Origin of the sequence: Kribbella monticola (assembly GCF_003261635.1) — a bacterium.
GTDB classification, from domain to species: domain Bacteria; phylum Actinomycetota; class Actinomycetes; order Propionibacteriales; family Kribbellaceae; genus Kribbella; species Kribbella monticola.
Window position 1 is genome coordinate 1 of the sequence record NZ_QFXK01000026.1, and the last position, 163,496, is coordinate 163,496.

Sequence of the window (163,496 nt, forward strand, 5' to 3'; positions counted from 1 at the left end):
TCGACTTCTACAACAATCAACGCCGACACACCGCACTCGGCGGCCGACCACCCATCAGCCGACTGTCACCAACCTACTGACCGAGTACATCTAGAGCGGCTCGCCGGCCGGTGAGAGCGGGAAGACGATGAAGTCGTCGCGGACGATCCGTCGCGGGGTGTCACCGGCTTCTTCGAGCGCCTCGGCGAGTTCGGTCAATGCCTGCGGCGCCAACTGCAGTTGGTGCTCACCGGGGTGGCGATCCGCTCCGAAGTCGAAGTCGACGCCCGGCTCCTGGGTCATCTCGATGTGCGTGCCAAGAACGAGGCGGACCGGTTTGCCACCGGCAACGAACGCGGCCAGTCGGGCGATGCTCGCCCGGTACGCCGGCCAGTCGAACACGTAGAGCCGACCCGGATAAAGCGAGTCCCCGGTCAGCAGCAACTGCGTCGAACGGTCGTAGAACGCCAGGTGCGAAGGGTGATGCCCAGGAATCGGTACGACGTCCAGCACGCGACCGCCGAGATCGAACTCCACCACCTCCTCGGGCCAGGCCGAGATCCCGAAGTACTCCGCAACCTCCTCCGCGGACTTCCCCACCACGTGAATGCGCCGCCCTTCTCCGCCCCCTGTCCCCCGCTTTCCTTCCTTCCCTTGGTTTTCCTCTGATGTGAACTGGTCGTCGCCGCCGACGTGATCGCCGTGGCCGTGCGTGTGCGCGACCACCAACTCCAGGTCGCGGCCGTCGAGCAACTCGTCGACCACCTTGCGCAGGTCGGCGTCGCCGGTGCCGGTGTCGAGCAGCAGAGCCCGCTCGGAGCCGAGCAGGAGATAGATGAAAGGACCTTCGAAGGTCGTCCTCAGCGCCTGCCGGATGATCACCGTCTGTTCGTCGTACCAGTGCACCTGGTGCTCGGCGCTGTCGGCTGTCGTGCCGTCGTCCCACTGCGGCGGAAAGTTCGTCATGCCGGGATGCTGCCACGCGGAACCGGTCACTCGCTGCGGGAATTGTCGGTGGCTGCGGGGAGACTTGTCCGGTGCGTACCGATCCGTCCATCCTTCACGTCGACCTTGACGCCTTCTTCGCGGCGGTCGAGCAGCGGGACAAACCCTCGCTGCGCGGCAAACCGGTCGTGGTCGGCGGCATCGGCGTGCGCGGAGTCGTGTCGACGGCGTCGTACGAGGCGCGTAAGTACGGCGTACGGTCGGCGATGTCGACCGCCGAGGCGCGGTCGCGGTGCCCGCATGCGGCGTATCTGGGCCCGCGCTTCGAGGTGTATCGGGAGGTCAGTCAGGCGGTGATGGCGCAGATGCGGGCGCTGTCCCCGCTGGTCGAGCCGCTGTCGCTGGACGAAGCGTTCGTTGATCTGACCGCTTCAGGGCTGAGCGGCCTGACGGTCGAGGATGTGACGGCGATCGCCAATGATCTGAAGGCGGCGATCAAGGAGGCGAGCGGCGGCCTGACCGCATCCGTCGGTGCGGGCACGTCGAAGCTGATCGCGAAGATCGCCAGCGACCTGGACAAGCCGGACGGTGTCGTCGTCGTCCCACCGGGCACCGAGGCGGACTTCCTCGCGCCGATGCAGGTGACCGTGATCCCAGGAGTCGGCCCGGCGACCGCACAGCGGCTCAGCATGGCCGGTGTGCGGACCGTGGCCGATCTGCAGCAACTGGGTGAGGACGAGCTGATCCGGCAGGTCGGTTCGGCGCACGGTAGCAGCCTGCATCGGCTGGCGGTCGCGGCGGACGATCGGGCGGTGGTGAGCGACCGGGAGACCAAGTCGGTCAGCGTCGAGGACACCTTCGAGACCGACATCCTGGACAGATCGTTGCTCACGGCAATCGGTGACCGGATGGCACACCGGGTCTCCGAGCGGCTGCAGAAGGCGCAACTGTCGGGGCGCACGGTCACGGTCAAGACGCGGATGCACGACTTCACCACACACACGCGGTCGTCGACGCTGGCCGGGCCGACCGACGACCCGCGAGTGATCGCCCGGGTCGCGCGACGATTGCTGGAGGAGAGCGACGTCTCGGGTGGCATCCGGCTGCTCGGTGTCGGGGTGTCGTCGCTGGCCGACTGGATCCAGGACGACCTCTTCACCGAGAGCGAGAACGAGGAGGTTCCGCTCGAGTTCGTCGAACTGCCAGAACGACCTCGCGAAAGGCTCTCGGGGTACTACCCCGGCCAGGACGTCGTGCACACGTCGTACGGCGAAGGCTGGGTCTGGGGGTCGGGGCGCGGGGTGGTGACGGTTCGCTTCGAGACCGCAGCGACGCCGGCCGGGCCGGTGCGCAGTTTCGCGATCGAGGATCCGGAGCTCCGCAGACTCCAGCGGAGGCCGCCGGACGATGCAGCCGCGGAGGATTCAGCTCCGGATCCGCCGGTGCCGCAGATCTCGGTGCCGGAGATCCCGGTGGCGCAGATCTCGGTGCCGCAGATCTCGGTGCCGGAGATCCCGGGGCGGGAGATTTCAGGGCCGGGAACCTCAGCCGCGCAGGCGGACTGATAGGCAGGTCACGCAGCCTTCGAGTTTCTCGAACTCGCTGATGTCGACGACGTGGACCTGATAGCCCAGCTCGGTGAAGAGGTCGGCGGACTTCGGCGCCGAGGCTGCCATCAGCAGCCGGTTCTCCCCCAGTAGTACGACATGCGAACCGGCTTCTTCGGGCACGGCCAGGTACTTGGGGAACGCGGCCGGGTCGTCGACCAGCGGTTCGTACCCGATGACCGTGCCGTCCGGAAGCGCCGTCACCGCCGACTTGAGATGCAGCACCTTGCTGACCGGTACGGCGACGACCTGCGCGCCAAGCGGTTCCAGGAACGTGCGGAGCTGATCGATCCCCGCCTGGTTCGTCCGGCCGCCCAGTCCGGCGTACACGGTCGAGCCGATCTTGAGCACGTCACCGCCGTCGAGTGTGCCGGGCTCGGTGATGCGCTCGATCCGGTAGCCCTGAGCGGCAACGGCGCGCTCGGCGTCCGCCGCTTCCGGACGTCGTTCGTCCGCGCCGGCTCTGGCGATCACCGCGAGGTCGCCGAGGACGACCATCGTGTCCTCGACGAACACGCCGTCCGGGCAGTCGTCGATCGGCGGTACCTCGACACAGTCCCACCCCGCGGCGGTGAGCGCGTCGACGTACTCCTGCCATTGCGTTGCCGCCAGGCCGACGTCCACCGGGACTCGCTCGATGTGGGTGATCAGGCCCTCGGCGAGGCGCGGGCTGGGACGGCGTACGAGCGCACGAATGGTTGCCATGGGCGCACAGTAGTCGCCGCGGTCAGGGGAAGTCCGCGCGCATGTGCGAGCGGATCGCGGGTACCTGGGTCGAACAGGCCCGACAGCGGAGGACGTGGAAATGCCGAAGATCCTGCAGCAGACCGGTGGTGACGTGGTCGAGGTCATCCTCGCCGATCACCGCTGGTTCGAGGAAGCGTTGCGTGAGCTTCGCGATGTCGAGAGCGACCGCGACGCGGTGCTCGCCGATCTCGCGACCGTGCTGATCGCGCACGCGGAGGCTGAGGAGTCTACGGTGTATCCGGCGCTGCGGAAGAAGCAGGCGATCGATTCCGGCGAGGTCGAGCACTCCGAGCACGAACACGATGAGGGCAACGAAGCCCTGCTCGCGTTGATGGAGGTCGCGGACAGCAGTTCGGAGGAGTTCAGCGAGAAGACGCACGAACTCTCCGAAGCGCTGACGCACCACATCGACGAGGAGGAACGCGACATCCTCAACCCGGCCAGGACCGAGGTGGACCAGGAGGTCCGGCTTCGTCTCGGCACCGAGTTCGCGGCCGAACGCAGCCGGCAGATCGACGCCGGCTGCGGCGCGATCGAGAACGTCCGCAAGCTGGTCGAGACCGCCCAGAAGAAAACTGCAGACAAGAACTGAGCTGTACCGCGTACGTCCGGTCGCGATTGCTCCTGCGACTCTGAGCGCGGGTCAGTCGCCGGAATCGGCGTGAGTGCGGCTGACCCGCGCCCAGAGTCGCAGGAACGCGCATCCCCAGCGGCGCCGTCAGCTCGGTGTCAGAGCGGGATGACCTCAAACGTCAGAGCAGGACCTCAGACGTCAGAGCGGGATGACGAGGCCTTCCTCCGCGGCGATCACTTCGCCGGGGAAGATTCGCTGCGCCTCGGCAACGGAGAGAGCGCGATCTGAGCCGGGCCAGAAGTGGGTCAGCAGAAGGCGTTTCGCAGAGGTCGCACCGATGGCGGCTTCGGTTGCCGTCATCACGTAGCGCGGTGTTGTCGTCGGCGAATCCCCTTGCAGGGTTGCGTCCGAGATGTGCAAATCAGCGCCCGCGGACAACTGCCCCAGCTCGGGAGCCGGACCGCTGTCACCGGTGTAGGCAACGGTGAGTCCCGGCGCGCTGAGCCGTACGCCGAGGTTGGTCACGTAGTGCGGCAAGAGAACGCTCTCCAACCGGAACGGCCCGATCTTCTCGGTCGGGCCGAGATCGTGCACGTCGAACACGCTCGCCGGATCAGGGCGCGGCTCGAGCGCCCGTAGTACGTCGACGACGCCGGGCGGACAGTACAGCGGGATCGCGGGCGCGTCGGGAGCCAGGTAGTAGCGGACGCGGGCGAGAGCGCTCACGTCGACGCAGTGATCCGGGTGCTGATGAGTGACCACGACCGCGTCGACCTCGCCGTCCGGGCAGTACTTCAGCAACTGCGGGAGTGCCGCGTAACCGAGATCGAGGACGACCTTGAACCCGTCGTACTCGAGCAGGAGACCGGCACAAGCGCGCCCCGGCTCCGGCCACGCACCACACGAGCCGAGGACGGTGAGCGATCTCATCGAGCGCCGAACGCCTCGTCGGTGGAGACGATGTCCTTGCCCAGTGGCAGCAGCGAGATCGGGATCAGCTTGAAGTTCGCCAGGCCGAGCGGGATACCGATGACCGTGACACACAAGGCGATACCGCTGATCAGGTGGCCGAGCGCGAGCCACCAGCCCGCGACGATCACCCAGATCACGTTGCCCAGCACGGAACCGGCGCCGGCGCTGCGTTTGTCGACCACGGTCCGGCCGAACGGCCAGAGCGCGAACCCGGCGATCCGGAACGACGCGATGCCGAACGGAATGGTGACGATCAGGACGCAGCAGATCAGCCCGGCGGCAACATAGCCGAGCGCCAGCCAGAAGCCGGCGAGCACCAGCCAGATCAGGTTCAGAATCGTTCTCATACCTGCCAGCCTGCCACCCGCCGGGTGTGTTCCAGCGTCAGCCGGGCGACGAGTCCGGGATCGTTCCGAGGCAACCAGTGGCCACCCCTGACCACCTGCGTGCTCAGGTTCGGGGCCCAGCGGGACACATCGGTCTGCAGTGGTGTCGTCACGAACGCATCTCCGTCAGGAGAAACAGCCAGCACCGGTACGTCGGTTCGCCGTTCCTCGGGTCGAAGCAGCCGCGGGAGGACGTTCGCGCGGTACAGGTTCAGGCCGTTCACGAAGTCCGCCAGGGAGCGCTCTCCGGGTTTCGGGCGCGTTCCGCCGGCGGCGGTTTCGAGGCGGCTGAAGAGCCGATGCGCCCAGCCCTTGCGCCAGCCGCGTTCGGGCAGCCAGGGCAGCTGGAAGTAGAAGATGTACCAGGAATGCAGGAGCTGCCCGATCCGCTCGCGGGCAGGCCGGTGGCTGCGCAGGAAGAAGCCGGCGTGATCCAGCGACGGCCCCGAGATCGAGACGTACGACGTGATCCGCCCGCGCAGCCGTTCGCTCGTCACGAAATGCCACGCCTGGATCGAGCCCCAATCGTGCGCGAGCACCTGCACGGGCCGGTCCGGTGACACCGCGGCCAGCACGGCCGCGAAATCCTCCTCGAGCCGATCGAGCTTGTACGCCGCCCGGTCGCGCGGGTGATCCGACTCCCCCGCGCCGCGGACGTCGTACGTGACCACGTGGAAGTGCTCGGCGAGCTGCCGAGCAACTGGTGCCCACAGGGAGGCGTTGTCCGGATAGCCGTGGACGCAGATCAGGACCGGCGCGGTCGGATCGCCGTACTCGTAGACCGCGATCCGGGTGCCGTCGGCCGAGGTGACCCGCACGAACTCAGTACTCCTCGGTGGAGACGACCCGGAAGGTGATCCCCGCACGGACCAGCCGATCGCGCAGAGCAGGGCCCATCGCGGCCGCGGTCGTGGTCTGGCCGGACGTCGCCGGGAGATCGTCCAGCGCCAGCGAGAGAGCGCATTCTGCGAGCATCTTGGCGGTCTCGTCGTACCCGGGATCGCCACCTGCCACCTCGGTGATCACCCGCTTGCCGCCGCCGGAACCGACGAAGCGTGCCTTGAACCAGGACTTCGCGCGTCGCTCGGGGCTCGGCCCGTCGCCCGCCTTGAACCTTGCCAGCAGGGCGTTCCGGGCCGGCGGGATCTGCGCGGCGGCCACCAGCAGCCCGAGCCCGGCGATGCCGCCGGCAACAACCGGTAGGCGCCTGACCGCGGCGTAGTGCGAGTAGCGGAAATCAGGTCCGTAGCTGTCGAGCAGGCTCGCCGAGTACGCAACGATCTGCGGGTCGACGGTCGGCAGCGGAACGGCCCAGAAACCCTGTGCCCGGTGGATCGTGCCGGTCGTCAGCTTGACCGAACGCCCTGCGGGGCGAGGCTGGGCCTTGCGCCGGGCACGGTGGGCATCGAGGTTCTGCTTGCCTCGCGAGAACGCGGTGATCGCGGTGTGGAACGTTCCGCTCGACGGCTTGCCACCGGCGCGGAGCAGACCGTCGACCTGGATCGGCACCCGGGCCGGCAACTGCTCGACGGTGAACTGGACGCCCAGGTCGTACGGGATGGAGTCGAAGCCGCAGCAATGGATGAGTCGCGCACCCGTTTCGACGGCCTTCGCGTGATAGGCGACGTACATCTTGTCGACGAACTCGGACTCACCAGTCAGGTCCAGGTAGTCGGTACCGGCTTCGGCGCAGGCGGCGACCAGCGGTTCGCCGTACCGGACGTAGGGACCGACGGTTGTCACGACGATCCGGGTGGACTCAGCGAGCGCTCTCAGCGTTTCCGGCTCGCTCACGTCGGCGAGGACGAGATCGACGTCGATGCCGAGCTTCTCGCGGACAGCTTCGAGCTTCGCCTTGTTCCGGCCGGCCAGCGCCCACTTCAGCTCAGCGGGCGCGTTCTTCGCCAGATAGGCGGCGGTGAGTTCGCCGGTGAAGCCGGTCGCGCCGAGCAGCACGACGTCGTACTGGCGGTCGTCGGTCATCGGCGCGTTGCCTTCTCCGAGTCGGCGCGGCCGCCGGCACCCGAGGCGCGGGAGGATTCGGCGGCGCCGCGCGCCTCGATGTCGGCCAGGGCGGCGCGATCGGCCTTCGGCACGTTGAAGCGCGCGCCGAGCTCGACCAGGTGCGGGATCAGCGACCGGAAGATCTTCATCGGACCGATCCAGCCGGGGACGTGGACGACGCGAGAGCGCTTCTTGATGCCCTGGACGAACTTGTCGACGGCGAAGTCCAGCGGGTAGACGCGGCTGGCCAGCGGGATACCGGTCCGGACCCGCCCGAAGACCGGATGCTCGTCGACGCCACGCACCATGTCGGTGTCGACGAAGGTCATGTGCGCGACACCGACATCGACGCCGAGATGCTTGAGCTCGGCCCGCAGGGTGTTACCCATCGCTTCTACGCCGGCCTTGGCGACGTTGTACGACGCGAGGCCGGGAATGTGCACGACCGCGGCCAGCGACGAGACCAGCAACAGGTAGCCCTTGCTCTCGAGCAGGTGCGGAAGAGTCAGGTGGACGGTCCGCCAGACGCCGTACAGGTCGACGTCGAGAACGCGCTCCCAGACGGCCGGGTCCATGCTCCGGCTGAAGCCAGGCGCGGCGATCCCGGCGTTCGCCACCACCACGTCGATCCGGCCGTAGCGCTCGGCGATCGCCTCGACGGCGGTGCGGAGAGATTCGAGGTCGGTGACGTCGGCCTCCCACCAACCGGCGTCGGGGCCGCAGTCCTCGGCGACCTTCTTCAGCTCGTCCGGTTCGAGACCTACCAAGGCCGGCGTCGCGCCCTCGCTCGCCAGTTTCCGGGCCACGGCGGCACCGATCCCCCGCGACGCGCCTGTGATGAGTACGACCTTGCCCGCCATCGCCGACCTCCAACTGTTGAGTGGATACTCAACAGTAAGTGCTTATTGAGCTACAACTCAATAGACTGCCCCCATGACCCACGCCACCCCGCACCCGAGCACCACCGGCGAACCGACAGGCGGAGCCGGCGGTTTGGCGGTTGGCGGGAAGGGTCGGGAGCGGTCTGCGCGATTGCGGCCGGAGGAGCGGCGAAGTCAGATCTTGGATGCGGCGCGGCGGGTTCTGGAAGCGGATCCGCACCGGGAACTCACGGTCGAGTTGGTCGCTGCGGAGGCGAAGGTGTCCCCCGCGCTGCTGTTCCACTACTTCGGCTCGAAGAAGAAATTCCAGTACGCCGTGATCGAGGAAGCCGCCGCGGAAGTGATGCTCCGTACTGCGCCGGACCTGTCGCTGCCGCCCGAGGAGCAACTGCGCAGCGGAATCCGCGCCTTCGTCCGAGCAGTCCTCGAGGCACCCCAGCTCTATAGGGCAACCCTGCTGATGTCGGCCGCCGGCGATCCCGCAGTACGGGCTCTGCACACCGAACTCCGACAAGTGTTCAGCCGCTGGGTCATCGACGCCGTCGCCGCCTCCGGAACCGAGGTGACCCCCGCAGTCGAACTCCTCTGCCACGGCTGGCAGGGCTACGTCGAACAGACCCTTCTCACCTGGATCGAAAACCCCACGGTCTCCCCCGAAACCCTCGAACACCTCTGCGAAGGCTCACTCACAGCCCTGCTGACCACCATCTGATCTACCGGGCGTTGGTGACTGCCTCGCGTTGAGGACGGTCACCGAACGCTAGGGTTCTCGCGTGCTGAAGGTTGCGACGGTGAACGTGAACGGGATTCGGGCCGCGTATCGGCGCGGGATGGCGGTCTGGCTCGAGCAGACCGATCCCGAGATCCTGTTGATGCAGGAGGTCCGGGCGACGGACGAGGTACTGCGGGATCACCTCGGCGGCGACTGGCACATCGCACACGCTGAGCCGGTGATCGAGGGCAGCAAGGGCCGCGCCGGTGTCGCGATCGCGAGTCGCCGGCCGATCAAACTGGAGACCGTCGAGCTCGGACCCGAGCGGTTCGCGGGGTGTGGCCGATGGGTCGAGGCCGAGATCGTCCTGGACGACGGGAACACGCTCTCTGCGATCAGTACGTACGTCTTCACCGGCGAGTTCGAGACTCCGCCGCGGCAGGCCGAGAAGTACGCGTTTCTGGACGCGATCACGAACCGGCTCACCGCGCTGCGCGCTGACGGACGGCACGTGTTGATGTGCGGCGACCTGAACATCGCCCACCGCGAGGTCGATCTGAAGGCCTGGAAGGCGAACCGGAAGAAGAGCGGATTCCTGCCCGAGGAACGCGCCTGGCTCGACTCGCTCTTCGAGTCCGGCTGGGTCGACCTGGGCCGACGCTTCGGTGGCGACGGCCCGGGCCCGTATTCCTGGTGGTCCTGGCGCGGCAAGGCCTTCGACAACGACGCCGGCTGGCGCATCGACTACCAGATCGGCTCACCGGAGCTCGCCGCGAGCGCGACCGGCTGCGTGGTCCACCGCGCCCCGACGTACGCCGAACGCTGGAGCGACCACGCGCCCGTCGTCGCGACGTACGAGATCTGACAAGCTCAGCGCTGGGCCGAGCCGGTTCGCCAGATCATCCGGCTGCGCATCATCCGCGGGGTGTCCCGTGCGTTCGGTGCGATCGAGTGGAGCACCCACGGATGGGTCAGGTAGACGTCGCCGGCCTGTCCGACGAGCTCGACCACTCGGACCGGAATCCCGTCCAGGTCCGTCTCGCTCATCAAGTCGGCAGTCCTGTCCTTGCGAGTCAACTGGCGCAACCACGGGTGAGATGCCAGAACCTGATCGCGGACAGTCTTGAAGTCCCGTTCGTCGGTCGTGGTCAGGTAGCGGGCGATCACCCGGTGCGAGCCGGCGACCTGCGGCGTACCGCCACCACCCGGTTCGAGGTCGCCCAGGAGCGCCCAGACCTTGATGCCGATCAGTTCGTCCGGCGGACTCTCGAAGCCGACATCCGTGTGCCACTGCCGATGCGGTAGCGCCCAGGGCTCGTCCGTCGGCAGCGTCACCAGGACCTGCCCCTGATGAGGAGGCTCGGACCAGCCGCCCGGACCCAGTAGTTGGTCGAGCGCAGACCGGAGCGGCAGCCCAAGGATCGCGTTCGCCGCGGAATCCTTTTTGCTGGCCACGAGGTTCGTCGGCCGTACCGGCGTCCAGGTACGGCGATCGCCGGGCTGCATCCCGTACAGCTCGCCGAGTTCGCGCCACAGCACCTCCCGCATCCGGGCGGCATCCTCCGCAGAGAAGGCACCGGGGATCCGGACGATCCCGTCGCGGGTGAATTCCTCCAGCTGAATGTCGCCAAGCATCTCCCCATGCTGGACCGCGCAGCGTGAACCCACCACTGATATTCGGCGGCCGGCAGGAGTCGCGCGAGCGCCCGCGGTGACGCTGTAATGTCGCTCGCATGTCCGAGTTGAAACCGCCGGTCGCGGCGAAGAAGCCTGTTGAACGCACCCACCACGGCGACACGTTCGTCGACGACTACGAGTGGCTGCGGGACAAGACCGACGACGAGGTCCTGGACTATCTGCGCGCCGAGAACGCCTACACGGAGGCCCGTACCGCGCATCTCGAATCGTTGCGCGAGGCAATCTTCACCGAGATCTCCGATCGCACCCTGCAGACCGACCTGAGCGTGCCGGCCCGCCGGGGCGGGTACTGGTACTACACCCGCACGGTCGAGGGGAAGCAGTACGCGATCAGCTGCCGGGTGAAGGTGGACGGCGACGAGCCGCCGGCGACCGAGGGCGAGATCCCCGGCGAAGAGGTGCTGCTCGACGGGAACGAGGTCGCGGGCGACTCGGAGTTCTTCTCGCTCGGCACGGTCGACGTCTCCCCCGACGGCCGGCTGCTCGCCTACTCGACCGATCTGACCGGCGACGAGCGGTTCACCTTGCGGATCAAGGATCTGAGCACCGGCGAACTGCTGCCGGACGAGCTGCCCGAGGTGCACTACGGCTCGGCCTGGTCCGCCGACGGCTCGACGATCTTCTACACGAAGGTCGACGACGCGTGGCGGCCGCACCAGATCTGGCGGCACACGCTCGGCGAGTCCGACGACGTGCTCGTGCTGGAGGAGCCGGACGAGCGCTTCTGGGTCGGCGTCGACCTGACCCGCAACGAGCAGGCGATCATGATCAGCCTCGGCAGCAAGCTGACCAGCGAGGTCTGGCTGCTCGACGCCAACGACCCGACCGGCGAACTGGTCGTGGTCGCGCCCCGCCGGGAGGGCGTCGAATACGACGTCGAGCACGCGGGCGACCAGTTGCTCATCACGCACAACGCCGACGCGGCGAACTTCTCCCTGGCGACCGCCTCGCTGGACGCGCCCGGTGACTGGACCACCCTCATCGAGGGCGATGAGTCGAGCCGGCTGCTCGGCGTCGACGCGTTCGCCGACCACGTGATCCTGTACCGCCGGCGCAACGCACTCACCGAGCTCGCGATCATGCGCCGCGACGGATCGGTCTTCGGTGCTCCTGAGGCACTCACGTTCGACGAGCCGATCTACACGGTCTCCCCCGGCCGCAACGACGAGTGGCACGACACCCGCTACCGGTTCGGCTACACGTCACTGGTGACACCTTCCACGACGTACGACGTGGACGTGGTGACCGGGGAACGCCGGTTGCTCAAGCAGCAGCCTGTCCTCGGCGGGGTCGACCTGAGCGACTACACGCAGTACAGGGAATGGGCGACGGCACCCGACGGGACGCAGGTGCCGATCTCGATCGTGGCGCGCAAGGACGTCGCGAAGGACGGGAACGCACCGGTCGAGCTGTACGGCTACGGCTCGTACGAGTCGTCGATCGACCCGTGGTTCTCGATCGCGCGACTGTCGCTGCTCGATCGCGGCGTGGTGTTTGCGATCGCCCACATCCGTGGCGGCGGGGAGATGGGCCGGCACTGGTACGACAACGGGAAGACACTGACCAAGCGCAACACCTTCACCGACTTCATCGCGTGTGCCGAGCACCTGGTCAAGGACGGCTGGACCCGGCCCGAGCGACTGGTCGCCCATGGTGGCAGCGCCGGTGGCCTGCTGATGGGTGCGGTGGCGAACCTGGCACCGCACGCGTTCGGCGGCGTGATCGCCCAGGTGCCGTTCGTGGACGCGCTGACGACGATCCTGGACCCGTCGCTGCCGTTGACGGTGATCGAGTGGGAGGAGTGGGGCAACCCGCTCGAGGATCGCGAGGTCTACGAGTACATGAAGTCCTACTCGCCGTACGAGAACGTGACGGCCCAGCAGTACCCGCGGATCCTCGCGATCACCAGCCTCAACGACACCCGGGTCTTCTTCGTCGAACCGGCCAAGTGGGTGGCCAAGCTGCGAGCGACGGCTAGCGGCGACGTCGACGTACTACTGAAGACCGAGATGGAAGCCGGCCACGGCGGGCGCAGCGGCCGGTACGACGCCTGGCGCGAGCTGGCATTCCAGTACGCCTGGGAACTGGACGTCCTCGGGCTGGCCTGACCACCGAGCGAAAGAGCCCCGAAAGGTCGCCTTTCGGGGCTTTTCGCTGCCTTGCACAAGTTCCGGTTTTCCCGGGAAGGTCCCGGGTACCGGATGCGTTGTCCATGGCGGGACGTCTTGCTGGTGTGTGCTGCAACACATTTCGGCAGCCGAATCGCTGACAGAACAATGGTCGCCCGGAGTCAACCAATCACGTGGCTTCGGCGTCCTGGGGGCGGAAACCCAGCAGATGAAGCCGAATTTGCGCAGCAGTCGTCGACAACGCGCAAACCCGGTCCGCTCGTGGGTTCCACGCTGAGTTGCCACTGAAGAACGGTGCCGGGAAATCTCAGGGAACGTTCAGGCTGTTTACACACTCATCGTGGAATCTTGAACCTCACTCGAGCGTTGCTCTCCATGTAACGACGAAGGGAGTTTCGGTGGCTCGCATGGCTCGTGTCCGGTCAACGGACGACGGTATCGACGGCAAGGACAGCGTCGGTCTCTACCTGGAAGAGATCGCTCGCACCCCTTTGCTGACCGCTGAAGAAGAAGTCGAGCTCGCTGAGACGGTCGAGGCAGGTCTCCTCGCGGAGCAACTGCTGGCCGAGGGGCGGGTTGGACGCAAGAAGGGCGGAGCGCCCAAATATGCGACGGAGGAAGAGCTGGAGTGGCTGGCCGAAGAGGGCCAGCGCGCGCAGCAACGGTTCGTGACCGCGAACCTGCGGCTGGTGGTCTCGATCGCCCGCCGCTACGGACGGTCCCAGATGCCGCTCCTGGACCTGGTCCAGGAAGGCAACACGGGCCTGATCCGCGCGGTGGAGAAGTTCGACTACCGCAAGGGATTCAAGTTCTCGACGTACGCGACCTGGTGGGTGCGGCAGGCCATCACCCGCGGTATCGCGCAGCAGGCCCGAGTGGTCCGGCTGCCGGTGCACGTGGTGGAGCAGCTGAACCAGATCGGGTCGGCCCGGCGCACGCTGGAGCGCAAGCTCGGGCGCGAGCCGGAGCTCGACGAGATCGCGGCGGAGCTGGACCTGGACGTGGAGCGGGTCACCGACCTGATCCGGATCGGCCGGGACCACATCAGCCTGGACAACCCGATCGACGACGAGGGTGAGACCTCGCTGGGTGACCTGATCGCGGCCGAGACCGCGCCCGGGCCCGACCAGCTGGTGGCCGACGCCTCCGACCGGTCCGGACTGTTCAGCCTGGTCGACCAGCTCGACCCGAGGTCGGCGGACGTCATCCGGCGCCGCTACGGGCTGCACGACGGCCGGCAGGCGAAGCTCGCCGACATCGGTGCGGTGCACGGCATCTCGGCCGAGCGGGTCCGGCAGATCGAGCGAGAGGCCCTCGGCCGCTTGCGCCGCCTCGCCGACCCGACCCTGGCCGCCTGACCCCGAGCCCAGCGCCAGCCACTGAACCCCCACAGGACCCCCGAGCCGCCCACGGCCCGGGGGTCCTCTCGTACCAGGCGATCAGGCCCGACCGCCCGTACGCCGCACGCCGCTCCTGCGACCCACGAGCCTCGCCTCCGCCGCCCCTGCGACCCACGAGCCTCGCCTCCGCCTCCCCGCCCGATGGACCAGCGAGCCTCCGCTCGATCGACCAGCGGACGCTCGCCGTCCCTCCCGCCACTCCGGCTTCTGCCCCGACCGACAGCACCACCGCTCGTCATCTCCTCGTCCGGCTGGCTCCTCCGGCGGCCAGCTTCTCGCCGTCCCTCCCCGCCGCTCCGGCTTCTGCCCGGCGGCGGCTCCGCCGCTCCCCTCGCCGCCCACTGGCTCATCCGGCGGTCAGCTTCTCGCCGTCCCTCCCCGCCGCTCCGGCTTCTGCCCGGCGGCTCCGCCGCTCCTCTCGCCGCCCGCTGGCTCATCCGGCGGTCAGCTTCTCGCCTTCCCTCATCTCTCAGCCACTGGCCGGCGTCAGGCGGTTGGCTTGTTCCAGGTGTCGATCAGTGGGGGGAGTTCGGAGAGGCGGTGGACGGTGGCGTCGGGGACGCCTTCGGTGTGGCCGATCTGCTCGGTGGGGATGGCGCTGTGCGGGATGTGGGCTGCTCGCATACCGACGTTCTGTGCACCCCACACGTCGTCGAACAGCCTGTCGCCGACGAACAGACACCGGGCCGGCTCGCTCATCCCGACCGCCTGCATCGCCGCCAGGAACGCCTCCGGGTGCGGCTTCGTCCACGGCACCTCGCTGGTGTAGACCGCGCCGTCGATCAAGTCGAGAACGCCGTCGCGCGCGAAGATCTCCTCGTGTCGCTGCCGGGACCAGATCGTGTTCGACAGCACCCCGACCTTCAGCCCGCGCGTCCGCAACTCCTGCAGCGTCTCGATCGCGTCGGGCTCCAACTCGGTGTGCGGCTGCCACTGACGCTCGTACTCTTCGAGCGCGGCCGGCGTCATCGCCACCTCGGCCAGCAGACAGACCTCTTCCAGCGTGCTGCTCAGGTGCTCGTCGCGGGACCGGCGCCAGATCGATCCCTCGGCCTCGACAAGCCGCTTGGCCAGCTCCTCGGCCCGCGCCTCGTCGATCAGGCTCGCCACGTTCCGCCATACCGCGTGCAGGTCGATGTCGTGCCAGGTCGCCAGCGTCCCGCCCCAGTCGAACAGCACGGCCTCAATCGGTTCATTGATCACGTTCGTCACGGCGCACAGATTGCCAGATCGCACCGACAATCTCCTCCGGTTATCCGCTCACCGTGGCGATCTTGCGCCGTTTGGCCAGCCACAGCACGGCGTACGCGTAGAACACCAGCGATGGGATGTCGCTGACCAGCAACGTCCACGGGGCGCCGCCCTGGTTCGACCAGCCGTCGAGCTGACCCATTGCCGCAGGCAACAAAAACGCGAACAGGTTGTTCATCGTGTGCAACGCGATCCCCGCCTCCAGCCCACCGGTCCGGATCGCCAGCCAGCCCGCCGTCATCGCGAACAGGAAGATGTCGGCCATCGCCCATCCGGTGTACCCGTGCGCGGAGACGAACGCCGCACTGCTGATCACCAGCGCCGGCCAGGGTGACCGCAGAATCCGCTTCACCGCGCTGTCGCCGGCAGGCCCATAGGACCCCACCGCCTGTACCAGCCAGCCGCGGAACAGGAACTCCTCAGCCGCGGACTGGAACGGCACCAGCAGCAGGATCAACACAGCCGACACGAGGAACGCGCTCAACCCGACCCAGGAACCGGAGTCCGAGGTGTCGGTATCGGCGCTCGGGAAGATCGCGTCGGTTACCAGGCTGAGCACGTACGACAGGGCGAGGTAGCCGAGCGCAGGAAGGCAGCAGAGCGCGAGCCAGCGCAACCTCAGCCTGTTCTGCACAGAGGCGACGCTCCAGGCAGGGCGGCGCTGGACCACCCACACGACCAGCAGGACAGCGGGCGTGAGGATGCCGAGCATCACCAACTGGGCGGCGAGATCCTCGGTCGTGTTCGGGAACAGCGTGTTGCCTTCGGGCACAGTGAAGTCGCCCGCCACGACGCGGTGCACGACCTCCCAGGCGATGAGCACGGCGACGGTGAGGAACAACGCGATGACAACCAGCAGCGCAGTACCAGCCACCGGCCGCCACCACCTGAACTTCGCATTCCGCGCCAACCGATGAAACGGCTCCCCCGCCGGGGCGGCCACAATCCGAGGCTCCGCAGGCACCCGCAGCCCAAACCCCACCTGCCCGTACTGCGGTGGCCCGTACTGCGGTGGCCCGTACCCCGGTTGCCCAGGCGCAGGGCCGTACTGCGGTTGCACGGGGTATTGGTCGTACTGCGATGGGTTCTGTTGTGGCCAAGGTGGTGCGGCCGGGTGCTGGTAGGGGCTGGGCTGCTGCGGATTCGTCGGATACCCGGCCGGAGGCTGCTGCGGTGGGCTACCCCACGGCGCTGGTTGCTCAGGCGACCAGAACCCCGGCGCTCGCTCCCCCGGCGCATCTGGCGGATCGGGTGGGGAGCCAGCGGCGGGCTGGTCGGGCGGGGGTGGCGGGCCTTGGTGGGCGTCCATGGCGTGACTCTATGAGATCGGCCCAAGCACCTGTGGACAACGTTCTGCGCGAGGTGGCCTTCTGCTGGCATGCTTCCGCCATGTCCGATCAGCCGCTGCCGCGTTCCGTCCGGATCGGCTATGCCCTGGGCTCCGTCGCGACCGGCTCGTTCGCCACGGTGCCGGGCCTGCTGCTGCTCCCCTATCTCACCGACACCCTCGGCATCGCGGCCGCGGTGGCCGGCGCGATCGTGTTGTTGCCCAAGGCCCTTGATGTGGTGCTCAATCCGGTCGCAGGCAGGATCAGCGACCGGCATCACTCCCCTCTCGGCCCTCGTCGACCCTTCCTGCTCCGCGGAGGTCTGTCCCTCGCGGTGTGCTTCGCGCTGCTCTTCGCAGTACCGGATCTCGATTCGCAACTGTTCGACGCGGCTTGGGTGCTGCTGGCGTTCCTCGGCTGCGCGACGGCGTACGCGTTCTTCCAGGTTCCGTACATCGCGATGCCCGCCGAGATCACCGACGACTATCGCGAGCGCACCAGCCTGATGTCGTGGCGGGTCGCCGTGCTGACCATCGCGATCCTGATCAGCGGCGGCAGTTCGCCCGCGATCCGCGATGCGGTCGGCGGCCGCGACGGGTACCGGGTGATGGGTCTGGTCGTCGCGCTGTTGCTCACGATCGGCACAGTCGGCGCGTACTACGGAACGCGGCGCGCGCCCGTCGGTCGGCCGGGCGAGGCCACCGGGACGCTGCGCGAGCAGCTCCGGGTCGTAGCGCAGGCCGCCAACTTCAGGTGGTTGCTGCTCACCTTGATGCTGCAGGCGCTGGCCATCGGCTCGATGCTCGCGGGCATCGACTACCTCGCGCGCTACGTCCTGCGAGATCCCGGCGCCGCATCGATCGCCTTCGCCTGTGTGGTCGGTCCCGCGCTGGTGGTCAGCCCGGCTTGGCTTGCCGTGGGCAACAAGTTCGGCAAGAAGGCCGGTTTCCAAGCGGCTTCGGCCGTGCTCGCCCTTGGCGCGCTGGCGTTGCTACCGGCCGAGCACGTGCCCACCTGGTGCGTCTACCTCGCGACCGCTGTGGTCGGGATCGGGTTCACGGGCGTACAGGTCTTCCCGCTGGCGATGCTGCCGGATGTGGCGGCGGTCGACGCAGCACGCAGCGGCGTACGCCGAGCCGGCGTGTTCACCGGAATCTGGACGGCCGGCGAAACTCTCGGACTCGCGTTGGGGCCAGGGCTGTATGCGTTGGTGCTGGCCGCGGGCGGCTACGTGTCCTCGACCGGGCGGGATGCCGTTCAGCCCGAGTCGGCCATCACCGCGATTGTTGCCGGGATGTCCGTGGTCCCGGTGGCGTTGACGGTGGTCAGCTTCTTCACCTTGCAGCGGTACAGGTTGACGGCGGACGAAGTACTGGAGGCTCGATGAGTGACGTCCTGGCGCGGTTGAGGGCTTTGCAGGAAGGCGATCTGCCGACGCACGGCGGCAGCACGCTCGCCTATGTCTACGACTCGGGCCTCGCCGAAGCGGACGAGATCGGGCGACAGGCGCTCGCCTTGTACGGCGCGACGAACGGCCTGGATCCCACAGTGTTCCCGAGTTTGCGCACCCTGGAGAATGACCTCGTCGGCTGGGCGGCTCGCCTGCTCCAAGGTGGACCGGATGCAGTCGGCACGGTGACCTCAGGCGGCACCGAGTCGATCCTCCTCGCCGTCCAAACAGCCCGAGACGCAGCCCGAAACGGCCGATGTACCCCGTCATCCGACACCGGGTCGCCCAGCATGGTGTTGCCGGCTACGGCTCATGCGGCGTTCTTCAAGGCGGCGCACTACTTCGGGGTGCGGCCGGTGGTTGTCGAGGTGGATCCAGTGACGTTCAAGGCGCGTCCCGAGGCGATCGCGGCGGCCTGCGACGACAGCACCGTGCTCGTCGTGACCAGCGCTCCGTCGTACGCGCACGGCGTGGTCGATCCGGTGCCCGAGATCGCAGCGCTGGCGGCGGAGCGGGGAATCCGTTGCCATGTGGACGCGTGCATCGGCGGCTGGGTGCTCCCGTATCTGCGGGCCGACGGAATCCAGGTGCCCGAGTTCGACTTCGCAGTACCGGGGGTGACGAGTATTTCGGTGGACCTGCACAAGTACGCGTACACACCGAAGGGCGCGTCGATCCTGCTGCATCGATCGGCTGAGTTGCGGCGGGCGCAGTTCTTCGCTCACGCCGACTGGCCTGGGTACACGATGCTCAACTCGACCACGCAGTCCACGAAGTCCGGTGCTCCGCTGGCAGCGGCATGGGCTGTCGTGCAGCACATCGGCGACGCCGGGTATCAACGACTCGCGCGGACGGCGTACGACGGCGCGGTGCGGCTCGCCGAGCTGGCCGGCGAGGTGGACGGGGTGACCGTGCTGGCGCGGCCGGCCACCACGTTGGTGGCTTTGCGCAGCGACGAGCGGGCCGACGTGTTCACGATTGCCGACGAGATGGCGGCGCTGGGGTGGTTCGTGCAGCCGCAACTGAGCTTCCGCGATCAACCGCCGTCCCTGCACCTGAGCGTGAGCGCGGCGACCGCCGATCGGGTGGACGAGCTGGTCGCGGCGCTGCACACCGCAGTACAGAAGGCGCAGGAGGCCGGGCCGGTGCAGGTTGCTCCGGAGTTGGCCGCTGCGGCGGGTGGACTCGATCCGGCGACGTTGGACGATGCCGCGTTCGACGGATTGCTGGCGCTGGCCGGACTCGGGGACACCGGCGCGCTCCCGGATCGGATGGCCCCGGTAAACGCCCTGCTCAACGTCGCCCCACCCCGACTAAGAGAGGCCCTGCTGATCGCCTTCCTCGACCGCCTGATGCGCCCCACCTGAACCGCTCCCCACCCAACAACCGCGAACCGACCCGACCCGACCCACCTCAACCGCCCCCACCCGACTGACGCGAATCCGCCCGATCCGACCCAGCTGAGCTATCCGGTGACGGCTGTTGCATGCTGGCGCGAGTGCGTTGGGCGGCGAAGTGCCCGTTTGTGAATGAGTGCGAAGGAGAATGCCGAATGGTGACCGATCCGACCGCAGGTCCGGCCGCGTCGACGCGCGCGTTGCCACAGTCCGTGCTGATGCCGCTGACCGGGGCCGCGATCTTCCTCGTGGTCCGGATCGAGCCCGGCGGCGAGGAGACCACCCGGGCACTGCTCGAGCGGATCACCGGGCTGACCCGCGGCATCGGTTTCCGCGTGCCGGACGGCGGGCTGTCCTGCGTGACGAGTATCGGCTCGGACGCGTGGGACCGGCTGTTCGACGCTCCGCGCCCGGCCAAGCTGCACCCGTTCGTGGAGCTGAACGGCGGTAAGCACCGGGCGGTCTCGACGCCGGGCGATCTGCTGTTCCACATCCGGGCCGGCCAGCTCGACCTGTGCTTCGAGCTCGCCCGCCAGGTGATGAAGGAACTCGACGGCGCCGCGACGGTGATCGACGAGGTGCACGGCTTCAAGTACTTCGAGATGCGCGATCTGCTCGGCTTCGTCGACGGCACCGAGAACCCGGCCGGCCCCGAGGCGGAGGACGCCGTGCTCATCGGGTCCGAGGATCCGCAGTACGCCGGCGGCAGCTACGTGATCGTGCAGAAGTACCTGCACGACATGAAGGCCTGGGACGCGTTGACGGTCGAGCAGCAGGAGCACGTCATCGGCCGCACCAAGCTGGAGGACATCGAGCTGACCGACGACGTCAAGCCGTCGAACGCACACATCGCGCTGAACGTGATCGAGGACGAGGACGGCAACGAACTGCAGATCCTGCGCGACAACATGCCGTTCGGCTCGATCGGTTCCGAGGAGTTCGGCACGTACTTCATCGGCTACGCGAAGGACCCCGGCGTCACCGAACTGATGCTGCGGCGGATGTTCCTGGGCGAGCCGGAGGGCAACTACGACCGCATCCTCGACTTCTCCACCGCGACCACCGGCACGCTGTTCTTCACCCCGACCGCCGACTTCCTGGACGACCTCCCACCGGCGCCCTGACCGCGGTACGCCGATCGCGAATGACCGGAAATTGTCGGTGCCGTGAGTGAGACTGGGACCATGTTGTTAGCCGATGTGGTCGCCACCTCCACCGCCTTGACCAAGACCCGGTCCCGCCGGGCCAAGGCGGATCTGATCGCGACCCTGCTGGTCAGCGCCACCGACCCGGAGGAGACGGCGATTGTCGTCACGTACCTGTCCGGCGAGCTGCGCCAACGGCGTACGGGCGTCGGCTGGCGGACACTGATGGACGCGCCGGCGCCTGCGGAGACGCCCACGCTCACGGTCGAGGAGGTTGACCAGGCGTTCGCCGAGCTGGCCGAGATCGCCGGGGCGGGGTCACAGGCGAAGCGGCGGGCCGCGGTTGACGCATTGTTCGAGCGGGCGACGGCCGACGAGCAGAATTTCCTCCGGCTGCTGGTCGGTGGGGAGCTGCGCCAAGGCGCGCTCGACGGCGTGATGGCCGATGCGGTCGGCAAGGCGACCGGAGTTCCACTGGCGAAGATCCGGGCGGCGACCATGTTGCGTGGTTCCGCCGCGCCGGTTGCGGTCGCGGTGCTGACCGAGGGTGAAGCCGGGCTCGACCAGTTCAAGCTGGAGGTCGGGCGCGGGGTGCAGCCGATGCTCGCCCAGTCCGCCACCAGCATCGCCGAGGCGATGGACAAGACCGGCAGCCCGGCGGCGATCGAGTGGAAGCTCGACGGCATCCGCATCCAGGTGCACCGTAACGGCGACGAGGTCATCGTCTACACGCGCACGCTCGACGACATCACCGGCCGCGTGCCGGAGGTCGTCACGGCCGTCCTCGAGTTGAAGGTCGACAAGATCGTTCTCGACGGCGAACTGATCGCGCTCCGCGCCGACGGCCGCCCGGAAGCCTTCCAGGTCACCGGTTCCCGTACTGCGACACGCGCCGCGACCGGGCCGGAGACGGTTCCCTTGACGCCGTACTTCTTCGACATCCTGCATTTGGACGGCAACGATCTGCTCGGCCTCGACAGCACCGAGCGGCATGAGTGGCTGACCAAAGTGATTCCCGAGGAGCGGCGGATCCCGCGGCTCGTCACCGACAACGCGGACGCCGGCGAGGCGTTCTTCACCGATGCGGTGAAGCGCGGGCACGAGGGCGTGATGGTCAAGTCGCTGTCGGTGCCGTACGAAGCGGGCCGGCGTGGGTCGGGATGGGTCAAGGTCAAACAGACGCACACGCTCGACCTCGTCGTGCTCGCCGCAGAGTGGGGACACGGGCGTCGTACAGGCTGGCTGTCCAATCTCCACCTCGGTGCGCGGGACGAGGTGACCGGCGAGTTCGTGATGCTCGGCAAGACGTTCAAGGGGCTGACCGACGAGCTGCTGCGCTGGCAGACGGAGAAGTTCCAGCAACTCGAGGTACGCCGGGACGATTACACGGTCTATCTACGCCCCGAGGTGGTCGCCGAGATCGCATTCGACGGAGTACAAACGTCGACGCGTTATCCGGGCGGAATGGCACTCCGATTCGCCCGAGTGGTCCGCTACCGCGAAGACAAGACCCCCGACCAGGCGGACACAGTCCAGGCTGTCCGTGCCATTCACCAGCCCGCTGACAGCCAACAGCCCGAAGACGTCGATTCACCGCCTGCCGTCGCCGCTCCTCGACCGCATGCTGGCCTGCCAGACGAGACCCAGCGACCGGCCGGCGAGGACGGTCGTCCGGCGGGCGAGGACGGTCGTTCGGCGCAAGGAACCGGCGACGGCTCGGCCGAGGGCGGACGTTCCGCACAAGGAACCGGCGACGGCTCGACGGGCGAGGGTGGTCGCTCGGCGCAAGGAACCGGCGACGGCTCGACGGGCGAGGGTGGTCGTTCGGCGCGAGGAACCGGCGAGGGGAAGAATCGCGGGCATGACTGACGAGCAGATTCCGGACCCTGATCTTGCTTCGCGGCGGCTGGCGGCGGAATCGCTGGCTGCGAACGATCCGACCGGGTGGTTCGAGAAGTTGTACGCCGCGGCCGGCGAGGGTCGGGCGGTCGTGCCGTGGGATCGCGGTGGTGCGCACGCGATGCTCACCGAGTGGGTCGAGACGGCGGATCCGCAGGGGGAAGGCAGACGAGCGCTCGTCGTCGGCGCGGGGACTGGCTGGGATGCTGAGCTCGTGGCCGACCTTGGCTACGACACGATCGCGTTCGACATCTCACCGTCTGCGGTCGAAGCCGCGCGAGAGGCACACCCGGCGACGAAGGTCGATTACATGGTCGCCGATCTGCTCCATCCACCGGCTGAATGGCAAGGGGCTTTTGACCTCGTCGTCGAGATTTACACCGTGCAAGCGCTACCGATCGAGCTGCAGGCGGACGCCATCAAGCAGGTCACCGCTCAGGTCCGCGTCGGCGGCACGCTCGTCGTGATCGCTGCCGCCCGCGACGAGGTCGACGGCGAAGAGATCCCGGACGACAAGGTCGAGGGCCCACCCTGGCCTCTCACCCGAGCCGCCATCGACGCCTTCGCCACCGGCGACGTCCGCCTCATCGACCTCGACAAACAACCCAGCCCCACCGCCCCCACCAACCTCCGCTGGCGAGCCGAATACCTTCGCGACTAACCCACCGACGCGACTCCCCACGCGACGTCTAGAAATACCCGCCAACCCACCTCACCCCCACGCGAGGCACACGAGGCGCGCGCGACCTCCTCCCCTCACCCGCGAGCCCCCGCCCTTCACCAAACGCCCGGCCCCGCGACCCCGCCGAACACCTCCAGCCCACGACCCGCCGCCCATCACCAAACCCCCGAGCCCGCGACCCCGCCGAACACCTCCAGCCCACGACCCGCCGCCCATCACCAAACCCCCGAGCCCGCGACCCCGCCGAACACCTCCAGCCCACGACCCGCCGCCCATCACCAAACCCCCGCGGCCGCCACCCCGCCGAACACCTCCAGCCCACGACCCGCCGCCCATCACCAAACCCCCGCGGCCGCCACCCCGCCAATCACCTCGAGCCCGCGAGCCGCCGGCCTTCAGCTCATGCCCGGGGCCGACGACCTCGCCCATTTGCTCGAGCGTGCAGCAGGACGGTCGGTGAAGGCGCCAAGCGGAGGCGCACCTGCTCGGGTGCCAAGCCGCCGAGCACGTCGTCGTCGGTCGGGGCAGGCTTGTCAGTCACGCGCGAGGTGCACGGTCTCGCCTCATGCTGTGGGCGCGTGGGGCGAACTGCCCGGCTTAGGTTCGGGGCCTCGAGTGCTCGGCATCGGGGCGACGCCACCCGGGGCGTCTGAGGCAGCTTCGGGGCCGTTCGTGGTGCGAGCGGGGTTAGGCGGGTTGCCAGAGTTCTATGCGGTTGCCTTCGGGGTCGGTGACCCAGGCGAAGCGGCCGACGCCTTCGAGGTCTTGGGGGTCGCCGGCGATGTCGGCTCCGTTGGCGCGGAGTTGGGCGAGCATCGCGTCGAGGTCACGGACGCGGAAGTTGAGCATGGTCCGCTGGGTGCGTGATCCGAAGTACTCGGTGTCGGATTCGAAGGTCGCGAAGACCGTCGGGCCGGATGCTTGCTCCCACAGGCCGTTCTCGTCGGTGTCGAGGCCGAGGCAGTCGCGGTACCAAGCGGTGAGGGCGGCCGGGTCGGCGGATCGTAGGAAGTAGCCGCCGATACCTTGCACACGTTCCATGCCGACATCCTGCCAGTACGGCGACGGACCGCGCTCGGCGTGGAGAGAATCGGATCAACCCCACGGCTAGGTCGGGGTGGCGGAGCTGCACACGCGGCGGTAGATGAGCGCGTTGCTGGGCGGAGCACACGGGGTGGTGGATGGGGCGGTGCTAGGTGGGCGCAAGGACTGCAGGCTGGTGGGTGGGCGTGGTGCTGGGGCTCCTATGCGCTGGGTGTTGGTGGGAGGGTGAGTTCCGCTAGCAGGCCGTAGTGGTCGCTGATGATGTTGTGGGGGTGGTCGAAGATGCGGTGGCAGGCCGTGACTGCGAGGGTTGGGCCGCCGTGGAGGGCGCAGCGGATCAGGATGTAGTCGATGCGGCGGTAGGGCCAGTCCCAGTCGTTGCTGTGGGGGTTGTCGGGGACGAAGGTGTGGCCCCGTTCGGTGGGGTTGGCGCTGGCCCATGCGTCGCGGTAGCAGACGCTCAAGTCGTTGACGACGTGTTTGCCGGTCCAGAACCGCATGCTGTCCGCGTCCGCTTCCGCATCGAAATCGCCCGCAACCAGGATGTGTCCCGGCTCGTGCGTCGCCAGATCCTCGAGCATCTGCGCGGTGGCGGCCGCTTGGAGGCGTCGTTCTTGTTCGTGGTCGAGCTGCCAGTCGGGGAAGTGGTTCGCCAGCCAGATCCGGCCGATCGGTTCCGGCGCGAGGATCTCGGTGATCAGGGCGGTGCAGGCGAAGTCCGTCGTACGGGTGGTCAGGTGGAGGTCGATCTCCTCGATCCGGCCGATCGGCCAGCGGCTCGCTGTGGTGATCCCCTGGCCGTCCGGTTCGCGTGCGGCTTGATGGACCACGTAGTACGCCGGATCGAGGAACTCCTGCGTCTGGTCGTAGTCGGCGGTGACGATGGTCTCCTGCAAGGTGATCAGGTCGGGGGCCAGCTCGGCGAACTCGCGAGCCAGGACGTCACGCCGAGTTGGCCAGTCGCCGCGGACGCCCCAGACGTTGAGCGTGGCAAGGGTCAGAGTGCTCATGGGACTGGCCTCCCGCTGGGTGTCACTGCCGCTAATTCGGCTCCGACACCGAAGTGGTCGCTCGGCCACGTCCCGCCTCGTGACTGGTCGAACAGTCGTCGGCAACGCTCGACCTGGAGCGTGGGGCCGTGGTCCGAGCAGCGTACGAAGATGTAGTCGATGCGCCGACCGAGTTCGAGCTCCCAGTCCCCCACTTCGGCGGTCGTGGTGAGCGTGTTCTCCGGGGTGAAGGTGTGGCCGGGTTCGTGCGCGTTGGTCGCCGCCCACGCATCTCGGTAGCAGACGCTGAACCCGTCCAGAGACTGCTTTCCGGTCCAGAATCGGATGCTGGCGGCATCCGGTGTGGCGTCGAGGTCACCGGCGACGATCACATGCAGGCGACCAGCGCCTACCAGGTCTTCGATCACGCGGGCCACTGTGACGGTCTGCCGTTCTCTCTCGGCCTCGTGGGTGAGTTGCCAGTCGGGCAGGTGGTTGACGAACAGCATCCGACCGACCGGGTCAGGCGCCTCGATCTCGGTCAGGAGTGCTGAGCACGCGAAGGCGGCGGGTCGAGGGCCCAAGTGGAGATCGACTTCGTGGACGGCCGTGACGGGCCAGCGGGATGCGATGGAGATGCCCTGTCCGTCGGCCTCGCGTTCGGTGTGATGTACGAACTGATAGCCGTCGCCGAGTACGTCGTGCGCCTGGTCCACCGAGTCGTTGGTCACGACCTCCTGCAAAGCCACGAGGTCCGGGCTGAAATCGGCGAAGCCCTCGGCGATCAGGTCGCGCCGGGCAGGCCAGTTCTCCCGGAGGCCGAACATGTTGAGCGTGGCGATCCGCACGGTGTGGTTGGTGCCCATGCCAACCGATACCCACTCTTCCGGGAATGCCACGGTCGGACCGTCCAGCGAGCGCACGCAATGTGATCTCCATGGGAACAGGTGTTCGAAAATGATGTAGCATTGGAGAATGGCGGGGCGTAGTGAGGCGGGGCCGACGGCGTTGCGGATCATGTTGGGTGCGCAGCTCAGGCGGTTACGTGAGCAGGCCGGGGTGACGCGATCCGATGCCGGGTGGGCGATCCGGGCGTCGGAGTCGAAGATCAGCCGGATGGAACTCGGCCGCGTCGGATTCAAGGAGCGCGACGTCGCCGATCTGCTCGAGCTCTACCAGGTTGCCGACCCGTCGGAGCGCGAGAAGCTGCTGCAGTTGGCCCGCGACGCGAACAACCGCGGCTGGTGGCATCGCTACGGCGACGTCACGCCGGACTGGTTCGATGCGTACCTCGGACTCGAAGCGGCGGCCGAGTTGATCAGGACGTACGAGATCCAGTTCGTCCCCGGGTTGCTGCAGACACCGGCGTACACCAGGGCTGTTGCCAGGCTGACGCCCGCGGGTGAGCGCTCCGAGGAAGAGGTCGACCGGATCGTCGCATTACGGCGGTCGCGGCAGGCGGTGCTCGACCGGGATCCCCCGCTGCGGCTTTGGGCGGTGATCGAGGAGTCCGTGCTGTGGCGGCCGATCGGCGGTGTCGAAGTACTACGGGAGCAGTTGATCTCCTTGCTCGAGGCGATCCGCCGGCCGAATGTCACCTTGCAGATCATCCCGACCGCCACCAGCGGACACTCGGCCACCGGTGGTGCGTTCAGCGTGCTGCGATTCCCGCAGGCCGATCTGCCCGACATCGTCTATCTCGAACACGTCACCAGCGCCCTGTACCTCGACAAGCGCGACGACGTCGAGACGTACACCCACATCCTCGACACCCTCGCCGTAGCCGGCCCGCGGCCTCAAGAAGCCGAGCGCCAACTGAGGGCAATCCTCGAGCAACTCCAGTAGCTGGTTCTCGACACCTCCACCAAGTGCGGGGGGCAGACAACCACCAAAAGCCGGAGATCGTCGGGACGACCATGAGTCGCCCCGCCGCAGTAGGTGCGGCGGGGTCGGCTCTGATGGTGTGGTCAGGCGGTGGCTAGGGCTTTCAGGAGGTGGGGGGTGAACGTGGTGGGGTTGTCGGCGAAGGCGGTGTGGCCGCCGGGGAAGAGCGTGGGCTCGATGTTCAGGGCGGTCGCGAGGGCTCGGGTGGTGCGGTCGCAGAGTTGATTGGTGGAGGCTTCGCCGATGGCGGCGATGATGCGGGGGTGACCGGCACGTAGTACGGGCAGGTCGGGCTGCCAGGTGGTGGTCCAGCGGAGTTCGTGCTCGAACCAGCGGCGCTCGTCAGCCAACTGCTTTGCGGGCCGGTCGGGACCGAACATCATCTCCAGCACGCCGGGCGGGAGGTCGATGTTCGCCTGCGCCATGAACTGGCTCCAGGCGCCGAGGATGTCGCCGTCGAGATAGGTCGCGATCAGTTTCTCGGTCCCGGCGCGCAGTTCGTCGCGGTCCTCGAGCAGCTCACACAACGGCGGTTCGTGCGCGATGACGGCGCGCACCTGGTCCGGATACGCCTGCGCGAACGCGAGTGCTGTGATGGCGCCACCGCTGGATCCGAAGACGATCGCCGGGCCGGCGTCGACCTCTGTCAACAGAGCGGACAGATCCTCGGCGCGAAGTTCCGGCGTCGAGTCCTGGTCCGGGTCACTCAGGGAACTGCGGTCGATCCCGCGCGGGTCCGTGGTCAGCACGGTGTAGTCGGACGCGATCAGGTCCGCCAACGGTTCGAAGGACCTGGCGCCCATCGGGGATCCGATCAGGGCGACCAGCGGCCCGCTGCCGCGCAGTTCGTAGTACAGGTCGGCGCCGGGGACGGTCAGGGTGTGGTTCATCGAGGTTCTCCTCAGCAGTTCGGACTGATGTCGGGAGTAGGACTCCCACCGCAGCCGAAACTCATCGCTCGAGTCAGAACAAACCAACCCAAAGTCGAAGTGGTGCGATAGTCGGCGACATGTCCGCCAATCCAGCGCCACGCCGCTTCCTGCGCAGTGATCCGTCCAGGCGCCGGAAAGTGCCCATCGAGACGGTGCAGCGCTGGGTATTCGCGGTGATCCTGATCCATATCGGCGGTTCTCCGGCGCTGGCGCTCGCGGCGTACAGCCCGCACATGGAGCAGGTGAAGCATTCCACTGGTGTCGGCCTCTGGATCATGTCCGGCGTGGTCGGCCTGGCCACGACAGCCGGCGTACTGCTGATCCACCAACGCTCGCTGCTCTCCCCCTGGCTCGTCATCGGAGTGCTGCCGATGACGGTCGCCGCCTTCTATGTCTTCTGACAAGAAGCGACTGCCGCCCTGACTGGCTGTCAGGGCGGCAGTCGCTGGGATCAGTTGAGGCCGTTCGCCCACAGCTGGTCGACGCGGGAGGCCTCGGTGCGGTTGGGGTACGGGTTGGTGCAGGACGTGCCGGGGCCACCGCCGGACATCAGTTCGCTGCAAGGGCCCGAGTAGTGGTCCGGGAGGCCGAGAACGTGGCCGGTCTCGTGCGCGGTTACGCGGGTGGAGTTGTACTGCTGGTTCTGCTGGTAGTCCAGGAAGATGTAGCCGCTGCCGTGGCCATCGGTGCTGGCGAAGGAGCCGCGCGAGTCGTTTCCTTCCCGGTAGTAGAAGTCGTAGTTGCTGCCTTCGGCCAGGGTCACGTTGTTGGTGGCGTTGTTCCAGATCTGCGCAGACCGGGCGATCTGGGTACGGAAGCTGGGTGCGCGGCTGGTGCTGTAGACGACCGTCACCGCAGCGGTCTTGTTGCCGAGTTTGGCCCGCTTGGCCTCGGCCGATTTCATCACCGCGTTGTAGAAGGCCTTGTTGTTCGCCACTTCCTGCGGGCTGCCGACGTACCCGGAGACGGACGGCGTGGGAGCCGGTGCGGCGGTGCTCGGCGCGGCGGCGGCGACCGGTACGGCCACGGCGACCGCCGCGAACACGGCGATGGACAGCATTCTGCGTGAAGACATACGGAACCTCACTACTCACTCTGGGCGGAGAGCGATCAGTCGGTCACTGTTCGCTACCGGGATGCTGGCAGCGGGCCCGATATTCCGCACCACTTCGGCGAAAACCTGCGGGCAATCCTTCAGCGCCGCCCCTTCTCGCACAGGCGCCGCAGCGGATCCCCTTCGCGATCCCAGCCACGCACGAAAGTCACGCTTCGGGTGGTTTCGACTGGACGGGTGCCTTGTTCAGCGGGTATAGCGGAAGAAGGTGGCTCCCGTGCAGGGGGACGACCGGGTGCTTAAGGAGTAGATGATGGCGATCACCACCCGCCCGCGTACTGCGGATGAGGTCCCGCAAGCACTCCTGCCGAGGCGACAGCGCCGCCGCAAGGGCGAGATCGTGGCCAAGTGGCTGACCACCACCGACCACAAGCTGATCGGCCACCTCTACCTGGCCACCTCGTTCGCTTTCTTCCTGATCGGTGGCGTGATGGCGCTGCTGATCCGCGCCGAGCTGGCCAAGCCGGGTCTGCAGATCGTGAACGAAGAGGTCTACAACCAGCTCTTCACCATGCACGGCACGATCATGCTGCTGCTGTTCGCGACGCCGCTGTTCGTCGGCTTCGCGAACGTGATCATGCCGGTCCAGATCGGCGCCCCCGACGTCGCGTTCCCGCGACTCAACATGTTCAGCTATTGGCTGTTCCTGTTCGGCGGACTCATCACGCTTTCGGGGTTCTTCACCCCGGGCGGCGCGGCCGACTTCGGCTGGACGGCGTACGCGCCGTTGTCGAGTGGCCAGCGGTCGCCGGGTATCGGCGGCGACCTGTGGACGATGGGGCTGTGGATGGCCGGTCTGGGCACGATCCTGGGTGGCGTCAACTTCGTCACCACAATCATCACGATGCGGGCACCCGGGATGACGATGTTCCGGCTGCCCATCTTCTGCTGGAACATCCTCGTGACATCGATCCTCGTGCTGATCGCGTTCCCGATCCTCGCCGGCGCGCTACTGATGCTCGAAGCCGATCGCCGGCTCGGCGCTCACGTCTTCGATGCGGCCAATGGCGGAGCCCTGCTCTGGCAACACTTGTTCTGGTTCTTCGGGCATCCCGAGGTCTACATCATCGCGCTGCCGTTCTTCGGCATCATCACCGAGATCCTGCCGGTGTTCAGCCGCAAGCCGATCTTCGGGTACGTCGGCCTGATCGCCGCCACACTCGGCATCGGCGCGTTGTCCATCGCGGTCTGGGCGCACCACATGTTCGTCACCGGCGCGGTGAACCTTCCGTTCTTCTCGTTCATGACATTCCTCATCGCGGTCCCGACGGGAGTGAAGTTCTTCAACTGGATCGGCACGATGTGGGGCGGCCGGGTCTCTTTCGACACGCCGATGCTGTGGGCCGTCGGCTTCCTCGTCACCTTCCTGTTCGGCGGTCTGACCGGCGTCATCCTCGCGTCCCCCGCGCTCGACTATCAGGTCTCTGATTCGTACTTCGTGGTCGCGCACTTCCACTACGTCGTGTTCGGCACGGTGGTGTTCGCGATGTTCGCGGGCTTCTACTTCTGGTGGCCGAAGATGACCGGCCGGATGCTGGACGAGAAGCTCGGCAAGCTGCACTTCTGGCTGCTGTTCATCGGCTTCCACACCACGTTCCTGGTGCAGCACTGGCTCGGCGTCGAGGGGATGCCGCGGCGCATTGCGACGTACGGCGCGGACGACGGCTTCACCACCTTGAACGACGTGTCCAGCGTCGGCGCCTTCATTCTCGGCCTTTCCACGTTGCCGTTCCTCTACAACGTCTACAAGTCGCGGAAGGCGCCGCTGGTCGGCGTCGACGACCCGTGGGGCTGGGGTCGCTCGCTCGAGTGGGCGACGTCTTCTCCGCCGCCGCGGCACAACTTCCTGCAGTTGCCGCGGATCCGGTCCGAGAGCCCGGCTTTCGACCTGCACCACCCCGACGTCGCGAAGATGGAGTACGGCGACTCCGGCGCGCCCCGCGACAACCTGCTCGACGCCGGCGAGGACCAGGGCCGCGCAGACCTGCTCGAAGAAAACGACCAGAACTCCTGACCCACCGGCCGAGACCGGCTGAGAGGTCAGGGCCGGATGTTCTCCAGGTCATCCAGGAGGCTCGGGTGGACCGGCTTCCAGCCGAGTGCTTCCTGGGTGTGGCTGCTCGACGAGGGCTGGTCGGCCGCGAAGATCACCCCGAGCGGTCCATAGGTCTCCTGCCCCACTGCCTGGACCGGAAGCCCCAGCCGCCGACCGATCACCGAGGCGATGTCACGCACGGCATCACCCTCGTCGGCAACGGCATGCCAGGCGGTCCCGGCCGGGGCCGACTCCAGCGCCAGCCGGAAGAGCACAGCCGCATCGAGGGCATGCACGGCCGGCCAGCGCTGGCTTCCGTCACCCGGATAGCCCGACACACCGGTCCGTCGGGCGATATCCGTCAGCAAGCCGGCGAATCCGCCCTTACCTTCGTTGTGCACTGTCCGCGGCAGACGCACCGCAGTACTCCGGACACCGCGCGCGGCCAACTCCAGGACGCCGGTGACCGCGCGGCCACGTCCGCCGACCGGTCCGTCGGTCGGCACTGGGTCCGCCTCGGTGGAGGCGCGGCCCGGCACCCACGGCGTACCGGAAACAGTGACGAACGGCCGGTTCGTGCCGACGAGTTCGTCCCCCAAGGCGGCGAGGGCGGCACTCTCTTCGGCGACGGACCGGGCGACCGACTCGGCGCTGCTGAAGTCGTGCCCGAAGGCCAGGTGGATCACCCCGTCCGCCTGGGCCGCGCCGGCGCGGAGGGTGTCGAGGTCGCCGAGACTCCCCCGCAGTACCTCGGCGCCGGCCTTCTCGGCAGCGACGGTGGATGCCTCGGAGCGAGCGAGCGCCAGCACGGTGTGGCCGTTGGCGAGGAGTTCGGGAACGACTGCGGAGCCGATCAGTCCGGTGCCGCCGGTGACGAAGACGCGCATGAAACTCTCCTGACAGTGATGGGACTAGTGTCCTATCACCGTAGCAGAGTGATGGGACACTAGTCCCATCACGTAGGATCAGGCCATGGCACGCTGGGAACCAGGAGCGCGTGAGCGGCTCGTCGTCGCCGCGGTCGATCTCTTCACCGAGCAGGGGTACGACGCCACGACGGTCGCGCAGATCGCCGAGCGGGCCGGAGTCACCAGGAGCACCTTCTTCCGGTACTTCCCCGACAAGCGCGAGCTCCTGGTCGCCGGGCAGGACACCCTGAGCCGGCTGCTGGCCGAGGGCATCGCCGAGGCACCCGCCGGCGCCAGCCCGCTCGAGGCGGTCGCCGCCGGACTCGTCCGCGCATCGAGCGCCATGGGCGCGATGAACCGCGACCTCGGGCCACGCCTCAAGGCGGCAGTCGCAGCCAGCGCCGAACTCCAGGAACGCGACGCCCTGAAGAGCGTCAGTCTGGCGGCCGCCATGACCACGGCACTCGTCGCCCGCGGCGTGCCCGATCCGACCGCCCACTTGGCGGGCGAACTGGGTGTCCTCGCCTTCAAGCGAGGCCATGCCCAGTGGTCCGAGTCCGACGCTGACGAAGACCTCGCCTCGTACGCCGTGGCCGCCCTCAACGAACTCCGCGAAGCAACCGCGGCCTTGGGCTGACGGCCCAGTCAGCAGACTACTCACAGACTGTAATCGGCCGGTCGCTGTCAAGACGCGCAGGCGGCCTGGCTAGACTCGGCGCGCTCGCGCTCGGGCGGGCGCGTTGGGCTTGCGTGGCAGACTTCCCGGTGTTGTCGCCGCGCTCCAATATCAGGGGAGATTTGCAGTGAGCAAGCGTGTCGAACAGAAGGCCCTGACACGGGAACGGGTCGCGGCGGAGCTGGCTGCCCAGCAGCGGAGCGAACGCCGTCGGCGACTGCTGCTGGCCGTCGGAGCCGTCGTGGTGGTTGTGGTCATCATCGGCGGACTGGTCGCCATTCGGTTGGTTGGCGGCGAGAAGAAGACCGCGACCAAACCTTCCGGCGCGGCCGACAGTCAACTCGTCACCGCGCTCAGCTCCATCCCCGCCGACACGTTCAACGCGGTCGGCACCGGCTCGTCGCAGGGCGGCCCGTCGGAGATCACCGCGCCCGCATTGACCGCCGGCGGCAAGCCGAAGGTGCTCTACATCGGCGCCGAGTTCTGCCCGTACTGCGCGGCAGAGCGCTGGCCGGTGACGGTCGCGCTGTCCCGCTTCGGGACCTTCAGCAATCTCGGCACGACGCACTCCGCCGCCGACGACGTGAGCCCGAACACGCCGACGCTCTCCTTCCACGGCGCGACCTACACCAGCCAGTACCTGGCCTTCACCGGCGTCGAGACGACCACGAACGAGAAGGTGAACGGCCAGTACGCCCCGCTGGACACACCGACTGCGGACGACCAGAAGACGTTCGACACCTACAACAAGCCGCCGTACGTGCAGAGCGCCGGCTCGATCCCGTTCGTCGACCTCGGCGGGAAGTTCGTCTCGGCCGGCGCGACGTACAGCCCCGACCTGCTGGCCGGTAAGACGCAGACCGAGATCGCGAACGCCTTGAAGGACTCGTCGAGCCCGATCGCCAAAGCCATCGACGGCTCCGCCAACTTCTACACAGCCGCGCTGTGCAAGCTGACCAACAACCAGCCCAGCGCGGTCTGCACGAGCGAGGCCGTCACTGCGGCGGCCGGCAAGCTCGGGAAGAGCTGAGCATGACCGGGGCCGCACCCTCCCAGCAGCGCTCCCAGAAGGCAGCCGCACTGGGCTGGCTTCCGTGGGCCACGCTGGTGGTGTCGATCGCAGGCCTGGCCGTAGCGGCGTACCTGACGTACGAGCACTTCACCGCCGGTACGACGCTCGCCTGCCCGAACACCGGTGTCGTCAACTGCGCCAAGGTCACGAGCAGCCAGTACTCGAAGCTGGCCGGTATACCGGTCGCGCTGCTGGGCCTCGGTTTCTTCGCGGCAATGACCGTGCTGTCGCTGCCACCGTTCTGGCGGACGGCGTCGCCGTGGCCCAGTCGCGCACGGCTGGTCGCAGTCGTCGTCGGAGTGGTCTTCGTCTGCTACCTGATCTGGGCCGAGCTCTTCCAGATCAACGCCATCTGCCTGTGGTGCACCGTGGTCCACGCGCTGACCATCATCCTGTTCGGCCTAGTCGTCATCCGCCTCGCCCTCCCGCCCCTCGACTGAGGGCCGATCAGGAACGCTGACGGACGAGGCGCAACGCAGTACGGCGTACGTCGGGCGCGAGGTCGTCGCCCGAGTCGAGCAGCCTTCGCGCGTGCTCCGGATTCCGCCGTCCCACCCAGTTCGCGACGGTGACCCCGTGGATGGGGCGGTGTTCGATGGTCACGGGATCTCCGGCAGCCACGGCTCCGGTGACCAGGACAGCGAGATAGGCGCCGACCCGCCGGCTCCGGGAGAACTCCTTGTGGAACGCGGGCACTCCCATCCGGAGCGACAGGTTGTCGCACGGCGAACGCGGCATCCGTACCTCCACCACGACGTCCGCACCGAGCCGCCATCGCTCCCCCAGGAACGCATGCGTGCAGTCGATGCCCTCGGTAGTCAGGTTCTCACCGAACAAACCAGGGCTGATATCCCTGTCCAGCCTCTTCGCCCACCAGGCAGCGTCTTCCGTCGCGTAGGCATAGAGGGCCTTGTCGGGTCCGGCGTGGTATCGACGGTCGCATTGGGTGTCGCCGGAGAGCCCGAGTGTCCCCACCTCGATTCGTCCGGCCGCCGGCCGTTTGTCGATAGCGGTGTGCCGGCCGGCGCCCGGACGAATCTCGTGAACGATATTGACGGCGATCAGCCGCCCCTGGTCACCTTTCCCCATGTCTCCAGGGTGCACCATCGCGCTGTCCCCGGACTTGATCGATCTTGCTGATCAGGAAAGCCTGATCGGCGTCAGGGGCGGACGTTGTGGTTGCGGGTGAAGAGGTTGGTTGGGTCGTACTGGTGTTTGACGGTGACTAGGCGTTCGTAGGTCGCGGGCGGGTAGACCGCGGCGGTGTCCTCCTCGGCGGCTGAGCTCAGGAAGTTCGCGTAGGCACCGGTGGCGTGCGAAGCGAGTCTGCTCCAGATCCCTTCCAGGCCGGGGCGGGCGGCAGCGATCGCCGGGGGCGGCCCGATCAAGGTGGTCGCGAACATCAATTCTGCTTGGCGATGCGCGTACGCCGTAGCGTCGTCGGCGACCCGGGCCACCGCTCCCCCGACACTGCGTACGGCGATGATCGGCGAGCGCTCGGACGCGCCGGTCTCGGCGAGGATTCGTAGTACGTCCGGGACGGAGTCCTTGTTGGCGAAGGCGCTGCGGGTGACGACCTCGATACCGGGCGGCGGGGCCATGCCCTCCTCGAGGGTGTCCGCCACCGGCTTGAGCGCGACGTCGTCCGCGATCACCGTGCCGAGGCGGCGGATCGGGTCGAGCGCCTGGGCCGCGAGTTCCGGGTCGTCACCGTCGAAGACGACCAGGATCTCGACCGGCGCGTTCGGTCCGCCGGTGAAGGGGTTGGCGAAGGTCACGGTCGAGGTGAGGTCTTCGGTCGCGGTGCGCAGATAGTCGGCCCAGCCCTGGAGGACCGTGGCCAACTCCGTTGCAGGGAAGGCGATCTTGCCGTGGAAGACGTCCGTCGTCGGATGCGCCACGAGCTCGAAAGCGGTGACGATCCCGAAGTTCCCACCGCCTCCACGCAGGGCCCAGAACAGGTCCGCGTTCTCGTCCTCGCTCGCCCGCAGGACCGATCCGTCGGCGGTCACCACCTCAGCCGCGACCAGATTGTCCAGGGTCAAACCGTACTTCCTCACCTTCCACCCGATCCCACCACTCAACGTCAGCCCGCCGACGCCGACGCTCTTCGTATCGCCCGAGGAGATCGACAGGCCGTCAGCGCTCAGCACGCTCGCCACGTGCCCCCACGTGGCGCCGCCCCCGATCCGTACGACGTGGCGCTCCTTGTCGACGACCTCCACACTCGCCAGCCGGCCGAGGTCGATCACCACGCCATCGTCGTTCGTACCGAAGCCCGCGAAGGCGTGACCGCCGCCGCGTACCGACAGCACGAGTCCGGAGTCGGCCGCGAACCGAACACCTGCCTGTACGTCGGCGACGCTCGCGGGCCGCAGCACAACGGCCGGGCTACCCGACGCGAGCACCGAGCGCCTGGCTGTTTCGTACTCCGCCGCGCCCGGCTCGATGATGTCCCCGTCGAAGCCGCGACGGAGGGTTTCCAGCGATGAGCTCATGACATTCCTTCCACACGATCCTGAATGCCTACCCGACGACGCAGCCCGCCCTTTTGTGACGTCGGCCGATGTGAACCAGGACACGCAGTCCGCGGCTATCAGGGGGTGGGCGGTGTCCAGTGTGGACCGGAGGGTCGGGCATCCTTTGTCGCGTGACAAAGTCTGATGAGCTCGTTGTGCCCGCCACGATCGACGGACCGGGCAAGGACTCGGCGACCCGACACGGTGTTGCCGGATGGTTGCTCCGTCACCGCGTCCAGCCGGTGGGGCCGGAGGCCGGTGAGGACCACGCCGCGCCGCAGGCGTGGTGGAAGGTGATGTGCCTGACCGGCGTGGACTACTTCTCGACCTTGTCCTACCTGCCCGGCATCGCCGCCCTCGCCGCCGGAGCACTGTCACCGCTGGCCACCCTGCTGATCGTCGCGCTGACCCTCCTCGGCATGTTGCCGATGTACCGCCGGGTCGCCAAGGAAAGCCCGCACGGCCAGGGGTCGATCGCGATGCTGGAGAACCTGCTGCCGTTCTGGCGCGGCAAGATCTTCGTCCTCGTGCTGCTCGGGTTCGTCGCGACCTCGTGGATCATCACGATCACGCTCTCCTCGGCCGACGCGACCGTGCACCTGATCGAGAACCCCTACAGCCCCGGTTTCCTGCACGGCCAGGAGGTCGCGGTCACGGTGGTCCTGCTGCTGGTCCTCGGTGGCGTGTTCCTGCTCGGCTTCAGCGAGGCCGTCGGCGTCGCGATCCCGCTGGTCGGGATCTTCCTCGTCCTCAACGCCGCGATCGTGGTCGTCGGCCTGTACGACGTGGCCACCACCGGCGGCGCGTTCTCGCACTGGGTCGACGCTCTCACCGAGGGCCGGAACGGCTTCGGTGGTGTCATCGGCCCGGCCGTCGTGGCGTTCCCCCTTCTCGTGCTGGGGCTTTCCGGGTTCGAGACCGGCGTCAGCATGATGCCGCTGGTCGCCGCCGACGGCGAGTCTGCCGAGGAGCGGCTGGCCATCCGGGTCCGCAACACCAGGAAGCTGCTCACCGTCGCCGCCGTGATCATGAGCGTCTACCTCATCGCGACGAGCTTCATCACCACCGTGCTCATCCCGGCAAAGGAGTTCGAGCCTGGCGGCGCCGCGAGCGGTCGCGCGCTGGCGTACCTGGCACACCAGAAGCTCGGCGAAGGTTTCGGCACGGTCTACGACCTGAGCAGCGTTCTGATCCTGTGGTTCGCCGGCGCCTCGGCGATGGCGGGTCTGATCAACATCGTCCCGCGCTACCTCCCGGCGTACGGGATGGCGCCGGAGTGGGGGCGCGCGGTCCGCCCGGTGGTGCTGGTCTACACCGCCATCAGTGTCGCCATCACCATCGCCTTCGGTGCCGATGTCGACGCCCAGGCGGGCGCCTACGCCACCGGGATCCTGGTGATGATGGTGTCCGGTGCCGTCGCCGTCACCGTCTCGGCCGGACGTCGGCGGCAGCGGCGCCAGACGATCGCGTTCAGCGTGCTCACCCTCGTCCTGCTGTACGCGCTGGTCGAGAACATCCGCGAGAAACCGGACGGCATCGCGATCTCCGGTCTCTTCATCGCCGGCATCATCGTCGTCTCGCTGATCTCCCGGGTCTCCCGTACGACGGAACTCAGGGCCGACCGGATCGAGTTCGACGAGGCCGCCCGCCGCTTCCTGACCGACTCGATCCGCGCCGACGGCATCCTCAACCTGATCGCCAACCAGCGCCAGGCCGGTGACGAGGCCGAGTACGCCGCGAAGGAGGCCGACGTCCGCGCGACGGACCCGGTACCGCGGCGGACGGACATCCTGTTCCTCGAGATCGATGTCGTCGACCCGTCCACCTTCTCCGACGTCCTCCGCGTGCACGGCGTCGAGATCGAAGGCCATCGCGTACTACGGGCCGACAGCCCCGCCGTGCCCAACGCGATCGCCGCGATCCTGCTCGCGCTACGCGACAGCACCGGCGTGCTGCCGCACTGCCACTTCGAGTGGTCCGAGGGGAACCCCCTCCATCACCTGCTGCGCTATCTCATCCTGGGTCGCGGCGACACCGCTCCCGTCGTACGGGAGATCATTCGCCAGCACGAGCCGGACCCCGCGCAGCGGCCTGGGATCCACGTCGGCTGACCGCTCGGCGACGGCTGATCTGATCGGCCCAAACTTATGCAAATTTTACTCATCCGGCAGCGGCGTGCCTGAATGGAGGCTCAGCGCTAGCCGGATGAGGTGACCACGATGGCTGATCGAGAACTGCCCCCCGCAGTACGGTGGGCCGACGACCGTCTCGGCATCGGCAAGATCGGAAAGAAGAACCTGCGGAAGGTCTTCCCCGACCACTGGTCGTTCATGCTCGGTGAGATCGCGCTCTACAGCTTCATCATCCTGATCCTGACCGGCATCTTTCTCACCCTGTGGTTCAAGCCGTCGATGGGCGAGGTCGAGTACCAGGGCTCGTACAGCCTGCTCAAGGGCCTGCACATGTCCGAGGCGTACGAGTCCACGCTGCGGATCTCCTTCGATATCCGCGGTGGTCTGCTGATGCGGCAGATCCACCACTGGGCCGCGGTGCTGTTCGTCGCGGCAATGAGCGTTCACCTGCTGCGCATCTTCTTCACCGGAGCCTTCCGTAAGCCGCGCGAGCTCAACTGGCTGATCGGGATCGTGATGCTGTTCCTCGGCATCATCGAGGGGTTCATCGGCTACGGCCTGCCCGACGATCTGCTCTCCGGCACCGGGCTGCGGATCACCGAAGGGCTCGTCCTCGCCGCACCCGTCGTCGGCACGTACATGTCGTTCTTCATCTTCGGCGGCGAGTTCCCGGGCGACGAGTTCGTATCACGCTTCTACACCGTGCACGTGTTGCTGATCCCCGGCATCCTGCTCGGACTCATCACCGTCCATCTGATCCTGGTGATCTACCACAAACACACCCAGTTCCCCGGGCCTGGGCGGACCGAGAAGAACGTGGTCGGCTACCCGCTGATGCCGGTGTACGTCGCGAAGGCCGGCGGCTTCTTCTTCGTCGTCTTCGGCGTGCTGGCCTTGATGGGCGCGCTGCTGCAGATCAACCCGGTGTGGCTCTACGGTCCGTACAACCCCGCCGAGGTCACCGCGGGCTCCCAGCCCGACTGGTACATGGCGTGGCTCGACGGCGCGGTTCGCCTCATGCCCGGTGTCGAGTCCCACTTCCTAGGCGTGACGATCAGCTGGAACGTCGTCGTACCGGCTTTGCTGATGCCGCCGTTGTTCATCGGGTTCGTCGCGCTGTACCCGTTCCTCGAACAGTTCGTCACCGGCGACAAGCGCGAGCACCATCTGCTCGACCGGCCGCGCGACGTCCCGACCCGGACCGGGATCGGCGTCGCGATCATCACCTTCTACGGCGTGCTGTGGCTGAACAGCGGCAACGACCTGGTCGCGACCAACTTCCACCTGTCGATCAACGCGATCACCTGGGTCTGCCGGGTGCTGATCATCGCCGGCCCGGTGATCGCGTTCTGGATCACCCGCCGGATCGCGATCTCGCTGCAACGCGCCGACCTCGAGCGGCTGCTGCACGGCCTGGAGACGGGCGTGATCGTTCGCCTGCCGAGCGGCGAGTACGTCGAGAGGCACGCGCCGATCTCGAAGTACGAGGCATACACGCTCACCGCGCGAGAGCGTCGTACGCCGATCGAACTCACGCCGGCCACCGACAGCAACGGCGTACCGGCACCGCGCCGCCGCCGGGAGCGGATCAGGGCATGGCTCTCGGCCTTCTACTACTCGGACGACATCCAGAAGCCCACCAGCACCGAACTCGAGACCGCGAGCCGGCACAGCGAACCGGCCGGCCGATTGGGCCCGGGTACTGGAGGTCCTGACTCGTCGGCGTGATCCGCAGGCCGGCATCGACAGGAAAGCGGAGGGCAGACCGCAATGGCCGACGCAGTCGTCATCGGTGCCGGCCCGAACGGTCTCGTCGCGGCGAACCAGCTGATCGACGCCGGCTGGGAGGTGGTCCTCCTCGAAGCCAACGACGCCATCGGCGGTGCCGTGCGCAGCTCGCGGGAGGTCGCGGACTCGTACGTGCACGACACCTTCAGCTCGTTCTATCCGCTGGCCGCGGTCTCCCCCACGATCCGGGCGCTCGACCTCGGGAGCTACGGACTCGAGTGGTCCAACCCGCCCGCGCCCGTCGGCAACCCGTTGCTCGGTAGCGGTTGGGCCCTCGTGCATCCCGATCCGTCGGATACAGCTGCCGCGCTCGATGCGATGACTCCTGGCGACGGCCAGGCATGGATGGACCTGTACGCCGACTGGGAGCGCGTCGGCCCGGCCATCATCCAGGCGCTGCTGACCCCGTTTCCGCCGGTGCGCGCCGGTGTCGATCTGCTGCGCCACATCCTCGGCGGCCGGGCTTTGAAACGCCTGCAGTTGCTCTTGGCACCTGTTCGGACGGTCGTCGACGGCCGATTCCGTGGTGACGCGGCCAAGTTGCTGCTGGCAACCAATTCGCAGCACGCCGACATTCCCCCGACCGGCTGGGGATCCGGGCTGATGGGCTGGCTGCTGGTGATGATCGCGCAGCAGTACGGCTATCCGGTACCTCGCGGCGGCGCGGGCCGGCTGAGCCAAGCGCTGGCCGACCGCTTCACCGCCCGAGGCGGTTCGGTCGTCTGTGGCGCCAGGGCGGATCGCATCGTCATCCGCGACGGCCGGGCGACCGCGGTACAGACGGCCGACGGCACCGAGTACGCCGCGAAGCACGCCGTGCTCGCGGATGTTTCGGCGCCGGCGTTGTACGGCGAGCTCATTCCGCCGGAGCAGCTGCCGCGGCGGGCGAAAGAACGGCTCCGGTTCTTCCAGTGGGATCCCGGGACGGTCAAGGTCGACTGGGCCCTGGACACGCCGATTCCGTGGCGCGACAAGCCGGACCTGGCGCCGGGCACGGTGCACATCGCGGACTCCGTCGACGAACTCCGCAAGTGCGCCGCTCAGATCGCGGCCGGGACGGTGCCCGACAGCCCCTTCCTGCTGATGGGCCAGATGACGACTGCAGATCCGACCCGCTCGCCTGCCGGCACCGAGTCGGGCTGGGCCTACACGCACGTCCCGCAGCACATCCGCGACGACGCGGGCGGCAGCATCGCCGGCAAGTGGGACGAGGCCGAGGCGGAACAGATCGCGGCACGCATCGAGGCGCGGATCGAGCACTATGCGCCTGGTTTCACCAGCCACATCACCGCGCGCCGCGTCCTGACGCCGCCGGAGCTCCAGCGGCGCGACGCCAACCTGGTCGGCGGCGCGGTCAACGGGGGAACTTCGGCGCTGAGCCAGGAACTCGTTCTCCGGCCGATGCCGGGGCTGGGTCGCGCGGAGACCGTGATCAAGTCGCTCTACCTCGCGTCCGCCTCGGCCCATCCCGGCGGCGGCGTCCACGGTGCCTGCGGTTCGAACGCGGCCCGCGCAGCGCTGTTCCACGCCCGCTGAGGCGGCAGTTGGCCACCTGCGCTCACGCGGTACTGGACTACACTCGCTCACGCAGCAGTGGACCAGCTCCGCTCATGCGGCAGTGGATTGCCGCGGCGAGTGGATTACATCATCGAGCCGTCTTCACCTGGTTGGGTCGCGTGCAGTCCTGCCCTGGACTCCGCGAGATAGGCGAGCCGCCGGAGCGTCTCGGTGTTGCGCCAGTGCAGGATCGGGTCGAGCAACCGATCCGGTAGCAGGTTGGTGGGGCCTTGGATCGGGTGCTCGCGCATCGTCACCACGCACCCCTCCGGCCGCGGGCTGGCCGTGATCTCGACCCGCCCGGCACCGGCCGGCCAGACCCGTACCTTGATCACCAACCGCCGGTTCGGCTCGTACTCCTCCACCGTGGTCACGTCGTTCAGCAACAGCGGCCAAGATCCCACCGAGTGATGAATGCTGGTCCCCGGCTGCGGGAAGCCCTTGTCGACGGACCGGATCCGCGCCGCGCCGACCACCCACGCGGCGTACCCCCAGCCGTCGGCCAGTACTGCGAACACGTCCTCCGGCGATGCCCGAACCACCCATTCGTTTTCACTCATGGGCGCCCTGTACCCACCACCAATCCGGTCAGGCCGGCTCGACCGTGCGGGTCACGACCCAACGATGCGGGGAGATCGGCCGCGTGCGGGTGAACCCGTGCTTCTCGAAGGCAGCCATCGGCCCGGTGTGCAGGAACGATCCCGACACCTTGCGGTCGTCGGTCTCCTCCGGATAGCCCTCGACCGTACCGCCACCCAGGCGCGCGATCTCGGCCAGCGCTCCCCCGAGCGCAGCGTCCGCCACTCCGCGGCCACGTAACCCCTTGCCGGTAAAGAAGCAGGTGATCCGCCAGTCTGGCAGGGCGACGAGGCCCTTCTCGTACAGGCGGCGGCTCTTCACCTCCGGCAACTCCTCCGGGCTGCCGAACTGACACCAGCCCAGACACTCGTCGCCGGCGAACACGAGGGCGTTGTGCGTCCGGCCCTCCTGCACGCGCTGTTCCTTCTCGCTCCGATTCTCCGCCGCCGTACGTCCCTTGCCGAGCTTCACGTGGAAGCCCATGCACCAGCACCCGCCCCAGACGCCGTTGTTCGCCTCTACCAGCCGCGCGAACGCCGGCCACGTCTCGTCCGTCAACAGCCGAACGGAGAGCTCCGTCTCCCCTGCTCCACCCATGAACACCATGTCAGCATGCTTCCGCCGATCTGTCCCCCACCGAATCGCCCGCAGCCTCCGCAGCAGGCCTCAGGGCTCGCCGGATCCTGGCCCGGAGCGCAGAATGAGGTGGGGTGTTCGAGCGTGCGCCGAGGGGGAGCAATGCGCAGCATCTATCAGTCCTGGCTGCCACCGCAGCTGATGGCACCCGAGTTGTTCGAAATGCTGTCGGCCGACGGACAGATCTACGGCGTCTGCACCGACTGCGGCTGGGAGCACCGGGTCCAACTCGTCGGCAACTACACGGCCGGCGCCGTCCACGAAACGCTGCGCCGGCGATGTGAGCAGTGCGGCGGGGAGCAGGGTCTGGTCGTCGCCCCGCATCGACTCCGGGTCCGGGCGGAATGCCGGGACTGCAGCTCGTCGTCATGGCTGGAGATCGAGCACGACCTGACTCGCGTCCCGTGTCCGGTCTGCTCGTCGATGCGCCTCACGCCCCGCGAGGAATCGGTCGATCCGCCGTTCCCGGCCGAGTTCGGGGAGGCGGGCACACCCGTCTACATCCTGCGCGACGAAGGCCCGTACGTGTGGGGCCGCTCGGGGGATACCGACGCCCACCGGCTGATGACCGAGGCCCAGGCGGCCGACCTGCTGCCCGATCCCCATCGCTACCGGTTCCTCCTGATCAAACTCGCCCTGCGCCTCAAGCTGACCAACCACTACGACGACGAGGGGCGGTATGTGATCACGCAGCTCGCCGCGAATCTCAGCCAGGACTATCTGCGCGCGACCGGCGAGCTGGAGATCGGTCTGCTCGGCCTCAAACTGTTCGGCGAACTGATCTCGTTGGCACCTGACGACCTCAACCGGGCGATCGCGCAGCACAGCTATGCGATGGGTGCTTACAGCCTGCTCGCGCGATGGCCGGAGGCCTACCTGGAAAGGCTTGCCGACCGACCGGGTCTGCGCGAGGGCGCGATCGAGCTCGCGCTGGACGCGGAGCAGGTCCTTGCCGACTATCTCCCCCAGGCTCCAGACCAGTTGGGCGGACACCTCGCCCGAGTCCGCTTTGTGATCGGCGACCTGCTGCGCGTCGGCGATTCCGATGACGAGCAACGAAGGTCGGCGCTGCCCTACTTCGATGCCGCGCTGTCGGATCCGTGGGTCGCGCAGCACTTGGCCTACGGAGTCGCCGAATCCCGGGCCCACACCATCATGACGCTCACCGATCCGAGCGACGAGCAGATCCAGCAGGCGGCCGACGATCTGCACGCGGTCCTCAGCACCGGCGGCAGCGACGCCGCCTACCGGACCCGTTGGCGGTCGTCGTTCTATCTGGCACAACTGATTCTCTGGTACGGCCAGGACCGGGTCGCCGCACTGAACCAGTTGCAAGAGGCCGCTGCGCTGGCCAGGCAACAGTTCTCCGCATTCTCCGACGAACGGCAACTCGTCTACCAGGCCGAGCGGTTCGTCCAGGTCTTCGAATTACTGGCCACTCTCTACACCGACTTCGGCTGGAACGACGAAGCGTTGTCCGCGGTCGAGCTCGCCCGCGGCTCGGCGATCCGCCTGTACTCCATGCCGGCCGCCGACCGCGCGGCGCAGTTGGACGAGATCGAGGCCCGCCGGTTGGAGGATCTGTGGCCGGCCGCGCTGAAGGACAGCGAGTTCCCGTCGCTGCTCGAGCGAGTGTCGCACCGGGATCTGGAAGCCGACTTCGAGCAGAACCCGATCGGCCCACCGATGAAGGCTCTCCTGGGCGCCCATGCCGACGTACCGACCGCTTTCCTGTCGCTGTTCATCAGTCGGTTCGACCTCGGTGAACCGGTGGTCAGTGCGCTGCTCTGCTATCTGTCCGGTCCCGACGAGTGGGAGAACAAGCGGCACATGTGGCGAGTGCCCGCCGCCAACCTGGCAAAGCTCAACGAGCAACGGTACTTCGATCCTGGCCCGTTCCGGGAACGCCTGCTGCGATCCGCCGGTACGTCGGCCGCGCGACTGCTGCTCGAACCACTGGCCGAACTGCTCGAAGAATCCGGCGCCGAACGAGTCATCCTCAGCCTTCCCGGCAGATTGGCCAGGCTGCCGGTCGAGGCGCTCGCGTCGATCTCCGGAACCGGGCCCTCGCTGGGCTGCACCTATCTGCCATCGGTGCGCTTCGGCGCGGACCTCGTCCAGGTCGCGTCACCAGGCGCCCGGGATCTGCGCTCGGCCCGGGTCCTCGCGCTCGGGTACGACGGCGACGACATTCCTGCCCAGAACGCAGAACTGGCAAGCCTGCAGGAGATCTGGGGCGACCAGCTCACCGTGGTACCAGGTCCTGAATGCTCGAAGGAGTCCGTACTCCGCGCGCTGGCCGAGCCGTTCGACATCGTCCACGCCGTCTGTCACGGGACGTTCGTCGAAACCAGTCCCCTGGATTCCGCCCTCCACTTCACTGCCGACCGCTACAACTCAGCGCGGTCCGTGTCCGCGCGTGACCTGTTGCTGACGACCCGGTTGGCCGGGCGTCCGCTGGTCATCCTGTCCGCCTGCTCGTCGGTGGTGACGGCCGACCACCGGACGAATTCCTTCGACGGGCTTGCGGGCAGCCTGTTCCGCTGTGGCGCGCGCGCGATTGTCGGCAGCCGCTGGCCGGTGGACGACCGGGCGGCGGCGGTACTGATGGCGACCTTCCACCGATCGCTGCGGACGACCGCGCAGAGCCCCGATGTCAGCCTTCGGGCCGCATGCCGGCAACTGCGCGAAGACGGCCACCGGGCCGAGGACTGGGCGGCCTTCGGGTACTACGGCGTGATCTGACCGATGACACAACGAACTGGAAGGTGACTGAGCGATGGCCGACGAGGTGACGTTGGAGATCGAGATCGACACGACGGACGAGACGACCGTCCGCGCGATCGAAGCAGCGCTGGCCGAGGTCGAGCCGCAACGCTGGGACCAGACGCGCGAAGTGGTCACCATCCTCACCATCGCCGCGTCCGCGGTGGCGCTCGTCAACGCCCTTCTCGATCTGAAGAAGCGGCTCAGCAAACCCGACACCCCAGCACCCACGATCGTCATCAAGAACCTGAACCGGCTGGAACTGAACATGTCCGACGCCACCCCGGAAACCCTCCGCGAGCTCATCGAAGACCCCACCGACTGACCGCCGCTACCTGCTCTGGGCGCTGTCTCAGCCACTCCCCCGACTCCGCCGCTCCTGGTGAAGCTTCGGGGCATTCGACGGGAATCGAAGGGCTGCCGCCGGGGCGGCGGCGGTGCGATGGTGAGGGCAACTCGGCCCGCCCGCGCGAATGACGGTGATCGCTTTGCCCGGAAGACATGCACTGATCGGTACTGCGATTGTCGCCCTCGCGCTCCCGGTCGGCTGGTTACACGGACCGGTCCTCGCGACCGCTCGACCTGCGGTTCCAGTCGCACAGGTCGACCCCTCGTCAGCGCCAAGTCGGGACAGCTCCGCGGTCAAGAGTGCTGCGGAAGACAGCGCGGCGGCCGAGGCCAAGCGGACGGGGCGGCGGGTCGAGGTAGTGCAGGCCGGGACCGAGAGCTCGCGGACCTTCGTGAATCCGAACGGGGATCACACGCTTGTCCAGTACGCCGGTCCCACCCGGGTTCGGAGCGGGAACGGCTGGGTTCCGATCGATCGCACGCTGCGGTTCCAGGCGGACGGCTCGGTGCGCCCAGTCGCCGTCGTGTCGGACTTGCGGCTCTCGGGTGGAGGCGACGACAGGTTGGTGTCGCTGGGCAAGGCCGGGCGGCAGCTGGGGATGGGGTGGTCCGGGAGACTGCCGAAGCCAGTGCTGGCCGGTGACACCGCGACGTACCGGGGACTGCTGCCAGGGGTCGACCTGCGCGTTCGCGCTGAGGCCGACGGGTTCTCCGAAGTACTGGTGGTGAAGACGCGAGCTGCGGCGCTGAACCCCGCCCTGCAGGAGATCCGGTTCCCGCTCAGCGCTACCGGGCTGACGCTCAAGACCAAGGCGGACGGCATCACCGTTGCGACCGACCCGGCGGGGAAGGTCGTCTTCAGCTCCGGCCAGGCAGCGATGTGGGACAGCCCGACCAGTACGACGACCGCAACGGCAGGCCAGGCGGGAAAGGCGCGGACAGCAGCGAAGCCTTCGGCTGCACAGGTGGCTTCGACAAAGCAGCTGGCTTCGACGAAGCAGGTGGCTTCGACGAAGCAGGTGGCTTCGGCGGCGGGGCGGCGGGAGGTGGCGATACCGACCGCGGTGGCTGGGCGGAACCTCGTGATCAGGCCGGACCGAGAACTGCTGACGTCGACCGCGACGAGGTTCCCGCTCTTCATCGACCCGTCCTGGTCGAGCACCGCCGGCGACATGTGGACGCACATCAACAACCGCGACGCCGGCACTCGGGACACCAGCTACTGGGACTTCGACCGCGCCGAGGGGGCCAAGGTCGGCTGGGCCTACGACGACTCGGGCAACATCTACCGGTCCCTGTTCCGGATGGCGCTGGGCAACGTCGCCGGGGCCCGGGTGGTGAATGCAAGATTCACGATCACGCTGGACTACACCCCGAGTTCCACCTCGACGTACGCCGATCTGTGGACCACTTCGCCGATCGACCGGTCGGCCAAGGTCACCTGGAACAACACCCAGTGGTTCGACTACCTGGCCGGCGCCGAAGCCGCGGCGTACAACACACCGGACGTGTCGATGGGCTTCACCAGCGACAAGCTGAAGGCGGTCGTCCAGCAGCTGGCGGACCAGCGTGCGGCCACCATCACGCTGGGGCTGCGCGCGCCGGACGAGGACGCCGAGCACCGCAAGGAATGGAAGAAGTTCCGCGGCGAGACCGCGGCGATCGTTGTCGACTACAACAATGCCCCGCGGGTCCCGCTGAAGGTCAACTTCAGCGCGCCGAAGACCTGCGGTACGGCGGCTGCCCCGACGATGATCAACTCCAACCATCCTGCATTCGCCGCGATCGCCTCCGATCCGGACAACGACACGATCACGTCGCGACTGAGCATTTTCCGGGCCGCTGACAACGGTCTGCAGTACTCGGTCGACTCCGCCTTGACAAGCTCCGGCGCGGCCTTCGGCTGGCCGGAGCTGCCAACCGGCACCCTGAGCGACAACACGACGTACTACTTCACCGCGAAGAGCGACGACAAGGTCCCGAACGACGGGATCGACTCCGGCGGATCCAGTACGCCGTGCTACTTCACCGTCGACTCGGATCCGCCCGGCCAGCCGGCGATGGATTCGACGGACTTCCCGCTCAGCGGTTCGGGGGTACCGGTCCGCTCCATCGGAATCGTCAACCTCCGCCCGGCCGCCGGCAGCACCGATGTCGTCGAGTACCTGTACGGCTCGACGAAGGACAAGCTCAGCCAGGTGATCAAGGCGGGACCGGACGGTACCGCGGCGCTACCGGTGACGGTCTGGCCGGACCCACTGACCCACATCCCGACCAGATCCCTGTACGTGAAGGCCGTCGACAAGGCCGGCAACCGCAGCGATGTCACATCCCGCACTCTCCGCGCCTCGTCGGGAACGACGCCGGCCATGGCGAAGAACGACGTCAACGGCGACGGCCGGACGGATGTCAGCTTCGTCCTCGACCAGGGCTTCGGGCGGACCGGTGTCTGGAACGTGCTGGCCAAGGCCGGCGGGCTGACTGCGGGCACGATGGCCTGGGACAGCGACAACAACGGTGGCTTCGCGTTGTCCAAGACCAGTGCCGTGCAAGGTGACTTCGACGGCGACGGCAAGTCGGACGTCGCGCTGTTCCGCGACGAACCGGGCGCGATCGTCGGCCTGTACCTGCTGAAGTCCGACGGCAACAAGTACGACCCGCCGGCCCTGGTGTGGCGAAGTGCGCCGAAAGACTGGACTGTCGCCACTGCCCATCTGTCCGCGGGCGAAGTCACCGGCGACTCCAGGACGGACATCGTTGCCCAGGTCAACACCGGCAACGGCAACTGGAAGACGCTGGTGTTTGCGGGAACCAACCTGGCCGCACCCACGCAGTGGCTGCAGACAGCCGCCGGCTCGGGCGACTGGACACAGAGCCGGCCAGTGATCGCAGACGTCGACGGTGACGGCAAGGCCGACCTGGTCTCGCTCAAGAACCTCGGTGGCTGCCGGACGGTGGCAGACGTCTTCAAGTCCAGCGGTACGGCGTTCGGTGCCGCGTCCACGTGGTACGACAGCGGCGCCAACGGCTATTGCTGGGACAAGAGCAACGCCGTCGCGGGCGACGTGGACGGTGACGGCAAGGACGACCTGGTCGCCATCTACGACAACGGCGGCCAGAACACCTCGCTCAAGGTCTTCCGGTCCAGCGGCACCGCCCTGTCGATGTCCTTGTGGTGGCAGGACGCGTCCCGTTTCGATCCGCTGAAGGCGAGCCTGAGTGTCGGTGACTACTCCAAGGATGGCAAGGCGGATGCGGCTCTGGTCTACTCACTCGACGGCGGCGGCCGCGAGGTCTTCCTGCTGAACTCGACCGGTACTGCGTTCAGTACGCCGGTTTCGAGCTGGAAGGAGGCGCGGGTCGGCGCGAGCCTCAGTCCGAAGTACGACATCGAGCCACGGACGTACGAGCTCGTGAGCCGTAACAGCGGCCGGTGTCTGGAGGTGGCGGGGGCAAGCCAGAGCAAGCCTGCGGACATCCAGCAGTGGGACTGCTTCGGCGGGCTGCACCAACGGTTCCGGATCGTGCCGGTGGCGGGGACCGAACAGTTCGAGGTGCACGCCGTACACGTCAATATCGCGCCCGCTCCTGCCGACGGACTGGCCCGCTGCTTCGACGTCACCAACCAGAGCACGGCAGACAACGAGAAGGTGATCGAGTGGTCGTGCCTCGGTACTGCGAACCAGCAGGTGCTGCTGGAGTACGTCGAAGGCAGCAGCTACGACACCGTCGTCAGGCTGAAGTTCGCCCACAGCGGCAAGTGCGGCGCGATCGCCGACGCGGCCACCGGTAACGGCGCCAAGCTCATCCAGTCGCCCTGCTCGACCGCCTCGAACCAGCAGTTCACCCTGCGGGCAGCTCTCAACACTCCGCAGCTCGACGGCCGCTACAAGGTCTCCAGTTACGCGGGCGGTCATGTCCTCGACATCAAGGACTGCAACCCGGACAGCGGCGTACGGATGTGGGACTGGGTGCAGGGCAGCCCCTGTCAGTCCTGGCAGCTCAAGCCGCTCGGTGACGACGTCTACCAGATCATCGACCCGAGCACGAACACAGCGATCCAGGTCGGCGGCTGCTCGCGAGCCGACGGCGCACCGGTGATCGCGTTCCCGGTCGACTCCTCCGACTGCCAGCGCTGGCGCATCGAACCCGCTGGCGAAGGCTGGTCCATCCACCAACTCGACACCGGCAAATCCCTGGACGTCGGCGCCTGCAAAGACACTCTGCCCGCCGTGGTCGACGTCTGGCCCTACTGGAACGGCCCCTGCCAACGCTGGAAGCTGGAAAAGGTCGGCTGACCGCCGGCCCACAAGCCAAGCGGCCGCCGTCTCAGCTGGTCCTCAGCTGTCGCGGAAGACACTGGTCGGATGAACGTGCCGATGACGAAGGACGAGGTCAGGATCGGGTACGCCGTACCGCTACTCGGCGCGGCGGTGACAGCTATTGGTGCGCTCGGCACGATCGCGCTGGCCGACAGTGCCACCGAGGCTGATGGGTTGGCATCGTTCGACCCGGAGCTCACGAGGGAGGTCGTCGGCATCAGGACCGCACCCCTGACCGAGTTGGCACGGGCGCTGACCTTCATCGGTGACGTTCCGGTCCTCGTCGTGTTGACGCTGGTAGCTGCGGCCCTCGCGTATCGGTGGACCAAATCGTGGCGATCAGCGGCGCTGCTGCTGTTCGCCATGGCCGGCTCGGCGGCGCTCACTTTCGGGCTCAAGGCGGTGGTGGAGAGGCAACGACCTGGCATCACTTACGTACTGGGCGCAGTCGACAACGGGTTCGCCTTCCCGTCCGGCCACACGTTGAACTCGACGGTGTTCCTCGGCATGCTGGCGGGCCTTCTCTGGGTCCGCTCGCCTTTCGCCACCGCCAGAGTGGTGGTGGCGGTCACCGCTGCCTTGCTGAGCTTCGGGATCGGTTTGAGCAGGCTCTATCTCGGCTACCACTGGGCGACCGACGTACTGGCCGGCTGGACCATCGCCGTCACCTGGCTCGCGTTGGTCGGCACTGCCGCCCGGCTCTTGAAGTGGTTGCCTAGGGCACCTTTAACGGAGTGAGGCTCAGGTGGCGCGGACGAGGCCGGTGCGGAAGGCGAGGATCACCAGTTGGACGCGGTCGCGTGCATCGAGCTTCGTCAGCAGGTGAGCGACATGTGTCTTGACCGTTCCCGGCTCGATGTGGAGCCGGCGCGCGATCTCCGCGTTCGCCAGGCCGTCCGCCACCAGGAGCAGCACTTCCCGCTCCCGTTCGGTGATCGCCGGCAGAGTGACGGCCGGACGTGCGTCTTTCGCCTGCGGACGCGCGGCGAACTCGTCGATCAGGCGGCGCGTGATCGACGGCCCGAGCAGTGCTTCCCCCGCGGCGATCACGCGGATCGCCGCGAGCAACTCCACTGGTGGCGTGTCCTTCAGGAGAAACCCGCTCGCCCCGCCACGCAACGCGGCGTACACGTATTCGTCCAGGTCGAAGGTCGTCAGCATCAGCACGCGCGCCGCCGACGACGACGTGATGATCCGGGTCGCCTCCAGCCCGTCCATCCCGGGCATCCGGATGTCCATCAGGATCACGTCCGGCCGGGTAGTGGCGGCCAACTCGACCGCCGCCGAGCCGGTCGACGCCTCCCCCACCACCTGCAGATCGGCCGCCGTACCGACGATGCCCTTGAGACCGGCCCGGACGAGCGCCTGATCCTCGGCGATCAGGACCCGTACCGTCATGCCGCGCGACCTGTCAGCGGCAACCGGGCCGACACCTCGAACCCGCGACCGGGCAACGGACCGGCTCGCAGCGACCCGCCGTACAGGGCTACGCGTTCGCGGATGCCGATCAGTCCGTGGCCGATCGCCCCGCCGTCGTCCGGGCAGCCCGAGCCGTGGTCGGTGATCCTGATGGCCAACTCGGCCGGCCGGTAGTCCAGGAGCGCGTCGGCTGTCCCGGTCGCCGCATGCTTGACGACATTCGTCAGCGCCTCCTGAACGATCCGGTACGCCGAAAGGTCGACCCCAGCGGGCAGGGCAACCGGCTGGCCCGTCACGATCAGCCGGACTCGCACCCCGGCCCGGCCGGTGTGTTCGATCAACTGATCCAGCATGCCCAGCCCGGGCGCGGGATCGAGCGTGGCTGGATCGTCCTGCTCCGACCGCAGTACGCCGAGCAGTTGGCGCAGCTCGGCGAGCGTCTGCCGACCGGCGGCCTCGATCGCGGCGAGTGCGGCGCGCGCCTCGGCCGGCTGCTCATCGATCACCAGATGGCCGTATCCCGCCTGCACGGTGATCACACTCATGCTGTGGGCAACGATGTCGTGCAGCTCGCGGGCGATCCGCATTCGCTCCTGCTGCAGCACCAGTTCACTGTCGCGCCGGCGCTGCTGGCCCACGACGTACCCCGTCACCCATGCCGCGGCAAACATCGTGCCGAACGGTACGACTGCGCCTGCCCGATCGACGTTGGGCAACGCCGTTCCGACAGCGCCCAGCTCAGCGGTCGCGAGCACCGCCAAGGCAGATCGCCGTGCGCCACTCCCTGCTACACGAAACAGCGCGTAGCAGAGCGGGACCAAGGCAACGAAGCCTAGCGACGCGTCGATCGGCGCGAGCAGGAGCGGCATCAATGCGCTCAGGAATGCCCACACCGGCCGCCGCCTGATCAGCATGATCGCCGCGGCTGACAGGGCTGTCCCCAGCACGGCCACCACCGGCTGCGGGCCCTTGTGCGTGAACAGCAGCCACGCAGCGCCGCCGTACGCCGCCGCCAGGCTGCCGTCCAGGGCAAGCACTTGCCCTGTCCGAGTCTCCATAGCCAGGACAGTAGGGCTCGGACTCGCCCTGGTCATCACTCCTCAGGCATACATCTGGAGAGCCATCTCAACCCACGGGTGGACGCAAATCTCTCCCGATGGGGCAATGCCCGGCCCACGCCGGCACGGACATCGTGGCTGCATGATCGAAGTCCACGAACTCAGCAAGCGTTACCGTGCCAACCAAGCCGTCGACGGCCTCAGCTTCACCGTCCAGCCCGGCCAGGTCACGGCCTTCATCGGACCGAACGGCGCCGGCAAATCGACCACGTTCCGCATCCTGCTCGGCCTCGACCGCCCGAACAGCGGCCACGCCCTGATCGACAACAAGCCGTACTGCGAACTCGAGCGGCCCGTACTCCGCGTAGGTGCCCTGCTCGACGCCAACGCGGCTCACCCAGGGCGCTCCGCGCGCAACCACCTTCTCTGCATCGCGCAAGCGGCAGAGATCGACAGCAAGCGAGTCACCGCAGTACTGGAACTGACCGGACTCGGCGAGGCAGGGAATCGCCGGGTCGGCGGCTACTCGCTGGGCATGCGGCAGCGCCTCGGTATTGCGGCCGCCCTGCTCGGCGATCCCGCCGTGCTGTTGCTGGACGAGCCGGTCAACGGCCTCGACCCCGAAGGGGTGCGCTGGATCCGCCGGCTACTCCGTCAGTTGGCCGACGAAGGTCGGACCGTGTTCGTCTCCAGCCACCTGATGAGCGAGCTGCAACTGGTTGCCGACCATCTCATCGTGATCGGCCGAGGGCGCCTGATCGCCGACACCCCGTTGTCGGAGTTCACCGCCGGCGGACGGTCGCTGGAGGACGCATACCTGGAGCTGACCGCCGACGCCACGCAGTACCGCACGGAAAGGACGAACTGATGCTGCGCTCCGAATGGACCAAGCTCCGCTCCATCCGCTCGACGCCACTGACTCTGACGGCTGCCTTCGCGGTCGCAGTACTGGGCGGCCTGTTCTCGGCGACCGGCCGCGCGAAGGACTACCCGAGCTGGTCGGCCGTCGACAAAGCTGCCTTCGATCCGGTCAACCTGAGCTTCGATGGGCTCGCGTTCGCCCAGCTCGCTTTCGGCGTGATCGGGGTCCTCGCGATCAGTTCGGAGTACACGACAGGGCAGATCCGCACGACGTTCGCGGTGACTCCTCGGCGTCGGCAAGTCCTGCTGGGCAAGGCTTGCGTGCTCGGAGCGGTTGCGCTCGTCTGCGGCGAACTGCTGTCGCTCGTGAGCTTCGTGGTGGCTCAGCTCGGGCTGCGAAGCATCCACGTCGACGTGTCGCTCAGCGATCACGCGGCTCTGCGGGCAGTGGCCGGTGCAGGTGTTTATCTGACCGCCCTGACCCTGCTGGGCCTCGGTCTCGGCGCTCTGATCCGTCATACGGCGGGGGCGGTGAGCGCGATCTTCGGTCTGGTCTTCGTGGTCCCGCTCGTCGCCGCGAACTTGAAAGACTGGATCACCTGGCCGTCGAACTGGAACCTCTGGACCGCCGGCAACGCACTGATCTCCACCCGCCCTCCCGTGGACGGCGCTCCCTCGCCTTCGATGGGTCTCGTCATCTGTGTCCTGTACGCGCTGGTGCCCCTGGCCCTCGCCATGGTCTTGATCGACCGCCGCGACGCGTGACGGGGTTGCCAGCCAGCGCTCCGATCTGAGATAGTCTCTGCACAGACAATCTGCGGATGGAGTAAATCATGTGGACAACCGAGTACACCCAGACCACGGACGCCGCACCCGAGGCGCTGTGGGAGCTGCTGCGCGACGTCGACGGCTGGGGGGCGTGGAACGAGGGCATCGAATCGATCGCCGTCGACGGTCCGGTCGCCGTGGGCGCCACGTTCCAGATGAAGCCGCCGGGTGAGGATGCGGTCACCAGCAGGATCGTCGAATTGGAAGAGAAGCGGCTGATCACGGACGTCACCGAGCTGGGCGACCTGGCGATCCGCGTGGCGCACCAGCTCGACCCGGCGCCCGGTGGCGAGACGACGGTGACCTTCCGGATGGAGATCAGCGGACCCGCCGCGGACAGCATCGGCGAAGAGATCGGGACCGCGATCTCGGCCGACTTCCCGAACGTCATCGCCGCTCTCGTCGCGGCCGCACGGGCACGGTAGGGGCCAGCGATGGTCCAGCAACCGGAGGAAAGCTCGGGCTTCTTGCTGTGGCACGTCACCCTGCGCTGGCAGCGCGCGGTCACCACCACGCTCAAGCCGCTCGGGCTAACCCACGTCCAGTTCGTCCTGCTGGCGAGCACCTGGTGGCTCAATCAGCACGACGAGCAACCAAGTCAGGCCGCGGTCTCTGCTTTCGCCGGCATCGACGTGAAGATGGCGTCGCAAGTCATCCGGACCCTGGAGAGCAAGGGCCTGATCACCCGCCAGATCGACTCGGCGGACAGCCGGGCCCGTCGGCTCGTGGTCACCGAAGCGGGCGCCGCACTCGCGCCGAAAGCCGTGGAGGCCGTGGAGGCAGTAGATGCCGCCCTGCTCGAACCGCTCTCCGGAGCGGAGGCGCGAGCCTTCACCAAGTCGCTGCGGCGGCTTCGCACCAAGCACACCGAGGAGCAGTCATGAGCGACGTCGGCCCGACCCGCAGCTTCACGATCGTTCCGGTCGGCGACTTCTCGCTGACGGAGTCGGCTCTGTTCGGCTTCGGCCAGCGAATGGATGCCGGCAAAGCGCAGTACGACGGCGTGATGCGGCTGGCCTTCTGCTTGGACGACTACAGCGGCCAGGTAGGCGTCGAACTGCGGCAGGACGACACCGGCGTACATGGTGTGGTGCACGGCTCCGGCGACCTGGAAGCCATTCAGCGCCAGGTCGCTCGCGTTCTCTCGCTCGATCAGGACGCCCGAAGCTTCGCCGACGTGGGGCGGCGTGATCCGGTGATCGGCGCGCTGCAGGCGGCTGCTCCTGGACTTCGCCCGCCGCTGTTCTACTCGCCGTACGAAGCGACTGTCTGGTCGGTACTCAGTGCGCGTCGCCCAGGCACGCAGATGGCGACCGTGCGAGCGGCGCTGAGCGAAGCCCATGGGGCGACCTTCGACCTTGCCGGGCAGCGTCTTGCCGCGTTGCCGACGCCGTCGCAGCTGCTGGCGATCGAGGACTTCCCTGGCATCGACGCCGACCGGCTGTCGCGCATGCACGGCGTCGCCCAGGCCGCTCTGGACGGCCTGCTCGACGTGGACCGGCTACAGGGCCTCGATACTGAGACGGCGATGGCCGAAGTACAACGCATCAAGGGGATCGGGCCCTTCTACGCAACGCTTATCGTCATCCGCGCTACCGGTCGCACCGACTCGTTGGCCGCCAACGAACCTCGGCTGCGAGCACTCGTCCGCGACCTCTACCAACTCCCCCACGACCCCACCGAGGCAGAACTCGAAACCATCGCCGAGCCCTGGCGTCCTTGGCGGACCTGGACAACCGTTCTCATCCGCGCCGCGGGCCCTCGCGTGCTCTCCGGCCACAGCTCTAGTTAAGCGTTGCGTTTGACGTTCCGAAGTACCGGAGCGCTTTCGACGGTGCGAATGCCGGGCAGTTGCGCGATGCGGTCGGTCAGAAACGAGTAGAGCGCGGTCGAATGCGGGCCGGCAACGGCGGCGTACAGGTTGGTCGGACCGGTTGTCGCCGCCACGTAGCCGACCTGCGGATCGGCGGCGAGAGCATTGCCGACTGTTTCGAGAGACGCCGGCTCTACCGTTGCCCAGAGCAAGAACCATGATCGGGTGGCGGAAAAGATGCGCTCGTCGATTTCTGTCTCGAAGGTGAGCAGGCCGTGCTGGACGAGTTCGATGATGCGCCGCCGTACTGAGGATTGCGATCGATGAGTGACCGTTGCGAGCTGCGACAACTCCGTTCTCGCGTCGGCGGCAAGGGCCTTGAGCAACGGTTCGTCTGCCGCACCGATGGCGACCGGCTGATCGGGTACCCGCTTTGGCGGCGATCCAAGTTCTGCAATCTGCTGGGCGGTGAGCCCGCTGTGGTCGGCGACCATCAATTGGAGACCGCGCGAGAAAGTACGCAGTAGCTGGTGAGCGGTGACGCTTTTGACCTGAGGGGTTCGGGGCAGACGATCCAGAAGAAGTGCCTGCTCCTCGTCCTTGTTGCCGTTGACCATGCAGACGATCTCGGCCCCGCCCGAGGTCAGCCGAACCCACGCGGTGTCGTCCCGCCGAGCCAGCGCCGCTGCGACCGTGGCAGTCGAATTCGGCGAGCACTGCAGCCGTAGAAGCCACGGCGCATGGCCGCCCAGGTGAGGATCGACCAAGCCACGCACCTTCAATCCGCCCGACGACCGCAACCGGCTGTACCGGCGCGCCACCGTCTGATCGGACACCCCGATCACCGCGGCGATGCGGCTGAACGGGATTCTCGCCTGGAGCTGGAGCGCATGGATGATCTGGTAATCCACGGCATCGAACATGTCGGAAGACACCACACCACGCTACCCGCTGTCGAATCGGTTCACTTCACCGACCTTTGCTCACTCGATCCATCCTCGCCGCGCCAGAGTTGCGCTGTGTCCGTCAGTCCGGATCGGAGGATCTGCCATGTACGTCGCGTACGCCGTCGTCGTCACCGTCACGGCCTTGGCAAACCTCGCCATGGTCGTCGCCGACCTCGCCCGCGCCGACTTCGTCCTGTCCAACATGTGCGAACTCGGCCTCAACCCCGCCCACCTGACCCCGCTGGCAGCCCTCAAAACAGCCGGGAGCGCCGGTCTCCTCCTGGGCTTCGCGCACCTCTACCCGATCGCCATCCCCGCTGCCATCGGCCTCGTAGCCTTCTTCACCGGCGCCGTCATCACCCACCTCCGCGCCCGAGTCCTCTACAACCTCGCCTTCCCCCTCACCTACCTGGCCCTGGCCACCGCCTCCCTCACCCTCACCCTCCTGCACGCCAACAGCCAATGAACGCGTGGACATCGCGAGGAGCGCACAGGATCTGGCGCTGCGATCCGCCATTGCTTCGATAGCGCACCGACCGGGAAGCGGCTCGCTGCACGGCGTCAGCGATCATGAGCGCGTGATGCACCTTCGACTCATCGTCCCGCCGGACTGCACCGACCTGGTCGTCGACACCCTCCTGAACGACGCGCGAGTGACCAACATCGTTGCTCTTCCCGGCGCCGCCAAACGGCCGGCCGGCGACGTCGTGCACTGCGACGTGACCCGCGAGGCAACCTCCGACATCCTTGCCTGGCTCAAGTCCCAAGGGATCTACGACCAGGGCGCAGTCGCGCTGACCACCGTCGACGCGTCCCCGTCACGCAACGCCCGAGAGACCGAGGAGGCCGCCCCAGGAGCGCCCGACGATGCCGTCGTCTGGGACGCGGTGGTCGATCAGGGGTACGCCGAGGCACGCGGCTCCTGGGCGTTCTACGCGTTCTTGACTCTCGCCACGATGATCGCCGCGATCGCCGTCGTCACCGACTCGTCGATCCTCGTGGTCGGGGCGATGGTCGTCGGACCGGAATTCGGCGTCGTCGCCGCCTTGGCACTCGGCCTCGCCCTGCGGCGGTCGAATCTCGCCTCGCGCTCGCTCATCCTGCTCGTCAAAGGTTTCCTGCTGGCAATCCTGCTCACCACCCTCGCCGCCCTCCTGGCCCGGACCGTAGGCTGGATCGACGCCAGTGACGTGACCGCGGCGCGACCGCTCACCGGCTTTATCTGGCGCCCCGACAAGTGGTCCGCAGTCGTCGCCGTCCTGGCCGGCTGTGCCGGTGTCCTGTCGCAAACCGCCGGCCGGTCCAACGCCTTGGTCGGTGTCTTCATCTCAGTCACCACCGTGCCGGCCGCCGGCGACCTGGCACTATCCACCGCCGTCTGGGCGCCGCAGCAGATCGGTGGTTCAGCCGCCCAACTCGGCATCAACCTCGCAGGCATGACCTGCGCAGGAGTCGCAACCCTGATCCTCCAGCGCTCGATCTGGCACCTCCTCGCCGCCCGCAAAGAGCCCCAGCGAAGCGCCCAGCACCATGATTGAAGGCTGTTGATCGTGGCGCCTGAGGCTGACCATGAGGTATGGAGAAGGAGCTGGTGCACGCGGAGTTCGAGCGGGTTCGGCTGGAGTTCCGGCAGCTTGTAGACAGTGCTGACAGTGCCGGTTTGCGGCGGCTCTCGAACGGAACACGGTGGACCAATCGCCAGTTGTTGTTCCACATGTTGCTGGGTTACCTGATCATGCGGGCCTTACTAGGGCTCGTCCGGATGTTCGGACGGCTGCCTCCGGGAGTCAGTCGCTGGTACGCGCAGCTACTGAACGCGGGGACCAGGCCGTTCGACGTGGTGAACTTCATCGGCTCGTACTGCGGTGGGAGCGTGCTGAGCCCCGATCGCATGACGAAGATGTTCGACCACGTGATCGCCAAGCTGCACAGGAGATTGGACGCCGAGACCGAAGCGGATCTTGCGCGAGGTATGCACTACCCGACCCGATGGGACCCGTTCTTCAAGGACTACATGACCCTGGCCGACGTCTACCGCTTCCCCACCCGGCACTTCGACTTCCACCAACGCCAGCTCACCCTGACCCAACCCTCGGACTGAGGGGCCGGCCTGGTGAAACAGGCCTATGCCGACGCGGACGGAGACAGCGAGCCGACCGCGACATCGGCGCACTCGTCATCCTGTGCGAGCGTCCCTCCCGCGATCGCGATCGCACCGACGACGACATCGCCGCGCCGGATCAGCCGAGCGGCCCTGCCTGCCACGATAGGTGTTCCCGCCACGCCGGCTATCTGCGCGAACACCGCCGGATATGCCTGCTGCAGACCCATCAGGTCACTGTCGTCGCGCCGAAACAGCGCAACGCTGGATGCTTTCGCCGAGGCGACGCGGGGCGACATCGGCGAAGCGCCGTCCATGCGATCGAGAACCTGCAGGTGCCCGCCGTCGTCGACGATTGCGACCGTGATCGTCGCGCCGATCGCGGCAGCGTGCTCGCGCACGCGATCGCTGACAACCCGGGCTTCGTCCAAAGTGAGCGACATCGTTCCTACCTTCAATCTCTTGGATCGACCAATCTTGGTCCACCCAAGAGTAGATCAGGTTCGTTGGATGAGCCAAGGGATTGACCTAAACTTCGTGCGTGGAGATGAAAGAAGCGTCGGCCCGCCTGCGTTCCAAACCCAGCTGGCTGATCAACCGAGCTTCGGCTCGGGCGCATCGACTCATCAAGGAATCGATGGCCGCCGCCGGTGGGCACGCCTACCACTTCGCGATCCTCGCCACGCTGGACGAGTTCGGCCCGGACAGCCAGGTGCAGATCGGCCAGCGATGCGGCATCGACCAGAGCGACATGCACACGATGCTCAACGAGCTGGTAGACCAAGGCCACGTCGCCCGCACCCCAGACCCCGCCGACCGCCGCCGCAACCTGATCACCCTGACGCCCGCCGGCCACCGCCGCCTCGAAGCCCTGGACACAACCCTCACAGAAGTCCAAGACGACATCCTGGCGCCCCTCTCCCCCACCGAGCGCGCCACCCTAACCACCCTCCTCACCCGCATCCTCGGCTAACCCCCACCTCCACCCGCAACCGGCAACTCAACCGTCCGTGAAGCAGCACGGGATCAGCAGCGAGTGTCATTCAGTTGCTACAGGCAACCAGGTGAGGATCGTCTCGATCACGATCGGGTCGACGTGACCGGGCTCGCGGTAGTCGGCCGGCGTGGAGGGTCCGGTGCCTGGGAGGAACAGGTGGTTGACGGCGTCGAGGATCGTGATCGTCGCGGCAGGGTGGTTTGCGAGGCCGTCACGCCAGGCGGGGAGGTCGTCGGTAACGGTGACTTGGTAGTCGCGGCCGCCTTGCAAGATGAGGATCGGCCGATCCAGTGCCGCGGCGGTCTCGACCGGGTTGTACGCAAGGAGTTCCAGCCAGAACGAAGGCGGGGCTCCGAAGGGAAGGTCCTCGGGGCGCGTGTCGAGACTTAGTCCGGGACTGTCCACAACAGCGGCCTGCCGAGTGAACTGGGCAACCACTTCGTCGGTGACCAGGTCGGGGTTGGTGGTCCTCAAGTAGCGCATGACTCGGACGGCAGCGTGGTGCATCGGCTGGGTGTCACCGGCCATGATCACGAGGCCGTCGACCTGCGGCTCCTCGGTCGCGATCAGCGGGGCCACCTTGCCGCCCATGCTGTGGCCGACCAGAAACACCTGATCGACATACTGCCGGAGCAAACGTACGGCGGCGACCCCGTGCGGGACGTACTCGGCCGACATCGTGAAACCGGGTTCGCTCATCAGCTCCGGGTGGCCGCTGGTGAGCTTGTCGAAGCGCAGTACGGCGACCCCTTGCGAGGCCAGGCCCCACGCCAGGTCCTTCAGAGGCTTGTTCGGGCCGGTGGTCTCGTCGCGGTCGAGCGGGCCGCCTCCGGTGAGCAGCACGACGCCATGGCCGGACGGGGCGTGTGGCAACGTCAGGGTGGCGCCGGTCCGGCGGCCGCCGGCGGCGAGGACGACTTCCTCCTCGGTGAAGGCGCGCGGATCGGCGTACGGCGGTGGTGTCCAGTCGCTCATGGTTTACCTTTCTCAGCCTTTGAGAAAGGTAGCACAACATGAGAACGTTGCATTCATGGGTCCACTGGAACTTCTTGGCCACCCCGTCCGCTTGCGGATTGTTCACGCGCTGCGTGGTCAGCGGATGCTCACCACGCAGGAGCTCGGCGGACTGGTCGCGGACGTCTCGAAGGCGACGTTGTACCGGCACGTCGAGCTGCTGCTCGAGGGCGGCATCCTCGAAGTGGCCGAAGAACGCAGGGTCCGGGGCGCCACCGAACGCCGGTACCGGCTGCGAGCCGACCGCGCATCCATCACACCGGAACAAGTCGCGCAGGTGACGGTTGACGACCATCGGCAAGGTTTCGTGGCGGCGATGGCTGCGCTGATCGCGGAGTTCAACGGCTACCTCGATCGGGAGAACGCGGATCCGATCCGGGACCTCGTCGGATACCGGCAGCATGCGGTGTGGCTGAGCCCGGGCGAAGTAGAGCAGTTGATCCAAGGCATGCGCGCGGCGATCCTTCCCGTCCTCTCGAACGAAGCCGCTCCGGATCGAGCTCGGTACCTGCTCAGTCCGATCCTCTTCCCCGTCGAGGACCCACCGACCGGCGCGTGACTACCAGCCGGCCGCGAACCGGCGGCAAAGCATCGGATGACTCAGCCGACGTGGATGCCGGGGCGGCGGGTGGGGTCGTTTCGTGCTGGCGGATGTACGCCGCAGTCGTCGGCGGGACGACCGTCAGCTACTTCATCCTGGCCGTTGCCCAGAGCAACCGACTGCTAAGGACGTGGCTTCCGGGGGCGGAAGTTCGAGCGGAATCTGGAGTCGTACTCGAGTTGCACATATCCCGAGGAGTGCACTCCGACCGCGATGCATCCCATGACGAGAAAAACGATGCCCGCACCGATCGACATGTGCCAGAAACCGGCCGTGATGCCGACGAACGCCGCGGCCTGGGCGAGCGCCTTCGCGATCGTTACCGGAACGGACGAGGTGGTGCGGTGCCGGAACTCCTCCTGGCGGTTCAAGACCAGAAGCGCCGCGAGCAACGGGATCGACACTGCGAACGCGATGACACAGACCAGCGCCGACAGATCGAGTGACGTCTCGGTCAAGAACGGCTGCACCATCACCAGGCCGGAGGCGGCCAGTCCGCCGTACGTCAGGTTGGACTGCCGGATCCACTCCGCCTGGGCCGCCGGATCGGCCGCGGCCTCCTCGACCTCCTGACGGACGCGCTCGCCCTCGGCCTCGGCCAGACGCGCCTGGTCCGCCTTGTACCTCTCGTCCTCGTCCACGCCCTCATCCTCCCGATCCGGTCCGTTCAGGATCGCGTCATGGTACGTCGATGCCTGCCGGAGCAAGTCCACGTCGGACCAGCGAGTCGAGGCGTCGCCAGGCAGGCGACGAACTCGATCGGCTCGAGTCTCGCTGAACTACTTCTCGGCCGCGCCGGAGTTGCGTTCGACGGATTCCTGATAGACGTCGGCGTACGTGCGCGAGTCCTTGATCAGGTCGTCGCAGAACGCGGCGACGTCGGTGCCGATGAGCTGCAGGACTCCCTTGCCGGCCGCAGCCCCTTCCTCGAAGAACTCGACCAGTCCCGAAAGCAGCGTCCCGTCCACCAAGTCAACCGGCCCGACCTTGAACAAGTACCGCTGAATCTCCTGGTAGACGATCTGGTAGTCCGGCGGCAGCGCCTTGACCCGTGCCACGTGTGCCCGCCACTGCCGCTTGCCTTCGATGATGTCCTGGATGCCCACGTCAGCCTCCCAGCCGTTCCAGTTTTCTCGCGACGTTCCTGTTCAACTGCTCGCGCCACTTGTCGCGATAGCTGCGAGCCCCTACGCCGCCGGCCAGCGCCGCACTGAAGCCGACGATGTCGTCACCCACCACGTGATAGATGCTCTGCCCATCGGCCGCCGACTCCTCGAGCAGCCCCAGCGCACCGTCGAGAATCGGCATCAGGTTCCTGCCGGTGAAGTCGGAGTACGGCGACAGATGCGTCTTGATCTCGTCCCACGCCGCCCGGTAGTCGTTCGGCAGCGCCTCGGCCCTAGCCTCGAACGCCTTCCACTCCCTGGTCAGATCACTGCCGGTGATGGTCTCCCAGAAGTTCATCTCCCGCCCTCCTTGAGCTTGTCGATCCGGGTTTTCACATACGTCCACTTCGCCCAGAACGTCGCGAGCTCCGCACGTCCCGCGTCGTTGAGCGCATAGAACTTGCGCGGCGGCCCCTGCTCGGACGGCCGTTTCGTCACCTGGACCAGTCCGTTCCTCTCCAGCCGCAGCAAGATCGTGTACACCGTCCCCTCGACCACATCGGCGAAGCCCAACTCGTTCAGCCGACGCGTGATGGCATACCCGTAGGTCTCCTCGCGCCCGATGATCTCCAGCACGCAGCCCTCGAGCGTGCCCTTGAGCAACTCCGTCAGGTCCTCCACCGCGCCCTTTTCCATTCCTCCGGTACTCAGTGACACCGAGTACCACTACACGGTACCACGTAGTAGTGGTAATGCGGCGTCAGCCAACGTGCACCCCTGATTGCTTTCCGAACCGTGCCGTGGCTCTTCGTTGCCACAGTCATTCCGGTGTCAAGACAGCATCAGGATTCGTCCGGTCCGTGTTAGGAACGCGTCAACGTCAAGCGTGTGACCGGCTCGACGCCGGTTGGCTAGAGCCCGTGAACCGGATCCTGCAACTGCCCAAGCGTCTTCTGGTCGGTCGCCCGATCCGCACCGAACTGATGGGCGATCAACTGCTGCCCAAGAAGCTCGCCCTTCCGGTCTTCTGCAGCGACCCGTTGTCGTCGAACGCCTACGCGACCGAAGAGATCCTGCTGATGCTCAGCCTCGGTGGGCTGGCCCTCTTCCACCTCACCTGGTGGGTCGCGGCGGCGGTGATCCTCCTGCTGCTCGTGGTCGTCGCTTCGTACCGGCAGACCTGCTACGCCTATCCCAACGGCGGCGGCGCGTACGCCGTGGCCGGAGCGAACCTGGGCCGGGACGCATCCCTGGTCGCCGCCAGCGCGCTGCTCGTCGACTACGTGCTCACGGTTGCCGTCTCGGTGGCCGCCGGCGTCGCGAACATCGTGTCGGCTTTTCCGGCGCTGGCGCCTCACGTCGTCGGGGTTTCGATCGGCCTGATTGCGATCCTGGCGTTGATGAATCTGCGTGGCGTTCGAGAATCCGGCACCGTGTTCGCGATCCCGACGTACGGCTTCGTGATCGGCGTCTTCGCCATGCTGGCCGTCGGTCTGACCCGGATGATCGGCGGCGACGCCCCGACGGCCGAATCGGCGGCGTACGGCGTACGGCCTGATCACCATGCGAGCGGGCTGCTGCTGATCGCCCTCGTACTACGGGCCTTCGCGTCCGGTTGTACTGCGCTGACGGGCGTGGAGGCGGTGAGCAATGGCGTCCCGCACTTCAGGAAGCCCAAGAGCCGGAACGCGGCCGACACCCTCGCGATCATGGGCGGCCTGACGGTCACCATGTTCGCGGGCCTGACCGCGCTCGCGCTGGCCACGCACGTGCACGTGGTCGACGACACCGCAAGGCTGATCGGAGCGCCCGACGGCTACAAGCAGCGCACAGTGATCGCCCAGCTCGGTGCGTCCGTGTTCGGATCACACTCGATCTTCTTCTACCTCGTCCAGGCCTTCACCGCCGCGATCCTGGTGCTGGCGGCCAACACCGCCTTCAACGGATTCCCGATCCTCGCCTCCATCCTCGGCGGCGACGGCTACCTGCCTCGCCAGCTGCACCGCCGCGGCGACCGGCTGGTGTTCAGCAACGGCATCGTCATCTTGTCCGCGCTCGCCGGACTGCTCATCTGGGCCTTCGACGCCAGCACCACCCGCTTGATCCAGCTGTACATCATCGGCGTCTTCGTCTCGTTCACCCTCAGTCAATGGGGAATGGTGCGGCACTGGACGACCCGGCTGCAACCGGCGGACGGCCCGCGCCCAGCTCCGGCCGACCGCAGATCGATGCATCGGTCGAGGGTGATCAACGGCGTCGGCGCAGTGTTCACCGGCCTGGTGCTCATCGTCGTGCTGATCACCAAGTTCACCCACGGCGCGTGGATCGTGGTGCTGGCCATGCCGGCTCTCTACCTGCTGATGCGCGGGATCCGGCGCCACTACGACCGGATCGCGGTCGAGACGACGCCGCGGCCCGACGGCACGGCGATGCCGTCCCGGATCCACGGCGTCGTCCTGGTCTCGAAGCTGCACTCGCCGACGTTGCGTGCACTCGCTTTCGCTCGCGCCACCCGCCCGACCACTCTGACCGCGGTGACGGTTCAGCAGAACGCAGACGAAACGGATGCGCTGGTCCGGGAGTGGGACGAGCGTGGCATTCCGGTGCCGTTGAAGATCCTGAGTTCGCCGTACCGCGACATCACCGGCCCGGTCCTTGCCTATGTCAAGGACATCAACACCTTGAGCCCGCGCGATGTCGTCTGCGTGTTCATCCCCGAGTACGTCGTGGGGCATTGGTGGGAGCAGTTGCTGCACAACCAGAGCGCGCTGCGCCTGAAGGCGCGCCTGTTGTTCCAGCCCGGGGTGATGGTCACCAACGTGCCCTGGCAGATGGGATCAGCCGATGTCGGCCAGTCAGGCGACAACCACAAATCAGCCGTGCAACGCTGATCACCGTGACTCAGGACGAGATCGCACAGCCATCGCCGCAGCCGGCGGCCGATGACGCGCGAACCGGAGTACGGGCGCTTCCCCGGCCTTCGGCCGGTCTGTCCCCCGCGCGCCGCTGGGGAGGCATCGCGGTCGCAGGGGTCGGCCTGCCGACCGCGACCGCGGTACTTGTCGAGCTACGGGCCCAACTGGCACTCGAAAGCGTGCTCCTGCTCTATCTGCTGGCAGTGGTGCTCGTCGCCGTCGTCGGCGGCGTTCTTCCGGCTGTCATCGCTGCGATCTTGTCGGTCCTGCTCGCCAACTACTACTTCACCCCGCCGTTCCACACGCTGTTCGTGGAGCAACGTGACAGCGTCATCGCCCTGGTCGTGTTCGTGCTCGTCGCGCTGACCGTCAGCATCACCGTGGACCTGGCTGCCCGCCGCCGCGCCGCCGCGGTCCGGAGCCGGCTGGAGGCGGAGATGCTGGCCAGGCTCGCTGCCCAGCCGGTCACCGATCAGTCCCTCACCGGCGTGCTGGAAGAGGTTCGTCACACCTTCGCGATGACCTCGGTCGCCTTGCTGGTACGTCGTGGCGAGGAGGACGAGATCGGCGCACTCGTCGGTCCGCCACTCGCAGGCCGGCCGGCCATCACGGCGTACGCCGGCCCCGGTCTGAGACTGGTTGCCGAGGGCCCCGAACTCTTCGCCGAGGACCGCAGCCTCCTGAACCGGCTCGCCGCGACAGCGGCCCGGGCCTGGGACGGACAACAACTCGCCGGTCAGGCCCGCGGACTCGCCGAGGTCGACCGGCTGCGGACCGCGCTGCTGGCAGCCGTCGGCCACGACCTGCGCACACCACTCGCGGGGATCAAGGCAGCCGTATCCAGTCTCCGCCAGCAGGACGTGACCTGGACCGATACTGAACAGGCCGAGCTGCACGCGACCATCGAAGAGTCCGCCGACCGGCTCGATGACCTGATCGCGAACCTGCTCGCGATGAGCCGCCTGCAGGCCGGGGCGCTCTCGGTCCATGTCGTCGCGACCGCCGTGGATGAAGTTGTCGCCCGGGCACTGATCCACATCCACGCCGGCGACATCCACGTCGACGTGCCCGACAACCTGCCACCGGCGCTGATCGACCCGGGTCTGCTGGAACGCGTCGTCGCCAACCTGGTCGACAACGCGCGCCGCCACTCACCACCCGGCACCCCCGTTCAGGTGAGCGCCGAAGTAGACCCACCCTCGATGGTTCTGCGCGTCTCCGACGCCGGACCGGGCGTCGCTGCCGAGGACCAGGACCGGATGTTCGCGCCGTTCCAGCGGCTCGACGACCGGACCACCGGAGTCGGAGTCGGCCTCGGCCTCGCCTTGGCCCGCGGATTCACCGAGGCCATGGGTGGCACCATCGTCCCGTCCGAAACGCCTGGCGGAGGACTCACCATGACCCTCACCTTGCGGCTGGCGCCATGACCCGGATCCTGATCGTCGACGACGACACCCAACTGCTGCGAGCACTCAGGATCAACCTGCGCGCCCGCCAGTACGACGTCGACCTCGCACCCGACGGCAGCACGGCACTCACAGCCGCCGCGCGCCATCCACCGGACCTCGTGATCCTCGACCTCGGCTTGCCGGACCTGGACGGCATCGAGGTCATCCACGCCCTCCGCGGCTGGTCGAGCACGCCGATCGTGGTGCTGTCGGCCCGCGGCGCGCAAGCGGAGAAGGTCACCGCCCTCGACGCCGGCGCCGACGACTACATCACCAAGCCATTCGGCATGGACGAGCTCCTCGCCCGCATCCGCTCCGCGCTGCGCCGGGCGACGCCTGCCGACACAACCGTCGTCATCGAAACCGACGCCTTCACCATCGACCTGGCCACCAAACGACTCACCACCGCCGAGGGCGACGTCCGCCTCACCCCCACCGAATGGCACCTGCTCGAGATTCTCGTCCGCAATCCCGGCAAACTCATCAGCCAGCAACAATTGCTCCGCGAAGTCTGGGGCCCGAACTACGAGACCGAAACGAATTACCTCCGCGTCTACATAGCCCAACTCCGGCGCAAACTCGAACTCGAGCCCTCCAGACCCCGCCACCTCCTCACCGAACCAGGCATGGGCTACCGCTTCCAGCCATAAACCCAGTTTCCGCGCTGACGTGGCGACATCCAGCGAACTGCACTGGGACTCAGCCGGCCTCCACCAACAGTTGCAACCGACGCCGCAACCCAACCACCGGAAGCCGCCACGGCAGGAGCGGCGGACCGGGGTGCATGGGAGCGCCGACGCAGGAGGTGCGTGGTGGGTTTACCTGATGCGCATCCCGGAGATTGCGCGCGAGATGACCAGGCGCTGGATCTCGGAGGTGCCTTCGAAGATGGTGTAGATCTTGGCGTCTCGGTGCATGCGTTCTACGGGGTACTCGCGGGTGTAGCCGTTGCCGCCGAGGATTTGGATGGCTTCTTCGGTGACCTTGACGGCGACCTCGCCGGCCTTGAGTTTCGCCATCGAGCCTTCGCCGTTGCGGTAGTCGGGGGTCTCGCCGCGCATCAGGGCGGCCGACATGTTGGCGGCCCGCCAGACCAGCAGGCGCGCGGCGTCGATCTCGAGGGCCATGTCGGCGAGTTTGAAGGCGATGCCCTGGTTGTCGATGATCGGGCGACCGAACTGCTCGCGGCCCTTGGCGTAGTCGAGAGCTACCTCGTACGCCGCGCGCGCGATCCCGATCGCCTGGGCGCCGACCAGGTGGCGGGTCATCTCGAACGTCGCCATCGAGGCGTTCCGGGCGCGTTCGCCGTCCTTCGGTGCACGGGCGGCAGCGAGCCGGGTGTCCAGTTTCTCCTTGCCACCAAGGACATTCGCGGCCGGGATCCGGACATTGTCGAAGAAGACGTCGGCCGTATGAGACGCGCGGAGACCGTGCTTGCGCAGCTTGGTCCCCTGTTCGAGGCCGGTCACCTCGGTACGCGGTACGACGAAAGCCGCCTGCCCCTTGGTCCCCAGTGAAGGATCGACCGTCGCGACGACGACGTGGATGTCGGCGATGCCGCCGTTCGTGGCCCACGCCTTCTGACCGTTGATCACCCACTCGTCGGTCTTCTCGTCGTACGTCGCCCTTGTGCGGATCGCCGAGACGTCGGAGCCGGCGCCAGGCTCGGAGGAGCAGAAGGCAGCGACCACCACGTCGTCCGGCGTGCCGTAGCAGCGGGGAAGCCACTGGCTCCACTGCTCGGGAGTGCCGTTGGAGAAGATCGCCGAACTGGCCAGGCCCGTGCCCATCAGCGACATGCCGATGCCGGCGTCGCCCCAGAACAACTCCTCGTGGACCAGCGGCATCAGCAGGCCGGACGGGTCGATGAAGAGGTTCACGTTCGCGTCGAGCCCGTACAGGCCGATCTTCGCGGCCTCCTGGATCACCGGCCAGGGGGTGCTCTCGCGCTCGTCCCACTCGGACGCGGCCGGCCGGATCACCGAGGCGGCGAAGTCGTGCGCCCAGCCCTGGATCTCCTTCTGCTCGTCGTTCAGGGCGAGCGAGAAGGTGCTCCAGCCCGGCTTGGACCGCTCGGCGGCGAGCTCGCCGGCCAGGGCCATCACGTCGGCCGACAGTGCGGGAGACTCGGTCATGCGCTTTCCTCCGACAGCTTGCAGGGGTGGTCGAACGAGCAGTACGGGCAGTGATGTTACCCACGAGTGTAACTATCGTTTGCACCGAGGGGTACCGCTGTGACTAAGATCGGTGCATGAGCTCCGCGCTGCTGGCGATCGGACGCCGCCGGACCACGGCGGAGCGTCGGCGCGACCGCGAGCGCGAGATCATCCAGGCCACTCGCGAACTGTTCGACGAGCGCGGCACGATCGACGCGCAGATCGACGACATCGCCAAGCGGGTCGGCATCAACAAGGCGCTGATCTACCGGCATTTCGCCGGCAAGGAAGAGCTTTTCGCGCTCACCCTGGTCGACTATCTCGGTGAGCTCGACCAACGCCTCGTCGAGGTCGATGCCCCGAGGCGCGCGCCGCTCAACAGGTTGCGGGCGCTCAGCGAGGTCTTCGTCGACTACTGCCTGGAGTATCCGGCCTTCGCCGACTGCGCGATGAGCCTGCTCCGGCGGACCGGTGAGGAGTTGTTCGGCGAGATCACCGAGCCGGTGATGACAAAACTCGGTACTGCGATGGCAAGTGCCCTGGATCGCATCTCGGTCATCCTCAAAGCCGGGCAGCGGGCCGGCGCCTTCGCCGCGGCGGACACCGACTACCTGGCCAACCACCTCTACACCCAAACCCTCGGCGCGATGCACATGGCGCGGATGGGCCTGATCGTGTCCCGTGAGACCCCCGACGCGGGCGTCGTGCACCCGGTCGTGCACCAGGCGGACATTCAAACGGTCCGTACGACGGCGATCACCGCCACCCTCGCCACCGCCGTTGGCCTCGACGCCCTGACCGCGAAGACATCGCCTGCGAAGGCGCCCGCCGCAAAGACGTCGGCCGCGAAGAAGCCCGCCGTCGCCCCCTCCCCCGCCGCCGCCCCCTCCCCTGCCGCCGTACGCGCGGCCAAGGCCGGCGTGGCAGCGAAGACTTCCGCCCGTTCGACCAGCACCCGGCGCTCCACTTCACGCAAAGCAGGAGAGAAATCGTGACCGAGACCCGCAAGGTGGCCGTTGTCGCCGGCAACCGAATTCCGTTCGCCCGGCAGGACAAGACCTACCGGCACGCGTCCAACTCCGACATGCTCACCGCCGCGCTCAACGGCCTGGTCGACCGCACCGGACTGGGCGGCCAGGAGCTCGGCGAGGTGGTCGCCGGCGCGGTGCTCAAGCACGCCCGCGACTGGAACATGGTCCGCGAGGTGGTCCTCGGCTCCAAGCTCGCGCCCACCACCCCGGCGTACGATCTCCAGCAGGCCTGCGGGACCGGCCTCGAAGCCGCCATCCTGGTCGGCAACAAGATCGCCCTCGGCCAGATCGACGCCGGTATCGCCGGTGGTGTCGACACCGCGAGCGACGCACCGATCGCCGTCAACGACCAACTCCGCAACATCCTGCTCGACCTGAACCGCGCGAAGTCGTTCCAGGACCGGCTCAAGGTGCTCGCCCGGGTGCGCCCGAAGGACGTGGTACCGGAGATTCCGCGCAATGCCGAGCCGCGCACCGGCAAGTCGATGGGCGACCACGCCGCGTTGACCGCACTCGAATGGGGCATCACCCGCGAGGCGCAGGACGAGCTCGCGTACCGATCGCACATCAATCTGGCGGCGGCGTACGACCGCGGTTTCCAGCAGGACTTGATCACGCCATACCTCGGGCTCGAGAAGGACCAGAACCTCCGGCCCGATACCACGCCGGAGAAGCTGGCGAAGCTCAAAACCGTTTACGGCAAGGGCGAAACCGCGACGATGACCGCGGGCAACTCCACTCCGCTGACCGACGGTGCGTCGGCGGTGCTGCTGTCCACCGACGAGTGGGCCGCCGAGCGGGGACTCACGCCGCTTGCCTACCTGACTCACTCCCAGACCGCCGCCGTCGACTACGTGAAGGGCGCCGAGGGGTTGCTGATGGCCCCCGCGTACGCCGTACCGCGGATGCTCGCGCGTGCCGGCCTGACCCTGCAGGACTTCGACTACTACGAGATCCACGAGGCGTTCGCGTCGCAGGTGCTGGCCACGTTGAAGGCCTGGGAGGACCCGATCTTCTGCAAGGAACGTCTCGGCCTGGACGCGCCGCTGGGCGAGATCGACCGCGACAAGCTCAACGTCAACGGCAGCTCACTGGCCGCCGGGCACCCGTTCGCCGCGACCGGTGGGCGGATCGTCGCCGCGCTGGCCAAGCAGCTGCACGAGAACGGTGGTGGACGCGGACTGATCTCGATCTGCGCCGCCGGTGGTCAAGGCGTGGTCGCCATCCTGGAGGGGAACAACCGATGACCGATCGCTACCAGACCTTCACCCGTACGCCGCTCGGCAAGGCGCTGGTGAAGAATCTCGGCCTGCCGAACCCGACCCCACTCCCGCGCTGGACCGATGGCTCGGCCGTGATCGAGGGCCCGGTCGTCTTCGGCGCGTCCGCGGAAACCGATACAGGCAAGGCGATCCAGGCCCTGCTGCGCGACGTCGGCGCATCCTTCAGTACTGCGGCCGAGGGCGTCGCGTCGAGCGAGTTGCGCCCCAAGGCACTCGTCTTCGACGCGACCGGCATCTCCTCCACCGCCGAGCTCACGAGCCTGCAGCGGTTCTTCTCCCCCGTCATCCGGCAACTCGGTACGGCGGGGCGCGTGATCGTCGTCGGCCGGACACCCGAACTCGCCGCGAGCCCGGAGCAGCAGATCGCTCAACGCGCGATCGAGGGTTTCACCCGGTCGCTGGGCAAGGAGGTCAAGCGCGGAGCCACGGTCAACCTGGTGTACGTCGCTCCCGACGCCCACGACCAACTCGATTCGACCCTGCGCTTCTTCCTGTCACCCAAGTCGGCGTACGTGAGCGGTCAGGTCGTCCGCGTCGGCACCGGCCCGCTCGTCGGCAACGACCCGACCGCGCCGCTCGCCGGCAAGGTCGCTCTGGTGACCGGGGCCGCCCGGGGCATCGGCGCCGCGATCGCCGAGACGCTGGCCCGCGACGGCGCGAAGGTGATCGGCGTCGACGTACCGCAGAACGCGAACGACCTGCGTCACGTGATGTCCGCGATCGGCGGCAGCGAACTGCTCCTCGACGTGACCGCGATCGACGCGCCACAAAGGATCGCGGCGCAGGCCCAGGAGCAGGGCGGCCTGGACATCGTCGTCCACAACGCGGGCATCACGCGCGACAAGCGGCTCGCAAACATGCGGACCGATGTGTGGGACGCCGTTCTCGACGTCAACCTCCGCGCACCGGAGCGGATCACCGAGCACCTGGTCTCCTCGGGTGCGCTGAACGACGGTGGTTCGATCATCGGCGTCTCGTCGATCGCCGGGATCGCAGGGAACAACGGCCAGACCAACTACGCCACTTCCAAGGCCGGCGTGATCGGCCTGGTGCAGACCCTCGCGCCGCGGCTCGGCGAACGGCAGATCCGGATCAACGCGGTCGCGCCCGGCTTCATCGAGACCGAGATGACCGCCCGGATCCCGTTCGCGATCCGCGAGGTCGGTCGCCGGCTGAACTCCCTGCAGCAAGGCGGTTTGCCGATCGACGTGGCCGAAACGATCGCCTGGTTCGCCGATCCGGCCTCGGCCGGCGTCACCGGCAACGTGGTCCGCGTCTGCGGCCAGAGTCTGCTCGGAGCCTGAGATGCCGACCCGCCGGTACGACGATTCGCCCGGATTCGGGTCGCTCTACGCCCGGACGGTGAAGGCGACGCTCCGCAAGGCGGAGTACGAGCCCGACACGGACGGCCTGGAGCTCGAGCTCCCGCGCACACTGGTCGATCAGGACCACCTCACGGCGTACCGGGAAGTGACCGGCTTCACCGCGGGGCCCGCCCTACCGGTCACGTATCCGCATGTACTCGCGTTCCCGTTGCACCTGGATCTGATGTCGGACCCGTCGTTCCCGTACAAGCCGATGGGGATCGTGCACCTGTCCAACACGATCACTCAGCTGAAGCCGATCCCGATGCACGCCGAGCTGTCGATCCACGTGCACAGCAGCCCGGAACGCCCGCATCCCAAGGGAACCGTGTTCGACATCCTGAGTTCGGTCAGCGTCGAGGACGAGGTCGTCTGGACGGACTCGACCACCCTGCTCAGCCGATCCGCCGGTACGCCGTCCGCGCACACCGACCTGCTACCCGACCCCGAGCTGGACGCGACCGCGTTCTGGGACCTGCGCGCGAACCTCGGCCGCCGGTACGCCGCGGCCTCGGGCGACCGCAATCCGATCCACCTGTGGAAGCTGTCCGCCCAGGCATTCGGATTCCCCCGCCAGATCGCCCACGGCATGTGGGCCAAGGCCGCCGCCCTCGCCTCCATCCAACGCACCACCACCCTCCCCGACGCCTTCACCGTCCGCGTCGACTTCCGCAAACCCCTCCTCCTCCCCTCCCGCGTCCAGTTCGCCCACCAGCTCACCGGCACCACCCGCGATTTCGCCCTCTACAACGACGACCACACCCTCACCCACCTCATCGGCCAACTAGTCCCCCGCTAAGTTCAAAACGCTTGTTTGCGGGAGCGGCTTCGGCGCGCTGGATTTGCTCGTCCCGGCGGCGAATAGGGTTCATGATGATGCCAAGGCTGTCCTCAACCGGAAGGACGGCCCGTCCGCTGGGGGCTTGCTGGAACCGGCCATGCCTCCACGCGCGATTCACCTGACAAGAAGTGGAGCACCGCCATGGACACACCCAACCGCCCCGAGCTCAGCACCTCTGACGACGTCGTGGTCGACCCCATCGGTCCACCGGTCCTGCAGGCGCTGCCGCGCTACCTGGTCCGGTCTCTCGCGCTGACCGGCGTCGCTGTCGTCGGCCCAGCCCTCCACGTCATCCTCCAAACCTCCACGGGGACTCCGACCACCAAGTGGCTCTGACAGTGCTGTGCCTGCAGACGCCTGCCGTCGTTGAGATCTGACGACTACAGTACGGCGGCATGGGTGACGGGGCGCGGATCGTAGGGCGGGACAGGGAGATCGAACAGCTGCAGGCCGCCTTGATCGCTGCCCGCAACGGCACCGCCAACGCCATCTTCCTGATCGGCGAGCCTGGGATCGGCAAGACCAGGCTCGCCACGGAGGCCATCAATCGAGCGGTCGAGGCGGGCATGGTCGCCGTTCGTGGCCGAGCAAGCACCATCGGACCGATCGTCCCTTACCGTCCGTTGATCGAGGCTGTCCAAGCTCTCTCCCGGGCCGGCAACCTGCCGGAGTTGAGTTCGCTCGGCACCTACGGCGGCGTTCTTGGTCGGCTGGTGCCGAGCTCATCCAACGCGACCGGCTCCACAGTCGGATCCTCAGTGGTTGTCGCCGAGGCATTGATTCGGCTGCTGACGGTCGTCGGAGACCGGCGTGGTTGCCTGTTCGTCCTCGACGATTTGCATGATGCCGACGCAGAGACCCTGGCAATTGTCGAGTACATGCTCGACAATCTCCGCCCCGCGCCGGTCGTCCTGCTTCTGGCTTGCAGAGCAGAGGCGTGTGCTGCAATGGATCTGGCCGTCAACGCACGTCAGGCGGGCACGGCGACCGTCCTCGAACCAGAAGCGTTGACGCGGGAGCAGATCCACCTGCTCGCGTCACAGCGGCTGGATGTCGACCCCGACGACGTCCCCGACTGGCTGCTCGACCGGCTGAGTACCGACAGTGCCGGGAATCCGTTCGTGGTCGAGGAGTTGGTCTTCGCACTCGGTCGCCAGGGCCTTGACGAAGCCGCCGGCCTCGCAGTACCGGTCAACGTCGCTCGTAGCGTCGCCCGCCGCGCCGATCGGCTGGGACCGAACGGACGGAACATCCTGACTACTGCCGCTGTCATTGGTCACCGGTTCGCCTTGCCTCTACTGCGTCAGGCGGCCGGCGCAACCGACGACGAGATCCTGGAAACAGTGGAGGCCGGCGTCGCCTCTCAGCTCGTGCGTCCTGACGGCCCGAAGGTGGACTGGTATACATTCCGGCACCCGCTGACGGCGGAGGCACTGATCAGCGAGCTCAGTCCTAGCGAACGTGCTGCCGCCTCCAGGCAGGTCGCTGACGCCATCGCGTCTCTCTACCCGACGCTTCCGGGCGAATGGTGCGCCCGCTCCGCCGAACTGCGCGAATACGCAGGCGAACCTGCAACAGCCTCCGGCCTCTACGCTGAAGCAGGCCGCCGCGCGCTGGCTGCCGGAGCAGTCAAATCTGCCGTCACTTTGCTCGTCCGTGCCGATCTGGACCCGAACGGCGACCTCGAATACCGGGCCGATCTGCTCGGAGATCTCCTGCTCGCCGTAGCCGAGTCCGGCGATTTCAGCCGCATCCCCTCGCTCGAAAAGATGCTCGAGGAACTCACGGTGGCTGGTCTCTCGCCCGCCCGCCGAGCCGTCCTGCACGCAAAATTCGCGAACGCCGCACACATCGCGGGTGACCAGGCTCGTGCTCTGGAGCAGATTGTGAGTGCTCGGGCGCTGCTTGGGCCCCATCCGGCTGCGGCGGAGTCTGCTCAAGTCGACGTGATCAGTGCCTATATCGAGTTGGGTCGCCCGAACCCTGATCGGCTGCAGGTCGCTGCAGAACTGGCCGGGCGTGCTGCGAAAGCAGGAGAGGACGCCGGCCTACCGATCGTCACCTGCGATGCCCTGCAACTGGTCGGATACCTCACTCGTGACCGCGACGACGACCGAGCCAACCAGCTCTTCCAAGAAGCACGGGAAATTGCCATCCGCAACGAGTTGCCGATCTTCCGTGTGTATTCCGAGGTGTTCCTGTCCCGCTCCTTGTGCCTGCGGACGGGCCAGACCTCCGAACTGGAGGAAGCACGTCAGAGTGCCCTGCATATCGGAGCTCTGCCGCTGGCCTATGAGGCCGGTTACCTACTGGCACTCCAGCGAGTGCAACGCTGTGAGTTTGCTGACGCCCGGCGGGAGCTTGACGAGAGTCTCACCACCGCGATCCGGCTACGGCTCGGCCGCACCGTGCCATTTCTCCGGCTCGGCCAGGCCATCGGCGCCGCGCACCAGGGCAACCGTGCTGAGATGGAAAAAGCTCTTGATCTCCTGACTGTCGAAGATCAGTCGATTGCGGGCGTCCGGCCGTCGACCTTCGGACTCGCCCGCGCGGTCTGCTCGCTCCTGGAGGAGGACTTCGACCGGGCGAGCCAAGAACTCGCTCAAGCGCTCGCGCTCGATCTCGAGAATCCCACCATGCTCGACTTCGGGAAGAACGGCCTGATCTTGTTGCTGGGCGTGGTCGAGGGGCGTAATGGGTGGGAGCATTATTCGGCTGTTGCGGAGCGGAGTGCTAGTCGGACTCGGTGGAATACGCAGTTCGCGCAGTTTGCGCACGCGGTGTTGCTGGGGCGGGACGGGGATGTCGAGGGGGCGACCCGGGCGGCGGCGGTGGCGCTGGAGGCGGCGGAGATCTATCCGTTGGGGCGGCATCTGGCGTTGCGGCTGGTGATTCAGGCGGCGTACGACGACGGGTGGGGCGAGCCGGTCGTCTGGGCTCGGGAAGCCGAGGAGTACTTCCAGGCGAACAACATCTCCGCGGTGGCGAGTGCTTGTCGCGGGATGCTTCGCAGCATGGGTGCGCCGGTGCGGCAGCGGCGTACTGGGGACGATGCCGTGCCGTCGAGGTTGCGGAAGCTGGGGGTGACGGTGCGGGAGCTGGAGGTGGGGCGGTTGCTGGCGCAGCGGATCCCGAACAAGGCGATTGCCAAGCGGTTGCACATCTCGCCCCGTACCGTCGAGAAACACGTCGCCAGCCTCCTCACCAAGACCGGCCACCACGACCGGGACACCTTCGCCTCCTCTGCTCACGAAGACTTCGACTGACCAGCAGACCGCCGGCGTCCGTGGCGGTCTGCTGCTCAAGTGGTCAGGCGCTCGGCTGGATTGCGGACTGGATATCGGCGAGGGCTGCGGCGATGGGGGCTGCAGGGAGTTTGTTGCCGGAGCGGACGCGGATTGCGAGGTGGTGGGCGGCGGCTTCTCGGGGGCCGAGGATTGCGAGGTACGGGGCGTGGCGGTTTTCGCGGATTCGGGCGTTGAGGGTGCCTTCGTCGGCGTACGCGAGTTCGGCTCTGATGCCTTGGGCGACGGCTTGGCGGAGTACGTCGGAGGCGAGCTTTTCCTCGGCGGACGAGATCGGGAGGATGACGAGTTGGACGGGGGCGAGCCAGGCGGGGAAAGCTGGGCCGTGGACTTCGATCAGGTGGGCTACGGCCCGTTCGATGCTGCCGATGACGGAGCGGTGCACCATCACCGGACGGTGTTTGTTGCCGTCAGCACCGATGTAGTCGAGGTCGAACCGTTCCGGCTGGTGGAAATCGATCTGGATGGTCGACAACGACGACTCGCGGCCGGCCGAGTCCTCGATCTGGATGTCGATCTTCGGGCCGTAGAACGCCGCGTCGCCGGGCGACTCCTCGTAGTCGATTCCCGCGTTGTCCAGTACGTCGCGCAGCAGCGCTGCCGAGCGCGCCCAGCTGTCGGCATCCCCGACGTACTTGCTGTCCGGGGAGCCGAAGCGCGCGTCCTCCGAAGGCAACGACAGCAGGTACCGCGAGGCCTTGATCCCCATGTCGCGATAGGCCTGGTTGATCAGCTCCAAGGCGGCGCTCGCCTCCCCCGCCACCTGGTCGAGCCGGCAGAAGATGTGCCCGTCGTTCAACTGGATCGCCCGCACCCGCGAGAGCCCACCCAGTACGCCGGATCGCTCCGACCGGTACATCCCGCCGATCTCGGACATCCGCAGCGGCAGTTCGCGGTAGCTGTGTGACCGGGACCGGTACATCAGCGCGTGATGCGGGCACAGGCTCGGCCGCAGTACGAGTTGCTCCTCGCCGATGTCCATCGGTGGGTACATGTCGTCGCTGTACTTCGCCCAGTGGCCCGAGATCTCGTAAAGCTCGCGCTTGCCGAGCACGGGTGAGTAGACCTGCTGGTAGCCGGCTCTTCGTTCCACGTCGGCGATGTAGCGCTCGAGAGACTGGCGGATCGCGGCACCGGCCGGCAGCCAGTAGGGCAGACCCGCGCCGATCAGCGGGTCGGAGTCGAACAGGTCGAGTTCGCGGCCCAGTTTGCGGTGGTCGTACATGTGAACTCCTCAGGATGTGAGGCGAGTGTCCACATGGCGAAGCCCTGGGGCACTCGCCCCGGGGCTTCGATGAGACAGACAGCTGTCAGCGCGCCGGGACGTTCCTCGGCGTCGTCGTCACCACTGCGCGCTTGATCATGTCTCCTAAATTAGCAGAGCCCGTCAACCCTGTTCGTCACCCAGGTCCAGACCGACCGGCCGGATCAGCCCTTCCTGGGCGACCGAGGCGACCAGCCGGCCGTCGGAACTGAACAGCCGCCCGGTCGCGAACCCGCGCGCACCGGAGGCCGACGGCGAGGCCTGGTCGTAGAGCAGCCACTCGTCCGCCCGGAACGGCCGGTGGAACCAGAGCGCGTGGTCGAGCGAGGCCGGCTGGATCCGCCGGTCGCCGATGATGATGCCGTGCGGCAACAAGCTTGCCCCGAGCAACGTGAGGTCGCTGGCATACGCCAGAACGCAAGCATGCAAGGCAGAATCGTCCGGAAGCTTGCCTGCGGCCCGGATCCAGAACTGCCGCCCGCTGAGCGCTGCCAGCCGTACGTCGAGCGCGGCCCACTCTTTGTTCCAGTCCTCGGCCTTGCGGCCGGACGCCTGCTCGAACACCGAGGCCAGCGTCGGCGCCTCCTCCGGCGGGACGAGGTCGGTCGGCATCGGATCGGAGTGGTCCAGCCCCGGCTCGGCCTGCTGGTACGACGTCGACATGTAGAAGATCGTCTTCTCGCGCTGCGACGCCACCACCCGGCGACTGCTGAAGGCCTTGCCGTCCTTGATCCGCTCGACGTGGTACTCGATCGGTACCGCGGTGTCGCCCGGCCGCAGGAAGTAGCCGTGCAGCGAGTGCACGATCCGGTCGGGCTCGACGGTGTCGCTGGCCGCTACCAGCGCCTGGCCGAGCACCTGGCCGCCGAAGACCCGCTGGGCCGAGGTCTGCGGTTGGCGCCCTCGGTAGACATCGGCATCGAGCTTGTCGAGGTCGAGCAGCTCGACCAGATCCTCCAGCGACTCAGGCATGCCACATCCTTACAGGTGACGATCGGCCGGACTCCCTCAGGGAGCCCGGCCGACCTACGTCACGCAGTACTCAGTTGTCGTCGTCGCGGCTCAGTTCCGCCAGGAACTGCTCGACCTCGGCGCCCAACTCCTCCGCGGACGGCGTCGCGCCGGCGAGGAGGCTGCCGCGGCTGATGGAGCCGGCGGCGGCGTCGTACTGGGTTTCCAGCGCGTTGACGACAGCGGCTGCCTCCTCGGAGGCCTCCACCTGCTCATCGACCATCCGGCCGGTGACGGCCGCCTCGTCCAGGAGGGCCTTGCTAGGGAGCAGCAGACCGGTCGCGGCCGAGACGGCGTGGACCAGGGCCAGGGCGGCACCCGGGAAGCGGTTCTCGGCGAGGTAGTGCGGGACGTGGACGGCGAAGCCCATCGCGTCCTTGCCCGCCTCGCCGAGCCGGACCTGCAGCATGGTCGCCGCGCTCGCCGGGAGACGCATCTCGCCGTCCCAGATGTTCGAACGCGTCACCAGCTCCGGCCGGGTCGCGTGCGAGGTCAGCCCGAGCGGGCGCGTGTGCGGCACACCCATCGGGATGCCGTGCACGCCGACGGTCAAGGTCACGTTGTACCGCTCGATGAGCTGCCGTACGGCGCCGGCGAACCGGTTCCAGTGGTTGTCGGGCTCGACACCCTCGAGCAGCAGGAACTCGACCCCGGCGTCGTCCGTCATCAGGTGCAGCGACAGCTGGGGCGGGGTGTAGTCGATGAAGCGGTCCTCGGCGAACGTCACCTCAGGGCGACGTGCCCGGTAGTCGTGCAGCAGATCGACGTCAAACCGCGCCAGCAGGCGGTTGTCCAGTACTTCGAGCAGATGGTCGGCGGTGACCCGCCCTGCCTGCCCGGCATCCATGAATCCGTCCAGCGAGTGCACCAGCACCTTCGGCGAAGCCGCCGGGCCGGTCGCCACCGACTCGTCGACGATCTCGTAGAGGTCGTCCGGTCGCAGCATCGTCGTCTCCTTCTCGTGGCCAACGGGCGGGTCGGATGTCTCTATCCTGCCCTGTCAGGGTCCAACGTCCGAGCCGCGGGCAGGAATTCCGGCCGCCGGAAAGTTTTCCGGCGGTTGCGGAAACCTATTCCGGCCGGGCTGCGACGCGGGCAGGACGAGCGCTTTCGGAAAGCGCTTGCTAGCGTGCTCCTGTGCGCACCGAACCAGACCCCGCCCTGCCCACCGCCCAGACCGAACCGGCCGCAGGCCGGCCCGCCGCCGGGTCCGCTGCGGCCACCGTCGCCGAGCCGACCGCTGGGTCCGCTGCGGCCGCCGTCGCCGAGCCCGCCCCGGCTCGGCCCGCTGTGATGCTGGCGATGAACGAGTCGAGCCGGGTTCGGGTGCTGGTTCCGCAGGTGCGGACCCGGCTCGAGCGGGTCGCTGACGTCCTGCCGGTCGGTCCGGGGACCGCCTTCCTCGCCGATCCCGCGATCCGGGACGCGCTGGCCGAGACCGAGGTACTGCTGACCGGCTGGGGCTGCCCGGCGATCACGCCCGAGGTGCTCGCGGCGGCGCCGAAACTGCAGGCGATCATCCACGCGGCCGGCTCGGTGAAGAGCTTCGTCGATCCGGCCGTCTTCGACCGCGGAATCCAGGTGACGTCGGCAGTCGTGGCCAACGCGCTGCCGGTCGCAGAGTTCACCGTCGCCACCATCGTCCTGAGCGGCAAGCGGGCGTTCCGGCTCAGCGCGGAGTACAAGAACTCCCGGCGCAAGCCGGACCCGAGCTTCGTGCCCGGCAACTACGGCAGCACCGTCGGCCTGCTCGGCGCCTCCCGGATCGGCCGGATGGTTGCCGACCGCCTGCGCACGTTCGACCTCGAAGTACTGATCAGTGATCCGTATCTGACCGCTGCCGAGGCCGCCGGCTTCGGCGCCGAACTGGTGGAGCTGGACGCGCTGTTCAGCCGCAGCGACATCCTGAGCGTGCACGCCCCGCTGCTGCCGGAGACCGTCGGGATGGTCGACGCGCGGCTCCTCGGCTTGCTGCGGGACGGCTCGGTGCTGATCAACACCTCGCGCGGCCGCATCATCGATGCCGCGGCGCTGGAGAAGGAATGCCGGTCCGGTCGCCTGGATGCTGTTCTCGACGTCACCGACCCGGAGCCGCTGCCGCCGGACTCGCCCTTGCTCGACCTCCCGAACATCTTCCTGACGCCGCACCTGGCCGGTGCCGTCGGCAACGAGGTCGCCCGGCTGGGCGAACTGGCCGTCGGTGAGGTGGAACGCTTCGCGGCCGGTGTGCCGCTCCAGCACACGATCACCGCTGCCGACCTCGGGAGGATCGCATGACGCGCCTCGTGCTCCCTGCCACCGATCGCGTCCTGTCCCGCCAGACCGGCTGGGTCCGGGCCCACTGGGAGGCCTTGGCGGATCACTTGCTCGACTCGCTGATCCCCTACACCTCCCCCGGCGCTGCCCGCCTCGTCATCCCGGGTCGCCCCAGCCGCTCGGGGACCGATTCGGACGAACTGGAAGGCTTCGCGCGCTCCTTCATGCTCGCGGCGTTCCGGATCGCCGGGGTAGGCGGCGAAGGCTGCGAGAAGCTGATCGAGCGATTCGCGCGAGGCGTCGCCAACGGGGCGAATCCGGACCATCCGGAGGCGTGGCTGCGGCTCACCCCGCGCTCCCAGCAGATGGTGGAGGCGGCGGCGATCGCGGTCGCGCTGCACGAGTCCCGCGAGTGGATCTGGGACCGGCTGGACACCCGCGCGCAGGAGCACGTGGCCGAGTGGCTCGGCGGTTTCATCGGCTCGACCACGCACGACAACAACTGGCGGCTGTTCCAGGTCGTCAGCGAGCAGTTCCTCGCCTCGGTCGGCGCGCCCTACTCGAAGGAGGACATCGAGGGCGGCCTGGACCGGATCGAGGACTGGTACGTCGGCGACGGCTGGTACTCCGACGGCGACGGCCAGAACTTCGACAACTACATCGGCTGGGCGATGCACCTCTACCCGGGACTGTGGACCCGGATGGCGGCGGCGACGCCCGGCACGGAGTACGACGATCGGCTCAAGGTCTACCGCGATCGGCTCCGGCTGTTCCTGGAAGACGCGGTGCATCTGGTCGGCAACGACGGCGCGCCGATCTACCAGGGTCGCTCCCTGACGTACCGGATGGCCGCGGCAACGCCGTACTGGATGGGGCAGCTTCTCGACGCATCGCCGATGAGCCCGGGCCAGACGCGGCGGCTGTGCTCCGGGATCGCACGGCACTTCGTGCAGCACGGGGTGCCTGACGAGCGCGGGCTGCTCACGCTCGGCTGGTACGACACGTTCCTCCCGACCACACAGTCGTACTCCGGTCCGGGCTCGCCGTACTGGGCGAGCAAGGGGTTCATCGGGTTGCTGCTGCCGCCCGAGCATCCGGTGTGGAGCGATCCCGAGGAGAGCGTGCCGCTCGACGAGGCGGACCAGGTTCGCTCGATGCCCGCGCCGGGCTGGCTGATCCACGCGAGCCGTCACGACCAGTTGGTGCGACTGGTCAATCACGGTGCCGACCACGCTCCCCCGGTCGAGCCGTCCGGTATCGAGCCTGCGGGCGATCCGCACTACGACCGGCTGGCCTATGCGAATCACGCCGGGCCCGATCTGACCGATTCGTCAGCGCGGATCGACAACCTGGTCGCGCTGGTCGATCAGCAGGGCCGTACGTCGGTACGCGGGCGGATCCGGCGGCTCTCGATCGGGCCGCGGTCGGCGGCGTCGTGGCACAAGGCGTGGCTGGGCGAGGACGGTCCGTGGCCGGTCGAGACGGCGTCGATCGTGCACGGCGGCTGGGAGATCCGCTGTTCGCTCGTCGAAGGGCCTGCCGGTGCGCTCGTTCGCAGCGGTGGTTACGCGGTCGCCGGCGACTCCTTGCCTTCGGCAACCGTCGGTGAGGGCTGGGCGTCCGCGCGGAACTCCGACGGGCTGATGTCGGCCGTCGTCAACCTGCACGGGTACGGCGAATCGGGCGTCCATCGTGATCTCGGCGCGAACCCGTTCGGCGCGCACTCGGCCACGCCGTACCTCACCGCGGTGCACAACGGCGAACCGCTGGTGCTCGTGTACGCCGTCTTGCTGACCAGGGACGCGATCCCTCCGCAGGCGTTTGCGGACGGCATCGAAGTGGTCGTCAACGGTCACGAGATCACCATCACACTGCCCGGTTCGGGAACGGAGACGGTTCGGCTCGGGAACCGCTGAGGTCGTACCGTGGGAGTTATGACCGAAGCTACTGCCACCGACACACTTGCCGAGGCTGTCGCGGCCGAACCGAGTACGGCGAACCAGGAGAAGTTGTGGAAGGCAACGTTCTCGCTGGAGCGCTGGTGGTTCGTCCAGCGCGGTGAGCCGGACAACCCGCAGCCGTTCGTCGGAGTGCACGCCGACCAGCCGTTCCTGATGGCTTTCACGTCCGCCGAGCGGGCCCGGACCTTCGCGGTGGACAACGGTCTGGCCGGTCCGGACGACGAGGTGCTGGTGCTTGCGCTCACGCCGGCCGACGCCGTCGTACAGGCTCCGGTCTGGCTGCAGCAGGGCATCGCCGCGATCACCTTCGACCACGGCATCGCCGGGTACTTCGCGCCGCTCGGCAACCTGCCGGCGATCCGCTCGCACGTCCAGGACGTCGGGTGACACGGCCTTAGGCGAGCCTCGCCAACGGTGAGTTTTCTCATGCCGGGCACTAGATTGGCCGCCATGAGCACGTACGCGAAACTCCTGCAAGAACAGATCCGCAACGAATTCACGGCGTCCCAGCAGTACACGGCCGTCGCGGTCTGGTACGACGACCAGGACCTGCCGCAACTCGCGGGGCACTTCTACAAGCAGTCGCTGGAGGAGCGCAACCACGCGATGATGATGGTCCAGTACCTGCTGGACATGGACATCCGCCCGCAGATCCCGGGCGTCGGCGACGTGGTGAACGACTTCGAGTCCGCGCTCGAGCCGCTCGAACTCGCGCTGCAGCAGGAGATCACGGTCACCAAGCAGATCGAGACCTTGGCCCGGACCGCGCGCGACGACGGCGACTACGTCGGCGAGCAGTTCATGCAGTGGTTCCTCAAGGAGCAGGTCGAGGAGGTCTCGGCGATGACGACACTGGTCAACGTCGCGAAGCGGGCCGGTGACAATCTGTTCCACCTCGAGGATTTCCTGGCCCGCGAGGTCTCCGGCGCCAACGCCACCGACCCGACGGCACCCGCCGCGGCCGGCGGAACGGTCTGACCCAGTCCCAACGTGCTCAGGACCGCCGCGTGACCACACCCGCGGCGGTCCCGGGGACTACCAAGAGCCGCCGCCTCCGCCGCCGCCACCGCCGCCGGAGGAGCCGCCGCTGAAGCCGGACGAGCTGCCACCGCCGCCACCGCTTCCGGCCGGGGCCGGCGGCGGGTCGAAGGTGCTGGCGACCGTCTGGCTGATGCTTCCGGCGGCGAAGCCGGAGTTGTAGTACGAAGGACCGACGTACCAGTAGGGGTCCGGCGGGATCCGTCCGGCGGCGACGAGTTGCGCACAGACCCGCTGCCAGCGATCGGCGAGTTCGAAGGCGATCGCCCAGGGCAGGTACTTGCTGAAGATGTCCTCGCCCTCTTCGAACTTCAGCTGGTCCGCCTCCGCCGTGGCCAGATAGGTCCGGAAGCCGATCAGCTGATCGGCGACCGCACGCCCGGCCGGATTCCGCTGCCCCTGGCCGCGCTTGCCGATCCAGATGCCGATGGCAACAATCACCGCGAGGACCGGGATCGCCACACTCAGCGCGCGCCCGAGCCCACCCGTTGCCGCGCCGATCGCCGTACCGCCGATCCCGGCGCCGAAGATCCAGGTGGCGAGGATGCCGAAACAGGCAACCCGGGCGCCGCCGCTGACGGCGGAACCACCGCCCGCACGCGGCATCCGCAGGTACCACTGGCGTTGCTTGACCTGCTCACGCAGCGCGGCGATCATCGCGTCGTGGGCCTGCCGCATGGAGGTGTCACCGACCGGCCGGCGTTCGAGGGTGATCTCGGCGCCGGGCTGCAGCGAGGGGAACAATCCCTGGAGCAACACCTGCTCGTGCGGCAGCGTGGCGACCGCGGGATTCAGCAGCACCGCCTTCTGCTCGTTGCCGGTGTTGTCGATCCGGATGCCGCCACGGACGGCGAGGTCGATCAGCGTGGCAGCGGTCTCGGTCGTGGTCGCCTTTGCGTCGATCAGCAGACCGCCCTCGGCGACCGGGATCTTCGGCGGTGAGAACGCGACCGGAATCTGGTCCTCTTTCAGGTCGTCCTTCACCGGCTGAGCGTTCATGCCACTGGGCGGGAAGGTGCCCGGTGGCATCCCGGCGAAGCGTTGATCGCGGTTGCCCTTCTTCGTGTAGAGGATGGCGGCCACGATTGCGCCGACGGTGACTGCGCCCGATCCGATCACGCCGGGCAGGGTCAGCCCCAGGCGGTCGAGCCAGCTTGGCGGGTCGACCACGATCGGGGTGTCGTTGCTGACGACGCCCGCCTTGATCCCGGCGACGATGGTCAACTGCTCACCGCGGTCGAGGTCTGTGGCGCCGAAGAGCGCGTTCCCGCCCACGACCGATTTCTGCGGGCAGTTCTCGTTGGAGCCGGGTGGGCCGACGAAGCAGTCGACCTGCTGGACTCCTTCGGGGACGTTCACGGTCACGGTGACGCTGCGGAGTACTGCTTCCCAGCCGGTGCCCGTCGCGTCCCAGTAGAGCTCGCTGTGGTCCTTGAAATGCCGGAGTGCCCCGCGTACGTCGTACGAGATGACGTAGGTCGCCTCCGTACCGGAGATCGTTTCGTCGGCCGAGCCGATCTTGATCTGGATGCTCTGGTCGCGCTGCCCGTTCGACTTCTTGGTCGAGGTCGTGAACTCGTCGCTCGCGCCGCTCGGGCTTTTGACGTGGATGTTCGAGATGTCGTACTTCTGGTCCTTCGCTTCGTCGCCGCGGTACTTCTCCCGGGTGATCAGGTTCCGGAAGATGCCGTGCCGGCCGGTGCTGCCGAAGTGGTAGGCGATCGTCTCGTCCACGTGCACCACGCCGTCCGACTTCACCGTGTAGCCGATCTTCATGCTGGTCACGACGTCGCCGATGTCGGCGTGGCCGGCCGGCACCGCTCCCGCCCGCACCGCTGCCGCCTGCACTGCGACCGCCTGCGTCGCTACTGCCTGCACTGCGACCGCCTGCGTCGCTACTGCCGGCGCAGCCGCTGCCGGCGCGGTGCTTGCGAAACCTGCCAGGACGAGAGCGGCGAAAGCCGCCGAGACGGCGGTGAAGAATCCCCTACGCATGCGGCGACAGTATCGAGGTCCGGGGTCTGACAGGTGCGCGACGGGCGGTTCAGTCTTCGGGGGTCGGAGCGGCCGCCTGAATCGCCGCTTCGACGAGGTCCGCGGCGGTGGTGGCGCGGGTGCGGCGGTTGCGGTCGTAGTACTGCGTGGTGGCGATGCTCGCATGGCCGACGTCGGCCTGGATGTGCTGGATCCGGGCGTCTTGCTCAAGGGCGATCGTGACGTAGGCGTGGCGCAGGGCGTGCGGATGGATGCGATCGGCTACGTCGGCCAGAGCAGGGCCTGCCTGTACTGCGATTCGCCGAAGCAGGGCGTTCATGTCGAAGCGGGAGCAGCGGCCGCCGTCGCGGGTCGCGATGAGCGGGGTGACGCCTGCATTCGTGCGGCCTCGTACTGCGGGTGCTGTGGCTTCGGCTGTGCGGTCGCGCTCGGCCAGGTAGGTCTGCAGTGCTGTGGAGGCCAGTTCGGTCAGGTAGACCTCGCGGTGGACACCACCCTTGCCCAGGACGCGCAGCATCGGTTCGCCGCCGGAGACCATCAGGTTGTCGCGATCCAGGCCGACCAGTTCGGAGACGCGGAGGCCGAGGGTCAGCAGGGCGACGACGGCTACTGCGCGGGCGGCGTACAGGTTGCGGTGACGAGTGCGGTTGGGCAGGTGCGCCGCTGCGTCGAGCAGGGCTCTGAGTTGCGTTGCGGTGAGGCGGATGGTGGGCGACGCATCTCGGGCGCTGCGGTTGAGTCCCAGACGGGTGCGGTTGAGCGCGGCGGGGTTTGCTGGGACTGCACCGACTTCTGTGAGGTAGGCGTAGAACGCGGAGAGGGTGGAGAGCATCCGCTGCCTGGTGCGCTTGCTGGCGTTTGCTGCTTCGAGCGTGTGCAGCCAGGCCTTCACATGGGTGCCGGTAGCTTCGCGCGGGTCCATCGCTCGTCCTGCACACCACCTGAACCACGCCAGGTCATACAACAGCCCGCTTTGAGCGGCAGGAGGCTTCGCCCGTACTACGCCCGCCGCTGCGGCGCTGGCCGGGTTGGTTGCCGCGTCTGACCGCTGCGTTGGGCTCCAGACCGCCCACTCCTGCGGGATGCCCAGCGCGTAGGCGTAGGTCTGCCGAGTCCCCTGGTTCGCGTACTGCGTCAGCCACTCCATCACAAGCCGCTGAAGCCCCGCAGCGTCGCCGACACCAGGCCAGCTCCCGTCACCAGCCAGCTTCAGCTGCTCGCCCGCACCGGACACAGGCACCCCGTCACCCCCGCCTTGCGCGGGCGCCTCGTCGCCCGCGCCGGCCGCAGGCACGCCGCCACCCCCGCCAGACGTCGGGACCTCGGCACCCCGGCTGGGTGCAGGCGGCTCGTCAGCCGCGACGGGTGTGGGCACCGACTCCCACATCACCAGCACGTCGCTTATCGGCTCATTCTCTGGGCGGCGGTCGTTCATCGGGTCAGTTTTCACTGCCAGGTCGGTCGTTTCGGAGTGCCGCGCCGTCGCGCCCACGAAACGCTGGTTTCGTGGGGTTGTGGTTTGGTTTTGGAAACGCCGGATCGGTTTCGTGGTTTTGTAACCGCTAACTTCTAGGCTGCGTGGTATGGAGATCGGGCGGGAAGACGCGGGGAGATGCGGGTACAGCAAGTGCCGGGCCGAATTGCCGGCGCCGGGGATGCAAGGAGGGCGACCGCGGCGCTTCTGCCGGGATACGCGGTGGGAGGGCGGACGGACTTGTTCGCAGATGGCGCGGGCTGAGCGGGAGGCGCTGGGAGCACTCGGGCTGGATGCTGGGAGCAGTACGTTCCGGCTGGATGCCGAGCGACTGCGCGACCACCTGGACGCAGTACGCGGACCGGTGGACGCTCTGACTGCTGCGCTGGCATCAGTCACGGCTCGGCTCGATGAGGTGGAGGCGGCTGCGGTCGCTGCCGTGGAGACGGCGCACGGCCAGGTCGCCGAAGCTGAGCGGAGCCGAGTCGCCGCCAAGGAGGCTCGGGAGCAGGCGGAGAACCGGGCTCGGCAGAGTGCGACGACTGCGGAGAGAGCTGCGAAGGAACGTAGTGAGGCTGTGGAGCGCGCCAACGCTGCAGCACGCCAGGCGTTGCAAGCCACCGAGGCGCTGGGCGCCGCGCGTCAGGAAGCCGAGCAGGCGATCGCTGCACAACGAGCTGCCGAGGTTCTCGCCGGGCGGCTGGAGGAACGGGTTGCGAGCGCGGAGCGGGAGGCGCGCGATACCGCAGTACTGGCTGAGCGGGCGGCGGCCGAACGGGATGCCGCTCACGAAGAGCGCGAGGTACTGCGTGCTGAGCTGGCCTCGGAACGCGATCGCGCCCGGACGGCGGAGACGGCACAGGCACATGAGGTCGCAGCACGCCACGCCCTCACCGACAAGCTCGCCGCAGCCGAACAAGCTCACCTGGCCGCAGCAACCGCCCTACAAGAAGCAGCCGACAAGCAGACCCGTTTGGAACAGGAGACGCGCGAACTACAAGCCGAACACACAGTCGAGCTCACCCGTCTTCGCGCCAAGCAAACCGCAGAACTCACCGATCTGCACACCGAAGTCACTCGACTGACCACCGAACTCGACCAACTCAGAGCCTCACCAAAGACACCACCACGCCTACACCCAGACGACCTCCAAGCAGTGCTCACCGCCGTCGCCACTCACACCTCCGCCACCCACCCCTAGGCGCCTACTCCACGGCCGTGCCGCCCGTCACCGCCTGGTCCGGCGGAAGCGTCGCTTGCTTCGACGTCTGGAGGGGTTGTGCTGGGTGGGCGGTTGGGGGAATGGTGGCTTAACTAGGAGGAACGTCATGGCAGACAAGGCGAACACTTCCCAGGGCGCCGGAGCCGCTCCCAGTGCGGACAGCCCGGCCGCCATTCGTAACGTGGTACTCGTCGGCCCGTCGGGTGCCGGCAAGACCACCCTCGTCGAGGCGTTGCTGGTCGCCTCCGGGGTGCTGTCCAGACCGGGCTCGGTGCTCGACGGGACGACCGTCTGCGACAGCGACGAGGCGGAGATCCGGCAACAGCGCTCCGTCGGCCTGGCCCTCGCCTCGCTCCCGCACGCCGGGATGAAGGTGAACCTGATCGACACCCCCGGGTACGCCGATTTCGTCGGCGAACTCCGGGCCGGTCTGAGAGCAGCGGATTGCGCTCTCTTCGTGATCCCGGCGAACGAGTCCGTGGACGAACCGACGAAGGCGCTCTGGCAGGAATGCGACCAGGTCGGGATGCCGCGCGCCGTGGTGATCACCAAACTCGACCACGCCCGCGCGAACTACCAGAACGCGCTCTCCGCCGCTCAGAACGCCTTCGGGGACAAGGTTCTGCCGCTCTACCTGCCCACGAGCGACGGGCTGATCGGGTTGCTGTCCCAGACCCAGTACCAGTACGACGGCGGCAAGCGGACGACACGCGATCCCGACCCGGAGTACGCGGACCAGATCGAAGAACAACGCGGCACCTTGATCGAAGGGATCATCGAGGAGTCCGAGGACGAATCCCTGATGGACCGGTATCTCGGCGGCGAGGAGATCGGCCAGGACGTCCTGATCGAAGATCTCGAGAGAGCGGTTGCTCGCGGATCCTTCTTCCCTGTTCTCCCGGTGTGCAGCGGCACCGGCGTCGGAACGCTCGAGCTGCTCGAGGTCGCGACGAGTGGGTTCCCCTCGCCGACCGAACACCCCGTGCCCGAGGTGTTCTCGCCGCACGGCGTACCGAAGAAGAAGCTGCCCTGTGACCCGAGCGGCCCATTGCTCGCCGAGGTGGTGAAGACGACGTCGGACCCGTACGTCGGCAGGGTCAGCCTGGTCCGGGTGTTCTCCGGCACCATCAGGCCCGACACGACGGTTCACGTGTCGGGCCATTTCACGTCCTTCTTCGGCGAGGGCAACACGCATGTCGATCACGACGAGGACGAGCGGATCGGCACCCTCTCCTTCCCATTGGGCAAGCAACAGCGGCCTGCCTCGGCGGTGGTCGCGGGTGATCTGTGCGCGATCGGCCGGCTGACGCGTGCGGAGACCGGTGACACGCTTTCCGACAAGGCCGAGCCGCTGCTGCTCAAACCGTGGAACATGCCCGAACCGCTGCTGCCGATCGCCGTACAGGCGCATGCGAAGACCGACGAGGACAAGTTGTCCGTCGGGCTGCAGCGGCTCGCGGCTGAGGATCCGACGTTGCGCATCGAGCAGAACCCCGAGACGCACCAGATCGTCCTGTGGTGCATGGGCGAGGCGCATTCGGACGTCGTACTGGACGCGCTGGCCAACCGGTACGGCGTGACGGTGGACACCGTGGAGCTTCGGGTGCCGTTGCGGGAGACGTTCGGCGGCAAGGCGAAGGGGCACGGGCGGCACGTGAAGCAGTCGGGCGGGCATGGCCAGTACGCCGTCTGCGACATCGAGGTCGAGCCGTTGCCGGAGGGTCTCGAGTTCGAGTTCGTCGACAAGGTGGTCGGTGGGTCGGTGCCGCGGCAGTTCATCCCGAGTGTGGAGAAGGGCGTGCGCGCGCAGATGGAGCGGGGTGTCGGCGCGGGGTATCCGGTGGTGAACATCCGGGTCACGTTGCTCGACGGCAAGGCGCACAGCGTCGATTCGTCGGACATGGCGTTCCAGATGGCGGGCGGACTTGCCCTGCGCGATGCCGCGAACGCGACCAAGGTGAATCTGCTCGAACCCGTCGATCTCGTCTCGGTGCTGGTGCCCGATGATCTGGTCGGCTCGGTGATGAGTGATCTGTCCGGGCGCCGCGGGCGGTTGCTGGGTACCGAGCGAGTCGGCGACGACCGCACGCTGGTCAAGGCCGAGGTGCCGCAGGTGGAGATCACCCGGTACGCGGTCGACCTGAGATCGCTCTCTCATGGCGCTGCGTCGTTCACGCGCTCCTTCGTCCGCTACGAAGCGATGCCTGATTCGGCAGCCGCCCGCGTCAAATCCTCCGCTTGACTGGCACGGTGTGGTCCCTGAACTCCCCCGGCTGCGGTGGTTCGGGGTGGGGGCGCTTTAGGGTGACGGGATGAGTGAGAACTGTCTTTTTTGTGGGATTGTCGCGGGGTCCATTCCTTCTCAGCAGGTGGCGGAGAACGAGCGGGCGATCGCGTTCATGGACATCAATCCGGCCACTCGTGGGCATCTGCTGGTGATCCCGCGGGCGCACGCGAAGGATCTGCGGGAGAGCGCTCCCGAGGATCTCACCGCGGCGACCCTGCTGGCGCAGTCGTTGGTGACCACGGTGATCGAGCGGCTCGACGCCGACGGCGCGAACCTGCTCAGTTGCATCGGCGCCGACGCCTGGCAGAGCGTGTTCCACACCCACCTGCACGTGATCCCGCGGTACAAGAACGACCCGCTCCAACTCCCCTGGCACCCGACACCCGGTGACATGGAAGAAATCGCAGCCACCGCCGCCGAACTCCGCTGATCCAGCCGATACTGCGGCCCGCGCGCCCCAGATCCTCAGGGGGCTGGGGCGAGGCGGGCCGGGGCGGGGCGGCCTGAACAAGACGTAGGGCAAGCGAGGCGAGGCGGCTAGGCGGAGCTGTAACGCCGTGGGCGGTCATGACACTTCAGTGCATCGGGACTTCCGGAGCATCTGGAGTGGTCATGTCGAAGCTGGTACGGCGGTTGGTGCCGTTGCAGGGGGCCGCGTTTCTGCAGGGGGTCGGATTCTGGGTTCCGGTGGAGAAGTTGTTCATGACCGGGATCGGGTTCGATGCGGCGACGATCGGGGTGATGGCCGCTGCGTACGCCGCGTTGGTGCCCGGTGTTGAGGTGATCTCCGGGATCTTGGCCGATCGTTGGTCTCGTCGCGGGGTGCTGGTGGTTGCCGGGGTCGCGATGTTCGCGAGTGTGCTGATCGGCGGGCTCAGTCGCAACGTGCTCACCTACATCGTCGCGGCGCTCGTGCTCGGCATCTACTTCGCGATGTACTCGGGCACAGTCGAGGCGATCGTCTACGACACCGTGCTCGAGGAGACCGGCAGTAGCGCCGACTACGAGCGGCAGATCGGCAGAATCCGGCTGATCGAGAGCGTAGCCCTCGTGCTGAGCGCCCTGGCCGGCGGCTGGATCGCAGCCGCCGCGAGCCCACGGCTCACCTACTTCCTCACCCTCCCGTTCGTCGTCGTCTCGTTGCTCGCCCTCGCATCGTTCCGCGAGCCGCGCCTCCACGAAACAAGTGAGCGCTCTCCGCTCCGGCAACATCTCAAGGTCACCTACGCCGCGATCACCCGACGCGGCCGGCTCATCCCGATCGCCGCCGCATCCGTCATGTCGGCATTGTTGCTGCAGGCAATCTTCGAGTTCGGCCCGCTCTGGCTGATCGCGCTCTCTGCGTCTCCCGTGCTGTACGGACCCTTCTGGGCCGGCCTCGTCTCCACGCTCGGCGTCGGTGGTCTGCTGGCCGGACGAGTGCGGCTCGACAAACCGATACCCGTCGTCCTCGTGGTTATCGCGATGGCGCTGGCCTGCCTGACGATGACCACCAGCCACAACCTCGCCGCGCTGACCGCAGCGATGATCACGCTCACCCTCTTGCTCGTCGTCGCGGGAATCCATCTCAGCCGCCTGATGCACGACGCGGTCCCCTCGACGATCCGGACCGGTGTCGCTTCGGGGATCAGCGCGGTCTCCTGGATCTTCTTCCTGCCGTTCGCGCTCGGATTCGGTGCCGTGAGCAACCAGTACGGCGTGTACACGGCCGGCTGGATGATCACAGCAGCGGTCGCTCTTGCCGGGGCCGGCCTGATCTGGGTGATCGCCCGGCCAGTCACCGACCCGGCCGAGCGACTCGAAGCAACCGGGTCCGAGCAACACGCAGTACTGCGAACCGCGGCGTGACTACTCTGATGCGATGGAAGGGATTCCGCCGGACGAGGTTCTGGTCGCCCGGCTGCGGAGCGGCGAAGAGAGCGCTTTCGCGTTGCTGCTCGACAGTTGGTCCGGTGGCATGCTGCGACTGGCCAGGTCTTTCGTCTCCACCGAGGAGTCCGCCGCCGAGGTCGTGCAGGAGACCTGGCTCGCGGTGATCGAGGGGATCGACCGGTTCGAGGGGCGGTCGTCGCTGAAGACGTGGATCTACCGGATCCTCACCAACCAGGCGAAACGCCGCGGAGTCCGCGAGCACAAAGTCGTCCCCGTGAGCAGCATCCAAACCGGCAGCAGCGCGGAGGGCAGCCTCGACGACACCGGCCCGACGGTCGACCCCGCCAGATTCCGGCCCGCGGGCGATCCCTATCCGGGACACTGGTGGGAGTTCCCGGCGAGCTGGCCGACGCCCGAGCAAGGCCTGCTGGGAGGCGAGGCCCGGATCCTCCTGAGCCAGGCTCTCGTGGAACTGCCCGAGCGCCAACGGGCGGTGATCGTACTGCGCGACGTCGAGGGCTATTCCTCGGACGAGGTCTGCGACCTGCTCGAGATCTCGCAGGGGAACCAGCGAGTCCTGCTGCACCGTGCTCGCGCGTTCCTGCGAGGCAAACTGGAGGAGTACTACAAGGAGGCGAAGCCGTGACCGATCTCGACTGCCAGGAGTTCGTCGAGCAGGTGACCGCGTTCCTCGAAGGCGGCCTAGACCCCGCCGAAGAGCAGCGGTTCGTGGACCACCTCGCCCTATGCGACGGTTGCGACCGCTACCTCGACCAGGTCCGCCAGACCGTGCATGCCCTTCGCGAGCTCCCCAAGGAAGCGCTCTCTCCGGAAAACCGGCAAGCCCTGCTCAACATCTTCCGCGCAAGGCACTAACGCCGCGCGACCAGCTCGTAGACAGCCATCAGCTCGCCGATCAACACTTCCCAGTCATACCGCCGTACGGCGTTGCGCCCGGCCGACCGCAGTTTGTCCCGTTCGTCGGGCGAGCCGAGCAGCCGCGAGGCGCATCGGGCGAGTGCGGCGGCGTCGCCCGGCTCGAACAACTCCCCCAGCCGGCCCCCGTCGAGCACCTGCCGGAAGGCGGCCAGATCGCTCGCCAGCACAGGTGCTCCGGAGGCCATCGCCTCCAGCAGCACGATGCCGAAGCTCTCGCCGCCGAGATGCGGAGCGACGTACACGTCCGAGCCGGCGAACATGTCCGCCCGCGCCGCATCGTCGATGGCGCCGAGGAAGAGAACGTTCTCCCGGCAGAACTCCGGCAGCGATCGCCGGGCCTCGTCGGCCTGCCCGGCGCCGGCAACCAGGACGCGCAGGTGCGGCCGCTCGGTCACCAAATGCGGAACAGCGGCGAGCAGAACGCCCAGTCCCTTGCGCGGTTCGTCCATCCGGCCGAGGAAGCTGATCGTCCCGTCCGCACCCTGCCAATCCGGTCGCGGCTGACCAGCGAAACGCGCGGTGTAGAGCCCGTTCGGGATCACCACGGCCTCGCCGCCGATGTGCTGGACCATCATCGAGCGCGCGTTCTCCGACACCGCGATCCGGGCGTCGATCTTCTCCAGCGCCGGCCGCAGCAATCCGGCCGCCGCGCTCATCGCCCGCGATCGCACCTGCCAGGTGTGAAAGGTGGCGACGAACGGTCCCTCGCCGGACCACAACGCGATGATCGATACGCTCGGCGTAGTCGGTTCGTGCACGTGGACGACATCGAAGTCCCCATCGGCGAGCCAGGCCCGCACCCGCGCCGCCGTACGCGGGCCGAAGGTGACGCGAGCGACGGAGCCGTTGTAGGGAACACCGACGGCGTGCCCCGAGCTCACGACGTACGGCGGCGCCGGGTGCTCGTCGTCGACGGGCGCGAGCACGGAGACCTCGTGGCCGCGGGACAGCAGCGCTTCGGCGAGATCGCGGACGTGGTTCTGCACTCCCCCCGGCGTTCCGAGCGAGTACGGGCAGACCAGGCCGATCTTCATCAGTCCACGAAGATCCGTTGCAGCATGTGCCAGTCCTGCGGATGAGCGGCGATCCCCTCGGCGAAGGCGTCCGCGCACCGCTGGGTCATCGCCGCCGGGCCACCGGCACGCTCGATGGGCTCGTGGAAGGTGATCACCAGATCCGGGCCGTCGTAGTGCAGCGTCGCCGGGATCAGCGGTGCACCGGTGCGGACGCTCAGCGCCGCGGGACCCGCCGGCATCCGCGACCGCCGACCGAAGAAGTCCACCGGCACACCGCGCTCCGACAGATCCCGATCGGCCACCAGACAGACGAACCCACCGGCGCGCAGGCGCTCGGCCAGTACGCCGAACACGTGCTCGTCGCTGCCGGTGAGCGGCAGCACCTCCATTCCCAGCTTCTTGCGATACGCAACAAACCGGTCGAACAGCGACTCCGGGCGTAGCCGCTCGGCCACGGTGGACACGGGCATCCCCGTCCGCCCCGCCCAGGCGCCTGCATGGTCGTAGTTCGCGAGGTGCGGAAGCGCGCAGATCACGCCGCGACCGGCGGCATGCGCGTCGCGGAGCACCTTCTCGTTGACGGTCCGGACCCGGCCGACGATCCGCGCGTCGTCCCATTCGGGGAGCCGGAACGCCTCCTGCCAGTAGCGCAGGTACGACCGCATTCCGGCCCCGGTCATCGCGTCCAGCTCAGCCGGCGTCGCGGCCGGCCGAACCACCGCGAGATTCGAGCGAAGCCGCTGAATGCCGCGCCCGTTCCGGCGTACGACGAAATCGGCGACCCGGTTGAAGCACCAGGTGACGACCGATTCCGGCAACCGGCGTACCAGCGCCCAGGCGAGCGCGAACGCCAGGTCGACCGCGCGCTGGCGCAAGCGTTCCACAGCTCAGGAGGTCGTCGGCGGGGTCCCCGACCCCGGCCGCTGGTGATCCCCCGGCAGCCCGTCGCCCGCCGCCGTCGACCCGCCCGCAGGAACCCCGTCGCCGCCCGAGACGCCGTCGGTCGCGCCCGGGGCGGGCGTCGGCGCTCCGGGCGAAGCTGCACCGGCGGGCGGCGTACCGAGGCCGGCGTTGGCCGGGTCGGACAGCACCTGCTTGCGGACGCTCAGGGTGCGCTGGACGACCGTGATCGTGCTGGCCACCGCGAGCACGCAGAGCACGATCTCGAGCAGGATGGGCAGGTTGAGCACGTCCGAGAAGAACCCGATCACCAGCACCGACACCAGCCGGTCCGAGCGCTCGGCGAGCCCGCCACTGGCGTGCAGCCCGAGGCTTTCGGCCTTCGCCCGCGCGTACGACGTGGTCGCGCCCATCACCAGCGCCCACAGGGTGACCGCGGCCATCCAACGCGAGTGGCCCGCGCTGCCGGCGTAGTACATGACGAGGCCGCCGAAGATCGCGCCGTCGCCGAGCCGGTCCAGCGTGGAGTCCAGGTACGACCCCCACTTCGACGACGTGCCCGAGGTGCGGGCCATGTAGCCGTCGATCAGGTCGGAGAACACGAAGCAGGTGATCACCACCACGCCCAGCCAGATGTGGCCGCGCGGGAAGAAGATCAGCGCGCCGGCGCAGACACCGATGGTGCCGACCAGCGTGACGGCGTCGGCGCTCACGCCGAGCTTCAGCAAGAGGTTGGCGATCGGCGAGATCACCTTGGTCCAGAACTGCCGGAATCTGTTAAGCATGGCGACGCGATCGTAGACCAGGCGGCTCACCATCGGATGACAGCGCCACCCCGAAGGCGCACCATTGCCTCACTGGGAGGCGAGATGACCGTACGACGTGGCGCCGTGATCCGGCTCTTTCTCGCCCTCGCGCTGATCGTCGTCACCGCCTCGAACTGCTCGGTCGCGCGCCGGGCCAACGACGCCCGGCCGAGCCCTGGGCAACCGGCGGTGATCGTGCCTGCCGCGGTGGCTCCGCCGCAGCCGGAAGGCCTCGACGGAAGCGCCGGAGCGCCCGGCCCACAGGTCTGTACGGCGATCAGCGCCGGCCTCGGCAAGGAACTGGGCGTCAAGGTCACCGCCAAGCGGTACTCCTGGAACGACGGCGGCCTGCCCGCGCTCGACCTGTGCACGCTGCTGCTCGACGACCGGCCCGTGCAGATCGGGGTCAGCGCGCTCCCGAAGCAGCCCGATTCGCTGAGCCGACTGTCGAGCGGGCTCACCCGCGGCGTTCCCGAGCTCGGCCCGGATGCCCGGCTCGGCACGGCCCGGCTGGCCTTCACGGCTGACGACCGGGTCGTCCGCATCACCTCGCCGGGCGGGATCGACCGCAGTACGGCGACCGGGATCGATCGCGCCAAGGCGGTCGCGATCGGCCTGGCCGTGCGCGCCGCAGTACCGGCCGTACTGCGGAATGCTCGCCAAGTGGATGCCGCGTGCCAGGTGTCCACTTCGGCGGCGGAGCGCTTCGTCGGCGCGCAGGTGCAGTTGCGGCGCGACTACCGGGTGAACGGGGCGCTCACCTGTATCTGGGGGACGTTCGACGCGACTGTGTCGATCGTGGAGTCGTTCGACCAGGACACGATCCCGGAGATCGTCACGTCTCCCCCGCCGGCCTTCGCCCCGATCGGTGAACCCGGCTACTACCTCCCCGACCAGGGCGAACTCGTGTTCCGCGAAGGCCGCCGAGTCGTCCGCGTCACCGGGCTGACCGTCCCGTCCCGGCCCGTCTCCCTCGACACCTTGGTAGGCATCGTCGGCCCGCTGCTCCCCCTCTTCATCCGCTGAGATCGACCGCGGTCCTGCGCGGCCGACTCGAAGCGAAGCGCCTGACAGCGACTGCTGCGTGCCCGACGGCGACTGCTGCACGCCAGACGGCTGTCTGAGCCTCGGTCAGCGAGTCAGTCGGTCGGCCAGGACTTGGCGAGGAGTGCTCGGGTGTCGGAGAGCAGCTGAGGAAGGACCTTCGTCTGGGCGACGACCGGCATGAAGTTGGTGTCGCCTCCCCAGCGCGGCACCACGTGCTGATGCAGGTGCGCGGCGATCCCCGCACCGGCGATCTCGCCCTGGTTCATCCCGATGTTGAAGCCGTGTGCCGCCGAGACGGTTCGCACGGTCTGCATCGCCTGCTGCGTCAGCTTCGCCACGTCGGCCACCTCCGCCGGCGTCAGCTCGGTGTAGTCGGCGACGTGCCGGTACGGCACCACCATCAGGTGGCCGGGGTTGTACGGGTACAGATTCAGCACGGCGTACGCCGACTCCGCGCGCGCCGCGATCAAGCCGTCCGCGTCGGACAACCCCGGGATCCGGCAGAACGGGCAGCCCGAGCCGGCGTCCGTACTCGTCGGCTTGTTCTCACCTTCGATGTAGGCCATCCGATGCGGGGTCCACAACCGCATGAACGGATCGGGCACCCCGACCCCGTCCCGCCCAGCGAGCTCGACCGGCTCGTACGGCGAGGAGCCTTGCTCGCCCGGCTGGTCGGCGCCGGGCAGGAGGGGTTGGTCGGTCATACCTGCACGCGCCTCTTGACCGCGTCGACGATCTCGGCGACGGCGTCGGCGATCGGGATGCCGTTCTTCTGCGAGCCGTCGCGGTACCGGAACGAGACCGAGCCGGCGGCCATGTCCTCATCACCCGCGATCAGCATGTACGGCACTTTCGCCTTCTGGGCATTGCGGATCTTCTTCTGCATCCGGTCGTCGGAGGCGTCGATCTCGATCCGGATGCCCTCGGCCTTGAGCTGCGCGGCTACGTCGTACAGGTAGTCCACGTGGCCGTCGGTGATCGGGATGCCGATGACCTGGACCGGTGCGAGCCACGGCGGGAAGACACCGGCGTAGTGCTCGGTCAGCACCGCGACGAACCGCTCGATCGAGCCGAACAGCGCCCGGTGGATCATCACCGGCCGCTGCCGCGAACCGTCGGGTGCCGTGTACTCCAGCTCGAACCGCTCGGGCAGGTTGAAGTCGAGCTGGATCGTCGACATCTGCCAGGTCCGGCCGATCGCGTCCCGGGCCTGGACGGAGATCTTCGGCCCGTAGAACGCGGCGCCGCCCGGATCCGGGACCAGCTCCAGCCCGGAACCCTCGGCGACCTCGCGGAGCGTCTCGGTGGCTTCTTCCCAGACCTCGTCGGAGCCGACGAACTTCTCCGGGTTCTTGGTCGACAGCTCGAGGTAGAAGTCATCCAGGCCGTAATCCGCCAGCAGGCCCAGCACGAAGTTCAGCAGGCCGCGAAGCTCGTCGCGCATCTGCTCGCGGGTGCAGTAGATGTGGGCGTCGTCCTGGGTGAAGCCGCGGGCCCGGGTCATGCCGTGGATGACGCCGGACTTCTCCAGCCGGTACACCGTGCCGAACTCGAACAGCCGCATCGGCAGCTCGCGGTACGACCGGCCGCGCGAGTCGAAGATCAGGTTGTGCATCGGGCAGTTCATCGGCTTGAGGTAGTAGTCCTGGCCCTGCTTGCGGATCTCGCCGTCCGGCCCGCGCTCCTCGTCCAGATGCATGGGCGGGTACATGCCGTCGGCGTACCAGTCCAGGTGGCCCGAGGTCTGGAACAGCTGTGCCTTGGTGATGTGCGGGGTGTAGACGAACTCGTAGCCGTCCTCGACGTGCCGCTGGCGGGAGTAGTCCTCCATCACCTTGCGGAGCACGCCGCCCTTGGGGTGGAAGACCGCCAGGCCGGAACCGATCTCGTCGGGGAAGCTGAACAGGTCGAGCTCGGTGCCCAGCTTGCGGTGGTCGCGCTTGGCGGCCTCCTCCAGGTGGTTCAGGTACGCCTTCAGGGCGTCGCGGGTGTCCCACGCGGTGCCGTAGATGCGCTGCAGCTGCGGGTTCTTCTCGCTGCCGCGCCAGTACGCCGCCGCGACCCGCATCAGCTTGAAGTTGCCCAGATAACCGGTGGCCGGCACGTGCGGACCGCGGCACAGGTCCTTCCAGGCGACGGTGTCGTCGCGCCGGACGTTGTCGTAGATCGTCAGCTCACCGGCGCCGACCTCGACATTCGCGCCCTCGGCCGCGTCCGCCGACGCGGAGCCCTTGATGCCGATCAGCTCCAGCTTGTACGGCTCGGAGGCCAGCTCGGTGCGGGCGTCGTCGTCGGAGACCACCCGGCGGCTGAACCGCTGCCGCTCCTTGATGATCTGCTGCATCTTCTTCTCGAGCTTGCCGAGATCCTCCGGCGTGAACGGAGTCGCCACGTCGAAGTCGTAGTAGAAGCCGTTCTCGACCGGCGGGCCGATGCCCAGCTTCGCGTCCGGAAAGAGGTCCTGCACCGCCTGGGCCAGGACGTGCGCGGTCGAGTGCCGGATGATGGCGAGGCCGTCGGCCGAGTCGGCCTTGACCGGCTCGATCTCGTCACCGTCCTCGACCACCCGGGCCAGATCGCGCAGCTCGCCGTTGACCTTGGCGGCGATGGCGGAACGATCCTGACCGAAGAGCTCGGCGAACAGCTCCCCGATCGTCGTCGTCTCGGTCACACTCCGCTCAGCCTCGCCCTCGACGCCGATCAGATGGACCTTGACTTCCGCCACGTTCACTCCTCGGATAGGTCGGCCCACAGCAGGCCGTCACACCGGAGATGGTATCCACTCCGCCGCCACACCCCGACGCCCCATCCACAGGCCCTTCCGATGGACGCAGGGCCTGTGGACAGCCGCGAGCCGGTCACGGTCGCGACGTCTAGGGTGAAAGCGATCGGACAGCCGCAACGAGGGAGGCAAAGACATGGACGAGGTGACGATCGAGCAGGACCTCGTCTACGCCACCCTCGACGGGACAGACCTGCGCCTCGACATCTATCGTCCCGCCGAGCCCGACACACCGGTCGTCCTCTACGCACACGGCGGCGGCTGGTCCCGGGGCGAGAAAAGCGAGGACAGCGCAACCCGGCTGGCACCTCTCGCCGCGTACGGCGTGACAGTGGTCTCGGCCGACTATCGGCTCGCTCCGAAAGCCGTCTTTCCTCAACAAGTGCACGACCTGAAAGGCGCAGTGCGATGGCTCCGGGCACAGGGGCCGCAGTTGGGACTCTCCACGCAGCGGATCGGTGTCTGGGGCACCTCAGCAGGTGCCTATTTGGGCTCGTTGCTCGCTCTCTCCAATGGAGACAGCGCACTGGAGGGCGCGGTGGGCGGCAACCTCGACCAGTCCTCCGCGGTCCAGGCGGTCGTCCACTGGTTCGGGCAGGTCGACCTGGAGGCCTCAGCAGCGCGTAGCCCACTGGAGGCCAAGCTGTTGCCGTTCCGATTCGAGGCTGACCTGTTGGGCATCGACGACCCTGAACGGCTTGCTGAGCGGGCCCATGAGTGGAGCCTGCTGTCGCGGGTCACACAACAGGCTCCACCCTTCCTGATCGCTCACGGCGATCGCGACCGGATCGTCCCGCCCGGCCAAGGCTTGGCCCTGCACGAAGCTCTGGTCCGGGCCGGCGTACGGAGCCGGTTCGAGTACGTTGGCGGCGCCGGCCACGAGGACTCCGAGTTCCACAGCCGGGCCACCCTCGCCAGCACAGCCGCGTGGCTACGCGCACTACTGCGTTGACGCATGACCAGGCAATCAAGACAGGCGCGCGGCGAGCAGGTCGGTGAGACCGATGCGTTCGTAGAACTCCTCCCGGATCCGGTCGCCGAGCTCGTTGACCCGCTCCGAGCCGTCGTCGGCCGGGTCGATGTGCACCCGGAAGGGCCTGCTCCCCTTGGGCAGGTCCACGACCCGGGCGATCTGACGTGCGACCTCGGTCGGGTCCGCGGTGCTGGGAGCCAGGGCGGCCAGCCGCTGGGCGACCTGGTCCATCAAACCGGCGTACTGCGCGTCGTAAGCCGCAGCGATGTCGGCGTCCGCGGGATGGCCTGCGTGGGCGAAGTGGTTGGTGCCGGTCGTGAAGGAACCAGGTACGACGATGGTGGTGTCAATGCCGAAACGGGCCAGCTCGGCGGCGTAGCTGACCGCGAGCGAGTCCTCGGCCGCCTTCGCCGCGAAGTACGGCGCCAGGTACGGCGGGGTGCCGCCGCGGGTGCTGGACGAACCGACCCAGACCAGCAGCCCGTCACCGCGAGCGCGCAGGTGCGGAAGGACCGCCCGGTTGACCCGCTGGGTGGAGAGCACGTTCACGTCGTAGACCTCCATGAGCTGCTCCGGCGTGAACGCCTCGGCCGGCCCCAGCACCATGTGTCCGGCGTTGTGCACGATCACGTCGATCTCGCCGGCCTCGGCCAGTACCTCCTTGATCGCACTGTCGACCGATTCCTGCTGGGTGACGTCCAACTCGAGGGCGCGGACGTCGACCGACCGGCTCTTGGCGTAGTCCGCGAGCTCGGCGACAGCGGCGGCGTTGCGGCTGCTGGTGTTCCGCATCCCGGCGTACACGCGGTGACCGGCGTCGGCGAGGGCGCGCGCGGTCATCGCGCCGAACCCGCTCGAGGCACCGGTGACGACGATGTTCTTCGACATGGCTGACCTCCTGATCTAGATGACGCCGCCGTTGACGTAGACGACCTGGCCGTTGACCCAGCGGGCCGGCCCGGCAAGGAAGGAGACGGCCTCGGCGATGTCGGCCGGTACGCCGAGCCGCTGCAGGGGCGCCAGGTTCGTCAGGTGGTCGATGGTCGCCTGGTCCTTGCCGTCCAGGAACAGCGCGGTCGCGGTGGGGCCGGGCGCTACAGCGTTCACGGTGATGTCCCGGCCACGCAGCTCCCGGGCGAGGATCAGAGTCATTGCGTCGACGGCGCCCTTGGTGGCGGCGTACCCGGTGTAGCCCTCGAAGGCGAGCTTGACCACCGAGGAGGAGAAGTTCAGGATCGCGCCACCCTTCCGGACCCGGCGGGCGGCCTGCTGGTTCACGACGAACGTGCCGCGGATGTTGATCCGGTGCATCCGGTCCAGGTCGTCGAGGTCGAACTGGGCCAGCGGCGACAGCAGCATGATGCCCGCGGTGTGCACCACCACGTCAACACCGCCGTAGCGCTCCTCGACGACGTCGAACAGTTCCCCGACCTGCGACTCGTCGGCGACGTCGGCGCCGAAGCTGCTCGCGGTGCCGCCGTCGTCGGAGATCGTCTTGACGACCTCGTCGGCGGTGACCGGGTTGCCCGCGTAGTGCACCAGGACGCTCATCCCGTCGGCCGCGAGCCGCTGGGACACCTCGCGGCCGATGCCGCCGGATCCGCCGGTGACGATCGCGACGCGTGGGCCGGGACTGGTACCGGGAGTGGTCATGTCGTTTTCCTCCGATCAGGCAGCCGCGATCCGCGCGGCGATCCGGATCACCACACTGTTACGCCGATCGGCACCGCTGGCGCCCGTCATACCCGGGGTTCCACCCCCGGGTTCAGAGCCCCGGGGTTCCGGCCTGTGGTGAAGAGTCGTCAGAGGGCGCGGACGAGTTCGTAGCGGGACGTGATTCCGAGCTTCGCGAAGACGTTGCTCAGGTGGTACTCGACGGTGCGGGGGCTCAAGAACAGCCGGGTACCGATCTCCGGATTCGACAGGCCGTCGCGCGCCAGCCGGGCAACCTGCGATTCCCGCGCCGTCAACGCACCGACTGCCGGCGCCCTTCGTTTCCGGGCCTTCTCCCCCGTGGCCACCAGCTCGTGATGGGCCCGGTCCGCGAACGCTTCGGCACCCATTGCCGTGAACTGCTCGTGCGCCGCCCGCAACTGCTGTCGCGCGTCCAGCCGCCGCCCCTGCCTGCGCAGCCACTCGCCGTACAGCAACGTCGTACGGGCCGACTCGGTACCTACTCGGGTCTGCCCGAGCCGCTCGATCGCCTCTCGGTACAGCGCTTCTGCTTGATCATCGTCGCTCAGCAAAGCCCGGCACCGAGCTTCCAGCCCGAGCGCCCAACCAGTGCCGCTGGCGCCGGTCATGGTGGCGATCCAGTCGAACACCTCGACGGCGAGCTCGCGGCGTCCGCTCCGGACGGCCGCCTCGATCAGCTCCGCAGCGGCCCAGTTCGCCACGCCCGGGTAGCGCAGCTCTGGGTACTGCTGGTGGCGAAGCGCCTCCTGGGCGGCGCTCATCGCCTCGGGATAGTTGCCCAGGCCGTTGTGGAGCACCGCGTTGGTCCAATGCGCCACGGCTGTGCCGATGCCTTCACCTCGCCGGGTCACGTCGGGGATGGTGTCCTCGATCAGACCCGACACTTCCGCCTCGCGGCCGCAGTACGCCGCCAGGGCCATCGCGCTGTACGGCGCAAGGTTGCTGCTGGTCGCCTCGGTCACGGCGAGTCCCTCGTCGACCAGCGATCGCGCGGCGGTCAATTCGCCCGCGAACAGCAGCATGTACGCGTGCGTGCTCAGCGCCAGCGGCAGCTCGCTCAACACCCCTCCGGCGCGCGCCAGCTCGACGTACCGGCGGGACAGCAGGTGCCAGGACTCGTCGTCCCACAGGTGCAGGGCGGCCTCCGTGCCCAACCACAGCCAACGCAGCTCCTCCTCCGGCGACATACCGCTGCCGAACTCGACCAGTGCCTGCCGCAGCAGAAGGGCTCCCGCCGCGTAGCCCTCGGTGAAGTTCGCCGCCAGCCCGTCCAGCAGCAGGTCCGGCGCTCGGGGATTGGTCGGCCGCGGCGCTGTCGCGGCAGCGCGGGCCACATCGAGCGTGCTGCCTCCAGGGCTGGCCAGCGTGCCGACGAACATCGCGGCTGTCAGGGCGTCCAGGTACGTCGCGCGGCACAGCTCGACGTCGATCGGCTCGAGACGCTGGGCAGCTCTGAGGAGCAACGGCGGCGCCTCGCGGCCCCGGCTGGTGACGAAGGCCAGCTGGGCGCGCAGCAGGTCCACGCGTGCCTGTTCCAATTCGCCGAGCTCGGCGGCCTCGGCCATCGCCAGTAGATCCGCTGCCGCGTCGAATGCGCCGGCCTGCAACTTGGCCTGGGCCGCGGCCAGTGCACGTCCCGCTCGCAGCCCCGGATCCGGGGTCAGCACGGCGGCTCGTTCGAGGAAGGCGGCAGCGGCGGCAAGCCCGCCCCGCGCCTGCGCCCGCCCAGCAGAGCGCTCCAGTTCGCCGGCCACCTGCTCGTCCGGACCGCTCGCGGCATTGGCCAGATGCCAGGTACGGCGATCGGCGTCGCTGTCCGGATCGGTCACCTCCGCCAACGCACGGTGCGCCTCCGCACGTTGCTCCGGCGTCGCTTCCCGGTAGACCGCCGACCGAACCAGCGGGTGACGAAAGGTGATCCGCTCATCGATCTCGAGCAGGCCCGCGAAGCTCGCGGGATCCAGCCCATCCATCCCGATTCCGAGCTGCCCCGCCGCCCGGCGTACCAGGGCTGGATCGCCCACCGGCTCGACCGCGGCGAGCAGCAGCAGCCGGCGCCGGTCCGGCGACAGTGGCGCGAGCCGGCGGCGGAAGCTGTCCTCGATCCGGCCGGCGAGACTCTTGGCGTCCAGCAGCCCGAAGCCACCGGCCAGCTGGGTGTGGCTGAGCTCGCGCGGCAACTCCAGCAGGGCCAGCGGATTGCCCCGCGTCTCGGCGACGATGCGATCGCGGACCCCTTCGTCAAGTGCTCCCGGAATCGCCGCGGCCAGCAGCCGCCGTGCAGGCTCCGCCGGCAGACCGGTCAGAGCCAGCTGCGGCAGACCGCTGAACGACCCCTCGGCGACCGGGTCGCGCACGGAGAACACCAGTCCGACGGACTCCGCCAGCAACCGGCGCCCGACGAACGCGAGAGTCTCCGCCGAGATCCGGTCCAGCCACTGGGCATCGTCGACAACGCACAGCAGCGGAGTCTCGGCCGCAACAGCAGCCAGCAGGCTCAGCACGGCCAGTCCCACCAGGAAGCGGTCCGGCGGAGCACCGGTTCGCAGGCCGAATGCCGTGGCAAGCGCGTCCTGCTGAGGAGTCGGAATGCGGCCCAGGTGGTCCAGCAGCGGCGTACACAGCAGATGCAGTCCAGCAAAGGCCAGCTCTGCCTCAGCCTGTACGCCGGCCGCTCGCACCACCCGGCAGCCCGACGCCTCCGCGACCAGATAACCCAGCAAAGCCGACTTGCCGATGCCGGCCTCTCCCGAGATCACCAGGGACCGGCTGGCTCCGCTCCGCAGGTCAGCCAGCAGTGCATCGAGTTGCCGGCGCTCGGTGTCCCGGTCCACCAACATGCTTCGAAGCTAACTCCCTCCAGGCCTTCTCTGCCAGAAAGTCAGCGCAACGCCCCCGTACCCCGGCCCCGTGCCTCCCGGATGCGACGTACGGCGCCGGGCCTGCACGCTGGCCGGCATGAACGCTCCCCGTGTTGTGATCGTGGGGGCCGGTTTCGCCGGCTACCACGCGGCCAGAGGGCTGCAGAAGCACGCGCCGGACGCCGAGATCGTCCTGATCAACCCGACGGACTACTTCCTTTACATCCCGCTGCTGCCCGAGGTCGCCGCGGGGATCCTGGAGCCGCGGCGGATCTGCGTCTCGCTGCCGGACCGGCTGCCCAAGGTGAAACTGGTGCTCGGCACGGTCACCGACGTCGACATCGACAACCACCGGGTCGAGTGGGTCGATCCCGAGGGGCGATCCGGCGTCATGGACTTCGATCGGCTGGTACTCGCAGCGGGCAGCGTGAACAAACTGCTGCCGATTCCTGGCGTCGCCGAGTACGCGCACGGTTTCCGCGGCATCTCCGAGGCGCTGTACCTCCGCGACCACATCACTCGTCAGCTGGAGCTGGCCGCGATGACCGACGACCGCGACGAACGGGACGCCAGATGCACGTTCGTCGTCATCGGCGCCGGTTACACCGGCACCGAAGTCGCTGCCCAGGGCCAGTTGTTCACCGCTCGGCTGGTTCGTCAGCTGCCAGCCCTGCGCAACCAGCCGGTGCGCTGGCTGCTGGCGGACCTGGCCGATCGGCTCCTGCCCGGCCTCAGCCCGCACATGTCGGCGACAGCCGAGCGCGTACTGCGTCGTCGTGGCGTGGATGTCCGTGTCGGGGAGTCCGTTGAGCACGCCGGCCCCGACTGTCTGCGGATGACGTCGGGCGAGGAGATCCGGACCAGGTCGCTGATCTGGTGCGTCGGCGTACGCCCGGACCCACTGGTCGAGGCGTTGTCCTTGCCCACCGATCGCGGGCGTCTCCAGGTCCACGAGACCCTCGTCGTGCGCGGCCGCGCGCACGTCTTCGCCTGTGGGGACTGCGCGGCCGTCCCCGATCTGACCCGGCCGGGGTCGATCACCGGCATGACCGCACAGCACGCCCAGCGCCAGGGCGCGCTGGTCGCCCGCAACGTCGTCGCCTCACTGCGCGGCCAGGACCTGCAGCCCTACAAACACCACGATCTCGGCTTCCTGGTCGACCTCGGTGGCTGGAAGGCGGCCGCGAACCCACTGCAGATCCCGCTGTCCGGTCCGGCCGCGAAGACAGTGACCAGGGGTTACCACCTGTACTCGCTGCCCGGCAACCGGACTCGAACCGCGGCGGACTGGGCCATCAACGCGGTGATGCCTCCCCGGGCGGTTCAGCTCGGTCTGGTCGGCGCCGACCGGGTCCCGCTGGATTGCACAAGCCCTGGCTGACGGTCACGTGACGTCTCCCGGTACGCGGTTGAGTTCGTGCCGGGAGGTGATGCCGAGCTTCGTGAAGACGTTGCCCAGGTGGTACTCGACGGTGCGCGGGCTGACAAAAAGCCGGGTCGCGATCTCGGGATTGGACAGGCCGTCGCGCGCCAGCCGCGCGATCTGGCTCTCCCGTGCCGTGAGCCGGCCGGTGCTCGAGGCGGCCCGCTTGCGCGCCTTCTCCCCTGTCGCCGCCAGCTCGCGCCAGGCCCGCTCGGCGAACGCCGCGGCGCCCATCACCGAGAACATGTCGTGGGCTGACCGCAGTTGCTCGCGAGCGTCGAGCCGGCGGCCGCGCCGCCGCAGCCATTCGCCGTACAGCAAGGTGGCCCGCGCCAGCTCGGTCCGGACGCCCGTACGGCGAAGGCGGGCGATCGCCTCGCGGTAGAGCGGCTCGGCGTCCGCGCCATCGCTGAGTAGCGCGCGTGATCGGGCCTCCAGCCCGAGCGCCCATTCGGTACCACTCGCACTTGTCATCTCGGACAGGCGAGCGAAGGCGTCAGCGGCAAGGTCGACGCGGTCCAGGCGGGCGGCCGCCTCGATCAGCTCGGTCAGTCCCCAGTTGGAGGCTGCCAGCTCTACCGGCGACTCACTGGCCTGTTGAGCTTCCGACAAGGCGATCTCGTACCTGCCCAGTCCATTGGCCAGCAGTGCGCCGGCGGCCTGCGCGACTGTGACGCCGATGCCCTCGCCCCGGTCCGCCGCTTCGGAAGAGACTGGCTTGATCAGCTGCAGAGCGTCGTCTTCGCGTCCTCGCCAGGCGGCCAGCCAGACAGCGCCGTACGGCACGAGGTTGCTGCCGATCGTTTCGGTGACGACGGCCGCTTCGTCGGTGAGGGCCATCGCAGTACGGAAGTGGCCGGTGAACAGTTCGAACACGGTGCGGGAGTTCAGCGCGAGGACCAATTGGCTCAGTGCGCCGGTCTCCCGGGCGAGCCGGCTGTGGCGGCCGGAGAGGATGTCCCAGCTCTGGTCGTCCCACTGGTCCGCCGAGATGGCACCCGCCAGCCACAACCAGCGCAACCCGTCTTCCGAGCTCAGATCGCTGGCGCAGAAGGCTTCGAGCGCTCGCTTGGCTGACGGAACAGCGGCTGCGTACCCATCGGTGAAGAGGCCGGCGAGAGCATCGAGCAAGAGGTCACCGCGGTCCAGCTGCTGTGAGCGCGCTCTTTGCCGCGCCGCCTGAGCCACCTCCTTCACGCCGACGCCCGTACGGCTCGCAAGCCGACCGGCAAACATGGCGGCGGAGATCGCATCAAGGTAAGTGTCGCGAGCCAGTTGGGCGTCCAGTGATTCAAGCCGACGTGCGGCGCCCAGAAGCAGTGGCGGAGCCTCATGGCCGCGACTGGCCGCGAACGCAGCCTCTGCCCGCAGCAGATCGAGCTGCGCCCGCTGGAGATCGTCGAGTGGTCCGTTCTCGGCAATGGACAGCATCGCCAACGTCGACTTCAGTACGCCGAGCTGGAGCGTGACTTCGGCCGCGGCAATCGCGCGGCGTACCCGCTGCGGCGGGTCGGGTGTCAGCTCGGTCGCGCGTTCGAGGAAGGCAGCGGCTGCGGCCAGACCACCACGTGCTGTTGCCCGGCCGGCGGATCGTTCCAGCTCGGCCGCGACTGCTTCGTCAGGCCCTTCGGCGGCGTGCGCGAGATGCCAGGCACGCCGGTCGGCGTCTCGTACCGGATCGGTGGCCTCGGCCAGGGCTCGGTGTGCTTGCCGGCGCTCCTCGGGTGCGGCCGCTCGATGAACGGCCGACCGAGCCAGTGGGTGGCGAAAGGTCACGTGCCGGCCCCAGTCGAGCAGGCCCGCGAATTCGGGCAGCTCGTGGGCGTCGACGGTGATGCCGAGCAGCGACGCCGCACGGTGGATGAGCGCCGGGTCACCGGTCGGGTCGACGCCCGCGACGAGCAGCAGCCGACGGGCAGCGGGCGGCAACGAAGCCAGCCGGCGTTGAAAGCTGTCCTCGATCCGGTCGGCCAGATCTTCCTCCTGGGGCAGCCTGAAGCCACCGGCCAGCTCGGCGTACGTGAGCCCGCGCGGCAGTTCCAGCAACGCCAGCGGGTTGCCGCGCATCTCCGCGATGATGCGGTCGCGGACCCGCTCGTCCAGCGGTCCCGGGATCGCGCCGGCCAGCAGTTCTCGCGCGTCCGCCTCCAGCAGTCCGCCCAGGACCAGCTGCGGCAACCCGGCGAACGACTGGTCGTCGACCGGATCGCGCATCGCGACCACCAGCGCCACGGAGTCCGCCACCAGCCGGCGGCCCACGAACGCCAGGGTCTGCGCGGATGCCCGATCCAGCCACTGCGCGTCGTCGACCACGCAGATCAGCGGTTGCTCGGCAGCCGCAGCAGCCATCAGGCTCAGCACAGCCAGACCGACCAGAAAGCGATCCGGTGCCGGGCCGGTCCGCAGACCGAAAGCGGTGCCCAACGCCTCTCGCTGCGGCTCAGGGATCTGGTCGAGCAGGTTCAGCAAGGGCGCACAGAGCTGATGCAGGCCGGCGAAGACAAGCTCAGCCTCAGCCTGTACGCCGGCCACTCGCAGTACCCGGCTGTCCGCTGTCTCCGTCACGAGGTAGTCCAGCAGCGCCGACTTGCCGATGCCGGCCTCGCCGGAGATCACCAGCACCTGGCTGTCGCCGTTCCGGACCGCCTCCACCATCCGGTGAAGCCGTCGGCACTCGACCTGCCGCCCACGCAACCGCACCACTGACCTTGGCAACGACTGGCCTCCCCGCGTCGGCAGTGCCCGGGGTCCGATCAGGGCCGGCTCCCCGGGGAGTCACGGATTCGAACGTACGCCGACAGCGGGACGCTGGTCGAGCCCGATCACCGCCGAGGAAGGAAGCTGCGATGCCCTACGTGACCGTCGGCCAGGAGAACTCCACCGACATCGAGATCTACTACGAGGACCACGGCACCGGTCAGCCGGTCGTACTCATCCATGGGTTCCCGCTCAGCGGCCGGGCCTGGGAGAAGCAGGAACGAGCCCTGCTCGAAGCGGGCTTCCGCGTCATCACCTACGACCGCCGCGGCTTCGGCAAGTCGAGCCAGCCGAGCATCGGCTACGACTACGACACCTTCGCGGCCGACCTGGACGCTCTGGTCAAGGCCCTCGACCTTCGCGACTTCGACCTCGCCGGGCACTCGATGGGCGGCGGCGAGGTCGCCCGCTATCTGGGCACCTACGGGTCGGAACGAGTACGGCGGGCCGTGTTCATCGCCGGCGTGCCGCCGTACCTGCTCAAGACCCCCGAGACTCCGGACGGCGTACCGCAGGAGGTCTTCGACGAGATCGCAGCCGGGCTCCAGGCCGATCGGCCGGCCTACTTCACCGACTGGAACCAGAACTTCTACAACCTCGACGAGAACCTCGGCACCCGGATCAGCGACGAGGCCGTCCGGGACGCCTGGAACACCGCGGTCAGCGCCTCGCCGGTCGGGACGATCGCCTGCGTGCCGACCTGGCACACCGACTTCAGGGCCGATTTGCCGAAGATCGACGTACCGGTCCTGGTCATGCACGGCACGGTCGACCGGGTCCTGCCCATCGACGCTTGCGGCCGGGCCACCCACGAGGCGATCAAGGGCAGCGAGTACGTCGTACTCGAGGGCGCTCCGCACGGCTTGTGCTGGACCCATGGCGACGAGGTCAACGAGGCTTTGATCGGCTTCCTGACCAAGTAGCGAACACCTGACGAAAGTCGGGGGTCGGTGACGTCTGAAGTGCGATGTGCCGCCGGGCCCGGATTCCTAAGTTCGTAGCCACACTACGAACCAGGGAAGGGCCCTCGTGATCAGCCTCGAAGGACTCACCAAGACCTACGGCGAAACCACCGCCGTCGACGCTCTCGACCTCACCGTCGCGGCCGGCCGGGTGACCGGCTTCCTCGGCCCGAACGGCGCCGGCAAGTCCACCACGATGCGGATGATCCTCGGCCTCGACGCCCCCACCAGCGGCATCGCGCTGGTCGACGGCCGCCCGTACGCCGACTGGCCGGTGCCGTTGCGCAAGGTCGGCGCCCTGCTGGACGCGAAGGCCCTGCACCCGCGCCGGAGCGCACGCAACCACCTGATCGCGATGGCCCGGAGCAACGGCATCCCGGTCAGCCGGGTGGACGAGGTGATCTCGATCGTCGGGCTGGCCACGGTCGAGAAGAAACGGGCCGGCCAGTACTCGCTCGGGATGGGTCAGCGCCTCGGCATCGCCGGCGCCCTGCTCGGCGACCCCGAGATCCTGATGTTCGACGAGCCGGTGAACGGCCTCGATCCGGACGGCGTCCGCTGGGTCCGCGACCTGATGCGCTCGCTCGCCGCGGAGGGCCGGACCGTCTTCGTGTCCAGCCATCTGATGAGCGAGATGCAGCTCACCGCCGACCAATTGGTGGTGATCGGCCGCGGCCGTCTGATCGCCGATTCGCCGATCAGCACCGTGATCGCAGGCTCGTCGCGAAGCTCGGTCCACGTCCGGATCCCGGTGACCGCGGACCGCGCAGTACTGCGGGATCGGCTGGCCGGTGAGGCTGACGGGGTCGAGTCGACGGGCGACGAGTTGATCGTCACCGGCGTACCGGCCGAGCGGGTCGGCGACCTCGCGCACGAGCTCGGGATCCGGCTGCACGAGTTGCGGACCAAGCAGGCTTCGCTCGAAGAGGCCTATCTGGAACTGACCGCCTCCAGCGTCGAGTACGGCGTGGCGGTGGCCTCGTGAGCGACGCGATCCTGCACTTCGCCGAGGAACTGATGTCGTCGTGGTGGATCTACGCCGCCCTGTTCGGCTTCGCCGCCCTCGACGGCTTCTTCCCGGCGATCCCGAGCGAGACCCTGGTCGTGATGGCCGGCGTCTTCGCAGCGACCGGCGAACCCAACCTGTACGCCGTGATCGCCGTCGCCGCGGCCGGCGCCTTCGTCGGCGACCATGTGTCGTACGCCTTCGGACGCGGCGCCGGCGGCCGGCTGATGGACCGGGCCAAGCCGGGCACCAAGCGGCACGCGATGGTCAACTGGTCCCGCAGCGCGCTCGAAGAACGGGGCGGCCTGGTCCTCGTCGTCGCGCGGTACGTGCCGGGTGGACGCACCGCCGTCACGCTGACGATGGGCGCGGTCCGCTACCCGCTCCGGCACTTCACCTTCTTCGCCGCCCTCGCGGCCGTCTCGTGGGGCTGCTACTGCTCACTCGTCGGCTACCTCGGCGGCAAGGCGTTCGAGGACGACCCGCTCAAGGGCGTTGCCCTGGGCATCGGTCTCGCGCTCGCCGTCACGGTGATCGTCGAGGTCGTGCGGCACCGGCGCCGCTCCCGGCGTACCGGTCAACCTCAGCTTGAGGCTGAGCCCGAATTGGTCAGGACAGGAGAACGATGAGTACGGCAACCATCACGGTCCAGCAGAGGTCGACGGGGCCGGCCGGTGCGATCGCGTCGGAATGGACGAAGTTGTGGACGGTCCGGTCGACCTGGCTGAACCTCGTCGCCGGTGCTGCCCTGACCGGGCTGCTCGGTATCCAGTTCGGCTTCTCCACGGCGTACGACAACGCTCATCGGCCGCCAGGTGACGTTCCCGGACAATCCGCGGTCGGCGGCGTCGGCGTCAGCGCGGTGATCATCATGCAGGTGGTCGTCGCCGCCTTCGCGATGCTGCCCGTGACCTCGGAATACTCGTCCGGCAGCATCCGCTCGACGGTCCAGTGGACTCCCATACGGCGGAACATCGTGCTGGCCAAGGCGGCTGTGCTCGCACCGGTGTTGTTCGGCTACGGGCTTCTCGTCGGTCTGCTCGCGGCCGTCTCGGGCGGACTCGCGATGGGGCACTGGGCCGACTGGAGTGTGGACACCCTGGCCGTCGATCTGCTGTCGATCGCGACCTATCTGATGCTGGCCGGGCTCTTCACGGCCGGGATCGCGTTCCTGATCCGCAGTACGGCGGGGACGCTGACGGCCGCTTTCCTGCTGCTGTTGATGATTCCGCTGATGCTGGGCGAGAGCAGCATCCGGGCACTCGTGTGGGTCTCCGCTCTCCTTCCCGGCGGGGCTGGACAGAACTTCCTGTCCGGCAACACCGATCCACTCCCGCCGACCCTGAGCCTCGTAGTACTGGTTCTCTGGTCCGTTGCGGGGTTGTGGATCGGCGTGAAGGTGCTGTGCCGACGGGACGCATGAACAACCGCAGGCGGTGGCTTTCGTCGGCCACCGCCTGCGGTTGTGTTGTGCGTTGAGGTCAGCGTGGGACGTTGAGGGCGATGGTGATCTGCTCGGCGACCTTCGCCGCGAGCTCCAGCGCCGCCCGGCGGGTGGCCGGCTGGAGCGCCGAGTGGTCGAGCGGGCCCTCGGCCGCGATGTGCGGATCGGTCGGGATGTCGATCACCGCGGCCGCGCGCGATTCGAAGTACGGGCGCAGTTGCTTCTCGACGTCCTTGTTCACGTCGCCCGGGCCGTTGCTGACCGCGATCACCGCGCGCCGGATCAGCCGCTGCGCGTCCGGACCCTGGTGGTCGAGCTCCTCCAGCATCTGCACGGCGGCCGCGCAGGACAGGCTCTTCCACTTGATCGGGATGACCAGGACGTCCGAGGCCTTCATCGCCTCGCGCCAGTTGCTGGACCCCTCGTTGTTGCCGGTGTCGATCACCAGCACCTTGTAGAAGCGGCTCAGCAGCCGGTGGATCTGGTCGAAGTCCTTGGCCTCGATCTGCGCGTACGTCGTGGTGGCGGACGTCAGTACGTCGTACTGCCCGGACACCTGGTGCCGCAGATACGCGCCGACGTCGCCGAGGCGCGCGTCCGGCTGGGTGAGCATCGTCATCGCCTGCAGCAGGTCGGTGACTGTGGACCTGGCGTTCGTGTCGTGCGTGCGCAGGTGCATGTTGCCGCGGAGCTCGTTGTTGTCCCAGGCGACGACACCGCCGCCGCGGGCCTGACCGAGCGCACCGGCCAGCAGCAGCGTGGTCGGCGTCTTGCCCGAACCGCCCTTGGGGTTGGCGACAGTGATCGTCACCGGGCGACGGAAGGCTGTCGCTGCTGTCGCGCGGGCGATCCGCTCACTGCGCTCCGCCGAGCCGGGACGCAGCCGCAGCACGCTACGAACGCCCTTCTCCGCCGGAGCTTCGCGGGGCAGCGGCAGGGCCTGCAGGAGCTCGTCAGCGCGGTACGAGACCGGCCGGTCGGGCTGCGGAGCCTGCTGGCCGGGGATGCCTTGCGGGAAGAAGTGCTGCGCGGCGGGAGAGAGTCCGGAGCCGCTCTGCTGCGGCGGGGCCTCGCTCTCGGCAGCCGGCTGCTTCCACGGATCGGCGGCGGCCGGCGTACTCCACGGGTCCGCCGGCGGCGGGTTGACCGGCTTGGCGGCGCGCCACGGGTCCGCTGAGGGAGCGTCCTCCTGCGGCGCGGCTTGGGCCGGCTTGGCGGCGCGCCACGGGTCGGCCGGGGCAGCGTCTTCCTGGGGCGCGGCGTGGGCCGGCTGGGCGGTCGGCTCCGGGTCGGCCGGCTTGGCGGCCCACGGCTGGGCCTGCGCCTGCCGGGGCTCGGCCGGAGTGGCCTTGGCGGGCTGGGACCACGTCTCGCCCGGGTAGTCCTTGGAGAGCGCGTCCGGCTGCTCGTCCTCGGTGACGTCCTCGTCGACGCCTTCGGGCACGACGTTCGGATCCGGCTGGGTCCAGGACGGAGTCGGCTGCCACATCCTCCGGACCTCGGCGGCCGCTGCTTCCCGGTCCTTGTGGTGTCCGGAGTTGTGCGAGTCGGTCACGACCTCGATCCCCCGATTCTGTGAAAGGGAGCGGGGCTGCCGCTCCCGGGGTTTACTGGATTGCTCCCAGGCTGGGTCCGCCCGAGAGGCTCCACTATCCCATGACGTCCAGTCCACACACTGTCACCCGCCGGAGCGTCGGCCGCCGACTGCCGTCCGACGGCGCAGGGGTCAGCTGGTGACGAGGCCGGCTTCGTAGGCGATGATCGCGGCCTGGACTCTGTTCTTGACGCCGAGACGTCCGAGTACGGCGCTGACATAAGCCTTCACGGTGCCTTCGACCAGGTACAGCCGACCCGCGATCTCGGCGTTCGACAACCCGGCGCCGACGAGTGCCAGTACTTCGCGTTCGCGCGGAGTCAGCTCCTCGACCTGATCCTTGGCAGCGGCCGCCCTCGCCATCCGCCCGCCACCCGCACCGGCAGCGAGCTCGGCGATCACCCGCTGAGCGATCTTCGGTGACAGGTAAGCAGCCCCCTCGGCGACAGCCTTCAGCCCCGCGATCAACTCCCGCGGATCGCCCGATTTGAGCAAGAACCCGTTCGCGCCGTCGCCCAGCGCCTTGGCGATATAGGCGTCCTCGGAGAACGTCGTCAGCATCACCACCGCCGTGTCGGGCGACGTCCGCTTGATCTCCGCCCCGGCCGCGAGTCCGTCCAACCGCGGCATCCGGATGTCGAGGACCGCGACGTCCGGCCGATACCGGCGCACAGCCTCCACCGCCTCGATCCCATCAGCGGCCTCGGCGACGACCTCGAACGACTCGTCCGACCCGAGGATCGCCCGAACCCCCGCCCGCACCAACGCCTCGTCATCAGCCAGCAACAGCCTGATCACCACGTCTCTCCCCCACTCATCCCTGGCCTTGCGACGTGGCCGTGCCCTCGGGCGTGGGCGGTCTCGAACCGGTCTGTACTACGTCCTTCGCCACCAGCCGGTCGTTCTGGAAGCAGAGCCGGTACGCGTAGGTGATCGCGAACGGAGCGTCCGGCGGGTAGTACCGGCAACTCCATTCGGCCGGTTCGGGTAGCCGGCCGGTCGGCGGATCCACCATCTGCATCGCAGGCAGCACCTTCTCCACTTCGTCGAGCGATTGGCCGAGTTCGATCCGGTCGTACTGCTCGGGCTTCAAGATCGAGCTGTAACCGGCGATCAAGTAGTAGCCGAGGGCAACAACTCCGACGAGTGCGCCCACCGCCAGCGGCGCGGCGATCGCGGTGATCAACCCGCGCCGGGCACGCCGCCGTACGGTATCCCGCTCCGCGGCCGCCGGCGTCGACTGCTCGGGCTCAGGCTTCCCGCCTTTCCGCGGCATCCGCGCCACGACCTCGAAGCCGCCGTTCACTCGCGGTCCCGCCGTCAGCACTCCACCGACTAACCGCACGCGTTCTTTCAACCCAGCCAGGCCGCGCCCGCCGGACACCACCTCACCCACCGCCCGCTCCGCTCCACCGTCGACAACCCGCACCACGACGTCCTCGGTGCTGGGTTCGTGGGTGATGGTGACGGTGACCGCTGCGCCGGGTGCGTGCTTGCTGGCGTTGGTGAGCGACTCCTGGACGATGCGGTGCACAGCGCGGTCGACCATCGGACTCAGTTCGCCGGTGCCGTGCTGGACCAGCCGTACGGCGAGCCCCGACGCGGCGGCTCGGTCGACCAGATCCGCCACCGAGTCGCGCGCCGGAACCAGAGGTGCCTCGGCGTCGGCGTCACGCAGTACGCCGATGATCTCGCCGAGGCGCTCGGTCGCTGCCGCGGCGGCTTCACGAAGTTCTCCTGCTGCCCGGCGATGCCGTTCCGGCAACTCGGCGTCGATCTCGAGCGCAGCCGCCCGCAGCGCGATCAGGCTGAGCTCGTGGCCGACCGAATCGTGCATGTCCTCGGCGATCCGGGAGCGCTCTCTTAGTCTCTCGCGATCGATCTCGAGTTGATGCTCCCGCTCGATCCGCTCCGCCCGGTCCCACCCGGCCGACGCGAGCAACGCCTGCTGTGCGCGGTACCGGCCGACCAGCCAGGGCAACACGACCACCAGCAACGCGAGGAGGAGCATCAGCAGCCAGCTGAGTACCGTGCTCGTCATCGCGACATCGCGACGGAGGCTCAGCCCCAGAACGAGTAGGCCGACAAGGCCCCAGCTCACGGTCATCAGGAAGTACCGCAGTTGGCTCTCGCGTCGGCCGGCCAGGTAGCTGAGCAACGCGATCGCCGGGACCAACGCGATCGACACCCCATCGGTCGTGCCGAGCGAAATCGCGAGGATCACGATCTCTGTGCCGCCGACCAATGCGAGCGCGACCAGCGGATAGGCGCGGCGAAGCAGCACGGCCACGGCGAGAATCGTCAGGTAGCCGGCGCGCAACCAGTACGCATCGCCCCTCGCGCCGCTCTCGCCGAGCACCAGCAACCCGAGCGCAGCCCACAGTCCGAGGTCACCCGCACGCTTCCACGTCACGGCACCAGACGCTACACAGCCCGCCACAACCCGCAGTACTGCCGAAAGTCAGGGATCGCGCTCTCTGGCACGTCTTCTCTGACCTTCAGTTGCGTTGGGCATCGATCAGTTCGAACGGGACGATCGACAGCTTGGGCACCGATTCGCCGCGGAGTTGCGCGAACAGCAGATCGACGGCCTGCCGGCCCATCTCGGTCTGGTTCTGCCGGACGTGCAGGTACGGCGGCCCCGCGATCGGATCGCCCGGCGAATCGAAGCAACTGATCACCTGCTCGCGTGGCCGGCCGAGTGCGCGATCCAGCATCCGAGCCAGGTTGTACTCACAGGCCACGAAGGCCGTCACCTCGGGCGCCTTCTCCCGGAAGGCCCGGATCAGTTCGAGATCGGAGAGAACGCTCTCTGTCGTGAACGAGCCGGGCAACGTACTGCGCAATTCGGTCAACCGGTGTGCCTGATACGTCCGCGGATCGCGATCGGCGAACGCGGACCGGAATCCCTCCAGCCGGTCCTCGATGCTGGACGTGTTCAACGGCGGCGGCGAGACGAACGCGATCTGCCGGTGCCCCAGCTCGAACAGCCGCTCGGTGAGCGCCCGCGAAGCTGCCACGTTGTCCGTGTGCACGGCCGACACCGGGATACCGGACAGGTGCCGGTCGACCAGGACCACCGGATACCCGTCGAGAACCTGGCGCAGCAGACTCGCGTTGTAGAAGTCCCCGTGCACCGGGAAGACGATCAGCCCGTCGACACCGTCCAGCGCAACCAGCGACTCGACAGCTTGTTCCTCAGCGGATTGCCGGCCACGAGTCCGCCGGACGATCAGGTTCGCCCCGTGCTCGGCGCACCGCTCCTCGATGGCCTGAAGCAACTCCAGTCCGTAGGCCTCCGAGACATCCGGTACGACGAGCGCGACGGCACCCGGTACGCCGTCCGCGCGAGCGGGTCGCAGCGGCATCCGGCCCTTGAGCGGCAGCGAGATCCGGTCCAGGTCAGGTAGCCGCTTGGCCACGAACGAGCCCTTGCCGCGGATGCGCTCGACCAAGCCGGCCTCCCGGAGTACCTCCAGAGCGCGCTTCGACGTGATCCGGCTGACCTCGAACTGGGCGGCGAGTTCCATCTCCGACGCCACCCGGTCGCCGGGACCGAGCACACCGCGCCGGATCTCGTCGAGAACGTGCGAGCTGATCTGCTCGTACAGCAGGGCCATCGATCACCTTCCGCGGGACGGGTTGATATACCATCCCAGGCCCCTCCCGCAGGCACAAGTGGGCCGCTCCGGCATATCGACCTATGCCAACTGCCGTCGCCGCGCCTTCTCGCTCGCACCGCCGCCGTACGAGCGGTGGTTCCGGTCGTCGGCGGAAATTGTCGGAGCCCTCCGGCAGGGTGAGGCTCGAGGTGATCGAGCATGAAGATCGAAGGCAAGGTGGCAGTGGTGACGGGCGCCGCTGTCGGCATCGGGCGTGCGATCGCGCAGCGCCTGGCGGCCGAAGGAGCCTCGGTGGTGCTGGCGGATATCGACGAGGCCGGCGGGCGGGAGACGCTTGAGCTGATCGGCGAATCGGCGCGCTTCGTTCCGACCGACATGCGGGACGACGACGCCGTCGCCGGTTTGATGGCGTGTGAGCCACAGATCCTGATCAACAATGCGGGCGGCGGTCCTCAGTTGAGACCGTGCTTTCCGGAGGCCGACGTGGGCCGCTGGAGCGCGTCGCTCGAGCTGAATCTGCGCGCGCCGATGGTCGCTACCCAACTGGCCCTCGAGCCGATGCGCCGTGCCGGTGGTGGAGCGGTCGTCAACCTGGGATCCACCGCAGGGTTGGGATTCGGGCCGCACGTCTCACCGGAGTACAGCGCAGCCAAGGCCGCGCTCATCCGCCTCACCGCGACTCTCGGCGTACTGCAGGAAAGCCATCAGGTGCGGGTGAATTGTGTGGTCCCCGACTGGGTCGCCACCGAACGCGGTCTCGCGGAGCAGGCCGAGCTAGCCGACCCCGGTCCGCCGCTGGTCCCCCTTGAGACGCTGACCGACGCGGTAGTGAACTTCATCGAGGACGACGACCTCGCCGGCCGGGTGATTCTGCTCGACCGCGACCAATCGCCCCGGCTGCTGGGATGACCATGGCCGAGCCGGCCGGATGGACCTCGACGACTGACAGCATTCCGGCATGACCGCCAGTCGTACGCCGCACGCTGCCGAGGTGCAGCCGTTCGCTCTCGTTCCCGTGGCCGCGATCGCGGCCACGCTCGCCGTCGTACTGACCGCGCTCTCCGGTCGGTACGGGTTCCACCGCGACGAGCTCTACTTCCTTGTCGCGGGCAAGCACCTGGCGTGGGGATTCACTGACCAGCCGCCGCTCACGCCGTTGCTGGCGCACATCTCGACGACGATCTTCGGAAACACTCCGATGGGCCTGCGAGTCCTTTCGACGCTCACAGCCGCCGCGACGATCTTCGTTGTCGCGCTGATCGCTCGAGAGTTCGGCAGCGATCGGCGTGCCCAGACCTTCGCGGCCGTCTGTGCGGCGATCGCCGGGTTCCCGCTCGGCATCGGGCATCTCGCGTCGACCGCGACGTACGACATGCTGGCGTGGATGGTGATCGGCCTGTTCGCCGTCAAGCTGCTGCGCACCGGTGACGACCGTTGGTGGGTGGCGATCGGCCTGTCGACCGGAATCGCGCTCGAGAACAAGTACCTGGTAGTCCTCCCGCTCGCCGCGCTTCTGGTCGCCGTACTGCTCGTCGGCCCGCGTCCCGTACTGCGAAGTTGGTGGCTCGCCGCCGGTGTCGTCACGGCCGCCTTGATCGCCGGCCCGAATCTCTGGTGGCAGGCGACGCACGGCTGGCCGCAACTCACGGTCGCCGGCGGCATCAGCGAGGACGACGGCACCGAGAACCGGATCATGTTCATCCCACTACAGATCCTGCAACTGTCGCCCTTCCTGGTGCCGGTGTGGGTGGCCGGCTTCCTCCGCATGTGGCGCTCCCCCACCCTGCGCTGGTCGCGGGCGATCGCGCTGGCTTACCCGATCCTTTGCGTCATCGTCCTCGCAGTAGGCGGCAAGCCGTACTACGCGCTGCCGCTCCTGCTGATCCTCGTCGCAGCCGGCGCCACCCCGACTCTCGCGTGGCTGACGCGCGGGCGCACCGCCGTACGACGCAGCCTTGTCGCGGCCGGCGTTGTCCTGACGGCAATCACGTCCGCCGTCATCGCCCTCCCCATCTTGCCGACCTCCGCCATCAACGCAGTCCTCCCCATCAACCCCGAACAGGGCGAACAAATCGGCTGGCCCGCCCTCACCGCCGCAGTCGCCGAAGCCTGGCAACAAATCCCCGAGCCGGACCGCTCCCGCGCCACGATCTTCGCCCTCAACTACGGCGAAGCCGGCGCCATCGACCACTACGGCCCCGCCCACCACCTGCCCACCCCGTACTCAGGCCACATGTCCTTCGCCGACTGGGGCCCACCCCCCAACACCCAGACCGGCCCCGTCCTCCTGGTCGAACAAGAACCCACCCCGTACTACGAATCCCGCTTCGGCACCTGCCACCAAGTAGCCACGGTCAACACCGGCCACTCAGTCGACAACGAAGAACAAGGCACCCACCTAACCCTCTGCACCGGCCCCACCCAACCCTGGTCCACCCTCTGGCCTTCCCTCCGCCGCTACTACTAGGAGCGCCCACGTCGCCCCACGCTCGCTCCTGCGTCGCTCACTAGCGCTCCTCCCACCCACCCTGGGCCGCGGGCTCCTTCGTCGCCCGCTGGAATGCCGGCACCCCCATGCCGCAAGGAACTCCATCGCAGGCAACCCGCCCACCCCGCGCTCTCCAGCGCCTTCCCCACAAGCCTCGGCCTACTTAAGCGACGTCCGTCCCCCGCGAAGCGAAACTCGCCTCGGCATCCCCTCACCAACCCCAGCACCACCCGAACTAAATCCTCAGAAATGACGAAAGCGACCCGGTCTGCGCTTTGCGCGGACTCGAGTCGCTGTCAGTTACGTGGGCGATACTGGGTTCGAACCAGTGACCTCTTCGGTGTGAACGAAGCGCGCTACCACTGCGCCAATCGCCCGTTCTGGGTGGTGCTGGTGTTACCTGTTGTGGTGGTGCGGGTGAAACCATAGCGCATTGGTCCGCGACGTACGAAACCGGCCGGGCTACTCTTGCTGCAAGACGGAGACCCCGTCGCGTTGGAGATATGACTGTGACTTTCTCGCACGACACCGAGCACGCGCTCGGCACCCTGGTCCGGCTGGTCAATACGCTGCCCGGGCCGAACAGCCAGGTCGACACGATGGAGACCATCGAGGACCTGGAGAAGTTCGTCCACGAGCGGGAGTTCAGCGCGGTCGGAACGTTGACCGAGACGGATCTGCAAGAGGTCCGCGAACTCCGTCCGTTGTTCGCGCCGGTCTTCACGACAGGTTCGGATGCGGAGGCGGCCGCGATGATCAACGCGATCGTCGCGCGGGGTACGACGACGCCCAGGCTGACGAACCACGACGGCCATCCGTGGCACATCCACTACTCCCGGGACGGCTCGTCACTGACGTGCCGGATCACCGTCGAGTGCGGGATCGCGCTTGCCCAGGTGATCTCGGCCGGTGAACGCGAGCGGCTGCGTCGCTGCGAGGCGCCGGACTGTGACGACGCGCTCATCGACCTGTCCCGCAACCGCTCCAAGCGCTACTGCGACGCCCGCACCTGCGGAAACCGTCTGCACGTCGCCGCCTACCGCGAACGCCGCAAGTCCGCCGGCGAATAACCCAACGATCCTCCAGCGTCCGAAGTACACCCAGTACTTCGGACGCTGTCGTTCGGGCCCACCACAGCCGCGCTCAACCAGCCGGTACTCCGAGCAGCGCGCGCGTCTAGCAGGTGGGTTCTACTTGCGGCGCTTGGCTCTGGTGGCGCCTGGCTCTATGGATCGACGTCTTCCGCGGAGCGTTCGGCGAAGACCTTTGCTACCGCGGCCGTGACCTCGCCCGGGGTGGACAGGTCGCGGTCGTCGCAGCGGTGGACGGCCTGGACGTCGCGGGTGGTCGACGTGAGGAAGATCTCGTCCGCCTCCGCCAATCGCGCCAACGGCACGTCTCGCTCGACCGCGCCGAACCAGGCGATCACCAAACCACGGGTGACGCCGGCCAGCGCGCCCGATTCGAGCGTCGGGGTGACCAGTTCGCCGCCGTACACGCAGAAGATGTTCGACCCTGTCCCCTCGCACAGGTCGCCGACGGTGTTGGCGAAGATCGCTTCGCTGCCGCCGCGCTCCTTGGCGTAGGCGAGGGCGCGGACGTTCTCGGCGTACGACGTGGTCTTGAGGCCCGCGACGGCGCTGCGTTCGTTGCGCACCCACGGGACGGTGACGATCGCCGTCGATGGCGCGGGACGCTCGATCCGCTGTGTCGCGACGACCAGGGTCGGGCCGTCGGTACCGCGATCGGACGACAACGGCGAGACGCCGCCGGTGTAGGTGATCCGCAGCCGGCCGAACGCGATGTCGGGATCCGCCTTCACGACCTCCGCGATCGCGCGCTCGACCTCGTCACGATCCGGGGCCGGCAGGCCGAGGCCCGTCGCCGATCGTTCGAGCCGGTCGAGATGCTTCGACACCGCGAACGGCTGCCCGTCGACGATCTTGACCGTTTCGAAAACGCCGTCGCCGGTGGTCAGCCCGTGATCCAACGGCGACAGGCCGGCAGCCGCCGGATCCTGCAGTACGCCGTTCAGCCAGATCTTCATTCCTGCTCCTTCCAACTGCGGACACCTTAAGCCGCAGACCGTCCGTCGCCGGGCGGTGACTGGCGGGCGGTCCGGAGGGGGTACCCCCGTTTTTGAACTCCGGGCGAGATGGGCTAATGTTCTTCTCGCGCCGAGGGGCAGGAAACCCGGTCGCAACGCGGACGTAGCTCAGTTGGTAGAGCGCAACCTTGCCAAGGTTGAGGTCGCCGGTTCGAACCCGGTCGTCCGCTCGGAGAGGGTTCGGCAGGCCAGGCTTTCTCACTGGTGGAGTGGCCGAGAGGCGAGGCAACGGCCTGCAAAGCCGTGTACACGGGTTCGAATCCCGTCTCCACCTCAACACCCTGAAAAGCTTGGACGATTGGCGCAGCGGTAGCGCGCTTCCCTGACACGGAAGAGGTCACTGGTTCGATCCCAGTATCGTCCACGAAAGCGATAGGCGGCCTGTGTCTGCGGAGAGCGCAGACGGGTCGCTTTCGTTATTTGTGCGCCTGCGCTTCGCTTGGCGCGAGCGGGGGCTCCGCCACCCGCACCCCCTACGTCTGTGCCTGGGGTTGTCGGTCGGCGTTGCACGTTGGCCGAACTCGTCATTCGGCTTCCCCGCCCAGCCTGTCGTTCGGCTTCCCCGCCCCACGCGTCAGTGGGTTGAGCCGTAGTGGGCTGCGATCTTGTCGCTGGTTGTGAGCCAGACATCTGGTTGCGAGGTGATGTACTCCAGCGCCAGATCAAGGTACTTCGCGCGGAAGGGCTGGCCGATGACGAACGGGTGCAGGGCCAGCGCCATCACGCGGCCGCTGTGCTCGGCGTCGGCACGAAGTACGTCGTACTGGTCTTTCACCATCTGCAGGAAGTCCGGGCCGGTGAGGCCGCGGAGGGACAGGCCGAGGTCGTTGAGTTCGACGGTGTACGGCACGCTGAGCATGCCGGGGACGTTGAGTTCGTACGGCTGATCGTCGTTGGTCCAGTCCAGCACGTAGCCGAGCCCGAGCTCCGCCAGCAACGCGGGCGTGTTCGGCGTCTCCGTCAGCGCCGGCCCCATCCATCCCTTCGGACGTTGCCCGGTGGCCGATTCGATCGTGCCGACGATCTCGGCCAGAACTTCGCGCTCCTGCGCAGGCTCCAAGCCGGTGTGCAGGATGGAGTTCGTGCTGCCGTGTGCCAGCCAGGCCCAGTCGCGCTCCACGCCGGCCTTGATGATCTGGGGGTTCTTCTCGGCGACCAGCGAGTTGAGCAACGTGCTCGCGCGTACGCCGTACTTGTCCAGGATGTCGATCGTGCGCCAGATCCCGACCCGTGCGCCGTAGTCCCGCCAGCCGGCGTTCAGCGGATCCGGCGACAGTTCGAGCGGCCAGATGCTTGTCGACGGCCGGTCCGGCAGGAAGGTCTCGACGTTCAGGCCGACGTAGAAGGCCACCCGTTTGTCCCCCGGCCAGGTCAATCGCGGACGCTCGACGATCGGGCTGTAGTCGAAAGGTTCAGCTGTCATGCTGCCAAGGTAAAATCTGACATCAGTGTCAGGTTCAAGCCCTCGAGGAGGACCAGCGGTGCGCATCGGCGAACTGGCCCGCCACACCGGCGTCAGCGAACGCTCCCTGCGGTACTACGAGCAGCAGGGCCTCCTCGTCTCGGACCGTACGCCGGGCGGCCATCGTGACTACCCCGAGCGCGCCGTCGACCGGGTGATCCTGATCCAGGAACTCCTCGCGGCCGGCCTGCACAGCAAGAAGATCGCCCAACTCCTCCCCTGCATGCGCGACCCCGACGGCGCTCCCAACGAACGCGCTACCCCTGCATTGCTCCGCGAACTGAGCGCCGAGCGAGACCGCATCGACCAACTGATGGCTGATCTGGCCACCTCCCGCGCCGTACTCGACGAGGTGATCTCGACCGCCGCCCAGGAATTGTCACCGCTGGACGAGCGAATCGAACTCTCGGCGGGCTGAGGTCGGTGGGTCAGCTTTCCTCTCGGGTGAGGTCGGCGACCGGCTTTCCTGGGTTGTGGGCCGATCAGGCGTGGGCGGGGTGATCTGGTAGGGCTCGGGCGTACCGTTCGGCTAGTTGCCTGACGGAGGTATGGAGTTCGTCTGGTCCTTCGCGGATCTCGAAGTCGGCGTCGAGGAGGGCGAGGTGGACGGCGAGACCTGTCGCGGAGTCGGAGCCGGTGCTGAACAGGCAGGTGTGGTCGTCGATCGGTTCGACGGTGCCCGCGGCCGGGGGAAGACGGGCGGCGATGCTCTCAGCCGAGGCGTGGACGACCACCTGCGCCCGGTAGCGCCAGGCGGCCGCTGACACCCGCCGGGAGACGTAGGCGGTGATGTCACCGTCGTCAGGAAGCGAACGGGGTGTGAACCGCGGTCCGGTGGGGATCCGCGGCGAGATCCGGTCGACTCGGAACGTTCGCCAGTCCTGTCGGTCGAGGTCGTAGCCGACCAGGTACCAGCGGCGGCCCCAGTTCACGAGCCGGTAGGGCTCGACTGTGCGTCTGCTGGGATCGGAGCGATGGGACAGGTAGTCGAATCGGAGCTGTTCGCGATCGCGGCACAGCCCGGCGAGTTGGGTGAGCAGTTCGGGATCGACCAGTGGCGCCGGCACGTCCTGCGGCACCTGCACGGAGAAGGTGTGGATCGAGTTCACCCGACGGCGCAGCCGTGACGGCAGCACCTGCTCAAGTTTGGTCAGGGCGTGCAGCGAGCTCTCCTCGAGTCCGGTCAGTTCGGCGGCCTTCCGGAGGCCGATCACGACGGCGACTGCCTCCTCGTCGTTCAGCAGCAGGGGCGGCAACGAGCCACCCGCACCGAGGCGGTAGCCACCGACCGAGCCGCGGGTCGCGTCGACCGGGTAGCCGAGTCCACGGAGCCGTTCGATGTCGGCGCGAATCGTTCGCGGACTGACGTCGAGCTTGGTGGCCAGTTCCGCGCCGGTCCAGTCACGAGGGGACTGGAGCAGCGTCAGGAGCTTCAGCAGTCGGGCCGAGGTTTCGATCATGCGGAAAGTCTGCCAGTTCATTAGGAAGCTAGCTCGCCTAATGGGCAAATAGTGTTCTGGGTATGACGACAAACACCGAGATTCACCCGTTCCGGATCGACATCCCGCAAGCCGACCTCGACGACCTCCAGGGCCGGCTGGAGCGAACCCGCTGGGCCAACGAGCTGCCGCTGCAGACCGAGGGCGCAGTACAGACCGGTCCGGTGCCGCCGGGATGGGAGTACGGCGTACCGGTCGGCTACGTGCAGCGGCTCGTCGAGGCGTGGCGGACGACGTACGACTGGCGTGCCTGGGAAGCGCGGCTGAATGAGTATCCGCAGTTCGTCACCGAGATCGACGGCCAGCAGATCCACTTTCTGCACGTGCGGTCCGCCGACCCGAACGCGATTCCGCTGCTGCTGACCCACGGCTGGCCCAACAGCGTGGTCGAGTTCCTCGGCCTGATCGAACCGCTGACCGCGCCCACCGAGGGGCAGGCCTTCCATCTGGTGATCCCGTCACTGCCCGGCTTCGGTTTCTCCGGCCCGACGGCGGACCAGGGCTGGAACAGGTACCGCACCGCGCGCGCCTGGGCCGAACTGATGCGCCGGCTCGGCTACGAAAAATATGGGGCCCACGGCAACGATGCCGGCGCGTACGTCGCACCCGAACTCGGTCGCATCGACCCCGAGCACGTGATCGGGGTGCACGTCACCCAGCTGTTCTCGTTCTCGTCCGGCGACCCGGCCGACCTCGCCGACCTGTCCGAGGACGAACTCGGATATGTGCGGTTCCTGCAGAGCTTCCAGGACAATATGTCGGCGTACGCGAAGCTGCAGGAGACGCAGCCGCAGACGCTCGCTCACGCCCTGGCCGATTCCCCGTCAGGCCAACTGGCCTGGATCGCCCAGTTGCTGGGCGGCACCAGCGACGAGCACGTGCTGACCAACGCAACCATCTACTGGCTCACCAACACCGGCGCGTCCTCGGCCCGCTTCTACTACGAAGACCACCACGCCGACCACCCGACGACACCGACCACAGCCCCGACCGGGCTCTCGAGCTTCGCCTTCGACTTCCGGCCACTGCGCCGATTCGCCGAGCGCGATCACAGCAACATCGTGTCCTGGAACGAGTACGACCGCGGCAGCCACTGGGCCACCCAGGACGCACCGGACCTCCTGATCCAAGATCTGCAGGGCTTCTTCAGCAAGGTGTCGGAGCACTAGATGTCTAGACCCAGGCTCAACTGGCGGTGCGCCAAGCTCGCCGGTTGAGCCTGCGTCTCAAGGGGATCGTCAGGGTCGGGCGACGTTTCCGACCAGCCAGCGGGCCAGCGGGCGTAGCAGCGTGAACGCGGAGGCCACCCGGTCAGCCGCTGCGGCAGTGTGGATCCAGTCGTCGCAACCGAGCGGCCGGGATGCGATGAGAGAGCGATGTCTCAGAAGCTCCGCCCGCGGATGATCTACCGGGTAACCTCGCAGCGGCCGCTTCAGCTGGTCGCCCGAAATCACGAAGCCCTCCCGCTCGAGCTTGCGGATGAGCGCCGTCAGCCGCTGCCCAGTGCCGGGATCCCCCACCGCCGCTCGGTACCGCTCGATCTGTTCCGGCGGCGCGTACCACCAGGCCAGGCCGACCTCCAGACCGTCGAGGTCGAACCGGACACCCAGCTCGACATTCCGTGCCAGCCGGACGATCGCGCTCTGCCGCTGCCACGCCTCCAGCAGAACCTCGCCGTAGCGCCAGACAGCGAAGTCCTCGTACGCCGGATCCGCCTCCGCCAGCGCGTCGAGCAGCTCGAGCATGGGACGGCGTACGAGCTCCTCCCGATCTCGCCGCCATCGCCGCCTGACCTCGACGGAAGGCTCGCCCTCCAACTGGAGCAGCACATCGAAGGCGCCTCGCGGCCACCCCTGGAATTCACCGGGCACGACAGGTCCGCCTAGACGAGCCAGGTGCCGTCGCGCATGAGCGTCCGGCCGGTGAGTTCGTTGGCCTCTCGCCAGGACTGGAGTGTCTCCGGGGTGAAGCGGAAGTAGAGGTAGAGGGCCCCGGCGTCGCGGGGATCGAAGCCGATCTTGGCGGCGAAGGCGTCCGCGGCTCCGGGAGGCAGCTCCTCCGCGCGGAGTGTTTCGACCGTGGCTGTGAAGATCACGACGTCGCGGGTGTGATCGAGCGCGACGTGAGCACGGCCGGTCGCCTGGAGGTTGAGGCTGGTGGGATTCGACGCGGCCGTCGAGAAGAGGAGCGTCTCGCCGTCCCAAAGGAACGAGAGCGGCATCAAGTACGGCGTACCGTCGGCTGAGCTGGTCGACACCCAGGCATCGATGTCCTCCTCGAGACGCTTCACCGCGTGCTGCTTGCGTACTTCGGGGCTCCGGGCCGGCTCGGTCACTTCGCGTCTCCTCATCTACCTGTCACATCGCAGCAGCTCGCTACGTCAACCCGACGACGGAGCTCGGCTGGAAAGTGTGACAGATGGAGTGGTTCCCATGACTGAGGACGATTGGCTCGCGGCACGGTTCGAGGAGAAACGCGATCACCTCCGGACCGTGGCGGTGCGGATCCTGGGATCGCCGCAGGAGGCCGAGGACGCTGTCCAGGAAGCGTGGATCCGGCTCAGCCGCTCCGACGCCGGTGAGATCGACAACCTCGGTGGCTGGCTGACCACAGTCGTGGGGCGGATCTGCCTCGACGTACTGCGTCTTCGTCGCGGCCGGCCCGAGCAGCCCGTGGAAGCGCACTCCCCCGTGCTCGCCGACTCCGGAGGACCGGATCCCGAAGTCGAAGCCGTCCAAGCCGAATCGGTCGGGCTCGCGCTGGTCGTAGTACTCGAGACGCTCACTCCCGCCGAGCGACTGGCCTTCGTGCTGCACGACATGTTCGCAGTGCCGTATGAGGACATCGCGCCGATCGTCGGCCGTTCTTCCGGCGCCGCGCGCCAGCTCGCGAGTCGCGGGCGGCGACGGGTTCAGGGCCGACCCGAGCTGCTCGACACGGACGCGCACAGGCAGCGCGAGCTCGTCACCGCCTTCCTCGCCGCATCCCGCGACGGCGACTTCCAGGCCTTGTTGGAGATGCTCGATCCAGGCGTCGTTCTGCGTGCCGATGGTGCCGCGGCCGACAAGGGTGCAGCCCGGCTCGTGCGCGGCGCAGCAGCCGTTGCCGCGAACTTCTCCGGGCGCGCGGCCGCCGCGAGAGTCGCTCTCGTCGACGGGGTCGCCGGTGCGGTCTGGACATACCGCGGCGAACCGCAGGTGGTCTTCAGGTTCACCTTCGACGCCGATCGGATCACCGAGATCGAGCTGCTCGGCGACGCCGGCTACCTGCGCGAGGTCGAACTCGCGAGGTTCGACGGCTAGTGGGACTGGTGTGACCTGAGTGGCATTTCGCCGACTGAACGGCGTCTCGCGCGACACCCCGGATACCCAGTTTCGAACTCCGCGAAAAGTGCGCTACTGTTCTGCTCTCGCACCGAGCAGGACAGCGTCCGGCTCCGCGAGATGCGAACGTAGCTCAGTTGGTAGAGCGCAACCTTGCCAAGGTTGAGGTCGCCGGTTCGAACCCGGTCGTTCGCTCGGAACTGGCCGGCAGGCCGACACCGCAGGCTCAGACTCTATGGTGGAGTGGCCGAGAGGCGAGGCAACGGCCTGCAAAGCCGTGTACACGGGTTCGAATCCCGTCTCCACCTCGAAACACCTTCTACACAACAGAATCCTGGACGATTGGCGCAGCGGTAGCGCGCTTCCCTGACACGGAAGAGGTCACTGGTTCGATCCCAGTATCGTCCACGAAAGCGATAGGCGGCCTGTATCTGCGGAGAGCGCAGACGGGTCGCTTTCGTCATTTGTGCGCCTGCGCTTCGCTTGGCGCGTTGCGGGGGCTTCGCCACTCGCACCCCCTCCGGTGGCGGCTGAGGTCGCCCCTCGGCTTCTCGGGCCGGCTGGCGGTTTCCGTCCGGATCGCGGTCCACAAGGAGATCCGTGGCGGGCTGCGATCTTGTCGCACAAACCTGTGCGACCGGGGACCTCACACCATTGACAATCTGTAAGCATTTCGTTAAACATTATTGATATGGTTAACGATGTTGATGGTGCGTTGGCGGCTCTGGCCGATCCCACTCGGCGTCGCATCGTGGAGTTGCTGCGCGAGCGGCCGCGGCGGGCGGGCGAACTGGTGGAAGCTTTCGACATGAGCGGACCTGCCGTCAGCCGGCATCTGCGCATCCTTCGCCAAGGCGGGCTGGTGAATGAGCACGGCCTGGACGAGGACGCCCGGGTACGGATCTACCGGCTCCGACCGGAGCCGTTTGTCGCCCTGCAGGCCTGGCTGGACCAGGTGCAAGCCTTCTGGGCCGATCAGCTCGGCGCTTTCAAGGAGCACGCCGAACGTCTGAGCAAAGGATTGAGTGAATGAGTACAACCGGAGTCGCCAGCGCCGCAGTCGAGGTGCCGCTGGATCCTGTTACCGCCTTCACGGTGTTCACGGCCGACATCGGGACGTGGTGGAAGCGCGGTACCCGCTACTGGAACGATGCTGAACGCGGCCAGGAGTTGCGGTTCGAGGCGGAGGTCGGCGGTCGCCTGATCGAGGTGCACGATCTGGACAGCGGTGAGGGTTTCGAGATCGGTCGGGTGCTGGTCTGGGAGCCCGGTCAGCGGCTGGTGTTCACCTGGCGCCAGGGCGATTGGGGCGACGCCGAGAGCACTGATGTCGAGGTTCGTTTCGAGCCCGTCGGGTCCGGCACCCGGGTGACCGTCGAGCACGGCGGCTGGGATCGGGTCGGCTCGGCCACCCCGGACCTGGCCGAAGGATACGGCCACGGTTGGGCCGAACTCCTCAGCTTCTATGTCGACTATCTGGAGGCTCGCTGATGTTTGTTCACCTTGCCGTCCATCACCCCAAGCCCGAACACAGCGACGAGCTGCTGGCCTCGATGCATCGCGTCGACGCCGCCGCCCAGGGTGCCCCAGGCCTCGTGCAGATCGGTGCCTGGAAAGACGAGCGCAGCGACCGTCTGGTCGGCCTCGCCCTCTGGGAGAGTCAGGAAGCGTTCGAGGCCTCCGCCGAACGGATCTTCCAGGCCGTCGCCGACGACCCGTTCGATCAGTGGTGCCAGCAGCCGCCTGACGTCTTCCATCTCACCCAGGCGTAGCTGCCGCGGCGAGGAGGTCACATGCGGAGGTGGGACGCGCCGTTGAAGTCGAGGATTGTGCCGGTGGCGAATTCGGCTTCGGGGGAAGCGAGGTAGAGGATGGCGGCGGCTACCTCGTCGGGGGTGGCTACTCGTTCCAGGGGGCTTTCCAGGCGGCGGCGGTTGTAGCCTTCGCCGGCTAGGGCTTCGGCGGCCATGTCGGTCGTGGTCCAGCCGGGGGCGATGGTGGTGACGGCGATGCCTTCAGGGCCGAGGGCTCGGGCGAGGGACTGGCTGAAGGAGACGAGTGCCGCTTTGCTCGCGCCGTACGCCGGTTGGTTCGGTTCGCCGCGGAACGCGCCGCGCGAGGAGACGTTGACGATTCGGCCGCCGCGACCCATGTGGCGTACGGCGCACCACGTGACGTTGGCCGCGCCGACGAGGTTCACCCCGAGGGTGTCGGACCATGCGCGCTGCCATTCGTCGTACGACGTGTCGCGGATCGGGTGGGCCGCGTAGATCCCGGCGTTGTTCACCAGTACGTCGATGCTGCCCAACTCCTCAGCGGCTGCGTCGACCATCGAAAGGATCTGCGCAGGATCCGCGAGGTCGGCGTGAGCCAGCACATGCCCGTCCCCCGGCAGTTTCGCGAGCACCTCTTCGGCGGCCGAGCGTGACGAGCCATAGTGCACCGCCACGCGATCCCCTGCCGCAGCGAAGGCCTGAGCCGCCGCCGCTCCGATTCCTCGTGATGCCCCGGTCACCAGCACTGAGCGGTTCATGCCTCGACCCTACTGGCGAGGCTTCACGTCCCGCCGGTACTCCTTCGTCTGCCGAGCCCAGGCCTTCCGAGCCTCTGCCTGCAACCGGCTGTCCGCACGGCGAGCCATGTACGCCGCCTCTCGCTGCAGCTTCATCCAGCTCTCGTATCGCCGCACAGGCAGCGTTCCGTCTTCCAGAGCCTCTTGTACTGCGCAGCCAGGCTCCGTGACGTGCGCGCAGTCCTTGAACCGACACTGCTCCGCTAGAGCGGTCACGTCCGGGAACGCAGCTGCCAGCCCTTCACCGGACTCCTGCAGGCCAACACCTCGCAGCCCCGGCGTATCGATCACGACACCGCCCCCTGGCAGCACGATGAGCTCACGCCGTACGGACGTGTGCCGGCCCTTGCCGTCCTCCCGGATCGCCTGCACGTCCAGTAGCTCGACACCGGCCAGGGCGTTCACCAGTGACGACTTACCTGCGCCACTGACGCCTAGCAACGCCAGCGTGGAGTTGTTGTCGAGCAATGCGCGCACTGCCTCCAGCCCTTCGCCAGTGGTCGCACTGCACACCAGTACGTCGGCGCCCGGCGCTGCAGTAGCAACGTCCTCCGCCACTGAGTCCGCGTCCATGACAAGGTCTGCCTTGGTCAGTACGACGACCGGCCGCGCGCCGCTTTCCCAGGCGAGCGCGAGGAACCGTTCGATCCGGCCGATGTTCGGCTCGGGGTGGAGTCCGACGACGATGGCGATCACGTCGACGTTGGCGGCCAGCACCTGGCCCTTCGACGTACCGCCGACCTCGGCACGCACGATCGCGGTATGCCGGGGCGCCACCGCCTCGACGGTGATGCGGTCGTCCGGCCACCGTCGCAGCGCGACCCAGTCACCGGTGCACGGTGTCGCCTGCGAATCGGCTGCGATCGCGGCAAGCACACCACCGGACCAACTGGCCCGAACTGGTCCGTCCTCGGTGAGGACGCTGGACAGGCCTTTGTCGACCCGGGCCACGCGCCCAGGAGCGAGCTCCGAGAAGCCTGGTACTGCGGTGAGGTAGTCGGCCGTCGGCGTATCGAGACCGAGCGACCGGAGTACTGCGGAGATTTCTGCTGACATCGTGCGACGAACCTTTCGAGCGGTCCGGCCCCGAGATCAGCTCAGCGGACGGACGGTGCGGGAGTGGACGGCCCGGTGGGCCTGATCGAAGCTCATGCGGGGTCGCCTCCCTTCTCTGTCTGCCGCCGGATGACGGACTGTCGCGATGCTCTCAGCGTATGTCGTCGCCGTCGGCCTGCGCACCGGATTTTCCGACCCGCTCAGGCTCGCGTTCAGCACCCTCCGGTACCACGGGCGCCGGCTTCCCCGGACTCGCCAGAGCCGCCGACTTCCGCTCAGCCAGCACCTCCTTCGCATGGGCCGGAGCTTCAGCCTCGGCAGGCGCTTCGTTGGCGATGTCTGGCAGCTTTCTCGCCGGGACCGCCTCCGCCGCCTCCTGCTCCGCCGGATCCGCTCCGCCCATCGCCTCGACGGCACGCGCCATCTTGACCTCGGGCCGCTGCTCCCCCGGCACGACGACATCCGCGTGATGGGGAACCGGCTCGGCCTTCATCACCGGCTCCTGAACCTCTTCCGGCTCCTCCAGTTCCTTGCGCGACTTGTGCGGCCACAGCCGGTCGACCACCGCGTTCAGCGCCGCTCCGATCAACACCGCGATCGCTGTCATGTAAAGCCACATCAACACCGCGATCGGCGCCGCCAGCGGCCCGTAGATCGACGTCCCACCGACGGTGCTCTGGAGAATCCAGCGCAGGACGAAGCTGCCGACGATCCAGATCGACAACGTCAGGAACGATCCCGGCAGGTCCGACATCCACGGCGTCCGGACCGGCACCGACAGGTGGAACAGCGTGTTCAGGAAGCCCGCCGACAGAATCGTCACGACCGGCCAGTACAACTGGTTGAGGAAGTCGACCTTCTGCGGCAGCAGCGCGTCGACCGCGTTCGGTCCGGCCAGCACCAGCGGCAGCACGATCACGCCGATCACGAGCGCCCCGCAGTACAGGCTGAACGACAGGGCGCGGGTGCGGATGATGCCGCGCTTGCCGCCCATCCCGTACATGATCGTGATCGTGTCGACGAAGACGTTCAGCGCGCGGCTGCCCGACCACAGGGACAGCACGAACCCGATCGAGATCACGTCCGGCCGGCCGCCATCGAGGACCTTGTCGATCGTCGGCACGATGACGGAATTGATCGAGTCCGCGGTCAGCGCGCGGCTGGCCAGTTCGGCGATCTGGACCTTGATGCTGTCGATCGTCTCGACCTCGAAGTACTTGCCGGCGATGAAGCCGATACTTCCGGCCAGCCCGAAGATCAGCGGCGGCAGCGAGAGGATGGCGAAGAAGGCGGCCTCCGCCGCGAGACCCGTGACCCGGTAGCGCAAACAAGTGCCGACGGTCTGGGTGATCAGCTTCCAGGTCGTCGCGGGAATTCGTCGGGCCCATGCGAATGAGACGGAGGTCTCGGACCCAGAGCGTGCCATACCGCTTACCGTACTGACATGGCGGACCCAAACGCTGTAACGAATCAGGCTCCCCCACTCCAGGGGGTGAACTTCTTCACGTCGGACACCGGTCTCGGTGACGCTCTGCGTCCGTACGCCGACCTTTCCGCTGATCCCGGACTGACCGAGATCGGTGAACTCGCGGGAACGCAGGAAGCGCTCTCTCATGCTCTCCCGGCGAATCAGAACTCCCCGGTCCTGCGCACCCACGACCGGTACGGGAACCGCATCGACGAGGTCGAGTTCCATCCGTCCTGGCACTGGCTGATGGAAAAGGCCGTCGGCTTCGGACTCCAGGCCGCGCCGTGGACCAGCGAACGCCCGGCACCACATCTCACCCGCGCAGCCGGCTTCTACGTCTGGTCCCAGGTCGAGCCCGGCCACGGCTGCCCGATCTCGATGACCTACGCCGCAGTACCAGCTCTCAAAGCGAATCCCGATCTCGCCGCCGAATGGGTGCCAGGACTGTCCAGTACTACGTACGACCCGCGCCGGCTGAGGTCCGCCGACAAGGCGGGCGTGCTGGCCGGGATGGGGATGACCGAGAAGCAGGGCGGCTCCGACGTCCGCGCGAACCTGACCACGGCGACGCCGTCGGGAAGCGGGGCCGAATACCTGCTGAACGGGCACAAGTGGTTCTGCTCGGCCCCGCAGGTGGACGTGTTCCTCGTCCTCGCCCAGGCGCCGGAAGGCCTGACCTGCTTCGTCGTACCGCGCGTCCTTGCCGACGGCAACCGGAACACGTTTGCCCTGCAGCGCCTGAAGGACAAGCTCGGCAACCGGTCGAACGCGTCCAGCGAGGTCGAGTTCCACAACACGATCGGTTACCGCCTCGGCGACGAGGGCGCCGGCGTGCGGACGATCATCGAGATGGTCGCCGCCACCCGGCTCGACTGCGTCCTGGGTTCGGCCGCGTTGATGCGACGCGCGCTGGTCGAGGCGACCTGGCACACGTCGTACCGGAGTGCCTTCGGCGGGCTGCTCCGGGACAAGCCGGCGATGCAGAACGTGCTCGCGGATCTCGCCGTCGAGAGCGAAGCAGCAACCGCTCTCTCGATGCGTCTCGCCGCCGCTGTGGACGCCTCGATCGGCGGTGACGAGCAGGCGGCCGCGTTCCGCCGGATCGCGCTCCCACTGGCCAAGTTCTGGGTCTGCAAGCGGACCTCGTTCACGGTCGCGGAGGCGCTCGAATGCCTCGGCGGCAACGGTTACGTCGAGGAGTCCGGTCTGCCGCTGCTGTTCCGCGAGTCCCCGCTGAACTCGATCTGGGAAGGCTCCGGCACAGTCAACGCCCTCGACGTACTCCGGGCGCTCCGGCGCCCCGAGTCGCTCGAAGCGTGGCTCACCGAGGTCGGTCTCGCCCGGGGAGCCGACCACCGCCTCGACGCGGCCGTCACCGACGTACTGGAAGCGCTCTCTGATCTCGAGAACGCCGAAGCAGGCGCGCGCCGCCTGGCCGCGCGGATGGCCGTCTGCCTGCAGGCATCCCTCCTCGTCCGCAACTCCACACCCGAAGTCGCCGACGCCTTTGTGGCGTCCCGCCTGGCGGGCGACTGGGCCGGCGTCTTCGGCACGCTCCCCCGAACCACTCCGTTCGTCCCGATCCTCGACCGCGTCCTGTAAACACTCGGCCGCCTACACGCTAGGGTTACCGACGTCGCGACTGGCGCTGAGGTGGGATCGACCACCGGGGAGCGAAAAGACGCCGGCACCGTGCGCCTGGGTGCCGCGACCGAGTGCAACCTCAGGAGAGAGACGAAGATGACTCAACCCTTCGACGCCGCTGCCGCGTCGGCCGCGTACAACAACGCACTTGCGGTGATCGGCGCGGTGGAACCCACCATCGCCGGCGCGATCAAGGCCGAACTGGCCGACCAGCGGTCCTCGCTGAAGCTGATCGCGAGTGAGAACTACGCCTCCCCGGCGACGCTGCTGACGATGGGCAACTGGCTGTCCGACAAGTACGCCGAGGGCACCATCGGGCACCGGTTCTACGCCGGCTGCCAGAACGTCGACACCGTCGAGCAGGCCGCCGCGGATCACGCGAAAGCGCTCTTCGACGCGCCACACGCCTACGTCCAGCCGCACTCCGGCATCGACGCCAACCTGGTCGCCTTCTGGGCGATCCTGGCCAACCGGATCGAGTCCCCGGCCCTGGCCGAGGCCGGCGCGAAGCACGTCAACGACCTGTCCGACGAGGACTGGGCCAAGCTGCGCAAGGCGCTCGGCGACCAGAAGATGCTCGGCATGTCGCTGGACGCGGGGGGCCACCTGACGCACGGCTTCCGGCCGAACATCTCCGGCAAGATGTTCCACCAGAGCTCGTACGGCACCGACCCGGAGACCGGGCTGCTCGACTACGACAAGGTCGCCGCGACCGCCCGCGAGTTCAAGCCGCTGATCCTGATCGCCGGCTACTCGGCGTACCCGCGCAAGGTCGATTTCGCCAAGATGCGCGAGATCGCCGACGAGGTCGGCGCCACCTTGATGGTCGACATGGCCCACTTCGCCGGACTCGTCGCCGGCAAGGTCTTCACCGGCGACTTCGACCCGGTCCCGCACGCGCACGTCACCACGACCACCACTCACAAGTCGCTGCGCGGTCCCCGCGGCGGCATGGTGCTCTGCCAGCCGGAGTACGCCGACGCGGTCGACCGTGGTTGCCCGATGGTGCTCGGCGGCCCGCTCAGCCAGACGATGGCCGCGAAGGCCGTCGCGCTCGCCGAGGCGCGCCAGCCCGAGTTCAAGACCTACGCGCAGAACGTCGCGGACAACGCGGTCGGCCTGGCCGAAGGCCTGATGAAGCGTGGCGTCAAACTCGTCACGGACGGCACCGAGAACCACCTGGTGCTGCTCGACGTCTCGTCGTACGGGATCACCGGCCGGCAGGCCGAGTCGGCGCTGCTCGATGCCGGCATCGTGACCAACCGGAACGCGGTCCCGCGCGATCCCAACGGCGCCTGGTACACCTCCGGCGTCCGGATCGGTACGCCGGCGCTCACCACCCGCGGATTCGGCCTGGACGAGTTCGACCGGGTCGCCGAGCTGATGGTCGACGTGCTCTCCAGCGTCACGCCGACCACGACGTCGGCCGGAGCGCCCTCGAAGGCGAAGTACGTGCTGGCCGACGGCGTCGCCGACAAGGTCCGCGCGGCCTCGGCGGAACTGCTCGACAAGCACCCGCTCTACCCGGGTCTCGAACTCAGCTGACCTGACGACAGCGCCCGCACCGGCTGAAGCTGGTGCGGGCGCTGCTGTTTGTCATCAGGACATGCCGATCAGAGCATCGTCGGCAGCCTTCGCCGCACGCTTCGGCATCAACAGAGCAGCCAGTACTGCGCCCGCGATCCCGATACCGGCCGATACCCACATCGTCGTGTTCAAGCTGGTCATGAACGCATCCCGCACGGACGCGAGCAACTCCGCCGACCCGGTCTTCGCCGCGACCGCGAGCCCGGGCCCGACACCCTTCTCGACCGCGTCCGCGGCTTGCGTCGGCAGGCCGCCTGTGTCGACGTGCGACCGGTAGACCGAGTTCAGAACCGTCCCCAGTACAGCGACGCCGACCGTACCGCCGACCTGGCGAAACGCCTGCAGCAGCGCGGATCCCGTGCCGGCCCGATCAGGGTCGAGTACGCCGAGACCCGCATTCATTGCCTGCGGCATCGAACAGCCGAGGCCCAGCCCGACGATCACGATCCAGAGCGCGGTGTAGCCGTAGCCGGTGTCCAGGTCGGTGAACGCGCCCAGCACGAAGCCGACAGCCATCACCAGAAACCCGACCATCACCAGCACCCGGGTTCCGACCTTGGTCTCGAGCGGCTGCGCGATCTTGGCGCCGACGGCCATCCCGCCGATGAACGGCAGCAACTTCAGCCCGGTGTGCAGCGCATCGGACCCATCGATGCCCTGGAAGTACTGCGGAATCGTGAACAGCAGGCCGAAGATCGCGAACACCGACACCGTGATCAGTACTGCGCTGCCGGTGAACACCTTCTCTCTGAACAGCTTCAGCTCGATCAGCGTGCCGGCGGGTCGACGTTGCCAGGCGATGAACGCACCGAGGAGCACCACCGCGGCAGCCAGGAAGATCAGCGTGGTGCTGTCGGTCCACGACTTCTCGCCGGCCTTCGTCACGCCGTACACGAGAGCTGCGAGGCCGGCGCTGGAGAGCGCGATCCCGAGCCAGTCGATGCCCGGCCGGGACGTGCTGCGCGATTCTGGGATCAGCAGGCTGACGGCGAGGGCCGCGATCAGCGCGATCGGGACGTTCATGAAAAAGATCCACTGCCAGCCCGCGTGGTCGAGCAGCAAACCGCCAACGATCGGACCGAGCGGCATCCCGATGCTGTTGGCCACGACGAAGAATCCGATCGCCTTCTTCCGTTCCTCCTTGGTCCGGAACAGCACGGTGATCAGGGAGAGCGCAACCGGTACGACCATCGCGGCTCCGATTCCGAGCGCGGCCCGGGACGCGATGAGAGTGCCGGCCGAGTCGGACAGCCCGCAGGCCAGCGAGGCAGCGCCGAACAACGTCAGCGCGATCGTCATGATCTTGCGTCGCCCGTAGCGGTCGCCGAGCAGGCCGGCCGGGAGTAGCAACGCGGCCAGGACCAGGTTGTACGAGTTCGCCATCCACTGCAGCTGGCTCGTGGAGGCGTCGAGATCGCCGGCCAGCGTGGGCAGGGCGACGTTCAGCACGGTGGTGTCGAGCCCGAGCACGAGCGTTGCCAGGCAGAGCGCGATCAGGACGCCGAACCGGCGGCCGCCAGTGAGTGTCGGTGCGTCGACTTCGGTTGAAGTGGTCATGAATCGAAATTATCAGAAGTCTGTGATAGTTGCGATAGATATGACTCCGGTACTGTTCTCGCATGCGCCAGGAACCGTCGCCGGAAGCGGTCAGCCAGTTCGTCGAACGCTTCGCGAGCGTGATGGCCAACAGCGGCGTCCCGTTCATGTCGGCGCGGGTGATGGGCCGGATGCTGGTCAGCCCGACCGGCACGATGACCGCCGCCGAGCTCGCCGAATCACTGCAGATCAGCCAGCCTGCGGTCTCCGGCGCGGTCCGGCAACTCATCCAGGTCGCCTTCATCTCCCGCGAGCGGATCCCCGGATCGCGCAAGGACCACTACCGCATCCGCGACGACGTCTTCGCCGCCATGCTGGAGCGCCGCAACAACGCGCTCGGCGACTGGGAGGCCAGCACCCGCTCCGGCGCCGACCTGTTCGGCCCCGACACCGACGTCGGCCGCCGCCTCGGCGAAGCCGCCGACTTCTTCAACTTCATCCGCGACGACCTGGACCGGATGATCAAGAACTGGCGAGCCGAGCACCCGCCGACGCCATAGCCGCGTCAGTCGGCCGCGTTCATCCGGGCCGCCGACCACAGCATCAGTACGGCGAAGGCCACGCCGATCGCCAGGCAGGCAACGCCGACCGAGGTTGCCGAGATCAGGAAGCCGAAGGCGGTCATTGCCACCGGCATCAAGGCCTCGTCCGACAGGCTCGTGATGCTGCTCGTCCGGCCCAGATACGCCGGTTCGATCGTCTGCTGGAAAGCGGCCGACAACTGCGCCGACGCGAGTCCGGCCGTGAACCCGATGGCCGCCATCGCCGCGAACACCCCGCCGCGCGGTACGACGCCGATCGCCGCACACCCGGCCGCCTGCAGGATCAGCACCAGCAATCCGCTCCGCGCCAGATTCCGCGGCTTCCACCGCATCGCCAGCAGCGCGCCCACAGCGGCGGCGATCCCAGAGCAGGCCTGGAACAACCCGAGCGATCCGGCTCCCCAGCCTGCCCCGTGCGTGCGCTGCACCAAACCGACCGCAAGCACCGGCCCGACGCACAGGTTCAGCCCGAAGAACGCGATCACCAACGTGCGCGCCGACACCGACCGGCGCAGATAGCCGAACCCCTCGCGCAGGTCGACGAGCACCGAAGCGCCCGACGACGCCGGCTGAGGCAAGCGCGGCTTCACCACAAAAGCCAGCGCGACCGCGATCACCGCGAACGACACCGCGTCCACGATCATCACCGACGCCAGCCCGCCATGAGCCACCACGACACCGCCGAGCGGCGCACCGACGAACACGGCGAGCCGGTTCGCCAACTGGTTGCCTGCGGCAAGTTTCACGAGGTCGTCGCGCTGCACCATCCGGCGCGGCAAGGTGCCGGCCGCCGGCCCGTAGATCGCGTCCACGGCCCCGAACACGACCGCCACCACGAGCAGCAGCGGAAGCGAGACACCCCAGATCCCGATGAACGCGGCCGCGAGGGACAGCACGACGATGCGGCCGAGGTTGGCCACGATCATCGTCCGGCGCGCGTCGATCCGGTCGGCCAGCGCACCGCCGTACAGGAGGGTGAGGGCCTTCGGCAGGGCGCCGATCCCCATCACGAGGCCGGCGCCGGCGGGCGTCGTCACCTGGGCCGCGCTCCACGCGAGTCCGATGTACCAAGCGACGTCGCCGATCTGCGAGACGGCCGCGGAGAAGATCCATCCCTGCACCCGCCTATCGCGGGACAACGGCGGAAAGACCACCACCCCCGCATCCTGCTCCGAAGTGGTCACGCCTTCCCCGCTCATGGCCGGGCCGGTACGCCGTGGGCGAAGACGAACGCGGACTGCACACCCGGTCCGGAATCCGGCGTGTCGTAGTACTCCTGGATCACTTCGCTGATCCGCGCACCGAGCTCGGCGAGTCGCTCGGGTGTCAATGTGACCCAACTCTCGGTCGCGAACGCGGCGCGCACCCAGGCCTCGTCGTACCCGGTCCGCCGGTCGAACCATTGGCGGACTTTGGCGACGTGATGGCCGAGATTCGCCTCCTCGGCCGTCGCCGCGACCAGCTCGCCGGCCGGGTCACCACCGGCGTCGGCGATCGACCACGAGTACGACGCCTTCGCGCTGCGCCACCAGCGCTCCCGACGGTTCTTGGCCAGCTCGGGCGCCTCCTCGATCACACCTGCCGCAGCGAGAACCTTGAGGTGGTGACTGATGTTTCCGACCAGTTCCCCGGTCGACTCGGCCAGTCGCGAAGCGGTGGCCGGGCCGTCGACCCCGAGCAGGTCGATCAGCCGGCGGCGGAGTGGGTGATGGATCGCAGCGATGACGGTCGCATCGGCCGAACGGCGGTTCGCAGGACTCATACCGCGAGACTACTTTCCACAAGAATTCTTGCGCAAGAGTTCTTGTGGAACACATTTCGAGCGCGAATCAATCTCGACCGCTGCGATAGACTTATCCAGCTGGTGAGATCGCGTCTCACGATGCAGGAATGGGAGTTGATTTACCGGGGCGCGACGCTGAGGCTTATCACCATGCTCGCTGCCCAGTCCACTCATCTCGTAGGTCGGATTCACGTCGACCTCGGGCGGATGCGCAGCGCCATCTGTTGTCCTTCGATGTTCTGACAGCCACCCTGCGGGCCAGCTGATGGCCCCCGATCTCTGATCACCGCTGGGTGCGCACCGCGCAGACCCGAATCGAATCGACGACGCTTCGAGCTCGCCTCGCGCGGGACGCACCTGTCTCTAGCAGACAAGGACACGTTCCGGATGACTGGCGTCACCTCTGCTCCCCGCACCGATCCCCCTCGTAAGGCCGCCCGTCCGCGCAAGGGCAAGGGCGAAGGACAGTGGGCGCTCGGCTACCGCGAGCCGCTGAACAAGAACGAAGAGAACAAGAAGAACGACGACGGCCTGAACGTGCGGGCCCGGATCGAAAACATCTACGCCCACCGCGGTTTCGACTCGATCGACCCGGCCGACCTGCGCGGCCGGTTCCGCTGGTGGGGCCTCTACACCCAGCGCAAGCCCGGGATCGACGGCGGCAAGACCGCAACGCTGGAGCCGGAGGAGCTGGACGACAAGTACTTCATGCTCCGGGTCCGGATCGAGGGCGGCCAGCTCACCACCGAGCAGCTCCGCGTGATCGCCGAGGTGTCCAGCACCTACGCCCGCGACACCGCGGACATCACCGACCGGCAGAACATCCAGCTGCACTGGATCCGGGTCGAGGACGTGCCCGCGATCTGGCAGAAGCTCGAGGCCGTCGGGCTGTATACGACCGAGGCCTGCGGCGACGTGCCGCGCGTGATCATCTCCTCCCCCGTCGCCGGGATCGCCGCCGACGAGATCATCGACCCGACGCCGGCCATCGACGAGATCGTCGAGAAGTACATCGGCAGCAACGAGTTCTCCAACCTGCCGCGCAAGTTCAAGACCGCGATGACCGGCCACCCGTCGCACGACGTGGTGCCGGAGGTCAACGACATCAGCTTCGTCGGCGTCGTCCACCCCGAGCACGGTCCCGGCTTCGACCTCTGGGTCGGCGGCGGACTGTCCACGACGCCGATGCTCACCCAGCGCGTCGGTGCCTGGATCCCGCTGGAGGAGGTGCACCTGGCCTGGAAGGGTGTGGTCAGCATCTTCCGCGACTACGGCTACCGCCGGCTGCGCAACCGGGCCCGCCTGAAGTACCTGGTCGCCGACTGGGGCATCGAGAAGTTCCGCGAGGTACTCGAGAGCGACCAGTACCTCGGCCGCAAGTTGATCGACGGACCGGCGCCGGAGATCCCCGCAGTACAAGGCGATCACGTCGGCGTGCACAAGCAGAAGGACGGCCGGTACTACGTGGGTGTGGCTCCCGTCGTCGGCCGGGTGTCGGGCAGCTCGCTGGCGAAGGTGGCCGACGTCGTCGCCGCGCACGGATCCGACCGGGTCCGGACGACCGCGCAGCAGAAGCTAATCGTGCTCGACGTCGAGGAGTCCCGGGTCGAGTCACTGGTTGCCGCGCTCAACGATCTCGGCTACCAGGCCCGGCCGTCGGCCTGGCGGCAGAACACGATGGCCTGTACCGGGATCGAGTTCTGCAAGCTGGCGATCGTCGAGACCAAGGCCCGCGCGGCCGAGCTGATCGGCGAACTCGAGGAGCGGATCCCCGAGCTCGACGTACCGATCACCATCAACGTGAACGGCTGCCCGAACTCGTGCGCCCGGATCCAGGTCGCCGACATCGGGCTCAAGGGCCAGCTGGTTCTCGATGCCGAGGGCAACCAGGTCCCGGGGTACCAGGTCCATCTCGGCGGCGGCCTCGGCCTGGACGCCGGCTTCGGCCGGAAGCTGCGCGGCCACAAGGTCACCTCCGACGGGCTGGCCGACTACGTCGAACGCGTCACCCAGAACTACCTGAAAGAGCGGTCCGAGGGCGAGCGCTTCGCCCAATGGGTCGTCCGTGCCGAGGAAGGAGCTTTGCAATGAGTGAGCGCGCTGCACCGTTGTACTGCCCGTACTGCGGTGATGAGGACTTGCGTCCTTCCGAAGAAGGGCATGGCGCGTGGGAGTGCCGGCCTTGTGCACGGGTCTTTCAGCTGAAGATGATCGGACTGCGGGTGAGCGTGGAATGAGCGACTTGAAGGTACTGGCCGAAGAGGCCAACGAACGACTAGCCGACGCCTCGGCGCAGGAAGTACTGGCCTGGGCGCGGGAGACCTTCGGCGACGAACTGGTGGTCACCGCCTCGATGGCAGACGGGGCACTCCCCCACCTCGCGGCCGAGGCGGCCCCCGGTGTCGACGTCCTCTTCCTCGACACGGGCTATCACTTCCCCGAGACCATCGGTACGCGCGACGCCGTCGCCGCGACCCTGCCGATCAACTTGATCAACGCCACCCCGAAGCAGACCGTCGCCGAGCAGGACGCGACGTACGGCAAGGATCTTTTCGCTCGCGAGCCCGACAAGTGCTGCGCTCTGCGCAAGGTGGAGCCGCTGAACCGGGTGCTGTCCGGCTACAAGGCCTGGGTCACCGGAGTACGCCGGGAGGAGGCGCCGACTCGCGCCAACACCCAGGTCGTCGAGTACGACGCGAAGCGCGACATGGTGAAGCTCAACCCGCTCGCGCCGTGGACCCAGGAGGACCTCGACGGCTACATCGCCGACAACGGTGTCCTGGTGAACCTCCTGCAGTACGACGGCTACCCGTCGATCGGCTGCGCCCCGTGCACCAAGCAGGTGGCGCCCGGTGAGGATCCGCGCAGTGGCCGCTGGGCCGGCCAGGGCAAGATCGAATGCGGGTTGCACGTATGACGGCGACGATCGAGGCGAGTGAGGCTCCCGTGACCGCAGCAGTGTCCACTCCGACCAGTCTGGATGCGCTGGAGAGCGAGTCGATCTTCGTCTTCCGCGAGGTGGCTGCCGAGTTCGAGCGGCCGGTGATCCTGTTCTCCGGCGGCAAGGACTCCATCGTGATGCTGCACCTGGCCCGCAAGGCGTTCGCGCCGGCGCCGGTGCCGTTCACGCTGCTGCACGTCGACACCGGGCACAACTTCCCCGAAGTACTGGCTTATCGCGACTCCGTCGTCGAGACGCTGGGTCTGCGGCTCGAGGTCGCCGAGGTGGAGGACTACCTCGCCGACGGGCGGCTGCGCGAGCGCGCCGACGGCACCCGGAACCAGCTGCAGACGATTCCGTTGCTCGATGCAATCAACACGCACCGGTTCGACGCCGTCTTCGGCGGCGGCCGGCGGGACGAGGAACGCGCTCGCGCCAAGGAGCGGATCTTCAGTCTGCGCGACGAGTTCGGGCAGTGGGATCCGCGCAACCAGCGGCCGGAGCTGTGGTCGCTGTACAACGGCAGGCACCGGCCGGGCGAGCACGTCCGGGTGTTCCCGCTGTCCAACTGGACCGAACTGGACATCTGGAACTACATCGAGCGCGAAGAGATCGCTCTCCCGAGCATCTACTACGCCCACGAGCGGGACGTGTTCGAGCGCGACGGCATGTTGCTTGCTGTCGGCCCCTATTCGCAGCCGCGTGCCGGCGAGACCGTTTCCCAGCGTCTGGTTCGCTACCGGACGGTCGGCGACATGTCCTGCACCGGCGCGGTCGCCAGCGCCGCGACGACGGCGGCCGACGTCGTCGTCGAGGTGGCGGCGAGTGAGATCACCGAGCGAGGCGCCACCCGCGCCGACGATCGGGCCAGCGAGGCTGCGATGGAAGACCGCAAACGAGAGGGGTACTTCTGATGAGCACTCTTCTCCGGCTCGCCACCGCGGGATCGGTGGACGACGGCAAGTCGACGCTGGTCGGGCGGCTGTTGCACGACTGCAAGGCCATCCTGGCCGACCAGATCGCGCACGTGCAGAGGGTCTCGGCCACGCGCGGCGGCGGCGACTTCGACTTCGCTCTGCTCACCGACGGCCTGCGGGCCGAACGTGAACAGGGCATCACGATCGACGTCGCCTACCGGTACTTCGCGACCGACAAGCGCTCCTTCATCCTGGCCGACTGCCCGGGACACGTGCAGTACACGCGCAACACGGTCACCGGTGCGTCGACGGCGGATGTCGTGATCATCCTGGTGGACGCGCGCCACGGCGTACTGGAGCAGACCCGGCGGCATCTCGCCGTCGCGGGGCTGCTTCGCGTGCCGCACGTCGTACTGGCGGTCAACAAGATCGACCTGGTCGGGTACGACGAATCCGTCTACCGCGGGATCTCCAAAGAGGTCTCCCAGTTGGCCGACCAGCTCGGGATCGCCGACGTGCAGGCAATTCCGGTGTCGGCGCTGGTGGGCGACAACGTGGTCGAGCGGTCGTCCGCGACCGGCTGGTACGACGGTCCGACGCTGCTGGAGTTCCTAGAGAGCGCTTCGGGGCGTTCCGACGCCTCCGGTCAGCCGCTGCGGTTCCCGGTTCAGTACGTGATCCGGCCGCAGACCGACAACGAGTACCGCGACTACCGCGGCTACACCGGAACCGTTGCCTCAGGCACCGTTTCGGTCGGCGACCAGGTGATCGTGCTGCCGGCCGGCCGTCGTACGTCGGTGGCCGGGATCGACCGGGCCGTGATCAGCTCGACCTCGACGGCCGTCGCCGAACGGCCGTCCGCGGTCGCCGGTGAGGCGGTCACCGTCCGGCTCGCGGACGACCTGGACGTCGCCCGTGGTTCGGTCATCGTTTCGGCCGACTCCTCCCCCGGCACCCGCCGGGAACTGTCAGCCACGGTGTGCTGGCTGTCCGATCGCCCGCTGTCCGTGGGCGCCCGGCTGCTGATCAAGCACACCACGACTACCGCTCAGGCGATCGTCACCAAGATCGGCGGCGTACTCGACCTGGACACGCTCGGAGTCATCGACGCCACCGGGCTCGACCTGAACGACATCGGCAAGGTGCAGCTCAAGATCGCCGCACCGCTGGCCGCCGATCCGTACTCCAGCAACAACATCACCGGTTCGTTCCTGCTGATCGACGCCCACGACGGGTGGACGCTGGCCGCAGGCATGATCGACGACGAAGAAGGGGAACTGCTGTGACTGCTCCAGCTCTCGTGATCCTCGCCCACGGCAGCCGCGACCCGCGCTCGGCCGCCACCGTCCACTCGCTCGTCAGCTGCCTGCGCGAGCTACGGGACGACCTGCGGATCGAAGCCTCCTTCCTCGACCACTGCCCGCCCACGCCGTACCAGGTGATCGACCGGCTCCGCACCGAAGGTGTCGAAGAGGTCGTCATTCTGCCGCTGCTGCTGTCGAGCGCCTTCCACGCGCGCGTCGACGTACCGGCCGTGGTCGACGAGGCGCGCAACCGGTTCCCGGAGCTGCGGATCATCGCGTCCGACGTCCTCGGGTACGACGACTCGCTGCTCGACGTCCTCGATCGGCGGATGCGCGCCGAACTGAAGGACGGCCGGGTGCGTGAGCTCGACGCGCTGGTGCTCGCCTGCGCCGGTTCCAGCGACACCCAGGCAAATGCGGCCGTCGCCCGGCTCGCGCGCCTTTGGGGTCAGCGGCACAAGCTGCCGGTCGTGGCGGCGTTCACCACTGCGGCGACCCCGTCGCCGGCCGAAGCCGTTCTGCAATGGCGCTTGGAGGGCCGTCGCCACGTGGCGGTCGGTTCGTTCTTCCTCGCACCCGGCCTGCTTCCCGACCGCGCCGAGCAGACGGCCCGCAAGGCCGGTGCTGTCGCAGTCTCCCGCCCCCTCGGCGTCAGCGCCGAGGTCGCCAGGCTCGCCCTCCTCCGGTACGGCGTAGCCGGCCTCGACCTCCTCACCCTCGACCCGGCCCCCCGCCCGGTCCTGATGCGGCCCGAGTTGGTCCGCACCGCCTGATCGGCCTTCTTTGCAGCTGCTCACCGTGTCCTGGCGCGGTGAGCAGCTGCTTTTACTCTGCTTTGGCACTGCGGCGAGCAGAATCGCCTCCGGCTGTTCTTCGACTCGTCGACGAAGACCCGATCGCACTGCGGCGCAGCGCATACTCCCAACCGCCCCGCCAGATCACTGCCCATCGCGATAGCCAGTCCGGCTGCCCACCCCGCCGCCCAGCCGTTGGCCAAGGTTGTGTCCGGTCCATGGAAGTGCAGATTCCACCGGCCATCGGCCTTGTCGAGCTGCGGCCTAGCACTGGTGTCGATCAGCAACGCGTTCACGCCTTCAGCTGCCTGATCGAGTTCACCCGCATGCGTCGCCTCGAAGATCTCCCGCATGCGGACCGCGACGCCAACCAGTACTTCGGCGTCGGCCGCGCTCACCCGAGGCCGAGGGCGCCCGTCAGCAGAGAGCGCTTCCGCCACGGCCGCGGCCTTTCCCGCTCCGGTCGGAGCTTCGACCGGTTGCCCGAGCGCGTATCCGGCCGTCAGCCGATTCACCGCATCGACCGCGGTCGTCAGCACACTCAGCACGTGACTATCGAACTTCACTTGACCAGTCACTCCCTCGAAACCTAAGCTCGCCGTGGCGTGACCAACGATACCTCTTTCACCAGTCACGCGAAGGGAGCGACATGTCACTCGCCGATGCACCGGACGACCTCCAGGACGATAGACGAGGCGCCAACCAAGGCGTCCACCAAGTCGCCGAGCAAGGCGTCCGCCAGGTCGCCGAGCAAGGCGGCCTCGAAGGCGCCGAGCAAGGCGGCCGCCAAGCCGTCGAGCAAGGCGACCTCCAGGGCGCAGAGCAAGGCGGCCTCCAAGGTGCACCAGGCGGCGCTCGCCGCGCACCCGCCACTTGGCGGACGCTGCCGGGGACCGTGCGCATTCTCGTGATCGCCCGAGCGGTGAACCGCCTCGGCGCCTTCACGCTCAGCTTTCTCGCCGTCGTGCTGACCGTCGAACTCGGCGCCACCGTCGCGCAGGCCGGGCTGGTGATGGCGGGCTTCGGCGTGGCGACCATCCCGTCCCGGATCTTCGGCGGCCACCTGGCCGACCGGCTCGGACGCAAGCGGACCATCATCCTCGGCCTCACCGGTTGCGCGGTCGGCCAGACCTGGATCGCGCTCGCGAGCACGCTCTGGTCAGCGGTGCTGGCGGCGATCCTGCTCGGGTTGATGTTCGAGATCTACGAGCCACCGAGCCAGGCGGTGATCGCCGACGTGACCAGCCCGGCGGACCGGCCCACGGCGTACGGGCTGCTGGGGGCGGCGATGGCTGCGGCGGCGGTCGCGGCCGGCGTACTGGCTGCTGCAGTGAGCCATTGGGATCTGCGGTGGCTCTTCGCGATCGACGCGGCGAGCTGCCTGGCCTGCGCTCTCTTGCTCGCAATCGCCTTACCTGCCGACCGATTCTCGTTCCGAGGCCCGGCGCGAGTAACTCGCGCGGAGGGTTGGAGGGACGGCCGCCTGCTGCTTTTGTTTGCCGTGGGCACCGTTTCCGCGACCGTCTTCATGACGCTGATGCTCGGCCTGCCACTCACGCTGATCGAGCGAGGCCTGCCGAGCTACGGCATCGGGCTGATCCTCGCGATCTCGGCCCTGGTCCTCGTCGCGGCCCAACCCCTCCAGCGGACGCAGCGCATCCGGAACCTCGACAACTTCCAGGCCATGACGCTCGGCTATTTGCTTCTGGCCGCCGGCCTGGTCATCAATGCGTTCGCCACGAACCTTCCCGTCTTCATTGCCGCCGCAGTGCTGTGGAGCATCGGCGATCTGTTCCTCCTGAGCCGCTCCTTCACCATCATCGCCGGCATCGCCCCCGACCACGCCCGCGGCCGCTACCTCGCCATCTACGGCCTCAGTTGGGGAATCGCCACCGCGATCGCACCGCTGGGCGCTACTCAGCTCCTGACTCACGCCGGCCCCGTCTTCCTCTGGCTCACCTGCGCCTTGACCGCCACAGTCTTGGCCGGCCTGCAACCCACCCTCCGCCGCCGCATCACATCGAGCCTCTAGCCCGGCTCGCGCCCTGGACCAGCCGAGATATCGTGATATCTTGCTAGCTATGGCGAAGGAAGCGACGAAGAACATCCTGTTGCGGTTGGACCCCGAGCTCGCAGAGCGATTGCAGGCGGTGGCCGAGGTCGAGGGCCGCTCCGTCTCAGACGTCGCACGCGAGGCGATTACCTCCCTGGTCGAGCACCGACGCAACGACGCGCGATTCAGCCTGCTGCTGGAGGAGAACCTCGCGCGCCACGAGCAGTCGCTTCGGCGGCTGCGCCAGGACGACTGATGCACCACCTCGACCTGTACGACGTGCTGGCGGTCGTCGCCCGGGTGATGCACTGCGACCCGGAGAGCGCGGTCCGGCGTACTGACCTGGACGCGGTGGCGCAGGTGCTCTCGGAGACGACCTCGCCACTGTGCCAGGACGACCTCGCCGAGGCAGGCGGGGTGTTGTTGTCCGGGCTGGTGAGCCGGCGGCCGTTCGCCGGTCCGAACCGGACGATCGCGGTCGCTGTCGTGCTGCAACTGGCCGGCCTCAACAACGCCGACCTCGAACTCGAACCGGTCGAAGAAGTCGATGCGCTTCTCGATCGCGTCAGCTCCGGCCAGGCGCCCATCGCCGAGGTCATCGACGTGGTGCGGCACCGGCTCAAGTGCCGGGAGCTGACGATCTCGAGCCTCGGCCTCGAAGACCAGATCAACCCTGAGGAGAGCGACATGTTCGAGAAGTTCACCGAGCGGGCGCGGCGGGTGATGGTGCTGGCACAGGAAGAGGCCAGGAACCTTCAGCACAACTACATCGGCACTGAGCACGTCCTCCTGGCGATCCTCGAGGAAGGCGGTGGTACCGCGGCAAAAGTGCTGGCCAACCTCAACATCTCGACCGCTGCGGCCCGCGCGGTCGTCCTCGAGATCGTCGGCCGTGGCGAGCAGGCGCCGGCCGGCCACATCCCGTTCACGCCACGCTCCAAGCGAGTGCTCGAGTACAGCCTGCGGGAGGCCGTGCAGCTCGGGCACCAGAACATCGGCACCGAGCACATCCTGCTGGGCATCGTCCAGGACGGCGAAGGCGTCGCGGCGCAGACGCTGGTGAAACTCGGTGCCGACCTCTCGAAGGTGCGCCAGCTGATCCGCCACCGGCAACACTCCGAAGCGGCCGTCACCGAGTTCCTCGCCGGGGACAGCGGATCCTTCACTCCGAAGATGCCCGCCCGCAAGCATCACCTGCTCAGCGAGCTGGAAAGCCTGATCGACGAGAACAACCAGCTGTACGACCAGGTCCGCCGCCTCCGCGAAAAGCTCCGCCAGCACAACATCGACCCGGACGACTAGCCCGTACTACGTGCCGCCCGGGCGACTCGCAACCGATTCGACGCCATCCGCACCTGCCTGGCAAGCCCACGCTGCCGCCGGTGCCGCACGACCTGTGGGCCGCGCGGACGCCCCGTAGTACAAAGGCCCCGCGCGGACACCCCGTAGTACAAGGGCCCGCGCGGGTCAGGTGGCGGCGAGGCGGGTTTTCTCTTCGGCAACGTCGAAATCGGCGGCCGGCCACTGCGGGTCGAGGCCCTTCAGCGTTTCCAGGAGGAGGGTGGTGACGGCCCAGTTGCGGTACCACTTGCGGTCGCTGGGGATCACGTACCACGGCGCCTCGGGAGTGTTGCAGCGCTCGAGCGCCGCCTGGTACGCCTCGGCGTACGCGGGCCAGAGTTCGCGCTCGTCGACGTCGCCCGGGTTGTACTTCCAGTGCTTCGTCGGGTCGTCCAGGCGCGCCTCGAGCCGCTCCTTCTGCTGCTCCGGCGAGATGTGCAGGAAGCACTTGACGATCGTGACCCCGGTGGCGGTCAGCTCGGCCTCGAACTCGTTGATCTCCTCGTACCGGCGGTTCCAGACCGGCGGCGCGACCAGGTTCCGGACCCGGGCGATCAGTACGTCCTCGTAGTGCGACCGGTCGAAGATCCCGACCATGCCGGGACCGGGCAGCGCCTGGCGGATCCGCCACAGGAACCCGCGCCGCTTCTCGGCCGGCGTCGGCGCCTTGAACGAGGTGATCTTCAACCCCTGCGGGTCCATCAGCCCCGCACCATGCCGGATGACACCGCCCTTACCGGAGGTGTCCATCCCCTGCAGTACCAGCAGGATCCGGCGCTCGCCGCCCTTGCGCCCTTCGGCGAACAGACGCTCCTGCCAGTCGGACACCTTGGCGCCGACCTCTTCGAGCGCGACCTTGCCGTCGGCCTTGTCACCGGAGAACCCGGTGGTGGCGCGGGTGTCGTAGGAAGTCAGGTCAACCGCACCCGGCGGGACCCGCAACACGTCCAGCATCTTCCCGGTCGGTACGTCGACGTCGTCCTGACCGCTCTTCTTCTTCGCCATCCGTACATCCTGCCCCATCCCCACCGAAGAACCGACGAGGACAGGGCAGGACATCAATCAACGGGTGGTAACAGCGCTACCCAAGTCCCAGCTGATCGAGGTGCTGTACAGAGCGAACCGGTAGTCGCGCAGCTTGCTGTACCGGTAGGCCATCGTGACCTCACCCTTGGAGTTCGTGTACACGGACTTCAAGTTCTTCCAGGTCGTGGTCCCACGCTCCCGGAACTGGAACACCCCACCAGCGGAACGCTTGAAGTAGTTGTGGTTGCCGGTCGAGTAGAGCAGCGAGGTGCCCTTCAGCGTCACGACATCGCCCGAGCGCGAGGAAGAGATCCAGGCGCCGGCCGCCAGCTTGACGGTGATCGGCACATTGTTCTGCGAGTTCAGGGTGTCGTCGGCGTTGATGCTGCCACGACCCTGCCAGGTCTGGGTGCCGAGCGGGTCGCTGTCGAAGAACGCGTAGCTGCCATCGCCCTGCGGGTCGGTCGAGTCGAAGAGGATGCCGTTCACATCACCCTTGCTCGGGCTGTTCAAGATCCAGACCGAGCTGCTGCCCGCAATGGCGCACGGACCGGAGACCTTGGCCTGGAGGGTCAGAATCGGCTTGCCGATGGCAATCCGGCTCGGCACCGACAGAGCGCACGCGCCGGCTACCTGAGCCGTTGCGGTGCCCTGTGCGGCCTTGATCCGGGGCGGGACGACCGGATCAGCGGCCGACGCGGTCAGCGGGAGCAGTGCGGCGATTCCTGCCGCGGCTGCCGCCGTCGCGAGGGTACGACGAAACATTCGGTAACTCTCCTTGGTGTCATGCATGGATGGCACTGGGACCCCCCTCAGCACCGTTTTCGCGCGGAGCCTATCGGCCCGGAGGTCTATACCGCTCATCCGCTGCACCAACCTGCAGACGACCCGCGCTTACTGCGACGACGCCGTACCGCAGAGTCACGAAACCTCAAGATCTACAGGAGTTTTCGCTCAACCCTCAGTGATCTGTAACGGCGTTGGCCAGCGCGATGAGCCGGGAGAGGGCTCTCAGGTATTTCTTGCGGTAGCCGCCCTTGAGCATCTCGGGTGAGAACATCCGGTCGAGTGGGACACCGCTGGTGATCAGCGGGATGTCGCGGTCGTACATCCGATCAGCCAGTACTACGAGACGCAGCGCGACGTTCTCGTCCGTCAGCTCGCGGAGGTCGAGGATGCCAACGGTCCCCACCCCGTCCAGGAGTGCGCCGTACTTGCTCGGGTGCAGCTCGGCAAGGTGATGACGAAGGTCGACGAAGTGATCGCACGAGGCATCCGCCCGCTGGTCGGCCGCCTTCTCGACCAGGGCATCCGACCAAGGCTCCGGCGCGACCGGGAGTCCGCGATGGCGATAGTCGGGCCCATCGATACGCCGTACGTCGAAATGCGCCGCGAGCCCCTGGATCTCGCGCAGGAAGTCGATCGCCTGGAACCGGCCCTCCCCCAGCCGATCGGGCAACGTGTTCGAGGTAGCCGCCAGCTGCACTCCCGCAGCCACCAGTTGCCCGAGCAACCGCGAGATCAACACCGTGTCCCCGGGATCGTCGAGCTCGAACTCGTCGATACAGATCAACCGGTACGCCGACAACGCCTCGACCGCCGAGCGCATCCCCAAAGCCCCGACCAGATTGGTCAGCTCCACGAAGGTGCAGTACATCTTCGGCCCCGCCGACACATGCCACAAAGACGCCAGCAAGTGCGTCTTGCCCACCCCAAATCCGCCGTCGAGATAGACCCCCGGTTTCTCCGGAGCGACCTGCGCTGAGCCGCGCAACCGAGACCACAGAGAACGCTCTCTCCGCGGCTCGGCCAAGATCTCACCGCGCTCCCGCAGTACGCCGAGGGCGTCCGCCTGACTGGGCTCGGCTGGATCCGGCCGGTAGCTCTCGAACCGCACCTCACTGAACCGCGGCGGCGGCACACATTCGGACAGCAACCGGTCCGAACTGACCTCCGGCCACCGCTCGCTCAGACGGATCGGCATGTCCCCACCCTACGAGTTGCCTTGACCTCAAGAGAACTTCAGGTCCTACCGTCGAGCCGAACCCAACGACCAGGAGGTCCGATGTACGCGATCCGGCTGCACGAGTTCGGCCCGGCGGAGAATCTCGTTTTCGAAGAGGTCCCGGACCCTCAGCCCGGCGTCGGCCAGGTCCGCATCAAGGTCGAGGCCGCCGGCGTCCACCTCGTCGACACCGTACTGCGAGCCGGCACCCTCAACGACAGCCCGATCCCGCGACCGGAGCTGCCGACCATCCCAGGACGCGAGGTCGCCGGCACGATCGATGCCGTCGGCCCCGAAACCGATACCTCGTGGATCGGCCAACGGGTCGTCGTCCACCTCGGCATGGTCCCCGGCGGGTACGCCGAACTGGCCGTCGCCAAGGTCGATTCCCTGCACGAGATCCCAACTCACCTGGACGCCGCCAGCGCCGTCGCCACCATCGGGACAGGCAGAACAGCCATCGGAATCCTGGAAGAAGCAGCCCTCACACCCGACGACGTAGTACTGATCACCGCAGCCGCCGGCGGCCTAGGCAGCCTCTTCATCCAATCAGCCCGCAACATCGGCGCCACAGTCGTCGCCCTAGCCGGCGGCCCGAAGAAGGTAGCCCAAACCCGCGCCCTAGGCGCACCTCTCGCCTTCGACTACAACCAACCAGACTGGCCCGACCAAGTCCGCACCGAACTCGCCAACCGCCAAGTCACCGTAATCCTGGACGGCGTAGGCGGCCCCAACGCCCGCCTAGCCTACGAACTCCTGTCCCCCGGCGGTCGCCTCCTCCTCTTCGGCTGGTCCAGCGGCGACCCCTTGGAAGTCCCCGCCGAAACCCTGACCGCCCGCAACCAAACAATCTCCTCCCCCATCGGCGCCAAAGTCCTCCCTCGCCTACGATCCCTGGAAACCAAGGCCCTAACCGAAACCACCTCCGGCCACTGGCACCCCCTAACGACCGCCTACCCCCTAGCCAAAGCAGCCGACGCCCACCACGCCCTAGAAACCCGCCAAACCACCGGCAAGGTCGTCCTCATCCCCTAGAACAGCGAAACCCCGGGCCGTCTGGTGGGCGGCCCGGGGTGGGTTAGGCGGTGGCGTGTTTGCGGGGGGTTCGGCGGGTGGAGGGGCGGGGGTGGGTCGGGCGGTAGGTGTCCTGGTAGGCGTTGTAGTGGAGGCCCCAGGGGGTGCAGGTGTCCTGTTGGCGGATGTACTGGTCGGCCGTTGCTTGGGGGCGGATCGTGGTGGTGGTGCGTCGGGGTGTGGTCATTGCTGGTTCTCCTTTGTGAGGGTTGGGGGGAAGGCCCCCGGGCCGCCTGGTGGGCGGCCCGGGGGCGGGCCGGGGTCTTACCAGATCGTGTAAGGGAAGGTGGCCTTACCGCTTGCCCCGCCACTGTCCGTTGCAGTCACTGTCGCCGTGTAAGAGCCCCGGCTGGTCGGGGTGCCTGAGATCACGCCGGTCGTCGCGCTGATCGACAGGCCTGCAGGGAGGCCGGTCGCCCGGTAGGTGATCGGCTGCCCCGAGCTCGAGGTGGCCTTGATCTGGAGTGGGAAGTTCGACCAGCCGGCGAACCCGTACTGGCTGCCCGGGTTCTGGACGGTCACCGTGCCGGTGGACGTACCGGTCACGGTCAGGGTGTACGTCGTGGAGTGGCTGACCGCCCCCGTTCCGGTCACTGTCACCGGGTAGGTGCCCGCGGCAACCGATGCCGTGGTGGTGAGCTTGAGGGTCGACGAGCTGCCCGACGTCACCGACGACGGGGTGAAGGTCGCCGTGGCACCGGTCGGCAGCCCGCTGGCTGCGAGCTGTACCGACTGCGGGTCGCCGCTGCTGGTCGCAGTACCGACTGTTGTTTGCACCGAGCCGCCCGCCGCCACAGAACCCGAGGTGGGGTTCAGCGTCAGGGAGAAGTCGCTGCCGGCCGGCGGGGCATCGCCGACTGCCAGGTTCCAGACCGCGTACGCCGTAGCGTCGGCAGCGCGATCCAGCACGGTGGTGTTGATGTTGGTCGGGTACTTGTCGCAGGCCGAGTGATAGCAGGAGTCGTACGCCGAGTTCGCCGTACCGCCCCACTTCTGCGCCTGCGCCGTCGTCTTGCGGGCCGAAGCACCGGAGGCCAGACCGCTGGTGGCGATACCGACGTTCGAGAACGAAGCGTCGTCGGACCTGCCGGCCCCTTCGACGTCTTCCTCCGGCGCGAGCGAAAGCCCGTCGTAGAAGGACTTCAGGAGCTTGCCGGTGTCGGTGGTGATGTTGTTGATGAAGTAGCCCGCGTTCGGGGACGAGACCATGTCGAAGTTCAGGTAGACCTTGATCTTCGACCGGTCCGCCGAGGACAGCTGGCCGACGTAGTACTCGGAGCCGTTCATGCCCTGCTCCTCGTCGGTCCACCAGCCGAAGCGGACGTGCTTGGCCAGCGACGGCTTGTCCTTGGCCAGTCGCAGCGCGACCTCGAGGATCGTCGCGGAGCCGGACCCGTTGTCGTTGCTGCCCGGACCGGCGCTGACGCTGTCCAGGTGCGCGCCGAGCATGACCACCTGGCTGGTGTCACCACCGGGATAGTCCGCGATCAGGTTGTCCGACGGGTACTGGCAGCTCGTGCAGCGCTGCTTGGCGACCGTGTAGCCGGCGTCGCGCAGCTTCTGCTCGATGTAGCTCACCGATGCCGTGTGCCCGGCGCTTCCGGCGCGGCGGTTGCCGCCGTTGTTGTCGGCCGCCTGCTGCAGCGCAGCGAGGTGCGCCTTGACGTTGTTCACGTCGATGTCCGGTACGCCGGCGGGCGGGGCGGACCCGCCGACGGTCAACCGGTACGTCGCTGTCTTGTCGACGTCCGTGCCATCCCCAGTGATCTTGACGTCGTACGTGCCCTCCGGCGTGCTCGACGCGGTCGCGATCGTCAGCGTGGTCGAGTTACCCGACTGCAGCGAGCTCGGGGCGAACGTCGCGGTCGCTCCGGTCGGAAGGCCGGTCGCGGTGAACTGAACGGTCTGTGCCGCGCCACTGCCGATCACGGTGTTGACCGTGGCTGTGGCGGACTCCCCCGGCTTGACCGTGCCGTTGGCCGGCGACACCGACAAGGTGAAGTCGCTGCCGGTCGCAGTACAGGTGGCTTCACCGGCTTGAGCGGGCACCGACACGGCGTCCCAGGCAGCCTTCACCTTGGCGTGCAGTGCACAGGTGGAGTCCAGGTTCTTCGCCGCGGTCAAGGTGGTCGACCGCCACTTGCCGTACGTCATGCCCGAGGTCTTGCCGAGCATCGCGTTGTAGAACAGCTTGCCGGCTTCCTGGTGACCGATGCCCGTCAACTTGGTGTTGTTGCAGGTCGGGCTGGCCGGCTGCCCGTCGGTCGGATCGGTGCCCTCGGCAAGCAGGTAGAACCAGTGGTTCATCGGGCCGGCCGACGCGTGGATCTCGTTCGGCAGGCTGCTGGAGTTGCAGTCCGGCATGCCGGAGATCTTGGACGGCTGGTACATGTACCGGATCGGGCCGCTGCCGGTCAGGTTGATCTCCTCGCCGATCTCGTAGTCCGGCGGGTCGTTCGGGTTGTTCAGGTAGAACTCGGTGAGCGTGCCCCAGATGTCGGCGACGGCCTCCTGCGACGGCCAGCCCGACAGACCGCCCGGCGTGTTCGCGTCGAGGCCGTGACCGTACTCATGGGCGACCACATCGACCGGCGTGATCCAGTTCCGGGCGTTGTTGTATCCGAAGATCACACCGTCCGGGTTGTACTGCGAACCCCAGTAGGCGTTCACGTCGCCGAGACCAACGAGCGCGTCGGCCCACTTGCCCTGGCCATCGAGCCCGTTGCGCCCGTACCAGTTCTTCAGCATGTCCCACTCGCCGGCCGCGACGTACATGACGTCGGTGCAACCGGCTTCCTTGTCGGTCTTCGACGTGCTCCCCCACACGTCGTCGGTGCCGGTGTACGTCGTACCGGTGGCCGAGTCGCCGCAGTGCAGGCTCGGCCGCGCGGGGTCGGTCATCGAGTACCCCGACGCGGTCTTCGTCGTACCGATGGCGAGGTTCGGGCCTTCCCAGATCCCGGTGCCGGTACCGGCGGCAGTCTGCTCGATCGCGTCGAGCACCTTGCCGGTGCGCGCGTCGACGTACACCTTCTGCCGGCTGAGCTCGCCGTGGTTGCGGCCCTGCACGATGGTCTGCCAGGCGAGCACCGGCTTGGCCTTGCCGGAGTACACGACCAGGGTCGGCTCACCCGGGACAAGCTGCGCCTTGTCGATCGCCTTCTTCGCGGCCTTCTTGGCGGCGGCTTTGCTGATCGAGGGGCGGCGGCCGATGGTGATGTCCTGCTGCTGCGCGACGTTGATGCTCTTGGCGTTGCCCTTGGCATCGGTCGTGACGACGAGGTCGCCGCCGATCACCGGCAGGTCGTAGTACGTGCGCTGGTAGGCGACGTACTGCAGACCCCACGGCGTACTGATGTCCTGCTGGCGAATGAACTGGTCGCCCGGGCCGGCCTTGAGCTCGGCAGCGCGGCCCTGAACGAGGCGGTCGGCGGTCCGCACCGCGGCCACCCGGGCGTCGACGGGCGGGTCGACCGGTGCCGCTGACTGGGCGGTTGCTGCGGGCATCTTCATGGCGATCACCGCTGTTGCGGCGGCTGCCAGGCTCAGCACGCAACCGGCTGCGACGAGGCGCAGGGATGTGCTCTTCAAAGGAACTTCCTCACTGGGGGCGGGGCGGGCCCCCGCCACCGGCCGAGGGCTGCAGACCGACCGGCGGATGGCGGGGGCGAGGATGCCTGGGATCCGCTGGGCAGGTGGATGAACTCCCGGCGTCCTCTGAGTGACGACATTGGCATCCGCCAGTGGTGGCTGTGATATCCCAACAGGGCATAACCTCACCGCTATGGAGTTGGAGCTGAGGCATCTGCGGGTCGTCTGCCGGGTGTCGGACACCGGCAGCGTGTCGAAGGCGGCCGCTGCGCTGGGGGTTTCGCAGCCGTCGTTGACGGCGCAGTTGCACCGCATCGAGGAAGCGATCGGCGGCCCACTCTTCGAACGAGGCCCGTACGGCGTACTCCCGACTCCGCTCGGCCGGCATGTCCTGGGTCGCGCGCGGGCCATGCTCGCGGACATGGACGATCTGCTCGGGAGCAGCCGGCGTTATACCGACGCACCGAGGACCTTGCGGCTCGGGTCGCTGCGAACCGTGATGTTCGGAGCCTGGCTCGCCCGACTCGAAGACTTGCTGCCGGAGCGGGAGTTCAGCACCCAGGTCGACGTCTCGTGTGCGACCTTGACCGATCTGCTTGCCGCTGACGTGTTGGACGTGGCCATGATCGGGCGTTGCGACGACGACCACGCGCCGCCGTGTCCGCCCGGTGTTCGCGAGCAGACGATGGTCCACCCTGAGCCGTTCGCGCTGGCACTGCCGTTCGATCACCGGCTCGCTGATCGCACTGACATCACGCTGACGGACCTCGCTGACGAGGTGTGGATCTGCCCGCCGGCCGGCAAGGAGGACGGTGATCTTGCTTCGCTGCGCGATGCCTGCGAGCGGCTCGGGTTCACTCCGCAGTTCCGCTACTACAACCTCGACACCACTGAGATCGAGCAGTTGATCGCCGCGGGCCGCGGCATCAGTCTGTGCGCTCCTACGGTCCGCGACATCCCAGGGTCGGTCATCCGGCCCCTGGTCGGCCAGCCCATTTCGTGGCGGCGGGTCCTGCGCTACCGGCCCGAGAACATCACCCAGGCTGAACTCGACCTGATCCACCGCGCCTTCATCGACACCTACCGCACCACGATCGCCGAGAACGCCGAACTGCGCTCGTGGTGGTGGGACCACCCCGGCGCTCACCCCACCGTCATCGAGCCTCAGCGCGGATCGGGTGCGGTGAGTGTGTAGAGAATCGCGCCGAACTGCAGGTGATCGCCGGGACGCACCCGGGTCGGGCTGGTGATCCGGGTGCCGTTGACCAGCGTGCCGTTCATGGTGTTGAGGTCCCGCACCATCCATCCGTCGCCCACATGCCGGAGCTCGGCGTGGAACCGGGAGACCGACAAGTCCGTGAGGCGCAGGGTCGCACCGTCACCCCGGCCGATTCTCACCGTCGGCGAGCCGGGCGGCGGTAGAGCGAGGCCGGGCGCAGGGGCCGGTGTACGGAGCGTGCCGGTGAGCTCGTGCACCCGGGTGACCAGCTGCCGGAAGAGCTGCACCACCTTCGACTCTGACCCGCCCAGATCACTGGTGGCATGGGCGAGCTCGCTGCGCGTCTGCGCGCCGAGGACGAAGTTCATCCGCCGGATGAAGGTGTCGTGCGAGAGCCGGCCCGAGCCGGCGCCCTCACGCAGGATGGCCAGCGCCCGATCCCGCTCGGCATCCGACGGCCGCATCGCTTCCAGCCCCGTCGAAGTCATGTCCGAATTGTCGGCTCCCGCCAGGTTCACTGTCCAGCGCAACCAGTACTACGCTACGTCGCGCGGCTACCCCAGGACGTCACCCAGGTCGAACTTCACCGGCTCCTCGAGCTGCTCGTAGGTGCACGACTCCGGCGTACGGTCCTCGCGCCAGCGCACGAACTGTGCCGTATGACGGAATCGCACGCCCTCCATGTGGTCGTAGCGCACCTCCACCACGCGCTCAGGGCGCAGCGGCACGAAGCTGAGGTCCTTGCCCGCCTGCCAGCGGCTGCCCTCGGCGTTGCGCGGGGTCCGATTACCCTCTTCCTGCTTCGCCCAGGCCCAGGGGTGGTCGTCGAAGTCCGTGACGAGTTCCTGCATCTCCTCGAAGAGCTCCTCGCGCCGCGCCATCGGGAACGCACCGATCACCCCGACGCTCGCGAGCACACCGTCTGCGTTGTAGAGGCCGAGCAGCAGAGATCCGATCCGGTTCGGCCCGCTCTTGTGCAGGCGATAGCCGGCGACGACGCAATCCGCCGTACGTTCATGCTTGATCTTGAACATCGTTCGCTTGTCCGGCTCGTACAGTCCGTCGAGCGGTTTGGCGATCACGCCGTCCAGCCCGGCACCCTCGAACTGGTGGAACCATTCCTTCGCGGTGTCCAGGTCGATCGTCGTACGGGTGAGGTGGATCGGCGCCTTGGCCGGCTTGAGGGCATCCTCGAGCGCGGCGCGCCGCTCGGCGAACGGACGCTCCATGTAGTCGGTGTCGCCGAGCGCGAGCAGATCGAACGCCACGAAGCGCGCCGGCGTCGTCTCCGAGAGCATTTTGACCCGCGACGCCGCGGGGTGGATCCGCTGCTGCAGCATCTCGAAGTCGAGCCGGTCTCCCGACGGGCCGACCAGGATGATCTCGCCGTCGATCACGCAGCGTTCCGGCAGGTTCGCCTTGAACGCCTCGACCAGGTCCGGAAAGTACCGCGTCATCGGCTTCTCGTTACGGCTGCCGATCTCCACCTCGTCGCCGTCACGGAAGATGATCGAGCGAAAACCGTCCCACTTGGGCTCGAAACTGACCTCGCCGGCCGGGAACTGCTTCACCGCCTTCGCCAGCATCGGCGGAACCGGGGGCATCACAGGTAGCTGCATGTCCGCCATTCTGCCCGCGGACGGGGCATGATGGGGGCATACCGACTGGTAGGACCGGAGGTACTCACGATGTACGACGTCGTACTGCTCGTCGAACAGGAACTCACCGAGCCGGACGCCAAGCGCGTAGTCGAGCTGCACCAGGACATGCCCGAGACCGTGAAGTACCACGTGCTCGTGCCGTGTCACAACGCCGAAGCCGGCGTCGAGGCGTCACTGAGCGCCCTCGGCACCGCTGATCTGTACGGCGCTGGTCTCGCTGGCCAGCGTGAGGACCTGGCGGAAGCGCAGAAGGCGATCGACAGCGAGGCCTCGGACTGCACCGGGCGGAGCGTGCAAAGGTTGCGGGATCTCGGTCAGCAGGCCGAGGGCGGCATCTCGCACGACCGGCCGATCGACGCACTCCGGGCAACCGTGAAGAACGTCGGCGGTCAGGAGGTCATCATCCTCACCCGGCCGCACATCGTCGCCGAGTTCTTCCACCTCGACTGGACGAACACCGCCCGCCGGCATCTCGGCGTACCCGTCCTGCATCTACTCGAGCACGACGAGCAGAAGGCCGGGAAGTAGACGGCAAAGTCCGCCGCCCGGCCAAGAATTGCGTGGAGATGCATACAGGTCTGGAAACACATTAAGGGCCACCCGTGTGGGTGGCCCTTAACAGTGTGAATGTCCGGCGACGTCCTACTCTCCCACGACCTC

At 67.8% G+C, this 163,496-nt stretch carries 150 protein-coding genes, 7 tRNA genes, 1 pseudogene and 1 riboswitch; of the genes and pseudogenes, 89 read left to right on the plus strand and 69 right to left on the minus strand.

Annotated elements, in window-relative coordinates:
• Positions 1–90: 90 nt before the first annotated feature.
• On the minus strand, positions 91–945 hold the full coding sequence (locus tag DIZ26_RS10390; protein WP_157979670.1) for an MBL fold metallo-hydrolase: 855 nt from the start codon (positions 943–945) through the stop codon (positions 91–93).
• A gap of 71 nt (positions 946–1,016) precedes the next feature.
• On the opposite strand from DIZ26_RS10390, the gene DIZ26_RS10395 reads away from it, so the two are divergent.
• Complete coding sequence (locus DIZ26_RS10395) at positions 1,017–2,489, plus strand: DNA polymerase IV (protein ID WP_232828244.1); 1,473 nt, start codon at positions 1,017–1,019, stop codon at positions 2,487–2,489.
• Here the strand turns inward: DIZ26_RS10395 and ddaH are convergent.
• Positions 2,469–3,236 carry a dimethylargininase gene (gene ddaH, locus DIZ26_RS10400; RefSeq protein WP_112239828.1) on the minus strand — a complete coding sequence of 256 codons (768 nt, stop codon included), beginning with the start codon at positions 3,234–3,236 and terminating at the stop codon, positions 2,469–2,471. The genes DIZ26_RS10395 and ddaH overlap by 21 nt on opposite strands.
• A gap of 100 nt (positions 3,237–3,336) precedes the next feature.
• Here ddaH and DIZ26_RS10405 point away from each other — a divergent pair, with 100 nt between their 5' ends.
• Positions 3,337–3,870, plus strand: coding sequence for a hemerythrin domain-containing protein (locus tag DIZ26_RS10405; RefSeq protein WP_198676031.1), 534 nt, complete (start codon positions 3,337–3,339; stop codon positions 3,868–3,870).
• 180 nt (positions 3,871–4,050) lie between these two features.
• On the opposite strand, the gene DIZ26_RS10410 is transcribed toward DIZ26_RS10405, so the two are convergent.
• The 5 genes from DIZ26_RS10410 to DIZ26_RS10430 are packed head-to-tail and all read right to left on the minus strand — an operon-like array spanning position 4,051 to position 8,074.
• Positions 4,051–4,782 (minus strand): MBL fold metallo-hydrolase, encoded by a 732-nt coding sequence (locus tag DIZ26_RS10410; RefSeq protein WP_112239830.1) that lies wholly within the window; start codon positions 4,780–4,782, stop codon positions 4,051–4,053.
• The gene (locus tag DIZ26_RS10415) at positions 4,779–5,171 is read right to left on the minus strand and encodes a YccF domain-containing protein (RefSeq protein WP_112239831.1); all 393 of its coding nucleotides are present in this window, start codon (positions 5,169–5,171) and stop codon (positions 4,779–4,781) included. Before DIZ26_RS10415 ends, DIZ26_RS10410 begins: the two co-directional genes overlap by 4 nt.
• A complete protein-coding gene (locus DIZ26_RS10420; RefSeq protein ID WP_112239833.1) occupies positions 5,168–6,028 on the minus strand; it encodes an alpha/beta fold hydrolase in 861 nt (286 codons plus the stop codon). Before DIZ26_RS10420 ends, DIZ26_RS10415 begins: the two co-directional genes overlap by 4 nt.
• Positions 6,029–6,032: 4 nt before the next feature.
• On the minus strand, positions 6,033–7,193 hold the full coding sequence (locus DIZ26_RS10425; protein ID WP_112239835.1) for a saccharopine dehydrogenase family protein: 1,161 nt from the start codon (positions 7,191–7,193) through the stop codon (positions 6,033–6,035).
• Positions 7,190–8,074 carry an SDR family oxidoreductase gene (locus DIZ26_RS10430; protein ID WP_112239837.1) on the minus strand — a complete coding sequence of 295 codons (885 nt, stop codon included), beginning with the start codon at positions 8,072–8,074 and terminating at the stop codon, positions 7,190–7,192. Before DIZ26_RS10430 ends, DIZ26_RS10425 begins: the two co-directional genes overlap by 4 nt.
• A gap of 73 nt (positions 8,075–8,147) precedes the next feature.
• Here DIZ26_RS10430 and DIZ26_RS10435 point away from each other — a divergent pair, with 73 nt between their 5' ends.
• Together DIZ26_RS10435 and xth are read left to right on the plus strand one after the other, a co-directional pair.
• Complete coding sequence (locus tag DIZ26_RS10435) at positions 8,148–8,807, plus strand: TetR/AcrR family transcriptional regulator (RefSeq protein ID WP_112239839.1); 660 nt, start codon at positions 8,148–8,150, stop codon at positions 8,805–8,807.
• Between the two features lie 61 nt (positions 8,808–8,868).
• On the plus strand, positions 8,869–9,672 hold the full coding sequence (gene xth, locus DIZ26_RS10440; protein ID WP_112239841.1) for an exodeoxyribonuclease III: 804 nt from the start codon (positions 8,869–8,871) through the stop codon (positions 9,670–9,672).
• A 5-nt stretch (positions 9,673–9,677) separates the two neighbouring features.
• Here xth and DIZ26_RS10445 read toward each other — a convergent pair whose 3' ends face one another.
• Positions 9,678–10,442: a phytanoyl-CoA dioxygenase family protein gene (locus DIZ26_RS10445; protein ID WP_112239843.1), complete on the minus strand. Its 765-nt coding sequence runs from the start codon at positions 10,440–10,442 to the stop codon at positions 9,678–9,680.
• A 98-nt stretch (positions 10,443–10,540) separates the two neighbouring features.
• Here DIZ26_RS10445 and DIZ26_RS10450 point away from each other — a divergent pair, with 98 nt between their 5' ends.
• Positions 10,541–12,613, plus strand: coding sequence for a S9 family peptidase (locus tag DIZ26_RS10450; RefSeq protein WP_112239845.1), 2,073 nt, complete (start codon positions 10,541–10,543; stop codon positions 12,611–12,613).
• Positions 12,614–13,032: 419 nt separating this feature from the next.
• Positions 13,033–13,992: a sigma-70 family RNA polymerase sigma factor gene (locus DIZ26_RS10455; protein WP_112239847.1), complete on the plus strand. Its 960-nt coding sequence runs from the start codon at positions 13,033–13,035 to the stop codon at positions 13,990–13,992.
• Between the two features lie 528 nt (positions 13,993–14,520).
• Here the strand turns inward: DIZ26_RS10455 and DIZ26_RS10460 are convergent.
• Both DIZ26_RS10460 and DIZ26_RS10465 read right to left on the minus strand, forming a co-directional pair.
• Positions 14,521–15,270, minus strand: a complete 750-nt coding sequence (locus DIZ26_RS10460) for an HAD family hydrolase (RefSeq protein WP_232828245.1) — start codon at positions 15,268–15,270, stop codon at positions 14,521–14,523.
• Positions 15,271–15,286: 16 nt separating this feature from the next.
• A complete protein-coding gene (locus DIZ26_RS10465) occupies positions 15,287–16,159 on the minus strand; it encodes a CPBP family intramembrane glutamic endopeptidase (RefSeq protein WP_112239851.1) in 873 nt (290 codons plus the stop codon).
• Positions 16,160–16,674: 515 nt separating this feature from the next.
• Here DIZ26_RS10465 and DIZ26_RS10470 point away from each other — a divergent pair.
• The 5 genes from DIZ26_RS10470 (at position 16,675) to DIZ26_RS10490 (ending at position 23,165) form a co-directional block, all read left to right on the plus strand.
• Positions 16,675–18,000 (plus strand): MFS transporter, encoded by a 1,326-nt coding sequence (locus DIZ26_RS10470; RefSeq protein WP_112240075.1) that lies wholly within the window; start codon positions 16,675–16,677, stop codon positions 17,998–18,000.
• Positions 17,997–19,430 (plus strand): pyridoxal phosphate-dependent decarboxylase family protein, encoded by a 1,434-nt coding sequence (locus DIZ26_RS10475; protein ID WP_112239853.1) that lies wholly within the window; start codon positions 17,997–17,999, stop codon positions 19,428–19,430. The genes DIZ26_RS10470 and DIZ26_RS10475 overlap by 4 nt, the downstream gene beginning before the upstream one ends.
• A 185-nt stretch (positions 19,431–19,615) precedes the next feature.
• Entirely contained in the window at positions 19,616–20,584 is a 969-nt protein-coding gene (locus tag DIZ26_RS10480; RefSeq protein ID WP_112239855.1) for a Dyp-type peroxidase, read from the plus strand.
• Positions 20,585–20,644: 60 nt separating this feature from the next.
• A complete protein-coding gene (locus tag DIZ26_RS10485) occupies positions 20,645–22,474 on the plus strand; it encodes an ATP-dependent DNA ligase (RefSeq protein ID WP_332872722.1) in 1,830 nt (609 codons plus the stop codon).
• Positions 22,467–23,165 (plus strand): class I SAM-dependent methyltransferase, encoded by a 699-nt coding sequence (locus DIZ26_RS10490; RefSeq protein ID WP_112239857.1) that lies wholly within the window; start codon positions 22,467–22,469, stop codon positions 23,163–23,165. Before DIZ26_RS10485 ends, DIZ26_RS10490 begins: the two co-directional genes overlap by 8 nt.
• Positions 23,166–23,873: 708 nt before the next feature.
• On the opposite strand, the gene DIZ26_RS10495 is transcribed toward DIZ26_RS10490, so the two are convergent.
• The 3 genes from DIZ26_RS10495 to DIZ26_RS10505 form a co-directional block, all read right to left on the minus strand.
• The gene (locus tag DIZ26_RS10495) at positions 23,874–24,227 is read right to left on the minus strand and encodes a VOC family protein (protein WP_112239859.1); all 354 of its coding nucleotides are present in this window, start codon (positions 24,225–24,227) and stop codon (positions 23,874–23,876) included.
• Positions 24,228–24,430: 203 nt separating this feature from the next.
• On the minus strand, positions 24,431–25,240 hold the full coding sequence (locus tag DIZ26_RS10500; RefSeq protein ID WP_112239861.1) for an endonuclease/exonuclease/phosphatase family protein: 810 nt from the start codon (positions 25,238–25,240) through the stop codon (positions 24,431–24,433).
• Positions 25,237–26,238 carry an endonuclease/exonuclease/phosphatase family protein gene (locus DIZ26_RS10505; protein WP_112239863.1) on the minus strand — a complete coding sequence of 334 codons (1,002 nt, stop codon included), beginning with the start codon at positions 26,236–26,238 and terminating at the stop codon, positions 25,237–25,239. The genes DIZ26_RS10500 and DIZ26_RS10505 overlap by 4 nt, the downstream gene beginning before the upstream one ends.
• On the opposite strand from DIZ26_RS10505, the gene DIZ26_RS10510 reads away from it, so the two are divergent.
• Positions 26,195–27,064, plus strand: coding sequence for a helix-turn-helix domain-containing protein (locus DIZ26_RS10510; RefSeq protein ID WP_232828246.1), 870 nt, complete (start codon positions 26,195–26,197; stop codon positions 27,062–27,064). The genes DIZ26_RS10505 and DIZ26_RS10510 overlap by 44 nt on opposite strands.
• Positions 27,065–27,186: 122 nt before the next feature.
• Here the strand turns inward: DIZ26_RS10510 and DIZ26_RS10515 are convergent, their stop codons facing one another.
• Entirely contained in the window at positions 27,187–27,993 is an 807-nt protein-coding gene (locus tag DIZ26_RS10515) for an alpha/beta fold hydrolase (protein WP_112239865.1), read from the minus strand.
• 119 nt (positions 27,994–28,112) lie between these two features.
• On the opposite strand from DIZ26_RS10515, the gene DIZ26_RS10520 reads away from it, so the two are divergent.
• A complete protein-coding gene (locus DIZ26_RS10520; protein WP_157979671.1) occupies positions 28,113–28,436 on the plus strand; it encodes a hypothetical protein in 324 nt (107 codons plus the stop codon).
• Between the two features lie 50 nt (positions 28,437–28,486).
• Here the strand turns inward: DIZ26_RS10520 and snpA are convergent, their stop codons facing one another.
• On the minus strand, positions 28,487–29,110 hold the full coding sequence (gene snpA / locus DIZ26_RS10525; protein WP_112239869.1) for a snapalysin: 624 nt from the start codon (positions 29,108–29,110) through the stop codon (positions 28,487–28,489).
• Positions 29,111–29,402: 292 nt separating this feature from the next.
• Here snpA and ctaD point away from each other — a divergent pair, with 292 nt between their 5' ends.
• Positions 29,403–31,163: an aa3-type cytochrome oxidase subunit I gene (gene ctaD, locus DIZ26_RS10530; RefSeq protein WP_112239871.1), complete on the plus strand. Its 1,761-nt coding sequence runs from the start codon at positions 29,403–29,405 to the stop codon at positions 31,161–31,163.
• A gap of 26 nt (positions 31,164–31,189) precedes the next feature.
• Here ctaD and DIZ26_RS10535 read toward each other — a convergent pair whose 3' ends face one another.
• Positions 31,190–32,071, minus strand: a complete 882-nt coding sequence (locus tag DIZ26_RS10535; RefSeq protein WP_112239873.1) for an SDR family oxidoreductase — start codon at positions 32,069–32,071, stop codon at positions 31,190–31,192.
• A gap of 85 nt (positions 32,072–32,156) precedes the next feature.
• Between DIZ26_RS10535 and DIZ26_RS10540 the strand changes: the two genes are divergently transcribed.
• From DIZ26_RS10540 to DIZ26_RS10550, 3 genes are all read left to right on the plus strand, one after another.
• Positions 32,157–32,729, plus strand: a complete 573-nt coding sequence (locus DIZ26_RS10540; RefSeq protein ID WP_112239875.1) for a TetR/AcrR family transcriptional regulator — start codon at positions 32,157–32,159, stop codon at positions 32,727–32,729.
• A 166-nt stretch (positions 32,730–32,895) separates the two neighbouring features.
• Positions 32,896–33,798, plus strand: a complete 903-nt coding sequence (locus DIZ26_RS10545) for a DUF929 family protein (protein ID WP_157979672.1) — start codon at positions 32,896–32,898, stop codon at positions 33,796–33,798.
• A gap of 2 nt (positions 33,799–33,800) precedes the next feature.
• Entirely contained in the window at positions 33,801–34,280 is a 480-nt protein-coding gene (locus DIZ26_RS10550; RefSeq protein WP_112239879.1) for a vitamin K epoxide reductase family protein, read from the plus strand.
• A 7-nt stretch (positions 34,281–34,287) separates the two neighbouring features.
• On the opposite strand, the gene DIZ26_RS10555 is transcribed toward DIZ26_RS10550, so the two are convergent.
• Both DIZ26_RS10555 and DIZ26_RS10560 read right to left on the minus strand, forming a co-directional pair.
• Positions 34,288–34,929 carry an MOSC domain-containing protein gene (locus tag DIZ26_RS10555; protein ID WP_112239881.1) on the minus strand — a complete coding sequence of 214 codons (642 nt, stop codon included), beginning with the start codon at positions 34,927–34,929 and terminating at the stop codon, positions 34,288–34,290.
• Positions 34,930–35,000: 71 nt separating this feature from the next.
• On the minus strand, positions 35,001–36,338 hold the full coding sequence (locus tag DIZ26_RS10560; protein WP_112239883.1) for an FAD-binding oxidoreductase: 1,338 nt from the start codon (positions 36,336–36,338) through the stop codon (positions 35,001–35,003).
• Positions 36,339–36,490: 152 nt separating this feature from the next.
• On the opposite strand from DIZ26_RS10560, the gene DIZ26_RS10565 reads away from it, so the two are divergent.
• From DIZ26_RS10565 to DIZ26_RS10575, 3 genes are all read left to right on the plus strand, one after another.
• A complete protein-coding gene (locus DIZ26_RS10565) occupies positions 36,491–38,470 on the plus strand; it encodes an APC family permease (RefSeq protein ID WP_112239885.1) in 1,980 nt (659 codons plus the stop codon).
• Positions 38,471–38,578: 108 nt separating this feature from the next.
• Complete coding sequence (gene qcrB / locus DIZ26_RS10570) at positions 38,579–40,219, plus strand: cytochrome bc1 complex cytochrome b subunit (protein ID WP_112240079.1); 1,641 nt, start codon at positions 38,579–38,581, stop codon at positions 40,217–40,219.
• A 42-nt stretch (positions 40,220–40,261) separates the two neighbouring features.
• Complete coding sequence (locus DIZ26_RS10575; protein ID WP_112239887.1) at positions 40,262–41,815, plus strand: phytoene desaturase family protein; 1,554 nt, start codon at positions 40,262–40,264, stop codon at positions 41,813–41,815.
• Between the two features lie 104 nt (positions 41,816–41,919).
• On the opposite strand, the gene DIZ26_RS10580 is transcribed toward DIZ26_RS10575, so the two are convergent.
• On the minus strand, positions 41,920–42,396 hold the full coding sequence (locus DIZ26_RS10580) for an SRPBCC family protein (protein ID WP_112239889.1): 477 nt from the start codon (positions 42,394–42,396) through the stop codon (positions 41,920–41,922).
• Between the two features lie 28 nt (positions 42,397–42,424).
• Entirely contained in the window at positions 42,425–43,021 is a 597-nt protein-coding gene (locus DIZ26_RS10585) for a GNAT family N-acetyltransferase (RefSeq protein WP_112239891.1), read from the minus strand.
• A gap of 132 nt (positions 43,022–43,153) precedes the next feature.
• Between DIZ26_RS10585 and DIZ26_RS10590 the strand changes: the two genes are divergently transcribed.
• The 4 genes from DIZ26_RS10590 (at position 43,154) to DIZ26_RS10605 (ending at position 51,225) form a co-directional block, all read left to right on the plus strand.
• Positions 43,154–45,796, plus strand: a complete 2,643-nt coding sequence (locus DIZ26_RS10590) for a CHAT domain-containing protein (RefSeq protein ID WP_157979673.1) — start codon at positions 43,154–43,156, stop codon at positions 45,794–45,796.
• Positions 45,797–45,830: 34 nt separating this feature from the next.
• A complete protein-coding gene (locus DIZ26_RS10595) occupies positions 45,831–46,142 on the plus strand; it encodes a hypothetical protein (protein ID WP_112239895.1) in 312 nt (103 codons plus the stop codon).
• Positions 46,143–46,557: 415 nt separating this feature from the next.
• Positions 46,558–50,463 (plus strand): RICIN domain-containing protein, encoded by a 3,906-nt coding sequence (locus tag DIZ26_RS10600; RefSeq protein ID WP_198676032.1) that lies wholly within the window; start codon positions 46,558–46,560, stop codon positions 50,461–50,463.
• Positions 50,464–50,532: 69 nt separating this feature from the next.
• On the plus strand, positions 50,533–51,225 hold the full coding sequence (locus DIZ26_RS10605) for a phosphatase PAP2 family protein (protein WP_112239899.1): 693 nt from the start codon (positions 50,533–50,535) through the stop codon (positions 51,223–51,225).
• A 3-nt stretch (positions 51,226–51,228) separates the two neighbouring features.
• Here DIZ26_RS10605 and DIZ26_RS10610 read toward each other — a convergent pair whose 3' ends face one another.
• Both DIZ26_RS10610 and DIZ26_RS10615 read right to left on the minus strand, forming a co-directional pair.
• The gene (locus tag DIZ26_RS10610) at positions 51,229–51,885 is read right to left on the minus strand and encodes a response regulator (RefSeq protein ID WP_112239901.1); all 657 of its coding nucleotides are present in this window, start codon (positions 51,883–51,885) and stop codon (positions 51,229–51,231) included.
• Positions 51,882–52,964: a sensor histidine kinase gene (locus DIZ26_RS10615; protein ID WP_157979674.1), complete on the minus strand. Its 1,083-nt coding sequence runs from the start codon at positions 52,962–52,964 to the stop codon at positions 51,882–51,884. Before DIZ26_RS10615 ends, DIZ26_RS10610 begins: the two co-directional genes overlap by 4 nt.
• 142 nt (positions 52,965–53,106) lie before the next feature.
• On the opposite strand from DIZ26_RS10615, the gene DIZ26_RS10620 reads away from it, so the two are divergent.
• The 5 genes from DIZ26_RS10620 to DIZ26_RS10640 all read left to right on the plus strand — a co-directional run bounded on the left by DIZ26_RS10620 (position 53,107) and on the right by DIZ26_RS10640 (position 56,445).
• Positions 53,107–53,832 (plus strand): ABC transporter ATP-binding protein, encoded by a 726-nt coding sequence (locus DIZ26_RS10620; protein WP_112239905.1) that lies wholly within the window; start codon positions 53,107–53,109, stop codon positions 53,830–53,832.
• Positions 53,832–54,590, plus strand: a complete 759-nt coding sequence (locus DIZ26_RS10625) for an ABC transporter permease (protein WP_112239907.1) — start codon at positions 53,832–53,834, stop codon at positions 54,588–54,590. Before DIZ26_RS10620 ends, DIZ26_RS10625 begins: the two co-directional genes overlap by 1 nt.
• Before the next feature lie 68 nt (positions 54,591–54,658).
• Positions 54,659–55,078, plus strand: coding sequence for an SRPBCC family protein (locus tag DIZ26_RS10630; RefSeq protein WP_112239908.1), 420 nt, complete (start codon positions 54,659–54,661; stop codon positions 55,076–55,078).
• A 9-nt stretch (positions 55,079–55,087) separates the two neighbouring features.
• Positions 55,088–55,537, plus strand: coding sequence for a MarR family winged helix-turn-helix transcriptional regulator (locus tag DIZ26_RS10635; RefSeq protein ID WP_112239910.1), 450 nt, complete (start codon positions 55,088–55,090; stop codon positions 55,535–55,537).
• Entirely contained in the window at positions 55,534–56,445 is a 912-nt protein-coding gene (locus tag DIZ26_RS10640) for a DNA-3-methyladenine glycosylase family protein (RefSeq protein WP_112239912.1), read from the plus strand. Before DIZ26_RS10635 ends, DIZ26_RS10640 begins: the two co-directional genes overlap by 4 nt.
• On the opposite strand, the gene DIZ26_RS10645 is transcribed toward DIZ26_RS10640, so the two are convergent.
• On the minus strand, positions 56,442–57,401 hold the full coding sequence (locus DIZ26_RS10645; RefSeq protein WP_198676033.1) for an Lrp/AsnC family transcriptional regulator: 960 nt from the start codon (positions 57,399–57,401) through the stop codon (positions 56,442–56,444). The genes DIZ26_RS10640 and DIZ26_RS10645 overlap by 4 nt on opposite strands.
• 115 nt (positions 57,402–57,516) lie before the next feature.
• Between DIZ26_RS10645 and DIZ26_RS10650 the strand changes: the two genes are divergently transcribed.
• From DIZ26_RS10650 to DIZ26_RS10660, 3 genes are all read left to right on the plus strand, one after another.
• Positions 57,517–57,879, plus strand: a complete 363-nt coding sequence (locus DIZ26_RS10650) for a DoxX family protein (RefSeq protein WP_112239916.1) — start codon at positions 57,517–57,519, stop codon at positions 57,877–57,879.
• A 115-nt stretch (positions 57,880–57,994) separates the two neighbouring features.
• Positions 57,995–58,951, plus strand: coding sequence for a DUF389 domain-containing protein (locus tag DIZ26_RS10655; RefSeq protein ID WP_112239918.1), 957 nt, complete (start codon positions 57,995–57,997; stop codon positions 58,949–58,951).
• Between the two features lie 38 nt (positions 58,952–58,989).
• Complete coding sequence (locus DIZ26_RS10660) at positions 58,990–59,514, plus strand: DinB family protein (RefSeq protein WP_112239920.1); 525 nt, start codon at positions 58,990–58,992, stop codon at positions 59,512–59,514.
• A 23-nt stretch (positions 59,515–59,537) separates the two neighbouring features.
• Here the strand turns inward: DIZ26_RS10660 and DIZ26_RS10665 are convergent, their stop codons facing one another.
• Entirely contained in the window at positions 59,538–59,957 is a 420-nt protein-coding gene (locus DIZ26_RS10665) for a GlcG/HbpS family heme-binding protein (RefSeq protein WP_112239922.1), read from the minus strand.
• Positions 59,958–60,061: 104 nt separating this feature from the next.
• On the opposite strand from DIZ26_RS10665, the gene DIZ26_RS10670 reads away from it, so the two are divergent.
• Entirely contained in the window at positions 60,062–60,487 is a 426-nt protein-coding gene (locus tag DIZ26_RS10670; protein WP_112239924.1) for a MarR family winged helix-turn-helix transcriptional regulator, read from the plus strand.
• A 66-nt stretch (positions 60,488–60,553) separates the two neighbouring features.
• Here DIZ26_RS10670 and DIZ26_RS10675 read toward each other — a convergent pair whose 3' ends face one another.
• Positions 60,554–61,486: an alpha/beta fold hydrolase gene (locus DIZ26_RS10675; protein WP_112239926.1), complete on the minus strand. Its 933-nt coding sequence runs from the start codon at positions 61,484–61,486 to the stop codon at positions 60,554–60,556.
• Positions 61,487–61,541: 55 nt separating this feature from the next.
• Between DIZ26_RS10675 and DIZ26_RS10680 the strand changes: the two genes are divergently transcribed.
• Entirely contained in the window at positions 61,542–62,084 is a 543-nt protein-coding gene (locus DIZ26_RS10680) for a helix-turn-helix domain-containing protein (protein ID WP_112239928.1), read from the plus strand.
• Between the two features lie 164 nt (positions 62,085–62,248).
• Here the strand turns inward: DIZ26_RS10680 and DIZ26_RS10685 are convergent, their stop codons facing one another.
• The 4 genes from DIZ26_RS10685 to DIZ26_RS10700 all read right to left on the minus strand — a co-directional run bounded on the left by DIZ26_RS10685 (position 62,249) and on the right by DIZ26_RS10700 (position 63,913).
• Complete coding sequence (locus DIZ26_RS10685; RefSeq protein WP_157979675.1) at positions 62,249–62,767, minus strand: hypothetical protein; 519 nt, start codon at positions 62,765–62,767, stop codon at positions 62,249–62,251.
• Positions 62,768–62,905: 138 nt separating this feature from the next.
• Entirely contained in the window at positions 62,906–63,232 is a 327-nt protein-coding gene (locus DIZ26_RS10690; RefSeq protein ID WP_112239932.1) for a DUF1048 domain-containing protein, read from the minus strand.
• Between the two features lies 1 nt (position 63,233).
• Entirely contained in the window at positions 63,234–63,590 is a 357-nt protein-coding gene (locus DIZ26_RS10695; protein ID WP_112239934.1) for a DUF1048 domain-containing protein, read from the minus strand.
• Entirely contained in the window at positions 63,587–63,913 is a 327-nt protein-coding gene (locus DIZ26_RS10700; protein ID WP_112240081.1) for a PadR family transcriptional regulator, read from the minus strand. Before DIZ26_RS10700 ends, DIZ26_RS10695 begins: the two co-directional genes overlap by 4 nt.
• Positions 63,914–64,152: 239 nt before the next feature.
• On the opposite strand from DIZ26_RS10700, the gene DIZ26_RS10705 reads away from it, so the two are divergent.
• The 3 genes from DIZ26_RS10705 to DIZ26_RS10715 are packed head-to-tail and all read left to right on the plus strand — an operon-like array spanning position 64,153 to position 68,245.
• On the plus strand, positions 64,153–66,123 hold the full coding sequence (locus tag DIZ26_RS10705) for an APC family permease (protein WP_198676034.1): 1,971 nt from the start codon (positions 64,153–64,155) through the stop codon (positions 66,121–66,123).
• A 5-nt stretch (positions 66,124–66,128) separates the two neighbouring features.
• Positions 66,129–67,574 (plus strand): sensor histidine kinase, encoded by a 1,446-nt coding sequence (locus DIZ26_RS10710; RefSeq protein WP_157979676.1) that lies wholly within the window; start codon positions 66,129–66,131, stop codon positions 67,572–67,574.
• Positions 67,571–68,245, plus strand: coding sequence for a response regulator (locus DIZ26_RS10715; RefSeq protein ID WP_112239938.1), 675 nt, complete (start codon positions 67,571–67,573; stop codon positions 68,243–68,245). Before DIZ26_RS10710 ends, DIZ26_RS10715 begins: the two co-directional genes overlap by 4 nt.
• A gap of 168 nt (positions 68,246–68,413) precedes the next feature.
• Here DIZ26_RS10715 and DIZ26_RS10720 read toward each other — a convergent pair whose 3' ends face one another.
• A complete protein-coding gene (locus tag DIZ26_RS10720; RefSeq protein WP_232828247.1) occupies positions 68,414–69,730 on the minus strand; it encodes an acyl-CoA dehydrogenase family protein in 1,317 nt (438 codons plus the stop codon).
• 116 nt (positions 69,731–69,846) lie between these two features.
• On the opposite strand from DIZ26_RS10720, the gene DIZ26_RS10725 reads away from it, so the two are divergent.
• The 6 genes from DIZ26_RS10725 (at position 69,847) to DIZ26_RS38590 (ending at position 77,536) form a co-directional block, all read left to right on the plus strand.
• A complete protein-coding gene (locus tag DIZ26_RS10725; protein ID WP_112239940.1) occupies positions 69,847–70,746 on the plus strand; it encodes a TetR/AcrR family transcriptional regulator in 900 nt (299 codons plus the stop codon).
• The gene (locus DIZ26_RS10730; protein WP_112239942.1) at positions 70,743–72,029 is read left to right on the plus strand and encodes an acetyl-CoA C-acetyltransferase; all 1,287 of its coding nucleotides are present in this window, start codon (positions 70,743–70,745) and stop codon (positions 72,027–72,029) included. Before DIZ26_RS10725 ends, DIZ26_RS10730 begins: the two co-directional genes overlap by 4 nt.
• Complete coding sequence (locus tag DIZ26_RS10735; protein ID WP_112239944.1) at positions 72,026–73,369, plus strand: 3-oxoacyl-ACP reductase; 1,344 nt, start codon at positions 72,026–72,028, stop codon at positions 73,367–73,369. The genes DIZ26_RS10730 and DIZ26_RS10735 overlap by 4 nt, the downstream gene beginning before the upstream one ends.
• Position 73,370: 1 nt before the next feature.
• Positions 73,371–74,228 (plus strand): MaoC family dehydratase, encoded by an 858-nt coding sequence (locus tag DIZ26_RS10740; RefSeq protein WP_112239946.1) that lies wholly within the window; start codon positions 73,371–73,373, stop codon positions 74,226–74,228.
• A 183-nt stretch (positions 74,229–74,411) separates the two neighbouring features.
• Positions 74,412–74,606, plus strand: coding sequence for a hypothetical protein (locus DIZ26_RS10745; RefSeq protein WP_112239948.1), 195 nt, complete (start codon positions 74,412–74,414; stop codon positions 74,604–74,606).
• Positions 74,607–74,665: 59 nt separating this feature from the next.
• Positions 74,666–77,536, plus strand: a complete 2,871-nt coding sequence (locus DIZ26_RS38590; protein WP_112239950.1) for an ATP-binding protein — start codon at positions 74,666–74,668, stop codon at positions 77,534–77,536.
• 43 nt (positions 77,537–77,579) lie between these two features.
• Here DIZ26_RS38590 and thrS (DIZ26_RS10755) read toward each other — a convergent pair whose 3' ends face one another.
• The 3 genes from thrS (DIZ26_RS10755) to DIZ26_RS10765 form a co-directional block, all read right to left on the minus strand.
• Complete coding sequence (gene thrS, locus DIZ26_RS10755) at positions 77,580–78,800, minus strand: threonine--tRNA ligase (RefSeq protein WP_112239952.1); 1,221 nt, start codon at positions 78,798–78,800, stop codon at positions 77,580–77,582.
• Positions 78,801–78,962: 162 nt separating this feature from the next.
• Positions 78,963–79,811: an acyl-CoA thioesterase gene (locus DIZ26_RS10760; RefSeq protein ID WP_112239954.1), complete on the minus strand. Its 849-nt coding sequence runs from the start codon at positions 79,809–79,811 to the stop codon at positions 78,963–78,965.
• Positions 79,812–79,881: 70 nt separating this feature from the next.
• On the minus strand, positions 79,882–80,796 hold the full coding sequence (locus tag DIZ26_RS10765) for a proteasome assembly chaperone family protein (RefSeq protein ID WP_112239956.1): 915 nt from the start codon (positions 80,794–80,796) through the stop codon (positions 79,882–79,884).
• 191 nt (positions 80,797–80,987) lie between these two features.
• Here DIZ26_RS10765 and DIZ26_RS10770 point away from each other — a divergent pair, with 191 nt between their 5' ends.
• The 4 genes from DIZ26_RS10770 to DIZ26_RS10785 all read left to right on the plus strand — a co-directional run bounded on the left by DIZ26_RS10770 (position 80,988) and on the right by DIZ26_RS10785 (position 85,045).
• Positions 80,988–82,127 (plus strand): hydroxyacid dehydrogenase, encoded by a 1,140-nt coding sequence (locus DIZ26_RS10770; RefSeq protein WP_232828248.1) that lies wholly within the window; start codon positions 80,988–80,990, stop codon positions 82,125–82,127.
• Positions 82,124–84,022: a DUF2264 domain-containing protein gene (locus DIZ26_RS10775; RefSeq protein WP_112239958.1), complete on the plus strand. Its 1,899-nt coding sequence runs from the start codon at positions 82,124–82,126 to the stop codon at positions 84,020–84,022. The genes DIZ26_RS10770 and DIZ26_RS10775 overlap by 4 nt, the downstream gene beginning before the upstream one ends.
• Before the next feature lie 18 nt (positions 84,023–84,040).
• On the plus strand, positions 84,041–84,454 hold the full coding sequence (locus DIZ26_RS10780; protein ID WP_112239960.1) for a hypothetical protein: 414 nt from the start codon (positions 84,041–84,043) through the stop codon (positions 84,452–84,454).
• A 63-nt stretch (positions 84,455–84,517) separates the two neighbouring features.
• On the plus strand, positions 84,518–85,045 hold the full coding sequence (locus tag DIZ26_RS10785) for a ferritin (protein ID WP_112239962.1): 528 nt from the start codon (positions 84,518–84,520) through the stop codon (positions 85,043–85,045).
• Between the two features lie 57 nt (positions 85,046–85,102).
• Here the strand turns inward: DIZ26_RS10785 and DIZ26_RS10790 are convergent, their stop codons facing one another.
• Together DIZ26_RS10790 and DIZ26_RS10795 are read right to left on the minus strand one after the other, a co-directional pair.
• Positions 85,103–87,100: a DUF2207 domain-containing protein gene (locus tag DIZ26_RS10790; protein WP_112239964.1), complete on the minus strand. Its 1,998-nt coding sequence runs from the start codon at positions 87,098–87,100 to the stop codon at positions 85,103–85,105.
• A 49-nt stretch (positions 87,101–87,149) separates the two neighbouring features.
• A complete protein-coding gene (locus tag DIZ26_RS10795) occupies positions 87,150–88,535 on the minus strand; it encodes a tyrosine-type recombinase/integrase (RefSeq protein ID WP_232828249.1) in 1,386 nt (461 codons plus the stop codon).
• Positions 88,536–88,824: 289 nt separating this feature from the next.
• Between DIZ26_RS10795 and DIZ26_RS10800 the strand changes: the two genes are divergently transcribed.
• The 6 genes from DIZ26_RS10800 to DIZ26_RS10825 all read left to right on the plus strand — a co-directional run bounded on the left by DIZ26_RS10800 (position 88,825) and on the right by DIZ26_RS10825 (position 94,831).
• Complete coding sequence (locus tag DIZ26_RS10800; RefSeq protein ID WP_112239967.1) at positions 88,825–89,775, plus strand: coiled-coil domain-containing protein; 951 nt, start codon at positions 88,825–88,827, stop codon at positions 89,773–89,775.
• Positions 89,776–89,902: 127 nt separating this feature from the next.
• Entirely contained in the window at positions 89,903–92,038 is a 2,136-nt protein-coding gene (locus DIZ26_RS10805; RefSeq protein ID WP_112239969.1) for an elongation factor G-like protein EF-G2, read from the plus strand.
• Between the two features lie 70 nt (positions 92,039–92,108).
• Positions 92,109–92,513 (plus strand): HIT family protein, encoded by a 405-nt coding sequence (locus tag DIZ26_RS10810; protein ID WP_112239971.1) that lies wholly within the window; start codon positions 92,109–92,111, stop codon positions 92,511–92,513.
• 182 nt (positions 92,514–92,695) lie between these two features.
• The gene (locus DIZ26_RS10815) at positions 92,696–93,931 is read left to right on the plus strand and encodes an MFS transporter (protein ID WP_232828251.1); all 1,236 of its coding nucleotides are present in this window, start codon (positions 92,696–92,698) and stop codon (positions 93,929–93,931) included.
• Between the two features lie 13 nt (positions 93,932–93,944).
• Positions 93,945–94,601: an RNA polymerase sigma factor gene (locus DIZ26_RS10820; RefSeq protein ID WP_112239974.1), complete on the plus strand. Its 657-nt coding sequence runs from the start codon at positions 93,945–93,947 to the stop codon at positions 94,599–94,601.
• The gene (locus DIZ26_RS10825) at positions 94,598–94,831 is read left to right on the plus strand and encodes an anti-sigma factor family protein (RefSeq protein ID WP_112239976.1); all 234 of its coding nucleotides are present in this window, start codon (positions 94,598–94,600) and stop codon (positions 94,829–94,831) included. Before DIZ26_RS10820 ends, DIZ26_RS10825 begins: the two co-directional genes overlap by 4 nt.
• Here DIZ26_RS10825 and DIZ26_RS10830 read toward each other — a convergent pair.
• From DIZ26_RS10830 to pgsA, 3 genes are read right to left on the minus strand one after another with little or no spacing between them, the layout of a single operon-like run.
• Positions 94,828–95,928, minus strand: a complete 1,101-nt coding sequence (locus DIZ26_RS10830) for a glycosyltransferase family 4 protein (RefSeq protein ID WP_112239978.1) — start codon at positions 95,926–95,928, stop codon at positions 94,828–94,830. The genes DIZ26_RS10825 and DIZ26_RS10830 overlap by 4 nt on opposite strands.
• Complete coding sequence (locus DIZ26_RS10835) at positions 95,928–96,794, minus strand: phosphatidylinositol mannoside acyltransferase (protein WP_112239980.1); 867 nt, start codon at positions 96,792–96,794, stop codon at positions 95,928–95,930. Before DIZ26_RS10835 ends, DIZ26_RS10830 begins: the two co-directional genes overlap by 1 nt.
• A 3-nt stretch (positions 96,795–96,797) precedes the next feature.
• Positions 96,798–97,595 (minus strand): phosphatidylinositol phosphate synthase, encoded by a 798-nt coding sequence (gene pgsA, locus DIZ26_RS10840; RefSeq protein ID WP_332872723.1) that lies wholly within the window; start codon positions 97,593–97,595, stop codon positions 96,798–96,800.
• 84 nt (positions 97,596–97,679) lie between these two features.
• Here pgsA and DIZ26_RS10845 point away from each other — a divergent pair, with 84 nt between their 5' ends.
• On the plus strand, positions 97,680–98,642 hold the full coding sequence (locus tag DIZ26_RS10845) for a hypothetical protein (protein WP_232828252.1): 963 nt from the start codon (positions 97,680–97,682) through the stop codon (positions 98,640–98,642).
• 113 nt (positions 98,643–98,755) lie between these two features.
• On the opposite strand, the gene DIZ26_RS10850 is transcribed toward DIZ26_RS10845, so the two are convergent.
• Positions 98,756–99,367 carry an HIT family protein gene (locus tag DIZ26_RS10850; RefSeq protein WP_112239982.1) on the minus strand — a complete coding sequence of 204 codons (612 nt, stop codon included), beginning with the start codon at positions 99,365–99,367 and terminating at the stop codon, positions 98,756–98,758.
• On the minus strand, positions 99,364–101,388 hold the full coding sequence (gene thrS / locus DIZ26_RS10855) for a threonine--tRNA ligase (protein ID WP_198676035.1): 2,025 nt from the start codon (positions 101,386–101,388) through the stop codon (positions 99,364–99,366). Before thrS (DIZ26_RS10855) ends, DIZ26_RS10850 begins: the two co-directional genes overlap by 4 nt.
• A gap of 193 nt (positions 101,389–101,581) precedes the next feature.
• On the opposite strand from thrS (DIZ26_RS10855), the gene DIZ26_RS10860 reads away from it, so the two are divergent.
• Positions 101,582–102,397: an alpha/beta hydrolase gene (locus DIZ26_RS10860; protein WP_112239983.1), complete on the plus strand. Its 816-nt coding sequence runs from the start codon at positions 101,582–101,584 to the stop codon at positions 102,395–102,397.
• 15 nt (positions 102,398–102,412) lie between these two features.
• Here DIZ26_RS10860 and DIZ26_RS10865 read toward each other — a convergent pair whose 3' ends face one another.
• From DIZ26_RS10865 to DIZ26_RS10875, 3 genes are all read right to left on the minus strand, one after another.
• Complete coding sequence (locus tag DIZ26_RS10865) at positions 102,413–103,306, minus strand: SDR family oxidoreductase (RefSeq protein ID WP_112239985.1); 894 nt, start codon at positions 103,304–103,306, stop codon at positions 102,413–102,415.
• Between the two features lie 15 nt (positions 103,307–103,321).
• Complete coding sequence (locus DIZ26_RS10870) at positions 103,322–104,071, minus strand: SDR family oxidoreductase (RefSeq protein WP_112239987.1); 750 nt, start codon at positions 104,069–104,071, stop codon at positions 103,322–103,324.
• A 149-nt stretch (positions 104,072–104,220) separates the two neighbouring features.
• Positions 104,221–106,953: a helix-turn-helix transcriptional regulator gene (locus DIZ26_RS10875; protein ID WP_112239989.1), complete on the minus strand. Its 2,733-nt coding sequence runs from the start codon at positions 106,951–106,953 to the stop codon at positions 104,221–104,223.
• 118 nt (positions 106,954–107,071) lie between these two features.
• Between DIZ26_RS10875 and DIZ26_RS10880 the strand changes: the two genes are divergently transcribed.
• On the plus strand, positions 107,072–108,355 hold the full coding sequence (locus tag DIZ26_RS10880) for an NAD(P)/FAD-dependent oxidoreductase (RefSeq protein ID WP_112239991.1): 1,284 nt from the start codon (positions 107,072–107,074) through the stop codon (positions 108,353–108,355).
• A gap of 3 nt (positions 108,356–108,358) precedes the next feature.
• Here DIZ26_RS10880 and DIZ26_RS10885 read toward each other — a convergent pair whose 3' ends face one another.
• Positions 108,359–111,100, minus strand: a complete 2,742-nt coding sequence (locus tag DIZ26_RS10885; RefSeq protein ID WP_332872724.1) for an ATP-binding protein — start codon at positions 111,098–111,100, stop codon at positions 108,359–108,361.
• 143 nt (positions 111,101–111,243) lie between these two features.
• Between DIZ26_RS10885 and DIZ26_RS10890 the strand changes: the two genes are divergently transcribed.
• The 4 genes from DIZ26_RS10890 to DIZ26_RS10905 all read left to right on the plus strand — a co-directional run bounded on the left by DIZ26_RS10890 (position 111,244) and on the right by DIZ26_RS10905 (position 114,545).
• Positions 111,244–112,077 (plus strand): alpha/beta fold hydrolase, encoded by an 834-nt coding sequence (locus DIZ26_RS10890; protein ID WP_112239993.1) that lies wholly within the window; start codon positions 111,244–111,246, stop codon positions 112,075–112,077.
• A gap of 106 nt (positions 112,078–112,183) precedes the next feature.
• The gene (locus DIZ26_RS10895; protein WP_112239995.1) at positions 112,184–113,101 is read left to right on the plus strand and encodes an ABC transporter ATP-binding protein; all 918 of its coding nucleotides are present in this window, start codon (positions 112,184–112,186) and stop codon (positions 113,099–113,101) included.
• Positions 113,098–113,751 carry a DedA family protein gene (locus DIZ26_RS10900; RefSeq protein ID WP_112239997.1) on the plus strand — a complete coding sequence of 218 codons (654 nt, stop codon included), beginning with the start codon at positions 113,098–113,100 and terminating at the stop codon, positions 113,749–113,751. The genes DIZ26_RS10895 and DIZ26_RS10900 overlap by 4 nt, the downstream gene beginning before the upstream one ends.
• A complete protein-coding gene (locus DIZ26_RS10905; protein WP_112239999.1) occupies positions 113,748–114,545 on the plus strand; it encodes an ABC transporter permease in 798 nt (265 codons plus the stop codon). Before DIZ26_RS10900 ends, DIZ26_RS10905 begins: the two co-directional genes overlap by 4 nt.
• A 58-nt stretch (positions 114,546–114,603) precedes the next feature.
• Here the strand turns inward: DIZ26_RS10905 and DIZ26_RS10910 are convergent, their stop codons facing one another.
• The 4 genes from DIZ26_RS10910 to DIZ26_RS10925 form a co-directional block, all read right to left on the minus strand.
• Complete coding sequence (locus DIZ26_RS10910; RefSeq protein ID WP_112240001.1) at positions 114,604–116,121, minus strand: AAA family ATPase; 1,518 nt, start codon at positions 116,119–116,121, stop codon at positions 114,604–114,606.
• Between the two features lie 171 nt (positions 116,122–116,292).
• Positions 116,293–116,961 carry a response regulator gene (locus tag DIZ26_RS10915; RefSeq protein WP_456298630.1) on the minus strand — a complete coding sequence of 223 codons (669 nt, stop codon included), beginning with the start codon at positions 116,959–116,961 and terminating at the stop codon, positions 116,293–116,295.
• 13 nt (positions 116,962–116,974) lie between these two features.
• The gene (locus DIZ26_RS10920) at positions 116,975–118,573 is read right to left on the minus strand and encodes a sensor histidine kinase (RefSeq protein ID WP_112240003.1); all 1,599 of its coding nucleotides are present in this window, start codon (positions 118,571–118,573) and stop codon (positions 116,975–116,977) included.
• 85 nt (positions 118,574–118,658) lie between these two features.
• Positions 118,659–119,780 carry a GntR family transcriptional regulator gene (locus DIZ26_RS10925; protein WP_112240005.1) on the minus strand — a complete coding sequence of 374 codons (1,122 nt, stop codon included), beginning with the start codon at positions 119,778–119,780 and terminating at the stop codon, positions 118,659–118,661.
• Positions 119,781–119,981: 201 nt separating this feature from the next.
• Between DIZ26_RS10925 and DIZ26_RS10930 the strand changes: the two genes are divergently transcribed.
• The gene (locus DIZ26_RS10930; RefSeq protein WP_112240007.1) at positions 119,982–120,692 is read left to right on the plus strand and encodes an SDR family NAD(P)-dependent oxidoreductase; all 711 of its coding nucleotides are present in this window, start codon (positions 119,982–119,984) and stop codon (positions 120,690–120,692) included.
• Between the two features lie 49 nt (positions 120,693–120,741).
• On the plus strand, positions 120,742–122,250 hold the full coding sequence (locus tag DIZ26_RS10935; protein WP_112240009.1) for an ArnT family glycosyltransferase: 1,509 nt from the start codon (positions 120,742–120,744) through the stop codon (positions 122,248–122,250).
• Between the two features lie 326 nt (positions 122,251–122,576).
• Here DIZ26_RS10935 and DIZ26_RS10940 read toward each other — a convergent pair.
• Positions 122,577–122,648 (minus strand) — tRNA-Val (locus tag DIZ26_RS10940).
• A gap of 126 nt (positions 122,649–122,774) precedes the next feature.
• On the opposite strand from DIZ26_RS10940, the gene DIZ26_RS10945 reads away from it, so the two are divergent.
• Positions 122,775–123,341, plus strand: a complete 567-nt coding sequence (locus DIZ26_RS10945) for a CGNR zinc finger domain-containing protein (protein ID WP_112240011.1) — start codon at positions 122,775–122,777, stop codon at positions 123,339–123,341.
• 155 nt (positions 123,342–123,496) lie between these two features.
• Here DIZ26_RS10945 and DIZ26_RS10950 read toward each other — a convergent pair whose 3' ends face one another.
• A complete protein-coding gene (locus DIZ26_RS10950; RefSeq protein WP_112240013.1) occupies positions 123,497–124,318 on the minus strand; it encodes an aminotransferase class IV in 822 nt (273 codons plus the stop codon).
• A gap of 157 nt (positions 124,319–124,475) precedes the next feature.
• Between DIZ26_RS10950 and DIZ26_RS10955 the strand changes: the two genes are divergently transcribed.
• The 3 genes from DIZ26_RS10955 to DIZ26_RS10965 all read left to right on the plus strand — a co-directional run bounded on the left by DIZ26_RS10955 (position 124,476) and on the right by DIZ26_RS10965 (position 124,742).
• A tRNA-Gly gene (locus DIZ26_RS10955) sits at positions 124,476–124,548 on the plus strand.
• Positions 124,549–124,581: 33 nt separating this feature from the next.
• Positions 124,582–124,652, plus strand: a tRNA-Cys gene (locus tag DIZ26_RS10960).
• An 18-nt stretch (positions 124,653–124,670) separates the two neighbouring features.
• A tRNA-Val gene (locus DIZ26_RS10965) sits at positions 124,671–124,742 on the plus strand.
• A 210-nt stretch (positions 124,743–124,952) separates the two neighbouring features.
• Here DIZ26_RS10965 and DIZ26_RS10970 read toward each other — a convergent pair.
• Positions 124,953–125,801: a polysaccharide deacetylase family protein gene (locus tag DIZ26_RS10970; protein ID WP_112240015.1), complete on the minus strand. Its 849-nt coding sequence runs from the start codon at positions 125,799–125,801 to the stop codon at positions 124,953–124,955.
• Between the two features lie 58 nt (positions 125,802–125,859).
• Here DIZ26_RS10970 and DIZ26_RS10975 point away from each other — a divergent pair, with 58 nt between their 5' ends.
• Positions 125,860–126,258, plus strand: coding sequence for a MerR family transcriptional regulator (locus DIZ26_RS10975; protein WP_112240017.1), 399 nt, complete (start codon positions 125,860–125,862; stop codon positions 126,256–126,258).
• 64 nt (positions 126,259–126,322) lie between these two features.
• On the opposite strand, the gene DIZ26_RS10980 is transcribed toward DIZ26_RS10975, so the two are convergent.
• Positions 126,323–127,300 (minus strand): helix-turn-helix transcriptional regulator, encoded by a 978-nt coding sequence (locus tag DIZ26_RS10980; RefSeq protein WP_112240099.1) that lies wholly within the window; start codon positions 127,298–127,300, stop codon positions 126,323–126,325.
• Between the two features lie 62 nt (positions 127,301–127,362).
• Between DIZ26_RS10980 and DIZ26_RS10985 the strand changes: the two genes are divergently transcribed.
• On the plus strand, positions 127,363–128,508 hold the full coding sequence (locus DIZ26_RS10985; RefSeq protein WP_112240019.1) for an epoxide hydrolase family protein: 1,146 nt from the start codon (positions 127,363–127,365) through the stop codon (positions 128,506–128,508).
• Between the two features lie 69 nt (positions 128,509–128,577).
• Here the strand turns inward: DIZ26_RS10985 and DIZ26_RS10990 are convergent, their stop codons facing one another.
• Positions 128,578–129,210: a DUF2461 family protein gene (locus DIZ26_RS10990; RefSeq protein ID WP_112240021.1), complete on the minus strand. Its 633-nt coding sequence runs from the start codon at positions 129,208–129,210 to the stop codon at positions 128,578–128,580.
• An 11-nt stretch (positions 129,211–129,221) separates the two neighbouring features.
• Positions 129,222–129,674, minus strand: a complete 453-nt coding sequence (locus tag DIZ26_RS10995; protein WP_198676037.1) for a pyridoxamine 5'-phosphate oxidase family protein — start codon at positions 129,672–129,674, stop codon at positions 129,222–129,224.
• A 97-nt stretch (positions 129,675–129,771) separates the two neighbouring features.
• Here DIZ26_RS10995 and DIZ26_RS11000 point away from each other — a divergent pair, with 97 nt between their 5' ends.
• From DIZ26_RS11000 to DIZ26_RS11030, 7 genes are all read left to right on the plus strand, one after another.
• Complete coding sequence (locus DIZ26_RS11000; RefSeq protein ID WP_112240025.1) at positions 129,772–130,641, plus strand: sigma-70 family RNA polymerase sigma factor; 870 nt, start codon at positions 129,772–129,774, stop codon at positions 130,639–130,641.
• A gap of 143 nt (positions 130,642–130,784) precedes the next feature.
• Positions 130,785–130,857, plus strand: a tRNA-Gly gene (locus DIZ26_RS11005).
• A gap of 42 nt (positions 130,858–130,899) precedes the next feature.
• Positions 130,900–130,970, plus strand: a tRNA-Cys gene (locus DIZ26_RS11010).
• 28 nt (positions 130,971–130,998) lie between these two features.
• A tRNA-Val gene (locus DIZ26_RS11015) sits at positions 130,999–131,070 on the plus strand.
• Between the two features lie 283 nt (positions 131,071–131,353).
• A complete protein-coding gene (locus DIZ26_RS11020; protein ID WP_112240027.1) occupies positions 131,354–131,695 on the plus strand; it encodes an ArsR/SmtB family transcription factor in 342 nt (113 codons plus the stop codon).
• Positions 131,692–132,153 carry an SRPBCC domain-containing protein gene (locus DIZ26_RS11025; RefSeq protein WP_112240029.1) on the plus strand — a complete coding sequence of 154 codons (462 nt, stop codon included), beginning with the start codon at positions 131,692–131,694 and terminating at the stop codon, positions 132,151–132,153. Before DIZ26_RS11020 ends, DIZ26_RS11025 begins: the two co-directional genes overlap by 4 nt.
• Positions 132,153–132,434, plus strand: coding sequence for a putative quinol monooxygenase (locus tag DIZ26_RS11030; protein ID WP_112240031.1), 282 nt, complete (start codon positions 132,153–132,155; stop codon positions 132,432–132,434). Before DIZ26_RS11025 ends, DIZ26_RS11030 begins: the two co-directional genes overlap by 1 nt.
• Positions 132,435–132,451: 17 nt before the next feature.
• Here DIZ26_RS11030 and DIZ26_RS11035 read toward each other — a convergent pair whose 3' ends face one another.
• The 3 genes from DIZ26_RS11035 to DIZ26_RS11045 form a co-directional block, all read right to left on the minus strand.
• Positions 132,452–133,195: an SDR family NAD(P)-dependent oxidoreductase gene (locus tag DIZ26_RS11035; protein ID WP_112240034.1), complete on the minus strand. Its 744-nt coding sequence runs from the start codon at positions 133,193–133,195 to the stop codon at positions 132,452–132,454.
• 9 nt (positions 133,196–133,204) lie between these two features.
• Positions 133,205–134,290 carry a ribosome small subunit-dependent GTPase A gene (gene rsgA / locus DIZ26_RS11040; RefSeq protein WP_232828254.1) on the minus strand — a complete coding sequence of 362 codons (1,086 nt, stop codon included), beginning with the start codon at positions 134,288–134,290 and terminating at the stop codon, positions 133,205–133,207.
• A gap of 151 nt (positions 134,291–134,441) precedes the next feature.
• The gene (locus DIZ26_RS11045) at positions 134,442–135,716 is read right to left on the minus strand and encodes a YihY/virulence factor BrkB family protein (RefSeq protein ID WP_112240036.1); all 1,275 of its coding nucleotides are present in this window, start codon (positions 135,714–135,716) and stop codon (positions 134,442–134,444) included.
• A gap of 18 nt (positions 135,717–135,734) precedes the next feature.
• Between DIZ26_RS11045 and DIZ26_RS11050 the strand changes: the two genes are divergently transcribed.
• Together DIZ26_RS11050 and DIZ26_RS11055 are read left to right on the plus strand one after the other, a co-directional pair.
• Positions 135,735–137,360, plus strand: coding sequence for an acyl-CoA dehydrogenase family protein (locus DIZ26_RS11050; protein ID WP_112240038.1), 1,626 nt, complete (start codon positions 135,735–135,737; stop codon positions 137,358–137,360).
• Between the two features lie 26 nt (positions 137,361–137,386).
• A riboswitch (ZMP/ZTP riboswitch) is annotated at positions 137,387–137,469 on the plus strand.
• Positions 137,457–138,947 (plus strand): glycine hydroxymethyltransferase, encoded by a 1,491-nt coding sequence (locus DIZ26_RS11055; RefSeq protein WP_255513790.1) that lies wholly within the window; start codon positions 137,457–137,459, stop codon positions 138,945–138,947. It overlaps the preceding riboswitch by 13 nt.
• Positions 138,948–139,001: 54 nt before the next feature.
• Here the strand turns inward: DIZ26_RS11055 and DIZ26_RS11060 are convergent, their stop codons facing one another.
• Positions 139,002–140,546, minus strand: a complete 1,545-nt coding sequence (locus DIZ26_RS11060) for a DHA2 family efflux MFS transporter permease subunit (protein WP_112240039.1) — start codon at positions 140,544–140,546, stop codon at positions 139,002–139,004.
• A gap of 62 nt (positions 140,547–140,608) precedes the next feature.
• On the opposite strand from DIZ26_RS11060, the gene DIZ26_RS11065 reads away from it, so the two are divergent.
• Positions 140,609–141,085, plus strand: a complete 477-nt coding sequence (locus DIZ26_RS11065) for a GbsR/MarR family transcriptional regulator (RefSeq protein ID WP_112240041.1) — start codon at positions 140,609–140,611, stop codon at positions 141,083–141,085.
• Between the two features lie 5 nt (positions 141,086–141,090).
• Here the strand turns inward: DIZ26_RS11065 and DIZ26_RS11070 are convergent, their stop codons facing one another.
• Both DIZ26_RS11070 and DIZ26_RS11075 read right to left on the minus strand, forming a co-directional pair.
• Complete coding sequence (locus tag DIZ26_RS11070; RefSeq protein ID WP_112240043.1) at positions 141,091–142,326, minus strand: MFS transporter; 1,236 nt, start codon at positions 142,324–142,326, stop codon at positions 141,091–141,093.
• Entirely contained in the window at positions 142,323–142,889 is a 567-nt protein-coding gene (locus tag DIZ26_RS11075; protein ID WP_112240045.1) for an ArsR/SmtB family transcription factor, read from the minus strand. The genes DIZ26_RS11070 and DIZ26_RS11075 overlap by 4 nt, the downstream gene beginning before the upstream one ends.
• 408 nt (positions 142,890–143,297) lie before the next feature.
• Between DIZ26_RS11075 and DIZ26_RS11080 the strand changes: the two genes are divergently transcribed.
• The 5 genes from DIZ26_RS11080 (at position 143,298) to DIZ26_RS11100 (ending at position 148,845) form a co-directional block, all read left to right on the plus strand.
• Positions 143,298–145,001: a nitrite/sulfite reductase gene (locus DIZ26_RS11080; protein ID WP_112240047.1), complete on the plus strand. Its 1,704-nt coding sequence runs from the start codon at positions 143,298–143,300 to the stop codon at positions 144,999–145,001.
• Positions 145,002–145,143: 142 nt separating this feature from the next.
• Entirely contained in the window at positions 145,144–145,827 is a 684-nt protein-coding gene (locus DIZ26_RS11085; protein WP_112240049.1) for a phosphoadenylyl-sulfate reductase, read from the plus strand.
• Positions 145,824–146,765: a sulfate adenylyltransferase subunit CysD gene (gene cysD / locus DIZ26_RS11090; protein ID WP_232828255.1), complete on the plus strand. Its 942-nt coding sequence runs from the start codon at positions 145,824–145,826 to the stop codon at positions 146,763–146,765. The genes DIZ26_RS11085 and cysD overlap by 4 nt, the downstream gene beginning before the upstream one ends.
• A complete protein-coding gene (locus DIZ26_RS11095; RefSeq protein ID WP_112240051.1) occupies positions 146,765–148,054 on the plus strand; it encodes a sulfate adenylyltransferase subunit 1 in 1,290 nt (429 codons plus the stop codon). Before cysD ends, DIZ26_RS11095 begins: the two co-directional genes overlap by 1 nt.
• The gene (locus tag DIZ26_RS11100; protein WP_112240053.1) at positions 148,051–148,845 is read left to right on the plus strand and encodes a sirohydrochlorin chelatase; all 795 of its coding nucleotides are present in this window, start codon (positions 148,051–148,053) and stop codon (positions 148,843–148,845) included. Before DIZ26_RS11095 ends, DIZ26_RS11100 begins: the two co-directional genes overlap by 4 nt.
• 20 nt (positions 148,846–148,865) lie before the next feature.
• On the opposite strand, the gene DIZ26_RS11105 is transcribed toward DIZ26_RS11100, so the two are convergent.
• Together DIZ26_RS11105 and DIZ26_RS38260 are read right to left on the minus strand one after the other, a co-directional pair.
• The gene (locus DIZ26_RS11105) at positions 148,866–149,432 is read right to left on the minus strand and encodes a CGNR zinc finger domain-containing protein (protein ID WP_232828256.1); all 567 of its coding nucleotides are present in this window, start codon (positions 149,430–149,432) and stop codon (positions 148,866–148,868) included.
• An 86-nt stretch (positions 149,433–149,518) separates the two neighbouring features.
• Complete coding sequence (locus DIZ26_RS38260; RefSeq protein WP_232828257.1) at positions 149,519–149,704, minus strand: hypothetical protein; 186 nt, start codon at positions 149,702–149,704, stop codon at positions 149,519–149,521.
• A gap of 57 nt (positions 149,705–149,761) precedes the next feature.
• On the opposite strand from DIZ26_RS38260, the gene DIZ26_RS11110 reads away from it, so the two are divergent.
• The 3 genes and pseudogenes from DIZ26_RS11110 to DIZ26_RS11120 form a co-directional block, all read left to right on the plus strand.
• On the plus strand, positions 149,762–150,898 hold the full coding sequence (locus DIZ26_RS11110; protein ID WP_232828258.1) for an MFS transporter: 1,137 nt from the start codon (positions 149,762–149,764) through the stop codon (positions 150,896–150,898).
• A gap of 49 nt (positions 150,899–150,947) precedes the next feature.
• Positions 150,948–151,175, plus strand: a complete 228-nt coding sequence (locus DIZ26_RS11115) for a ribbon-helix-helix protein, CopG family (protein WP_198676038.1) — start codon at positions 150,948–150,950, stop codon at positions 151,173–151,175.
• 431 nt (positions 151,176–151,606) lie between these two features.
• Positions 151,607–152,020 (plus strand): annotated as a pseudogene (locus DIZ26_RS11120) (Clp protease N-terminal domain-containing protein); the annotation flags it as partial.
• A gap of 366 nt (positions 152,021–152,386) precedes the next feature.
• Here the strand turns inward: DIZ26_RS11120 and DIZ26_RS11125 are convergent.
• The 3 genes from DIZ26_RS11125 to zapE all read right to left on the minus strand — a co-directional run bounded on the left by DIZ26_RS11125 (position 152,387) and on the right by zapE (position 155,270).
• Positions 152,387–153,265 (minus strand): polyphosphate kinase 2 family protein, encoded by an 879-nt coding sequence (locus DIZ26_RS11125; protein ID WP_112240059.1) that lies wholly within the window; start codon positions 153,263–153,265, stop codon positions 152,387–152,389.
• Positions 153,266–153,322: 57 nt separating this feature from the next.
• Complete coding sequence (locus DIZ26_RS11130; RefSeq protein WP_112240061.1) at positions 153,323–154,051, minus strand: hypothetical protein; 729 nt, start codon at positions 154,049–154,051, stop codon at positions 153,323–153,325.
• A gap of 196 nt (positions 154,052–154,247) precedes the next feature.
• Positions 154,248–155,270 carry a cell division protein ZapE gene (gene zapE / locus DIZ26_RS11135; protein ID WP_112240063.1) on the minus strand — a complete coding sequence of 341 codons (1,023 nt, stop codon included), beginning with the start codon at positions 155,268–155,270 and terminating at the stop codon, positions 154,248–154,250.
• Between the two features lie 81 nt (positions 155,271–155,351).
• On the opposite strand from zapE, the gene DIZ26_RS11140 reads away from it, so the two are divergent.
• Positions 155,352–156,326: a zinc-binding dehydrogenase gene (locus DIZ26_RS11140; RefSeq protein ID WP_112240065.1), complete on the plus strand. Its 975-nt coding sequence runs from the start codon at positions 155,352–155,354 to the stop codon at positions 156,324–156,326.
• 43 nt (positions 156,327–156,369) lie between these two features.
• Here the strand turns inward: DIZ26_RS11140 and DIZ26_RS11145 are convergent, their stop codons facing one another.
• Both DIZ26_RS11145 and DIZ26_RS11150 read right to left on the minus strand, forming a co-directional pair.
• Positions 156,370–156,552 (minus strand): hypothetical protein, encoded by a 183-nt coding sequence (locus tag DIZ26_RS11145; protein WP_112240067.1) that lies wholly within the window; start codon positions 156,550–156,552, stop codon positions 156,370–156,372.
• 77 nt (positions 156,553–156,629) lie between these two features.
• Positions 156,630–159,956, minus strand: a complete 3,327-nt coding sequence (locus DIZ26_RS11150; RefSeq protein WP_112240069.1) for a M20/M25/M40 family metallo-hydrolase — start codon at positions 159,954–159,956, stop codon at positions 156,630–156,632.
• A gap of 193 nt (positions 159,957–160,149) precedes the next feature.
• Between DIZ26_RS11150 and DIZ26_RS11155 the strand changes: the two genes are divergently transcribed.
• The gene (locus DIZ26_RS11155) at positions 160,150–161,151 is read left to right on the plus strand and encodes a LysR family transcriptional regulator (RefSeq protein WP_232828259.1); all 1,002 of its coding nucleotides are present in this window, start codon (positions 160,150–160,152) and stop codon (positions 161,149–161,151) included.
• On the opposite strand, the gene DIZ26_RS11160 is transcribed toward DIZ26_RS11155, so the two are convergent.
• Positions 161,121–161,663 carry a DUF1707 and FHA domain-containing protein gene (locus DIZ26_RS11160; RefSeq protein WP_112240113.1) on the minus strand — a complete coding sequence of 181 codons (543 nt, stop codon included), beginning with the start codon at positions 161,661–161,663 and terminating at the stop codon, positions 161,121–161,123. The two genes, DIZ26_RS11155 and DIZ26_RS11160, sit on opposite strands and share 31 nt — an antisense overlap.
• A gap of 66 nt (positions 161,664–161,729) precedes the next feature.
• Entirely contained in the window at positions 161,730–162,794 is a 1,065-nt protein-coding gene (locus DIZ26_RS11165) for an ATP-dependent DNA ligase (RefSeq protein WP_112240071.1), read from the minus strand.
• A 69-nt stretch (positions 162,795–162,863) separates the two neighbouring features.
• Here DIZ26_RS11165 and DIZ26_RS11170 point away from each other — a divergent pair, with 69 nt between their 5' ends.
• Entirely contained in the window at positions 162,864–163,364 is a 501-nt protein-coding gene (locus DIZ26_RS11170; protein ID WP_112240116.1) for a hypothetical protein, read from the plus strand.
• Positions 163,365–163,496 lie beyond the last annotated feature (132 nt).

Coding starts and splice junctions, on each gene's coding strand:
- DIZ26_RS10720 (WP_232828247.1), bottom strand. CDS start 69,730: ATGACCGAGTCTCCCGCACTGTCGGCCGACGTGATGGCCCTGGCCGGC.
- DIZ26_RS10470 (WP_112240075.1), top strand. CDS start 16,675: ATGTCCGATCAGCCGCTGCCGCGTTCCGTCCGGATCGGCTATGCCCTG.
- DIZ26_RS10870 (WP_112239987.1), bottom strand. CDS start 104,071: ATGACCACTCCCGGTACCAGTCCCGGCCCACGCGTCGCGATCGTCACC.
- DIZ26_RS10615 (WP_157979674.1), bottom strand. CDS start 52,964: ATGGAGACTCGGACAGGGCAAGTGCTTGCCCTGGACGGCAGCCTGGCG.
- DIZ26_RS10430 (WP_112239837.1), bottom strand. CDS start 8,074: ATGGCGGGCAAGGTCGTACTCATCACAGGCGCGTCGCGGGGGATCGGT.
- DIZ26_RS10520 (WP_157979671.1), top strand. CDS start 28,113: ATGTCCGCCAATCCAGCGCCACGCCGCTTCCTGCGCAGTGATCCGTCC.
- DIZ26_RS11070 (WP_112240043.1), bottom strand. CDS start 142,326: ATGAGCGGGGAAGGCGTGACCACTTCGGAGCAGGATGCGGGGGTGGTG.
- DIZ26_RS10945 (WP_112240011.1), top strand. CDS start 122,775: ATGACTGTGACTTTCTCGCACGACACCGAGCACGCGCTCGGCACCCTG.
- DIZ26_RS10935 (WP_112240009.1), top strand. CDS start 120,742: ATGACCGCCAGTCGTACGCCGCACGCTGCCGAGGTGCAGCCGTTCGCT.
- DIZ26_RS11125 (WP_112240059.1), bottom strand. CDS start 153,265: ATGGCGAAGAAGAAGAGCGGTCAGGACGACGTCGACGTACCGACCGGG.
- DIZ26_RS10760 (WP_112239954.1), bottom strand. CDS start 79,811: ATGCCTGAGTCGCTGGAGGATCTGGTCGAGCTGCTCGACCTCGACAAG.
- DIZ26_RS11020 (WP_112240027.1), top strand. CDS start 131,354: ATGGTTAACGATGTTGATGGTGCGTTGGCGGCTCTGGCCGATCCCACT.
- DIZ26_RS10765 (WP_112239956.1), bottom strand. CDS start 80,796: ATGCTGCGACCGGACGACCTCTACGAGATCGTCGACGAGTCGGTGGCG.
- DIZ26_RS10585 (WP_112239891.1), bottom strand. CDS start 43,021: ATGGTGTTCATGGGTGGAGCAGGGGAGACGGAGCTCTCCGTTCGGCTG.
- DIZ26_RS10985 (WP_112240019.1), top strand. CDS start 127,363: ATGACGACAAACACCGAGATTCACCCGTTCCGGATCGACATCCCGCAA.
- DIZ26_RS10810 (WP_112239971.1), top strand. CDS start 92,109: ATGAGTGAGAACTGTCTTTTTTGTGGGATTGTCGCGGGGTCCATTCCT.
- DIZ26_RS10800 (WP_112239967.1), top strand. CDS start 88,825: ATGGCGCGGGCTGAGCGGGAGGCGCTGGGAGCACTCGGGCTGGATGCT.
- ddaH (WP_112239828.1), bottom strand. CDS start 3,236: ATGGCAACCATTCGTGCGCTCGTACGCCGTCCCAGCCCGCGCCTCGCC.
- DIZ26_RS10865 (WP_112239985.1), bottom strand. CDS start 103,306: ATGTCGAAGAACATCGTCGTCACCGGTGCCTCGAGCGGGTTCGGCGCG.
- DIZ26_RS11140 (WP_112240065.1), top strand. CDS start 155,352: ATGTACGCGATCCGGCTGCACGAGTTCGGCCCGGCGGAGAATCTCGTT.
- DIZ26_RS10505 (WP_112239863.1), bottom strand. CDS start 26,238: ATGATCCGCAACGCCGTCGGCCCCGCCTCACTACGCCCCGCCATTCTC.
- DIZ26_RS11170 (WP_112240116.1), top strand. CDS start 162,864: ATGTACGACGTCGTACTGCTCGTCGAACAGGAACTCACCGAGCCGGAC.
- DIZ26_RS10830 (WP_112239978.1), bottom strand. CDS start 95,928: ATGAAGATCGGCCTGGTCTGCCCGTACTCGCTCGGAACGCCGGGGGGA.
- cysD (WP_232828255.1), top strand. CDS start 145,824: ATGACGGCGACGATCGAGGCGAGTGAGGCTCCCGTGACCGCAGCAGTG.
- DIZ26_RS11085 (WP_112240049.1), top strand. CDS start 145,144: ATGAGCGACTTGAAGGTACTGGCCGAAGAGGCCAACGAACGACTAGCC.
- DIZ26_RS10875 (WP_112239989.1), bottom strand. CDS start 106,953: ATGTTGGTGGACCGGGACACCGAGCGCCGGCAACTCGATGCACTGCTG.
- DIZ26_RS10575 (WP_112239887.1), top strand. CDS start 40,262: ATGGCCGACGCAGTCGTCATCGGTGCCGGCCCGAACGGTCTCGTCGCG.
- DIZ26_RS11060 (WP_112240039.1), bottom strand. CDS start 140,546: ATGACCACTTCAACCGAAGTCGACGCACCGACACTCACTGGCGGCCGC.
- DIZ26_RS10610 (WP_112239901.1), bottom strand. CDS start 51,885: ATGACGGTACGGGTCCTGATCGCCGAGGATCAGGCGCTCGTCCGGGCC.
- DIZ26_RS10485 (WP_332872722.1), top strand. CDS start 20,645: ATGTTGTTAGCCGATGTGGTCGCCACCTCCACCGCCTTGACCAAGACC.
- DIZ26_RS10640 (WP_112239912.1), top strand. CDS start 55,534: ATGAGCGACGTCGGCCCGACCCGCAGCTTCACGATCGTTCCGGTCGGC.
- thrS (WP_112239952.1), bottom strand. CDS start 78,800: ATGTACGACCACCGCAAACTGGGCCGCGAACTCGACCTGTTCGACTCC.
- DIZ26_RS11045 (WP_112240036.1), bottom strand. CDS start 135,716: ATGGCACGCTCTGGGTCCGAGACCTCCGTCTCATTCGCATGGGCCCGA.
- snpA (WP_112239869.1), bottom strand. CDS start 29,110: ATGTCTTCACGCAGAATGCTGTCCATCGCCGTGTTCGCGGCGGTCGCC.
- DIZ26_RS10970 (WP_112240015.1), bottom strand. CDS start 125,801: ATGACAGCTGAACCTTTCGACTACAGCCCGATCGTCGAGCGTCCGCGA.
- DIZ26_RS10735 (WP_112239944.1), top strand. CDS start 72,026: ATGACCGATCGCTACCAGACCTTCACCCGTACGCCGCTCGGCAAGGCG.
- DIZ26_RS10605 (WP_112239899.1), top strand. CDS start 50,533: ATGAACGTGCCGATGACGAAGGACGAGGTCAGGATCGGGTACGCCGTA.
- DIZ26_RS10490 (WP_112239857.1), top strand. CDS start 22,467: ATGACTGACGAGCAGATTCCGGACCCTGATCTTGCTTCGCGGCGGCTG.
- DIZ26_RS10555 (WP_112239881.1), bottom strand. CDS start 34,929: ATGGGGAAAGGTGACCAGGGGCGGCTGATCGCCGTCAATATCGTTCAC.
- qcrB (WP_112240079.1), top strand. CDS start 38,579: ATGGCTGATCGAGAACTGCCCCCCGCAGTACGGTGGGCCGACGACCGT.
- DIZ26_RS10540 (WP_112239875.1), top strand. CDS start 32,157: ATGGCACGCTGGGAACCAGGAGCGCGTGAGCGGCTCGTCGTCGCCGCG.
- DIZ26_RS10820 (WP_112239974.1), top strand. CDS start 93,945: ATGGAAGGGATTCCGCCGGACGAGGTTCTGGTCGCCCGGCTGCGGAGC.
- DIZ26_RS10795 (WP_232828249.1), bottom strand. CDS start 88,535: ATGAACGACCGCCGCCCAGAGAATGAGCCGATAAGCGACGTGCTGGTG.
- DIZ26_RS10725 (WP_112239940.1), top strand. CDS start 69,847: ATGAGCTCCGCGCTGCTGGCGATCGGACGCCGCCGGACCACGGCGGAG.
- DIZ26_RS10495 (WP_112239859.1), bottom strand. CDS start 24,227: ATGGAACGTGTGCAAGGTATCGGCGGCTACTTCCTACGATCCGCCGAC.
- DIZ26_RS10890 (WP_112239993.1), top strand. CDS start 111,244: ATGCCCTACGTGACCGTCGGCCAGGAGAACTCCACCGACATCGAGATC.
- DIZ26_RS10620 (WP_112239905.1), top strand. CDS start 53,107: ATGATCGAAGTCCACGAACTCAGCAAGCGTTACCGTGCCAACCAAGCC.
- DIZ26_RS10445 (WP_112239843.1), bottom strand. CDS start 10,442: ATGCTTGGCGACATTCAGCTGGAGGAATTCACCCGCGACGGGATCGTC.
- DIZ26_RS10590 (WP_157979673.1), top strand. CDS start 43,154: ATGCGCAGCATCTATCAGTCCTGGCTGCCACCGCAGCTGATGGCACCC.
- DIZ26_RS10390 (WP_157979670.1), bottom strand. CDS start 945: ATGACGAACTTTCCGCCGCAGTGGGACGACGGCACGACAGCCGACAGC.
- DIZ26_RS10695 (WP_112239934.1), bottom strand. CDS start 63,590: ATGAACTTCTGGGAGACCATCACCGGCAGTGATCTGACCAGGGAGTGG.
- DIZ26_RS10635 (WP_112239910.1), top strand. CDS start 55,088: ATGGTCCAGCAACCGGAGGAAAGCTCGGGCTTCTTGCTGTGGCACGTC.
- DIZ26_RS10775 (WP_112239958.1), top strand. CDS start 82,124: ATGACGCGCCTCGTGCTCCCTGCCACCGATCGCGTCCTGTCCCGCCAG.
- DIZ26_RS10785 (WP_112239962.1), top strand. CDS start 84,518: ATGAGCACGTACGCGAAACTCCTGCAAGAACAGATCCGCAACGAATTC.
- DIZ26_RS10650 (WP_112239916.1), top strand. CDS start 57,517: ATGTACGTCGCGTACGCCGTCGTCGTCACCGTCACGGCCTTGGCAAAC.
- DIZ26_RS10905 (WP_112239999.1), top strand. CDS start 113,748: ATGAGTACGGCAACCATCACGGTCCAGCAGAGGTCGACGGGGCCGGCC.
- DIZ26_RS10665 (WP_112239922.1), bottom strand. CDS start 59,957: ATGTCGCTCACTTTGGACGAAGCCCGGGTTGTCAGCGATCGCGTGCGC.
- DIZ26_RS11035 (WP_112240034.1), bottom strand. CDS start 133,195: ATGAACCGCTCAGTGCTGGTGACCGGGGCATCACGAGGAATCGGAGCG.
- DIZ26_RS11115 (WP_198676038.1), top strand. CDS start 150,948: ATGGCGAAGGAAGCGACGAAGAACATCCTGTTGCGGTTGGACCCCGAG.
- DIZ26_RS11000 (WP_112240025.1), top strand. CDS start 129,772: ATGACTGAGGACGATTGGCTCGCGGCACGGTTCGAGGAGAAACGCGAT.
- DIZ26_RS10880 (WP_112239991.1), top strand. CDS start 107,072: ATGAACGCTCCCCGTGTTGTGATCGTGGGGGCCGGTTTCGCCGGCTAC.
- DIZ26_RS11025 (WP_112240029.1), top strand. CDS start 131,692: ATGAGTACAACCGGAGTCGCCAGCGCCGCAGTCGAGGTGCCGCTGGAT.
- DIZ26_RS11145 (WP_112240067.1), bottom strand. CDS start 156,552: ATGACCACACCCCGACGCACCACCACCACGATCCGCCCCCAAGCAACG.
- DIZ26_RS10475 (WP_112239853.1), top strand. CDS start 17,997: ATGAGTGACGTCCTGGCGCGGTTGAGGGCTTTGCAGGAAGGCGATCTG.
- DIZ26_RS10410 (WP_112239830.1), bottom strand. CDS start 4,782: ATGAGATCGCTCACCGTCCTCGGCTCGTGTGGTGCGTGGCCGGAGCCG.
- DIZ26_RS10500 (WP_112239861.1), bottom strand. CDS start 25,240: ATGAGCACTCTGACCCTTGCCACGCTCAACGTCTGGGGCGTCCGCGGC.
- DIZ26_RS11030 (WP_112240031.1), top strand. CDS start 132,153: ATGTTTGTTCACCTTGCCGTCCATCACCCCAAGCCCGAACACAGCGAC.
- DIZ26_RS10675 (WP_112239926.1), bottom strand. CDS start 61,486: ATGAGCGACTGGACACCACCGCCGTACGCCGATCCGCGCGCCTTCACC.
- DIZ26_RS10680 (WP_112239928.1), top strand. CDS start 61,542: ATGGGTCCACTGGAACTTCTTGGCCACCCCGTCCGCTTGCGGATTGTT.
- DIZ26_RS10860 (WP_112239983.1), top strand. CDS start 101,582: ATGGACGAGGTGACGATCGAGCAGGACCTCGTCTACGCCACCCTCGAC.
- DIZ26_RS10745 (WP_112239948.1), top strand. CDS start 74,412: ATGGACACACCCAACCGCCCCGAGCTCAGCACCTCTGACGACGTCGTG.
- DIZ26_RS11065 (WP_112240041.1), top strand. CDS start 140,609: ATGCGCCAGGAACCGTCGCCGGAAGCGGTCAGCCAGTTCGTCGAACGC.
- DIZ26_RS10595 (WP_112239895.1), top strand. CDS start 45,831: ATGGCCGACGAGGTGACGTTGGAGATCGAGATCGACACGACGGACGAG.
- DIZ26_RS10425 (WP_112239835.1), bottom strand. CDS start 7,193: ATGACCGACGACCGCCAGTACGACGTCGTGCTGCTCGGCGCGACCGGC.
- DIZ26_RS10805 (WP_112239969.1), top strand. CDS start 89,903: ATGGCAGACAAGGCGAACACTTCCCAGGGCGCCGGAGCCGCTCCCAGT.
- DIZ26_RS11130 (WP_112240061.1), bottom strand. CDS start 154,051: ATGTTTCGTCGTACCCTCGCGACGGCGGCAGCCGCGGCAGGAATCGCC.
- DIZ26_RS10655 (WP_112239918.1), top strand. CDS start 57,995: ATGCACCTTCGACTCATCGTCCCGCCGGACTGCACCGACCTGGTCGTC.
- DIZ26_RS10930 (WP_112240007.1), top strand. CDS start 119,982: ATGAAGATCGAAGGCAAGGTGGCAGTGGTGACGGGCGCCGCTGTCGGC.
- DIZ26_RS10715 (WP_112239938.1), top strand. CDS start 67,571: ATGACCCGGATCCTGATCGTCGACGACGACACCCAACTGCTGCGAGCA.
- DIZ26_RS10815 (WP_232828251.1), top strand. CDS start 92,696: ATGTCGAAGCTGGTACGGCGGTTGGTGCCGTTGCAGGGGGCCGCGTTT.
- DIZ26_RS10950 (WP_112240013.1), bottom strand. CDS start 124,318: ATGAAGATCTGGCTGAACGGCGTACTGCAGGATCCGGCGGCTGCCGGC.
- zapE (WP_112240063.1), bottom strand. CDS start 155,270: ATGCCGATCCGTCTGAGCGAGCGGTGGCCGGAGGTCAGTTCGGACCGG.
- ctaD (WP_112239871.1), top strand. CDS start 29,403: ATGGCGATCACCACCCGCCCGCGTACTGCGGATGAGGTCCCGCAAGCA.
- DIZ26_RS10415 (WP_112239831.1), bottom strand. CDS start 5,171: ATGAGAACGATTCTGAACCTGATCTGGCTGGTGCTCGCCGGCTTCTGG.
- DIZ26_RS10515 (WP_112239865.1), bottom strand. CDS start 27,993: ATGAACCACACCCTGACCGTCCCCGGCGCCGACCTGTACTACGAACTG.
- DIZ26_RS10625 (WP_112239907.1), top strand. CDS start 53,832: ATGCTGCGCTCCGAATGGACCAAGCTCCGCTCCATCCGCTCGACGCCA.
- DIZ26_RS10850 (WP_112239982.1), bottom strand. CDS start 99,367: ATGACCGACCAACCCCTCCTGCCCGGCGCCGACCAGCCGGGCGAGCAA.
- DIZ26_RS10980 (WP_112240099.1), bottom strand. CDS start 127,300: ATGATCGAAACCTCGGCCCGACTGCTGAAGCTCCTGACGCTGCTCCAG.
- DIZ26_RS10480 (WP_112239855.1), top strand. CDS start 19,616: ATGGTGACCGATCCGACCGCAGGTCCGGCCGCGTCGACGCGCGCGTTG.
- DIZ26_RS11075 (WP_112240045.1), bottom strand. CDS start 142,889: ATGAGTCCTGCGAACCGCCGTTCGGCCGATGCGACCGTCATCGCTGCG.
- DIZ26_RS11080 (WP_112240047.1), top strand. CDS start 143,298: ATGACTGGCGTCACCTCTGCTCCCCGCACCGATCCCCCTCGTAAGGCC.
- DIZ26_RS10535 (WP_112239873.1), bottom strand. CDS start 32,071: ATGCGCGTCTTCGTCACCGGCGGCACCGGACTGATCGGCTCCGCAGTC.
- DIZ26_RS10550 (WP_112239879.1), top strand. CDS start 33,801: ATGACCGGGGCCGCACCCTCCCAGCAGCGCTCCCAGAAGGCAGCCGCA.
- DIZ26_RS10450 (WP_112239845.1), top strand. CDS start 10,541: ATGTCCGAGTTGAAACCGCCGGTCGCGGCGAAGAAGCCTGTTGAACGC.
- pgsA (WP_332872723.1), bottom strand. CDS start 97,595: ATGCTTAACAGATTCCGGCAGTTCTGGACCAAGGTGATCTCGCCGATC.
- DIZ26_RS10405 (WP_198676031.1), top strand. CDS start 3,337: ATGCCGAAGATCCTGCAGCAGACCGGTGGTGACGTGGTCGAGGTCATC.
- DIZ26_RS38590 (WP_112239950.1), top strand. CDS start 74,666: ATGGGTGACGGGGCGCGGATCGTAGGGCGGGACAGGGAGATCGAACAG.
- DIZ26_RS11165 (WP_112240071.1), bottom strand. CDS start 162,794: ATGCAGCTACCTGTGATGCCCCCGGTTCCGCCGATGCTGGCGAAGGCG.
- DIZ26_RS11155 (WP_232828259.1), top strand. CDS start 160,150: ATGGAGTTGGAGCTGAGGCATCTGCGGGTCGTCTGCCGGGTGTCGGAC.
- DIZ26_RS10780 (WP_112239960.1), top strand. CDS start 84,041: ATGACCGAAGCTACTGCCACCGACACACTTGCCGAGGCTGTCGCGGCC.
- DIZ26_RS10790 (WP_112239964.1), bottom strand. CDS start 87,100: ATGCGTAGGGGATTCTTCACCGCCGTCTCGGCGGCTTTCGCCGCTCTC.
- DIZ26_RS10925 (WP_112240005.1), bottom strand. CDS start 119,780: ATGGCCCTGCTGTACGAGCAGATCAGCTCGCACGTTCTCGACGAGATC.
- DIZ26_RS11160 (WP_112240113.1), bottom strand. CDS start 161,663: ATGACTTCGACGGGGCTGGAAGCGATGCGGCCGTCGGATGCCGAGCGG.
- DIZ26_RS11050 (WP_112240038.1), top strand. CDS start 135,735: ATGGCGGACCCAAACGCTGTAACGAATCAGGCTCCCCCACTCCAGGGG.
- DIZ26_RS10580 (WP_112239889.1), bottom strand. CDS start 42,396: ATGAGTGAAAACGAATGGGTGGTTCGGGCATCGCCGGAGGACGTGTTC.
- DIZ26_RS11095 (WP_112240051.1), top strand. CDS start 146,765: ATGAGCACTCTTCTCCGGCTCGCCACCGCGGGATCGGTGGACGACGGC.
- DIZ26_RS10660 (WP_112239920.1), top strand. CDS start 58,990: ATGGAGAAGGAGCTGGTGCACGCGGAGTTCGAGCGGGTTCGGCTGGAG.
- DIZ26_RS10630 (WP_112239908.1), top strand. CDS start 54,659: ATGTGGACAACCGAGTACACCCAGACCACGGACGCCGCACCCGAGGCG.
- DIZ26_RS10670 (WP_112239924.1), top strand. CDS start 60,062: ATGAAAGAAGCGTCGGCCCGCCTGCGTTCCAAACCCAGCTGGCTGATC.
- DIZ26_RS10845 (WP_232828252.1), top strand. CDS start 97,680: ATGACCGTACGACGTGGCGCCGTGATCCGGCTCTTTCTCGCCCTCGCG.
- DIZ26_RS10740 (WP_112239946.1), top strand. CDS start 73,371: ATGCCGACCCGCCGGTACGACGATTCGCCCGGATTCGGGTCGCTCTAC.
- DIZ26_RS10435 (WP_112239839.1), top strand. CDS start 8,148: ATGACCCACGCCACCCCGCACCCGAGCACCACCGGCGAACCGACAGGC.
- DIZ26_RS10560 (WP_112239883.1), bottom strand. CDS start 36,338: ATGAGCTCATCGCTGGAAACCCTCCGTCGCGGCTTCGACGGGGACATC.
- rsgA (WP_232828254.1), bottom strand. CDS start 134,290: ATGTCAGCAGAAATCTCCGCAGTACTCCGGTCGCTCGGTCTCGATACG.
- DIZ26_RS10510 (WP_232828246.1), top strand. CDS start 26,195: ATGGCGGGGCGTAGTGAGGCGGGGCCGACGGCGTTGCGGATCATGTTG.